This window comes from Bradyrhizobium sp. LM2.9 (genome assembly GCF_054056555.1).
In genome coordinates this window covers 3,685,892-3,916,071 of sequence record NZ_JBSRYJ010000002.1, presented here as the reverse complement: position 1 = coordinate 3,916,071, position 230,180 = coordinate 3,685,892, and the positions used below count along the sequence as shown (strand labels likewise).

The window sequence follows — 230,180 nt, the reverse complement described above, 5'->3', positions numbered from 1 at the left end:
ATGCCTGCCTATCCGGTTGGTTCAAGATCGTTTTTCGATTACACCGGCGTAGTCGCATGGCAGGCACCACGGCTACTTTTCGCGCCCATGACGCGGTTCATGGGCTGGCGGACACCGCACCATAGGGCGTCAGGGCAATACTCATGTCGGCACAGCGTATGACGCGCGGATATCTCCAGGTCTCGTCTCGAGTCCGTGGATCGCTCAAGGCTGCTACCTTCTTCGTACTCGCGCTGCCGCTGGGCGGCTGCGGCACCGGCGCGCTTTGGGACAAGTTCACCGCCAAGGACGACACCTTCGTCGAGGAGCCCGCCGACAAGATCTATAATGAGGGCCTGTACCTCATGAACGAGAAGAAGGACATGAAGGCGGCGAACAAGAAGTTCGAAGAGGTTGACCGCCAGCATCCTTATTCCGACTGGGCCCGCAAATCGCTGCTGATGTCCGCCTATTCGTCCTATCAGGCCGGCGACTATGACAGCTGCATCGGCGCGGCCACCCGCTACGTCACGCTGCATCCCGGCAGCCCGGATGCGGCCTATGCGCAATACCTGATCGCCGCCTCGCATTACGACCAGATCCCGGACATCAGCCGCGACCAGACCCGCACCGAGAAGGCGATCGCCTCGCTGGAAGAGGTGGTGCGCAAATATCCGACATCCGAATATGCGACCTCGGCCAAGGCCAAGATCGAGGGTGCGCGCGACCAGCTCGCCGGCAAGGAAATGAATGTCGGCCGCTACTACGCGCAGAAGCGCGATTACACAGCGGCGATCAACCGCTACAAGGCCGTGGTGACGCAGTACCAGACCACCCGCCATGTGGAGGAGGCGCTGTACCGCCTGACCGAGGCCTATATGGCGATCGGCATCGTCGGCGAGGCCCAGACGGCCGCCGCCGTGCTCGGGCACAATTTTCCTGACAGCCGCTGGTACAAGGACGCCTATAATCTTGTAAAATCCGGTGGTCTCGAACCGAGCGAGAATCAGGGGTCCTGGATTAGCAAGACCTTCAAGAAAATGGGCCTCGGCTAGGAAATAGAATTCCATGCTCGCGCGTCTGTCGATCCGTGACATCGTCCTGATCGAACGGCTCGATATCGAATTCGCAACGGGCCTCGCGGTTTTGACCGGCGAGACCGGTGCGGGCAAATCCATCCTGCTCGATGCCTTTGCGTTGGCGCTCGGCGGCCGCGGCGACGCCGGCCTCGTGCGCCACGGCGCGGAGCAGGGGCAGGTCACTGCCGTGTTCGATATCCCCAAAAATCACCCCGCCGCGAAGATCCTCGCGGAGAACGGGCTGGAGGATACCGGCGAGATGATTCTCCGCCGGGTCCAGTTCGCCGACGGCCGCACCCGCGCTTTCATCAACGACCAGTCGATCAGCGTGCAGACGCTGAAGGCGGTCGGCGCCGCCCTGGTCGAGATCCACGGCCAGCACGACGAGCGCGCCCTGGTCGACGCCGCCACCCACCGCCGCCTGCTCGACGCCTTCGCCGGTCTCGAAAAAGATGTCTCGGCCGTCGAAGCGCTCTGGGATGCACGTCGCACCGCCAACACCGCGCTGGAGGAACATCGCGCCGGCATGGAGCGCGCCGCGCGCGAAGCGGACTACCTCCGCCACGCCTCGGACGAATTGAAGCAGCTCGCGCCCAGGGACGGCGAGGAGACCTCGCTGGCTTCCCGCCGCACGACCATGATGCAGGGCGAGAAGATCGCCTCCGACCTGCGCGAAGCGCAGGAAGCGGTCGGCGGCCACCATTCGCCGGTCGCGACCCTGTCGGCCGCGGTGCGCCGGTTGGAGCGCCGCGGCGCCAGTTCGCCAGCACTGGTCGAGCCGGCGGTGAAGGCGATCGACATCGCGATCAACGCGCTGGAAGAGGCCGACCAGCATCTCCAGGCTGCCTTGGCCGCGACGGACTTCGACCCTTCGGAGCTCGAACGCATCGAGGAGCGGCTCTTCGCCTTGCGTGCAGCGTCTCGCAAGCATTCGACGCCGGTCGACGGGCTTGCCGCGCTTGCCGCCAGATATGCCGCGGAAATCGTGCTGATCGATGCCGGCGCCTCGCGGCTGAAAAAGCTGGAGCAGGCCGCGATCGAGGCCGACGCCCGCTATGCGGCTGCCGCCAAGAAGCTGTCGATGGCGCGGCAGAAATCGTCCGAAAAGCTCAACAAGGCCGTCAATGCCGAACTCGCGCCCCTCAAGCTCGAACGCGCAAAGTTCATGACCCAGGTCCAGACCGACGAGGCCACGCCGGGTCCGCAAGGGTTCGACCGCGTCGAGTTCTGGGTGCAGACCAACCCGGGCACCAAGCCAGGGCCGATGATGAAGGTCGCCTCCGGCGGCGAGCTGTCGCGCTTCCTGCTGGCGCTCAAGGTCGTTCTGTCCGACCGCGGCTCGGCGCCGACCCTGGTATTCGATGAGATCGACACCGGCGTCGGAGGCGCGGTCGCGGACGCCATCGGCGGGCGCCTGGCGCGGCTCGCCGGCAAGGTCCAGGTGATGGCCGTCACCCACGCCCCGCAGGTCGCCGCCCGTGCCGACCAGCATTTGCTGATTTCCAAGGATGCGCTGGACAAGGGCAAGCGCGTCGCCACCCGCGTCAATGCTCTGGCCGCCGACCACCGCCGCGAGGAAATCGCCCGCATGCTCGCCGGCGCCGAGATCACGGCCGAGGCGAGGGCGGCCGCGGACCGGCTGCTCAAGGCGGCGACGGCGTAGGCCCCGTGTCCCGGACGCGCGCAAGCGCGAGCCGGGACCCAGAACGTTATGTCCGGGGTACGAAACTGTAACCGCCTTTACCCTCCCGCCCGCTCCGTCGTATCCAAGCACCATGGCCAGAGCAGCAAAATCCAAACCGCTTCCCGACGTCGCCGACCTCACCAAGGCGCAGGCCAAGGTCGAGCACATGCGGCTCGCGCTCGAGATCGAGGGGCATAACGAACGCTACTACCAGGACGACGCGCCCACCGTCACCGATGCCGAGTATGACGCACTACGCCAGCGCTTCAACGCAATCGAGAAGCGCTTTCCGGAATTCGTCAGCGCGGACTCGCCGTCGCAGAAAGTCGGTGCTGCACCGTCAGGCCGCTTCAAGAAGGTGCGGCATGCCGTCCCCATGCTGTCGCTCGACAACGCCTTTGCAGAAGAGGATCTGCGCGACTTCGTCGGCCGGATCGTGCGCTTCCTGAAGCTCGACGACGACAAGATCGATTTCTCCGCCGAGCCGAAGATCGACGGCCTCTCGATGTCGCTGCGCTATGAGGGCGGTGAACTCGTCACCGCGGCGACTCGCGGCGACGGCGCGGTAGGCGAGGACGTCACCGCCAACATCCGCACGCTCGAAGACGTGCCCGAGAGGCTGAAGGGCCGCAACGTCCCCGAAATTTGCGAGGTGCGCGGCGAGGTCTACATGACCAAGAAGGCCTTCCTCGCGCTCAACGAGCGGCAGAAGGCTGAAGGCAGCACCATCTTCGCCAATCCGCGCAATTCGGCCGCGGGCTCGCTCCGGCAGAAGGATCCAACCATCACCGCCTCGCGCCCCCTCGGCTTCTTCGCCTATGCCTGGGGCGAGATGAGCGCGATGCCGGAGGGCACGCAGAGCGGCATGATCCACTGGTTCGAGCGCTGCGGCTTCAAGACCAACCCGCTGACCAGGCTCTGTCACTCCGTCGAGGAGCTGCTCGCCTTCCATCATTCGATCGAGGAGCAGCGCGCAAAACTCGACTACGACATCGACGGCGTCGTCTACAAGGTCGACCGCATCGACTGGCAGGAGCGGCTCGGCTTCGTCTCGCGCACGCCGCGCTGGGGCATCGCGCACAAATTCCCGGCCGAGCAGGCCATGACGGTGCTGCGGGACATCGAGATCCAGGTCGGCCGCACCGGCTCGTTCACGCCGGTGGGCAAGCTCGAACCGGTCGGCGTCGGCGGGGTGATCGTGCAGAACGTCACGCTGCACAACGAGGACTACATCAAGGGCATCGGCAACAAGGGCGAGGTGCTGCGCGAGGGCCGCGACATCAGGATCGGCGACACCGTCGTGATCCAGCGCGCCGGCGACGTCATCCCGCAGGTGGTCGACGTCGTCCTCGATAAGCGGCCGAAGGCTGCCAAGGAATTCCAGTTTCCGAAGAAGTGCCCGTGCCCGTTGCACACCGATGTCACGCGCGAGGAGACGGCGGCGGGAGAGGAGGGCTCACGCGCTCGCTGCACCGGCGAGTTCGCCTGCCCCTATCAGAAGATCGAGCATCTGAAGCTGTTCGTGTCGCGCCGCGCCTTCGACATCGACGGTCTTGGCGAGAAGCAGCTTCAGTACTTCTTCGACGAGGGCTTTGTGAAGGAGCCGGCCGACATCTTCACGCTGGAGAAACGCAACGCAAAGCTCAAGCTGGAGGACATCGAGGGTTACGGCGAAACCTCGGTGCGAAATCTGTTTGGCGCGATCGAGAGCCGTCGGAAGATTGCACTGGAGCGCTTTATCTACGCGCTCGGCATGCGCCATATCGGCGAGACCACAGGGCTGGCGCTGGCGCGCGGCTACGGCTCCTGGGACGCCTTCCACGATGCCAGCCTCAAGGTCGCCAAGGGCGACGAGGAGGCGATGGCCGAGATGGATGCGCTCGACCAGATCGGCGAGTCCGTGATCAAGAGCATCGCCGATTATTTCGGCGAGAGCCACAATCGCGGCATCGTCGAGCGGCTCACCAAGGAGGTCGAGATCATCGACGCCGAGAGGCCGAAGAGCAACTCCGCCGTCGCCGGCAAGACCGTGGTGTTCACGGGCTCGCTGGAGAAGATGACACGCGACGAGGCCAAAGCCACCGCTGAGCGGTTAGGTGCAAAGGTGTCCGGATCGGTGTCCAAGAAAACCGATCTCGTCGTCGCCGGCCCCGGAGCGGGTTCGAAGCTCGCGGAAGCCAACAAGCATGGCGTCAAGGTGCTGACCGAGGACGAGTGGTTGACGCTGATCGGGGAGTGAGGTTTTCTTTCGTCATTGCGAGCGAAGCGGTAACTGCCCAGGTGGCCGTTTGTATTCTCTTGACTGACCACATGTGTTTGTGAGTCAAGGTATGGGTGACGCCGCCAAATTCCTCATTGTCTGTGGACGCCCTGCTGGCCCTGATTGGGGAGTTGCAGGAGCGCAACCTGATGTTGGAGCAGCAGAACGCATTGCTGACGGTGCGTGTGGCCGATCTGGAGCGTCGGCTTGGTCTGGACAGCTCCAATAGCAGCAAGCCGCCTTCGAGCGATGGACCGGGCCAGGCTTCTCGCCGGACACAGAGCCTGCGTGAGCGAGGGTTGAAGAAGCCCGGCGGCCAGCCCGGCCATGCAGGCAAACACTTGAAGCGGTCCGAACGGGTCGATCATACGATCATGCATCGCCCTGTCAGATGCGGGCGCTGCCGAATGGCGCTGGAGGGTGAACAGCTGGAACTTGTCGGCAGCCGTCAGGTGTTCGATCTGCCGGCGCCGGCGCCGCTGCTCGTCACGGAGCATCAGCTCTATCGTTGCAAATGCAGCGGCTGTGGCGCGGTCACGACAGGATCGTTTCCACCCGAGGTAAGGGCGCCGGCGCAATATGGCGTCCGGTTGGCCGCTGTGGTGACCTATCTGTCGGCGGGACAGTTTCTGCCTGAAGATCGGCTCGGGCAAATCCTCTCCGATCTGTTTGGCGTGACCATCTCGGCCGGCACGATCGGACAAATGATCGCCCGGGCTGCCAGCCGGACGCAGGATTTCGCTGCGGCAGTCTGCGAGCAAATCCGCCGGGCACCGGTCAAGCATTTGGATGAGACCGGGTTCTGGGTGGGCGCCACGCCGCAATGGCTGCATGTCGCGGGCACCGCCGGGATCAATGGGCTGGTGCATTATCGCGTCTCACCCAGGCGCGGCGAGGTGCTGACGCAAGCGGCGCATATCGTTGTGCACGACCATTGGACATCCTATTTTCAGATGTCCGGTGTCACGCATGCGCTGTGCAATGCGCATCACCTGCGCGAGTTGACGGCGCTGGTGGACATCGATGGCGAGGCCTGGGCCCGGCGCATGCGCGGGTTGCTCCGCTGCCTGTGCCACGAAGTCAATCTGGCGTCAGAGCATCCAACCGACCAGACAGGCGCGCTGCGTCCCAACAGAATCCGCGCCGCCGAGCGACTTTATGACCGCATTATCCGCGCCGGTATCGCCTGGCACGAGGCGCTACCCGCGCTGCCTCGCGACATCAAGCGCGGGCGGATCAGACGGCGCACGGGCCATAATCTCCTGTTGCGCCTCAAGTTACATAAAGAGGCGGTGCTGCTGTTTCTGCACAACTCGGCGGTGCCGTTTACCAACAACGAGGCCGAGCGCGATGCTCGGATGATGAAATTGCGGCAGAAGATCTCTGCCGGCTTCCGCACCTCACAAGGCGCAGACAATTTCGCCACGCTTCGCACCCTGATCGGTACCGCTCGAAAGCGCGGATGGAACATGCTCGAAACATTGTCCCGATGCCCCACACAACTCATCCACAAACTCAGCGTCGCCTAACCGAGCAAACGGACCTGGGCAGTTACGCGAAGCGAAGCAATCCAGACTGTCAACGCGGAAAGATTCTGGATTGCTTCGCTTCGCTCGCAATGACGGGGAGGCGGCATACCGCCCCCTCACATCATCCCGCTCTCTTCCTCCTCCGCCTGCTCGATCAAGGTCTCGCTCACCACCACCTCGCGGCGGGGGACGAGGAAGATCATCGTGCAGGCGCAGAGCAGGGAGATTGCCAGCACGGCGGAAGTGAGCGGCAGCGTGGTCGCGGAATGGCCGCCGAGATAGGCGCCGAACTGCGACATCAGCGCGCCGATGCCTTGCTGGAGGAAGCCCATCGCGCCTGATGCGGTACCCGCGGCCTCCGGGCGGATGCTGATCGCGCCCGCGGCCGAGTTCGCCATCACGAAGGCATTGCCGGCCATCACGATCATCTGCGTGCCGAACAGCCATGCCGGCGCCTCGTTCCAGCCTGTGAAGCTCCAGAGCAGGTTCAAAAGGCTGCCGCAAAGCTGGAGCGCGAGGCCGAACCAGATCAACTTCTCCAGCGAATGCCTGGGCGCGAAGCGCACGCAGAGCAGATTGCCGACGAGATACGCAAAGCCCGTCGTTGCAAACCATGCGCCGTATTCGGCGCTGGTCCTGCCCATCTGCGTCACCACGATGTACGGACCGCCGCCGGCGAAGGTGAAGATGATCTGCGAGGCCAGCACCTGGCACATCACGTAGCCGACGAAGGCGCGGTTGCGAATGAGAATGCCGACGTCGCCGCGAAAACCGCCGCCGGCGGCGCGGGTGCGGCGCGTCTCCGGGAGCGCGACCGCGATGCCGCCGGCGACAATGATCGCGGCGATGGTGATGACGTAGAAGATCGCGCGCCAGCCGAATGCGGTCTCGATCAGGCCGCCGGTGAGCGGGGAGACCATCTGTCCGATCATCAGCGCCGCGACCACGAGGCTGATCATCGAGGCGACGCGGTCGCGTGCGTAGATGTCGCGGATGATGGCGCGGCTCACCACCATGCCGGCGGCGCCGCCCAGCGCCTGGAAGAAGCGCGCGGCGATCAGCTGCGGCAGGGTTTCCGCGAAGATGCAGGCGATGCTGGCGACCACCATCAGCGCCAGTCCTCCGAGCAGCACCGGGCGCCGCCCGAACCGGTCCGACAGCGGGCCCATGATGAGTTGCGACAGCGCGATGCCGACCATGTAGAGCGACACCGTCATCTGCGCGACCGAGATGTCGCTGCCAAATGTTGTCGCCAGCACCGGCAGCGCCGGAACCAGCATATAGAGCGAGATCGGCGCGATCCCGGTCATGACGACGAGCAGCAGCAACACCAGGCGCGAGGTCGCGATGTTCTTCGCCGTTTCCGGCGGCTTGCTGATCATGCCGTGCATGCGTGTCCGTCTCGTGGAAATTCGAATCGGACTGTAGCGTGCTCGCGCAAGACGGATATCGGCGTTTCGGAATGCGGCTATACGGATTCCGGGACGGTTATGATAACAGCGCGATGGCGACGAATTGGGCGCGGTTCGCGCCAGAATGAGAGTCCGTTGCGAAAGCAGCCTTGCGCAAATCGCTTAGTGCCATGCGGCTTCGGGACGGCGCGCTCACGCCGTCAGTTCCGCCGTCGCTTGATCGAGCCAGGCCTTCGTCGCCTCGTCCAGCGCCGGCCGGACCTCGGCCCTCACACGCGCGTGGTAGGTATTGAGCCAGTCGAGCTCGTCCTTGCCCAGCATGCCGACATCGATCAGCCGGCGGTCGATCGGCGCCAGGGTCAGAGTCTCGAACGCGTTCATCGATTTCTCCGCGCCCTTGATGTCGGCTTCGACCACCAGTTCGAGGTTCTCGATGCGGATGCCGAAACCGTCGGTCTTGTAGTAGCCTGGCTCGTTGGACAGGATCATGCCGCGCTTCAGCGGTGTGGTGCCGAGCTTCGAAATCCTCGCCGGTCCTTCGTGCACCGAGAGATAGCTGCCGACGCCGTGGCCGGTGCCATGCTCGAAATCGACGCCGGCGGCCCAGAGATATTGTCGCGCGAGTGTGTCGAGCTGCGCGCCGGTGGTGCCGTCGGGAAACGATCGCGCGTGCGATCGCGATGTGTCCGCGCAGCACGCGCGTGAAGCGGTCGCGCATCTCGCCGGTGGGGTCGCCGACCGCCATGGTGCGGGTGACGTCGGTGGTGCCGTCTTCATATTGCGCGCCGGAATCGATCAGCAGGAGATCGCCGGGGACGATCCGCCGGTTGCTTTTGCGGGTGACGCGGTAGTGCACGATGGCACCGTTCGGGCCCGTGCCTGATATGGTCGGGAATGACACGTCCTTCAGCGCGCCGGTGTCGCGGCGGAATGTTTCCAGCGCCTCGACCGCGTCGATCTCGGTGAGCTTGCCGCTTGCCGCCTCGCGGTCGATGAAGGCGAGGAAGCGCGCCAGCGCCACGGCGTCGCGCCGGTGCGCCGTCTGCGTGCCCTTGATCTCTGTCGCGTTCTTGACCGCCTTGAGCAGCGCAATCGGATCGCTGCCGCGCACCGGCTTGCCGCCGGCGCCCGTGATCAGCCGGCTGAGGGCGTCGGCCGCGGTCGCATTGTCGAGTGCGATCGATGCACCGCTCTTGGCGAGCGCCATCAGCGTCGGCGCCATCGCGTCGGGCTCGCGCACGTCGGCGGACTGCTCGAGATGGTCGCGGGTCAGATTGGAGAGCTTGCGGTGGTCGATGAAGATGGTCGGCCGTCCGTCCTTCGGCACCAGCGCATAGGACAGCGGCAGCGGCGTATGCGCGACGTCGGCGCCGCGGATGTTGAAGGTCCAGGCCACGGCATGGCTGTCGGACAGCACCAGCGCCTCGGCGCCGAGCTTGCCGATCTCGCTCCTGATCCGCGTCAGCTTCTCGGCTTCAGTGACGCCGGCATGTTGCATCCCGTGCACCGCGACCGGCGCAATCGGCGGCTGCGGCCGGTCCTGCCAGATCGCATCGACCGGATTGCTGTCGACGGCGACCAGCTCGGCGCCGGCCTTGGCGCAGGCGGCGGACAAACGCTCGGCTGCCGCAAAAGTGTGCAGCCACGGGTCAAATCCGAGGCGGTCACCTGCCCGCAGGTGTGTCGATACCCAGCTTTCCGGCGGGGGATCGATCAGGGATTCCACGGCCCAGGCCCTTGCATCGACCTGCTTGGCCGCCTGGATCGTGTAGCGGCCATCGACGAACAATGCGGCCTCGTGGGTTAGCGCCACCGCCAATCCCGCTGAGCCCGTAAAACCGGTCAGCCAGGCCAGACGCTCTTCCGAGGGCGGCACATACTCGTTTTGCTGCTGATCGGCGCGCGGGATCACGAAGCCGGTCAGCTTGCGGCGGGCGAGCTCTTCACGGAGCATGGCCAGCCGGGCCGCCAATGCGACGCCGGCCTCAGGCTCCTCGAATGTCTGGAAATGCGCTTCGAACATGGTGGATCACTTTAGGATCATGACGATCAGTCCGCAATGTAGACGCATTCGAGGCCGCATCTGGCATGGACTGTGCTTAAACAAGTTCCATTCGAATTGAGTGGAGTACAGGATGCAGCAGTTGCGCTTCGTCCGGATAATAGGGAAATTCGAGCAAGTGGTTCATCTCAACGGCGAGGGGACACACGATGCCAGCGTTCACGTTTGAGAAGATTCCGCCGCCGGTGCGCCGCGCCCCGACTGCGGCGACACCGAAGAAGCCGCGCGGCCTCCTCAGCCAGATGATCGACCGTTTCGCCGAACGCCGCGCAAAGCGGGCGTTGCGCGCATCGACACGCCGTGACGAGAAGCCTGCGAAGTAGCGCAGCGCCGAACGCAGCGCCAATCCGCCCTACGAAAGCTTCCGCAGCAACAGACTGCTCCACCCTTCGATCCGCAAATGCTTCAGCGGCACGAGGCCGCGCGCGCGGTAGGCGGCGATCACGGCGGGGGCCTGGTGTGTCAACAGGCCGGAGAGGATGACGCGTCCGCCGGGCGCGAGGTGGCCCGTCATCGGGCCCGCCAATTGCCGTAACGGATTGGCAAGGATGTTGGCCAGCACCAGGTCGAACGGGCCGCATCTGCCAAAATCAGGCGCGGCGAAGCCGGTGGCGCAGATCAGCCGCAAATGGTGACCAACCTCATTCAGAGAGGCGTTCTCGGCTGCCACCCGTACCGAGGCCGGGTCGATGTCGGAGGCCAGCACGGCGCGATGCAGCGCCTTCGCCGCCGCTATTCCCAGCACGCCGGTCCCGGTGCCGAGGTCGAGCAGGTTCCTTGGCCGGGAGCTCTTCAGGACATGGTCAAGCAGCAGTAAACAGCCGCGCGTGGTGCCGTGATGCCCGGTGCCGAAGGCGAGGGCCGCCTCGATCTCGATGGCGAGCTTGTTTGGCGTCACGCGGTCGCGGTCGTGGCTGCCATGGACGACGAAGCGCCCAGCCGGCACCGGGACGAGATCTTCCAGGCTCGCCTTGACCCAGTCCTTGGCCTCGATCGTGTCGAAGGCGAGCGTTGCCGCGAACTCGTTTCCTGCTGAGGTTGCAATGAGTTCGCGCAGCCATGCCTGGTCCGGCGCGTCCGCGAAATGCAGCGCGACGTCCCATTGTCCGTTCGACTGCTCGAAGGCGGCGACCGCCGCATCGCCCTCGAAAAACACCTCGTTGAGCACGTCCACAACACGCTTGGCGGCGATCTCGCTGCCGATCGAAAAGCTGGCGCGATGGGTGGGGGAAGACTGCATCCTAGGGTTCTGTCCGGTTCAATTTTTGGAACTTTTGTTCGCAATTTTTCGCACAACTTGCAATCTTGAGGTTAACCCGACCGCAGGTTGTGCTCCGTATATTTCCGGACGTTGAGGTCAACCAACACAGCTTGAAATGGAAATGGAGGCGAAACTTGAAGCGCATGATTTTGAAGTTCTGGTCCGACGATTCGGGTGCAACCGCAATCGAGTACGGCCTGATCGCAGCCGGTATCGCGCTGGCGATCATCACGGTGGTGAACAGCCTGGGTACCACGATGAACGAGAAGTTCACTTCGATTAGCACCTCCTTGAAGTAATTTCCGCCTCCCATTTTTCAGCGGCGTTACTTTCTTCATAAGACTGATTTCGACCAGCGCCCGTCGGGGGATTGCCCCTGGCGGGCGAAGTCGTTTTGGGGACTGGGTTTCGAAGGAGATGCCCACAGGCTATCCGCGCGTTCTCCGGACATTGTCCACGGCCTTATCCCCCGTTCGTCCCCAGATTTTCCACCGTCTTGTACCCGGCTTGACCCGGCGGGCCGAGACGGGCAACTCGGTAGTGTCTCAGTTTGAAATTTTGAATGCAGTCGGCGTGCACTCCAGAATTGTGCAGCCCCAAACACTCCCGGTAAATCGATTGATAATGGTTGAGTTGCCGCGTTCACCCCCGGTGACGGAGTAGACGCCTCCGCTCAAAAATCCCGCGAGCACGATTGCGCCCGCCAGCACGAATAGCCGATCCACCGCATCCTCCCTTGCGAAGCTTACCGCTAAGCATTACTTATAGCTTTGCGGGAGAGAATGCTGTGATTGAAGTAAACGTGTTTGTAGAGCCATACACCGCTGAATCTAGGTGCGCTCGTGTCAAGTTTCTCGCCGTTCCAAGAATTGGTGAGAATGTTGACCTGACCCTGCCTGGATTCGCGGGCAACGTGCGTGGCAAGGTCACCAAGATCACTCACACAACCGAGATTGATGGCGGGCAGCCAAGCGCCTACGTATTCATTACCCCTACGGACGACATTTGATGCCAAGAGGCCCTAAAGGCGAGAAGCGCCCAGCCGACGCTATCGGCAACGCCATCATGATCGCCAAGATCGCCACCGGCGAGATTGAGGATAATGATGCGCCGGAAACAAAGGCCGCTGCGGCCCTTGGCAGGCGCGGCGGTAAGGCTAGGGCAGCTAGCCTTACGCCCAAGCAACGGTCAGAAATCGCGCGCGTTGCAGCCGAAGCTAGATGGAAGAAAGGTGACGGCTCTTAGGCCGCCCCTTCTTCTTCGTCTGGCGTGTTCTTGCGCAATTCGACGTCGAAAGTCAGATCCAGCGGAAGCTGAATTGGCTCTTCTGTGGGGTGCGCTGCATTCCAGTGGTCTTGATCGTAAGTGAGCATGACGCCATCGCTGACCATTTGTTCTCGACGGCTTTGTAAAGAAACGTGCATCTGCATCCGCGTCGCTTCTTCGATATCGACAAAGAAGTGAAGCTGCGTCCCACCGTGCGACGTTTTGAGAGCGTGATAGACCCGATAAGGCTTACCGGTAGCCTTGTCGTATTCGATCACTTCGCGAGCGGCATCCGTGAATTGCCGTGTTAGCAAGTCAATAGGATCGGGTGGTGTGGGTAGCGGCCAACCTCTCCCCGCCGCCCAAAGGGCGACCTTACGCATATCGATTTCGGTTACCTTAGTCTCTTCTTTGTAGGCCCTTATCAGGCGCTGCATGTCCTTACGTTTTGACATCTGTATGTCCTCGTTAGTTACCGAGCGGTGTAACGTCTCCCCATCCGTCTACGATCGCATTCGGCGTGACGATCCCGCGGATTTTTATGATGTGATTGCCGAACCGGTCATAGCGCCCCGATGCGGTGACGCAATTGACCCGCAATCAAACCAGGATGAACGTTCGTCATCTTGGCAAAAGCCAAGATGTCACGCTCAGCAAACAATGGAGCCTTTCGAGCGATGAAGGCATCCATCATTTTCTTGGGCACACAAAATTCAGCCGCAGCTAAATTCGCTTGCCGTTCTTCTTCGGCTACGTTCTCGCCCGTACCTGCCTTTTCGCCCTCAAGTTCGGCGTCCAGCATCATGTGGTGAAGGCCGTGCCGCTGGCGAACATGCTCAAGTTCGTGTCGAAGGACGAACCAAAAATTGTCGTTCCGGTCGAAGCGCATAGAAAGGGCAACGACCGGAGAGTTGTCGTTTAGCCAAAAGCAAACACCATCAATCTTTGCGGTCGGAAGCGATTCGACCACAAGAAAGCGAATGCCGTGCTCCGCCAAAATTCGGGGCACTTTGCGAGCTTCTTCGGCTGCCCCCAAAAGATTCTTGAGTTTGGCGAAGATCGTTGGCATGGCGGCCGGATCAAATCTGGCCACAAGCATTTGACTCGCCATCTGCCGCACACGGTACAGCCAAGCGAGTTGGGCCGGGGTTGCTTCCGTATTCACGTTTGTTTTCTTGGCGGCGTGCGGAAGAATTTCGATGTCGTCCAGCCGGTTGACGCCGAAAAATCGCATCAACTCTGAGGGGATGGATTCGTCTCGAATATCCTTGGCGTTAATCCAGCCGCGCTTGATCATCTCCGAAACCGGCAGGTCCCCATACAACTTGGCGCGGGCCATCCGTTTCGGATCGGGCTGGTTCGATATCCGCGCCTTGGCTAGGTCGTATGACTTTTGCAATTCCAAAAAGCGCTCTGCGCGGACGCCGAACACTTCCTCTAAGGTCAGCGCCAGATCGGCGTCGACGCTGCGCTTATCGGTGACCAAGCGCCCAACGCCGCTCTCATCTATCTCCAGAACGATGCCCAAAACACGGTTGGACCAGCCGTTGGCCTCTAAAAGCGCCTTTATCAGCTGGCCGGGAGTGCGAAAGTCTGGCGAATCAGGGTTCATAATCATAAAGATAGCCAACTTGCGCTAAAACGCAAGCTGAAACTAATGCTTGACTGCAAGCAGAATAAGTTCATTATGAAATCCATGAACAAGCTGCCCCTGCAAACCCGCGTTCAAATCATCCAGATGCTCCGCGAGGGGTCGTCCATGCGGTCGATCTCCCGGATCACCGGGGTTTCGATCAACACCGTTTCCAAGCTGCTGATCGATGCCGGACTGGCTTGCGCGCGCTTCCATGACGTTACGGTGCGCGGCGTGACGGCGAAGGCTGTCCAGTGCGATGAAATCTGGTCGTTCGCCTATGCGAAGCAAAAGAACGTCAAGTTCGCCAAGGCCGCCCCTGATGCCGCTGGCGACGTGTGGACGTGGACGGCGCTGGATGCCGACTCCAAGCTGATCGTGTCATGGCACGTTGGCGACCGCAGCCAGCACACTGGCATCGCCTTCAGGGGCGACTTGAAGGCGCGCCTTGCCAACCGCGTCCAGCTCACCACGGACGGCCACAAGGCCTATTTGAAGGCCGTTGCCGCCGTCGATTTCGACGCCGATTATGCGATGCTGAACAAGATTTTCGCGACGGACTACGCTGGCGCTGACCGCTACAGCCCGCCCAAGTGCATCGGCGCGATCAAGAACCCGATCATGGGCAACCCGGACCCGGACCTTATCAATACGTCCTTTGTCGAGCGCCAGAACCTCACCATGCGCATGTCAATGCGCCGGTTCACCCGCCTGACCAATGCCTTCAGCAAGAAATTTGAAAACCACTGCCACGCGCTGGCGCTCTATTTCGTGTTCTACAACTTCTGCCGCGTCCACAAGACGCTTGGCGCTACCCCAGCAATGGCTGCGGGCTTGATCGACCGCGTTATGAAGGTGACGGACGTGGTTGCGCTGATCGACGCCGCCAACCCGGTCGCGGCCGTTCGCGGTCCCTACAAGAAGCGCGAATCCGATGAGATTTCAAACTGAGACACTACCGGCAACTCACCGCCCTTTCACAGCGCTACCAACAGCTCGTCCACAGGCCTATCCACGGCTTCCGAACAGCGATCGGTGATCCCTCAGGATCGCCTGGGCGGCGTTGTGGCCGGGAGCGCCGGTGACGCCGCCGCCGGGGTGGGCGCCGGAGCCGCAGTGGTAAAGGCCCTTCAGGGGCCCGCGATAATCGGCGTGGCCCAGCATCGGCCGCGCCGAGAACAGCTGGTTCAGCGTCAGCGCGCCGTGGAATATGTCGCCTCCCAACAAGCCGAACTGCCGTTCAAGGTCGAGCGGTGACAGGATCTGGCGGCCGAGCACGCTTGTCGCAAAACCCGGCGCGTATTTGTCCACCGTTGCGATCATGAGGTCGGCAACCTCGTCGCGATGGTCGTCCCACGACTTTCCATCGGGAAGCTCCGGCGCGACATGCTGGCAGAACAGGCTCGCGACATGTTGCCCTGCGGGCGCGAGCGTGTCGTTCGAGCGTCGAGGGGATCAGCATTTCCACGACAGGCTCTCGGCTCCAGCCGTGCGCGCGGGCATCGAGAAAGGCGCGGTCCATGTAGCCGAGACTGGGCGCCAGGATGATGCCTGAGGTGAGATGATCGCCGTCGCCCGGCAGCGCCGTGAAGGAGGGCAGACGGTCCAGCGCGACGTTCATGCGGAAGGTGCCGGACCCGTTCTTCCAGTGCCGGATGCGGTCGAGGAACTTTTGGGGCAGGGCATCGGCGGCGATCAGCCGCGTATAGAGCAGCTTCGGATTGACGCTGGCCGCGACATATTTGGCGCGGATGGTCGTCCCGTTCTCCAGCGCCACGCCGACCGCGCGGTCGCGCTCGACGATGACCTCGCGCACGCCCGCATCGGTGTCGATCACAACGCCGCGGTCGCGCGCGGCGCGCGCCATGGCTTGCGTGATCGCGCCCATGCCGCCGATGGCGTGGCCCCAGACACCCTTCTTGCCGTTCACCTCGCCGAAGGCGTGATGCAGCATCACATAGGCCGAGCCCGCGGCGTAGGGGCTGGCATAGTTGCCGACGATGGCGTCGAAGCCGAACAGCGCCTTGACCAGATCGTGCTCGAAACGTTCGTCCAGCATCTCGCCGGCCGATCGGGTGAAGAGATCAAGCAGATTGCGGCTCTGCTCCAGCGTCAGCCCCCGCAGGATGTTGGCGCTCTGGAATGCATTCACGGCCTCGCGGATCGCAGGCGTGCCAAAACCGTCGAGCATATTGGGCGGCGCGCGTAGCACGAATTGCCTGAGCACGTCGGCGATCTCTTCCAGCTCTCGCGAAAATCCGTCGAGCGCGTTTGCGTCATGGGCGCTCAGCCGTGCGACGGACGCCTTCGTCCGTCCTTCGCCGGTGAGGAGATAGCTCCCGTCGGGCGCGGGCAGGAAATTCTGCGCGCGCCGCTCGACGACCCGCAGGCCCTGCTCGGCTAGCTTGAGGTCACGGGCCACCTGCGGATTGAGCAGGCTCACGGTGTAGGCCGCGACCGAATTGCGGAAGCCCGGATGAAACTCCTCCGTGACCGCGGCCCCGCCGACCACCTTGCGGCGCTCGACCACGCGCACGCGCAAGCCGGCCATCGCGAGATAGGCCGCGCAGGTCAGGCCGTTATGGCCAGCGCCGATGATGATGACGTCGGTTTCGATCATAAAGGAGTCAAGCTGTTCCACATTCATTCGGGACGGTCTGAACGACCAGGTTCGGAATGACATCTGTATATCAAGCATTCTCCGCTGCAACATCACGACACCCTTTATTGCCCGTTCAGGCGCCGTGTGCTCCATTGCGCGCGTCCGGTGCCCGCCGGAGGAGTAATCCGACGCGTTTTCGCGCACGAACCGGTGCCCATTTCGCTGGAAAACGTTCTTGCTGGAGCTTCCATGGATTCGATCGTGCAACCCGCCGCCACGGAGCAGCCGTCCTCGTCACGCAACCGGCTGCTGCTGACGGTCTACACCGCCGCGATCTTCGTCAGCGCGCTACTGCTGTTCTCGGTGCAGCCGCTGTTCACGAAAATGGTGCTGCCGCGGCTCGGCGGCTCGCCGGCGGTGTGGTCGGTGGCGATGGTGTTCTTCCAGTCGCTGCTGCTGGCGGGCTACGCCTATGCGCATTTGTTGATGCAGGTGAGGAACCGCATCGTTCCGGTGGTGGTGCATCTCCTGCTGCTGATTACGGCGTTCGTCACGTTGCCGCTCGGCATCGCCTCCGCCTATGGCGATCCGCCCGCTTCGGGCTACGCGATCTGGCTGCTCGGCCTGTTCGTGATCTCGATCGGGCTGCCGTTCTTCGCGCTCGCCGCCAACAATCCGTTGTTGCAGGCCTGGTTCGTCCGCACCGGGCATCCTGCCGGACACGATCCATATTTCCTCTATGCGTCCTCCAACATCGGCAGCTTCCTCGCCCTGCTATCCTATCCGTTCCTGCTGGAGCCAATGTTCACGCTGCACACGCAGAACCGGCTCTGGACCGGCGGTTATGGCATTCTGATCCTCCTGATCGCCGCATGCGGTGTGCTGCTATTGCGCTCGCCGAAGCTGGCAATGGTCGATGCGCGAACCGAGGATCTGAATGCCCCGGCGCCGGGTTTCCTGACCCGGCTGCGCTGGATCTTTCTCGCTGGAGTGCCGTCCGGTCTGCTCATCGCCGTCACCGCGCACATCTCGACCGACGTTGCGGCGGCGCCATTGCTGTGGGTGCTGCCGCTGTCGCTGTACCTCCTGACCTGGGTGGTGGTGTTCCAGTCGCGGCCGCTGCTGCCGCACAAATGGATGCTGATGCTCCAGCCGGTCGCGATCGCGGGCGTTGTCTTCCTGCTGGCGTTCGGCGGCGAACAGAACCTGCTGCTGACGCTTGGCGGCCATCAATTGTGCTTCTTCGTCATCGCCATGGCCTGCCACGGCGAACTGGCGCGGACCCGGCCAGCCGCCAAATATCTCACCGGATTCTATGTCGCGCTGTCGTTCGGCGGCATGGTCGGCGGCCTGTTTGCAGGGCTCGTTGCGCCCTTTACCTTCTCCTGGATCGCCGAATATCCGATCCTGGTTGCGCTTGCCGCGCTGTGCCGGCCGCCCGCGAGCGAGCGGCTGGCGGGCATCGTCAAATGGTACTGGCTGGCGCTGGCCGCGCTCGCCGTCGTGCTCGTTGCGCCGTCCATTACGACGGGGGGGCTGTCGGCCTGGTTCGAGGATCACCGCGTCTGGGTGGCCGGCAGCATTGGCGTGCTCGCCGCGCTGCTGGTCCTGGCGGTCAACGCCGGCCGCTGGAAGATCTTCGCCACCGTCGCGCTCGCGCTGGCACTGATCCGCATTTATCCGGCGGACGAAGGCCGCGTCACCACGGTGCGCAGCTTCTTCGGCGTGCATAAGATCGTGGTGACGCCCGGCGGCTATTTCCACGTCTTGATGCACGGCACCACGATCCACGGCGCCGAGCGCTTCCTCAACAATGACGGCACGCCGGTCACCGGGCGGCCCGAACCGATCACCTATTATCACAAGGACGGCGGCATCGGTCAGGCCGTCAGCGCGATCCGGGAACGCAAGGGCGTGCCGCTGAAGGTCGCCGCGATCGGCGTCGGATCGGGCACGCTCGCCTGCGCCGCCGAGCCCGGCGAGAGCTGGACATTCTTCGAGATCGATCAGTCCATGGTCGATGCCGCCCGTGATCCGAAGAATTTCCACTATATCTCGAGTTGCCTGCCGGATTTGAAACCGGTGATCGGCGATGCCCGCCTCACCTTCGCGAAGGAGCCCGACGGTGCCTACGATCTCATTATCGTCGATGCCTATTCGTCGGATGCCATCCCGATCCATCTTGCGACCGAAGAGGCGATGAAGATCTACAAGGACAAGCTCGCTCCGCACGGCGCCGTGGTGATGCACGTCTCCAACCGGCACCTCGATCTCGAGACCGTCGTGGTCGGCATCGCCGACGCCAACGATCTCAAGAGCTGGGTCTACAATGAAGATTCCGGCCGCGATGGTGACTACATCTTCTCGACCGACGTCGTCATCTCCGCCCGCGGGGAGGAAGATGTCGGCAGGCTCGCATCGTCGAAAGTTTGGGAGCAGACCGAAGCTGACGACAGGGTGCGGGTCTGGACCGACGATTACTCCAATATTCTGGGCGCGCTGTACCGGCGTTTGCGGGACGGGGAGTAGGGGCCGCTTCTACGGCTCCACCGGTGTCGCCGCGGGCAACGCAATTCCCTTCTCGCCCGCGACCTGTCGCAGCAGGTCAGGCTTGTCGGAGATGATGCCGTCGACGCCGATCTCGATCATGCGCGCCATGTCTTCCGGCTTGTTGACGGTCCAGACCACGACGCGCAGCCCGAGCCCGTGCGCCTCCGAGACGAGCGCTGTGGTCACATCGCCGAAATAGGGCGACCAGATCGCGCCGCCCGCAGCCTTGATCGTTCGCGGCAGCGAGCCACCGTGATCGGCCGGGCTGAATCCCGCCGTCCAGTTGGTTCGCCTTGTCCAGCGCCACCGTCTGGCCCGAGCCGCGCTGGAGCGTCAGGTACACCGTCGGCATCTTCGGTGCCCGCTGCTGGACGAGCTGCAGGGTTCGCCAGTCGAACGACTGGATCATGACGCGGTCGGAGAATTTTTCGGCTTCGATCAGCCCGAGCAGCTTGGTGACGAAAGTTTGCGGATCGAGCGTCTCGTCCGGATGGTTCGGATCGATCTTGGTCTCGATGTTGAAGCGCACGCGCGTGTTGCCGGATTTGCGCACCAGCGCGAACAGCTCGCTCAAGGTCGGAATGCGTGTCCCGGGCACGGCGCGCTGGTCGGGGAATTGCTTGGCGTAAGGGCTGTCTGGCCGGATCTGGCCGACGTCGTAGGTCCTGACCTCGGCGAAACGCAATCTTGCGAAAGGCGTGCCGGGCGGGGCGACATAGGTGCCGCTCGCATCCCGCGCCAGATCGGGATTCAGCCCACGCTCATGCGAGACGACGACCTCGCCGTCGGCGGTAATGCCGACGTCGAGCTCCAGCGTGCCCACGCCCATCGACAGCGCATTGGCGAAGGCCCGAAGAGTATTTTCCGGCAACAGTGCCCGCCCGCCGCGATGGGCCTCGAGGTCGAATCCCGAATCAAATCCCGAATCAAATCCCATGGCCTTTCCCGCAATGAGAAGTAACAGCACGGTCAAGATTGTCGCAGCACGTGATGGCATGGTGGCTCGCAGGGCAAGCGGAAAAGGGCCGAATCTGAACGCATTTCGGCGCGGCGGATCCATTCTATAAGCTTTCGCGCCTGTTGAAACCTTGGCTATCGAATTCACACATATTGCGGAGGAATTTGATTGCTGATTCCGTGAGTTGAGTGATGATTCGCGGGAGCGAGCGATGTCTGGGATGGATTACGGTCTGGGTCGGTTTGGCGACGCGCGGCTGGAAAAAGGGGGGCGCATTTGCATGCGGCGCTTGTTGCACGGCCGGGTTCGTGCATCCGTCAGCTGGCGCAACGCAACCGCGCGCGTGAGATTCAGTTCACGCGCTTTCTTCGCAACGATGCAGTGACGGCAGAAGAGATCGCCGGCTGCGCGGGAGAACGCACGGCGGGGCGTGCGAGAGGCCGTGATGTGGTCGTGGCGCAGGATACGAGCGAGCTTTCGCTGGGTGGGCAGCGGGCGAAAGCGAATGGCTACGGACCGGTTGGGAAAGGCGGGGCGCTGCGTGGCCTGTTGCTGCATGCAGCTCTGGCGATCGATGCCGGCAACGGTGGGGTGATCGGCCTTGTTGATGCGAAGGTATGGAACCGCACGGGCGGCAAGGCCAAGCATCGACGGTCGCGGACAACGAAACAGAAGGAATCGCAACGCTGGCTCGATAGCACGAGGCGCGCGGCGGAGGTTCTGACGGAGGCTGCGACCATCACGGTGGTATCGGACCGGGAAAGCGACATCTACGCGCACTTCGCGTTCCGTCCGTCACGGGCACATCTGATCGTGCGGGCATGCCAGAACCGGCGGATCGAGACGGGCGAGGAGGAGCAGCAGATTGATTTGCTGTTCTCTCATATCGATAGCCTGCCCGAAGCAGGTCGGCTCAAAGTCAACGTCTCCGCGGCTCCGGGACGCAAGGCACGCGGCAGCGAGCTGGCAGTCCGCTTCTCGCCTGTCGCCCTGTGCAAGCCATTGCATGGTGCGGCCGATCTGCCCGAGGCCGTCACCTTGACCATGGTCGATGTGCGCGAGACATCGACAGCGGAGGGCGGCAAGCCGATCCATTGGCGGCTGCTGACGACCCATCCGGTCACAAACCTGGTCGAAGCGCGTCGTATCGTCGATCTCTATCGAATGCGCTGGGTCATCGAAGAATACTTCCACACGCAGAAGACCGGGGGCTTCGATATCGAGGCAGCTGACATCAGCGATCCCGAGGTCATGATCAGGTTCGCCACTGCCGTCGCCGTCGCGGCCGTATCGGTGATGCAACTGGTCAAGGCACGCGGCGGCACTACCGGCCAGACCCTGCTTGAAGTCTTCGAGCCTGCCGATCAATCCATCATCGAGGCCGTCTCGGCAAAGCTGGAAGGCAAGACCGAACGGCAAAAGAATGCGCACCCAAAGGGTTCGCTCGCCTTCGCTGCCTGGGTCATTGCCCGCTTAGGCGGATGGGACGGCTACTATGGCAAGCCGGGACCAAAAACCATGCGCTTGGGGCTCGAAGCCCTCCAGCGCATCAAATTTGGCGCCTCACTGGCCGATGTGTGAATCGGATAGTGAAACCTTGGGGGGTGGCTTGGGTTGCGCTCGCCCGGCGGGTATGTACTCATGGAAGCTGCCCTGGAATCCCGACGTGCAACAGAAACGCGATCACCGCATTATCCGCAGCCGGCATTTTCATCGGATGCAGCGGCGGCATTTCATCCTTTTCGACGTTTTGCCCTTGGCCGGCACGCTGGTGGCACTGGCCCTTCTGTTCTACCGCCCGATCGGCGCGATGGAGCTCGGCCTGTTCTTCGGCTTTTGGCTGGTCACCGGCCTCGGCCTCACCGTCGGCTATCACCGCCTCTTCACCCACCGCGCCTTCGCGACCTCTACGGCAATGAGCGCGATCCTGACCGTGATGGGATCGATGGCAGGCCGCGGTCCCATGCTGTCCTGGGCGGCAATGCACCGCCGGCATCATGAATTGTCTGATCACGATGGCGATCTGCATTCGCCGCGGCTGCATGGCGACGGCCCGTTCGGCCGCCTGCGCGGCTTCCTGCACGCGCACCTGACCTGGATGATCGCACACGATTATCCCAACGTGGCGCACTATGTCCCGGATCTGATGGCGGATCGCAGGCTGGTTGCCGTCAACAGCTACTATTACACGTGGGTCGGTCTCGGCTTGGTGCTGCCGGCCGCGATCGGCGGCCTTGCCACCATGAGCCCGTTGGGCGCGCTGACCGGCTTGCTCTGGGGCGGCGTGGTGCGCATGTTCGTGGTCGAGCAGACCATGTCCGCCATCAACTCCGTCATGCACAGCTTTGGCGCGCAGCCCTTCGTCACCCGTGACGACAACAGCAGGAATCTCGGCGTGATGGCCTGGCTCGCCTGGGGCGAGGGCTGGCACAACAATCACCATGCCTTTCCGTATTCCGCGGCCTTCGGCCTGCGCTGGTTCGAGTTCGATCCCGGCTTTAACTTCATCCGCGCGCTGGAAGCGCTCGGACTAGCCTGGGACGTCAAGGTGCCCAGCGAGGAGAAGATCGCCCGGCGCATGTCGAGGCAGCCGGGCGACGCGACGCCCGACCTGGAAACGGGCTGAGTATCATCGGCCGGCGCAACGCCGGCGATGGCTCAGCTTTGAACCGATGCTGTTCAACGACTATCCCTTTCTCTTGGTCTTCCTGCCGGCGGCGCTGCTGATCTACCGCCTGGCCGATCCCTATCCGCATTTGCGCATCGGTGTGCAGGTCGCGCTGTCGCTCGCCTTCTATGCCTGGGGCAGCCCGTCCTTCATCCTGCTCCTGATCGGCTCGATCGCGATCAATTGGCTTGCCTCGGTCGCCTATGGGCGCGTGAAGTGGCCGACGCTGCTGACGCTCGTGATCGTGCTCGATCTCGCGGTGCTGGCGCTGTTCAAATACGCCAACTTCCTTCTCGCCAATCTCGGCCTCGTGCTCGGTACCACGCTGCCGGCGCTCGACATCGGGCTGCCGCTCGGCATCTCCTTCTTCACCTTCCACCACATCATGTATCTGGTCGATCTGAAGCGCGGCAGGGCGCCGCTCTATGCGCTCGACCGCTACGCGCTCTACATCGCCTTCTTCCCGCAGGCGATCGCCGGTCCCCTGGCGCGCTGGTCGGAGGTGATGCATCAGTTCGGCAGGCAGGTCTACGTGCCGGGCTGGCAGCGTCAGTTCTGCGTCGCGACCTGCTTCATTGCGATCGGCCTGTTCGAGAAAGTCGTGATCGCCGACGGCATCGCGCATCTGCTCGATCCCATCTACACCCAGGCAGCGAACGGGTCGCTCCCGAGCGGCGATGCCTGGCTCGCCTTCTGCTTCTCCTTCCAGATCCTGTTCGATTTCTCCGGCTATTCCGACATCGCGATCGGCCTCGGCCTGCTGTTCGGCGTGCAGCTGCCGTACAATTTCAATGCGCCGCTGCGCTCGACCAACATCCAGGATTTCTGGCAGCGCTGGCACATCACCCTGATGCTGTTCCTGCGCGATTACGTGTTCTATCCGCTGGTCAATCTGCGCCTGCTGCCGCGGCGCTGGCTTCCCGTCCAGTTTTTCGCCGCGATGATGATCACGATGGCGCTGTGCGGCCTGTGGCACGGCGCGAGTTGGAACTTCGTGCTGTGGGGCGTGCTGCACGGGCTTGCGTTGGTCGCCTGCACGCTGTGGCGCCGCTATGGCCCGGATTTGCCGTCATGGCTCGGCTGGGCGCTTACCGTGCTGTTCGTGCTCGCGACCGGCGTGATCTTCCGTGCGGGATCGGTGGAAGCGGCCTGGCATGTGTTTGCCGGACTGGTTTCGCCGCTGCCGCTCGAGCACGGAAAGCATTTGTGGCCGCTGATCGCGGCGCCGCTCTTCGCCTTCCTGCTGCCGGCGAGCCAGGACATCGTGGCGGTGCTCACGCGCCGTCCCAATCCGTGGCTCGCGGGTCTGCTCGGTCTTGGGCTATTCGCATTGCTGCTCCACATGGGTGGTCGGGATCTCCATGACTTCGTCTACTTCAAGTTCTGAGACCGACCCCGGCTGGGGCCGGAGCCTGCTCGCGTGCCTGGGCACGCTGATTGGCGCTGCGCTGCTGGTGCTCGCACTGATGGTGGCGGTCGATCCCTATGACAGCGGCAAGCTCGGCCTGCTCGGCATCGACGGCGTCGACAATCGGCTCACCCAAATCACGGCCGCGAGCCGCGCCAGGAATCCGGATTTCAATGCTGCCATCCTGGGCAATTCGACAGCGCAGATGATCGAGCCGACGGAATTGTCGCGTGCGACCGGCCTGCGATTCGTGCAGCTCTACATGACCGGCGCGTTTCCCCGCCAGGAGCTTGCGGTGCTGGACTTCTTCCTCCGCAATCACCGGGAGGTCGGCGCACTGGTGATCGTGGCCGACCCCGGCTGGTGCGAGCATGCGCGGGCGAAGGAGGTCGGCGGCGTCCCGTTTCCCGACTGGCTCTATGACAGAAGCGTCGTCACTTACGCTGCACGTCTGATCTCCTGGCAGGCGATCGAGCAGGCTTTTCAGCGGATCAGTATCGGGCTGGGCCGGCGACCACGGATGAACCCCGACGGCTTTGTCAGCTACGAGGATATCTGGCCGCCGGGCCAATTCAAGGAAGTCGGCTGGCCCAGGGATCCGGCGCCGTCCTTGTCCGCCGAGATGCGGGCGACATTTCCCGAGATCGCTGTGCTGGCAGATACCGTCAGGACATTGCCGGCCGATGTGCCGGTCGTGATCATCGTGCCGCCGACCCTCGCAACCACGGTGCCGAAGCCCGGTACGGAAACCGCCCTGGAGCGCAGCGCCTGCGACGCCGCGCTGAAACAGGTGGTCGCGGGCCGGCCGCGCAGCAATTTCATCAGCTATCGCGTCGACAACGATCTCACGCGCGACCGCTCCAATTTTGCCGACTTCATCCACTATCGCGCGATCCTCGCGCGCAAGCTCGAGCAGGGGATCGCTGCGAGCCTGCGCGATGGGGAGGGTGCGAAGATCGATTTCTGAGCCGGCTCAGCCGATCCCCTCGAAGCCACCGTCGAGCCAGAGCCTGCGCGCCAGCTTGCGCTGGATCTTGCCGCTGGTGGTCTTCGGCAGCGCGCCGGGACGGATCAGCGCGATGTGGCGCGCGGAGAGCTCGTGGTGGTCGGCGACAGCCTCGCGGATCAGGCCCTTGATCGCTTCGGTGTCGATCGAGTGGCGCGCGGTGCGCTCGATCTCCTGGACGATGACGAGCGTCTCTTCGCCGCTCTCGTCCTGCACCGAGAACGCCGCGCCGCAGTTTTCGCGCAAAGCTCCGTCGAGCGATTGCACGGTGCGCTCGACGTCCTGCGGATAATGGTTGATGCCGCGGATGATGATGAGGTCCTTGATCCGACCCGTGACGAACAATTCGCCTGTGACGTCGACGAAGCCGAGGTCGCCTGTGCGCAGCCACGGCCCGCCTTCGCCGGCAATCTGCGCATTGAGCCCCTCGCGCGTCGCCTCGTCGTTGCGCCAATAGGCGCGGGCAATATTGGCGCCATTCACCCATATCTCACCGACGCGGTCGGCGGGCAGGCGTGTGCGGTCGTCCGCGTTCACGATGGCGATCCGCTCTCCGGTGAGTGCGCGCCCGCAGCCGACGGCGACTTGCGTGTCTTCCGCATCGGAGGGCGTCTCCGCCGCGTGCGCCTGAAGCGCCGTGCGGCTCACGCTGCGTGTGACATGACCGTCGCCGCGGTGTCCGCCGGAAATCAGGAGCGTCGCTTCCGCCATGCCGTAGGCGGGATACATCGCGCGCGGATCGAATCCGTGCGGCGCAAATGTCTGGATGAACCGTTCGATGGTTTCCGCATGCACCGGCTCTGCGCCGTTCAGCGCGATCCTGAGCGAGGACAGGTCGATGCCCTCCATCTGATCGGCGCGGAAGCGGTTGACGCAGAGGTCGAAGCCGAAGTTCGGGCTGCACGCCACTTCCGCGCGATAGTGCGAGATCGCGCGCAGCCAGCCGAGCGGCCGCTGCATGAACGCGTTCGGCGCCATCAGCACGCAGGTCGCGCCGACATAGAGTGCTTGCAGCGCGTTCAGGATCAGCCCCATGTCGTGATAGAGCGGCACCCAATTGACGTAAGTCGATTGCCGGGTGTTGCCGAGCGCGATCCGGATCATCTCGAGATTGGCGAGCAGATTGGCGTGGCTCACCATCACGCCTTTGGGCTCGGAGGTAGAGCCGGAGGTATATTGCAGGAAGGCGGTGTCGTCAGGCGCCGGCTCGGGAAGTTCGAATGTCTCACCGTCGGCCACGGCGAGATCGACTTCGATCCAGCGAATGTTCTCCTGCGCGAAGCGTGCTCTCAGTTCACCACGGAGCGCGACGGCCGAATTGGTCAGGGCCAGCGCCGGCGTGCAATTGGCGAGGATGGCGGCGCTGGCATCGCGCGCGCTGTTTCGCCGCGGCATCATCATCGGCACGGCGATGATGCCGGCCATCAGGCAGCCGAGGAACGCCACCATGAATTCGATGCCCGGCGGAAACACCAGGATGGCGCGGTCGCCGGGCCGTGCGGCCGCGGTCAGGCGCGACGCAAGCGTGGATGCGGAGTCATGCAGCTGGCGGAAGGTGAGCACAGCTTCCTCCGTCCCGCGATCGGAGACGAAGACATAGGCACGGTCGCTGGCCTGCTCCGCCGCACGCCGGGCCAGCAGTGCCACCAGCGAGCGGAAGGTTTCCATGTGGATTGCGCCGACTTCAGCCGCCCTCAGGCGGCGGGGCGGATTGCACGCTTGTCAGCGAGAAATCGCGACAAGGCCTCAACGGTCGGATGGTCGTAAAAGTCGTCCGTCGACAGTTCGAGGTCGAGCTTCTCCTCGAGTTCCATCATCAGGTAGACCAACATCGCCGAATCGAGGCCGAGACGATTGAATTTCGTGCCGATGTCAACTCGGTCCCTCGAAATTCGCAGGATATTCGCCAGGGCGGTAACGCAGAAATCCGAAATCTGCTCGCGTGTCATGTCATGTCCCAGAAACAATCAGAATGACAATACGGGCGACCTTCTGGTTGTCAATTTGGCCGGAACGCCGCAGCGTTGAAGGTTGGGGACTGTTGCTTTCCTGCGTCGTCCGAGTGCTCAATCCGTGCACAGGCTGGCGCGATTTCCGCGCTTGGGCCCGATTGCGAGGCGCTTCTGTCCCCGCGGTTCCCCGTCGGATCCTGCCTGCGTCCATCCAGCGCGGCAGTGATTTGATTCGGCGAGGGCGGTTGACGACGGCCGCGGAGGGCCGAAACTGGCCGCCAAGAAAAAATGATCGGCACCGGGAGCAACCCACATGCGGCATATGTTCATCGCGATCATGGCGGTTCTTATGGCCGGGCAGGCGGCAGCCAAGGATGTGCTTTCGGGTGCGAGCCTCTATGAAGACGTGACGCGTTACGCGTCCTTCGGTCTGCACCGGTTCGGTTCGCCCGGCGATCGCGCCACCGGCGAGTGGATCGCCGCCGAGCTCAAGGCCGCCGGATTCGAGGTCAGATCCCAGCCCGTCGTGCTTGGCTGCGTGTGCGAACGTGGCCCCGGCATTGCCAACTTCCTTGCGCTGGCGCGCACGGTCGCTGCCGAAAAATGGCCGGCGCATGTCGTCTTCATCGCGACAGCCGGCCATGAGATCGGCCATGAGATCGGCCATGAGATCGGCCATGAGATCGGCCATGGCGGCATGGAGCTGTTCCTGAAGAACGGAGCGCCCGCGCCGAAGGAAACACTGGCGTGGATTCACTTCGGCTCATCGAACGCCGGCTACGCCTTCGCGGAGGGCGCCCGCACCGATCGGCCTGAGGAGGAGCGTTATCTCGTGCTGAGCAAATCCGCCGTCGCGCTGACTGACGAAGCCTTCGCCAAGGTCGATGCAAAACGGCTGGTGACGGAGAAGCAGGCGGTCGGCGAACTGCGCGATGTGCATGCGGCGGGCTACGCCAATTTCCTCGGCATGGCCGGCCGCCATCGGACTTTCCACACGCCGTCGGACGATCTCGTCGCGACCGGGCCCGAGATCATCGAGCCGGTCGCCCGTGCCTTCGTCCAAGCGGCGCGAAAAATCGTCGAGCGCGGCAACGCCGCGTTCAGATAGCGTCAGTTCTGGTAGTAATAGCCGCGCGGCTGATAAACCTGCCGGGGCTGCGGCTGGTAGTAGTTGCCCTGCTGGCCGTTGCCCTGATTGTAGTATTGCTGCGGCTGTTGCTGATAGACCTGCGCGTCGCTCCTCGCGCGCGGCGCGGGATAGCGCGCGCCGTTGTCGCTGCCGTCGGCGGGATAGATGTAGTTGTCGTCCTGCGGCATGTAGCGGCGGGCGGGTGCGGCCGGCGGCGTCAGGTTCACGGGATCGCCTGATGTGGCGTACTGCTCTTCGGCGGGCTGCGGTGCGCGGGCCACCGCTGTGGGGTTGCGGCCGCGCGGATTGCGCGCGAGCGCCACCTGCGCCGATCCTGTCAGCGTCACCGTGGTGTTAAGCACGCCCTGCTGCTGCACCAGCGCGTAGAGCGTCGTGGCATTCTGGCGCGACAGCCGTACGCAGCCGTGGGAGGCGGGCGAGCCGAGCCGGCCGACTGAGTCCGTGCCGTGGATGGCATGCCCGACCTTGGTGAAGAAGATCGCGTGCGGCATCGGCGCGTCGTCGAATTCCTTGGAGTAGTGATCCTCTTCCATGCGGAAGGTGCGGAACGCGCCGTTTGGCGTCTCGCGCGAGGGGATGCCTGTCGACACCGGCCAGTGATAGCGGGCGACGCCGTCGACGGCGACGGTCATCTGCTGATTGTTCCTTGTCGATGGTGATCTCGACCTTGGCTTGCGCGGTGCCCGCGGTCAAAAGCATCAGCGAGGTGAAAACAATAAAAAGCGAACGCATCTGACTTCTGGCCTCCGGCCTGTTCACGCTAGGCGCCGCGGCTCTCCGTCCCCGGCGTGCACTATGCCTGCAATCCGGCTTTCGTTCCAGCGGCCTGCCTCGCCCATCGTTAACGGGACGCCCGGCGTAAGCAAGGCCGCTTTGTGCCGCAAAGCCAGCGGCGGTGCTGACATTTTCGCGAGCGGGGATGCGTTCACAACGCCGACAATTCGTCACAATGGCGCAACCATTTGGCCGCTCCGTGCGTTGACTGTGGCCACGCTCGACTGGCGGCGCCCGCCGCCGTTACCCTTTATATTTTCCTTGGGATTGAAGATGAACAAAGCCCGCATCGCCGCCGCGTCATTGCCGGCGGGTCTGCCCCTCCGCCTGCTGCTCGCAGCCGCCGCCATCCTCCTCGCGCTATTGTCGCTGCCGCAAGCTGGCCACGCCCAGGGTATCGTGCGCGGCGCCCAGGAAGGCTCCTATGAAGGCAATCGTATTGCCGGCCCGGTGGGCGGTGCAGTCGGAGGCGTCGTCGGCGCCGGTGTCGGCGGTGCCGTTGGCGCGGTCGAGGGTGTGTTCGGCATTCCACATCGCGGCCATCGACGCTGCCGCGGCTATTACGACGGGTACCACCGCTTCCACTGCTATCGGTAGCCGCTGGCGATTCCGGGGCGCGCGCGCCCCGGAATGACGGCCAGGGTCAATTCTTCAACCGATACCCCGTCCGGAAAATCCACCAGATCAGGACCAGGCAGATCATCAGGAACGCCGTCGTCATGCCGACGCTGACGGACACGCTGACATCGGCGATCTCGTAAAAGCTCCAGCGGAAGCCAGAGATCAGATAAACGACCGGATTGAGCAGCGCCACCGTGCGCCAGGCGGACGGCAGCATGTCGATGGAATAGAAGCTGCCGCCGAGGAAGGTCAGCGGCGTCACCACCAGCATCGGGATCATCTGCAGCTTTTCGAAGCCGTCGGCCCAGATGCCGATGATGAAACCGAACAGGCTGAACGTCACCGCCGTCAGCACCAGGAATGCCAGCATCCAGACCGGATGATGGATGTGCAGCGGCACGAACAGGCCGGCCGTGGCGAGGATGATCAGGCCGAGGATGATCGACTTGGTCGCGGCCGCGCCGACATAGCCGAGCACGATCTCGAAATAGGAGATCGGCGCCGACAGGATCTCGTAGATCGTGCCGGTGAATTTCGGGAAGTAGATGCCGAACGAGGCGTTGGCGATGCTCTGCGTCAGCACCGAGAGCATGATCAGGCCCGGCACGATGAAGGTGCCGTAGCTGACGCCCTCGACCTGGCTGATGCGCGAGCCGATCGCGGCGCCGAACACCACGAAATACAGCGAGGTCGAGACCACCGGCGAGACGATGCTTTGCAGCAGCGTGCGCCAGGTGCGCGCCATTTCGAACAGATAGATGGCGCGGACAGCCCGGTAGTTCATGACGCCCTCACGAGGTCGACGAAGATGTCCTCGAGCGACGATTGGGTCGTGTCGAGATCGTTGAAGCGGATGCCGGCGGTGCGGAGGTCGCCGAGCAGGCTGGTGATGCCGGTACGCTCGCCCTTGGTGTCGTAGTCGTAGACCAGCGTCGCGCCGCCATCGCAGAGGTCGAGCTCGTAATGGCCAAGGCTCTCCGGCAGCGCATCGAGCTTGCCTTGCAGATGCAGCGTCAGCCGCTTCTTGCCGAGCTTCTGCATCAAGGTGGCCTTGTCCTCGACCAGTACGATCTCACCCTTATTGATGACGCCGATGCGGTCAGCCATCTCCTCGGCTTCCTCGATGTAATGCGTGGTCAGGATGATGGTGACGCCGGATTGCTGAAGCGTGCGCACCACTTCCCACATGCCCTTGCGCAGCTCGACGTCGACGCCGGCGGTGGGCTCGTCCAGGAACAGGATCTGCGGCTCGTGCGACAGCGCTTTCGCGATCATCACGCGGCGCTTCATACCGCCGGAGAGCGTGATGATCTTGCTGTCCTTCTTGTCCCACAGCGAGAGGTCCTTCAGCACCTTCTCGATATGCGCAGGATTCTTCGGCTTGCCGAACAGGCCGCGGGAGAAGCTCACGGTCGCCCAGACGCTCTCGAAGGCGTCGGTATGCAATTCCTGCGGCACCAGCCCGATCAGCGAGCGCGCCTTGCGATAGGAGGTCTGGATGTTCTCGCCGCCGACCAGAACCTTGCCTTCGCTCGGATTGGCGATGCCGCAGATGATCGAGATCAGCGTGGTCTTGCCGGCGCCGTTGGGGCCGAGCAATGCGAAGATTTCGCCGGGCTTGATGTCGAGATTGACGTTGTTGAGCGCCTTGAAGCCGGACCCATAGGTCTTCGACAAATTGGCGACGGAAATGATGGAGGACATGATGGCCGCAAGTCTGAGGGGCTGAATGCTGGGGAGGGGAGGCTGGAACCAGCCGGGAAGGGGCGGGTCAGCGGAGCCCTCAGATAGGAATGCCCTTGCCCGGCTGCAATTGCCGAGAGAAAAATGGCCTCAAAGCAGGCCCTTCCGTGGCAGGTTTCGGGCAAGTGTTGCGCGATGGTCACGACTTGCTGCTAAGATCGCCGTTCACGCGGCTCTTTGTTGCGTCTGCGAGCAGGCCATGGCTACGATTCCGGCCAATCGCGAAGCGTATTCCCCGGGGAAAAGATCGATGAGACCGAACGGCCGTCACACCGCCGGCACCAGCCAGTTGTCCGCTCTCCGTGTGTGGGCGATGAGCCTGCTCCTGCTGTCAGCTGTTGCCATGAGCCCGACCACCGCCCACGCGGCTCCGAGCCAGTCCGCGGCCGCGACCACGCATGTCTACCTGCTCCGCGGCGTGCTCAACATCTTCTCGCTCGGGCTCGATACGATCGGCGCCCGGCTCCAGGCCCAGGGCATCCCGGTGACCGTCTCGAATTTTGTGTCCTGGTCCTCGCTCGCGGATGAAGCCGCCATCGCCTACAAGGCCGGGCGGCTCAAGACCATCGTGCTGGTCGGGCACTCCTCCGGCGCGACCGCGCTGCCGGACATGATCGCCAAGCTCAACCGTCTTGGCGTTCCCGTGAAGCTCGCGATCGGGCTCGACTCCGTGTTCAAGACCAAGCTCTCGACCGGCGCGGAGCGTTACATCAACATCTACATCGGCGACGGCCCCGGCGAACCGGTGAAGCGCGCGGACGGTTTCCGCGGCAAGCTCGACAATGTCGACGTCCGCGGGTCCGGCGTCGGCCACATCTCGATCGACAAGAACGAGGCGATCCAGCGCCGCGTGATTGCCGAGATCGACGCCGCAATCATGCACTCGCGCGCACCTGCTCCGGTTGCCGAGCCCGGCAGGCCCAGGCCGGCACGGTCGGCGGCGGCAATGGCTCCGGCCAGGAACTAGCTGGATCGCTGTTTTGGATAGCGGAGCGAACGTCACACAATCGCCTTCGCTGAAAGGCCACCGGCCCGACGAAAACGAGATGACCGCAAACGACGCGCTTCCTTCGTACCTGCCGTGATGCTCGTCGCGTGCGGGTGTGGGTGAGTTGACTGCGCATGTGTCCGCGGTCGATTTGCACGATGTTTCTCTGAGAGCCGCGGACCGCGTTCTCGAGCTGTTCGAAGCTTTCGAGGCTCCGAACTTGTATCGGTGTGAACTGTGCCCCATCGGTTCTGTCCGATCTCAGAACCTTGCCTTGAGGGCTTTCCTCGTGGAGGCGGATGAAACCGAGGTGTCGATGGCGAGCGGCAACGACACCGTGAAGAAAGCCCGCCGTTCCCTCCAGATGGTTGACGACGTCGAACTCGCGATAGACCTTGAGCCGCGTCGAGACCGGCAGCTTGCCGATTTCAAACGTGTAGCCAATGGCGCCGCCGAGCGCGACCACACGTCCCTTGAACGAGCCGAGGACCGCGGCCCGCTGAGATATTTGTACTGCCCACTCCGGCGCCGTTCGAGCGCGATCCCATAGGTAGGCGCCGATGCCGCCTTCGGCCGCGTTGGCCGGTGCATCGTTCAGGCAAAGCAGCGCGCCGACCGCAAGTGCGGCGGTAACACGATGTCGCATTTGCCTACCTCGATTCCCCAAGGCGCAATGCATGATCGCAAATCGGAGTCCGGTTATTTCTATGCGACATTCCGACGCGACAACGACATCTCAATTTTAGAGCGAGTGCTAAAAAATGGCACAAATCGTACATCACATGCGCGCGGACTTCTGTTACGCTGAAAACCCATGGCAATCCAAAAGAAGTCGGGAAAGGATACTGGCCAATACGCGCGGTGGTTCAACTTAAGACTGAAATATGGAAGGGCGTCTGAAATGCGATCGGTCGTAAGAAGTCTTGTAAAAATAACGGTAATCCGCCGTTCGAGCGTAGCAATCGCTCTTGGCCTGACGGTCCTTGCGGTCACCGGGCCGACGGCCTCCGCCATCAATGCCGGCCCAGCCGGTGTGCTGGGATACCAGATCAAGCAGGAGAGTTCTCTCATCGACGTCGTTGTGCGTCGCGGTGGCGGCGCGGTGCGCCGGACCACCGTCGTAGGGCCGCGCGGCGGCGTGGCAAGCCGCACCGTGGTGCGCCGGGGCGCCGTAGTGCGTCCGGGCTATGCCGGTGGCGGCGTACGCTGGGCACGGCCCGGTCGGTACTATTGGCCCAGGGGCGGAGCCATCGCTGCCGGCGCTGCGATCGGCTTTGTAACCGCCGCTACGGCCGCTGCTTGGGCGGGCGCTGCTCCCGCTCCAGGCATGTGCTGGTACTACACGGACCCATCGCGCACGCAGGGCTTCTGGGATTACTGCCGGTAGCGGGCCATCGTCTGGAGCCGGTGCCATGACGTTGCTGCGTACCGAGATCGGGCTGAACGAACGACCGTTGCAGGATAGCCGGACCAATGAGATGGTCCGGATTCCCGGCGGCACGTTCCGTATGGGATCGAACCATCATTATCCCGAAGAGGCGCCGGTCCACCGCGTGACGGTGGATGGCTTCTGGATCGACCGCACACCGGTGACGAACCTCCAGTTCAAGGAATTCATCAGGACGACTGGCCACCGGACGTTTGCCGAGATTCCACCCGACCCGAAGGATTATCGCGGCGCGCTGCCGCACATGCTCTACGCCGGCTCGCTGGTGTTCTCGCCGCCGCCACGGGTGGCTAGTTTGCGCGACTGGAGCCAGTGGTGGGATTTCATGAAAGGCGCCGACTGGCGCCACCCCTATGGGCCGAAGAGCAACATCAATGTGCTCGATCACCATCCGGTCGTGCATGTGTCGTTCTCCGACGCGCTCGCCTACGCGCAATGGGCGGGCAAGGATCTGCCGACCGAGGCCGAATGGGAATTTTGCGCGCGTGGCGGTCTCGACGGCGCCGAGTTTGCCTGGGGTGACGAATTTCTGCCCGGCGGCGCACATATGGCCAACACCTGGCAGGGTGAATTTCCCGGACAGAACCTCAACGCCGACGGCTACGAGCGTACCTCGCCGGTGACGGCTTTTCCGTCGAACGGTTACGGTGTCCACGACATGATCGGCAACGTCTGGGAATGGACGGCCGATTGGTATTCTCCGAAGCACGAGGCCGACGCGCCGAAGTCGTGTTGCATTCCGGAAAACCCGCGCGGCGGTCGCGAAGAGGCGAGCTTCGACCATAGCCAACCGAATATCAAAATTCCGCGCAAGGTGATCAAGGGCGGTTCGCATCTGTGCGCGCCAAACTATTGCCGCCGTTATCGCCCGGCGGCGCGGCATGCCGAGGCGATCGATACCTCCACCAGCCACCTCGGGTTCAGGTGCGTCGTCAGGAGCTCACCTACCTGTTGATTTTTGACGTCGTGCAACCAGCGGAGAGTTGAAATGTCCAGCGAAGGTAAGAATAAAAACCATAGCGAAGGCGTCACCGACGATACCGGCAGCCGTGCCGTCAATCGTCGCAATATCCTGCTTGGAACATCCACCCTGGTGGCAGCGGCGGCGCTGACTTCCAGTGCCTTGGCGCAAGCCCAGAAAGCCGCGCCGGCCGCGGCCGCTCCGGCACCGGCGCCTGCTGCGCCGGCGTCCGGCCGCAAACCCAATATTCTGGTGATCTGGGGCGACGATGTCGGTGTCGCGAACATCAGCGCCTATTCGAATGGCCTGATGGGCTACGAGACGCCGAGCATCGATCGTATCGGCCGTGAGGGGATCAAGTTTCTCCATTACTATGGCGAGCAGTCATGCACGGCGGGTCGCGCCGCCTTTCTGACCGGCCAGCATGGCATCCGCAGCGGACTGACCAAGGTCGGCTTTCCCGGTGCCCCGATGGGCATGAGCCAGCTCGATCCCTCGATCGGCGGGCTCTTGAAGAACCTCGGCTATGTAACCGGGCAGTTCGGCAAGAACCACGTCGGCGATCGCAACGAGTCGCTGCCGACCGTGAACGGCTTCGACGAGTTTTTCGGCAATCTCTACCATCTCAACGCCGAGGAAGAGCCGGAACTGCCGGACTATCCGAAGGAACCGTCCTACCTCGCCAAGTTTGGCCCGCGGGGCGTTCTAAAATGCAAGGCGACCGACCGCGACGATCCCACCGTCGATCCGCGCTTCGGCAAGATCGGCAAGCAGACCATCGAAGATACCGGAGCGCTCACCAAGAAGCGCATGGAAACGATCGACGACGAAACCTCGGCCGCAGCGATCGATTTCATCAATCGGCAGAAAACGGCAGGCAAGCCGTTTTTCTGCTGGTTCAATGCAACGCGCATGCATCTTCGCACGCATGTGCGCACCGATCACCGGGGCCGCTACACCCACGGCGACAGCGAGTACATCGACGGCATGCTGGAGCACGACGACACCGTGGGTAGCTTGCTCAAGGCGCTGGACGACATGGGGCTCGCGAACGACACCATCGTCGTCTATTCGAGCGACAACGGCCCCCACATGAACTCGTGGCCGGACGGTGCCATGACCTGGTTCCGTTCGGAGAAGAACACCAATTGGGAGGGTGCCTTCCGGGTGCCATGTCTGGTCCGCTGGCCCGGCGTGATCAAGCCCGCCACGGTTACCAACGAGTTGATGAGCCACAACGACTGGATTCCCACGCTTTGCGCGGCCGCCGGCGAGCCCGATATCGTCAACAAACTCAAGGCCGGTTACACCGCCAACGGCGTCAATTACAAAGTGCACCTCGACGGGTTCGACCAGACCGCTTTCCTGCGCGGTGTCAGCGGTACCGCCGGAAACAACAACGGGACCAAGAGCGCGCGCGACAAGTTCTTCTATGCGGACGACGACGGCCTGCTGGTGGCGCTGCGCAAGGGCGACTACAAGTACGTCTACGCCGAACAGCGATCTCCGGGCACTATGCAGGTGTGGGCGGAACCGTTCACCAAACTGCGCCTGCAGAAGATTTTCAATCTGTTGCAGGATCCATTCGAACGCGCCGATATCACGTCCAACACCTTCTGGGACTGGCAGTTGAACCACGTCGGACAGGTCTATGGTGCCATGGACGACGTCGGCGCCTTTGTAATGACGTTCAAGGAGTTTCCGCCACGCTCGTTCCCGCCGAGTTTCGTGCCGGCAACGATCCTCGAGGAGCAACTCGACGACATCAAGGACAACAGGGCGAAGGCCGGTCAACGGGCGCAGAGCATCGACAAGATCCGCTCGGGCGTGAATCAGATGATCGAGCAGCAGCTTCAGCAGCGCGGGATCAAGTAAGCGACGCTGCATCGAATCCGGCTCGCCCACGGGCGGGCCGGATGACTTCGTTTTGCGCGGCCTCGAACTCGACAGGGCGATTCGATGTTTGCATTTCTCCGTGTTGGCGTCCGGCAAGCCTCGTTCGTGGCGTGGCTGGTCGTCGTCGCGGCCCCTCTCGCGCTCGCCCAGTCTGATCCGCTGCCGTCCCGGAACGACGGCGCGGTCAAAAGGTCCATTACCGATTTCGTCACGCGCGTCATGACGCAAGGCGGCGGCGACTTGTCCCGTCGAGCAGCGCATCGCGACTTTCGACAATGACGGCACGCTCTGGACCGCTCGACGAAGCGACTGCGCAGCACTGCCGGCCGGCAGCACCGGCGATGCGGCGATTTATACCGAACACGTTAAGCTGGCGCATATCATCCGCAAGGTGCTGCTGCGCCAGATTGCGATCACCAATTACGTCAATCCGTTCTAGGCGGCCGTCACCCGCACGGGCATACTCTCAAGCCCACGCAGGGAATTATTAAGTCTGCGCCTCGGCTCTGCCGTGAGCTCGATGGTCTTCACGCGCCTTGCGAGCTCGCTGAAGATCAATTCGCCCTCCAGACGTGCGATCATCTGGCCGACGCAGGCGTGGATGCCGGCGCCGAAACCGACATGCCCGGTCGCGAGCCGTTCGACGTCGAAGCGGTCGGGTCTGTCCCAGCGCGCGGGGTCGCGATTGGCGGAGGCCATCAACAGCAGCACCTTGCGGTGTGCGGGGATCACGCCGCCGCCGATCTCGACATCGCGCGAGGTGGTGCGAAAGAACGTCTGCACCGGCGAATCATAACGCAGCCCTTCCTCGAACGCGTTGCGGGCCAGCTCCGGTTTGTGGTGCAGCTTGCGATACTCGTCCGGGTGAGAGGCGAGTGCGAGCAGGGTATTGCCGATGCCGTTGACGGTGGTGTCGATCCCGGCGGTGAGGAACGGTCGCACCAGATGGGTTGCCTCGTACTCGCTGATCTCGCCGTCGTCAGCGGCCTGGTAGATCATCATGCCGAGCCCGTCCGGCCGCAACGCGTTTCGCGCGCAACATTCCATGATCCAGCTCTGCGCCGCGAGCCCCGCTTGTCGTGACGCTGCCAGCGTCTCGTTCTCCGGGCCAAAGCTGTCGAACACGAACGTGCTCCAGGCCAGCAGCTTGTCACGTCCGTCCGGCCGGATGCCGATCGCATCCGGAAACACCTTCATCGGGTAGGCTTCGGCGAGATCGGTGACGGCATCAAACGTGCCTCTGTCGATCAGCTCCGAAACCTTCTTCTCCGCCTCCTGCTGAAACGTTTCGCGCAGGCGCCGCGCAATCCCCGGGGACAGGGTGCGGCCGAGGACGCGGCGGCCCTTGTCGTGGTCGGGAGGATCGATCTGGAGCGTCAGCGGCTTTGGCAGGGCCGGGTTCATCCCGTTCAGCCCGACACCCTCGCCGCTGATGAACGTCTTCCAGTCCTTCAGGGCCGGCTCGACTTCGGCATAGCCTGCCATGGCCCACACGCCGTAGCGCTCCAATGCGAACGCGGGCCCGAGCGCGCGCAGCGCCTCATAGGCACGATAGGGGTTCATCAGGAAATCTGGCGCAAACGGGTCGGCCGGACTTGATGCAATGCCGCTCATGGTCAGCTCCCGCCCACTATTGCTTGGTCAGTGGACACTGGCCTTCGCTCTCGGGGCGGAACGCGTCCTCACCCTTGATGGTGGCGACGACCTTCAGCAGATCCCAGGTCGATGTCGATTCTTCCGGCGCCTTCACCTGGAGCAGGTAGAGCGGGTGGATCTTGCGGCCGTCCTTGCGGATGTACCCCTTGCCGAACAGCGGATCGTCGGTCGGAATCTCCTTCATCGCCGCCACCACCGCCTTGCCGTCCTTGGCACTGCCGACCTTGTCGACCGCCTTGAGATAGTGAATCACCGAGGCGTAGACGCCGGCCTGCATGTCGTTCGGATAGGCCTTCGACGGAATGCGTTCGGCGAACCGCTTGGCGAAAGCCCGCGTGCCGTCGTTCAGATCCCAGTAGAACGGATTCATGATCTGCGCGCCTTGCGCAAACTTCAGCCCGAGCGCGGGAAGGCCGTTCATGCCCAGGATCAATCCGACCAGCTTGTGGTCCTTGGTCAGACCGAACTCGGCGGCCTGCTTCATCGACGTGATGGTATCGTCACCGGCATTGGCGAAGCCGACGACGTTCGCACCCGACGCCTGCGCCTGGAGCAGGAACGAGGCGTAGTCGGCCGTTCCCAGCGGATGCCGGACGCTGCCGAGCACCTCGCCGCCGGATGCCTTGACGGCCTCCGCCGCCTGTTTCTCCAGATCATGACCGAAGGCGTAGTCGGCGGTGATGAAGAACCACTTCTTGCCGCCCTGCTGGACGACCGCCTTGCCGAGGCCGCGCCCGTAGGCATAGGTGTCGTAGGTCCAGTGCACGGTGTTCGGCGTGCATTTTTCGCCGGTCAGCAGCACCGTGCCAGCGCCCGATCCGACGAAGACCTTGTTCTTCTCGGCGCTCATGCCGGCCACCGCGAGCGCGATCGACGAGTTCGGGATGTCGAAGATCGCATCGACGCCGTCGTTCTCGTACCAGCGCCGCGCGATGCCGATCCCGATATCTGTCTTGTTCTGGTGATCCGCCGCAACGACCTCGACGGGCTTGCCGCCAGCCTTTCCGCCAAAATCCTCCACCGCCATTTTGGCAGCGACGACCGAGCCTATGCCTTGATAGCTCGCGAACGGCCCCGACTGGTCGTTCAGGATGCCGATCTTCACCGCGTCCTGAGCCAACGCAGGCGCCGCCGCAGCCAGCATCAAGGCCGAAATGCACAATTTATGCAGGAATTTGCTGTTCATTGTCTCCCTCCCGTGGGCGGTCTTGGTGCCGCTGAATAATAGTTATATTTTATATCTATTTTCGGGAGAGTCAATTCGGCGGATTTTTGGCCGCCGCGTTTCGAGGATCATGAGCCCGTGAAACCCGCAGGGAAGTCCGGTCAGCAGCCGGAGAAATCGTTGAATTTGCAGGTGCTCCAGCGCACACCGGGCTTCATGCTGCGGCTCGCGCAGCTGAAATTCTTCGAAGGCTTCTACGAAGAGTTCGCCGCATTGGGCGTGACGCCCGCGACCTACGCGATCTTCGCCGTCATTCGCGACAATCCCGGCGTCCCGCCGAGCAGTCTTGCAAGCCTGCTCCGGTTACGCCTGCCCAATTTGATCAAGATCCTGAACGAGCTCGAATCTTCGGGCTTCATCAAGCGCAATCGCTCGAAGTCGGATCGCCGTGCCGTCGAGCTCATGCTCACGCCGAAGGGCGCGAAGCTCATCCACGAGGCGACAAGGCTGACGGAGCCCTATAACCAGAAGATGCTAGCTCCGCTCAACGAGGCCGAGCAGCGCACCTTGCTCGAGTTGCTGAACCGGATTCTGCCGCTTTAAGCTCGCGGACGTCCCCCGGCAAGAGCGAGGCGCGTGGTCGAGTTTCCGCAGGGGCCGGTTCCGTGCCCCAAAATCCACCCAATCGGTGGTCACTAAGCCCCCGGGGGAGGCTGCTGCCTCCCGTGGTGGGACTGCTGGACTGATGATGGATTTGAGGCGACCAGTCGTGCTGGCAGCGGTTGCGCTGCTCGCCCTCAGCCACGGCATGGCCGTTGCCTCACCCGCCAAATCGAAGCCCATTGCGGCCGCACCCGCCGCGCCACCGCCCCCACCGTTCGAGCCATTGGCGCCGCCGAAAATCTACCTCTTTCGTGGCGCCATGGGGCCGTTCTTCTCCACCGGCATGGACCGGCTCGAAGAGAAGCTGACGCAGGCCGGCTTTTCGGCCAACGTCTATGAATTCACCATCTGCCGATGGATCGGTGACCGCGCTATCTCCAGCTACAAGGAGGCACCGGCGCCGATCGTGCTGATCGGGCATTCGATGGGGGGGCTGTGCTCGATCGTCATCTCCGAGATGGCGGCCAAGGAGAACGTCCCGATCAGCCTCGTCATCACCATCGATCCCGCGCATGCGACCGGCGACGTGCCGCTCAATGTCGAGCGCTTCATCAATATCTTCCTCTCCGACAGCGTGCTCGGCGGTGGCAACGTGGTGGCCGTGCCGGGCTATCGCGGTCATTATGCGAGCTACGACCTGAAGGAGAATTCGCGGGTCTCGCACATCAACATCGAGAAGTCCGACGACATCCATCGTCAGATCATCGAGATGGTCACGCAGTTGCCGCGGATCCCGCCCCAGACCCAAATCGATGCCGTGCCGCTGCGTTATCTCGTGCCGGCGAATACGCTGGTCGAATTGTGGGACAGCGGCGTGCGTCTACCGGTGCGCAGGGGCGACACCATGGAGAGCATCGCCGCAGCCAATCGCGTGCCGCTGTGGTCGCTCGCGCAGAGCAATTCGCTGGCGGAGAACGCACAGCTCACCCCCGGCCAGTCCATCATCGTCCCGCGCCATCTGGCGCCGCCCGCGCCGGCTGCGGCGATGGCAACTCCGCCTGCTGGGCGGAGGTAGAAGCCTGGTCTCATCGCGACCACGGCGGCGGTGCGCTCCCTCTCCCGCGTGCGGGAGCGGGGTGGGGAGAGGGTGCCTCCGCGATCGAGAACCCCCGACAGGAGAGAGCCCTCACCCCCCGCGCTTCGCGCGTCGACCTCCCCCGCAAGCGGGAGAAGTGCAGCGAATCTGCCGCAAGACTAACCTCAATTAGAGGCTGCGATCTTAAGCGTTCGATCCGTGGATCGCGTCGATCACGGCGTCGGTCACTTCCCGTGTCGTCGCCTTGCCGCCGACATCGGGCGTCAGGACGCCGGCCGCGCAGACGCGTTCGACGGCCGCCATCAATCGGATTGCAGCGTCCTTCTCGCCGAGATGCTCCAGCATCTGCGCGCCGGTCCAGAACGTCGCGACCGGATTGGCGATGCCCTTGCCGGTGATGTCGAAGGCCGAACCGTGGATCGGCTCGAACATCGAGGGGAAGCGGCGCTCCGGATCGATGTTGCCGGTCGGCGCCACGCCGAGGCTGCCGGCCAGCGCGCCGGCGAGGTCGGAGAGGATGTCGGCGTGCAGGTTGGTCGCCACGATGGTGTCGAGGCTCTTGGGATGCAGCGTCATGCGGACGGTCATGGCGTCGACCAGCATCTTGTCCCAGGTGACATCAGGGAATTCCGCCGCGACCTCGGCGGCGATCTCGTCCCACATCACCATGCCGTGCCGCTGAGCGTTCGACTTGGTCACGACCGTCAGGAATTTGCGCGGCCGCGATTGCGCGAGCTTGAACGCATAGCGCATGATCCGCGTCACGCCGACGCGGGTGAACACCGCGACCTCGGTGCCGACCTCTTCGGGGAGACCCCTGTGGGCGCGGCCGCCCATGCCGGCATACTCGCCCTCCGAATTCTCGCGCACGATCACCCAGTCGAGATCGCCGACGCCGACATTGCGCAGCGGCGAGGCGACGCCCGGCAAGATCTTGGTCGGCCGCACATTGGCGTATTGGTCAAAGCCCTGGCAGATCGGCAGCCGCAGGCCCCACAGCGTGATGTGATCGGGCACGTCGGGCGCGCCGACCGCGCCGAAATAGATCGCGTCGAATTTCTTGAGCTCGGCAAGGCCGTCAGCCGGCATCATCAGGCCGTGCTTCTTGTAATAGTCCGAGCCCCAGTCGAAGGTTTTGATGTTGAAGGCGAGATCGCCGCTGCGTTTGGCCAGCGCCTCCAGCACGCGAACGCCGGCGGAGATGACTTCGGGGCCGATGCCGTCGGCGGGGATCGCTGCAATCGAATGGGTGCGCATGGGGTGCTCCGTTTCAGATATCAATGGGATTGTGTGACGAGTTCGACGGGCGCGGTCTTCACGCGCGACAATAGCAGGGTCAGGACCGCGGAGAGAACAAGCAGGCCGGCCACGAAGTAGAGCCCGCCGACGAAACTGCCGGTCTGGTCCTTGATCCAACCGATCATGGCGGGACCGACGAAGCCGCCGAGATTGCCGATCGAGTTGATGGTGGCGATGCCGGCTGCGGCCGCAGGGCCGGACAGGAACAGCGTCGGCATGCTCCAGAGCGGCGGTTTTGCCGAGGAGATGCCGATATTGACGAGTGTCAGCGCGACCAGCACGGTCACGACGCCGGTCGCAAGTCCGGCAAACGCAAGCCCCGCGGCCGCGAGCAGGCAGGCCAGCACGACGTGCCAGGTGCGTTCGCCCGTGCGGTCCGAATGCCGCGCCCACAAGCACCATGGCGACGACGGCGGCGCTCGCCGGCAACGCATTGAGGAACCCGACCTGGAGCGTGGACAGGCCGAACTGCTTGATGATCTGCGGCGCCCAGACGCCGAGCGTGTAGAGGCCGGCCGAAGTGCCGAAATAGATCAGCGCCAGCGCCAGCACGCGCGGATCGGCGAGCCCGCGCCAGATGCTATGCTTCGAGGTCGCAGCCTTGCTGGTGCTCTCTACGTTCATGGTCTCGACCAGCCAGCGCCGCTCGTCATCCGCGAGCCATTTGGCTTTCTCCGGGCGGTCGGTGAGGAATGCCAGCACGACGAAGCCGAGCAGCACGGCCGGAAACGCTTCCAGCACGAACAGCCATTGCCAGCCCTTGAAGCCGAGCATTCCGTCCATCTCCAGGAGCGCACCGGAGACTGGCGAGCCCAGCACGGTCGAGAGCGGCGCCGCCGCCATGAACAGCGCGGTCACCGCGGCACGCTGGCGCGCCGGAAACCAGTAGGAGAGAGTAGAGGATGATGCCGGGAAAGAACCCGGCCTCGGCGACGCCGAGCAGGAAGCGAAGCACATAGAAGCTGGTCGGCCCCTGTACGAAGGCCATCGCGGCCGAGACGATGCCCCAGGTGACCATCACCCGCGCGATCCAGATCCGCGCGCCGACCTTGTGCAGGATGATGTTGGAGGGCACCTCGAACAGGAAGTAGCCCCAGAAGAAGATGCCGGCGCCAAAACCGTAGACGGTCGGCGACAGGCCGATGTCCTTGTTCATCGTCAGCGAAGCGAAGCCGATATTGACGCGGTCGATGAAGGCCACGAAGTAGAGCAGCATGATGAACGGAACGATGCGCCATGTGATCTTGCGCAGCACGCGCGTCTGAATCTCGCTCGCCATCCCAGCCCCCCTGTCCCGTTTTTCTCGTTATCGGCAGACCCGGTGGTCCATGCCGACAAGGAGCCTAGGCGGAGGAAGGCCCGGGACTCAATTGGCGCTGGTTTATACAAAAAAATGATATAATCGTCTCCGGGAGCGGGACGAGAGGATAGGGAATGGAATTGCATCAGCTTCGATGCTTCGCGGCGGCGGCCGAGCAGTTGCATTTCGGCCGCGCGGCGCAGCATCTCCAGATGCTGCCTTCCGCGCTCGGCCGCCAGATCAGGCTGCTTGAGGAGGATCTGGGCACGCGGCTATTCGCGCGGACGACGCGTGCGGTGTCGCTGACGGAAGATGGCGCGACTCTGCTGCGCGATGCCCGTGCCATCCTCGCCCGCGTCGAGGCGGTCGAGAGCAATCTGCGCAATCGCTCGCGCGCGGGGGCTGCTCGAAAACTCCGGGTCGGTGCTATCGACAGTGCCGCAGCAGGACTTTTGCCGGCGTTACTCCGCGATTTTCGCGCAAAGCATCCGGAGGTCGCGGTGCAGCTTCTCGAGGACAAGACGGTGCGGCTGCTGCCAAAGATTTTGACCGGCGCGCTCGATCTCGCCTTCGTGCGTCCCCCCCATCAGCGGGACAAGCGGCTCGAATTCCGCGATCTCCTGCAGGAGACAGCCATCGTGGCGTTCCCGCAGCGCCACGCGCTCGCCGAACGCAAGGCGATCACGCTGTCCCAGATCGCCGACGAGGCGATGCTGGTGCCGGATCGCCGCTCGCGGCCGCACAGCCACGACCTCACGATAAAACTGTTCGAGCAGGCCGGATTGACGCCGCGCATCGTGCAGGTCGCCGACGAGAAGCAGACCATCATCAATCTCGTCGCAACGAAGCTCGGGGTTGCGATCGTGCCGCGCTGGACCACGCGGATGGCGGTATCAGGCGTGCGCTTCGTGCCGCTGCGGCCCAAGCAGATCGGTCCCGTCGGCCGGCTGCCGCTCGCTGCCGCATGGCTGCGCGGGTCGCGCGACCCGGCCCGCGACGCGATGCTGTCGGTGCTCGAGACGCGCCTGCGCAGCTATGCGCGCGACGCCTGAGCGGCTATGACATCGGCTGGCGAGAGGGTGGATGCGATGACTGAACGGCGAGCTTCGGACGAATTGCGGGTTGCCATCGCAGGGCTCGGCTCGATCGGCACCAAGATCGCAACCGCGCTCGATCAGGGCATCGAGGGCCTGACTCTCTCTGCCGTGGCGGTGCGCGATCCCGCAAAGCATCAGACATTCCTCTCCGGCCTGCGTCATCCGCCGCAAATCATGCCGATCGACCAACTCGGGGACGCCGCCGATATAGTGGTGGAGTGTGCGCCGAGCAGCCAGTTGCGCGCGATCGTCGAGCCCGCGGTGAAGCGCGGCAAGGCCGCGGTCGTCGTCAGCGTCGGTGGGCTGCTCGATAATTTTGATCTCGTCGACCTCGCCCGCGCCAATGGCGGCCGCATCCTCGTGCCGACCGGCGCACTGATCGGCCTCGACGCCGTCAACGCTGCCGCCATCGGCACCATTCATTCGGTGAAGATGGTGACGCGCAAGCCGATCGACGGGCTGAAGGGCGCACCGTTCATCGTCGAGAACAATATCGATATTGACAATCTGCGCGAGCCGCTCAAGCTGTTCGAAGGCTCCGCGCGCGAGGCTGCAAAGGGTTTTCCGGCCAATCTCAACGTCGCGGTCGCGCTGTCGCTCGCGGGCGTCGGGCCGGACCGCACCTTGGTGCAGATCTGGGCCGACCCGACCGTGACACGCAATGTTCATCGTATCGAGGTCGAGGCGGATGCGGCGCGCTTCTCGATGTCGATCGAGAATATCCCGTCCGAAAATCCCAAGACCGGCCTGATCACGGCACTGTCGGTGATCGCGCTGCTCCGCAAGCAGCGCGCCACGCTCTGCGTCGGAACGTAACCTTCACGCGCCCGTCACGCGCCAGATCACGTTGCCGACGTCGTCGGCCATCAGCAGCGACTTCTTGTCGGGGCCGATCACGACGCCAACCGGGCGGCCGTAGGATTCCTTCTCGTCCGGGGCCAGGAAGCCCGACAGGATGTCGCGGCCGGGACCGGAGGGCTTTCCGTTCTCGAACGGGATGAACACCAGTTTGTAGCCGGACAGCTTGCTGCGATTCCACGAGCCGTGCTGGCCGATCGCCATGCCGTCCGGGAAGCCGGGCAGGGTACCCGCCGGCATCCAGCACAGGCCGAGCGAAGCGGTGTGTCCGCCGAGCGCATAGTCCGGCGTGAGCGCCTTGGCGACCAGCGACGGATCCTGCGGCACGCGATCGTCCACCGTCTTGCCCCAGTAGCAATAGGGCCAGCCGTAGAAGCCGCCGTCGCGCACCGAGGTCAGATAGTCCGGCGGCGTCTCGTCGCCGAGGCCGTCGCGCTCGTTGACGACGGTCCAGAGCACGTTCGTGTTTGGCTCCCAGGCCAATCCGACCGGATTGCGCAGGCCGGCACCAAAGATGCGGTGCGTCCCGGCGACGAGATCGAGCTCGTAGACCGCGGCGCGGCCTTGCTCGACCTCCATGCCCATCTCGGCGATGTTGCTGAGCGAGCCGACGCCGGCATAAAGCTTTTTGCCGTCGGGGCTTGCCAGCAGGCTGCGCGTCCAGTGGCCGTTCGGCTTGAATGTGGTGAGGCGCTTGCCCGGCGCGGTGATGCGGTCGGCGTTCGCCACGTACGGGAAGGCCATCACGCCATCGGTGTTGCCGACATAGAAGGTGTCGCCGACCAGCGCCATGCCGAACGGCTGGCTGAGATTCTCCATGAAGGCTCCGCGGACTTCGGCGACGCCGTCACCGTCCTTGTCGCGGAGCAGCGTGATGCGGTTGGCGCTGACGCCAAGCGCGGCGGCGCGCCGCATCGTCGCCTGCATCGCGTAATGAAACACCGACCTCGGCGCGCCCGCGATCTGCGTCGCTTCCGCAATCAGCACGTCGCCATTGGGCAGCACTTCGATCCAGCGCGGATGGTCGAGGCCGGTCGCGAACGCATTGACCTTGAGCCCGGGAGCGACCGTCGGCTTCTGTCCCTCGCTCCAGCCGCGCGCCGTCGGCATCTTCAATGTCGGGATGGCGCCTTGCGGCTTTTGCTTGGGGAATGGCGGGCGACTGACCCCAGGCCGGCGCGGGCACGGTGCCCGACAGCTTCCGCCATTGCAGCGCGATGCCACCGAGGAGCGCAACGAACTGCGCAAAGATGCTGGAAAAAGTCATGAGAAGCCCCTGTTTGCGCGCGCATCCAACTGGCTGACGGGGCAGACGTCAACCTGTGTGGCACGCCGTCGGGCTCTATTCCCGTGGAATGGCAGCCGTTCGAATTTGCATGGGACGACCGCCGACGGGCTGTGCCCGGAGATCAGCGGCCGATCTGCCGCTCCAGCCCGCGCGCAGCGCGAAAATCATCCAGATGATGGATGTTCGGCGCGAGCGCAGCCTCTCTGGACAGGAGCTGATAGACTCGCGCCACCGTGCGCTGCTTCTGCTTCGACTGCCCGGGCGGCAGTGCCCGCGCCTTGCGGATGGCGGCGATCGCGTGCTCGCGAAAATAATCGTAGGCGTCGGACATGCTCGATGCTCTGCGGCTGGTGGCAGGTATCGAGGCGTTAACGGGCTGGAAGGAGGGGCAGTTCCTCGGCGGAATGTTTCAGAGCGCGCCAATCCATCACCGTCATCCTGAGGTGCGAGCCATGGGGCGCGAAGCGACGCATGGGGAGCCTCGAAGGATGGCCGGCCGGCTGGCTGCATCTTGGCCGCGCATCCTTCGAGGCTCGGCTCGCGATGCATGCGCATCGCAAACCTCGCGCCTCAGGATGACGGAGTTGGCACTAACGCTGGCAGAGAAAATGGTGGACGCGGTCTGCTACTTCACCGCGGCGCCAGGAACGGGATGATCATCGGCACACGGCGGCAATAGGCGCCGTAGGCGTCTTCGCCCAGCTCCTTGGACAGGAACACCTCTTCCATCCGGCCCTTCTGCCACATGCCGAGCGAGATCAGGATCGCGCCGAGCATCGCAGTCACCGTGCCGACCGCGATGCCGGTCACCAGCATGCCGAGGATCAGGCCGGTGTAGATCGGATGGCGCACGATGCCGTACGGGCCGGTGTCGATGACGCGGTGGTCTTGCTTGTGAGTGATGGTATTGGACCAGAATTGTCCAAGATGCAGCCGTCCCCACCAGGTGAAGGAGATACCGGCCAGCACGATCAGGGCCGTGATGTAGACAGCGGTATTGCCGAATACCCAGAGCGGCTTCTCACCGAGCACTTCCGCGGTCCACGGTGTGAACAGGATGCCGCCGACCAGGATCGGGATGCGATAGCGCCCGGACTCCAGCGTCATCACCTGCTTCTGGGTGCGGCCTTGCCAGAACGAGGCGCCGACCCAGCTGGCGAGCCAGGCGAGCCAGATCAGGGCGAGCAGTTGCGTCGGCCAGGTCGTGGTCCAACCACCCCAGGCCACAGAGAGAAGCTTGCTGAAATCGAAGGACATGCGGAAAGGTTCTTTGGGTTGGCGGCAGCTCAGCTGGCGCGCGAGGAGAGCGCGTGATGCTCGATGGCGTTGGAGGCAAGCGCGCCGCCGCGGGCGAGAAGATGGGTGATGGTTTCGCGCAGGACCGGCTCGACCGGACGCGGCGAGTAGCCGAGCTCGGAGCGCGCCTTGTCGATCGAGAGGTCGCTCGCGGCGAGCGCGATGCGCACGCCCTCGGCGGTGCCGTTGGGCGGCCGGCGCGTGACGTGATCGGATAAATATTCGAGCATGATCGCGGAGAGCTCGGCAATCTTGCCGGGAACGACGACCGGGAACTGCCGGCGGCCCCTCATCGCGGACATCATTCGCAGGATCTGGCCTAGCGGAACGCAATCGCCGCCGAGGATGTAGCGCTGGCCGATGCGGCCGCGTTCCATGGTCAGCACGAGGCCCATGGCCACGTCGCGGACGTCGACGAGATTGACCAGGAAGTTGAGGTGCGGCTGCACCTTCTTCTGGAGGAAGTACCACAGCATCGCGGTCGGCGGCGTCAGATTGTGGTCGGCGGCACCGATCGGCATGGTCGGCGTGCCGATCACCAGCGGAAAACCTTCAGCGGCCGCCTTCGCGGCGCAATGCTCGGCCAGCGATTTCGACCGCGTGTAGGCGCCCGGCATCGCGTCGGCCGGCTGCAGCGCTTCTTCGGCGGGAACACCGCCCAGGTCAGAATACGGGAACAGGATCGATTCCGTCGAGCAGTGCAGGAAGCGGGAGACGCCGCGCTTCATCGCCGCCGCGAGCACGATCTCTGTGCCGCGGCAATTGACGTCGTGAAAGGCCTGCTTGTCGGCGACCCACATGCCGGGCAGGCCGGCGAGGTGATAGACCTGATCGACGCCCGCCATCGCGGCATCGACCGCGGCGCCGTCCAGCACCGAGCCATGGGCATATTCAACGTCGGCATTCGCCGTCGCCGGCGCACGCACATCGAGAACACGCACCCGCTGCCCACGGGCGCGGAGCACTTCTACGAGATGATGTCCGATGAAGCCGCTGCCACCGGTAACCAGTACGAGAGCCATGCAGAGGTTTGCTTGTTTCGCGTCTAGAACTATCGGGTTGAAAGGGAATTGGTCGGAAGAGGCGCCAGAATCGCGGCAAGGTCGCGACGGAAGCCCAATGCAATGAATAATTTCGCCATGACAAACATCGGTCCGAGCAAGAAATGGGCGGGGTGGTCAACCATCGACGGCTGCCGCTCCTCAAAAACCTTGTGACCGACGATCTGCGATGCGACGCCAGACCCGATCAGCACCGCAAAAATCGACCACATCATGACGATCGAGACCTGATTGCCGATCGCGGTTGCGACAGAAAGCAGCACGATCATCGAGGCGAGGATGCCGAGCCCGATCCCGGCGTCCAGCATCAGCCAGTAGACCAGCACGGGCAGGGCAAAAATCACGGCCAGGCTCACCTCGATCCCGAACAGCGGGACGTGCACCAGGGTCAGCGGCAGTACGGCGCCGGTGAAGAGCAGGAGGATGCCGACCACGTGCATCGCGCAATTCCAGGGATCGCGATGATATTCGACGTAGTCGGCCAGTTGGCGTTGAAAATAACTGGCCATCTCGGTCTCGTGCAGCATGGGGTCGGGGAAGGGCGAAAAAAGCCTATAGCACCTGATAGCGCGGTGCACAAACCGGCGTTACTGTCGCGCAAAGCCGGTCTGTCGCGCTGTGAGACAGGTCACAAAAGGGCAAGACTTCAAAGGGTTCCGTCAGGCGCCGGGGCGCATGCGCTCAGTGCTTCCTGGCCGGCTTTTTCGTTGCAGGCGCAGGCGCGGCAGCCGGGCGCGCAGGCCCGTCCTCCGGCAGTTTGGCAAAGGTCTGGATCTGCAACTGGCCGTTGGCGGCCGAGGTCGGCCTGGCCCGGTCGAGAAACTGCTCCTCGCCGAGGCCGATCGGATGCAGCCGCTTGGTCGAAATCTTGAACGTGTTCACCAGCACGTCGCGGATCGCGTCCGCGCGGCGCTGGCTCAGGATCGCGTTAGCCTCGCGCGTCTTCACGTTGGATTCGACATGGCCGACGATCAGGAAGGTGTAGGGCAGCAGCGAGGCATGGACCAGCGCGTCGGCAATGCGGCCGACGGCCTGGTAGGACGCCGGCTGGATGATCGGCGTGTCGGCGTCGAACTGGATCTGCGCGGTGAAGGTCGGCAAATTGGCCAGATCCGGCGCGATCAGCGGCCGGTTCACCGGACCCGGATCGTTCTTGATCCTGGCCTTGGCCCGCTCCATCACCTGCAGCTTCAGCGCAGGGATATCGATCTCAGCGGATTGTTCGAAATGGTTGAGCTTGGCGATGATGTCGTCGCGGGTCGGCGGCGCCGTCTGCGCTTCTGCCGCGCCCGCGAGCAGGGCAAGACCGAGCGCGATGCCAATTCCGGCGGTGAAAAGCCTGTTCGCGCCCATCATCGATATCCCGCGTCGTCGACGGCCTTCAGGCAGTTGTTGCTGATGCCCTTGGGCGTCGAGATCAGGCAGGGGATCGCCTTGCTGGTCTCCTTAGTCGAGCCGCCGCAGACCTTGACGATCTCGCGCTGGCAGACGTTCGCCACGGTGACGCGGGCGGCAACGCGCTTCTGGATGGCATCGAAGGCGCCGAGATAGTCGCCCTGGCACTGCTGCGAGAGCACGTCGCGATTGCGGGAAAGGCACTCCTTCAGGCGGGTCGAGTCCGGGTTGACGCCGCGGCAATTGGCAACGATTTCCGCACCGCAACTCTTGGCCAGGAGCCCGAGTGAATCGCCAAAGCTCATGGTCTCCGCCGCCGCAAGCGACGGCATACCCAATGCCAGCAAGATCAGTGTGATGGAGCCCCGGACCATGGCTGCATCTGATACGGGGAAGTTCGCGGTGGTCAAGGGGCGTGAAGGGAAGAAACGCGGCGGCGTAACGCCGCCGTAACAGGGCAAGGCCTCACGCCCGCTGCACAAAGCTGTCCACGACCTTCTTCTCGCCGGCCTTGTCGAAATGGATGGTGAGCTTGTTGCCGTCGATCTTGGTGACGTGGCCGTAGCCAAATTTCTGGTGGAAGACGCGGTCGGAGAGGGAGGAGAATTCCGAGGTCGTGCCGGTGGATTTGGCGACCAGCTCACCCTCGATCGTCATCGGGCCGCGGCGGCGCGAGGAGAAGCTGCCGAAATCTGGCGAGGACGATTGGGACGAAAACGACGAAGCCTGTTCCTCGAAGCTGCCGCGGCCGCCATTGCCGCCCCCCCCGCCGCCGCGATTGCGGTTAGCCTGGGCGCGCTGCCAGCCCGGTGTCGAATAGGTGGAGCCGAACGCCTCCATGTCGTCGAAGCGGGAGGCGCCGTAGCCGCCGGTGCCGCCCCAGGCCGAGCCGCCCTTGGATTCCGTGATCTCGACATTGGCCGCCGGCAGCTCGTCGAGGAAGCGCGACGGGATCGTGGTCGACCAGGTGCCATGGATCCGGCGGTTGGTCGCGAAATAGATTTTGGCGCGGCGACGGGCGCGGGTAATGCCGACATGGCCGAGTCGGCGCTCTTCCTCGAGGCCGGCGCGGCCCTGTTCGTCCAGCGTGCGCTGGCTCGGAAACAGGCCTTCCTCCCAGCCGGGCAGGAACACGTTGTCGAATTCCAGGCCCTTGGCCGAATGCAGCGTCATCAGCGACACCGCGTCCTCATCGGCGCCGCTGTCACGGTCCATCACCAGCGAGATGTGCTCCAAAAACCCTTGCAGGTTCTCGAACTCCTCCATCGAGCGCACCAGCTCCTTGAGGTTTTCGAGCCGGCCCGCGGCGTCCGCCGAACGGTCCTTCTGCCACATCTCGGTGTAGCCGCTCTCGTCGAGCACGATCTGGGCCAGATCAGTATGAGCCGTGACCTCGCGCTGGGCGCGCCAGCGGTCGAACTGGGCGACGACCTCGCGCAGGCTTCCGCGCGCCTTCGGCTTCAGCTCGTCGGTCTCGACCACGGCGCGCGCCGCCTCGAACAAGGGGATGCGGCGCTTGCGGGCGTGGTCGTGCAGCATCTGCACGGTGGCGTCGCCAAGGCCCCGCTTGGGCGTGTTGACGATGCGCTCGAAGGCGAGATCGTCGGCCGGTGAGTTGATGACGCGCAAATAAGCCAGCGCATCACGGATTTCGGCGCGCTCGTAGAAGCGCGGGCCGCCGATGACGCGATAGGGCAGGCCGAGCGTGACGAAACGGTCCTCGAACTCGCGCATCTGGTAGGAGGCGCGCACGAGAATTGCGATCTCGTTGAGCTTGTCGCCCTGGCGCTGGATCTGCTCGATCTCCTCGCCGATGCCGCGGGCTTCCTCTTCCGAATCCCAAGAGCCCGTCACCGTGACCTTCTCGCCGTCCTGGTCCTCGGTGCGCAGCGTCTTGCCGAGCCGGCCCTCGTTGTGCGCGATCAGGTGCGAGGCAGCGGCGAGGATGTGGCCGGTCGAGCGGTAGTTGCGCTCGAGGCGGATGACCTTGGCGCCGGGAAAATCATGGTCGAAGCGCAGGATGTTATCGACCTCCGCGCCGCGCCAGCCGTAGATCGACTGGTCGTCGTCGCCGACGCAGCAGATGTTTTTGACGGGGGGCGGAGTCGTCATTCCGGGATGTGCCAAAGGCGCGGAATCTCGATTGTCGGACTCATCTCTGGAATCTCCGACGTGCAATTGCACGTCAGAGTTCGGCTCTACGAGCCGCTCCGGAATGACAGCGGGTGTGGTTGGCTTGGACGGCGCCTGCGACAACAACCGCAGCCACAGATACTGCGCGACGTTGGTGTCTTGGTACTCATCGACCAGGATGAATTTGAAGCGCTGCTGGTACTGCCGCAGGATATCGGGGTGCTCGCGGAAGATGCGGATGTCCTCGAGCAGCAGATCGCCGAAATCGGCGGCGTTCAAGATCTTCAGCCGCTCCTGGTAGCTCGCATAGAGCTTGCCGCCCTTGCCGTTGGCGAACACGGCGGCTTCGCCTGGCGGCACCTGCGACGGCGTCAGGCCGCGGTTTTTCCAGCCGTCGATCAGGCCGGCCAGCATGCGCGCGGGCCAGCGCTTGTCGTCGATATTGTCGGCTTGCAGGAGCTGCTTGAGCAGCCGGACCTGATCGTCGACGTCGAGCACGGTGAAGTTCGACTTGAGCTGCGCCAGCTCGGCATGGGTGCGCAGGATGCGCCCGCCGATGGAGTGGAAGGTGCCGAGCCACGGCATGCCTTCGACGGCATGGCCGAGCATCTGGCCGAGCCGGTGCTTCATCTCGCGGGCGGCCTTGTTAGTGAAGGTCACCGACAGGATCTCGGCGGGGCGCGCGCGGCCCTGGCTCAGGATATGGGCGATGCGCGTGGTCAGCACGCGGGTCTTGCCGGTGCCGGCGCCGGCCAGCACCAGAACCGGGCCGTCCAGCGTCTCTACCGCCTCGCGCTGCTCCGGATTGAGCCCGGACAGATATTTCGGTCCCACCGAGGCGCGCGCGCGCGCGGCGATGCCGCCGGCTGCGGGCTGGTGGTCGGGGACGCTCTGGGACGTGATCTTGCTCGGCTCGGTCATGCGAATCATTTGGCCCCACGTTGGCACCGCGGGGTGGTGAAAGGGGAGCCTTCTTAACAGGGATCGATCCCTATATGGGGCGGCGGGGAAGGGTTTTCCACGTGCGTGGAAAGCCAATTTGTTCCTGTCGGTCAGGCGAATTTCCGGCTTCAGCGGCCCGGAACCATTGTTCCGAGTTGGCGATTGGTCCTGCAAGTGAGGCGCGTCAGCCGCGCCGATCGCAGACAGACATCGAAACAGAGGTTCGGATCATGCTTAGCTGGGTTGTGACGTTTCTGGTTATCGCCCTGATCGCCGGTATTCTGGGCTTTGGCGGCCTCGCCGGCGCGTCGATCGAAATCGCCAAGATCATCTTCTTCATCGCGGTCGTGCTGTTCCTGGTCTCGGCCGTTGTTGGATTGGCTCGCGGACGTACCAGGGTCTAGCGCGGTCTGATCTGGTGCATGATCTTGCCGGAAAACCGCTTCGCACTTTTCCGGATCATGCACTACCGCTTCGAGGGCATCGCCACGCTTCGGCCGATGCCCTCGGGCCGCGGCACGGTACTGTGGGCCTTGACCACCGCCGCAATGCGCTCGCGGATGTCTGGTGGAAAGGCCGCCACCTTTCGTGAGCCCATGTCGATGTGCAGCGACATGTTTTCGGAGGTCGCCGACAACCAGCCTTCGGTCGCGTGTCGCAACTCCTGGAACGTGTGCAGTCGCTTGTCGTCGGCTTCCAGCAGCCAGACCGACACCTGCACGGGATCGCCGAGGTGGATTTCGCGCAAGTAGCGCACATGGCATTCGGCGGTGAAGGTCGAGCCGCCGCGCTCCTTCATGTAGCCCGGCCCGATCCCGAGCGTCAGCCACATCTGGTCGACCGCGCGGTCGAACATCACGTTGTAATAGGCCATGTTGAGGTGGCCGTTGTAGTCGATCCATTGCGGCTCGATCTGCATGATCGAGGCGCGGAATGGCACTGTGGCGGCAGTCTCCGGCATGTTTCCTTCCCCAGCTATGCGCCCGGCCGCTTGACTTGACCGGTGAGATGTCCTTTGCCACGGTTCGTCTCGTCGGGAGGAACGTCCGTGGGTACGACCATCACCAATAATCCGCCGCGGCCGGCGCCGAAAGCCCTTGCAAGTGCGCTGGAGCAGCTTGCCGCACGGTTCGGCAACCGCCTCATCACCTCGCAGGCCGTCCGCGAGCAGCACGGCCATACCACCACATGGATTGTGAACCAGCCGCCGGACGGCGTGGTGATGGCGCAGGAGATTGCCGACATTCAGGACGTGGTGCGGATCTGCGCGAAAAACGGCGTGCCCGTCATCGCCTTCGGCACCGGCACCTCGCTCGAGGGCCAGGTCAACGCACCCGCCGGCGGCATCTCCATCGACCTGCGCGACATGAACAAGGTGCTGGCGGTCCATGCCGAGGATCTCGACTGCGTGATCCAGCCCGGCGTCACCCGCAAGGCGCTCAACGAGCATCTGCGCGACCAGGGCCTGTTCTTCCCGATCGATCCCGGCGCGGACGCTTCCCTCGGCGGCATGGCCTCGACGCGCGCCTCCGGCACCAACGCCGTGCGTTACGGCACCATGCGCGACAGCGTGCTGGCGCTGAAGGTGGTGCGCGGCGACGGTGAGATCATCACGACCGGCACGCGCGCGAAGAAATCATCCGCCGGCTACGACCTGACGCATCTGTTCGTCGGCGCCGAGGGCACGCTCGGCATCATCTCGGAACTGACCATCCGTCTGCGCGGCATTCCTGATACGATCGCGGCCGGTGCGGTGTCGTTCGAGACTGTACACGGGGCGTGTCAGGCCGTGATCCTGGCGATCCAGACCGGGATTCCCGTGGCGCGCATCGAGCTGCTCAACGCCGCGCAGGTGCGGGCCTGCAACGCCTATTCGAAGCTGACGCTGCCGGAGACGCCGCTGCTGCTGATGGAATTCCACGGCAGCGAGATCGAGGTCGCCGAGCAGTCCAAAGCCTTCGCCGAGATCGCCGGGGAGTACGGCGGCGGCGATTTCTCCTGGACCACCAAGCCGGAGGATCGCACAAAACTGTGGCAGGCGCGGCACGACGCCTATTGGTCCGTCAAGGCGCTGCGGCCCGGGGACAGCATCGGCGTGGTCGCGACCGACGTCTGCGTGCCGATCTCGCGCCTGGCCGATTGCGTCAACGAGACCGAGGAAGATCTCAAGCGCCTCAACCTGTTGTCGCCGATCGTCGGCCATGTCGGTGACGGCAATTTCCACTGCTCGCTGGTCTGCGACACCAACGATTCCGATGAGATGGCGCGCGGCGAGGAGTTCATGCATCGTCTGGTCGAGCGCGCGCAGGCGATGGACGGCACCTGCACTGGCGAGCACGGCATCGGCCAGGGCAAGCAGAAATATCTCAATGCAGAACTCGGCCCCGAGGCGATCGACGCGATGCGGGCGCTGAAAAAGGCGCTCGATCCACAGAACATCTTCAATCCCGGCAAGATTGTGCCGGAGGTCTAGCGCGCCTGCCGCGTCGCGGTCGCGGAACTTTCCGCAGCCGCGCCGGTTCCAATTCCCGTAGACTTCTGATGCCTCAATGGCGCGGCTCTGCGAGAGGATGCGATGTTGCGACCGGTCATTGGAATTGCCGTGATGGCGCTGGCCTGCATGCTGGCGGGCACGGCTCTGGGCAAGGGCGGTGGTGGCCATGGCGGTGGTCACGGAGGTGGTCACGGAGGTGGTCATGGAGGTGGTCATGGCGGCGGTCACGGAGGTGGTCATCATGGAGGTGGTCATCATGGTGGTGGCCATTTCGGTGGTCACGGTTTCGGGCACGCGCATGTTGGCGGCGGGCATCGCGGGATGCGGTTCGCAACCGGAGCCCGACATGGTGGCCCGAACTTCGGTCAGATGCGGAATGCGGCCGTGCGTCCCGCGAATTTCCGCAATGCGCTCAACGCGCACTCAAGCGCCTTCCGCAACGGCCGTCTGATCAGCAATCCGGCGGCGCGGGCCCAGATCGCAGCCGCTGCCGCACTCGCCGGCTGGCATGGCGCAAGCAGCGGATGGTGGCAACATGCAGGGGGCGGCTATGGCTGGGTCGGACCGCTGTTCTGGCCTTTCGCCTATAACGACCTCTACGACTACACGATCTGGGGTGACGGTCTCGGCTTCTGGGGCTACGGCTATCCCGACGTCTATGCCGGCATCTTCGGGCCCTATGGCTATGACGGTCTCTCGGCCTATCTGCCGCAACGTCCGCAGGGACGACGGCAAGCGCGAGGCGTTGCGCTCGACCAGCTTTGCGGCAGCGACCGCCGCGAAATCGTCGGTCTGCCGATCGACCAGATCGCAGCTGCGGTGCAGCCGACCGATGCGCAAGGGGCAAGCCTCGACGATCTCGGCAATGCCTCGATCCAGGCGGCGGAGATCATCCGCGCGTCCTGTCCTGCGCAGGTCGCGGCGACGGCGCCCGGTCGGCTGGCGGCGATGCAGCAGCGCATCGAGGCGATGGAGAAAGCCGTCGATCTCGTTCAGCCGGCACTGGATAAATTCTATGGCTCGCTCAGCGACGAGCAGAAGGCGCGCTTCAATGCGCTGGCCGACGATCAGCGTCGCGCGACAGCTTCCAACACTACCAGTGGATCGCTGGTCCAGAATTGCGGAGCGTCTGCGGCACTCGATTGGCCCGGCGCCGACATTGAGGCGAGGCTTCATCCCGACGGCACCCAGCGCGCTGCGCTGCAGGTGCTCCAGGATACCAGCGCGAAGGTCAGCGCATCGCTCAAGGCGGCTTGCCAGCCCAACGACGTGATGACGCCGCCGGCGCGAATGGCCGCGATCCACAAGCGGCTCGACCTGATGCTGGATGGCGTCAAATCGGTGCGCGCTGCGCTCGAAGATTTCTATGCCACGTTGAATGACGAGCAGAAGGCGCAGTTCGAGGCGATCGGGCCGCGTCGGACGTCCTGAACGTGTCGCGAGCCGCGGAGTGTGTCGGAAAAAACCGCCTCGCCGATCTCACTACGGTTCTCTATGCTGGGCGCGGTTTGAAGCGTGACGATGCGGCGGCTGGAAGACCACGGGTGGCGGGGCGATGAAGTGGTTCGCGCGCGAGACGCGACAGGACGTCTGGGACGAAGCGATCGAACGGCCGCTCGGCGACATCGAGGCCGCCGAGCGCATCCGTGCGATCTGTGACGCCGCTGCGGCGAGCGCGGCAGGATCCGCGCGCAACGACAAGCACGACAGAGAGCGCTACGAGCGGGCGGCGAAAGTCGCGATGGAAATCGCGATGAAGGTCTCGGATGGATTGATGCGCGACGACGCAGTCCGTCGCATCGTCGATCTCTGCATGAAGGCGAACGACCTCAAGACCGCGCAGATCCTGTTTCGCGCGATCCATGCCAGCTGGATCCGCGAAATAATACAGCGTGATCACCCGACGCTGGTGCAGTGAGCGCTGGATGTTGCCGCGAGGAAAGTGCGCTCCCTCCCTCGCTTGCGGGGGAGGGGTGGGGAGAGGGTGTCTCCACCAGCGATATATCGCGAGTGGATAAAGCCCTCACCCGCCACGCTCTTGCGAGCGTGTCGACCTCTCCCGCAAGCGGGAGAGGTGCACCGAACCCGCGGCGCGATCGGATTTCAACCCAACACCACTGAGCCTTACCTCGCCAGCTTGCGCACGGCCTCGTCCACGCTGTGGAAGATGTGGTCCCGCGGCAGCGCCTCGAACAGCTTGAACCGCTCGAACGCGTCCTGCGCGCGCACCGATTCCAGCCGGGCCAGCGCCACCGCGACGCCCTGTTCGCTGCACGCCCTGAACACGTCCAGCAGGATCTGCGCGGCGGTGAAGTCGATCTCGACCATGCCGCTCGCCTCCAGTACCAGCAGTTGCGGGGGCGTCGCGCCGAGCACCTTGGTCACGTCGCTGCGGAAGCCGGGCGCGTTGAGGAAGGACAGCGGCGCCTGCAGCCCGATCACGGCGACACCGGCGATGCGTTCGCCGATGATGTGCGGATGCGCTGGCCACCAGATCGTGGTGCCCGGCACGCGCTCGAACTCGACCAGCCGCGCGCGGGTCGTGCTCCAGATGCCGTGCAGCAGCGACAGCACGATGCCGAGGAACGCGCCCTGCTGGATCGGCAGCAAGATAATCAGCGCGGCGGTGGCGACGATCAGCAGGAATTCGCCCGGGGCTTGGCGATAGATCGTGACGATCTGCTTCACGCGGATGATGCGCAGCGCGACAAACAGTAGGATGCCGCCGAGCGCGGCGTCCGGAACGTGCTGCAGCAACCCCGTTCCGAATGCGAGCAGCGCCAGCACGATTGTCCCCGCGGCAAGGCCCGCAAGCTGCGATTGTCCGCCGGTCTCGGCGACGATGCCCGTTCGCGGCGGGCTGGCATTGACCGGAAACGCGCCGAACAGTCCCGACAGCACGCTGCCGGCGCCCGCGCCGAGGAAATCGCGATCGACATCGGCGGGCTTGTCCGGATCGGACGGAAACGACCGCGTCGTCGCCGCGGTCTGCACCATCACCACGACCGTGATCACGAAGGCCAGCGGCACGAGGCGCACCCATTGCTCCGGTGCAAGGTCGGGGAAGGTCGGCCGCGGCAGCGTGCCGGGCACGAGGCCCACGACGTTAACGCCTTTGCTATCGAGGCCGAGGGCGATTGTGGCCAAGGTCGCGGCGACGAGCCCGATCAGCGCGCCCGGAATTTTTGCGCTGACTTTCTCGGCGGCGAAGACCACGGCCAGCACACCGAAGCCGATGCATAGCGTGAAGGGATTGCTGCGGCCGAGCTCGCTTGCGAGCACGCCGATGCGATCGAGCGTCGGTCCACTCGGCGATTCCAGACCCAGCACGCCCGGCAATTGCGACACGATGATGTGGACCGAGATCCCGGCGAGGAAGCCGACCATGACCGGCACCGATAGCAGATTGGCGATGCCGCCGAGGCGGAACGCGCCGCCGGCCAGCATCATCGCGCCGACCATCAGCGCCAGTGCGATTGCGAGGCCCTGATAGTCCGGCGAGCCGGCGGCGGCCAGCGCCGCAAGCCCGCCGGCGAAGATCGGCGTGATCGTGGAGTCCGCGCCGCAGGACAGGAAGCGGTTGCCGCCGAGCATCGCAAAGCCCAGCGATCCCGCCATGAAGGCGAAGAAGCCGATCTGCGGCGCGAAGCCGCCGAGCCGCGCCGTGGCCATCTGCTCGGGGATCGCGATGGCCGCCAGCGTCAGCCCCGCCATGAGATCGCCAGGCAGCGAATAGGACGCGAGCGACCGGAATAGCGGCCAAGCGCTTCGGGCGTGAGAGTCGTGCGGCATTGATGTGGAATCCCCGGAAGGCCTGCGTCGGACGATCAGACTACAGCAATTCCGGTTCGGAGGGCGGCGGATGGCGAATATCCGCAACTCTCTCGTGTCCTGGACGCGCTGCAGCGCGTAGCGTTGCTGCGCAGAGCCGGGACCCAGGATGCTGCACAGTTCGCTGCTGGATGGGCCCGGCTCTGCAGCGCACCGCCGAAGAGCGCTGCGCTGCGTCCGGGGCACGAGAGCCGCATCAACAGAAATGTCCGCAAACCATGGGCTCGCGGACATCTCTCTCGACGTGGGCGGAAGCCTCAGTACCGGCCGCGGTCATTGTGATAATCGCCGCCGCGGCCGCCGCCCATTCCCATGCCGATTCCGACACCGACGCCGATGCCTTGCATGACGGCGCCGGGAGGCGGACCGGGGGGCGGCGCGCGTTCGTAGATCACTTCATCAGGCGGCGGCCGCCGCTGCCTGGGCGGCGTGTCGACCACCTTGCGCTTCGGAGGCGTGTCGTCGACGCGCTTCTTGATCACAGGCGCGACTGTCGGATTGACGGGTGTTGCCGGTATCGAGGGCGTGGAGCACGGGCAGGTCGGCGCCATCGCGACGGCGACCGGGACAGGAGCGGCCGCGACCACAGCAGGCAAGACGTAGTTGCGGTTCTGCACGCGGAGCAGCAGCCTGCGTGCGGTCGCAGCCAGATCGCTGTTGTCCCAGTTCGCCAGATAGGCCTCGAACGAGGCGCGGGTGTTGATCGCGGTGGCGCGCTCCCAGGCCAGCATCTGGCGCCGGCGCTCCAGCACCGTGCGCAGGCGCGGCGTACGGGTGTCCTGAGCGTACAACTCGATATAGGCTTGATACGCCGGCACGGTGTCGTCGGTGATCACGATCTCATAGGCGACCATGGCCGGCTTGCCCTGCAAATCCTTGCGCCAGTCATCGAGGCTGCGCGTGCCGCTCGCAAGCGCCATGGAGGATGCGCCGGGAAGCGCAGTCTGATCGCCGCTGCTGTCGCCGCCGAAGAACTTGAAGTCGGTCGTCAGCGACGAGCTTTCCCAAGGGATCTGCCGTCCGTCGGTCGATTGCGCCACGGCGACGCGGATGCGCTTGAAGACTTCCTCGATCGGCAGGTTGGGCTGCTTGGCGACGGTCAGCGCTGCCGTGGTGTAAGGGCTGTCGATGCCGCTGCCGTCCTCGGCTTCCGCGCCGGGTGAGGTCGAATAGGAGATGAAGGAGCCGGGCGCGCCGGCCTTGGTGTCGACCATCGCAAGCCCGTGGCCGGCGCCGCTGAGGGCCGGGAACGGATTGTTGCGGCAGGCATCGAGCATGAAGATGCGCGCCCGCGTCGGCAGCGCGCCGAGCGTGTTGAGCAAATCGTTGAGCCGCACGCCTTGAAGCGGAATGTCGGCCTCGCGCTTGGGGTCGAGATCGACCGGCACCAGATAGTTCTCGCCGTCGATCTGGAGGCCGTGGCCGGCATAGAACACCAGCGCGACCGTGTCGGCGCCGCTGGCGCTGACCTTGCCGGCGAAATCGGAGATCGTCGCGCGCATGTCGTTCTGCCCGAGATTGGCCGCCGTGGTGACGGTGAAGCCGGCATTGCCGAGCAGCTCCGTCATGCCCTTGGCGTCGTTGGCAGCGTTGGGCAATTCCGGCACGGTGCGATAGGCCGATTGACCGATCACGAGCGCGAGCCGCGCCTCGGCCGCGGCCTCCGTCGGCGTCGTCAATTGCGTGAGCGCAAGAAGGCTGGAGGCAAGGAAAAAATTGCGAAGGACTGGACGGGGCATGGTGTCTCCTCCATCGGCAATGCGCGCGAGGATGTCACCTTTTCTAGGTCGCCGCCACGCGCCTGTCTGTGCACTGGATCACGTTGCGAGCTGCGGCAAAAAGGGGCAGCAGGTCTGCCAGAGCCGGTGCAGCATCGTTCTGGCGCCATCCATGTGAATAGCGCATTGATCCATGCGCCAATTGGATTGATCTCGGGTGCTGCGCGAAAGCATGCCTTCGTGCCTCGGGCCCCATGCCGATCTGATCGGGAATCCCGCACAAACATGGTCATTTCGCCGCGCGCTGATGCCGTTGCTTTTTGCTGCACGCCGCCTTGCGACGGACGGCCGCAAGCCTTGCCTGCGCCATCGCTTTGGCCATACAGTCCGCGCAACGGGTTGCGGCAACCACCGCGGCGCGAAAAAATAAAAATTGGGGAGAGACCGCATTATGTCCATCGTGCCCGTAAACCGTCGCGCGTTCATCAAGTCGTCGACGGGACTTGCCGCCGGCCTCGTGTTCTCCCCCGCACTGATTGGCCGCGCCGAAGCCGCGACGTTGAAGCTGAAATGCTCCTCCTCGCTGCCGAACGATCCCAAATTCGCCAACGGCCGCGTCTATTACGACAATCTCGTGAAGAACCTGAAGACGAACGGCCTCGGTGAGCAGGTCGAGGTCGCTTTCTTTCCCGACAACCAGTTGGGGCAGGAAATCGACGTCATCAACTCGGTGAAGCTCGGCGTCATCGACCTCATGGTGTCGGGCTCGTCGATCTCGGCCAATCTGGTGCCGCTGGTCGGCACCTATGACCTCGGCTTTCTGTTCTCGAGTTTCCCGCAGCAGACCAAGGCGTTCGACGCCGGCGCCGCCAAGCCGATCGAGGACGCGCTGCTCAAGGGCAGCAACATCCGCATCATCGCCTGGGCCTATAATTTCGGCTCACGCAGCGTCCTTGCGAAGAAGCCGGTGAAGACGCCGGAAGATCTCGCCGGGCTCAAGATCCGCACCCTGCCAAATCCCGTTATCACGGAATGCCTGCGCCTGATGGGCGCCGCCGCGACGCCGCTGGCGTTCGGCGAAATCTACACGGCATTGCAGGCCGGCGTGCTGGACGGGCTGGAGCACGATCCGCCGACCATCCTCGCGAGCAAGTTCTTCGAAACTGCGAAATTCTATGCGCTGACGCAGCACAATTTCTCGCCGCTCGCGATCTATTTCAGCGACGTGACCTACAATCGCATGGATCCGAAGCTGCGCGAGGGCTTTCTCGACGCCGCGAAGAAGGCCGCATCCGACACGCGTACCCATGGGCTCGCGGTCGAGAAGGAGGCGCTGTCGGCCTTGACCGAGAAGGGCGTGACGGTGGCCGAATGCGACCGCGAGGCGTTCAAAAAGCGTGTCGCGCCGCAGATCGAGAACTTCATCAAGGCGCGGCCGGAATCCAAAGTCGTCATCGACATCATCCGCGCCACGCAAGCTTGAAATGGCCAAATCTGAGCTGGCGATGACGGGCGCCGCCTCCCTCTCGGGCGGCCGCCACGGGAGCATCGCACTGCTGCTTCGCGTCAGCGACGCGATCGCAGCCATCCTGCTCGCCGCAGATCTCGTCGTTGTCTGCGGTTCCGTACTGCTGCGCTTCTGCTTCAACGCGCCAGTCGAATGGTCCGACGACGTCGCGCGCGGCCTGATGGTCGGCTCGGCTTTCTTCGGCGCGGCGAGCGCGCTCGCGCGCGGCGAGAATGTCGGCGTCTCCTTCTTTCGCGATCTGGCTCCGGTACGGCTACGCGCGCTGGTCGACGCCGCGAGTTCGCTGCTGGTGGTGCTGATCTCGGGCTACGTCGCCTACAACGCCATCAAGCTCGGCTCGTTGACGGCGGGCCAGACCACCGGATCTGGCTTGCCGCTGGAGCTGACCTTCTATCCGATGGGCATCGGCGCGCTGTTCATGACGGTGTTCGCGATCGACCATCTTTGCGCAAGGCCGCTCCCTGATATCGTCAGAGGCCTCGTTGCGATCGCCGTCGTGACCGGCCTTTATCTCGCCTGGGATTATCTGTCGCCCGCCACGGTGCCGTCGGCGGGAACGCTGATGCTGATCGGTTTCTTCGCGACGTTGGTCGGCGGCTTGCCGATCGGCTTTGCGCTGGCGCTGGCCGCGCTGGTCTTCATCTGGGTCGAGGGCGCGCTGCCCGGCGTGATCTTCGCACAGCAGATGGCGCGCGGTATCGACAATTTCGTGCTGCTCGCGATCCCGTTCTTCATCCTCGTCGGCTACCTTATGGAAGCCAACGGCATGTCGGTGCGGCTGATCGAGCTGTTGCAGCGTGGGGTCGGGCGCATGCGCGGCGGCCTCAACGTCGTGATGGTGGCCTCGATGGTGCTGTTCTCCGGCATCTCCGGCTCGAAGATGGCTGATGTCGCCGCGGTCGGCTCCGTGTTGATCCCGGCTGCGCGCCGCTCCAAGCAGAATCCGGGCGGCGCGGTGGCGCTGCTCGCGGCATCCGCGGTGATGGCGGAGACCATTCCGCCCTGCATCAACCTGATCATCCTTGGCTTCGTCGCGAACCTGTCGATCGGCGGCCTGTTCGTCGCAGGGCTGTTGCCGGCGGCGCTGATGGCGCTGGCCCTGATCGCCGTCTCCATCATCTTCGGCAAGACTCCGGCTGCTACCGAGGACGTCGAGCCGCAGATGCCGGTGTCGGGGCTGTGGAGCGGCGCGATAGCGTCGTTCGGCTTGATCTTCATGATCTTCTTCGGCTTCAAGAGCGGCTTTGCCACCGCCACGGAAATCTCGGCCTTTGCCGTCGCCTATGCACTCGTCGTCGGCAGCGTCGTGTTCCGCGAGCTCAGCTTCACATCGGCCGCGCATAGTTTTGTGCAGGGAGCGACGCGCGCGGGGCTCGTGCTGTTCATCGTTGCCGCAGCGCAATCGCTGGCGTTCACGCTGACCTTGCAGCAGGTGCCGCATGCGGTTGGCGATTTCATGCTGGGATTGTCAAAGACCAGCGGCACCTGGTTGTTCATCCTGCTCGCGATCGGCGTGCTGATCGTGATGGGCTCGGTGCTGGAAGGCGCGGCCGCGCTGATCATCTTCGGTCCACTGCTGCTGCCGGTGGCCGTGCAACTCGGTATCGATCCCCTGCATTTCGGCGTCGTGCTCGTGATCGCGATGGGCATCGGCCTGTTCGCGCCGCCGCTCGGGCTCGGGCTCTACGGCGCTTGCCTGATCGGCAACGTGCCGATCGAGCAGACGGTGAAGCCGATCATGGGCTATCTTGGCCTGTTGTTCCTTTGCCTGCTGGTGATCGCGTTCGTGCCATGGCTCAGCACGGCATTGCCGCGCGCGTTCGGCTACTGAAGGAGTCTTGCCGTGAAAGTCCTGCTGGCCCACACGCCAGAGATGCGCCGCAATTACTACGGTGATCGCAGCCTGAGCGGCCTGCGCGCGACCGCCGAGGTGGTCCTGCACGAGAGCGATGATACGCTGGACGCCGCCGGCCTCGTCCGCGCCGCGAAAGATGTCGACATCATCGTGGCCGATCGCATGACCGAGGGCCGCGGCGAGATCTTTGCGCAACTGCCGCGCTTGCGCGCTTTCGTCCGTTGCGCCGTCGACATCCGCAACGTCGATGTCGAGGCGGCCTCGAACGCCGGCGTGCTCGTGACCCGCGCCGGGCCTGGCTTCGTGCAAGCCGTTGCCGAGCTCGCGCTCGGCTTCATGGTCGATCTCTCCCGCGGCGTATCGCGGGCGACGGCCGATTACCAGGCCGGCCGCAAGCCGGAAGCGCGGATGGGCCGTCAGCTCGCCGGCAGCAAGATCGGCATCATTGGCTATGGTAGCATCGGGCGTTACCTCGCCGAGGTGGCAAAAGTGCTGCGCATGGAGGTGCTGGTCTCCGATCCCTTCGCGACAGTCAGCGATGCTGCGATCCGCCAGGTCGGTCTCGACGATCTCCTTGCCGGGTCGGACTATGTCGTCTGCCTTGCGGTTGCGAACGAAGAGACCGAGTGCCTGATCGGGCAGGCGGCGCTAGCGCGCATGCAGAGGCACGCCGTCTTCGTCAATCTCTCGCGCGGCAACCTCGTCGACGAGGCGGCGCTTGCGAAGGCGCTGTTGGAAGGCCGCATCGCAGGCGCTGCGATGGATGTCGGTCGCGCGCCAGACCAGATGCCGGCGCCGGAACTCGCGAAGCTTCCCAACGTCATCGCGACGCCGCATGTCGGTGGGCTGACGCCGCAGGCGATCGAATATCAGTCGCTGGAAACCGTGCGCCAGGTCGAAGCGATCGTCAAAGGCGAGATTCCGCAGGGCGCGGTCAACGCCGAGCGCTGGACGCGGCGGCCCTGATCGACTGCGAGCGTGATCTGTTGAGGTCGAATTGAGCTTGGCACACGACTAAACGCACGCTTCTCCGTTCGCTCTCCCCTTGTAGGCAGAGCTATCGCATATGACGTCTTCAGCGGCGCCTGAGCGAGCGCCTCGTCCTTCGAGACGACCGCTTCGCGGCCTCCTCAGGATGAGGCTCAGCTGCATCCATCTGCGTTGAAAATGCTGCCGCATGCTCATCCCTCATCCTGAGGGCCCGCCGCAGGCGGGCGTCTCGAAGGATGGCCGCAGTCGAGCTTCCAGCCATATGTTTCTTCCTGTGCGATAGCCCTGACCCACAACGGGAGGGAACGCATCTCTTTCGAAGCGGTAGGCGAGTCTCGTCAAATCCGGCTCTACAGCCGGTCCACCGCTCAGAACGTCCCGTCCTTCTGGGTCACCGTCAAAAACACCTTCGGTTCGATCATCCGCATGCCGACGGTGACGGTGCTGCCGCTGATGTCGAAGCGGCCGATATCGTTGATGGCGCGCAGCAGGCTCGCGCGCGCGATACATCAGGAAAAGTCTTGCCGGGTGCGGGGAGGAGCTTCGGGAAAGCTATCTCCGCAGGGTGAATCGGCGATGTATCGGCGGCTCCGTACTACTCCGGGGAAACCGGCAACTTACGTCGACAAAGTTCGCATCATCCCGCACTTCATTAACTAAGCCGGGTCATGCGGAACGGCCGGGTTCCGAAATTGAGCAGTTCTTAACTGCGGTCCTGTTCCGATAGTGGCTTCGGCGGCTCAACCAGAGGTTTGGTTGACCCGGAAGAGGGGACGGCGGTTTCTCGAATGGACGGTCGCGATCAGAACGATCAGGATCGGGGACGTATGACCGGATGGTGGCGTGCCGCGCCGCTGCTCGGGCTGTATCGTCCTGCGCTCGTCGCGGTCGGAATCGGTCTTCTGTTCTCGATTGCGGGTGCGGCCGCAGTGGCGCGATGGGAAGACCGCGTCAACAAGATCGAGTTCGAGAACGCGGCCGAAACCGAAGCGATCGTCATGCAGAACGGCATGGGCGAGTACATCTCCAGGCTCGTCGCGCTGCGCACGCTGTTCGAATCGACCAACCGGGAGATCACCCGCAGCGAATTCGAGACCTTCAGCGCCCGCCTGTTCGAACGCCATCCCGGCATGCTGCGCATCGCCTGGGTGCCGCGCGTGAACCACAAGGAGCGTACCGAATACGAGGCTGCGGCGATCGCGGACGGCGTGTCCGGCTATCGCATCAAGTCGCTCCAGGGCGATGCGTTCGCGACCGCGCCGCAGAGCGACGAATATCTTCCGGTGTTCTACTCGACCCAGCCGAAGACATCTTCGGTCTACGGCATGGACTACGCGACCGTTCCGGAGCGCCGCGCGGTTCTCGAGCGCGCGCGCGACGCCGATCGGGTCGCGGCCATTCGCACCCGCCTCTACGAGCCGAAGGAGGGCGGCCGGCTGCCCGACGTCCTCGTCGCCATTCCCGTCTACGCCAAGGCAACGTCGCGCGACACGGTCGTGGACCGGCGCCGCAATCTCGCCGGCTTCGTCGTCGGCGTGTTCGACCTGCCGCTGCTGATCCAGTCCATTCGCGTGACCACCGGCGCAAGCCCCGCGGTCAGCGTGAACGTCTATCCGCCGTTCACGGGGCAGATCGTCAGCCTGGAGGAAATGCTGCCGGATTATTCGTCGGCTGCCACGGCGCCGCAGTCGATGCGAGATGTCGCGCGGGCCCTGCACTGGTCGGGCAATCTCAAGATCGGCGACACCGATTGGCAAGTGCGCGCGATACCGGCTGCCGGCGGCTCGCTGGAGACGACGTACGATCGCGCGGGCGCGGTGTTGATCGTCGGCATGCTGCTGACGCTGTCGCTTTCGATCTATCTCAGGCTCGCAAGCCGCAATTCGCAGCGGCTGTCGCTGGCGAACCGGCGTGTGCTCGAACTCGCCCAGACCGACATCCTGACCGGACTGCCGAACCGCGCCTTCTTCCTCGCCCGGCTCGACGAGCTCAACGGCCGCTTGAAGGACGGCGGTCCGACCTTCTCGATCCTGATGCTCGACCTCGACCGCTTCAAGAACGTCAACGACTCGCTCGGTCACGGTGCCGGCGATGCACTGCTGCGTCAGGTCGCACAGCGGCTGAAATCCGCGGTGCGCACCGGCGACGTGCTGGCCCGGCTCGGCGGCGACGAATTCGCCATCATCCAGGAGGCCTGCGAGGATCAGCGCGTCTGCTCGACCGAACTGGCCGGGCGAATCGCAAAGCTCGTGGCCGAGCCGTTCCTGCTTCCCGGACACCGCGTCGAGATCGGCACCAGCATCGGCATTGCGATCGCGCCCGATCATGGCAGCGACCAGGAGCAGCTCCTGAAGAAGGCCGACCTTGCGCTTTACCGCTCGAAATCGGCGGGTCGCAACTGCTTCACCATCTATGACAAGGCGATGTCGGCTGAGCTCGAGGCCCGCAACACGCTGGAAGGCGATTTGCGCGACGCCATCGCACAGTGCCAGCTCGAGGTGCACTACCAGCCGTTCGTCGACGCCCTCAGCGGCGCGCGGCGCGGTTTCGAGGCGCTGGTGCGCTGGCGGCATCCGAGCCGCGGATTGATTCCGCCGGACCAGTTCATTCCGCTCGCGGAGGAAACCGGACTGATCGTGCCGCTCGGCGAATTCGTGTTGCGGCGCGCCTGCGCGGACGCGGCCGGCTGGCCCTCCCACCTCGCACTCGCCGTCAACCTGTCGCCGATCCAGTTCAAGGAGGCCGAGCTGTTCGAGATGATCAGCGCGGCGCTCGCGGATTCCGGGCTGCCGCCGCAGCGGCTGGAGATCGAGATCACGGAATCCGTACTGCTTGAACGCGGGGTCGAGAACCACGCCTTCATGGAGCGGTTGAAGAGTATCGGCATCGAGCTCGCGCTCGACGATTTCGGCACCGGCTATTCGTCGCTCAGCTATCTGACCGCGTTCCCGTTCGACAAGATCAAGATCGACAAATCGTTCATCCGCAACCTCACGCATCTGCCGCGCAGCTCCGCCATCATCTCCTCGATCGTGACGCTGGCGCGCGGGCTGGACATGTCGGTCACCGCCGAGGGCGTCGAGACCCGCGAGGAGTACGAGCGGCTGAAGGCGCTCGGAGTCAATTTCGCGCAAGGCTATCTGTTTGGCCGCCCGCAGCCGATCGAGCGGATTCTGTTCGACGTGCCCGTCGAACCGTCCCAGCTCAACGCCGCCTGAGCGCGCGCCTTGTCCTTCGAGACGACCGCTTCGCGGTCTCCTCAGGATGAGGCTAAGCGGCATCGGCGCCTGTTGAACTGCTGCCGTACACTCCGTCCTCATCCTGAGGAGCCCGCCCCAAGCGGGCGTCTCGAAGGATGGCCGCAGGGTAGTTGTTCGCCGAGTTGCCCTTCAAATGCGATCGCCTTGCTCAGCGGGCATGCGCGAAAAGCGCTTGACCCGGTCATTCCCGGATGGTCCGAAGGACCGTCAAGGGATGAAACACACAATGCGGCTTCCGTTCTTCTACGGCTGGGTCGTGGTCGCGGTGACCTTCGTCACCATGGCCATCGGCGTCAACGCGCGCACAGCCTTTTCGTTGTTCTTTCCTCCCATCATCTCCGAATTTGGCTGGGAGCGCGGCGTCACCGCAGGCGCCTTCTCCTTCGGCTTCGTGGTGTCGGGCATGGTCAGCCCGCTGATCGGCCGGCTGATGGACCGCGCCGGCCCGCGTGCGGTGATGGAGCTCGGCGTGGTTCTGATGGGCGGCGGGCTGCTGCTTGCGCCGCTCACGAGCCAGCCCTGGCATCTCTACGTGACCATCGGCGTCATGGTCGGGGCCGGCTCGGTGTGTCTCGGCTATTCCGGACAATCGCTGTTCCTGCCGAACTGGTTCATCCGCAAGCGCGGCTTCGCGATCGGTATCGCCTTCGCCGGCGTCGGCATCGGCTCGGTGACGCTGCTGCCATGGGTGCAGCACATGATCGAGCAGACCGGCTGGCGCACCGCCTGTACCGCGATGGGTCTGATGATCCTGATCGTGCTGGCACCGATCAATCTGTTCCTGCACAGGCGCCCCGAGGATATCGGCCTCCGGCCGGACGGCGATGCCGCCCCGGCCGCGGGTACCGCAAAGCCCGTCTCCAACATCGTCGATCCCGTCTGGGTTGGTACCGAGTGGACGCTTCGGCGCGCCGTCGCTACTGCGCGGTTCTGGTGGATCGCGCTCGGCTATTTCTGCGGCCTTTACATCTGGTATGCGGTGCAGGTGCACCAGACCAAATTCCTGCTCGACATCGGCTTGAGCGCGAATGTCGCGGTGTGGGCACTCGGCATCGTCAGCCTGCTTGGCATTCCCGGCCAGATCCTGCTCGGCCATGTCTCCGACCGGATCGGGCGGGAATGGGTGTGGGCGATCAGCTGCGCGGGCTTTGCGATCTCTTTCGCGGCGCTGATGGCACTGAAATTCCAGCCGTCTTTATGGCTGGTCTATCTCATGGTGTTCACGCAAGGCGCGCTCGGCTACGGCCTCACCTCGATCATGGGCGCAGTGGTGTTCGAGATTTTTCAGGGCAAGCACCAGGGCAGCATCTTCGGTACGATCATGCTGGCGGCATTGGCCGGCGGCGCGGCGGGACCCTGGGTCACCGGCTTGCTCTATGATCGGGCCGGCGACTACACGCTTGCCTTCGGCATCGCCATCATCGTGAGCGGATTGTCGGCGCTCTCGATCTGGCAGGCCGCGCCGCGCAAGGTACGCGCGGTGGCCGGCAAGCTTCAGGCGGTAACCGGCGCTGAATAGGCTCCGCACGTGGCGCGTTCATGCAGGACAGGCGTCGCCGCGCTCGAGACGATGAACGCGATCCGGGAGCTCGGCGTCGGGCTTTCGGTGGACGATTTCGGCACCGGCTATTCCAGCCTCAGCCAGCTCGCGCATCTGCCGATCCGCGAGCTGAAGATCGACCGCAGTTTTATGCGCGACATCGAGCGCGACGCGGGCGCCCTCGCAATCGCCACCGCCGTGGTGCGCGTCGGCCAGGGCCTCGGCATGACCGTCGTCGCCGAAGGCGTCGAGACCGAGGCGCAGCGCAAGGTGCTGGCCGAACTCGGCTGCGACGTCGTGCCAGGCTTCCTCTACGCACCCGCGCTCGCGCCAGTAGCCTTCGAGCGCTGGCTGATCGAGCACTGCGCTGAGCAGGCGAGGGCGATGCTGGGCAGGCTTGATGTCAAGCCGGTTGACGCGGCTGCGGTGAAGCGGTCGGCGTAGGGCGTGTACTCTCGGCGCCAATTATCCCGAAGGCTTACATCCCGAAGGCTTGCATCCCGAAGGCGTGCCATGTCCGCGGACACGGGCAGCTCGCCCAGAAACGCGTTACTTCGATCGTACCTGGTTTGATTTTGGACGGCATTGACGTGGCAATGCATAGTGAACGGTCAGCAAGCTTGCGTTCCTGTCATCGAAAATCAAATGATCGGTCAAGGCCATTTCGGCGCGCATGGCATTGCAGCAGAAGATCATCAATCGATTCAAAAGGGGCAGCTTGCTCACGGACCGGTAAAGCTCGCCACATTCGATAGTCAGGTTCTGCCGGCCTTGCGCGCTCGCCAATTCGAGCCGGGATCGAATCTCTTGCCGGAAATGATCCGTTGAAACCATGCAGCATCCGATAGCCGAAAACCCTTCCGAAAAGGGGGATCAGCCGGCCAGGATTGGAATCGAGCAATTGCCCCCGTCAACTCAGACGTCAGGTCGCGTGACCATAGAGCAATGCCAACACAAAGATACAGCTAATAAAGCCGATCTGATCGATGCTCTCGTCTCGCTATTGGGCGACGACGTTCCTATATGCTTGAGATCACCGCCCGCCCCAGGTAGTTATCGGTGACTGAGAGCATTGCGCTCCCGCCTCAACCACGAAGGCGGTCGGATGTCTGATACCCCTAAATATAAATCTCCTGAAGTGGCTGGTACCTCCGGTGCAGTTGCCCGGTTTCCTTGTTTTGCCGGCCGCTGTGTCGGCCTCATGCATCGGGAATCCATTTTTGATTGATCTGCGGCAGCGATCTCGCGCGCAGATCGGTCAGGAGGTTACTTGGCAAATACAGCAGCTGTCCGAGACTCTAACGGGCTTCCAGCCACATTCACTGGATCGAAGACCGGGCAGGACGACGCCCCGTTTGTCTTCGTCAAGGTCGGCGATGAAGAACGCCGCATGCGAAGGGCTGAATGGGATGCGCTCCCGCCCTGGACCGGCCCGCGCCCGGCACGCACGGTCACCGACTGATGCCACAGCCTTTGGGAGGCCCGCTTGACGATCGAACATGCTATCGTGCGAGCCAGGCCGAAGCCCTGGGGCAGCCTCGATCTGCGTCCCTGGAGCCAGACGTCGACCGGCGACGGCCCGATCGGGGAATTGTGGTTTGAGCGCCCGGGTCTTGCTGCGCCGAAGACGGCGTTGCTGCTCAAAATGCTCTTCACCACCGAGCCGCTATCGATTCAAGTTCATCCGGATGATGCGTTCGCGCACTCGATCGGGCTTGCCAACGGCAAGACCGAAGCCTGGTACATCGTCTCCGCGGTCCCCGGTGCGCAGGTCGCGGTGGGACTGGACTATCCGCGCTCTGCCGCTGAGTTGCGAACCGCGGTCACTGACGGCTCGATCGCCGACATCGTCCATTGGCAGCCGGTTCATCCAGGCGACGTCATTTTCATTCCTGCTGGAACCATTCATGCGATCGGCGCTGGCATCGTGCTCGTTGAAATCCAGCAGCACAGCGACGCCACGTTCCGGCTGTTTGACTATGGACGAGGGCGCCAACTGCACATCGACAATGCCGTCGCGGTGGCCACGGCAGGCCCTCGCAAAATCCCATTGCCTTCCGAACGTCTGAGCGGCGCGCGAACCGTCCTCACGGTCAATTCTTATTTTGCGCTGGAGCAAACTGACCTTGCTCCGCGCTCCGTTTGGATGCTCGACGCACCGAAAGAGACTTGGCTGCTGGCGATCGAAGGTCACGCCCAACTCGGCCCGACGAGGCTCGCGCCGGGGGACGCGTTTTTCCTGGAAGCCGACCAGGCGGAAATCGAGGTAGGTGCGAACGGGTTGAAAGCGCTACTGGCCTATCGCGGCCCGAAGGCAAACCCTGCCGCGTTAATAGAGCGCAGCGCCGCGAGCGCCAGTCGCGTACCGCACGCTTTTCCCAGCGCCCTGGTCCCGACCCCCTTCGAGACCGCCGCGCTCAAACAATCGGAGACGCCAAATTGGCTACCGTAAATCGTATCGCATTCATCGGGAATTCGCTTCCCCGCCGCTGCGGCATTGCGACCTTCACCACCGACTTGCAGAGCGCCATTGCGGCGTCCCGGGGCGATCTGGAAACCGTCATCGTCGCGATGACCGATCACGGCCAAGTCTACGATTATCCTGCCACCGTGGGCCTGGAGATCAACGACGATCGGCAAGATGATTATGTCCGTGCGGCCGCTTATCTGAACAGCGGCGGCTTCGAGGCCGTTTCGTTGCAACATGAATTCGGCATTTTCGGCGGCGAAGCCGGAGGTCAGATCATGGCGCTCTTGTCGCGCCTGACCATACCGATCGTGACAACCCTGCATACGGTCTTGTCCGAGCCGACAAAGGCTCAGCGCGATGTCATCGCACGCATCGTCGAGTCCTCGTCCAAGGTCGTCGTGATGGCTGAAAAAGGTCGGGAATTGTTGCGCTCCGTCTATCATGTGGCTGACGAGAAGATCGAAATCATCCCGCACGGCATCCCGGAGTTCGCGTTTGTCGAACCCGACGCGGCCAAGGCTGCGCTCGGATTCAGCAACAAGTCGGTCATCCTGACGTTCGGATTGCTGTCGCCGAACAAGGGTATCGAAGTCATGATCGATGCGATGCCTTCTATTCTGAAGACCCGACCCGACGCCGTTTACGTCGTGCTCGGTGCGACGCATCCCAACCTCGTGCGAGATCGGGGCGAAGCCTATCGTGAGGCCCTGATGGCGCACGCGCGCCGGGCTGGAGTCGAGGATCACGTGGTGTTCCTCGATCAGTTCGTCGACAAGAAAACGCTGCTCGATTTCATCTCGATGTCCGACGTCTACGTAACGCCGTACCTCAGTGAAGCCCAGATGACGTCGGGCACGCTTGCCTATAGTTTTGGCCTCGGTAAAGCCGTGGTTTCAACTCCGTATTGGCATGCCCGCGAACTATTAGCCGATGGCCGCGGCATCCTGGTTCCGTTTGGCGATGCGGCAGCGCTTGGCATCGAAATCGCCAAGCTGCTCACCAACGACGTGCTTCGGCAGGCGATGCGCAAGCGGGCCTATTCGAGCAGCCGCGCGATGACGTGGGAAAGAACCGCCGAACGCTATATGTCGGTATTCGAGAACGCGGGCCGCCGGCATCGGCTCAAGACCATTGCGCGCACGGATACTGGTACGCTGCTGCGCGACAGCCGCGCCCCGCCGGAAATGCAGCTCGGCCATTTCCTGTCGATGTGCGACGACACCGGACTGTTTCAGCATGCCGTTCATAGCGTGCCGGATCGTGCGCACGGCTATTGCGTCGACGACAACGCCCGGGCGCTGCTCGTGGCCTGTGCGCTCAACAATCCGGGCGAAGAGCGGCTGCCGGAAGCCCTGACGGCGCGATTTGCCGCCTTCGTCCAGCACGCCTGGAATCCGGATACACGGCGGTTTCGCAATTTCATGGGCTTCAACCGCTGCTGGTTGGAGGACAGGGGGTCGGAGGATAGCCACGGACGCACGCTCTGGGCCTTGGGCGTCTGCGCGCTTACCGATGCCAGCCCGTCGCGGCGCTCATGGGCCGCAGCGCTGTTTTCCGAAGCGATGGTGACAGTGGAAAGTTTTCGTTCGCCCCGTGCGTGGGCGTTCGTATTGCTGGGCCTCGATGCTTACTGCTCGGCTGTTCCGGACGATTTCCAGGCGACCCGCCTGCGTGCCGTGCTTGCCGATCGGTTGATTTTGATCTTCGATACCGTGGCAACCGGCGATTGGGTCTGGTTCGAGGACGGGTTGGCCTACGATAACGCCCGCTTGTCCCAGGCGCTGATCATTACCGGCTTGGCCAGCAAGACATCGCGCTATGTCAATATCGGGCTGGAGTCGCTGCGCTGGCTTGTGAAGCGGCAAACCTCAGCGAAGGGCCAATTCCGCCCGATCGGCACGGCGGGATTCGGTGATCGACGCCGACCGCCGCAAGCCTTCGACCAGCAGCCGCTGGAAGCCGCGGCGACCATCGCGGCGTGCCTCGCCGCGTGGCGGGCCGATCACGATGTCGAGTGGAAAGCCGAAGCCGCACGGGTATTCGCGTGGTTTCTGGGCAGTAACGATTTGTCGGCCTCGCTGGTCGATTTGGAAACCGGAAGCTGTCGGGATGGCCTGCACCCCGATCGCCCTAATGAGAATCGGGGCGGGGAATCCGTGGTGTCGTATCTGCTTGGCCTTTCCGAGATTCGGCAGATTGCCCGCCTCAGCGAAAGCCGGGCCAAGCCTGCTCCTCTGGTCGCTTGACGGCGCCGATTACGATTTACTCCTTCAACCAATCGAGGCCGTTTTGTCGCAATCTCCCTTCCTCAAACGCCAAGCCCTTCAGCTGCGGCCGGACCCGACCCGTGTCATCGTTCGGCCATTCAAGCCGGCGACAGAGCCGCGCGACCTCAATCCGACGGACAAGACCCGCGCCAACCATATCGTCGAACGGGTTCTCGCGCTCGATCCCGAGACGGCCGACCGGCAATTGGCCGACGTTCTGGAGAACTTCCTCGGCCGTCACCGCAACCTGTTGCAGATCTTCGAGGCGCGCGCCGCGGAAATGGAAGCGGCGCTGGCCGACCATGCTGTATTCACGCAGGTCCAGCGCCAACTCGCGGGCGCTTATTTTCTCAACGAATATTCGTTCGAGGCCTCGGCATTGTTCAATCCGAGTATCGTGCCACATCCCGATCAGTCCGGAACGCCGGACGGCAGCCTCCGCTTTATCCTAAGTCTTCGTGCCGTCGGCGAGGGTCATGTGTCTTCCCTGACATTTCGCTCGGGGCTTATTGCCGCAGACGGGGCCGTGACCATCGACCCGACGGGGCGTCTTGCGTCCAGCCCCGATCTCGTCAGGCTGACATCGGGCGCCGCCGGCGACGAGATTGACGTTACGTTCGCGGCTGGGGAGGATCTGAGCGAGCGGGTGATTTTTCCGGTCACCGAAGCGCAGTCGAACGGGATCGAGGATGCCCGCTTTGTGCAGTTCAGCAACGCCGGACAGAAGATCTATTACGCGACCTACACCGCCTATAGCGGACGCGCGATCCGGTCGGAGCTGATCGAGACGTCCGATTTTGTATCGTTCCGGCTATCGACCTTGAAGGGCAATGCCGCGCGCAACAAGGGCATGGCGTTATTCCCGCGCAAGATCGAGGGCAGATATGCGATGATCGCGCGCCAGGACAACGAAAACCTCTATTTGATCTTTTCCGACGATCTCCATACGTGGGATGGCGGCCAGCCGATTCTGAAGCCTCGATACCCCTGGGAATTCGTGCAGATCGGCAACTGCGGATCACCGATCGAACTCGACGGAGGGTGGCTGCTGCTGACGCACGGCGTCGGCCCTTTGCGAAAATATTCGATCGGGGCCGCGTTGCTGGACAAAAAGGACCCGTCGAAGGTGCTCGGCCGCCTGCGCGAGCCCCTGTTGCGCCCAGACCCTTCCGAACGCGAAGGATATGTTCCAAACGTTGTCTATACCTGCGGCGCGATGCGCCATCGCGACAAGATCATCTTCCCCTATGCGGTCTCCGACAGCTTCTGCAATTTCGCGACAATCGAGATCGCATCCTTGATCGCGGCCATGGACACTAGCGCATTAGAACTGCGCTGACCCCCTCGATATCCATCCGGCCGGGCGGCCGGTGAGATTGAAAAGACGGTGAAGCGGTCGGCGGAGGGCGCGACCTTCGGCTGGATCGCTCGCAAACAATGGTCGGCTCCAAGAGTCCCTACACCCACGGGCACAGCGAGCGCGTGACGCTCTTTACCGATATGATCGCGGAGCAGCTGGAGTTCACTGCCGAGCGGCGACGCTGGCTCAAGCGTGCCGCGCTGCGGCACGACATCGGCAAGCTCGGCATCAGCAACGCCATCCTCGACAAGCCCGGCAAGCTGGACGAAGCCGAATGGGCGGTCATGCGCATGCATTCCGCGCATTCGGAAGCAATTCTGTCCGTATCGGCGCGTTTGGCGAACTCGCCCCGATCGCCGGCGCGCATCATGAGCGGCTGGACGGCAAAGGCTATCCCCATGGCCTCGCGGGAGACCAGATCTGCCTGGACACCCGAATCATCACGACCGGAGATATCTTCGACGTGCTCACCGCAGACCGGCCGTATCGCGCTGCGATGCCGGTCACGAAAGATCTTGCGATCATGGCGGAGATGATCGGCACCCAAATCCACCCGGACTGCTTTGCAGCTCTTCGTCGAGCGCTCGGACGCGTCGACGAGACGCTGGCGGCCTAACGAGCGTTCCGACGCTATCATTGGGCTTCCGCCGAGAAGCGGCAGTGGGATGCGATCGTGACCCGTGACCCGTGTCAGCCGCACGCTGAGCGGCGGTTGATCCGTTTACAAGGCCGATCGCACGTGAAAGCTCGACAGAATTCTGACGCTCGTCCTAATCCGACGACAACCCCGTCCTGCGCCGCAAATCCGTGATCGCGCGCAAAAAGCTGTCGGGCGGCGTTGTCTCCGGATCGATCAGGCGGTGCAGGCGAAAGCCGTCTTCCAGGGCCAGCACGACGGAGGCTATCCATGGCGGGTTCAGCTTGTCGCCCTTCGCGTTGCTCTTCAACGTGGCCTCGACGATGTCGGCGACCAGCTTGCGCCGCGCGCGCAGGCGCTTGGCAAGTTCAGGCCGGCGCTTCTCGGCGCGCGCGACAAACAGTATCATCTCCATGTGTAGCAGCGGCGAACGGCCGAGCGGATCCTGCCTTGTGCGGTCCATCGTCTTCAGCGCCGCGATGAAATCGTCGAGATTGTCGTGCTGCGCAAGGATGTCCATGTTGCGCCGGATCGACTGCTCGACATGATCCTCGAGCATGGCGATGATCAGCTCGTGCCTTGCTCTTGAAGTTGGAATAGAACGCGCCGCGGGTGAAGCCGGCCGCTGCCGCGATCGCCTCGATGCTGGCGCCGCCGATGCCGTCTTCCTCGAACATTCGCGCGGCCGCTTCGAACAGCTTGTCGCGCGTGTCGTCCCTGGTCGGCCTGGTTCTCACCCTTGACATCGGAGCAGTTTAGGGCAGAATGCAACTCGATACAACAATGTATCGAGTTTATAATTCGGGGATGGTTACGCTGCGCAAGAGGGGTTGCCCGGCGTATTCGATTCATGCGGCAACCGATATGAGGTCACCATGAACGAGCACGTGCAAGGCGCCGGCGGTCCGCTGTTCAATCCGCTGTCACCGGACTTCATCCGCGATCCCTATCCGCATTATGACCGGCTCCGCGCGATCTTTCCGATCCACGTGACGCCGTTCGGCCAGTTCGTCGCCAGCCGCCACGCCGATGTCAGCCTCGTGATGCGCGACAAGCGCTTCGGCAAGGATTTCGTCGAGCGTTCCAAGCGCCGCTATAGTGAGAAGATCATGGAGGAGCCGGTCTTCCGCAGCATGAGCCACTGGATGCTGCAGGCTGATCCGCCCGACCACACCCGCCTGCGCGGTCTCGTCGTGAAGGCCTTCACCGCCCGCCGCGTCGAGGACATGCGGCCGCGCATCCAGGAGATCGTCGACCAGACCATCGACGCCGTGATCGACCGCGGCCACATGGACCTGATCGAAGACTTCGCCTTCCGCCTGCCTGTCACCATCATCTGCGACATGCTCGGCATCCCCGAGGATCATCGCGAGACTTTCTATAGCAGCTCGCGCGACGGCGGACGGCTGCTCGATCCCGTGCCGCTCTCGCCGGAGGAGATCGCGAAAGGCAACGCCGGCAACATGATGGCGCAGATGTATTTCCAGCAGCTGTTCGAGCTGCGCCGCCGCAATCCCGGCGACGATCTCATCACGCAGCTGGTGCAGGCCGAGGAAGACGGCAACAAGCTCACCAACGAGGAACTGACCGCCAACATCATCCTGTTGTTCGGCGCCGGCCACGAGACCACGGTCAATCTGATCGGCAACGGCCTGCTTGCGCTGCACCGCAATCCGGACCAGCTCGCGCTTTTGAAGGCGCGGCCGGAGCTGATGGTGGGCGCGATCGAGGAATTCTTGCGCTACGATTCCTCGGTGCAGATGACCGGGCGGGTTGCGCTGGAGGATATCGATGATCTCGGCGACGCGAAGATCCCCAAGGGCGAGACCGTGCTCTGCCTGCTGGGCTCGGCCAACCGCGACCCGGCGGTCTATCCTGATCACCCCGACCGGCTCGACGTCACCCGCCAGAATGTGAGGCCGCTGTCGTTCGGCGGCGGCATCCATTTCTGTCTGGGAGCCCAATTGGCGCGCCTCGAGGCCGAGATCGCCATCGCCACGCTGTTGCGTCGGCTGCCGGATCTGCGCATTGACGACGTCGACAATCCGGAATGGCGGCCCACCTTCGTGCTGCGCGGGCCTGAAGCGGCTGCCCGCGAGCTGGTGATAGCTGCCGGCGTTAACCTCCGCGCGCAACAGTCGCTGTGACTTCGCCACACTTCCCCCTATATAAGGGGCTGTTCCGGTACGTCTGAGGCCCTAAGGCTCAGGCAAGGCCCGCATCTGGTTTGGCCGAGGGGAGACCCGTGCAGACGACGCTGCTCGGATTGGCGATTGCCTTTATTCTAGCGCTGCTGGCCGCTCTGATCGGGCCTTACTTCGTCGACTGGAACCAGTTCAGGCCCCAGTTCGAGGCGGAGGCTGGCAGGATCATCGGCGTTCCGGTGCGGGTGGCGGGCGAACTCGACGCGCGGCTCTTGCCGGCGCCGACGCTGCGGCTGCGCGCGGTCACCTTTGGCGGCAACAACGATCTCGGCCGCCTGCGCGCCGACAAGCTCGACGTCGAGTTCAGCCTGAGCTCCCTGATGCGCGGCGAATGGCGCGCCACCGAGCTTACGGTCAACGGTATGGCGGTCGATCTCGGCCTCGACGCGCGCGGGCGGGTCGATTTGCCATCGGTCGCGAGCGGCAGCTTCAATCTGGCCTCGCTGGCGATCGAGCGGCTGAACCTCACCGGCCGCATCGCCCTGCATGATGCCGCCAGCCGTTCGACGCTGGAGCTGAGCGACATCACCTTCTCCGGCGACGTGCGCTCGCTGGCCGGCTCGGTCCGCGGCGACGGCAGTTTCACCGCCACCGGGGTGCGCTATCCGTTCCGCGTCTCCTCCGGCCCGAGCGCCGACGGCAACGCCACCCGCCTTCACCTCAACATCGATCCCGGCGAGCGCGCCATCCTGGCCGATCTCGAAGGCGTGCTCGCCTTCGACAATCGCCTTCCGAAATTCGACGGTGCGCTGACGCTCGCCGTACCCGCGGCGAAGAAGCCGGGCGAAGCGGGGCCGATGCCCTGGAAGCTCACGACAAAACTCAAGGCCGATCCGGCCGGCGCCAAGTTCGAGCAGGTCGATGCCAGCTTCGGGCCCCGAAGACACCGCGTTGAAGCTCGGCGGCGTCGGCGATATCAAGTTCGGCGCTTCGCCGCTGCTGCGTGCGGTGCTGTCGGCGCGCCAGGTCGATGCCGACAAGCTCACGGCGAAGGACGCTAACGAGCCGCAGCGCATCCTCCCGGCGCTCCGCGCAGGGCTAGCCGCAATCCCGCAGGCGCCGATCCCGACGCAGATCGAGTTCAACTCCGACCAGATCATGCTCGGCGGCCGTCCGCTCCAGAACATCACGGCCGAGCTTCAGACCGACGGAAGGTCCTGGACCTTCCAGCGGCTTGAGCTGCGCGCGCCGGGCATGACGCAGCTCTCGCTCAACGGCGCGACGCCCGGCGCCGACAGCTTCAGCGGCCGTCTCAGCGTCGATTCCTCCGATCCCGATACGCTGGTGGCCTGGCTCCAAGGCCGCAGCGAGGTCAACCGCCGCAGCACGCGGCCGCTGCGTCTTGCCGGAGACGTGACCATCGCCGCCAACCATTTCGCCATCGACAGGCTGAAGGCCGAGATCGAGGGCGGCGCGGTCGAAGGCCGTATCGCCTTCGTTCAGACCGGCGCGAGCAAGGGCTCGCGGATCGATGCCGACCTCAAGGCCGACCGTCTCGATCTCGACGCTGTCGCGAGTTTTGTCCGCGCGCTCGCGGGGCCGCAAGGAGAATGGCCGGAGGAAGCGAAGCTTTCGCTCGATATCGGCCGCGCGATCTCTGCGGGCCAGGAGTTGCGGCCGTTTGCGGCGAAGCTCGGCTACGGTCCGGCGGCGCTGTCGTTGGAGCAGTTGCGGTTCGGCCAGGCCAGCGGTGTGACCACGGAAGCGAGCGGCAGCTTCGACCGCGCCAAGGCCACGGGCAAGTTCGCGCTGAAATCCTCCGGCAATTCGCTGCGCGAGCTCACGGAGCTGCTCGAGCCGTTTGCGCCTTCGGTGCGCGCGCGCTTCGACGCCATTCCGTCATTGCCCGGCGCCACGCGCCTCAAGCTCGACCTCAGCCTCGACAAGAACGCCGAGCATGCCGATCGCAACGACGCGCGCGTCGTACTCGACCTCGACGCGCCGCAGCTCAAGGCCACCGCGACGCTGGCCGCGCAAATGCCCGTAGCGGCCGTCAACGGCATCGATATCGACCGCTTGCGCAACAGCGACTTCACGCTGGACACGAAAGTCTCGACACCGCAGGCTGGTGCATTGCTGGGCTTGCTCGGGCTCGACCGCGTGGTGGCCGCAGGCGAGGGCGCTTCCCGGTTCGAAGGCCGCTTGAGCGGCGCGTGGCGCCATCAGCTGCAATTGAACGCAAAGCTCAGCGGCGGCGGGCTGGACGCGGACGCACAAGGCAGCGTCGAATTGTCGGAGCCGAAAGGCAGCGTGAATTTGCGCGTGCGCAATGCCAATCTGGCCCCGCTGTTCGGGACCAGCCCGGCCGATAAATCGGTCCAGACCGTCAACCTGTCCTCGCGCGTCGGCTTCTCCGGCAGCCGGCTGACCTTCGACGATCTCGACAGCAGCGCGGTCGGCTCGCATCTGCGCGGTCATCTGGCGGTGACGCTCGATCAGGAGAAGAGCGTCGATGGCGAAGTCGGGCTGGACACGCTCGACCTCGTGCCCGCGCTCGCGATGGCCATCGGCGCGGCCGGCCACGATGGCGGCGATCCCTTGAGTGCGGGGCTCCTCGGTGGCTGGCGCGGCCGCATCGCTTTTCAGGCCTTGCGCGGCACATTGCCCGGCGGCATCGAGCTGCGCCCCTTTGGCGGTACGATCCGAAGCGACGGTCAGTCGCTCGCGCTCGATGCGCTCAAGGGCGGCGTCGGCGGCGGCGAGATATCGGCGAACCTGGATGCGCGCAATGGCGCCAATGGTCTGACGTTGAACGCGCGTATCGAGCTCGGCAATGTCGATGCGGCGGTGCTGCGCTATCGCGACCTCGCGCTGCCGAAGGGACGCGCCTCGGCGCAGATGGCGCTGACCAGCCAGGGCCGCAGTGTCGCGGCCTTGACCGGCGCGCTCGCCGGCAATGGCACGGTGACGCTCGAGTCCGCCGAGATCGCCGGCCTCAATCCCCGCGCCTTCGAGATTGCCATCCGGGCCAGCGATGGCGGGCAGGTTGCCGACGACAATCGATTGCGGCAGCTGGTCGAGCCCGCGCTGTCGGCAGGCCCGATCGCAGTGGCCTCGGCGCAGTTCCCGTTCACGATCCGCGACGGACGCCTGCGCATCGGTGCCACGTCGTTAGAGGCGAAGAACGCGCGTGCCATTGTCTCCGGCGGCTACGACATCCCCGCCGACCAGGCCGACATCCGCGCCAGCCTGACGCCGATCATGACCGGGCTGTCCGGCGCGCCGCCGGAGATCCAGCTGTTCGCGGCAGGTCCGCCGGACAGGCTCAGCCGCACCGTCGATCTCGGGCCGCTGTCGTCATGGCTGGCGGTGCGCATGATCGACCGCGAAACGCGGCGCCTGGACGCGATCGAGCGCGGCGAGCCGCCGCCGGCAACCGCCGCGCTGCCGACACTGGTCTCGCCAGACCCGGCGCCGGAGCCGTCGCTGCTGGACGTACCGATGCCCGGCCGCGATCCGCGCCGTGCACCGTCGCCGAAGCCCAAGGTCGATATCAGGGTCACGCCGACGCCGAAGGCGCCGCAGGCAGCTCCCGCAGCGCCGAGCCCGCCGCTTGCAAGCCAGCAGATCGCACCGTTGCCCCCGCCGATCGACGTGCGGCCGGCCCCGGGCCCGCCGCCCGCAAAGCCCAGGCCAAAGCCGCCGCTGGTTCTGACGCCGTCGAATCCGTAACGAGCGAAGTTGGTCTGGCGAGATCGAGGCGCGGGCGCCCTTAACCTCTCCCGCTTGCGGGGGAGGTCGCGCCGAAGGCGCGGGTGGGGGCTCTCTCCACTGTGAGACTCTCTTTGTTGAGACACCCTCACCCCAACCCTCTCCCGCAAGCGGGAGAGGGTGCGCACTTTCGCTGATGCCCCGAGGTTAGCCTATTCCCTCGCATTTTAATGAATTTTGCTCGGCAAAACTGCTCTGCCGATTTTACCGGATTTGCGCGTTTGTTCCCTAGTCTGGCTCCCAGAGGAATTCGGCGTCGCGCCAGCACAGGCGGGACGGTTCGCCAAGAACTGGGGATATCGAGATGAACGGGGCGACAACACTTCTGCAGGATCTGGACGACGCGATCGCGCGCGGCTCCGACGAAAGCCGGACGAAGGCGTTGTGGCATGCGACCGACATTCTGATCACCGGCCGCTACAGCGACGACGAGATCAGCACGTTCGGCGAGGTGATCGGCCGGCTCGCCGACGAGATCGAGGTCGCCGCGCGCGTGCAGCTCTCGGAGTTGATGTCGGCGTGCGATCACGCCCCGCTCAACGTCATCGAGAAGCTCGCCCTCGACGACGAGATCGCCGTCGCCGGTCCCGTGCTGCGCGACTCCACGCGCATCGACGAGAAGATGCTGGTCGAGAGCGCCATGACCAAAGGCCAGTCGCACCTGCTCGCGATCGCTCAGCGCAAATCGATCGGCGAGGCCGTCACCGACGTGCTGGTCAAGCGCGGCGACCAGGCGGTCGTGACGTCGGTTGCCAGGAACGAGGGCGCGCGCTTCTCCGGTTCGGGCCTGCTCCACATGGTCCGCCGCGCCGAGGGCGACTCGATTCTTGCCGAGCAGCTTGGCCTGCGCAAGGACGTGCCGCGCCACATCTTCCAGCAGCTCATCTCGAAGGCATCGGAAGACGTCCGCCACCGGCTCGAGACCGAGCGGCCCGAGATGATGGCGCAGATCCAGAGCTCGGTGACAGGGGTCACCGGCGACCTGCAGTCGAAGTTCGGTCCGTCCTCGCGCAGCTATTTCGTCGCCAAGCGCGTGGTGACGACGCAGTACCGGCAGGGCAACCTCAACCAGGACTCGATCTCGAACTACGCGCGCCAGCACCGGTTCGACGAGGTGCAGATCGGCCTGTCACTGTTGTCGTCGCTGCCGGTCGACGTGATCGAGCGTGCGATGATGGACCGCAATCGCGAGATGATCCTGGTGCTGTGCAAGGCGCTCGACTTCTCCTGGGACACGACCATGTCGCTGCTGTTCCTCGGCGCCAAGGATCATCTGATCACGGCGCGTGAGCTTCACGACAGCGAGCGCGATTTCGGCAAGCTCAAGATCGAGACATCACGCAGCGTTTTGAAGTGCTATCAGTCGCGCAAGAACAGCGCCGGCACCGAAGCGGGCCGTCAGCCCGAGCTCCAGGTGCACTGAGCGAGAGGGAGTATCTGCAATGTTACCTCAATTCGGCACCGCCGTTCGCAAGACGAACCTCAACGCCGATGCCGGCGGAGCATCGGACCAGGCCTCGGTCGACGCCGCCTGGCTCGTGCTGGAAGCCGCCAACGATCTGGGCGACCACGCCGCGATCGAAGCCTGCCGCCGCGTCATCGACGCCGAGCTGAACGGTACGGTCGCGGGCAGCGCGGATGTCGATCTGGTGCTGGGGTATTTCAGGTAAGACGCCGCAGATGCCCAATGGCACATCAATGCGCCGACGGCGGCGTTAGCCGTAGGCCGCGCGGACACGCGCATCGCACGCATCTGTGATCTCCGGAACCTGCCGACATGGGTAACGACGGAAGCTGCCCTTCGTACAGCCTTCAGCGAACGTATTCTCGCAGAGCTGATGGATGTGCAACCGGGGAGACATGGTCGGATGAAGAAATTCAATGTCGCTGAGAATGGAGGCGGTTCCTATCGTCCCCTCGCCATTCTCCGCTGGGTCATGGTGATCATATTCGTTTCGTTTGGAATGCAGAAATTCACGCCGCAATCCGCGCAGGGCATCGCTCAGTTCATCAGCAACAGCCCGATCATCTCCTGGCTGTCGGTGTTCGGCTTGAGGGGAGAGGCATATTTCCTCGGTGTCGCCGAATTCGTGATCGCGGGGCTGCTCGCGGCAGGCAGCTTCAGCCCGGTCCTGTCCGCCCTCGGCTCGTTCATGGGCATGGTGACCTTCGCGATCACGTGGTCGTTCTTCTTCACGACGCCTGATGTCGTCAAATGGAGCCTTTCGTTCGATCCGATGGCGTGGAATCTGACCGGCGAGTTTCTGTTCAAGGACATCGTCCTGCTGTGCGTCTGCGCGGTGTTGTTTCTCGCCTCTCTGCCGCAATCGGTTGTCCGTCTGCGCACCGGCTGAAGCGTCAGGCGGCCTCTCTCCGGTCGATCACGACGTCTTCGCCGTGACGGATCGCGCTTCGCCCGGCTGCGCCATTCTCAGAGCGCCGGGCCGCATGCCGTATCTGCGCATGATGGCTTTGCTCAGCGCGCCTTCGGATGCATAGCCGACCTCGCCCGCGATTTTCGCAATCGGATCAGAGGTGCCGGCCAACCGTTGGCGCGCGATCGTCAATCTCAAATCGGCGAGGAACGTCATTGGAGCAATGCCTGCGCGCTTCCGAAAGGCGCGCACCAAACTCGCGCGCGAGGAGATCGCGACCGCCGCCATCTCGTCGAGCGTCCAGTCCCGGGCGAGATCGTTGAGGATCGCCGACACGACACGAGCCGTTATGCGGTCCCGCAAGAGCGACACCGTACTCTTCCCGGAAGCATCGTCGGCGAGATGGTCGCGGAGGATCATGACGAACAGCGCCCTTGCGAGGTCGGCCGCGACCACCTCCGAGCCAACCCTTCCTGCATCCAGCTCGTCACGAATGTCGATGAACAGGTGCCGAAACCTTTCCAGATGCGGCTCGCCCGCCGTGCGGACAATGATTTCGTCGGGAAGAGCTGCGATCAAGGGGTTCCGGTCCGACGTTTCGAACAGGAACCGGCCACACAGGAGTTCGGTATCGGCGTCAGCGTCGACCGTCGCTCGCTGGCGGACGCCGTTTTTGACCTCGGTCGATATCTGTCCGACAGCGCCTGCGATCTGGCTTCGGACCGCGTGACTGTCGCCATGCGGCAGGAGGAGGATGTCACCCGCTTCGAGCCGCTGCGAGCCCAGGCCAGGCCTCTCGACCGTGCAGGAGCCGCGCGTGACCATGTGGAATTGCGCCCATCCCTTGCCGTTCGGCGCGTGTAACGACTCCCAGATGCCGCCAAATCTGCAGGAATCCTCGAACACAGGGCGGATTCTGAATAGCGGCACCACCGCTTTCAACAAGTCCGCTGCGTCCGCCTCCGACATCCGTCACCCCTTGATCCGCCCGGACATGACTCCGAGCCGCCCGGCCATTCCACGGAGCGGCAAAGCGCATCTAACCTACGCGCGTCAAGTCATTCGCGGGAAATAACATGGCTTTGCTCGATCGGAATAATGATCGCCACCAGGTCCTCGCCGGGTCGGCAAGATAGGAAAGCTGGCAATCTTGGAGCGAATGAGCTGGTGCTCATGGCTTCTAACACAACCTAACGAGCAATCTTCGCGGCGTTCGGCAAATATCACGACATGAGAGCGGCCGGGATTTCCAAAAAGCACGCATATCAAGGGGAGATCGCATGACGTCCAGGACGCCAATCGACTTGTTGCCGCGCGCCGCGAACGTTTCGCGTCGCGGCTTCGTGACAGGCCTGTCGGCCGGTATCGTGGGTGCGGTTGCGACCGAGGCCGCTGGCGCCGAAACCTTGGCCGATGTGCCCGATCGCGGGCCCGGCGCCGATCTGAGCGCTCACAGCGAGCGGTCCCGGTTCGCCAAGATCGATCGCATCCCCGAATCCACGCCGGGCAAGCGCAACATCGACCCGGGCGATGCCATCAACTCCAAGACGCCACATCAGAAGCTGGTCGGAAACATCACACCAACCGATTTGCATTACGAACGCAGCCATTCCGGCGTCCCCGATATCGATCCTGCGCAGCACCGGCTTCTCATCCACGGCATGATTCGGAAGCCGCTGGTTTTCAGCGTCGACGATCTCAAGCGGATGCCGTCGGTCACGCGGATCGTTTTTATCGAATGCACTGGCAACGGATGGGAAAACTGGAAAAAGGCCGATCCCGATGTGACGGTGCAGAACACGCATGGCCTCGTCAGCACCAATGAATGGACCGGCGTGCCGCTCAAATTCCTGATCGATCTCGTAGCCAAGGACAAGAGCTCGAACTGGATGCTCGCGGAGGGCGGCGACGGCGCGGGCGTCGACCGCAGCATTCCGCTCACCGAAGAGATCGTGAACGAGGCCTTCGTCGCCTACGGGCAGAACGGGGAGCCGTTGCGGCCCGCGCATGGCTTTCCGATGCGGCTGGTGATGCCCGGCTTCGAGGGCAATCTCAACATCAAATGGCTGCGCCGGCTCAAGTTCGGCAACGAACCGTGGATGACGCGTTGGGAGACGGCGCGTTACACACAGCTGCTTGCGAACGGTAAGGCGCGGCAGTTTCAGCTGAGGATGGAGACCAACTCCGTCATCACGCACCCCTCGGGGATGATGCAGATCCAGCCGGGTTACAATCGCATATCGGGTCTTGCCTGGAGCGGCCATGGCAAGATCGCCAAGGTCGAAATTCTCGACCGATGGGGCGAAGACGTGGATGCCCGCGCAATTGAGCCAGCCGGTGTTGTCCAAGGCCCAGGTCCGGTTCCAGATGGATTGGGCGTGGGACGGCAAACCGACCAAGATCGTGAGCCGTTCGACTGACGACCAGGGCAATGTTCAACCGGACCGGCAGTCCTTCATCGCCGCGATGGGGACTAACGCGCTGTTTCATTACAACGCCCAGCAGACCTGGAGCATCGACGAGGCCGGGAGGGTCCGCAATGTCCTCGCATAGCAAGCTGTTTCTCGCAGTCGCGCTCACCCTGGGCCTGCTCGCGGCACCCGCGCTGGGGTTCGATTTCGGCCGTCCAGCGATGCCGGAGGAGATCAAGCTGTGGGACATTGATGTCGGACCTGACGGCAAGGGGCTTCCGGACGGCAGCGGCGCGGTGGCGCCAGGCAAGCAGATATTCGCCGACAATTGTGCGGCCTGTCATGGCGACAATGGCCAGGGCGGCATCAAGGATCGCCTCGCTGGCGGACAGGGCACGCTCACCTCCAACATGCCGGTCAAGACGGTCGGCAGCTTCTGGCCCTATGCGACGACCTTGTTCGACTACATCCATCGCGCCATGCCGTATCCGACGCCCGGCTCGCTCAGCACGGACGAAACCTACGCCGTCACCGCTTACATGCTGAGCCTCAACGGCATCATTCCAGCGGACAGCAAGGTCGACAAGGAAAGCCTGCCGAAGATCAAGATGCCCAATCGCGACGGCTTCATTCCGGAACCGGAGTTCGACCCGGCGAAACTATTCCGCAAGAAGTAAGCGAGCGGTCATGAAGCTTTCGGCACTGATCGGGATCATCGCTCTGGTCGCAGCGTCATGTTTATCGGAGACACAAGCAATGGCCGCAGACGGACTCATCACCATCAAGAGCAGTTTTGGACCGGAGGACACCATGAAGCGGCTCGAGACAGAGGTGAAAGCCAAAGGCCTCGCGGTGTTTGCCCATGTCGATCACGCCGCGGGCGCTGCCGCTGTCGGGCTGACATTGCGCCCGACCGATCTGCTGATCTTCGGCAACGCCAAGGGCGGCACGCCGTTGATGCAGCAGGCGCAGACCGCTGGCATCGACCTTCCGCTGAAGGCACTGGTCTGGCAGGACGAGCAAGGTGCGACCTGGCTGTCCTACAACGATCCGGCCTATCTCGCTGGGCGTCACGGCGCCGGCGAGCCGGCCAAGGCTGCGGTAGCCGCGATGACGGCGGCCCTGCATGCGATTGCGACCAAGGCCACTGTGCCGTAACATAATGCGGCCACGCTTGAGGAGAGCTCCATGAACAGCACCAATGAGCAACCGGCAACCGAGACGTCCAGCCCGCGAGAGGGCAAGCTCGCGAGATGGTTGGTCATCGCGGTGCTGTGCGCGTTGCTCGTCGCCGCGTGCGTTCTCGGCTATCTCGGCTGGACCAGCACCGATAACGGCGTGCCGGCGTCGGGCTATGTTGCGCTGGTGCTCGGCGTCGTGTTCTCGCTGGTCGTCGGCATCGGCCTGATGGCGCTGGTGTTTTACAGCAGCCGCAAAGGCTATGACGAACCCGCGGTGCTGATCCGCGAGCCGGAGAGCGATCCGGAGGATGGACACGGCGGCCCGCGCTAACGGGCCGAGCGCAGGACAAGGGATCGCGTGCCTGCAACATTGGAATAGCCGGCTGACAAACTGTACCAATCATCATTCGAATTGATCTCGAAGACGTTGGCTTCGCCATTCAGGCAGGCCGCTGTCATGCCGACGGAGATCAGCGCTCCGCCGAGGTGACGGCAATCCCGGCCGCACCGGATTTTCCGGCTCGCCTGGTTGAGATGTCGGGGTCTTGCGGACAAGGCATTGTGCCTCTCGCCCGAGAGAGTTGCACAAAAACTCCCAGAGGATGTGAATTAGTTCACACACACGCCGACGCGCCGGATTTACGGTTTGCTCAAATTCCGCGTAGAGCGGCCCGTTCGAACTATCTCGCTCAAGAGGGAGTTCTGGCAATGGCTAGCATCGTGTTGGGAATTGTCATTTCCATATTGGTATCGACACAAGCCTCCGCCGATCAGTTCGGCGACACCGCGTCCGAACTCCTTCCTTCGTTGGTGCGCTGGTCCATCACCTTGTTGGGTTTGGTCGTGGCGGCCCGATTGGCTTGGCAAGCCTTTGGCCGTGCCGTGACCATTGCCGAAGTACCGACTTTCCCGAGATACATGACGACCCGACAGCAGTATCGATTGGGCGGTTTCATCTTTGTCATATTCTCATGCTGCTTTTTCCTTCTTCTCATCCACGAGAACCGGGACGTCATTGCCTTGGCGCCATTGGTCCCTGCGATTCCGGACGCCGTCATACAGGCTGCGAAAGGTCAGTCTGCGCCCTACCTGACCGTGATCGCCGCAATGGGGGCCGTGTATTTGTTCCTCCTTACAAAGGAGGCTCAGTGGAACGTCCTGCTGATGGTCCGCGACGTGATCCAGAGTTGGATCAGCGTGCCTCAACTCGCGAAGCAGATCATGGCGCAAATCCGCTTTTCGCTGCGCGTGCCAGAGAATGCGGTCTCGGAAGTCGTTGCGAATTCGCCGGAGATCGTGGATCAGGACTTCCGCAAGGATCCCAATACCCCGGATCGAATGTGGGCGGAAATTTGCTACATGAAATGGTGGCTGACGCAGGGGCACGAAGCTGGCGATGACGCCACCTTCTTTACCGAGGACAGCTTTGGTTTCGACAAGCTCATGGCAGACTTTCAGCTGACGTCGCCGACAATGAGCCAGTGGAAGGCCGGCGTGCTAACGGGCCTCGCTGCGCCCCAGGCCACGCAATTGATCAAAGAGCTCTACAATCGATTTGCCCGTCTTGTTGCGTGCTACCTGATCTACCGCAACGGCTCTCGAATTGACCTGCGCAATGAGGCCAACAAATTCGGCATCGAAATTGATGCTCCTGTTCACGACGATCCCTTACGGTACTGGATTGTCTATATTATTGCACTGATCTGTTCCGTCTATCTGGGCGTGGCCATTTCGGCCGTCGTTTATGACGTGCTGCAAGGCAAGGGTATTGTTTTGGCGCAAGACCCTAATCGCTCGATGGCATGGGTCATGTATTCACTTTGCAATTATGGATTGGCGATCGTCGTCGTTCTTTTGCTTCGATTTGCGATTTCTTCGCTGGGAAGCCATTCAGATCCGTCGCACCTCACCACCTATTGCTGGAGTTTTCTGGTCGCGCTGGTCGTAGGGCCCGCCGGTCTGACGGTGGCCGTCCATTACTTTGGAGAGGGGAATCTGCGGGAAATGTCTGTTGTCAGTCTTTACTATGCGATGTTGCGGTGGGGGCTCGGGCCCGCGCTCGTGACCGTTTATATTTCGTACTATCTCGACAGGCAGAGCTGCTCCGATTTGCCGGACATCGATAATTCCCTACGAACGGTAGCGTGGCGACTGTTCAATTGCTTCGGCTTTGCGGCAACCAATGTGTTTTTGCTTCTTCCGCCCTTGCTGTCGCTGGTGGCACAGGAGGGTGCGATCTGGGAAACCAATAAGCTGCGCTTCATTGCGGCCGGTACGACGTTTTGTTTGGCATTCGGCCTCGCATTGGCGGCACAGTTTGCGCTTAAAAAGGAGCGGATCGGAACGGTGCTGGCTCATAAGCCAGCTTGATCCTGGACGGGTTCGGTCATAGCGGCGCGTTTCTCGCGTCTCTGCCTCAATCGGTTGTCCGACTGCGCACCGAGTGATCTCCAGGCCGGGTCTCACCGCCGGATGCGGTAGATCACGACGTCTTCGCCGTGCCGGATTGTGCTTCGCTCGAGGAGATAGTTGGACTTCTCCAGCACGCGGCACGATGCGCCATTGCCGACATAGACCAGGCCGATGAGGGACGGCAGCTCGTGGTGTAACAGTCCAATATCCGTCAGCGCGATCGCGGTCTCGCTTGCAAGTCCACGGCCCCAGAATTCGCGCTTGAATGCGTAGGCAATCTCGATCTCGTCGATATCATCCACCAGAATGTGCCGGATGCCCGCCCGTCCGGCGAATGCCCCGTCTTTGGTTCGCAGCACCCAGAGCCCAAAACCATGCTGGTCCCAATGCTCCATGTTGGCGCCGAGATAGATCCTGGTCGTCTCCGCCGGGCGCACGCCGCCGAGATATCGGGATACCTCGGCATCGCGATGCAATGCGACGAGGTCGGCCAGGTGATCTTCACGAAGCCTCTCGGCGGTCAGTCTCCCCGTGCTGAAATGTTCCATAGGAACAGATAGCCGCTTCCACGGTGGGGCGTCGAGCAACATTGACGTGGAATAACCTGGCTGGCAGTGCTTTCAATGTTGCAAGGACGCGCTTTGGTTGGGGTGACGGTCGCCCCGGGGCGAATGTTCCGACGCGGAGCGGCAATGGATTTCGAGCGCGACATAGCCAAGGTCAGCGGAATCGCTGCGGTCTCGACCATCCTGGACGTGGTCAGCCGGACCACCGGCATGGGATTTACGGCCGTTGCCCGCGTCACGGAGGACAGGTGGATCACCTGTGCCTCGCGTGACGAACTTGCGTTCGGGCTGAAACCCGGTGACGAGCTCAAGGTCGAGACCACGATCTGCCATGAGATCCGGCAGAGCCGTGAGGCGGTCGTCATCGAGAATGTCAGCGAAGATGCCGGGTACTTCAAGCATCACACGCCCGCGCAATATGGCTTCCAAAGCTACATCTCCGTGCCGATCATCCTTCCCGACGGTTCATTCTTCGGGACTCTTTGCGCGATCGATCCGAAGCCGCGCAAGCTTCGGACCCCCGAAGTCATCGGGATGTTCAAGCTTTTTGCCGAGCTGATCGCGTCTCACCTCGACGCGGGCGACCGCGTCGAACTGATCGAGAACAGGCTGGCGCTGGAACGACAGAATGCCGAACTGCGCGAGCAGTTTATCGCCGTGCTCGGTCACGACCTCAGAAACCCTCTTGCCGCGATCCAGGGCGGCCTGCGCCTTCTGAACAAGAAGGTCGATGAAGAGGGGCAGAACTGGATCAACCTTCTGCAAGGAAGCGTGGCCCGGATGGCGGGTCTGATCGACAATGTCATGGACCTCGCCCGCACGCGGCTCGGTGCCGGGATGCAGCTCGAGCTGAGAGAACAGGCACTCGAGCCTGTCATCAAGCAGATTGTCGCAGAGTTCGAGAACGTGCATCCGGATCGCGTTATCGAAACGGTCATCAACATTCCGGGGACTGTGAGAATCGACGCCGGCCGCATAGGTCAGATGCTGTCCAATCTTCTCGGCAACGCGATTTCCTATGGAGCGGCCAACGAGCCGATCAGGGTGCTGGCGCAAACGACCGGATCTGGCTTCGACATCAGCATTGTCAACAAAGGTGCGCCAATTCCGGCGGAGGCGATGCCGCGCCTTTTCACTGCGTTCGATCGTGGCGACGTTCTGCCGAACCAGAAAGGGCTTGGGCTCGGACTGTACATTGCCCAGGAGATCGCGCGCGCCCATGGCGGGTTGATCGTCGCGTCGTCGGTGCGGGATGAAACGGTGTTCACCGCGTCGTTCCCGGCGACACAGGCGAGCGGCTGAGAAGGCCTGCCACGCCGGCGTGTCCTGCCGTCACGGAGCGTCTCGCCAATTCTCGGACCATGCCATCATGCTCCTGTTTTGCCCGACGGGACAACCGGCGAACAGCTGGTAAGTCCGGATTGTGCGGGCTCTATCCCGGCTGCGGTCGGACGATTTTCACGCACGCGTAACCTATTGATCTCACAGCGTCGGTCTACTGTGCATGGGGTTGTTTTCGCGCTTTTTGTTTCGAGTGGGGCTACCCTGCCCCGAACGCGACCGCGACATTGTAGGTCAGAAGGCTCGCCGCATAGGCCAGCACCAGCATGTAGGCGAAGGTGACGGCCATCCAGGTCCAGCTTCCGGTCTCGCGTCGGATCACGGCCAGCGTCGAGGCGCATTGCGGGGCGAAGATGTACCAGGCCAGCATCGACAGCGCGGTCGCGAGCGACCATTTTGTCGCCAGCACCTGGCCAATCTGCTCGGCCGCTTCCTTGCCGCCTTCGATCGCATAAACGGTGCCGAGCGCGGCGACCGCGACCTCGCGTGCCGCCATGCCCGGGATCAGCGCCACCGCGATCTGCCAGTTGAAGCCGACCGGCGCGAGCAGCGGCGCAAGCGCCTTGCCGATGATCGCGGCCAGGCTGAAGTCGATCGCCGGTTCGGTTGCGCCAGCGGGCGGCTGCGGGAACGAGGCCAGGAACCAGATCAGCACCATCATCGAGAAGATCGTGGTGCCGGCACGGTGCAGGAACATCTTGGCCCGCGTATAGACGCCGATCGCGATCGATTTCAGCCGCGGCATTTTGTAGTCGGGCAGCTCCAGCATGAACGGCGCTGGCGCATAGTCGCGCAGCATGAAGAATTTGATGAGGAACGAGACGGCAAGCGCGCTGATGATGCCGGCGGCGTAGAGCCCGAACATCACGAGGCCCTGGAGGTTGATGAAGCCCCAGACGTCCTTTGCCGGAATGAAGGCGGAGATGATCAGCGTGTAGACCGGAATGCGCGCGGAGCAGGTCATCAGCGGCGCGATCAGGATCGTGGTCAGCCGATCGCGCTTGTTGTCGATGACGCGCGTCGCCATGATACCGGGGATGGCGCAGGCGAAGCTCGACAGCAGCGGAATGAAGGCGCGGCCGTGCAGGCCGGCGCCGCCCATGATGCGGTCCATCAGGAACGCGGCGCGCGCCATGTAGCCGAAATCTTCCAGCAGCAGGATGAACAGGAAGATGATGATGATCTGCGGCAGAAACACAATCACGCTGCCGACGCCCGAGATCACGCCGTTCTGAAGGAAGCTCTGCAGCAGGCCGGCGGGCAGGGTGGCGTGCACGAACTCGCCGAGCGAGTCGAAGCCCGAGTTGAGCAGCTCCATCAGCGGCTGGGCCCAGGCGAACACCGCCTGGAACATCACGAACAGGATAGCCGCGAGCACGATCAGCCCGCCGACGGGGTGCAGCACGATCGCGTCGATCCGCGCCGTCCAGGTGTCGGGCCGGCTCGGCAGGCTGACGCAATCGGCGATGATGCGGTCGGCCTCGCGCTGGGTGGAGCGCAGTTCGGCCACGCTGAGCACACGCCAGATGTTCTCCCCCGGCGCGGCGGCGAGCTTTGCCGAAATCTCGTCCGTCAGCGCCAGCAGGTCGGCCGTGCCGCCCTTGCGCACCGCGATCGAGGTGACCACGGGCACGCCAAGCTCGTTGGCGAGCCGCTCGACGTCGACAGTGATGCCGCGGCGGCTGGCGATATCGAACATGTTGAGCACGAGGACCATCGGCCGGCCGGTGCGCTTGAGCTCCAGCAGCAGGCGGATGGTCAGCCGCAGATTGGTGGAATCGGCCACGCACAGGATGAGGTCGGGCGCGGTCTCGCCGGAGGCCTTGCCGAGCACGAAGTCGCGGGTGATCTCCTCGTCCGGGCTGCGGCCGCGCAGGGAATAGGTGCCGGGCAGGTCGACCACCGAGACCTGGCGCCCCAGAGGGGTGACAAAAAAGCCTTCCTTGCGCTCGACGGTGACGCCGGGATAGTTCGCGACCTTCTGCCGGCTGCCGGTCAGCGCATTGAACAGCGAGGTCTTGCCGCTGTTTGGCGTGCCCACCAGGGCGAGATGAAGTTGGGGCAATTCCATGGAATTGGGATCCGGTCGCTTCAGGCGACGATAATGGCCATGGCTTCGCGACGGCGCACCGCGATCGTGATGCTGTCGACCCGTACGGCGATCGGGTCGCGCCCGACCAGCCCCTCGTGCAAGACCTCGACCCGGGCGCCTTCGACGAAGCCGAGCTCGATCAGCCGGCTCTCGAGTTCGATGTCCGAGAGCGCCGAGCCGGCGTCCTTGGCAGAAAGGTGCTGGATGACGCCGGTATAGCCGCGCTGGGCCAGACCCAGCGGCATGTGCGGACGCGTATCATGGATGTCGGTCATGCCCCTGTATTTTCAACGCAGGGCATCGAGGTCAAGCGCGCTGGCTCGCGGAAGCTGCATCTTAGAGTTATTTTAAAGTAGCAGCTTCGTGACGGAGGGGAATCGGCGCCAGGGCGGCTACTGCGCCGGGACCTTTTCCGACTGGATGTCGGCCATGGCGCGGCTCTTGAAGTAGTCGAGCACGAACAGGCGGATCGCCGAGGACAGATTGCCCTGCTGGCGGTTGCCGTCGATCTCGCCGACCAGCTCGGACAGCGTCATGTTGCGCAGGCCCGAGATCTCCTTCATGCCGTTCCAGAACGCCTCTTCCAGGCTGACGCTGGTCTTGTGGCCGGCGACGACGATCGACCTTTTCACGACGGGCGACTTCATGGCTGCTCCTCGCGATCGATCTGGTGCTGGTCCAGGTGTGCCTTCGCCTGGTCCGCGCGCGTCTGCTCCGCCGACCGTTCCGCCTTCGTGCGGCCGAACTTCGTTCGGTTGGCGTCCGCCTGCTTCGCCGTGGCTTCCCGCTCGGCGCGCTTCCTGAAACGTTTCAGGTTGATGACGTTCCCCATGCCGCGTCTCCATCATCCGATCCTCCGTGGGCTGGATGAAACATTCAGAAACAGGGTGCCGCGTTGCGCCCCACAAGACTTGATCGCCATTCGCTCGTCCTCGTCAATCGGCCCCTTGGGCCATCAAACGATGAATTTCGCTCCGTGAAGGGCAGAGGGGCTGCGTAACACACCGCCCCGCCGCGACATTGACGGTAATCAAATCCGGCCCTCAAAGCCTCATATTTCTGCAGCGCGCGCGTCCGTATCACTACGGATGGCTATCGGAATTCGGAATTTTATCCCGGGCTGGTCATCTTCTCGGGGCGCACCAGGCGGTCGAACTCGTCCGCCGAGACGAAGCCGAGCCGCAGTGCCTCCTCCTTCAGCGTGGTGCCGTTGGCATGCGCCGTCTTGGCCACCTTGGCCGCGTTGTCGTAGCCGATCTTGGGGGCGAGCGCCGTCACCAGCATCAGCGAGCGCTGCATCAGCTCCTTGATGCGCTTCTCGTCGGCGCGGATGCCGCTGACGCAATGCTCGGTGAAGGAGCGCGCGGCGTCCGCCATCAGCCGGATCGAGTGCAGCATGTTGTAGGCCAGCACGGGCTTGTAGACGTTGAGCTCGAAATGGCCCTGGCTGCCGGCGACCGTGATCGCGGTGTGATTGCCGAACACCTGGCAGCACACCATGGTCATCGCCTCGCACTGCGTCGGATTGACCTTGCCCGGCATGATCGAGGAGCCCGGCTCGTTCTCCGGCAGCATCAATTCGCCGAGGCCCGAGCGCGGGCCGGATCCGAGCAGGCGAATGTCGTTGGCGATCTTGAACAGGCCGGTCGCGACCGAATTGATGGCGCCGTGCGCCGACACATAGGCGTCGTTCGAGGCCAGTGCCTCGAATTTGTTGGCGGCGCTGGTGAAGGGCAGCTTCGTGATGCTGGCCGCGTGCTTTGCGAACAGTTTTGCGAAGCGCGGCTTCGAATTGAGGCCGGTGCCGACGGCGGTGCCGCCCTGCGCCAGCGGATAGAGCTCCTTCACCGCGACCTTGAGCCGGGCGATGCCGCTCTCGACCTGCGCGGCGTAGCCGGAAAATTCCTGGCCCAGCGTCAGCGGCGTCGCATCCTGGGTGTGGGTGCGGCCGATCTTGACGATCTTGGCGAACTCCATCTCCTTCTTGCGTAGTGCACGGAGCAGCTCACCAAGGGCCGGGACGAGATCGGCATTGATACGGCTTGCCGCCGCGATGTGCATCGCGGTCGGGAACGAGTCGTTCGACGACTGGCTCATGTTGACGTGATCGTTGGGATGGACCGGCTTCTTGGCGCCGAGCTCGCCGCCGAGCATTTCATTGGCGCGGTTGGCGATGACCTCGTTGAGGTTCATGTTGCTCTGCGTGCCCGAGCCGGTCTGCCACACCACCAGCGGAAAATGATCGTCCAGCTTGCCTTCGATCACCTCGCGCGCGGCGCGGATGATGGCGTTGGCGCGGCGCTGGTCGAGCAGGCCAAGTTCCTGGTTGGATTGCGCCGCGGCGAGCTTGACGATGCCGAGCGCATGCACGAGCGAGATCGGCATGCGATCGATGCCGATGCGAAAATTCTGGCGCGAGCGTTCGGTCTGCGCCCCCCAATAGCGATCAGCGAGGACCTCGATGGGGCCGAAGCTGTCGGTCTCGGTGCGGGTCGCGGGGCGCGAGGAGCGGTCGGTTTTCGAGCGGGCGATCTTGGCCATGGGCACATCCATTCCGCCGCGCGAACGCCGCGCAGCCTCTTCATGTGCTTCTATATAGGGAGTTTGGCCGTGTGCGACGGGCTCCGGCCCAATCTAGATCATTTCTTGCGGAAACGATCCAATCGCACGACTTCGGCGCCGCCCTGGTTCGGGCCGGCCGGCTCTTCAGAGCTTTCCGTCGTCTCGGCCGCAGACGCCGGCACCGCGACCGCGGACGGGGCGGGAGCGGCCGGCAATGTCTCGGGCGAGACCTCGGCAACATCGGAGGTGTCGAACTGGAGGCCGAATTTCACGGACGGATCGAGGAAGCTCTTGATGGCGCTGAACGGCACGATCAGCCGCTCCGGAATGCCGCCGAAGGACAGGCCGACCTCGAAGCGGTCCTCGAGCACGGTCAGATCCCAGAACTGGTGCTGCAGGATGACCGTCATTTCTTCCGGGTACTGCGCCAGCAGTCGCGATGAGATCTTCACGCCGTCGGCCTTCGAGACGAAGGTGATGAAGAAATGATGCTCGCCCGGCAGTCCTTGGGACGCGGCATCGGTCAGCACCTTCCGCAGCACGCCGCGCAGCGCGTCGCGGGCCAGCACATCGTATCGGATATGATCGGTCGCCATGGTGGTCCTGTTGCATTCCAGAAGTTGGGCCCCGCCGGCCCGACTCGCCAAGCCGCGATAATACCGCGCCTGACGGGTCAGCAGGAGTCCCCGCCGGGTAGGAAATGGAGGTAAGTGGAGGCTTCTGTTGCCAGGTGCCTCCGAACCCCGCCTAACGGAGCTTAACCCGTTAGGACTTCAGAATGGTCTTTCAAACTGCGTTACGCAGCCTGAGCAACCGGAGCAAAGTTGTCGTTGGCAACTATTGCATAGCCCGATAACGGCGGAACAATACCGAGAAAAAGAACGCCCTTTACGCCCTCGTCGATCCTATTTCGCCCCCGCCAAAGCCCGCTCTAGGGCTAGCCCGCTGGTGGGCTTTGGTGGAGGCGCCGGGTACCGCCCCCGGGTCCGAATGGTTTATTGCGACGACCGTTTATTTCCATAGCCGGCGAACCGGCACCCCCAATATAGGGGGCAAAGGTTTCAAATGACAGGTGTTTCGAGCGGTTTTCCGGAGGTTCCCTTTGGATAGGTTCCCGACTGGCTTGGCCGCGCGACGGCCGGCGTTCTAAGCTCCTGACATGTCCAAGGATTCCGCACCGGCCGCCCAACACCCAGATCAATCGCCGGACCGTCCAGCCACCAACCCCGTTCCGCCCGGCCTCGTCGCGCTGTTCCTGGCCTTCGCCAGGATGTCGCTGGCCGGTTTCGGCGGGGTGTTGGTATTTGCCCGGCAGGCCATCGTCGAGCAGCACCGCTGGATGACCGCGGACGAGTTCAACGAGACTTTTGCGCTCTGCCATTTCCTGCCCGGGCCCAACATCGTCAATCTGTCGATGGTGTTCGGCGCGCGGCTGCGCGGGATCGCGGGTGGTATTGCCGCCTTCGCCGGGTTGTTGCTGCCGCCGACGTTGATCATGACGGTGCTTGCGATCATCTACGCCCGGTTCGGCGATGTGGAGGTGCTGCGCCGCATCCTCGCGGGCATCTCCTGCGCGGCGGTCGGGCTCTTGATCGCGGTGGTCTTCCGGATGATGACGCCGCTGCTCAAGCGGCTGGACGTCGTCGCGCTCATCCTGATGCTGGCCGTGTTTCTTGCCATCGGCGTCGTTCGCCTGCCGCTCCAGGCCGTGCTTTTGGTTGCGATCCCCGTGAGTGTCGGCGCCACCTTCCTGATGCGGCGGAAGGTAGCCGCATGAACGCCGAGAACCCGATCTGGGCGCTGATCTCCACCTTTGGCCTGATGTCGCTGTTCGCAGTCGGCGGCGCCGCGGCGGCGGTGCCAGAGATGCACCGCATCGCGGTCGATGTGCATCACTGGATGACCGACAAGCAGTTCGCCGATGCCTATGCGATTGCGCAGCTCTCACCAGGTCCGAACGTGCTTATCGTCACGCTAATCGGCTACGCCGTTGCCGGCATCCCCGGCGCGCTGGCGGCGACCTTGGCCATGTGCCTGCCGACGGCGCTGCTTGCCTATTATGTCAGCCGGCTCCTCAACCGCCCCAGCCAATCGCGCTGGCCCGTGCTGATTCAGGCTGCATTGGTTCCGCTGTCGATCGGACTGATGGCGGCGAGCGCCTTGATCCTGGCACAGTCGACCGATCGCACCATTGCTGCACTGCTTCTGACCGCGACGGTTGCAGTGATCGCCTCGGTCTCGCGCATCAATCCACTATGGCTTTTGCTCGCCGGAGGCCTGTTGGGTTTTGCTGGCATTGTGCAATGAAAATCGCTAGGCAGTGATCCGGGCGGGGGGATCGTTTTCCAGCCGATTAGAACAACATTGCTCGTGGCTTACGGGTCGCGGAGGAGATAGGCATGGCCGATACGATGGGCCACTCGGCGACAGCCAACCGAAACACGTCGGTGGCGCTCAGCTTTTGTCTGCTGGCCATAGCGCCGCAGATCTTCGAATTCATCTGGTCGTTCGGGACGATCTTCGGCTGGGGCACCGGACGCGGTCCGGCCACCGTCGTGATCAGTCACGTGACGGCGCTGCTCGCGGGCGCCCCCGGCGCGCTGATCGGAGCGATCGGCGGTGACACCAAGAAGGCGTCATCCGATGTGCTGCTGGCGCTGATCTATTCCTATCCGCTGTTTGCGGTGGCGATCCTCACGATCTTCATGACGATCAGGTCGGCGCAGGACTATGTCGGCGGGATCGTTCTGATGGCGCTGGCCTTGTTCGCGCTGTGGGCCTCCAGCGATTTGCAGGGTATGCGCGGCTTCTCCTTCGGCGCCGGCACGGCGCCGCGAATGTTTGGCGGGCTCCTCGTCGCGCTTGGTGCCGGCATCGCGTTGACGGGATTGTTGTCTGATGGACCGGCGATGGCACATTATGCCTGGCGCGGACCGCTGTTCGTATTGATCTCGATCGTCTTCTTCGCGCTGGCGATTCGTCCGCTTGGGGTCGTGGTTACGGCGTTCGTGAGCTTCCTGGTCGCGGCGATGGGCACGCATGAGACGCGCTGGATCGAAGCCATCATCGTAGGCGCCTGCCTGACGCTCGGCTGCGCGCTGCTCTTCCCTTACGTGCTCGGGCTGCCAATGCCGATGTTCCCGCGTTTCCTGGTTCAGTGAGGGTGTGATGGCCGATCTTTTTCACAATCTGGGCCTCGGTTTCGGTGTGGTGTTTCAGATCTCCTGGTGGTCACCGTCGTGGCTGTTCGGACTGTCGCTCCCGATTTCGATCAATATTCTCATGTGCCTGATTGGCGCACTGGTCGGCACGCTTGTCGGCGTGCTGCCGGGCATCGGCACGGTCGCAACCGTGGCGATGCTCCTGCCGATCACGTTCGGATTGCCGCCGGTCGGCGCGCTGATCATGCTCGCCGGCATCTATTACGGCGCCCAATATGGCGGTTCGACCACCTCGATCCTGGTCAACATTCCCGGTGAGGCGACGTCGGTCGTCACCGCCATCGACGGTCACCAGATGGCGAAGCAAGGCCGCGCCGGTCCGGCGCTGGCGATTGCGGCGATCGGCTCGTTTTTCGCCGGCTGCGTCGCGACCATCCTGATCGCCATCCTCGGTGCGCCGCTGACCAAGCTCGCGCTGGCATTCGGTCCGGCCGAATACTTCTCGCTGATGGTGCTCGGCCTGATCTTCGCGGTGGTGCTGGCCAAGGGCTCTGTGCTGAAAGCGATCGCGATGATCGTGTTCGGCCTGTTGCTGTCGATGGTCGGCTCTGACATCGAGACCGGCGCCTCGCGCATGGCGTTCAACATTCCGGAACTCGCCGACGGACTCGGCTTCGCGACGGTGGCGATGGGCGTGTTTGGATTCGCCGAGATCATCCGGAACCTCGATGCCGGCGCCGAGATGAACCGCGACCTCGTGCAGCAGAAGATCACCGGCCTGATGCCGACCAGGAAAGACCTGATCGACTCGACGCCTGCGATCCTGCGCGGCACCGTGCTCGGCTCGATCCTCGGCATCCTGCCGGGCGGCGGCGCCGTGATCGCCTCCTTCGCGGCCTATACGCTCGAGAAGAAGATCGCCAAGAACCCGTCGCGGTTCGGCCGCGGTGCGATCGAGGGCGTTGCGGCGCCGGAAAGCGCCAACAACGCCGCGGCGCAGACCTCCTTCATCCCGTTGCTGACGCTCGGCATCCCGCCCAATGCGGTGATGGCGCTGATGGTGGGCGCGATGACCATCCACGGCATCGTGCCAGGCCCGCAGGTGATGCAGAAGCAGCCGGAGCTGGTCTGGGGCATGATCGCTTCGATGTGGGTCGGCAATCTGATGCTGATCATCATCAACCTGCCGCTGGTCGGAATCTGGGTGCGGCTGTTACGCGTGCCCTACCGGCTGATGTTCCCCTCGATCGTGATCTTCTGCGCGATCGGAATCTACTCGGTGAACAACGCACCGGTCGATGTCATCCTCGCTGGCGTGTTTGGTCTGGTCGGCTACTGGCTGATCAAGCACGATTTCGAACCGGCGCCGCTATTGCTCGGCATGGTGCTCGGACCGCTGATGGAAGAGAACCTGCGCCGTGCGTTGCTGATCTCGCGCGGCGACTGGAGCGTGTTCCTGACGCGTCCGCTGTCGGCCGTGCTGCTGGCCATCGCGGCGGGTCTCTTGGTCCTCACGGTGCTGCCCACGCTGCGCGCCAAGCGCGACGAGGTGTTCACCGAATCCGAGAACTGATCGCGACGCGCGCTGCGTCGGCGCGGCGCCCTGTGTCGGGGCGCCGCATTCGGATGTCGAATCGACTTGTGTGACCGCTTCGTGAAATGAAAATGCCGGCCCTGTGGCCGGCATTTTGTTTTATGTCCGAGGGGTCGACATGACTTGCATTCGCGCACTTGCGGGCGCATGTGCCGCGGCGCTGGCATCGTTGTGCGCCTTTGTCGCTCCAGCTGCTGCACCCTATCCTCGACGGCGGAAGCCGGCCTGCCTGCATTCCAGGCCCAGGCCTGGAACGCGATGTTCGCGCCGAAGGGAACTTCGCCCGCGATCATAGCGCGCCTGAACGCCGCGGCCGTCAAGGCGCTCGACGACGCGACAGTGCGCAAGCGCCTGCTCGAGCTCGGCAGCGTCATTCCGGCGCCCGCGGACCGGACGCCGGAGGCGCTGGCGACCCTCGTCAGGAGCGAGATCGCGAAGTGGACCCCGGTGCTCAAGCCGGCAAGTTAGCCAGCAGGATCAAGTCGATAGGCGAGGGGCGGCACGTAAGTTCCGCCCCTTGTCGTTTGCGCCGGGAACACTCATTTTTCCGGGTATAATGCGTATGGATGGCGAATCGACGCTGTCGCAGCGCGGGGGTGGCCGCTAAGTTTGCCGCCTCCCCAAAGGCTCACGCACATGCACCAGTATCAGGACCTGCTCGAGCGGATTCTTTCAGACGGCGCGGAAAAGACCGACCGGACCGGCACCGGCACGCTGTCGGTGTTCGGCCATCAGATGCGCTTCAACCTGTCCGCCGGCTTCCCGATGCTGACCACCAAGCGCCTGCCGCTGAAGGCGATCGTGCATGAGCTGTTGTGGTTCCTGAAGGGCGACACCAACGTCAAATATCTGCGCGACAACGGCGTCACCATCTGGGACGAGTGGGCAGATGCCAACGGCGATCTCGGACCCGTCTACGGCCATCAATGGCGCTCCTGGCCCGCGCCGGACGGACGCAGCATCGACCAGATCGCCACCGTGATCGACATGATCAAGCGCAATCCGGATTCGCGCCGCATGATCGTCTCGGCATGGAATCCGGCCGAAGTGGACAAGATGGCGCTACCGCCGTGCCACTGCCTGTTCCAGTTCTACGTCGCCAACGGCAAGCTGTCGTGCCAGCTCTATCAGCGCTCGGCCGACGTGTTCCTCGGCGTGCCCTTCAACATCGCTTCCTACGCGCTGCTCACCATGATGGTGGCGCAGGTCACGGGTCTGAAGGCCGGCGACTTCGTGCATTCGTTCGGTGACACCCACCTCTATTCCAACCATCTGGAGCAAGCGAAGCTCCAGCTCACGCGTGCGCCGCGCGCGCTGCCGGTGATGCGGATCAATCCTGACGTGAAGGATATCTTCTCCTTCCGTTACGAGGATTTTGAGCTGGTCGGCTACGATCCACATCCGCACATCAAGGCGGCAGTCGCGGTCTGAAGCCGATGTCGCTCAACATCCGCCGTGTGCGTCCAGACGAAGCCGGGCTCGTTCTCGCTTTCATCCGCGAGCTCGCCGAGTACGAAAAGCTTTCGCACGAGGTCGAAGCGACCGAGGCGATGATCACCGACGCGCTGTTCGGTGAGAGACCGCAACTCCATTGCGCAATCGCCGAGTGGAACGGCGAGCCGGCCGGCTTCGCGGTGTGGTTTGTGAATTTCTCTACGTTCAGCGGCCGCCACGGCATCTATCTCGAAGATTTGTATGTGCGGCCGTCGCATCGGGGCAGGGGCCTCGGCAAGGCGCTGCTCGTGCGCCTTGCCGTGGAATGCGTCGAGAACGGCTGGTCGCGGCTGCAATGGGCGGTGCTCGACTGGAACGCACCGTCGATCGCGTTCTACAAGTCGCTCGGTGCCGTCATGCTGGACGACTGGACGCTGTGCCGCGTCACCGGACCAGCGCTGACGCGGCTTGCCGGGAGCGCGACCTGATGGAGATCGTCTTCGTCGTCGCGATCGCTGAGAACGGCGTCATCGGCGCCGGCAACGCGATTCCGTGGCGATTGAAATCCGACATGGCGCGCTTCAAGGCGCTCACGATCGGCAAGCCCGTGATCATGGGCCGCAGGACCTTCGAATCCCTGCCCCGGCCGCTTCGAGGCCGCACCAACATCGTCATCACGCGCGATGCGGATTATCGCGCCACTGGCGCCATCGTCACGACATCGGCTGCCGATGCAGGCGCCGTCGCGCGCGGCGATGCCCTGCGGCGTTCGGTCGCCGAGATTGCCGTGATCGGCGGCGCCGAAATCTATCGGCAATGGCTCGATCGCGCCGATTGCCTCGAAATCACCGAAGTGCATGCGCGCCCCGAAGGCGACACGTATTTCGACATCGACAAGGCAGACTGGGATGAGGTGGCGCGTGTACGTCATCCTGCCGGACCCGACGACAGCGCCGACTACTCCTATGTGACATATCGTCGGCGGCCGCGCCATTAACCGCTTTCGCCAATGTTTACATTGACTTTTATCGTGCCCGAGCATAGCTCGGAAGACAGCGAGGGCCGCGTTGTAAGGGACCTGCCTGTCCCCTATAAAGCCGGACCGGACAAAGCGGGCTGGGGCAATTTCACCCTGCCGAGGAGAGCGTCGAATGCCGTGGAAGAATCAGGGCGGTGGCCCATGGGGCTCGGGTCCGAAGGGACCATGGGGCAACGGCCCGCAACCGGTCGGGCCGAGGCCGCCGGATTTGGAAGACCTTCTGCGCCGTGGCCAGGACCGCCTCCAGCAGATCATGCCGGGCGGCTATTTCTCCGGCATCGGCATCACGCTGATCGTGCTGCTCATCGTCGCGTTCTGGCTGCTGTCGGGCTTCTTCCGGGTGCAGTCCGAAGAGCTCGGCGTCGTGCTGCGCTTCGGCAAGCATGTCCGAACCGTGGAGCCCGGCCTGAACTATCACCTGCCCTATCCGATCGAGACCGTGCTGCTGCCGAAGGCACTGCGCGTTTCCACCATCTCCATCGGCATGACGCTGATCGACGATCCGGCGCGGCGCGGCCGCTCCATTCGTGACGTGCCGGAAGAGAGCCTGATGCTGACCGGTGACGAGAACATCGTCGACGTCGACTTCACCGTGCTCTGGCGCATCAAGCCCAATGGCGTTGGCGATTTCCTCTTCAACATCCAGAATCCCGAGGGCACCGTGAAGGCGGTCGCCGAGAGCTCGATGCGCGAGGTGATCGGCCGCTCGCAGATCCAGCCGATCCTGACCGGCGCGCGCAACGTCACCGAACAGGGCGTGCAGGAGCTGATCCAGAAGACCCTGGACACCTACGGCGCCGGCATTCAGATCAGCCAGGTGCAGATGCAGAAGGTCGATCCGCCGGCCCAGGTGATCGACGCCTTCCGCGACGTCCAGGCGGCGCGCGCCAATCTCGAGCAGTTGCAAAACGAGGCGCAGACCTACGCCAACCAGGTCGTGCCGCAGGCACGCGGACGTTCAGCGCAGATCATGCAGGCCGCCGAAGGCTACAGGGAGCAGACGGTCGCCGAGGCCAAGGGCCAGAGCTCGCGCTTCCTGAAGGTTTACGATGAATACAAGAAGGCGCCCGACGTGACGCGTGAACGGATTTATCTGGAGACGATGGAGCGCGTGCTCGGCGGCTCGGAGAAGCTCATCTATGACGGCGGCCAGTCGGGCCAGGGCGTCGTGCCCTATCTGCCGCTCAGCGAATTGACGGCCAAGCGGCCGCCTGCAACCGGCCAGCAGACGACCGGAGGCAACCGATGAGGTCTCCAGTTACAGGTATCGTCGCGCTGCTCGGGCTCCTGCTTGTCGTGATCGTGGGCTACATGTCGCTGTTCACGGTAGCGCAGACCGAGCAGACCATCGTGTTGCAGTTCGGCCGGCCCGTCGACGTCGTTACCGCTCCCGGCCTGCATTTCAAGGCGCCGTGGAATTCGGTGATCAACATCGACAAGCGGATCCTCGATCTCGAGAACCCGTCACAGGAAGCGATCGCGTCCGACCAGAAGCGGCTCGTGGTCGACGCTTTCGCGCGCTACCGCATCAAGGACGCGTTGCGGTTCTATCAGAGCATCGGCTCGATCCAGGCCGCCAACATCCAGCTCACCACCCTGCTGAACGCGGCACTGCGCCGCGTGCTCGGCGAGGTCACGTTCATCAACGTGGTGCGCGACGACCGCGAGAAGCTGATGCAGCGCATCCGCGATCAGCTCGATCACGAGGCCGACGGCTACGGCATCCAGGTCGTTGACGTCCGGATCCGCCGCGCCGATTTGCCGGAGCAGAACAGCCAGGCGGTCTATCAGCGCATGAAGACGGAGCGCGAGCGGGAAGCCGCCGAGTTCCGCGCGCAGGGCGGCCAGAAGGCACAGGAGATCCGCTCCAAGGCAGACCGCGAGGCAACCGTGATCGAGGCAGAAGCAAGGTCACAGGCCGAGCAAACGCGCGGCGTCGGCGATGCCGAGCGCAACCGTCTGTTCGCCGAAGCCTACGGCCAGGATGCGGATTTCTTCGCCTTCTACCGCTCGATGTCGGCCTATGAGAACGGGTTGCGCTCGAACGATACCCGCTTCCTCCTGCGCCCGGACTCGGATTTCTTCCGGTTCTTTGGTAACCCGTCCGGCAAGACGGCGACCACGACGCCAGCGAAGCCGTAAGCCAGACGAGGGCGGCCGGTCTGGCAGCCCTTCGTCCGGACAAGAACAGCACAACGGGAGGTTCCAATCCGATGAGGTCCATTGCGTTCGCCGACTTCCTCATCGGCTTGGGCATCCTGTTCGTGCTGGAAGGCTTGATGTTCGCGGCAAGTCCGGCCTGGATGCGCAAGGCCATGAAAAGCGCCATGGCCACTCCGGACAATGTCCTGCGGGCGGTGGGGATTGGTTCGGCCGTGGCCGGCCTGATCCTGATCTGGGTTATGCGACGTCCAATTTAGCCGTCGCGCCAACGCCAAAGTGAAGGCGAGGGACCGGTTTTCGCCGTATTGTCCGGGTCTTGAGGCCCGATTAAGGTCCGCGCTTGCGCCGTCCCCCCGTTCAAGCGCAGTCTTGACGCCGAATCCGCATTCCCTGGAGATCACAATGACCGCTGCCATCATTGCCCCGACCCGTTTGCGCTTAGGGCTGGCCGCGCTCGCCGTTGGCGCTTTCAGCGCATTCGGCACACCGGCCTCTGCGCGCGGACCGGACGGCATCGCCGACGTTGCCGAGAAGGTGATCGACGCGGTCGTCAACATCTCGACCTCGCAGACCGTCGACGCCAAAGGTGGCGGCGGCAGCAACGCCATGCCGCAACTGCCGCCCGGCTCGCCCTTCGAGGAGTTCTTCGACGACTTCTTCAAGAATCGCAAGGGTCCCGGCGGCGGCAGCAAGGGCGGCGAGAACAGCCCGGCGCCACGCAAGACCAACTCGCTCGGCAGCGGCTTCATCATCGACACATCAGGCGTCGTCGTCACCAACAACCACGTCATCGCGGACGCCGACGAGATCAGCGTCATCCTCAACGACGGTACCAAGATCAAGGCCGAGCTGGTCGGCGTCGACAAGAAGACCGACCTTGCCGTGCTGAAGTTCAAGCCGCCGAAGCCGCTGGTGTCGGTGAAGTTCGGCGATTCCGACAAGCTGCGTCTCGGCGACTGGGTCGTCGCGATCGGCAATCCTTTCAGCCTCGGCGGCACCGTGACGGCCGGTATCGTCTCGGCGAAGAACCGCGACATCTCCTCAGGTCCCTACGACAGCTACATTCAGACCGACGCCTCCATCAACCGCGGCAATTCCGGCGGTCCGCTGTTCAACCTCGATGGCGACGTCATCGGCGTCAACACCCTGATCATCTCGCCGTCCGGCGGCTCGATCGGCATCGGCTTCGCCGTACCGTCGAAGACGGTCGCGGGTGTCGTCGACCAGCTCCGTCAGTTCGGCGAATTGCGCCGCGGCTGGCTGGGTGTCCGCATCCAGAGCGTCACCGACGAGATCGCCGAGAGCCTCAACATCAAGCCGCCGCGCGGAGCGCTGGTTGCCGGCGTTGACGACAAGGGCCCGGCCAAACCGGCCGGCATCGAGCCCGGCGACGTCGTCATCAAGTTCGACGGCAAGGACGTCAAGGACCCGAAGGATCTCTCCCGCGTCGTCGCCGACACGGCGGTCGGCAAGGAGGTCGACGTCATCATCATTCGCAAGGGCCAGGAAGAGACCAAGAAGGTCACGCTCGGCCGGTTGCAGGATCCCGACAAGGTACAGGCCGTGGTGAAGACCGATGAGCCCGCGCCTGAAAAGACCGTGACGCAGAAGGCGCTCGGCCTCGATCTCGCGGCGCTGAGCAAGGATCTGCGTACGCGCTACAAGATCAAGGACACCGTCAAGGGCGTGGTCGTCACCAATGTCGACGCCAATTCGGACGCCGCGGAAAAGCGGCTCTCCGCCGGCGATGTCATCGTCGAGGTGGCGCAGGAGGCGGTGTCAAACGGAGCCGACATCCAGAAGCGGGTCGACCAGCTCAAGAAGGACGGCAAGAAGTCGGTGCTGCTGTTGGTGTCGAATGCCGACGGCGAGCTGCGGTTTGTCGCGCTGAGCGTGCAGTAGGAAGAACGGCCTACCACAAACTCACTGTCATGCCGCGGCTTCTCGGTTCCATCCTCGCGGTCTCTGGAACTCTGGATCACCCAGCCCAGTGCGCAATTGCGCACAAGGCGGACGACAACGGCGGAGAGGACGCTACGCCCCCACGAACTCTTCGCGCCGATACCCCTGCGCATACAGCAGCGCGGTGAGATCGCCGTGATCGATCCGCGCCGCGGCCGCGGCCGCAACCGACGGCTTGGCATGATACGCCACGCCCAGCCCCGCCGCCTGGATCATCGCGAGATCGTTGGCCCCGTCGCCGACGACGACCGAGTCGATGTCGTCGAGATCGAACGACTCCATCAAATCCACCAGCGTCGCGAGCTTTGCAGCGCGCCCCAAGATCGGCTCCTTCACCTCGCCGGTGAACTTGCCGTCGCGGACGACGAGCTCGTTGGCGCGGTTCTCCTGGAAGCCGATCTTGGCAGCGACCGCACGGGTGAACAGCGTGAAGCCACCGGAGACGAGGCAGGCATAGGCGCCGTGGGAGCGCATGGTCGCGACCAGTTCGCGGCCGCCCGGCGTCAGCGTGATGCGCTTGGCCAGCACCTCGTCGACGGCACTGGCGGGGAGGTCCTTGAGCAGCGCAACGCGCTCGCGCAGCGCCGGCTCGAACTCGATCTCGCCGCGCATCGCGCGCTCGGTAATGGCGGCCACGTGGGTCTTCATCCCGACAAGATCGGCGAGTTCGTCGATGCACTCCTGCCCGATCATGGTGGAATCCATGTCGGCGAGAAAAAGCTTCTTGCGCCGGAAGCCGACTGGCTGCACGACGATGTCGATGGGAAGGTCGCCGCGAAGCTCGCGCAACCGCTGTTCGATGGCGTGACGGTCGCCTTCGAGGTTACTGTCGGCGCCGAAGGGGATGTCGACTGCAACCCCGTCGAACAGCCAGTGCGCGGGAGCCGCCTGTGGCAGCACGGCGCGGGCGCCGTCGACGATGGTAGAGTCGAGCGCGGGATTATTCGGGTTGCAGATCAGCGTGGCGACGAGGGACATTTGAGGTTTTCGTGAGCGAGGGGCAAGTCGGCAGAAGGCATGTTGGCAAGGCCGTGCTTATCGCAGGCCCGACCGCCAGCGGCAAGTCGGCGCTGGCGCTCGAGCTTGCGCTCGCTACGGGCGGCGTCGTCATCAATGCCGATTCCATGCAGGTCTACCGCGACCTCCGCATCATCACCGCGCGCCCGACACAGGGCGACGAGGCGCGGGTGCCTCATCGCCTGTACGGCCACGTCGATGCGGCCGTCAATTTTTCGGCCGGTGCCTGGGTGAGCGACGCGGCGAAGGCGCTCGAAGAGGCGAAAGCCGAAGGCCGCCAGCCGATCTTCATCGGCGGCACCGGGTTGTATTTCAAGGCGCTGACGGCGGGCCTTTCCGTGGTACCGCCGATCCCTGCCGAGCTACGCGAGGACGTTCGGGCGCGGCTGGAGCGGAACGGCGTCGAGGCGCTGCACGCGGAACTCGCGCGTCGCGATCCGCGGGCGGCCGAGCGATTGAACCTGCGCGACCGCACGCGCATTGCGCGCGCGCTCGAAGTGGTCGAAGCCACCGGCCGTTCGCTACTGGACTGGCACCATGAGGGCCAGCCGCCGCTCTTGCCCAGGGACAGTTTTCGCGCGGTGTTCCTCGCGCCCGAGCGCGACGAGCTCTACGCCCGCATCGACGCCCGCTTCGACACCATGTTAGGGGCCGGCGCACTGAAGGAGGTTGAGCGTCTCGCCGCCCGAAACCTCGATCCGCTGCTGCCGGCGATGAAGGCTCACGGCGTGCCGGCCCTGATCCGGCAGCTGCGCGGTGAGCTCAGCCTGGAGCAAGCGGCCACGATCGGCCGCGCCGACACGCGCCATTACGCCAAGCGGCAGTTCACCTGGTTCCGGCACCAATTGCCGGAGTTCGAATGGGTCAAGCCGGAGGAGGCGAGGGGCTGGCTCGCGGCGATCGTGAACGCGGCACGGGACTCGGGCTGACGTGCTTTTGTGCCTCGGCTCCCATATTTACCGCTCGCCGAACTCCGGGAACGCCGCTACACTGCCTAAATCGCGCGGGAACGGCCACATTGCCTTGACATCGGGGCGTTGGTCGCTATGTTTCGCGCAACCTTTGGGAAGCTGGGCACCTGCCATGCGTAACATTATTACCAAACTTCTTATCGCCGTCGTACCCAGGCACACCGCCGGGGGTGGCTAGCTGCCATCCACATGACAGGCGGTGTGCATGGGGCCCTCTTCGGGGCCTTTTTTATTTCCCGAACCCGACACGAACGAAGCCGCTGACAACAGCGCATCCGGAGCAAGCCAATGAGCAACAAGAGCCACGATCCGAACCAGATGACCGGCGCCGCGATGATCGTCCGCGCGCTCATCGATCATGGCGTGACCGACATTTTCGGCTATCCGGGCGGCGCCGTGCTTCCGATCTACGACGAGATCTTCCAGCAGAGCGAGGTCCAGCACATCCTGGTCCGCCACGAGCAGGGCGCCGGCCACGCCGCGGAAGGCTATGCGCGTTCGACCGGCAAGCCGGGCGTCGCGCTGGTGACCTCCGGCCCCGGCGCCACCAACATGGTGACGCCGCTGACGGATGCGCTGATGGACTCGATCCCGCTGGTCTGCATCTCCGGCCAGGTGCCGACGCATCTGATCGGCAATGACGCATTCCAGGAATGCGACACCGTCGGCATCACGCGCCCCTGCACCAAACACAACTGGCTGGTGCGCGATGTCAACGATCTCGCCAAGGTGCTGCACGAGGCGTTCTACGTTGCGACTACGGGGCGACCGGGCCCGGTGCTCGTCGACGTCCCCAAGGACGTGCAGTTCGCGACCGGCACCTATCATCCGCCGCGCAAGTCCGACGTGCATCGCTCCTACGCGCCGCGCGTGAAGGGCGATGCGACGCAGATTCGCAAGGCCGTGGCGCTGCTCGCCAATGCCAAGCGCCCCGTGATCTACAGCGGCGGCGGCGTCATCAATTCCGGCCCCGAGGCGACCAGGCTGCTGCGCGAGCTGGTCGAGGTCACCGGCTTTCCGATCACCTCCACGCTGATGGGTCTCGGCGCGTATCCCGCGTCGGGCAAGAGCTGGCTCGGCATGCTCGGCATGCACGGCACCTACGAAGCCAACATGACCATGCATGATTGCGACGTCATGCTGTGCGTCGGTGCGCGCTTCGACGACCGCATCACCGGCCGCGTCGATGCGTTCTCGCCGGGGTCGAAGAAGATCCACATCGACATCGACCCGTCCTCGATCAACAAGAACATCCGCGTCGACGTGCCGATCATCGGCGACTGCGGCAACATCCTCGGCGACATCCTCCAGGTGTTCAAGGCGGAGGCGAAGAAGCCCGACGTCAAGGCGTGGTGGCAGCAGATCGCGCAGTGGCGCGCCCGCAACTCGCTCTATTTTAGAAAGAGCAACGACGTCATCCTGCCGCAGCACGCGATCCAGAGCCTGTTCGAGGCGACGCGCGGCAAGGATACCTACATCACCACCGAGGTCGGCCAGCACCAGATGTGGGCCGCGCAGTTCTTCGGTTTCGAGGAGCCGCATCGCTGGATGACCTCGGGCGGTCTCGGCACCATGGGCTACGGCCTGCCGGCCGCGGTCGGCGTGCAGGTGGCCCATCCCGACAGCCTCGTCATCGACATCGCGGGCGATGCCTCGGTGCAGATGACGATGCAGGAGATGTCGACGGCGGTGCAGTACGAGTTGCCGATCAAGATCTTCATCCTGAACAACCAGTATATGGGCATGGTGCGGCAGTGGCAGCAGCTGCTCCACGGCAACCGGCTGTCGCATTCCTACTCGGAGGCGCTGCCGGATTTCGTCAAGCTCGCGGAGGCCTATGGCGGCGTCGGCTTCCAAGTGCACAAGCCCGGCGATCTCGACGGTGCCATCCAGGAGATGATCTCGGTCAAGCGCCCGGTGCTGTTCGACTGCCGCGTCGCGGCGCTGGAAAACTGCTTCCCGATGATTCCCTCCGGCAAGGCGCACAACGAGATGCTGTTGCCGGAGCAGGCCAACGACGAAGCCACCGCAAAGGCGTTCGCCGGCGGCAAGGCGCTGGTGTGAGCGCGATGTTCGACCTGAAGGAGCTCGAACGCGCACATGCGATCGTGGGGCAGGCGCTGCCGGCGACGCCGGCGTACGCCTGGCCGCTGCTCGCCGAGCGGCTCGGCACACAGGTCGTAGTCAAGCATGAGAACCACACGCCGATTGGCGCCTTCAAGGTGCGCGGCGGGCTGGTCTATCTCGAACGTCTGAAGCGCGAGCGGCCGAACATTCCGGGCATCATCTCGGCGACGCGCGGCAACCACGGCCAGAGCCTCGCTTTTGCAGCGAGTCGCCACGGCGTGCCTGCGGTGATTTACGTGCCGCGCGGCAATTCGGTCGAGAAGAACCGCGCGATGCAGATGTTTGGCGCCGAGCTCGTCGAGCATGGCGAGGACTTTCAAGCTGCGCGTGAGGAGGCCGGCCGCCGTGCGCAGTTCGCCGGATTACACATGGTGCCGTCGTTCCATACGGACCTTGTTCTGGGTGTGGCGACCTATGCGCTTGAACTGTTCAGGACTGCACCGGATCTCGACATCCTCTATGTGCCGATCGGGCAGGGCTCGGGCATCTGCGGCTGCATCATGGCGCGAGATCTGCTGGGCCTGAAGACCGAGATCGTTGGCGTCCAATCGACGGAGGCGCCGTCCTACGCGTTGTCGTTTGCGGCAGGCCACGTCGTGACGACCGAGACCAGCAACACGCTCGCGGACGGCTTGGCGACGCGGATTCCCGATCCGGAAGCGCTCGCCATCATCCGCAAGGGCGCTTCGCACATCGTAGAGGTCACCGACGACGAGGTCGCCGCCGCGATCCGCGCCTACTGGACCGACACGCACAATCTCGCCGAAGGCGCCGGCGCTGCCGCGCTCGCCGCGGCGCTTCAGGAAAAGACGAAACTGTCGGGCAAGCGCGTCGGACTCGTGCTGTCCGGCGGCAATATCGATTTCGATCTGTTCCGCGATTGGGTCGGGACGGATGCGCCGGTCGCCCTTCGGGCGACGGCGTAACGACGAGAATAGAGGGGACGACAATGAGCCAACCCGCATCCGCCTATTTCATCGAGGAGCGCCACGATCCGAACGAGACGCACACGCTCTCGGTGCTCGTGCAGAACGAGCCCGGCGTGCTCGCGCGCGTCATCGGCCTGTTCTCGGGGCGCGGCTACAACATCGAGAGCCTCACCGTCTCGGAGACCGAGAGCCAGAAGCATCTCTCGCGCATCACCATCGTCACCACCGGCACGCCGATGGTGATCGAGCAGATCAAGCATCAGCTCGATCGCATGATCCCCGTCTATCGCGTCGTCGACATGACGCTGACGAAACGCTCGATCGAGCGCGAGCTGGCGATGGTGAAGGTGCGAGGGCAGGGCGAGCATCGCGTCGAGGCGCTGCGGCTGGCGGATGCGTTCCGCGCCCGCGTGATCGACGCCACCACTGAGAGCTTTGTGTTTGAGATCACAGGCAATACCGACAAGATCAACCAGTTTATCGACCTGATGCGTCCGCTTGGCCTCGTCGAAGTGTCGCGCACCGGCGTTGCCGCGATCGGCCGCGGGCCCGAAGGGATGTGAACCATGCTGGCGCGCGACTGGTACTATAACGAGCGGAACCGGATGGGGATCGGGCCTGCCGTGGCGTCGATCTACGACAGCCACGACGACGCCGATCTGCGGGCGCGCGCCGCGCTGAAAATGCTCGGGGTCCAACGCGGCTGGCGCATCGCCGACATCGGATGCGGCAACGGCGTGCTCGCGACCGAGGCGGCGCTGATGGGTGCCGAGGTCGACGCCATCGACATCTCGCCCGCGATGCTGGCACTCGCCGAGATCTACGCGCGCGATCGCAAGGCGCCCGTGCGCACGCAGTCCGCCGGCCTGCTCAGTTTCGCCTACCGGCCGGAATCCTATGACCTGATCGTCAGCGAGTTCACGCTGCACCATCTGCCGGATTTCTGGAAGGCGGTGGCGATGTCGCGGATCTATCGCGCGCTCAAGCCCGGTGCGACCTTCTATTTGCGCGACATCGTCTACGCCTCGATGCCCGATGCCGTCGAGCGCGAAGTCGAGCAATGGGCCGACTTTGAGATCAAGAACCACGATGTCTCGCGTGACAGCGTCGTCACCCACATGCGCGACGAATATTCCACTTTTGGCTGGGTCATGGAGCGGATGCTGACCGATGTCGGCTTCACGGTGGTCTCGGCCGATTACCACGCCCCGATGCACGGCACTTATCTGCTGCGGAAACCCAATTCTTCCACTTAAAGGCCGGCGAGCAAGACTAGACGACAACAACAGGGCTGCGCGACAAGGCAGAACCGGGAACAACAATGAAGCCGGCCGACATCCTCATCGCCATCCTGGTGGCGATCATCTGGGGGCTTGCCTTCGTGGCGAGCCGGATTGCGCTCGACGAATTTTCGCCGGAGCTGATGACGGCGATGCGCTTCACGATTGCCGCGGTGCCGTGCCTGTTCATTCGCAAGCCGAAGATTGCCTGGTCGCTCCTGATCGCGATCAGCTTCACGCTCTTTCTCGGCCAGTTCCTGAGCCAGGCCTACGGCATCGCCCATGGCGTGCCGGTGGGGCTGACCAGCGTCGTCGTGCAGAGCCAGGCACTGTTCACGATCGGCCTTGCCGCGATCGCATTCGGCGAGCGGCCGACGCCTGCGCAGACGCTGGGCATCGTCATCGCAGCCGTCGGTCTCCTGATGATCTGCGGCACCGTTGGTTATGATTTCAGCGTCGGTGCCTTCGCCGTGCTGATGATCGCACCGGTCAGTTTTGCGATCGGCAATATCCTGTTACGCGGTGCTCGCGGCGTGCCGATGTTCGATCTGTTCGCCTGGTTGTGCCTCGCCACCGCGGTGCCGCTGTTCGCGCTCACGCTGGTGGTCAACGGACCGACGCCGACCTGGCAGTCGCTGATCCACATGTCGCTCACCGGCCTCATCTGCCTGCTGGTGATCGGCGCCATCTCCACCAGCATCGCCTATTGGCTGTGGGGCCGGTTGCTGCGTGATTATCCCGCGGCGCAAGTGGTGCCGTTCGCGCTTCTGGTGCCGTTCGTCGGCTCGGCCGCGTCGAGCATCGTGTTCGGCGAGAAGTTCGGCCCGTTGCGGCTTGCCGGCATGCTGACCGTGGTCGGTGGCATCGCGGTGATGGTGCTGGCGCGGCGCCCGCAGGCGCTGGCCAAGGTCGCGTGAGGTGAACATGTCTCAGTCGCTGCTCTACGCCTTCATCATCTTTGCCCTCGTGATGTTCTTCACGCCGGGGCCGAACAACATCATGCTGCTGTCCTCGGGACTGACCTACGGCTTCCGTCGCACCCATCCCGCACATCGCCGGCATCACCATCGGCTTTGCCTTCATGGTCGGCGCAGTCGGCCTCGGTCTCGGCACGGTATTCCTGGCCTATCCGATCCTCCAGACCATCCTGAAATATGCCGGCGCCGCTTATCTGATTTACCTGGCCGCGGTCATCGCCTTCTCCGGCGCGGCCAAGCCGGGCGAAGGGAGCGCCCGCGGTCCGATGACCTTCTGGGGCGCCGCCATGTTCCAGTGGATCAATGCCAAGGGCTGGGTGATCGTGATCGGCACCATCACCGCCTATGCGGCAATCGCCCAATTCCCGCTCAACATCGCGATCCAGACCCTGATCAGCCTGCTCGTGGGCACGGTCTCGACCGTGGTCTGGGCCTTTTTCGGCACGGCATTGCGGCCGGTCCTGACCTCCGAGCGGCTGGTCCGCGCCTTCAATATCCTGATGGCGATCCTGCTGTTGACGTCTCTCTACCCCGTTTTCATGGATGCATGATGTCGCGGATTTCCATGCAGAATCGGGTTTCCCAGTGGGCTGAAAATGCTCTAGACAGCCTCCGAAATCCGCAAATTTCAGCGTCCAGGACCTGAATGACAAGACCTGACTGACAAGCCCTGACTGACGAGATCTGACCAACGGCCGATTCCGGCCCCTGAATGAGGAAACGACCATGCGTGTTTATTACGATCGCGACGCCGACCTGAACCTGATCAAGGGCAAGAAGGTCGTCATCGTCGGCTACGGCAGCCAGGGCCACGCCCATGCGCTCAACCTGAAGGACTCCGGCGTCAAGGAAGTGACGATTGCGCTCCGTAAGGATTCGGCCTCGGCCAAGAAGGCGGAAGCCGCCGGCTTCAAGGTGATGGAAGTCGCCGAGGCCGCCAAATGGGCCGACCTCGTCATGATGCTGACCCCGGACGAGCTCCAGGGCGACATCTATCGCGAGCACCTGCACGACAACATGAAGAAGGGCGCCGCCCTCGTGTTTGCGCACGGTCTCAACGTCCACTTCAATCTGCTCGATCCGCGCGCCGATCTCGACGTGCTGATGATCGCGCCCAAGGGCCCCGGCCACACCGTGCGCTCGGAGTATCAGCGCGGCGGCGGCGTGCCCTGCCTGATTGCGATCGCCAAGGACGTCTCGGGTAACGCCCACGACCTCGGCCTGTCCTACGCCTCCGCCGTCGGCGGCGGGCGCGCCGGCATCATCGAGACCACCTTCAAGGAAGAGTGTGAGACCGACCTGTTCGGCGAGCAGGTCGTGCTCTGCGGCGGCCTGGTCGAGCTGATCAAGGGCGGCTACGAGACGCTGGTCGAGGCCGGCTACGCGCCGGAGATGGCCTATTTCGAGTGCCTGCACGAGGTGAAGCTGATCGTCGACCTGATCTATGAAGGCGGCATCGCCAACATGAACTACTCGATCTCCAACACCGCGGAGTATGGCGAGTACGTCACCGGCCCGCGCATCGTCACCGCCGAGACCAAGGCCGAGATGAAGCGTGTCCTCGCCGACATCCAGGGCGGCAAGTTCGCCCGCGACTGGATGCTCGAGAACAAGGTCAACCAGACCTCGTTCAAGGCGACCCGCGCCAAGCTCGCCGAGCACCCGATCGAGGAAGTCGGCGCCAAGCTGCGCGACATGATGCCCTGGATCAAGAAGGGCGCGCTGGTCGACAAGTCGAAGAACTAAGTCGCCGTCGTCCGGACGCGGCGTATCGTTTACGCCGCGTCGGGATACGGGAGCGAAACACAAGCTTCGCTCGCCAAACCAATTCTTAAACCTTCGCGACTATATCTGAGCGGGATCGCAAACAGCGGTCTCGCTCTTTTCGTCTCGCGCGAAGCATTGCTGCTTCATTCAAATTCTTCGCGAACTGAAGTACTCCCTGAGAACGAAGAACTGACGCTTAAACCACATTCTTGGTCTCGCGTGGTTTTTCAGAATGTTTCAGAAGCTAGCGATCACTGAAAGACCAGCGTCTTCAAGGGCAAGGATTCGGCTCTTCATCCGCATTTTCAAGGCGCAATCAACCTCGCGCCGCGACGTTCGCGCGCCGCTTCATCCTAAGAACTGACACCTGCGGCGCCCCCTTGAGCGTTGGCGGCATTGCGCACTGACGCCTTTGTCCTACATGATCGCGGCAACTGATGGGGGAAAGACCATGCGATCCGTCGTCGTCACCGGCGCGTCCACCGGCATTGGCTGGGCCACTGCAAAATTGCTGATCGGGCGCGGCTATCGCGTCTTCGGCAGCGTCCGCAAGCAGGGCGACGCCGACCGGCTCAAGGGTGAGTTTGGCGCGAACTTCACCCCGCTGCTGTTCGATGTCACCGATGAGGCTGCCGTGCTGGCCGCCGCACGAGAAGTACGCGAGGTGCTGGGCGGCGAGACGCTGGCCGGTCTGGTCAACAATGCCGGTGTCGCGGTCGCCGGTCCCGTGCTCGAACTGTCGGTCGACGACTTCCGCCGGCAGATGGACATCAACGTGATCGGCCCTGTGATCGCGACGCAGGCTTTCGGGCCGCTGCTCGGTGCCGACCTGTCGCTGAAGGGGCCGAAGGGACGGATCGTGATGATCAGCTCGGTCGCGGGCAAGAACGGCAATCCGCTGTCGGCGCCCTACTGTACCTCCAAGCACGCCATCGAGGGGCTATCGGAAAGCCTGCGCCGCGAGCTGATGCTGTTCGGCATCGACGTCATCATCGTCGCCCCCGGCGCGGTCAAGACGCCGATCTGGAGCAAGGCCGAGCAGATCGATCTCTCCGTCTACCAGAACTCGCCTTATCTGCCGGCGCTGAACAAGGTCAAGGCGTTCATGATGAAGCTCGGCGAGACGGGGCTGCCGGCCGAGCGGATCGCCGAGGTCGTTTTCGAGGCGCTCACGACTGAGAGACCCAAGGTTCGCTACCAGATCACGCCGGACTGGATGCGACATTTGATGACGGCCACGCTGCCCAAGCGCGTGGTCGACCGCATCATCGCCAAGCGTCTCGGGCTGCTTCCACAGGGCTGACCGACGTTCAGTTCGCCTCGGCCGTTCGTCCGCGCGGCCGAGCGGCCATCGCGACCAGGCGCAGCGTCATCACGGCGATCAGCGGAATGAGAAACGCGGCATAGAGCGGCATCGCCGGCACGCGCTTGCCGAACGACACCACGAACTGGAACCAGAGATAGTATCCGCCCGTAAGGTGCAGCGCGCGCCAGGCGTGCGGCCCGAGCAGCGCGGCGGTGCGGTCGAACGAAGTCGCGCTCATGGCGATGATGGCGGCATAGCCGATGCCGCCGAAGATGTAGGAGGCCGCCGAGGTGGCCTCGGCAAAGCTTGCCGGATCCATCCTGGCGAACGCGACGATCGCAACCGCGTGGATGGCGTGGGAGGTGGCGAAGCTCAGGCCCAGATAGCGCCGGTTGCGCCACTGCCAGCGCGTCCAGGCGCTGGGCCACAGCCGTGCCAGTGCCGCGGCACTGAAGGCAAGGCAGAACAGCAGGAGCGAGCTTCTTGCCGTGAAACGGATCACCATCCGCGCGCCCTCGACCTCGAACTGCCGCATCGAGGCAATCCACAGGCTGAGTGCGATCAGGCTCAATGCGAGGACGGCAAGCAGCCGCCAGCCTTCAAACCAGTTTTGGCGTTGTGACATGCGATTTGCTCCATATGTAATCACCGATTACATATGGCTTGGCTGCGCGGTCAATGGTGTAATCGCTGCTTACATTCACGTTCGGGTGATGCTAGGAAGCTCCATGCCTGCCCGACAGCCGGCCAAGCCGCGCGCTCGCCGTAACACCTCTGAAGTCCGGCCCTATCACCACGGCGATCTCCGCCGCGTGTTGATCGACGCTGCGCTGCAATTGGCGGCGGAGGGGGCCGAAATCTCGGTGCGCGAGGCCGCACGCCGGGCCGCGGTTTCGCCGGGCGCGCCGTTCCGGCACTTCCCCAACCGCGACGCGCTCATGTCAGCGGTCGCTGAGGAGGCGCAGCGGCGCTTCCGTGCCGAGATCGAGGTGGCGCTTGACCAGGCACCGGCCGCCGACCCGTTCGGCCGCTTCCGCGCCTTCGGCCTCGCCTACGTGCGCTGGGCGAGGCGCAATCCCGCGCATTTCGAGATCATCTCCACCGGGCGCTATTTCGCCCATGGCAGCTCGGCGGAGCTGACGCGCGACAATGCCGAATTGATCGCGCTGACCGAGGGAATACTGATTGAGGCGGCAAAGCAGGGCCTGCTGCGGTCGGCCGACCTCAAGCGCATCCAGATCGCCGGCCGCGCCCTGGTCTATGGTTTTGCCAGGATGAATCTCGACGGCCACCTTCCGCGCTGGGGCGTGGAGGAGGACGAGATCGAGCGGATGGCGGAAGGGGTCATCGACCTGTTCATCGCCGGGATTGCCAAACCCTAGCGCGCCTGCCGGCCCTCAGCGTGAGGAGATAGAGTTGGCCGTGCGGCGCTTCGCCGCTCACTAACAATAAGCAAAGGTCGGATCGCTGCGCGCGTTGCTTGTCCTTGACCGTTCCGTTACAGTTTTGTGACACGGTGCAGGCTTCCGGCTGCGTCGGACGCCTTCGCGATTTTTCAAACGCGAGACGCTTGGCATCACCCGCCGGACTAAAGTTTAGCGTGTCGTCGATGCCGCCCGCGCCCAATCCAGGTCCTTCTGCCACGACCGCCGTGCTGGCGAGTGTCGCCGCGCTCGGCATCTGGCGGCTGCTCGCGGTTGCGGCGCCCCATCTTGCCGCGCTCGCACTGATGTACGAGACCGAGACGGATTTCGGCGCGCGGCTCGCCTTCGTGCTGGCCTGGGGCATCCTCAACTTCTTCTGGATCGCGCTACTGCGGCGGCCGGCGCTGTCGGGTGCATTGTCGCTGACCATGGTCGTGGTGCTGGTGCTGCTGTCACGCCTGAAGCACGACGTCGTGCAGATGACAGTCAATTTCATCGACCTGATGATGATCGACCGCGACACGGTGGCGTTCCTGTTCACGATCTTCCCGAATTTGCGCTGGTCGGTGGTTCTGGCGGGTCTCGTCACGCTGCCGCTGATGTATGCGCTGTGGTGGCTCGATCCGTTCCGCATCCGCAGGCTGCCGGCGCTCGCCTCCATGCTCGGCTGCCTCGCCGCGCTGGTCGGCTATTCGCTCTATCATCCGGACGAGGCCTGGCGCGGCTATTACGACGACGGCTATCTCTCGAAATTCTTCCGCTCCGGCGTCAGCGCGGTCTCCGACTTCGCGCAATACGGCTTCATGGAGTCCGCTGCTTCGACCAACGAACGGCTCAACTTGCCACTGGTCGATGCGTGCCATCCCGCGGGCCGTCGGCCGAACATCATCATGGTCCATGATGAATCGAGCTTCGACATCCGCGCCGCGCAGGGCATCAAGGTGCCGCAAGGCTATGGCCGCCACTTCAAATCCTGGGACGGCAAGGAGCGCACATTTCTGGCCGAGAGCAATGGCGGGCCGAGCTGGTTCACCGAATACAACGTGCTTGCGGGCCTTTCCTCGCGCTCGTTCGGCCGCTTCGCCTATTTCGTGACGCGCATCGCGACAGGCCGTGTCGAGCGCGGCCTGCCGCTGGCGCTGCGCCGCTGCGGCTACGACACGATGTCGCTCTATCCTGCCTATGGCGGCTTCATGGCCGCGCGCAGCTTTCAGTTGACGACCGGCGTTGAACGATTCTTCGACTCCAAGGATCTCGGCGCCAAGGATGTCGAGCCGGATAGCTTCTTCTACGACAAGGCGCTCCGGCTGATGGGTGAGCGGACGCCGAACAAGCCGCTGTTCACCTTCATCTACCTCGGTGCCAATCATTTCCCCTGGGAGACGCGCTTCCGCCCCGATCTGCTGCCGAACTGGCGCGCGCCGGGCAATATGCCGTCGATCGACGAATATCTGCGCCGACAGGCGATGAGCGCCGAGCAGTACAAGGCTTTCCTCGCGGGCCTGAAGAAAAATTACCCCGGCGAGCCCTTCCTGATCGTGCGCTACGGCGATCACCAGCCGGAATTCGCGCCTGGTATCCTCGAGCCCGGGCTCGACGAAGGTGCTCTCGGCAAGAAGCTCGACGCCTACGACCCACGTCTCTACGCGACCTATTACGCGATCGACGCCGTCAATTTCGAGCCGGTGAAGAGCGAGGCCGTGATGGACACGGTCGACGGCCCGTATCTGCCGCTCGTCATCCAGGAAGCCGCCGGCATCCCGCTCGATCCGTCTTTCGCCGAGCAGAAGGAGATCATGCTCCGCTGCAAGGGGATCTTCTACGGCTGCAAGAACGGCGCCGAAGCGCGCCGGCTGAACCGGCTGCTGATCGATGCGGGGATGATCCGGGGGCTGTAGTCTTCGTCACCGTCATCCTGAGGTGCCGGAGCGTAGCGGAGGCCTCGGAAGGATGCGCGGCCCGGCTGCATCGCGGCCGTTCATCCTTCGAGGCTCCTCGCGCACTGCTTCGCAGCGCACGCCTCGTACCTCAGGATGACGGGACATACGGCAAAACCTACTTCCCCACCTTCTCCCACAGCCACTTCGCCACCGCATCCGGCGACGAATTCGCGTCATTGCCGGCGGCGCGCAAATTGGCTTCCCGCATGGTCGCGATGTCGATCTTGCCGAGCAGCGGCTTCAGCGCGGCCTGCAGCCGCTCGTCGCCGGCGCGCTTCGGGGCCAGCAGCAGGATCGCATCGTAGGGCGGGATCGCGTGCCGGGGGTCGTCGAGCGCAACGAGATCGTATTTTGCGATCAGCCCGTCGCTGGTGTAACCCGCGATGACATCGACCTCGCCGCTGGCGACGGCCGCGTACATGAAGTCCGGCTGCATCTGGCGCTGGGCGCGGAACGAGAGGCCATAGGTCTTTTGCAGCGCCGCCCATTCGGGCCGCGAGAAAAATTCATAATCGCCGGCGATCGACAGGGACGACGCATGCGCGGCGAGATCGGTGATGGTGCGGATGCCAAGTGCCTCGGCGCGCTTCTTCGGGATCACCAGCGCATAAGCATTCTCGAATCCGAGCTCGCCGAGCAGCGTGATGTTGTCCTTCGCGAGCGTTGTTTTCAGCTCCGCCAACAGTTCCGCACGCGGCTTGATGTCCGTGCGGTGAAGCTGATTGGCCCAGAGCGTGCCGGAATAATCGACATAGAGATCGATATCGCCGGCTTTCAACGCCTCGAAGATCACGCTTGAGCCGAGGCCGGATCGTGCGACGGCGGAAAGACCGGCCGCCTGAAGCCGGTCCCTCATCAACGCCGACAGCACGTATTGCTCGGCGAACGTCTTGGCACCGACGACATAGCTCTGCGACGAGCGCTCCATCGTCGGTACCAATGTTGCGACGACCAGTGCCGCGATCCCGGCCGCGCCAAGCGCTGTACGCACGCGGCTGCGCCGGCGCAGGCCGCTCTCGATCAGGCCGAGCAGTTGATCGACTGCGAGCGCCAGCAGGGCCGAAGCAAAGCAGCCGAACAGAACGAACACCCAGTTCTGGGTCTGGAGCCCGGCAAAGATGTAATTGCCGAGGCTGGTCTGCCCGATCGGGGTCGACAGCGTCGCGGTGCCGATCACCCAAACTGCGGCGGTACGGATGCCCGCCATCATCACCGGAAGGGCCAGCGGCAGTTCGACCATCACCAGCGACTGCCGTGCGGTCATGCCGACGCCCTTCGCCGCCTCGACCAGCGCGGGATCGATGCCGTTGAGGCCGGTGATGCCATTGCGCAGTACCGGCAGCATCGAATAGAGCGCGAGCGCCAGCATCGCCGGCAGGAAGCCAAACGCCGAGAACGAGATGCCGAACCAGGCCAGCGTCACGGAGGCCGTAAGCAGCAGTAGCGGATAGAACAGCGCGAGCAGTGCCAGCCCCGGCACCGTCTGCACGATGCTGGCGAGCGCGAGCAGGACAGCGCGCGCGGTGGGGCGGTTGCGCGTCAGGATCGCCAGCGGCAGGCTGACGATCAGGCCGAGCGCGAGCGCGGCCAAACTCACCCGCACATGGTTGCCGAGATAGTCGGGTAAATGCGCCAGCGCCTCGCCCCAGCGCGGATCAGACAACAGGCTCATGCCGCACCGCTCTGTGGCAGCAGCGCGTTCAGCCGTTCGACCTGGCGTCGCGGCGTCCGCAGCAGCTCCAGCACGTAGGCGTCACTGGTTTTCGAGAGCTCCACTGGCGTGCCCTGCGCGAGCAGCTTTCCGCTGCGCATCACCGCGATGCGGTCGGCGAGCAAAATCGCTTCCGTCATGTCGTGTGTGATCATCACGGTGGTCAGGCCGAGCCTGCGGTGCAGCTCGCGAAAATCGTCGCCGAGCGCATCGCGGGTGAGAGGATCGAGCGCGCCGAAGGGCTCGTCCATCAGCACGATGCGGGGCCGTGCCGCAAGCGCCCGCGCCACGCCGACCCGCTGACGCTGGCCGCCCGAAAGCGCGTCCGGCAGCCGGTCGCGATGCGCGGCCCGATCGAGCTGCACGAGTTCGAGCAACTCATCAACTCGCGTTGCGATATCTCCCGCCGGCACGCCGAGCAGCTTCGGCGTGATCCCGATATTGTCGGCGACGCTCAGATGCGGGAACAGCCCGCCGCTCTGGAAGACGTAGCCGATGCGGCGCCGCAGCGCGACCGGATCGGCGGATTGCACGTCGTCGCCCTCGACCGTGATGGTGCCCCCATCCGCCTCGATCAGGCGGTTGGCGAGCCGCAGCAGCGTCGTCTTGCCCGAACCCGAGCCGCCGACGACGGCCACAAACTCGCCTTCGGCGATGTCGAGTGACACATCGTCCACGGCCTTGAGCGCGCCGAAGCTCTTGGTGACATGGGCATAGCGAATCATCGGCCTGGACGGCATCGGGCGGGGGCTCACTGCGCTGACCCGCCCGGGAGGGAGGGGATGACGAGGCCTATGCGTACCACGCTTGGCGGCTTGATTGAACTTGGCCGCGCGAGCGGCTAAGGCATCGGACCAAGTTCGGAGGGAACACATGACAACGCCCACGGCAGTGGCGCTGGAAGATGCCAAGGTCGCGTTCCGGCTGGGGGACGGGCGGGTCTATACGGCGGTGGAGAAGGCGCATCTGACGGTCGCGCAGGGCGAGTTCGTCGCCATCGTCGGCCCGACCGGTTGCGGGAAATCGACGCTGCTCAACGTCGCGGCCGGGCTGCTGAAGCCGGCTGCCGGGAGCGTCAAGATATTCAACCAGTCGCTCGCCGGGCTGAACCGGGATGCCGGCTATCTGTTCCAGGCCGATGCGCTGTTCCCATGGAAGACCGCGCTGGACAACGTCGCGATCGGGCTCGAAGTCAGCGGCACGCCGCGCAGCGAGGCGCTGCCGCGGGCGCAGAAATGGCTGACCTCGGTCGGATTGGGCGCCTTCGCCGGCCGCTATCCGCATATGCTCTCGGGCGGCCAGCGCAAGCGCGTGGCGCTCGCGCAGGTGCTCATCCGCGATCCAAAGATCCTGCTGATGGACGAGCCGTTCGGACCGCTGGATGCGCAGACCCGACAGGTGATGGGCAACCTCCTGCTCGACCTCTGGAACGCCGACCGCAAGGCCGTGCTGTTCGTCACCCATGATCTGGAAGAGGCCATCGCGCTCGCCGACCGCGTCGTGATCATGTCGGCAGGGCCGTCCTCCCGCATCATCGGCGACTGGCGCGTGAGCCTGCCGCGCCCGCGCGACATTTTTGAAGTCCGGCTGGACAAGGAGTTCCATGCGCTTCATCGCGAGATATGGAGCGTGCTCAAGGACGAGGTCATGAAGGGCTATGCGCAGTCCACGCAAGCGGCGGAGGCGGTCTGATGTCGCGCGTCACGCTGCTTGCGCTGCAAATCCTGGTCGCCATCGTCTGCCTCGTGCTGTGGCAATTGCTGACGACCGTGCCCGTGTTCGGCAAGATCCTGCTGCCGCCATTCTTCTTCTCCAACCCGGTCGATGTCTTCGCCCAGATCGTCAAGTGGTTCTCGTCCGGTGTGATCTGGAGGCATCTCGGCATCACGCTGACGGAATCGATCCTGGCCTTCGTGATCGGATCGGCCGGCGGCGTGCTGGTCGGCTTTTGGTTCGCGCGCCAGCCGCTGGTCGCCGCCGTGTTCGACCCGTACGTGAAGATGGTCAATGCTCTGCCGCGCGTCGTGCTGGCGCCGATCTTCGCGCTGTGGCTTGGGCTTGGTATCTGGTCCAAGGTCGCGCTCGGCGTGACGCTGGTGTTCTTCATCGTGTTCTTCAACGTCTATCAGGGCGTGAAGGAGGTCAGCCGCACCGTGCTCGACAACGGTCGCATGCTCGGCATGAGCGAGCGGCAGTTGATGCAGCATGTCTATTGGCCGTCGGCGCTGTCGTGGATGTTCTCGTCGCTGCACACTTCGGTGGGCTTCGCCGTGGTCGGCGCGGTCGTCGGCGAATATCTGGGATCGGCGGCGGGGCTCGGCTATCTCATCCAGCAGGCTGAAGGCATATTCGACGTCGCCGGCGTGTTCGCCGGCATGTTCGTGCTGTCGGCCTTCGTCATCCTGATCGACTTTGGCGTCACGCTGGTCGAGCGCCGTCTGCTGGTCTGGCGGCCGACCGTGGATGAGCGCGGCTAATCTACCTCGATTGCCTGCTGACTTTTATGTGATGGGCTGGCCGGAATAGAACGCGCGCCCGCGCGTCATACCCCCATGCAACCACCTGCATGAGAGTTCAGGATGCCCCGGTCACAGTTTCTCCTCGTCGTTGCGGCGCTCGCAGGCAGATGCCGGAGGCCAAAGCCCGGTTTCGGTACGGTGCTCATTTGCGCGCGCATTCTCGCCGCATTCGCGCTTCCTTCGCTGGTGCTCGCGCATGAATCTCATCCAGCCGTCCCACCGGCTGCGCTGAGTACGGAAGAGCGTGCGTTCCTGGAAGAGAACGAAGCCGCGATGACCAAGATGATGAACGATATGGCGGCCAAGCCGACCGGCGATGTCGATCGCGACTTCGCCGCGATGATGATTCCGCATCATCAGGGCGCGATCGACATGGCGATCATCGAATTGCGTTACGGCAAGAACGAGCAGCTGCGGCGCATCGCGCAGGAAATCATCGTCGACCAGATGCAGGAGATCGCGGCGATGAAGCTGGCGATCGGCGAGCCGGCGACGGAGACGACGCCGGCTCCGACGCAGCCGTCGGCTGTTCCCGCCACAAACGTTCATCAACATCCGGGCATGCAGATGGATATGTCCGCCGGAATGAAGAAGTAGGAGCCGCAGATGACGACGTCGCAAAGCAACATCATGAAGAGCATTTTTCTGGCAGCCACCATGCTTGCTACCGGTTCCGTCGCATGGGCTGGGCAGGCGCCGGGCGCGCTGTCCGCGCCCGATATTCCGATCAGCCACCACGACCGCATCTACGCGGCGGAGCAGTTCTCGAATACGGTCTCGGTCACTGATCCCGTCGACAACAAGCTGCTTGGTGTGATCCGGCTGGGCGACCCGCAGCCCGGCAATTTCAGCCCATTGTACAAGGGCCAAGTCCTCGTGCACGGCATGGGCTTCTCGCCCGATCACAAGACGCTTGCCGTGGTGTCGATCGGCTCCAATTCGGTGACGTTCATCGACACCGCGACCAACGCGGTCAAGCACACGACCTATATCGGGCGGTCGCCGCACGAGGCGTTCTTTACGCCTGATGGCAAGGAGGTCTGGGTCACCATTCGCGGCGAAAACTATGTCTCCGTGATCGATGCGAAGAGTTTTGCGGAGAAAGCCCGCATCGCCACCCCGAACGGGCCGGGCATGCAGGTATTCTCCCCCGACGGCAAATACGGCTACATCTGCTCGTCCTTCAATCCCGAGACCGATGTCGTCGCGGTCGCCGAGCACAAGATCATCGCCAGGGTGAAGCAGGAGAGCCCCTTCTGCCCGAACATCGCGGTGACGCCGGACGGAAATCAGGTGTGGTTCACGCTGAAGGACATCGGCCGGACCCAGGTGTTCAATGCCAAGCCGCCGTTCAACCCGATCAAGACGATCGACACCGGTCCGATTACAAATCACGTCAACTTCGCGCACACCGCCAAGGGGACCTTTGCTTACGTGACCATTGGCGGACTGAACGAGGTGAAAGTGTTCCGCACCGACGATTTCTCGCAGGTCGCAACGATCCCGGTCGGCAATCTGCCGCATGGCATCTGGCCCTCCGGCGACGGCACGCGCATCTATGTGGGGCTTGAGAATGCCGACGCCCTCGCGGCGATCGACACCGCGACCAACAGTGTGGTGGCGAATATCCCGATCGGCCAGGCGCCGCAGGCGATCGCTTATGTTCCGGGAGCGGCGCCCGACCCGGATGATCGTCAGAACTTGCAGGCCCTCGGCATTGCCGGCCAGGTCGCCCATCTGTCCCTCGCCTCCAGGGACAGTTCGAAGGACGGCAAGGCGCCGACCAGCGTCTCGCTGTTCGACCAGGGCCTGATTCAGATTTTGCAGGCCTCGGTGACGGGCCTTCAGCCCAAGCAGAAATATGTGCTTGCACTGGCGGAACGCAGCGACGGGAGCGGGCCGCTGCAACCGCTGGCGGCTTTCATGACCAATCCGGCCGGATCGGCCATCGTCAACGCGGCCGGCCCGATCCGGCAGATCGTCGACCCGTCCGCCGTGGCAGGAAAGCGATATCTGGTGATCGCTTCCGGAGACGCGGCCGGGCCCGGCGAAGCGGTCCAGATCGAGACGCAATGACCCGCCGCAGGGCGGCAACGAAGTTCGGGCGGAGCGCCTCATGAAGGATATGCTGGTTCAGGTCGAGCCGCTGATCCCCGCGCTCCGTCGTTATGCGCGGGCGCTCGTTCGCGATCGCGCGGCTGCCGACGATCTGGTTCAGGATTGCCTGGAGCGCGCCGTCAGCCGCTGGCATCAGCGGCGCGACGGCAGCGTGCGCGCGTGGCTGTTCACCATCCTCCACAATCTGGCGGTCACGCAGTTCCGTCAAGCAACAGCGCGGGGCAGGCATATGCCGATCGACGATGCAGGCGAGAGTGAGCTCGTCAGCGCTGCCGCGCAGGAGCACAGGGTGATCTATCAGGATGTCCTGAACAGGCTGGCGAAACTTCCGGAAGAGCAGCGGGCTGTATTGCTGCTTGTTGCCGTCGAGGATCTCTCCTACGCCGATGCCGCGGCGGTGCTGAATATCCCGGTCGGGACCGTGATGTCGCGCCTGTCGCGTGCGCGAGAAAGGCTACTTCAGGAGATGGACGGCATTGCACCGGGGAACGTCGTGGCATTGCGGAGCATGAAATGAGCCAGCGGCCGATCACGGAGGATGATCTCCACGCCTATGTGGACCAGGCGCTCGAGCCCGAGCGTCGTGCAGAGATCGCATCCTATCTGGACGATCACCCTGACATCGCCGGGCGCGTCGCCGCTTTCGCCGCCCAGCGCGAGCAGTTGCGCGGCGCGCTGGCGTCCATCGCCGATGAACCATTGCCGTCCGCGCTGAACCTGTCGCGCATCATTGAGCGCCGGAAGCGGCGTCCCTTGCGGGCGTGGGCGGCGATCGCGGCGCTGTTGCTCTTGAGCATTGGCGGTCTCGGCGGCTGGACCATGCGCAGCCTGTTGCAGGATGGTTCGAGCGGACTGTCTGCGTTGGCGCAGGAGGCGGCTTACTCCTACGGAGTCTACGCTCCGGATCGCGTACGGCCGGTCGAGATACGAGCTTCAGACAGTGCCGAGCTGACGCAATGGGTCTCCAATCGGCTGAAACAGCCGGTCAAGGTGCCGGACCTTGCTGTCTCCGGCTATCGGCTGATGGGAGGACGCCTCGTTGCGACCTCGCATGGTCCGGCCGCGATGTTTATGTACGACGACGATCACGGCGACCGTCTTGTCGTGCTGACACGTCCGATGAGCAATCCCAGGCAGGATACGCCGATGCTGCCGCAATCGACCGGCAATATTACGGGCTTCGCCTGGGCGGACAGGGGTATGGGCTATACGCTCGTCGCCCAGCTTCCAGCGGACACGCTCAAGCCGATCGCGAACGAGATCCGGAAGCAGGCGCGCCCGATCTAGCCCGGAATTCAAGAACGGGCCCGCGCATTGGCGCGAGCCCGGAAGCGCGATGGGTCAGTCCAGCAGCTTGGTGTCGTCGGGCGCCTGCGGCGGTGTCTTGATCGCGATCGCCTTGACCTGTCCGCTGATCGGCTTGGTGCCGCCATGCGGCGTCCCCTTCGGGATGATGACGAGGTCGCCCGGCTTCACCGTGACTTCCTTGTCGCCGAACCAGATCGTGCCGGTGCCCTCTAAAATGTACTGGATCTCGTTGGTGTTGGGATGCATGTGCTTGGGCACATTGCCGACCTGGATCGAGATGGTGGCGCCATCGGCGCTTGCGAACGTCTTGGAACGGTAGCCGACACTGTTGGCATTCCCGAGTGCGTCGCCCTCCATCTCGGCGGTGTGAATGATCTGCGGGGCGATGTTCTCGGCGGCGAGCGCCGGCCGCATCAGGTGGGTTGCGCCGCACCCGGCGGCAAAGGCGGCGACGAGCGATAGCGTGATGGCCAGGCGATTCATGGGTAGTCCTCCCCGTGCTGATTATTATTCGAGCGATGGTATGCCGCCGGTACTTGCTTGACCAGCGGTCGGAAAGTCGCCGTCTCAAGGGCCGCATGCTGCTTTGCGGTGATCGGCCGATGTGGTCGACGTTCCCAGCGTTGCGCGTTTGCCACAGGGATTTGAAATAGGCGGCCATATTCGCGGGGCTGATCGACTTTAGTCGCCTGATTTGAATAACATGCCGCCAACGCTTGGATCGCTTCGGCGTTATTTTTGATGAGCGTTTGAGGAATATTTTGCGAATTTTCAGGTCTTGTCTGGGAATGCCTTTCGGTGGCTGCCGAATGTCGGGGGCTGTGTTCTTGGCGGCGATGTTGCCGCTGATGCTTTGGCCGATGGACGCTGCGAATGCGCAGTGCGTCGGTTTCCCGGTCCAGACCAATCAGACTTGCACCAATGGCGGGACGCTCGCTGATACCAGTATTCGGGGCATTGGCAATGTCGGCTTGCAGGATCTGGGGACGCTAAGTCTGACCAACACCGCGGCCGGCGTGATCTCCAGCAGCGGCTTCAGCAGTCTGGGCATCTTCGCCAATCAGGATTTGAACCTGACGAATTCAGGAAGTGTCGCTGCCGCGGGTGCTGCCAACAGCGCCGTTGCGGTGGGACGGGATGCCACCATTAGCAATTCCGGGATCATCCAGGCTGACGATGGTATGAGTAACGCTATTGTGGCTACGCGCGACGCCAACGTAATTAACTCCGGCACGATTTCGGCCAACGGTGCCCAAGGCACCGGTATTATCGCCAGTCGAAATGCCTATGTGATCAATTCCGGAAGCATCCTGACCGACGGCCCCGATGGCTTCGGTATTTTCGTCGATCTGCACACTGCCACCGTTATCAATTTCGGGGCCATCTCGGCCAATGGAAGCGGCGGCATCGGCATTGTCTCCGGCGAGACCGTCCTTGCGACCAATTCCGGCACCATCTCGGTGAACGGCGTCAGCGGCATCGGTATCAAGAGTTATCAAGACGCCAGTTTGACCAACTCCGGAATCATCTCGGCCGGGGACGGCGGTCGCGGTGTCCTTTCGATTCGAGATGCCACCGTAGCCAATACCGGCACGATCACTGCTTCCAGCACTGGCGTCGCCATTCACGCGCTGCGGAATGCCGCCGTGACCAATTCGGGGCTCATCAGAGCCAACGATACCGGCGGCACCGCCATTGCCGCCACCCAGATCGCCGACGTCAACAACTCAGGGCTCGTCCTGGGAAATCTGTTCGCCATCTCTGCAACGACCGCAAACGTGGTCAATTCCGGCACCATTTCGGTCGGCGGCTTCACCGCGCGCGCGATCCGCGCTTTTCAGGATGCCAACGTCACCAATTCCGGAGTCATTTCGGGCACGATCGCGGGCACGGTTGGAATTTCTGCGGGCCGAGACGCCAACGTGGTCAATTCCGGCACCATCTCGTCGTCGGGCGTCGGTACCGGCGTCGGTGCCGGTCGAGATGCAAATGTATTCAATTCCGGGTCCATTCTGGCTGACGGTCTGTCCGCTACAGCTATCATCGCCGTGCGAGATGCAAATGTGACGAATTCGGGCGTGATCGCTGCCAATGGATCCTCCGGCGTCGCGATCATCGGTCTTCAGAACGCCCATATCGTCAATTCCGGAATCATTTCGGCGAATGGTACGGGCGGCATTGCCATTTTAGTCGATCAGCACAATGCCACCGTGATCAATTCCGGCACCGTCTCGGCCGGCGGCTTCGGCATTCAGGCCTTTGGCTCCAGCAATTTGACCAATTCCGGGATCCTCAGCGGGCGGCTCGCCGCGCTCCAGTTCGTGGGATTGTCCGACACGCTCACCGTGCAGCAGGGATCGCGCATCATCGGCGCCGTCAATCTTGGCGGCGGCGGCGACACCGTCAACATGCGGGCGGTCAACCAGAACCTCACCTTCGATACGCTGGCCGGCGCAACGGTGAACGGCAACGGTGCCTTACGTGGTGTCGGGCAACCGGATCGCCTCGGTCGATCCGTCCTCGTTTGCAACGGCCGGCAGCGTGCTTGCCGACTTCTCGCGCAGCGTCTCTGCGATCGTGCCGGCATTCGACAGCGTGATGGCATCCGGTGGCGGCGTGTCCGCATTCGCTGCGCCCGATAGCGGCATGTCGGGCATCGCCGATGCCTTTGCCGGCATTCCCGGCCTTTCGGCCTATGCCTCGGACGAGGTTGCCTACAAGAGTCCGACCGCGGTTTATGCCGACGGCACCGCCGTGTGGGGCAGAGGGTTTGGCGGACGGCATGTGCAGGCTGCCGATGGCCTGCTGTCGCGCAACGTCACGACCTGGTATGGCGGTGCGATCGGCATCGACAAATCGCTGCGGCCGGATTTGCGGCTCGGCCTGTTCGTCGGCGCGGGCAGCACCCATAACCGCCTCGATCTGAACGGCGACGCCACCGACAGCAATCTCGCATTTGGCGGAGCCTACGCGCGCCACACGTCGGGCGCATCGTTTCTCAATGCGGCGCTGCAGGGCGGGGCCCTGCACAGTTCGACGTCTCGTCTGGTCAACAACAATCTCGTGGCTAATGGGTTGGAGACGGCGACCGCGGGTTACACCGGCTGGTACGTCAGTCCCGAACTGACATGGGGCCATCGCTTCGCGCTCGGAACGCTGCTCGATTCGCACTACGCGCTGACGCCGAACGTGCAGGTCCGTTACCTCTATGCCGGTTTCGACGGCTATACCGAGACCGGTACCACCGCGCCGCTGACGGCCGGCGGCCGCAATACGCAAAATATCGAGGAGCGGGCCGAGCTGAAGTTCATCCGAACCACGCAGATATCCCCGGCATCGCTGCTAACCATCCACCTGTCCGGCGGGGCGCTCGGTTTGCAGCGGGTCGGTGGCGATACCGTTAACGCCACCTTGCTCACGCAGCCGCTCGCCTTCACCGCACCGGGCGCGGGCAATGTCTGGGGTGGTTTCGGTGGCCTTGGCGTGGAATGGCAGTCGCGCAACGTGTCTCTTTTCGCTGCGGCCGAATATCTCGCGTGGAACAATTCGGGCTCGATCGTCAGCGGCCGGGGCGGCCTCCGGATCGGCTTTTAGTCTATCGTAGGCACGGCATCTTCTCAGGCGGCGCACGCTGCTCTATCGTGCGCCTCGAATTGAGACCGGGAGGAAACCATGAAGAAACTGTTTGGCCGGCTCGCCGGCGCGTTGCTCGCGCTGACGCTCACCACCGGTCTTGCCGCGGCGCAAAGCAAGATCACGATCGCCATCGGCGGCGGCTCCTGCCTGTGCTATCTGCCGACGGTGCTGGCCAAGCAGCTCGGCGAATACGACAAGGCGGGTCTCAGTGTCGAACTGGTGGACCTCAAGGGCGGCTCGGACGCGCTCAAGGCCGTGCTCGGCGGCAGCGCCGACGTGGTCTCCGGCTACTTCGACCATTGCGTCAACCTCGCCGCCAAGAAGCAGGAGCTCCAGGCTTTCGTGGTCTATGACCGCTATCCCGGCCTCGTGCTGGTGGTTTCGCCCTCGCACACCAACGAGATCAAGTCGATCAAGGATCTCGCCGGCAAGAAGGTCGGCGTCAGCGCGCCCGGCTCCTCCACGGACTTCTTCCTCAAATACATGCTCAAGAAGAATGGGGTCGATCCCGCCAGCGCTGCCGTGATCGGCGTCGGCCTCGGCGCCACCGCGGTCGCCGCGATGGAGCAGGGCCAGATCGACGCCGCCGTGATGCTCGATCCCTCCGTCACCGTGCTCCAGGGCAGTCACAAGGATCTTCGCATCCTCAGCGACACCCGCACCCAGAAGGACACGCTCGAGACGTTCGGTGGCGAATATCCGGGCGGTGCGCTGTACTCGACCGCGGCCTGGGTTGCCGGCCACGAAAAGGAGACGCAGGCGCTGACCAACGCGATCATGGGCACGCTCGCCTGGATCCACTCGCACTCGCCCGAGGAGATCATGGCGAAGATGCCGGAGGAGACGGTCGGAAAGAACAAGGACCTCTATCTCGCGGCGCTCAAGAACACGATTCCGATGTTCTCCGAGACCGGCAAGATGGATCCGAAGGGCGCTGACGCCGTGCTCGCGGTGTTCAGCGTTGGCTCGCCCGAGGTCGCTAACGCCAAGATCGACGTCAGCAAGACCTTCACCAACAAGTACGTCGAGCAGGCCAAGAAGACCACGGGGAGCGCCAAATAACTGACGCGAAGGTGTGGTCATCAGGCGTCATGACGTCACCAATCATTCATCGCGTCACCACCCTTGATCTCGCCGTGCGGCCGATCGTCTGGCCGTTCGCCGAGGTGCGGCGCGCCGAGATCGCCGCGCATTTCGCCGAGAAGCAGCGTGAGCGGCCGAAGATCTGGAACGGCCGTGTCCTGCTCGGGCGTGATCCCGTGTTTACGGATGGCCATTTCACCGCGACCTATTTCGAGACCGATTTCGCGAGCTTCCTCGCCTGGCGCGACTGGGGCATTCCCGACAAAGCCGTGTTCAACGGTTTCGGCATGGGCGCGCTGCGCACCTCCGACGGCGCCTTCGTGATGGGCGAGATGGCACAGCACACCGCCAACGGCGGGCGCATCTATTTCCCCTCGGGCACGCCCGACCTTGATGACGTCAGGGGCGACACGCTCGACATTTCCGGCAGCGTTGTCCGCGAACTCGAGGAAGAGACCGGCCTGACCGCGGCCGACTACCGTGCCGAGCCGGACTGGCATTGTGTCGTCTCCGGGCCCACGATTGCAATGATGCAAATTATCAACCTGGACATGCCGGGTGACGTGGCGCGTGCGCGGATCGAAGCCAATCTGGCGCGCGAGGCTGAGCCGGAGCTCTCGGCTATCCATCTCGTGCACGGGATGAGTGATCTCACGCCGTCCATGCCGCGATTTGTCACGGCCTTCGTCGAGCAGCAGTTCGCGTCGCGCTGAAGCGCGAGGCTTGACATCGCTGCGCTCAGCCCATGTGATGGGCAAAAAAGTAAAAGCAAAAAGAATGCAATGCACAATCGTCCAGGGAGGTTTTGATGCGCGTGCGCATGGCTGCCCGCTTGGTGCGTGGGCTGTTGGTCGCGATATCAGCGACGGGCTTGGCGATCTCCGCCCAGGCTCAAGAGAAGAAGATCAAGATCGGCGTCGTTTTCGATTTGACCGGACCTCTCGCCGGCGGCGGCTCTGAGCTCGGCTATATCGGCGCAAAGATCATCCTCGACCACTTCGCCAGGACCGGCGTCGAGGGTTACAAGATCGAGGCGGTCTATGCCGATGCGCAGAGCAAGCCAGACATCGCCATCAACGAATCCGTCCGCCTGCTCGAGCAGGAGAAGGTCGACATGGTGCTCGGCTTCTTCTCGTCGGCGCAATGCGTGCCGGTGGCCGCGCGCGTCGAGCAGCTCAAGAAGTTCATGTGGATGACGACCTGCATCTCGTCGGCCGTGTTCAACGAGAAGGGTTACAAATACGTCTTCCGCCCGCAGGCGAGCGGCGACCAATTCGGCATGATGACGATGGATTTCATCGCGCAGAACGCCAAGGCGAAGTTCGACAAGGATGCGAAGGATCTGCGCGTCGCCATCATCCACGAGGACGGCGCCTATGGCGTCGACGTGTCCAAGGGCAACGAGGCCGGCGCGAAGAAGGCCGGCTTCAATGTCGTGATGAAAGAGGGCTATTCGGCCACCGCACCTGACCTCTCCGCGCTGGTGACCAAGTTGAAGCGCGCCAAGCCCGACGTGATCTTCCACACCGGCTATAATCCGGACATTACGCTGCTGTTGCGCCAAGCCCGCGAGCAGGGCCTGAAGTTCGGCGCGCTGATGGGGCATGGCGCGGGCTACGGCGTCTATGAGAAGCTGAAGGAAGGCATGGGTGCCGATGCCACCTACATCTTCAACACTGACCCCATCTCGATCTGGCTTGCCAACCAGAAGACCATGGATCCGAAGCTCCCTGCGGTGATCAAGATGGTCGGCGAGGAGTTCGACAAGATCCGGCCCGGCGTCGCCATCCGCTCGGCTCATGTCGGCATCGGCGCGTCCAACACGTATGTGTTCATGAATGACGTCCTGCCGCGCGCGATCAAGAAGTACGGTGGCGTCGATCCAGATGCGCTGCGCAAAGCGGCGCTCGACACCGACATCCCAGAGGGTGGCACCATGCTCGGCTTCGGCGTCAAATTCTACGGCGAGGGCACGCCGATGGCCGGGCAGAACGAGCGCTCGTTCCCGGTCGTGATCCAGTACATCGACGATAAATCCTCGGTGGTGTGGCCCAAGAGCCAGGCGCAGCGCGAGGCCGTGCTGCCGCTGCCGAAGGGCACCACCTACAGCAACCAGTAGCGCAAATACGCGGAGCAAGGAGGGCGGGGCGGTGCTGGAAGTCAGCGGGCTGGTGAAGCGGTTTGGTGGCTTTACCGCTGTCAACACCGTGTCGTTCAAAGTCGATCAGGGCGAGATCCTCGGCCTGATCGGCCCCAACGGCTCGGGCAAGAGCACGATCTTCAACATGCTCTCCGGCACGCTGGCGCCGACGTCCGGTTCGATCCTGTTCGGCGGCTCCGAGATCGCGGGTCTCGCACCGCATCGGATCATCAACAGCGGTATAGGGCGCACCTTCCAGATCCCGCGGCCGTTCCGCCGCCTCACCATTTTCGAGAACGTCGCGCTTGCTGGATTCTACGGCCAGGGCCGCCACAGCCGTGCCAAAGCAGAGGAGGCGGCCGAGCGATCGCTGGCGATGGTCGGCCTGCCGACCGATCGCCACGCCGGCGTCGATGGCCTCGGCGCAGCCGGCCTGAAAAAGCTCGAACTGGCGAAAGCACTCGCGACTGCGCCAAAACTGCTGCTCGCCGACGAGAGCCTCGGCGGGCTCGACGAAGCCGAGATGGGCCAGGCCGCCGACATGCTGCGCAACATCCGCGACGAGCTCGGCATCACCATCATCTGGGTCGAGCACATCATGGGCGTTCTGATGCGCGTCGTCGATCGCGTGATGGTGCTCGATCACGGCGAAAAGATCTCGGAAGGTCTGCCGAGCGCTGTTGCCGGCGATCCGCGCGTCATCGAGGTCTATCTCGGCACCGATGCCGAGACCACGCAGGCGGCGGCCGCCGAAGCGCGCCGCCGTGCGGGAGGATAGTTGATGCTGGAGCTCCGCGCCGTCAATGCCGGCTACGGCACCTTCCAGGCGCTGTTCGACGTCGATCTCGACGTGAAGGCCGGCGAGGCGGTCGGCGTCATTGGCCCTAACGGCGCCGGCAAGACCACCTTGATGCGCGTCATTTCCGGCCTGATCCGTCCCTCGCGTGGGTCGATCGCGATGGAGGGCATCGACGTCGTGGCGACGCCGTCGCACAAGATCGTCAGTCTCGGGATCGCGCATGTGCCGGAGAACCGGCGGCTGTTTCCGCAGCTCTCGGTCGACGACAATCTCAAGATGGGCGCCTTCATGAAGGAGGCGCGCGGCCATTATGCCGAGCGGCTGGACGTCGTGTTCGACCTGTTTCCGCGCCTGAAGGAGCGCCGCCATCAGATGGCCGGCACCATGTCCGGCGGCGAGCAGCAAATGTGCGCGATCGGACGCGCGTTGATGTCGAATCCAAAGCTGCTGCTGCTCGACGAGCCGTCGGCGGGGCTGGCGCCAGTGGTGGTGCAGCAGGTGTTTGAGCTGGTGAAGCGGATCCGTGCAAGCGGGCTGACCGTGCTGATCGTCGAGCAGAATGTGCAGCAGGTGCTGAAAGTGGTCGATCGTGCCTATCTGATCGAGGCGGGCACGATCAGGTCCTCAGGCACCTCGGCCGAGATGCTGGCGAGCGACACGGTCAAGGAAGCGTATCTCGGGGTGTGAGGTTCATGCGGGCATGCAAGCATTTTTGGACATTTTCGACATCTACCTGCTGGAGGCCGTGATCAACGGCATCCTGCTCGGCGGCGTGCTGGCGCTGCTCGCGCTCGGGCTCAACCTGATCTTTCGGCGTCATCGACGTGACCTGGATTTGCTACGCCGAGCTGGTGATGATCGGCATGTACGCCATGTATTTCATGGTGCAGCATTACGGCATCAGCTATTTCGTCGCCGCGCCGCTTACCATCCTGCTGGTCGCGGTGCTCGGCGCGGCGCTGCATTACCTCGTGATCGCGCCGCTGCTCACAGCGCCTCCGATCAACCAATTGCTCGCGACCGGCGGGGTGCTGTTCGTGCTCCAGAGTTTTGCCACCGTCGCCTTCGGCATCGACTTTCGCAACCTCGGCATCCGCCTGCCGGTGCTCGCCTTCGGCGAAATGCATTTTAGCTATGCGCGGCTGCTGTCCTTTCTGGCGGCGCTGGTCGGCATGGTCGTGGTCTATCTGTTCATGACGCGGACCTTCACCGGCACCGCGATCCGGGCGATCTCGCAGGACCGGCAGATCATGGCGCTGATGGGCGTCGATACCAAGCGGATCTATCTCATTACCTCGGCACTCGGCGGCGCTCTGGCCGGGCTCGCCGCCTGCCTGCTGGTTCTGCAGTATGACGTGCATCCCTTCGTCGGTCTGTCGTTCGGGCCGATCACCTTCTTGATCTGCGTGCTCGGCGGCCTCGGCAATTTCATCGGCGGCTTCATCGCCGCCTTCGTGTTCGCCGAGATCATCTCGCTTGGCGGCCTGTTCTCCGATCTCGAATGGGGCTATGTGCTCGCCTTCGCCTTCTTCATCGTCATGATGTTCATCCGCCCCGCGGGCCTGCTTGCGAGGCGCCGATGATAGGGCAGGGGCGGCTTGCAGCCTGGGCGATAGGATTAGCGGCGCTGGTCGCGCTGCCCTTCGTCTATCGCGATCCCTATCATCTGCACATCCTGGTGCTGATCCTGATCTGGTCGTTCGCCTATACGTCCTGGTCGATGATGGGGCGGTTCGGCCTCGTCTCGCTCGGCCATGGCGGTTTCATGGGTATCGGCGCCTATGTCACCGCACTGCTCTGGAATCATCTGGGATGGTCACCGTGGATCGGCATCCCCATCGGCATGGTCGCGGCCGGCGTGCTGGCGCTGATCGTCGGCTATCCCTGTTTCCGCTTCCGCATCACCGGGCACTATTTCGTGCTGGTGACGCTCGCGCTCTCCGGGATCGTGCTCCAGGTCATCACGGCGACGCGCGACTATACCGGCGGCTCGCTCGGCTACACGCCGAACCGGGCCCCGGGCAACAAGCTCCTGGCGCTGCAATTCGACGACAAGATCACCTGGTACCTGATCGCGCTCGGGGTCTGGCTGTTCGGCATCGTGGTCTGGCACTGGGTTGACCGCAGCATGGCCCGCTATGCGCTTGAGGCGATCTCGGAAGACGAGGACGCTGCGGCCGCCGCCGGCGTCGACGTCACGGCGGAGAAGCTGAAGATCACGCTGCTCAGCGCGGTGATGACGGCGCTCGCCGGCGCGATCTATTGCCAGTACCAGATGTTCATCACGCCCGACACCGTCAGCGGCATCGCGGTGTCGCTCCAGATGGTGTTCGCCGCCATCGTCGGCGGCCTGTTCGTCTCGCTCGGCCCGACCTTCGGCGCCGTCATCACGATCCTGCTGGCCGAGACCTTGCGCATTGGTTTCGGCACCAAGGCGGTCGGCTGGGACAATCTCGTCTACGGCGTGTTGCTCGTGCTTTTCATCATATTCCTTCCCAAGGGTATCCTTGGTAGCTTGCTCGATCGATTGAAGCCGCAACGCAAGGTGCCCCGCGCTCATGAGCAAGAAGCCGTCCAAATCGCTCGCCCAGGAACTTGACCGCTACATCACGCCGTTCCGCTACGATGGATCGGGCAAGTTTCATCTCAAGGACCACAAGACCGACGCGAAGGGCGACCTCGACAAGGAGAAGGCGCAGGAGCTTCTCGACGCCAACAAGAAGCGGCTGATCGCGTTTCAGGAGAAGCTCTACGCCCAGGACCGCTGGTCGGTGCTAATCGTGTTCCAGGCGATGGACGCCGGCGGCAAGGATTCTGCGATCAAGGCGATCTTCGAGGGCATCAATCCGCAGGGCTGCGAAGTCAGTGCCTTCAAGGCGCCGAGCAGCAAGGAGCTCGACCACGACTTCCTCTGGCGTCACGTGATCGCGCTGCCGGAACGCGGCCATATCGGCATCTTCAACCGTTCTCATTACGAGGAATGCCTGGTGACGCGCGTGCATCCGGAGATCCTTGCCAAAGAGAAGCTGCCGCAAAAGATCGTCACCAAGAACATCTGGAAAGAGCGGTTTGAGGACATCTCCGCCTTCGAGCGCTATCTCTCGCGTAACGGCACCGTGGTGCTGAAGTTCTTCCTCAACCTGTCCAAGGACGAGCAGCGCGAGCGCTTCCTCGACCGGTTGGAGGATCCGTCCAAGCAGTGGAAGTTCTCCATGGACGACATCAAGGAACGTGCGCTGTGGCCGCGCTACCAGGCGGTCTATCAGGACATCGTGCGCCACACGGCAACGCCGCATGCGCCGTGGTATGTCGTGCCGGCCGATCACAAATGGTTCGCCCGCGTCGTGATCGGGTCGGCCATCGTCGCAGCGCTCGAAAAGCTCGATTTGCGCTTTCCGCGCGCCGACAAGGCGTCGCGGGAGGAATTCGGCGAGGTGCGCAACGCGCTGGAGAAAGAGGGCAAGGGAAGCAAGGGGCGAGCGAAGTGACAGTCGATTGGCGCGAAGCCCGCCCACTCGTGGTCACGGACAAAAAACGCGAAAACAACCCCATGCACAGTAGCCGAGGATAGCGAAATCAATGGCTTGACGGACACTATAAACGGCTGCGGATTTTACGAAGCCGTTTGACTCGTCGGGCAAAACAGGAGCAGGATGTCACCATCGCCCCCGTCGTCCCCTCAATACCCGCGGCCCACCAGTAGCAGAGGCGCTCGACATTGGTGGGAAGGACGGCCTCGTAATTTGCCCACTGCCGAAGGGAATTTATTCCGTGGTCCGCTGCGGCTTATCTGTCGCAGTGAGATGGAACGCGTCCTGAAATGTGATACCTCAGGCGGTCGATCCCGCTTGACAGTTTTGTGTCACGGGTGGAGCATCGCAATGGTCGCAAACAAGCGACGCGCAATGTCCACATCAAGAGCAAGGGGAGGTCTATGACACCACCTCCGCAGACCCAGCCGCGTTAATTGCGATGGAGCTCGTTCGGACTATCGCATAGCGGCAGAATCCGCGAACGGCACGCCGGGTCAAGGTTTAGTGGGCTGCATCAGTAAGGCAAAGCCCCTACCTGCCCGGCGCTGTATTGTGCATCACATCGATCATGTCGGATGGCCGTGACGAGGCCGCCGCGACAGGCGTTTTTGACATCCTGCCTCTCTCCTCCTCATCGCCGTCATTCCGGGCCGACTCCCGGAATGACGGGAGAGGTTGCGCGTACTGCGTCTAATACGCGCCCGGTGTCTCCGAGACCGCGGTTCCCGTTTCTGCGTTGCGGCAAATGCCAAGAGAATGTCGCCGCATCGGCAAATTTCCGACACAGGACCGGGGCGAATAACGCCTTCCGACATGACGCATGCGCTTCGGTGATGACGATTCCGATTCCGCCGGCGCTTTTGTTTTTTTTCCAGGGAATCCTCGTGTCGCAAAAGCTTGCCCCGGCGCTCTTCGCCGTTCTCTTCCTCGCGATCTCGTCTTTCACCAGCGCTCGCGCAGAGCCGCCGGCCGCCAACAGTGCTGCTGCAGTGTCGCCGGAGGAGGCCAAGCGCGCGCTGGAGACGCTCCAGGACGACAAGAAGCGCGCGCAGATGATCGATACGTTGCGCGCGATCGCGAATGCGCCCGGTCAGCAGCAACCCGCGCCCGAGCAGAAATCGCCGATCCCGCTCGCGGCCGACGGCCTCGGTGCGCAGCTCATGCTCACCGTGTCTGAGGAGATCGGCGAAATTTCGCGAGACGTCGCCGATATGGCCAGGACGCTCACGCACTTCCCGGCGTTCTACTACTGGATCGTGCGGACCGCGAACGATCCTGCGGCCTATCATCTCCTGATCGAGATCGGTTGGAAGCTAGCGCTGGTGTTCGGCTGCGCCTATTGCGCCGAATGGGTGATGTTCCGTCTGATCCGGCGCCCGGTCGCGTTCCTGGAAGTGCGCATGCCGCAAACGGCGCGTCTGCCGGTGCAGGTGTTGCCCATTGCCGATCCGCCGTCATCCGTGGCCGATGTCACCCCCGCGCCCGAATTGCACAGGCGCCGCCACAGCCTGGCGCGGGCCTGGCAGGTCATGCTGCGGCTGCCCCTCGTGCTGGGACGCTTCCTGCTCGAGCTGCTTCCGGTGTTGGTCTTTGTCGGCGCCGCCACGGCGCTGCTCGGCACCGAGATCGGCGAGCCCACCACCGTCCGCCTCGTGATCCTCGCGGTCGTCAATGCCTACGCGTTCTCGCGCGCGCTCATCTGTGCGGTCCGTGCGCTGGCGGGACCGTTCGGCTTGTTTCCGGTCAGGGCCGAAACCGCGGCCTACATCGAGATCTGGGCGCGTCGTATCGTCGGTGTCGGCGTCTCCGGCATCGCCTTCGCCAACGTGGCGCTGCTGCTCGGCCTGCATCGCGCCGGCTATGCCGCGCTCCTGCGCATGGTGATGCTGGTCGTGCATCTCTTCGTCGTCGTCATCATCCTGCAAAGCCGCCGCCAGGTCGCCGAAGCCATCCGCGCGCCGGCCGACCGGCAGGGGATCGCGGCGCGACTGCGCAACCGCATTGCGGGCGGCTGGCACTATCTTGCCATCGCACTCGATCTTGCGCTGTGGGCCGTGTGGGCGCTGAACATCCGCAACGGCTATTCGCTGCTGCTGCAATACTTCGTCGGCACCATCGCGGTGGTGCTGATCACGCGTGTTGCCATCATGCTGACGCTGGGCTTGATCGACCGCGGCTTCCGCATCAAGCCGGAGATCCTCCAGCGCTTTCCGGGTCTCGAGATCCGCGCCAACCGCTACCTGCCGCTGCTGCGCAAGATCGTATCCAGCGTGATCGACCTTCATCGGCCTGGTGGCCGTGCTCGAAGTCTGGGGCGTCGATGCCATCGTCTGGTTCTATGGTGGCCAGATCGGCAGCCGGCTGATCTCGGCGGTGATGACGATCGGCGTTGCCGTACTCATCGCGGCGGCGATCTGGGAAGCCAGCAACGCGCTGCTGGACCGCCAGATCAATACGCTGTCGCGCGACGGGCACTATGCCCGCGCCGCGCGGCTGCGGACCTTTCAGCCGATGCTGCGGACGGCCTTGCTCTGCGTGATCGCCTCCGTCGTCGGCCTCACGGCGCTCAGCGAGATCGGCGTCAACGTCGCGCCGCTGCTGGCGGGCGCCGGCATCGTCGGCATCGCCATCGGTTTCGGTTCGCAAAAGCTGGTGCAGGATCTGATCACCGGTCTATTCCTGCTGCTGGAGAACACCGTCCAGGTCGGCGACAGCGTCAGCGTGTCGGGACTATCAGGCGTGGTCGAGAACGTCTCGATCCGGACTATCAGGCTCCGTGCCGGCGACGGTGCCGTGCACATCGTGCCGTTCAGCGCGGTGACGACCATCACCAATGCCAGCCGCGGCGCCGGCAATGCGTCCGTCAGCGTCAACGTCGCCTACAAGGAAGACACCGACCGCGCCGGTCAGATCCTCAAGGATATCGTCGACGAGATGCGCCGCGAGGTGGAATTCCGCGCGTTGATCCGCGGCGATCTCGATCTCTGGGGCATCGACAAGGTCGACGGCGCCATGGTGTCGATCGTCGGCCAGATCCGCTGCACAGAGGCCGGACGCTGGCCGGTGCAGCGCGAATTCAACCGCCGCATGAAACAGCGTTTCCAACAGAACGGCATCGAGGTCGCATCCCCCACCCAGACCATCTTGATGCACGTCGCGCCTCCGGCTGATAGCGCCGCCAATTTGACGCCAAGGCGGGCGGCCGTATAGTCGCTCCGCTAAATTTCCGACTTGCCTCGGCCCGTCCGGCAGCGTTCACTCCGGCCCCAGCCCGTTGACAACATGCGGGCGGCAAAAAGGGTGGGAGAGACTGATGCGGGGGCTGTGGGCCGGATTGCGCGGCCATGCGATGGTTGTGGGCGCGCTGATTGGATGTACGACGGGGATCGTACCTGCGAGCGCGCAGCCGTTTCCATCGCGTCCCATCACCCTCGTGGTGCCGTTCGCTGCGGGCGGTCCGACCGACACGCTGGCGCGCATCCTGTCCGAACGCATCGCCGCCGAACTGCACACGACGGTCGTGGTCGAAAACGTGGCCGGCGCCTCCGGCAGCATCGCCGGCGCCCGCGTCGCGCGCGCAACGCCTGACGGCACCACGATCGCGATCGGTCATTGGGGCACGCATGTGCTCAACGGCGCGATCTTCAAGCTGCCCTACGACGTGATCGCCGATTTCGAACCGGTCGCAACGATTGCGATGGGCACGCAGCTGATCGTCGGCCGGAAGTCGCTCGAGGCCAACAATCTGAAAGAGATGATCGCCTGGCTGAAGGCCAACCCCGGCAAGGCGACTGCCGGCACAGCCGGCGCCGGCACGGGCGCCCATGTCGCCGGTGTCTTCTTCAAGGGAAGGACCGGCACCGATTTTCAGTTCGTGCCTTATCGCGGCGCAGGGCCTGCCATGATCGACCTCGTGGCCGGGCAGATCGACATCATGTTCGATCAGGCCTCTAATTCTCTGCCGCAATACAAGAACAATGCGATCAAGGCGTTCGCGGTGACGTCGCCGACACGGCTCGCGTCTGCGCCCGACATTCCGACCGTCGACGAGGCGGGCCTGCCCGGCCTCTACATTTCCTACTGGCACGGCATCTGGGCGCCGAAGAGCACGCCGAAGGAGATCGTCACAAAGCTCAACGCGGCCATCGTGACCGTGCTTGCCGATCCCTCCGTCAAGCAGCGTTTTGGCGAACTGGGGCAGGAGATTCCGCCAGCGGATCAGCAAACGCCCGCGGCGCTCGGAGCCTTCCAGAAGGCCGAGACCGAAAAATGGTGGCCGATCGTGAAGGCCGCCGATATCAAGGCGGAATAATACCACTTCCTCATCCTGAGGAGCCCGCGGAGCGGGCGTCTCGAAGGATGCGCCGCGGGAGAGAGCAGGGCCTGCATGGTTCGAGACGCGCGAAGACGCGCTCCTCACCATGAGGAGCGGGAGTCTTGCGGCGTTAATCTTTTCTCGCGCGCAACTGCCGGTCTTCACGAAAATCTCGCTGCGGTGCGAGATCACAATCAATGCCTGAGTTTCTACGTCCTTGATATCAGGTGAGGGGTGGCCGACAATGATTGCGGCTCAACAAGAAACTCCCTGGGGGAATTCGTGAATAGACCTGCTCGGGTCAGCGCCCATTCGACGTCATCCGACACCGCGCACGGCATGACGCTGCTGCGCGATCCCTTGCTCAACAAGGGCACCGCCTTCACGGCGCAGGACCGCGACGCGCTCGGCTTGCGCGGCCTGCTGCCGCCTTGCGTGCTGACGATGGAGACCCAGGTCGAGCGCGTGCTCACCAATCTACGCACGCTGCCGACCGATCTCGAGAAATACGTCGCGCTGAATGCGCTGCACGACCGCAACGAGGCGCTTTTCTTCCGCGTCGTCGTCGACAATATCGACGAGATCCAGCCTATCATCTACACGCCGACGGTCGGGCTCGCCTGCCAGAAATACGGCCTGATCTTCCAGCGGCCACGGGGCATGTTCATATCCTCGCGCGATCGGGGCCAGATCGGCGAAATCCTGAAGAACTGGCCTTACCCAGCCAAGCTGATCGTCGTCACCGACGGCGAGCGCATCCTGGGCCTCGGCGATCTCGGCGCCAACGGCATGGGCATTCCGGTCGGAAAACTCTCGCTCTATTCGGCCTGCGCCGGCGTGCATCCCGAACTGTGCCTGCCGATCGTGCTCGATGTCGGCACCAACAACGAAGAGCTCCTGAACGATCCCTATTATCTCGGCCTGCGCGAGCGGCGGCTCACCGGCGAGGCTTATGACAGCTTCGTCGACGAATTCATGGTCGCCGCGCGAAAGACCTTCCCCGGCGTGCTGATCCAGTTCGAGGATTTCGCCAATCACTCGGCGTTCAAGCTGCTGCACAAATATCGGGATGACGCCTGCGTCTTCAACGACGACATCCAGGGCACCGCAGCGGTGGCGCTCGCCGGCCTTTTCTCGGCCTTGCGCATCAACGGCGGCAAGCTCAGGGATCAGCGCATTCTGTTCCTTGGCGCAGGCGAGGCCGCGACCGGCATCGCCGACCTCGTGGTCTCCGCCATGATGGCCGAGGGCGCCTCGGAGGCGGAAGCGCTCCGCCGCAACTGGCTGGTGGATTCGCGCGGTCTCGTCGTTAGCAGCCGCGAAGGCCTCTCGGGTCACAAGCTCCGTTATGCCCATGCCGATCAGGCGCCGATCGCCGACTTCCTTACCGCGATCAAGACGCTGAAGCCGACGGCGATCATCGGCGTTGCCGCGGTCGGCGGCGCCTTCACACCCGACGTACTTGAAGGCAATGGCCGAGCTCAACGAGCAGCCGATCGTGTTTGCGCTCTCCAACCCGACCTCGAAAGCCGAATGTTCTGCGGAAGATGCCTACCGCTACACCGCGGGCCGCGCGCTGTTTGCCTGCGGCAGCCCGTATGACCCGGTCAAGCTCGACGGCCGCACCTTCGTGCCGCGCCAGGGCAACAACTCCTACATCTTCCCGGGCGTCGGCCTCGGCGTCATCGCCAGCCGTTCACGGCTGGTAACGGACGAGATGTTCATGGCCGCCGCCCATACGCTCGCCAATTGCGTCGGCAAGGACGATCTTGCGCAGGGCAGCCTCTACCCGGCGCTGCCGCGCATCCGCGAGGTCTCGGTTCGCATCGCCGCCGCCGTCGCCGACGTCGCTTTTCAGCGCGGGCTCGCGGACGAACCCGCGCCGAACGACGTGAAAGGCCTGGTCCAGTCGCAGATGTACGAGCCGAAATACTAAGCGTGATGACTTTTGATTGACTCGATCTGGCGGCTGGCCCGGTCACCTCTCCCGCTTGCGGGAGAGGTCGGCGCGCTTGCGCCGGGTGAGGGCTCTATCCTCTTGGGAAGTCCCACTGCGGAGACACCCTCACCCCAACCCTCTCCCGCAAGCGGGCTATCGAATTCACACATATTGCGGAGGAATTTGATTGCTGATTCCGTGAGTTGAGTGATGATTCGCGGGAGCGAGCGATGTCTGGGATGGATTACGGTCTGGGTCGGTTTGGCGACGCGCGGCTGGAAAAAGGGGGGCGCATTTGCATGCGGCGCTTGTTGCACGGCCGGGTTCGTGCATCCGTCAGCTGGCGCAACGCAACCGCGCGCGTGAGATTCAGTTCACGCGCTTTCTTCGCAACGATGCAGTGACGGCAGAAGAGATCGCCGGCTGCGCGGGAGAACGCACGGCGGGGCGTGCGAGAGGCCGTGATGTGGTCGTGGCGCAGGATACGAGCGAGCTTTCGCTGGGTGGGCAGCGGGCGAAAGCGAATGGCTACGGACCGGTTGGGAAAGGCGGGGCGCTGCGTGGCCTGTTGCTGCATGCAGCTCTGGCGATCGATGCCGGCAACGGTGGGGTGATCGGCCTTGTTGATGCGAAGGTATGGAACCGCACGGGCGGCAAGGCCAAGCATCGACGGTCGCGGACAACGAAACAGAAGGAATCGCAACGCTGGCTCGATAGCACGAGGCGCGCGGCGGAGGTTCTGACGGAGGCTGCGACCATCACGGTGGTATCGGACCGGGAAAGCGACATCTACGCGCACTTCGCGTTCCGTCCGTCACGGGCACATCTGATCGTGCGGGCATGCCAGAACCGGCGGATCGAGACGGGCGAGGAGGAGCAGCAGATTGATTTGCTGTTCTCTCATATCGATAGCCTGCCCGAAGCAGGTCGGCTCAAAGTCAACGTCTCCGCGGCTCCGGGACGCAAGGCACGCGGCAGCGAGCTGGCAGTCCGCTTCTCGCCTGTCGCCCTGTGCAAGCCATTGCATGGTGCGGCCGATCTGCCCGAGGCCGTCACCTTGACCATGGTCGATGTGCGCGAGACATCGACAGCGGAGGGCGGCAAGCCGATCCATTGGCGGCTGCTGACGACCCATCCGGTCACAAACCTGGTCGAAGCGCGTCGTATCGTCGATCTCTATCGAATGCGCTGGGTCATCGAAGAATACTTCCACACGCAGAAGACCGGGGGCTTCGATATCGAGGCAGCTGACATCAGCGATCCCGAGGTCATGATCAGGTTCGCCACTGCCGTCGCCGTCGCGGCCGTATCGGTGATGCAACTGGTCAAGGCACGCGGCGGCACTACCGGCCAGACCCTGCTTGAAGTCTTCGAGCCTGCCGATCAATCCATCATCGAGGCCGTCTCGGCAAAGCTGGAAGGCAAGACCGAACGGCAAAAGAATGCGCACCCAAAGGGTTCGCTCGCCTTCGCTGCCTGGGTCATTGCCCGCTTAGGCGGATGGGACGGCTACTATGGCAAGCCGGGACCAAAAACCATGCGCTTGGGGCTCGAAGCCCTCCAGCGCATCAAATTTGGCGCCTCACTGGCCGATGTGTGAATCGGATAGCGCAAGCGGGAGAGGGAGCGCACCGCCCCCGCGGGTCGCAACGCGCCTCGTTAGGTCAGCACGCGACACCATTTCAGGTGGAAACGCCGTTGCGCGGCGCGGCCGTATATGCGACGCTCTGTAGCGCTACAAGAAAATTCGAAGCAAGGTAAGCCGCCATGGACGATCGTTTGCCCGATCTGGGCGACCTCGAGCACGAGGTCATGCAACTGGTTTGGGCCCATGGTCCTGTTACGGCCGAAATCGTGCGCGAGCGGCTGTCGCGGCGTCTGAAGGAATCCACGGTCCGCACGGTGCTGCGCCGGCTGGAAGAAAAAGGCTATGCCCGGCACACCGTGGACGGACGGACCTATGTCTACCACGCGGCTGAAGAACGCTCGCGGGTTGCAGCCAAGGCGGTGCAGCGCATCGTCGATTGGTTCTGCAACGGCTCGATCGAGGAGGTTCTCGTCGGCATGGTCGACAACGCGATGCTCGACCAGCAGCAATTGCGCACGCTGGCCGATCAGGTGGCCAAGGCGAAGAAGGCGAGGGGAGTGAAGAAAGAATGATCGCAACTCTGGCGGAGGCGGCGCTGCGCTCCCTTATGCTGGGGGGCGTCGTCTGGTTCGGCCTCAATCTTTTTCGGGTGCGCAATCCGCACGTCCACATGACGGCTTGGGTCGTCGTGCTGCTGGCGTCGCTTGCGATGCCCTTCGTGATGCATTGGCCGACGCTCACGATTACCCGGCTGCCCTTGCCGGTATCCATGCCGGATGATTTTCTGCCGGCCGACATGTCGACGCTGGAGATGCCGCAGCCGACACTCCCGGTCGCGCCCGGTCCGGCGATTGTTCCACCGGCCAAGAGCGGGTTCTCGATCGACTGGTGGCTGGTCGCCACTGTTGTCTATGCCGGCGTCGCCGGCCTGTTGCTGCTGCGGCTCGCTATCGGCCTTTGCCTGACCTGGCGTCTGGCGCGCGTTGCGAAGCCGATGAAGGGCCCGCAGATGATCGATGCTGATGTGCGCGTCAGCTGCGACGTCGGTGGTCCCGTTACCTTCGGCTCGACCATTCTGGTGCCGCCGCAATTTTCCGGCTGGGACGCGAAGAAGCGGCTCGCGGTGCTCGCGCATGAGGGCGCGCACGTCGCCAACCGCGATTTCTACGTTCTCTTGCTCGCGTCCCTCAACCGCGCGGTGTTCTGGTTCAGCCCGTTCTCGTGGTGGCAGCTCGCGCACCTCGCCGAGCTCGCCGAGATCATCAGCGACGCAGAGGCGATCGAGGTGATCGACGACCGGCTGTCCTATGCGGAAATCCTGCTTGATTTTGCAAGCACCGTAAGATCGCGACCGGCCGAGCTTGCGATGGCGCGGGCCTCGACCGTGCGCGCCCGCGTCGAGCGCATCATCGCGGCCGCCGCCATGCCCGTTGCAGTCGGCTGGCGCAAGCGGCTGTGGGTTGCGGCCGCGATCGGACCGGCCGTGATCGTATCCGCCGGCATGATCGCCTATCGCACGCCGGACCCGGCGCCCCTCGCCGCGGATACCGGCGAGGTGCCGGCCCAGCATTACCGTCCCTTCGTCAATTTCTATGCCATGGGCCCAGCTTCGGTGTTCGCCATCTTCCGGGACGGCGAAGAGCTCTACGGTCAGCTCACCGGGCAGCGCAAATTGCGCCTGACGGTCGGGAGCGACGGTACCGCGTCCTACGCGGCCTCGTCCGGCGAGATCACGTTCCCGCTCGATGCCGAGCGTCGTTCGGCCGAACTGATGCTGCGCATGAACGGCCGCGACATACGCGCGGTTCGCGTCGCCGAGATGCCGACGGCGGCGGTCGATTCCGCATCGCTCGATCAATATGTCGGCTGGTACAGGGTCGCGCCGAACCGCGTGCTCACCGTGCGCCGCGACGGGGACCGTCTCTGGCTGAACGAAACCGGGCAGGGCATGACGCAAGTCCTTGCCGAGGGCACCGATGCGTTCTCCTTCCGCGGCGACCATCTCCTGATCTTCCTGCGCGACGAGCAGTCAAAGGTCTCGCGCGTGCTGGTGCAGAGCGCGGTTTTCGGCGCCCGCCTCGCAGCCCGCGTCGATGCGGGGGTGGCTCAGGCCGTCGAAGCGGACTTCGCTCGCCGCCTCGCCGAAGTGCCTGACCGATTCAGGGAGCAGGTTCCAGCCACCGGCGGCAAGAAAATGATCTTGCGTGGGATCGAAGATCTGCGCGGCGGCACACCGAACTACGATCGCATGAGCGCGCCGCTCGCGGCCAAGGTCCACCGGCAGCTCAGTGAGATGCACGCGACGTTACTCGCGCTCGGCGGGCTGGAGTCGATTTTCTTCCGCGGCGTCGGGCCCGGCGGCTACGACATCTATGGCGCCAAGTTCGAGAACGGCACGGCCGAATTCCGCCTGTTGCTCGAACCCGATGGCAAGGCCGGCGATGTCATCTTCCGGGCCGACGGCAATGACGAACTCGGCGGCATCGTGCCTTGCTCGGAGGAGGCGAACGTGCGCGGTCGTGCCGGCACCTCGCCGATCAGAATTCTGGTCTACAACGAGATGGGCGACGACATCCAGGTCTTCAATCTCGGTGCCGACGGCAACCGCAAGACGCAGAGTGTCGTCAGGCCCAACATGACATGGGCCTCCACAACCACCGTGAACAATCCCTGGGTGATTGCCGACAAGTCGGGGCGGTGCCTCGAGGTCCTGATGCCGGGCCGGCAGACGCGCTTCCACAATGTCGAGGCTTCGAACATCGGCGCAAAGCCGGGACGCGCCGCGCGCCGTGCCGTTCCGATCGCCAATGGCGAGGAGATGCTGCGCCGCTACATCGAGGGCGTCGGCAAGGGACAGCCGGACTACGAGCACATGACATCGGAAGTCGCCGACGTCACGCGCCAGCAGCTTCCGTTCGACCAGGCGATCCTGGCGAAGCTTGGCGCGCTGCGTGCGGTCTCGTTCCGCGGCGTCACCGCGCTCGACAGCGACATCTACATCGCCCAGTTCGCCAACGGCTCGGCGGAATGGCGGATCGGTGTCAGGAACGGCACGATCACGAAGATCGCGCTTGGGCCCAATTTCTAGGACCGCTGCCGGTCTGCCGGACCGGAGGCCTCCGACGTCTTGAGGGCGAGGTCTCAATCTCCGCTTGCGAGTCTATTCTGCGAATGCTACGATTTGTAGCATTACAGTTCGTAGCCTCCTGCGGCGCGTTGCCGGACAGGCTCGAAGAAGTGGGCATTCGCCATGAGCAATTCTGCAAGGGCCGAAGCTGTGCTGGCGCTTCATCGCTTCGGGATGGGGCCGCGGCCGGGATCAATCGCCGCTCTCGGCAGCGACCCGCGCGGCGCGCTGATCGCCGAACTCGATCGCCCGCTCGCGCTTGCCGCAGCCGCCAGCCTGCCCTCCAGTGCGAAAGCCCATCGCACCGTGGCCGACGCCAATGCGCGGCGAACGGCCCGCGCCAAGCAGGCCCAGCAGCAGGCGAAGAAGCAACAGACGGCGTCCGCGCCGGTCATGTCGGACGACCAAACGCAGACGCAAGGGCCAGCGCAAAATCAGCAGAAGGACGGGGCTGAGATGGCAGCCAAGCAGGCGGCCGAAGCCGTTCCCGATCCCGGACGTCCCATGTATTTGCAGGAAGCCAAGCTGCGGACCGAAGCCGCGCTCGGCGCCGACATCGGCTTCGCCGAGCGGCTGGTGTGGTTCTGGTCCAACCATTTCTGCGTCTCGGCCTACAAGATCCAGAGCATGTCGGGTGCTTACGAGCGCGAGGCCGTTCGCGCCAATGCGCTCGGTCACTTCGCCGATCTGCTTCAGGCCGTCGAAGGCCATCCGGCGATGCTGTTCTATCTCGACAATCTCGGCTCGATGGGCGCGAACTCGATTGCCGGCATCAACCGCAGCCGCGGCCTGAACGAGAACATTGCGCGCGAAATCATGGAATTGCACACGCTGGGTGTTCGCACCGGCTACACTCAGGACGACGTGATCGGCTTCGCCAATGTGCTGACGGGATGGACCTTGGTCCCGCCCGGAGACAATCCCGAGCACGGTGGCGAGTTCATCTTCAATCCGCGGCTGCACGAGCCCGGCGGACAGACCGTGCTCGGCAAGCGCTACGAGCAGGAGGACGCGGAGCAGGGCCGCGCCGTGCTGCGCGACCTCGCCGCGCATCCGGCAACCGCGACCCATGTCGCGACAAAACTCGCGCGCCATTTCGTGGCAGACGAACCGCCGCCGGCGCTCGTCGCGCAGATGGCAAAAACCTTTTGCGACACCGAGGGCGATCTCAAGCAGGTCGCGATCGCGCTGGTCTCGTCAGACGAAGCGTGGCGCGGGCCGCCGTCAAAACTCAAGCGTCCCGGCGAATGGGTCGTCGGCATGGTGCGCGCAACCGGCATCAGGGAAGTCGATCCCACGCGCTTCACCGGCGGCCAGGACCTGCTCGGCGAGGGACTGTGGCGCCCGTCGGCGCCCAAGGGATATCCGGATGACGAGGCAAGCTGGATCGACGGCGTTGGCCGAAGGCTCGACATCGCCAATAATTTTGCCGAGCGCGTGGCGGCCACGGCGGACCCGCAAGCCATCATCGAGGATGTCTTCGCGTCCGAGATCGCGCCCGAGGTGAAGCAGGCGGTCGGGCGTGCCGAGAGCCGGCAGCAGGCGCTGGCGCTGCTGTTCATGTCGGCGGATTTTCTGAGGAGGTGAGTATGGGCTTCGTCAATCATTTGCCCACGCGGCGCGAGCTTCTCGTCGGTTCCGGTGCGCTGTTCGCATGGAGCCAGATGCCGCGGCTTGCGCGCGCCGAAGGGCGCGATCCGCGCCTGCTGGTCATCGTGCTGCGCGGTGCGCTCGATGGTCTCGGTGCGGTCGCGCCGGTCGGCGATCCCGACTGGATCTCCTTGCGCGGCGATCGCGCGCTGGTGCTGGACGGCAAGACGCCGGCGCTGCCGCTCGATGCCTTCTTCGCGCTCAATCCGGCGATGCCGAACCTGCATCGGCTCTACAAGACCGGCAAGGCTGCGATCGTCCACGCCACCGCGACGCCCTATCGCGAGCGCTCGCATTTCGACGGCCAGGACGTGCTGGAGAGCGGGCTCGTCAAGCCCGGCATGACCAGCTCGGGATGGCTCAACCGCGCGCTGCTCGCGCTGGAATCGGGCGGGCGTGTCGACCCGCGCGGCAGCCGCGCACTCGGCATTGGCTCGGTGACGCCGCTGGTGGTGCGCGGCTCGGCGCCTGTCATGACATGGGTGCCGCAGAAATTGCTGCCGGCGAGCGAGGACACGCAGAACCGCCTGCTCGATCTCTACCAGCACACCGATCCGAAGCTTGCGACCGTGCTCCAGGCCCGCATGAAGCTCGCCTCGCTCGGCGGCGCACCGGGCACGGGCGATCCGATGTCCGACGATCCGACGCTGGCGCCGCCCGGCATCGCGCGCGTGCGCGCCTATTTTGCCGAAGCCGCCGGCACCGCCGCGCGCTATCTCGCAAAGCCCGATGGTCCGCGTGTCGGCGCCATGGGCTTCGTCGGCTGGGACACGCACATCGCCGAAGGCGCGGCCGCGGGCCAGCTCTACAATCTGCTCGGCGCGCTCGACGGCGCATTCGCCGCGATCGAGAGCAACATGGGCGAGGCCTGGCGAGAGACGGTGGTCGCCGTCGTCACCGAGTTCGGGCGCACCGCGCGCATCAACGGGACGCAGGGTACGGATCACGGCACCGGCACGGTCGCTTTCCTGATCGGCGGCGCGCTCGCCGGCGGCCGCGTGATCGCGGACTGGCCTGGCCTGAAGCCGGCGCAACTCTTCGAGGATCGCGATCTCAAGCCGACCACGGATTTGCGCGCGGTGTTGAAGGGCCTGCTGAGGGATCATCTGCGCGTCGAGGAAAAGGTGCTGGCCGATGCGGTCTTCCCCGGCAGCGCCGATGTCAGACCGATGGGCGGCCTCGTCGGCTGATAGCGCGGCGTTGCAGCCGGATCGGGTTCGAGATGTGCACACTGACACCGCGGGAGCTCGACTTTCTCGCCAGCCTCAAGACAGGCTGGCAGTGGCTCTATCGGCGCGAGCTCGCGCGGCTCCTGAAGGGTGACACCAAGCCTGCCGAGGTTCAGCCGGCAACGCGCATCGTCTGGCACGTCGTATCGGACTTATCCCACGAGCCTGTCTCGATTCAGGACAAGCCAGTGTGGTGGAATCGTCACAGCTAAACACGAAACGGCTGCGGCCTCCGACCCGCTTTTGTTCCGACAAGGTTCTGCCCTCATTGCCCGCCGAAACTCGGGCCATTCGGAGGGCGCATCATGTCTCGCTTTGCACGTGCCGAAAATACCCGGATTTCGCTGGCAACCTCGTGCCGGTTGCTGCTCGCCATCGCCGGTGCGGCGTCGCTTGCGGCGTGTGCGCAATCGCCGGTCGGCCGCCAGAAGGCCGATCTGGCGGGCACCAGCCGGCAGGCCACGGTCGAGCGCCCGCACAGGGTGGCGGCACTGCATCCACGGCCGATCAGCCGGGTGCGCGTCCCCGACGGAGACGCAAAGCAAACCGCCTCGCATGGCGTTGCCAGCTTCTATTCGGATACGGAGACCGCGAGCGGCGAGAGGTTCGACAAGAACGAATTGACCGCGGCCCATCCCTCCCTGCCGTTCGGCACGAAGCTGCGCGTCACCGATGTCTCCTCTGGTCGCTTCGTGACCGTCAGGATCAACGATCGCGGGCCTTATGTTCGCGGACGCGTGGTCGACATCTCTCCCTCTGCGGCTGAGGCGCTCGGCATGGTCGACAAGGGCGTCACCAATGTCCGGCTCGACGTCGTGCAATAAAGCGCGATTCTCATCGATTTCCGACGCTGTGCTTAACCGGCTGTTAGCCGCCTCTGACGCACGATCGACATCCAAACAATTCCGGACTCCAAATCGGAGCTCTTGGGGGGCGGCGTTTGAACACGATCCAGTATCTCGAAGATCAGGCCACACGCGCCGAGCGGCTCGCCAAACGGATCACGGATACAGTGACGATCGAAAAGCTCCTGAGCTTCGCGGGCGAACGCCGTCGCGAGATCGAGGTCATCGCCGGCAAGTACCGGCGCGCCTGATTCTCATCATCCATGCGCTGAACGCATACGCCTCGCTTCCTCGTCTGAGCAATCGAAGTAACGCGCGCTCAGCTATAGCTTTCGACGAAGTCGCTGAGATAGTCGGGCAGCCTCACGCCATCGATGTCGCAGCGCGCCCGAATCTCACCGGCGACGTCGGTCGAGATGTCTTTCAACCAGTGCTCGAGCGTGTTGAACGAGATGACCTGGATGGGATCGTTGAAGCAGCCGGCGACGAGCTCGCCGATGGTGGCGTCGAGATCGCTTCGCTCGATGCGGATTTCTGTCGCCTTGTCGAGGCGATCGATCACCACGAACAAGGTCTGATCTGCGCCATAGGGCACGACCTGGGCTGGCACGCCGGCTTCAAGCATGTGAAGCACTCACACCTTCGCTTCCGATCACCACTAACGGGAAAAACCGGAAGAAGGTTCCTGCTTTGTGAGAAGCTTGTCGTGTGCGTGCAGCTTCGGCGCCTGCAGGCAATCAGAGATATTCCCTGAGCCGCGATAGCTCGGTGACGTGCTCGGGCGAGAGGATATCCGTGACCAGCGACGGCTGCGCCGCCGTGTGAATTTCATAGAGATGCCTGGTCGTCGCCGGCTTCTCCATGAAAGCCGAGATGCATTCGTCCAGAGTGCCTTGGCTCACCTGATAGGAATCCCGGTCCGGCCGGCGCTGGTTCGCAAGCGAAGGCCATTTATACAGGGCCGCAGCCGCGCCAAAATCAACCTTTGAATCCGCAACCACGTCGCCCATCGCCCCACCTCACGCAACACGCACTCCATTACACGGGTGCCGCCCCACAAAACGCAGCGGCCGGGAAAAAGTTCCCAGGCCGCTTTGTCGCTGTCAGCTCGCGGCCGCCGCGATTCTGGGCTCCGGGCTGGCGTGACCGTGGCTGATCTCGTCGCCGCGACCGACCTTTGGCGGAAGCCCGGCGAAGCGCCGCAACGCCTCGGCCATCTGCACCCGGCCGGAGACCCCGGTGATCACCACGTCCACCATGGCGAAGGACGAGTGGAAATGACCGCGCGCCCTAAGTTGCTCGACCGGGACGCCGGCGGCCGCCATTGCCTCGGCGTAGGCGATGCCCTCGTCGCGCAGGGGATCGAATTCGCAGGTGACGACGAAGGCCGGCGGCAGGCCCGCAACCTTGCCGCGGAGCGGCGAGACGCGCGGATCGGTGCGGTCGGCTGGCGAACAGTAGAGATCCCAGAACCAGTACATCAGCGAGCGGGTCAGGAAATAGCCGGTCGCATTGTCGTTATAGGAGGGACGATCGAAGGTGCAGTCGGTGACCGGGCAGATCAGGAGCTGGCCGGCAATCTCCGGGGCCGCCGCGATCGCGTGCGAGCTGACAAGTGACGGCGGCGATGTTGCCGCCGGCGCTCCAGCCTGCGACCAGCACCGGGCCCGGCTTGCCGCCGAGCTCGGCGGCGTGCTCGGCGATCCAGCGCGTCGCTGCATAGCCGTCTTCGGCTGCGGCCGGGAAACGATGCTCGGGCGCATGACGATAGCCGACGCTGACGAGCATCATGCCGGTCCGCCGCACCATGTCGCGGCAGAACGGATCGTCCGACTGCTCGTCGCCGAGCACCCAGCCGCCGCCGTGGAAATAGACCACGACCGGATGCGGCCCCGGCGTCGCCGACCGGTACACGCGGTACGACAGCGGGCCGTCGGTGCCGGGCAGGGTGCCGTCGACGATGTCGCCGATCGGCCGTCCCGCAGGCCGGCCCTTGTTGAACTCGTCGACGAAGGCGCGGGCACCGATCGCGCCCATCGACTCGATCTGCGGCAGATTCAGCGACGCCAACAGGTTCAGCACCAGCCGCACATCCGGCTGCAGGCGCACCACTTCGCCGTCATTGCATTGCGCGGCAACGTTGGGGCCGGTCAGCTTGAAGCCGAGCATGCCGCGGCTCGTGACCTCGTCGCAGATGCTGCGATAAGGGCCGACGCCGCCGGTATAGGGCATCAGGCCCTGCACCTTGCCGGGCACGTTGGCGCCCGTGTACCAGGTGTTGGCGAGCCGGTGCAGCGTCACCATCGAGCAGTCGGCCATGTGCCGGCCCCAGCCGGCCTGCGCCGTCTCGGTCGGCTCGATCGTGGTGAAGCCGGCGTCGCGCAATGCCTTGAGCCGGTCGACGACCCAGTCCACATGCTGCTCGATCGACACCGCCATGTTCGACAGCACCGACGGGCTGCCGGGGCCGGTGATCATGAAGAAGTTCGGAAAGCCCTCGACAGTGAGCCCGAGATAGGACTGCGGTCCCTGTGCCCAGACATCGCTGAGCGATTTGCCGCCACGTCCGGTGATCGGATGCACGGCGCGGATCGCGCCGGTCATGGCGTCGAAGCCGGTCGCGAACACGATGACATCGACGTCGACGCTGCGCTTGGCCGTCGTGATGCCGCTTGCGGTGATCGCCTTGATCGGCTCCTGGCGCAGATTGACCAGCGTGACGTTCGGCCGGTTGTAGGTCGCGTAGTAGTTGGTGTCGAGGCAGGGGCGTTTTGCGCCGAAGGGATGATCGTGGGGCATCAGTGCCGCCGCCGTCTCCGGATCCTTCACGGCTGCGCCGATCTTCTCGCGGATCAGCTCGCCGATCAGCGCATTACCATCGACATCCACGCCCTGGTCGGCCCAGAGCTGGGTCAGGATGTGGACGAGGTCGCCCGCGGCCCAGGCGCGTTCGAAGCGCTCGCGACGCTCGGCATCGCTCAACTGCCAACTTACCACCGTCTGCTGCGGATACGGCACGCCCGTCATCGACAAGCGTGCTTGATCGCGATATGCGGCGCGGTCGCTTTCGAAGAAGGTCTTGCGATCTTCCGGCGCCGGACCGTTACCCGCCGGCAGCGCGAAATTCGGCGTGCGCTGGAATACGGTCAGATGCGCGGCCTGCTCGGCGATCAGCGGGATCGACTGGATGGCCGATGAGCCCGTGCCGATCACGGCGACGCGCTTGCCGGCGAGATTGACGCCGTCATGCGGCCAGCGTCCGGTGAAATAAACCTCGCCGCCAAAATCCTTGACGCCGTCGATCTCGGGCGGCTTTGGCGCGGAAAGGCAGCCGGTGGCCATGATGTAATGGCGGCAGGAGACCGGTGCGCCGTTGTCGGTGGTGAGCTGCCAGCGTTCGGTCGCTTCGTCCCATTTGGCTTCGGTCACCTTGGTCTTGAAGCGGATGTCGCGCCTGAGATCGTAGCGGTCGGCGACGAAGCCGAGATAGCGCAGGATCTCGGGCTGGGCGGCGTATTTTTCCGACCAGGTCCAGGCCTTGTCGAGTTCCGGATCGAACGTATAGCTGTAATCGATGGTCTGGATATCGCAGCGCGCGCCGGGATAACGGTTCCAGTACCAGGTGCCGCCGACATCGCCGGCTTCTTCGAGGGCGACCGCCGTGAGGCCGGCCTTGCGCAGCCGATGGAGAAGATAGAGGCCGGCAAACCCGGCCCCCACCACGGCAACATCGACCTGCTGACTGGCTCCGCGACCCGCGTCAGAGGCACGTGCAGCAACCATTGCGTCAGGCATGGTATTTCCTCCCGTATGTTTTGTTTTGCCGGCAGGCTATCGCCGCAGGCTCGGCTTGTCATCAGAGCAAGTGCAATCTTCGGTAGCTGTTTGCGGCGTCATCATGGCCGCGCGAACCTTGCTTCAATGCACGCATCGCGATGCACAATGGCCGTGATTACCCGGGCTAATCATGGATGATCCGTCTGTGTATGCTTGCGGCTACAAGCCACGCATATCCAGGGCGTCATGACAGAGTTGAGTGAGCGAACCAGAGCGAACATTGGACGTCGTCCTGGAGGAGACGTGCCGTCAACTGCCGCATGGCGGCGATCACGACAGCCGCAGGTTCATCGCCCAGCGCCTGATCGAGGCGGCGCAGTCAGGCCACTCCACGCTCGGTGAACTCGGCATCATCGCACGGCACGCACTGGCTGAGCTTATCGCCAAGGGCAGCTAGGCGCCGCCGCGGCGCTTGCCTCGCTATGGACGACGGACATAACCTGACCGAACCCTTCCGCGCATCGAGATGCTCCGAAGATGCGGTCCGTGTTCGCGCTTTTTGCGGCTTCTGTCATCCTCTGTTGCAACGGCTCGGCCGTGGCCCAGCCGGTCGGCCAATTTCCGTTCGCGCTGACGCGTGAAGGACAGATGCTTGGCGCCGTCGAAGGCGAGGTGGCGTCGTTCAAGGGGCTGGCCTATGCGGCCGCGCCAATCGGGCCGCTGCGCTGGCGTCCGCCGCAGGCAACGGCCGAGAGTTCGGAGATGCGCACGGCCTACAAATACGGCGCGCCGTGCCTTCAGCCGTCGCTGCCGGGCGCGAGCGAGGATTGCCTCACGCTGAACGTGTTTCGTCCGTTCGGGGTCGATGGCCCGCTGCCGGTGATGCTATTCATCCACGGCGGCGCTTTCGTCCGCGGCACCGCGAACGATCCGCTGTTCGACGGCGGCAGGCTGGCGCAGGCCGGCCTCATCGTGGTGACCGTGAATTTTCGCCTCGGCGCGCTCGGCTGGCTTACCGAGCCCGCGCTGTCGGAAGGCGGCTCCGGCAATTACGGCCTGATGGACCAGATCGCCGCATTGCATTGGGTGCACGACAACATCGCGGCCTTCGGTGGCGATCCGAACAACGTCACTTTGTTTGGCAGCGGCGCAGGCGCGACCTCGATCGCGCTCTTGATGCTATGTGCGCAATCGCGCGCGCTCTTTCAGAAAGCCATTCTGCAATCGGTCCCTGGCCGTGCGCGGCTGCGCTCGGCGAAAGAGGCCGAGATTGTGAGCCGGCAATTCGTCGCGGCGCTTGGTCAACAGGCTGATTTGCGCGCAGCCGAACCGCGACGCCTGATTGCCGCCGAAAAACATCTGCTCGAAAAATCGCCGCGCAGTTTTGCGCCGACGATCGACGGACGTCTGGTGAGCGAGGAGATCGCCGCAGGCTTCGCGGCCGGACGTGAGGCCCGCATTCCCATGATCATCGGTTCGAACGATGACGAGACGGGTTTCGACAGCGAGCTCGATATCCGGGAGGAGCTGGCATCGTCAGGCATCACCAGCGACGAACTGCGCAAGCTCTATCCCGACCTCGCCAAACCTTCGGACCGCGCGGCAAGGTTCTACACCGACAAGGTTTTCTCGGAGCCGGTGAGACTTCTGGCGCGGCTGCATGCCGCAAGCGGCGCGCCGACCTTCCGCTATCGCTTCGCCTACGTGCCGGAGGCACGGCGCGCCAACCCCGAAGGCGGTCACGGGCGGGAATTGCAGTTCATCTTCGGTGCAGAAGGCATGCCGGGTGCGGGCATCTTGTCACGCGGTGATCGCGAGGTCGCAAGCCGCATGCGCGCCTACTGGATCAACTTCGCCAAGAGCGGCGATCCGAACGGTGCGGACCTGCCGCAATGGGACGCTGCGGCAGGCAGCGATCGCCTGCTGCTGATCACGAATGATCGCATCGCGAGCGGAGACGACCCCTGGTCGGAGCGCCTGGACCGGCTCGGCCGTTAGATGAGTTGGACTTAAGCCGCGAGCTCGACGCGCGGCGCCGGGCTCAGCCGGTCTTCTTCCAGATAATCCATCGCGCCATCCCTCTCGACGGCGTAGAACTGCTGGCCTTCCCTCGACCTGTAGGCGGCGCGAACCACACCGCGGCGGCCCTTGTCACTGTTGACGACGTCCCCCAGCGCGAACTTCTTCATCTCACGTCCTTGGTCTTCTGGCCGACTCCTTCGGCCACGCCCGGATTTTGGGCGGCAAATCGTTAACGCCTTGCTAACCATACGGGTTTGCCTATGCTCGCCGCCGATCGCGCGGCTGTTACACGCGCATGCTGTCAACGAGACGAGCCCGCATCCATGACGCGATTTCCGACCCTCTTCCTGTCGCATGGCGGCGGTCCCTGGCCGTTCATGGAGGACAGGCGGGTGCAATATGCGAAGACTGCCGAGGCGTTCGGCCGGCTACCGCAGCTATTGCCGGCAAGCCCGAAGGCCGTGCTCGTCATCACCGGCCATTGGGAGGCCGAGACCTTCACGGTGACCACCTCGGCGCATCCGCCGATGGTGTACGACTATCACGGCTTTCCCGAGCACACCTATCACCTCAAATATCCGGCACCGGGCAAGCCTGAACTCGCGGCGGAAGTGAAGGCGCTGCTTGCGCGCGCCGACCTCGATTGCCGCGAGGATCCCAATCAGGGTTTCGATCACGGCACCTTCGTGCCGCTTGGCCTGATGTATCCGAATGCCGACATGCCGATCGTGCTGCTGTCGCTGAGATCGAGCTATGACGCGGCCGAGCACATCAGGGTGGGGCAGGCGATCACCTCGCTCCGGGATGAAGGCATTCTGATCGTCGGCAGCGGGCTCACCTATCACAACATGCGCGGGTTTGGCCGGGCGGAGTCGAAGCCGGTCTCGTATGATTTCGAGGCCTATCTGAACGAGGCGATCGGCAGTCCGGACTCGGCGCGCCGCAACGCGATGCTGGTTGACTGGGAGAACGCGCCGAGTGCGCGTCTCGCGCATCCGCGTGAAGATCATCTGCTGCCGCTGATGGTGGCCGCCGGCGCCGCCGGCAGCGACGCGGGCAAGCGCGTCTTCGTCGACGAGGTCGCTAACGTTGCGATGGCGTCGTATGTGTTCGGGTGAACTCGTAGGGCGGATTGCGCTTCGCTAATCCACCCTAGGATCGCGCTAGCCTCACCCGTATTTCAGCTTCATGAACAAGATGCCGCCGGCGAGCAGCATGGTGATGGCGTTGGCAGCGACCAGGGGCGCGTCGCCAGAGAGCAGGCCGTAGACGAGCCAGAGCGCGAGGCCCAGCACCATGATGAGAAACATGCCGAGCGAAATGTCGCGCGCCGAGCGGGTCTTCCAGACTTTGATGACCTGCGGCGCGTAGGCGACGGTGGTGCAGGTGGCGGCGGCAAAGCCGATCAGCTTGATCGTAAGGGGTTCCATGCCGGCTCTATAGCATGGATTCGAGGACGATCAGGCCTCAGGCGCGGCGGGACGCCATCAGCCCGCGATAAAGCGCGGCATAGTCGCCGGCACGGTTGCGCCAGGACACGTCGGTCGCGAGGCCGCCCAGTTGCAGACGGCGCCAGGTCAGCTTGTCGTGGAAGGTGGTGTTTGCCTTGCGCAGCGTGCCGGCGAGGGCATCCGCGGTCACGGGGCCGAATTTGAAGCCGGTGGCATCATGGCCCGATTTATCGGCCTCGCCGATATCGACGATGGTATCCTCGAGGCCTCCGACGCGCGAGACGATGGGCACGGCGCCATAGCGTAGCGCACAGAGCTGGGTCAGGCCGCACGGCTCGAAGCGTGACGGAACGATGAGCGCGTCCGAGCCGGCCTGGATCAGATGCGCCATGATCTCGTCGTAGCCGATCACGACCCCGATCCGGCCCGGGTTCGCGCGTGCGGCGGCCTGATAGCGTTCCTGGAGATCGCGGTCGCCGCTTCCGAGCAGCGCGAGCTGCATGCCTTCGCTCAGGATGGTCGGAATGGCCTCGAGCAGGAGATCGAGCCCCTTCTGCCACGACAGGCGGCTGATGACGCCGAGCAATGGCGTCTCGTCCGAGGAATCGAGATTGAATTGCTGCTGAAGCACCGCCTTGTTCGCGGCCCGGAAGGTGAGATCCTCTGCGCCGAAGCGGTAGGAGATGTGCGGATCGGTCTGCGGATTCCACACATCGATGTCGATGCCGTTGAGAATGCCGCTCAGAACGTTCGCACGGGAGCGAAGCAAGCCGCCGAACCCCATGCCGCCCTCGTCGCTCTGGATCTCCCGCGCATAGGTCGGCGAGACCGTGGTGACGCGATCGGCGAATTGCAGGCCTGCCTTCAAAAAACTGATGCCGCCGAAATATTCGAGGTCGTCGATGCCGAGGGCGTGCCAGGGCAGGCCAATCGAACCGATCAGCTCGGGAGCGAACTTGCCCTGATAGGCCATGTTGTGGATGGTCATCACGGTGCCGGGCCGCGGTCGGCTGTCATAGTGCAGATAGGCCGGCGCGAGCCCGGCCTGCCAGTCATGGGCGTGCACGACGTCGGGCACGAAGGCGGGAACGAGACCGTGGCCGATATCGGCGGCGATGCGCGACAGCGCCGCGAAGCGCACGCCATTGTCCGGCCAGTCGACGCCCTCGGCGGTGACGTAGGGATTGCCCGGCCGCGCGTAGAGATGCGGCACGTCGAGCACGAACAGATCGAGCCCGTCATGCGAGCCCGCGAGCAGGCGCCCGGGGCCGCCGAAATAATCCGGCCAGCGCCGGATCTCGTCGGCTCCCCCCAGCATCCGCATCACGTCGGGATAGCCCGGCATCAGCGTGCGCATCTCGACGCCATGAGCTTGCAGCGCGAGCGGCAGCGCGCCCGCGACATCCGCGAGGCCGCCGGTCTTGACGATGGGATAGACTTCAGAGGCGACCGCGAGGACGCGAACAGACGTCATGTATTGAGCCTGTCCAGCATCGACTGGGTGATGAGCGAAATGCCCTGTTCGGTGGTGCGGAAGCGCCTGGCGTCCAACTCGGGATCCTCGCCGACGACGAGTCCTTCCGGAATCTCGACGCCGCGGTCGATCACGACGTTCTTCAAGCGCGCGCCGCGGCCGACATTGACGTAGGGCATGATCACGGCGTTCTCGACATTGGCGTAGGAGTTGACGCGTACGCCGGTGAACAGCAGCGAGCGTCGCAGCGAGGCGCCGGAAATGATGCAGCCGCCCGAGACCAGCGAACTCACGGCCTGGCCGCGTCGGCTCTCCTCGTCGTGGACGAACTTTGCCGGTGGCGTGATCTCCGAATAGGACCAGATCGGCCAGGCGCTGTCGAACAAATCGAGCTCGGGTACCACGTCGGTGAGGTCGATATTGGCGGCCCAATAGGCGTCGACCGTGCCGACATCGCGCCAATAGGCGCGGGGGTCGCTGCCGGAGCGGACGCAGGAGGTCGAGTACTGGTGCGCCATGGCGCGGCCGTTCTTGACGAGGTAGGGGATGATGTCCTTGCCGAAATCGTGGTTGGAGTTCGGATCCTCGGCGTCGCGCTTGAGCTCCTCGAACAGGAGTTTCGCGTCGAACACGTAGATGCCCATGCTGGCGAGCGAGACGTCCGGCTTCCCCGGCATCGGCGGCGGATCTTTCGGCTTTTCCAGGAACGACTTGATCCAGCCATTCTCGTCGATATGCATGATGCCGAAGCCGGAGGATTCCGCCCGCGGCATTTCGAGGCAGCCGACGGTGACGTCAGCGCCGCTCTCGACATGCTGGCGCAGCATCACCTCGTAATCCATTTTATAGACATGGTCGCCGGCGAGAACCACGATGAAGCGGCAGGCGTGGGATTCGATGATATCGATGTTCTGGTAGACCGCATCCGCCGTGCCGACATACCACATGTTCTCGGAGACGCGCTGGCTGGCCGGGAGAATGTCGAAGCTCTCGTTGCGCTCGGGACGGAAGAAGTTCCAACCCATCTGAAGGTGCCGGATCAGGCTGTGCGCCTTGTACTGGGTGGCGACTGCGATGCGGCGGATGCCCGAGTTCACCGCGTTTGAAAGCGCGAAATCGATGATGCGGGATTTTCCGCCGAAATAGACCGCAGGCTTGGCGCGCCGGTCGGTCAGCTCCAGGAGCCGGCTGCCGCGTCCGCCGGCCAGGACGAACGCCAGGGCCTGACGGGCAAGCGGCTCGGGTCTCGCGGCACTCATGTCATCCTCCCACAACTCTGGCGCTCGCCAGAAGCCTCCCGGCCGCGCACTTCGGAACCGATAGTAACGGCCCGAATAGTCAATCGGGAAGGTGGTTGTTGGTTGCGAATGCGCGGGAAGCTTAATGCTTTGCCGGGTCTGCGGCCTCCGGTCTGATGACAATTGAGGCATCCCATCTTGTGCGGTGCACGCAATTGGAGGCGCGACTTTTGAGCCTTTGACTTGGCGCAAGGATGCCCGATCATGCGACCGCGATCCTCTTCCGAGCGGAACGTCAAACAGGGAGTGAGGCGATGAGTATCTGGAAAATGACAATTGCCTGTTCGCTGGCGGGTGCGGTGATGGCCGGCCAGGTCGAGCAGGCGGCAGCAGCTCCGCTGCCGACCAATGTCGCGACCATGAAAGCCGCGGTCGGCGATGATGCTACGCAGGTGTACTGGCGCGGCCGAGGTTTTGGATGGGGTATTGGCGGCCTCGCGGCCGGCGCGATCATCGGCAGCGCCATCGCCAGCAGCGCGCCTTATGGCTATGGATATGGCGGCGGCCCATACTATGGGGGCGGCTACGGATATCCGGGGGCCGGGCTACGGTTATGCGCCCGCCTATTATGGCGGCGGCTACGGATCGGGTTATGCTTATGGTCCGGGTTACGGTTATGGCGGCTACTACGCGCGTCCCCGCTACTACGGCTATCGCGCCTATCGTCCATATTACGGTCCGCGCTACGGCTACTACCGGCCGTACCGGGCCTATCATCGCGGATATTGGTGATCGATCAAACGGGCGGAGCGCCTCGCCGCAGCGCGACGATGCTGAAGAGGTTTGAGGGCCGCTGCACGCAAGCGGTCCGATCGGCTTGCGCGCGTTGAACCCGGTGATGCGGCACTACGAGCCGGCCATGCCCGCCCGCGACAATCCCGATGCAGATCGCGACGATGATCGCGATCTCGATGCACCATTCGAGCGGTCCCGAGGTCATGGCAGCGCGATGGTGTTGGTGAGATCGGGCCCGGACAGGCCCGGGCCGCCGCACGCAAGATAGATGGCGACGAGAAAGATGCGGCTGAGGACGGTGGCGCTCAATATGACCCTGACGTCGCAATGGCGAATGGCAAAAGCGAGAGGCGAGATCGCCAGGTGTTTTAAAATGCTCATGGCCAACTCCTTGCCGGAATTCAGGCATCGACTGCCTGTCGACTGAAATGACAGTGTGATGAAAAGGCCGTCCGACGCCTTGCCGGCGTCTCTGAAGTGGACAGGCCAATGCTAGTGCCGGCGCAGGGCGCAGGTCTTTAGCGCGCCCTTACATTTGGCTGAGCTTTCCCTTAAGATCGGGGAGCATCCGGGGGTTGGAGCCGTGCGTAGAGACGCGCTTGCCTTTGGTGAATTCCGCCTCGACCGGGCCAACGCGCTATTGTGGCGAGGCGGGGAGCGGATCGCGCTGGCGCCGAAGCCGTTCGAGGTTCTTTGCTATCTTGTCGGTCGGCCCGGTGAGCTCGTCACCAAGGAAGAGTTGCTCGACGCGGTCTGGTCCGATCTGCACGTCAGCGAGTCGAGCCTCGCCGTTGCCGTGAACCCACGCTGCGCTCGGTGCTCGGCGACGACAGGCAGTCCCCCAACTACATCGAGACGGTCACGCGGCGCGGCTATCGCTTCATTGCGCCGGTCGCGACCGCCGAATTGCCTGCGATCGAGCGGCCAGCCGAAGAGGAGGCGGCTTCCGTCACGGAGCAGGTCGTCGATCGACGCCGGCACTGGAGGGTGGGCCGCACTGGCGCACTCGAGACGCTGGACAAGGCGTTGCAACTCGCTCGTACCGGACAGCGTCAGATCGTCTTCATCACCGGCGAAGCCGGGATCGGAAAAACCACCCTCTTGCAAATGACGCTCGACAGGATGAACCAGCAGGGACTGGGCGTGCTGCACTGTAGCTGCAACGAGTTGTTCGGCACTCATGAGGCCTTTCTTCCGCTGATCGGAGCGCTGAACGAGTGCTGCCGTCGAACCGATGGAGCATCGCTGCTGACTTCCATACGCGAGCACGCGCCGACCTGGCTCGCGCAAATGCCCGGATTCCTCGGCGAAGCAGACCGGGCCGCATTCCAGCATGAAGTCTTTGGCGCAACCCGGGAGCGCATGCTGCGCGAATTTGCCGATCTCATGGAACACCTCGCCGTCAGGCGACCATGGGTGATCATCCTGGAAGATCTGCATTGGAGCGACGTTGCCACCGTGGATGTGCTCTCCCGGCTTGCGCGCCGGGATCGGAGGGCGGCTATCCTCGTGCTGGCCACCTATCGGCCGATGGAAGTCGCCGTCGGCGGACATCCTATCCGTGCCGTTCACCAGGACTTGCGGATTCACGGACACGCCACCGAGCTCGCGCTCGATCGACTAACCGGCATCGACGTCGAACGTTATCTTTCCCTGCGCTTCAACTCGGCCGATTTTGCCAGAGAGCTGGTCGAGCGCATCTTCGCGAGAACCGGCGGGCATCCTCTGTTCGTGTCGTCTCTCCTCGATCATCTCGTGGCGCAAGGCGCGCTTGTCGAGCACGAATTGGGCTGGCGGCTGGTCAGCGAAGACGCGGCCTCGCATGACAGCATGCCGCGCGATCTGGAAGGAATGATCAAGCAGCAGATTGATCACCTCACCGTGGACGAGCGCAGCTTGCTCGAGGTCGCCAGTGCGGCGGGAGCGGAGTTTTCTGCGCTCCATATCGCCGGTGCGCTGGACCGTCCCGTGCTGGATGTCGAGGAGATGTGCGAGGACCTGGCGCGGACTGATCGCATTATCGTCGTTGCCGGCATGACTGAGTGGCCGAGCGGAGGTGTCTCCGGTCGCTATGCGTTCCAGCACGCGCTCTACCAGGAGATCCTGTACCAGCGGCTCGCGCCGGCGCGCCGCACGAAAACCCATGCGCTACTTGGGGCGGGGCTCGAGCAGGGCTATGGGCCGCAGGCTGCGGAGATTGCCGCCGTTCTCGCGCGCCACTTCGAACTGGGCCGCGATTTCCCGAAAGCGATGCATTATCTGGGCGCGGCCGCCGAGGGCTCGGCGCGAAGGTTCAGCACACGCGAGGCCGCCAATTACCTCTCCCGCGCTTTGGAACTGGTGCCGCATTTGCCGCCGGAGTTTCGGGTGACAGCACGTCTGAAGTTGTTGCTTCAGCGCGCCTGGGCCTGGCGGGCCAGTGGAGATTTCCTGAATTCCCTGCAGGATCTCAGCGCAGTCGTCGCGCACGCGGCGGAGAACGGACACGTGCGCGAAGAGGTGAACGCACTGGTCGACCTCAGCAGATTTTGTCTTTACGTCGATCGACGCCAGAGCCTGCCTGTTGCGGAACAGGCTCTTGTAAAGAGCCGGGCGATCGACGACGCCGCGTTCAGCGCTCTGGTCCAGGGGAACGTTGCCAATTTGAAGCTGATGCTCCGCGGCTGGGATCGCGAGAATGCGGACCTTGCCGAGCATGCGTCAGCACTGATCACCGGAGAACAGGATCTGAGCATGCGGCTGCGACGCTGCTCGATGGAGATGGTGCTGGAGTTCTTGCGCGCGAATTATCCGGCCTGCTGCGATGCGACGACCAGGGGCAAGGAGCTCGCCCGCCTGGTCGGTGACGTCTATCTGTTCGTACTCTATGAAACGGTCGAGGCGTTTGCCCAGATTTATCACGGTGAATGGGGGCAGGCGCAACGAAACGTCGTCTCCGCGTTGGCCATCTCGGAACGAAATGCAAATCCGCAGGCCGTCGCGCTGTGTCATCTCGCGATCGGATGGCTGTATTCCGAGGCCGAGGAATATGGGAGCGCGTCACGGCGTGCGGAGGATGCGCTCGGCCCGATGATCGAGGCCAATCCGTTCACCTTCTTCGTTGGCAGGAATCTGCTGGCGCGAGCTTATGTCAGGATGGGCGACCTGACTCGGGCGCGGCAGCATCTCGATGCGATGGAGCGGCGAATGGAGGTCGATCGCGTACCGATGGAGTCGCTGGTCATCCCCCACTATCTGCTGACTTGCTGCGACTATTGGATCGCGATCGGCGATCTGGATCGCGCCCAGAGTTCGGCCCGCCAGTTTCATGAGGTGACGAGCGCGGCACCCGACCGCCCGTTTCTCGCGCTGTGCCACGAGGTCATGGCAAGAATTGCGATCCTGAAGCAGGATGTGCAACTCGCCGGCGAACATTTGTCGACGGCAATTTCGATCGTCCGCCATGCCAGGTTGCCGCATGCCACCTGGCGGGTTTATCGCACGACCGCAGCGCTTTATGCGGGCCTTGGACAAACGCAAAGGGCTGCCAAGTGGCGGGACCGCTCCGGCCAGGTGATCGGATCGCTGGCAGAGACGCTTGATCCCGGCGATCCGCTGCGATCGGCGTCCTTTTTCGACGCAGGCCGGGACACCCGGCTCGATAGTGCGGAACGGTGATCGGGCTCAATCCGGCAGGTCCGCGATCTGTCGCGGTTCTCCGGGCTGTTGCTTGACCGTGTGTTGATTTTGCTGCTGCCGCAGCGTGCGGGAGGCACGGTAGGCATCCCTGCGCAATCGCATGATCGAACCGAGCGGCTGATGCGCCGCGAGACATCGCCATGGATCGAACGAAAGCACCTCGTCGGAATAGACGCGACGCGCGGGGCTGTCGGCGGTCTGGCGCGGAAGCGTGATCTTGCCGAGTGCTTGCGGCGGCGCGACGTCTTCGGGCCAGTCGATCGAGGCATCTTCGATCGGCGTTTGCTCCAGGTCGGTGCAGAGCTGGGCAAATAGTTCGTACTCGGCCGCATTGTCCTTGAAGAATGCAACGACAGTGTTCAGCACGGCATTATCGGCATCGTGGCAGGGCTGGCCGGTGAGCCGGCGGATCGAGGCCGAGATCGGCACCAGGCGAAGCCTTGCGATATAGTCGCCAAACCGCAGTGCTCCCTCTGTGTGAAAGGTTTCTCCAAGAATGTTGCTGCCGGCATCACCAAGCGCTTTCAAGACTATCGGGATCGGAATGCCTGTTCTGTCCGATGCGGCGACCAGGATGCGCGCGATAAAGCCTATGGGTCCGTACGCCAGATCCGGCAGGATCAGGCTGCGCTCGACCTTGTGCTGCGCGTGCATATAGGCCATCGCATCCGCGAAATAGCTGGAGTGGTTGACAAGCAGGAGATCCTGGTTCGTCGAGTCGTCGTCGCCGAGCGCCTTAAGCCCAGTCGCGCCCAAGACCTTGATGGCCAACCCCCGCGGCGAACGTACGCGATCGCTCCTGTTGAACGCGGTGGAGAGACGGACGATGATCGGGAAGTGGCCAGCCTGTTTGAACAGGCCCTGGCGCAGATGATCCGGCAAATCGTCGTAGACGATCAGCTCGCCGCGGAGATAGCCGGCGCCCTTGGCGTGCTGCTGCCGGGTCCCATGCTTGTCGTTGTGAAAAGTGCGAGCGCTCGTTCGCGAGATCGAGGCCACGATCGCCTCGACGGCCTCCGCTTCCTCCGGCCGGATTTGTTCGACGGACGGATCGTAACGAAGATACTGACCGGCTGACATGGCGCTGATCTCCCAGCCCGAAGGTCGCCTTCCCATTGCAAGCTCGACGGCCGCAGGGCGAGTTCCACTGTAAGCCCGTCCAGTCGGGATCGGCAATCGGAGAACGAGCTGCGGTTGCCTGGACAAGCCGTGGGATGAGGCATCCTGTTACCGACGAGATCACAGGGTCGATGCTAGGCCAGTGGCGTTTCGTAAGTCCTTATGGGCTCCTTATGTTGTCCTGATCTTTTCCTTAAGGCCCGGCCAGCGGGCGGCGACGTTGGCCGGCGTCTAAAGTGACAGCCACACGATCAGGCCCATGCAAGCGAAATGCGCGAGCACGATCGCGGCGAGATGCAGTGGGCCAGCCTTGAGGCGAAGCCTTCGCATCCCGCTGCCTCCTAGTTCGATCCTGCGGCCGCAGCGGTGAAGCTGCGGTCGACGGCTTTGCTGACGTCGAGCTTCTTCGGCAGGATGCCGTAGCGCGTCGAGCGGTCGGAGGCTTCCTGCACCTCCTTCACGACGTTCTCGTCGATCACGATCGGGCTGGTGCGCTGCGCGGTGTAGGCCGAGAGCAGCACGTCCTCCGGCAGCTTGGTTAGTTCGGCCGTGCTCTTGGCATATTCGCCGAGATGATCCAGCGACCACAGCCGCGCCTTGTTCAGCCGCTGCACGAGGTCCTGCACCGCCGCGCGCTTGCTAGTGATAGCGCTGTCAGAGGCGACGATAAAGGTGATGGTCGGCGTCAGGCCCTCACCATCGGCGATCACGCGAGCGTTGTCCTGGAGCGTCGCGAACGAGACGTAGGGCTCCCACACTGCCCAGGCATCGATCGAGCCCGCGACCAACGCGATCTTGGCGTCGACCGGGCCGAGCGGCGCGAAAGTCGCGTCCTCCAGCTTGATCTGCGCCTTCTCCAGCGTGGCGTCGATCAGGAACTGGCCCCAGCCGCCGCGCGTGCCGGCAAGGCGTTTTCCCTTGAGGTCGGCGGCCGATTTGATCGGCGAATCCTGGCGTACGAGAATGGCTTGTGTCTTCGCATCCGACCTTGTGCCGCCGATCGCCCTTGATCGGCGCGCCGGCCGCGTAGACGGAAAGGAACGAGAGGTCGCCGGTGTAGCCGACGTCGAGTGCGCCGGCGTTGAGCGCCTCCAGGATCGGCGCAGCCGCGGGGAATTCCGACCATTCGATCTTGTAAGGCAGATCCTTCGCGTAGCCAGAGATCTCGAGCAGCGAGCGATTGCCGCCCTTCTGGTCGCCGACGCGCAGCACGATTGCGTCGGCTGCGAATGACGTCGCGGCCGTCGACAGGGTGATGGCGGCAGCAAGCAGCGATGCGGCGAGCCGGCGGGTGACGGAATGGTGGAGGGAGTTGATGCTCATGTTGCCTGTCTTGGTGCTTTGCTCACGACGCGTGAGCGAACGATCCAGCGAGACGATCAAGTCTATGGTCGCGCGATGCGCAGTCAATGAAATGGCTAACCGTATTGCGCGCGCGATGGGCAAGGACGTTTTAGCGAGGCGCTGCTTTCGAGAACGTGCGGTGTGCGCCACTGATGCTGCGCAAGAATTAAGCAAGAGAGGGAGTAGGCCAGCACGCTGCCAACCGATGCATCGGAAGAAATCCTTTCATCGTCCCGGACGCGCCGATGGAGAGAATGACTTCGCTTCGCGCAACATTCGAAAATCCATTTCATTGACGATGCGGCGAGCACGCAGCATGATTTGCGCATCGCATCAACGAGGCGCAGCAGGCGCCGGCGAAAAGATTTTCTCTCAACGCAGCTCCGCACGGAACAGGCGCAACGCAAACTGTTGTGCAGATGGCGGAGCCGTGCCAGCGCAGGAGTGGGGACGGATGAACGACGACATCAAGCACGGCGGATCGAGGCTCGACCGGCGTCACCTGCTCCAGGCGGGGCTCGCGGCGGCATTCGCCGCGCCGCTCGGCGCCCTCGGTGCGGCACAGGCTTTTGTGCCGCACGGGATTGCGTCCGGCGTCGACTTCTCGGAATTTCCGCTGTGCCGGACGGCGTCAGATGCGCCCGCGCTCGCCGGTGCGCCGCGCAAATTGAAGCTGTCGTGGAATGCCGGCGCGGTCTGCCTTGCACCGCTGCCGGTCGCCATCGAGCACGGTTTCTTCCAGAAGCAGAATCTCGACGTCGAGCTCGTCAACTATTCCGGATCGACCGACCAGCTGCTAGAGGCGATCGCGACGGGAAAGAGCGATGCCGGTCTCGGCATGGCGCTGCGCTGGCTGAAGCCGCTGGAGCAGGGCTTTGACGTCAAGATCGCCGCCGGCACCCATGGCGGCTGCATGCGCGTGCTGACGCGCGCCGACTCCAGCGTGAGCAAGCTGGCCGATCTCAAGGGCAAGATCGTCGCGGTCGGCGATCTCGGCGGCCCCGACAAGAACTTCTTTTCGATCCAGCTCGCAAAGCTCGGCATCGATCCCAACAAGGACGTCGACTGGCGCGCCTATCCCGGCAACCTCCTCAACGTCGCCGTCGAGAAAGGCGAGGTGCAGGCGTTCCTGTCGTCCGACCCACTCGGCTATCTCTGGCTCAAGGACAGCCAGTACAAGGAAGTCGCCTCCAATCTCGACGGCGAATACCGCGACAAGAGCTGCTGCATCGTCGGCTTGCGCGGCAGTCTGGTGCGCGAGGAGCCGCAGATCGCGCGCGCCATCACGCAGGCGCTGCTCGACGCCGCCATGTTCACCTCGCAGAACCCGACAGTGGCGGCAAAATCGTTCCAGCCCTACGCGCCCAAGACGGCGTCGCTCGCCGATATCGAAGGCATGGTGCGCTACCACACTCACCACCATCACCCCGTCGGCGAAGTACTGAAGCGCGAGCTCAAGGCCTATGCCGACGATCTCAAGAGCGTGCAGGTCTTCAAACAGAGTACCGATACGGCCAAATTCGCGGAGCGCATTTATGTCGACGTATTCGCTGTCTGACGGCCTTGCTTCCGGCGCGCCGCGTCTCTCGCGCGCGCCGCTGCTTGCGAGTTGGGTCCGTGAATCCGGCGTTGGCATTCTCGCCAGCGTGGCGTGGATCGCCTTCGGCCTGTCCTGCCTGTGGTGGGAGGACGTCGGCGATTGGTCGCGAACCCATTCGCTCGGCATTGCCGCCTTTGTCATCGCGGCCGTCGCGCTGTTCGGGACCGTCGCCGCCGACTATCTCGGCTCGGCCGGCCGGGCCTTGCGCCAGCGTGCGCCGTGGCTCGTCGTGCTCGGCGTTTTCATGACCCTGTGGGAAGTCGCGACCGCGAAATTCGCCTGGCTGCCATTGCCGTTCTTCCCGCCGCCACAGTCGATCATCGAGGTCTATACAGACGATCTGCCAAAACTGCTCGACAGCGTGTTCGCCTCGGTCAAGCTCCAGCTCGGCGGCTATCTGATCGGCGCAACAGTCGGCTTCCTGACCGGCGTCTCGATCGGTTGGTCGCGCGCCGTCGGCTATTGGGTGCATCCGGTGCTGCGCTTCATCGGCCCGCTGCCGGCGACCGCCTGGCTGCCGATCGCCTTCTTCACCTTCCCGTCGAGCTGGAGCGCCTCGCCTCGACCTTTCTGATTGCGCTGGCAACCGGCTTCCCGGTCACCGTGCTGACTTGGTCGGGCGTCGCGAGTGTGAGCAACGCTTATTACGACGTCGCGCGGACGCTCGGCGCAAAGCCGTCCTTCCTGGTGTTGAAGGTCGCGATCCCCGCGGCATTGCCGCATGTCTTCGTCGGCCTGTTCATGGGGCTCGGCTCGTCCTTCGCCGTATTGGTCGTCGCCGAGATGATCGGCGTCAAGGCCGGGCTCGGCTGGTACCTGCAATGGGCGCAGGGCTGGGCGGCCTACGCCAACATGTATGCGGCGCTGATCGTGATGTCGCTGCTCTGCTCCGGCGCGATCACGCTGTTGTTCGCGATCCGCGATCGCCTGCTGGTCTGGCAGAAGGGAACCGTAAAATGGTAGCCGCAACTGCACTGGCCGAAATCGACGCTCACCCGGCCGCAGGTGCCGCGCTCGACATCGAGCAGGTCAGCCACGCCTTCGACATCGACGGTGCCGAGCTGCCGGTGCTCAGCGACGTCAGCATCTCCGTGGAGCCGGGCGAGTTCGTCGCGCTGCTCGGCCCCTCCGGCTGCGGCAAGTCGACCTTGCTGCGCCTCGTCGCAGGCCTCGACAAGCCCAGGTCCGGAACGCTGCGCGAGGACGACAGCCGCATCAGAAGCCCGCATCCCTCGCGCGTCGTCGTGTTCCAGGATCCGACACTGTTTCCCTGGCGTACGGTGCGGGACAACGTCGCACTGGGGCTGGAGGCGCAGGGCGTCTTGAAGAGCCAGCGTCATCGCGTCGATGCCGCGCTCGATCTTGTCGGCCTTGCGTCCTTCCGCAATGCCTATCCGCACCAGCTCTCAGGCGGCATGGCGCAGCGCGTCGCGCTGGCCCGCGCGCTGGTCAACGATCCCAAAATCCTCATCCTCGACGAACCGCTCGGAAAGCTCGATTCGCTGACCCGCATCACCATGCAGGCCGAGTTGGTCTCGTTGTGGCAGCGCAAGGGTTTTACCACGCTGCTGGTGACGCATGACGCCGAGGAGGCGCTGGTGCTCGCCAACCGCGTCATCGTGTTCAGCGACCGCCCGGCGCGGGTCAAGGCCGACATCCGTGTCGACCGGCCCTATCCGCGCCATCGCGGCGATCCGTATCTGGCCGATCTGCGCCGCCAGATTCTTGGCCTGCTGGGACTGGACGCCACATGGTGAGTTCGATAGCCAAGGGGCCCGTGGGCCATAGCGAGCCCGACTACATCGCACGTGCCGAGGCGCTGGCCGGGGCCTTCGCCGCGCGCGCGGCCGAACACGACCGCACCGGTAGCTTCCCGTTCGAGAATTTTCGCGAGCTGTCCGACGCAGGCCTGCTGTCGCTGACGGTGCCGGCCGCCCATGGCGGGGCCGGAGCGGGCGCACAATATGCCGCACGCGTCCTCGGCATCATCGGCAAGGCTGATCCGTCGACCGCGCTGGTGTTGTCGATGCACTACATCAATCATCTGGTGATGGCACGGAGCCCGACCTGGCCGGCGCGGCTGTCGCGCAAGCTTGCACGCGAGAGCGTCGAAGGCCTTGCGCTCGTCAACGCGCTCCGCGTCGAGCCCGAACTGGGCTCGCCTGCGCGCGGCGGACTGCCCGCGACCATTGCACGTCGCACCGAAACCGGCTGGCGGCTTTCCGGCCACAAGATCTATTCGACGGGCTCGCCGATCCTGAAATGGTATCTGGTGTGGGCGCGGACGGACGAAGCCGAGCCGCGCGTCGGACAGTTTTTGGTGTCGGCGGGCCTGCCGGGCACCCGCATCGTCGAGACCTGGGATCATCACGGCCTGCGCGCCAGCGGCAGCCACGACGTCATCTTCGACGACGTCGTGATTCCTCTCGATGCCGAGATCGATGTGCGCAAGCCGGCGGACTGGCGCGCTCCCGATGTCGCGCAGGCGACCGTCCACACGATCTTCGTCGCCGCGATCTATGACGGCGTGGCGCGGGCTGCACGCGACTGGCTGGTCGCGTTCCTGAACCAGCGGGTGCCGGCCAGCCTCGGTGCGCCGCTTGCGACCTTGCCGCGCGTGCAGGAGATCCTCGGCGCGATCGAAGCACGGCTCGCGGTCAATGCGCGTCTGATCGCATCCTTCGCCGGTGATTTCGATGACGGCATCGCGCTCTCGGCGGCCGAGTCCAATGTCATCAAGCTGACGGTGACCAACAACGCCGTCGCCGCGGTCGAGGATGCCTTGTCGCTGACCGGAAATCATGGCCTCTCCCGCACCAATCCGCTGGAGCGGCACTATCGCGACGTCCTGTGCGGTCGCGTGCACACGCCGCAGGACGATTCCACGCGCACCGGCCTCGGCCGTGCCGCATTGGGACTCTAGCTTTCAGAAAACAAACAGGGAGACGATCATGTCGATCGAGTTCATCGGTTTCATCAGCAACAACAATTCGTCCGAGACCGTCGTTCGCGAGGGACCGATCCTCAACCCGACCCACATCGAGACGGTGGCGAAGGCGCATGAGAATGCCGGCTTCGACCGCGCGCTGCTGGCGTTTCATTCAACGGCGCCCGATGCGCTTCAGGTCGCCCAGCACGTCCTCGGTGCGACCAGCCGCCTCAACGTGCTGATCGCGCAGCGCCCGGGCTTCACCGCCCCGACCCTGCTGGCGCGGCAGTTCGCAGCGCTCGACCAGTTCTCCCGCGGACGTGTCGCGCTCCACGTCATCACCGGCGGCAACGCAACCGAGCTGCGGCAGGACGGCAACACGCTCGACGACAAAGACGAGCGATACGCACGCACCTCGGAATTTCTTGATGTCCTCAAGCTGGAATGGACCAGCGACAAGCCCTTCACCTACAAGGGCAAGCACTATCAGGTCGAGAACGCGTTTTCGCAGGTGAAGCCGTATCGCCCAGATGGCATCCGGATCTATTTCGGCGGCGCCTCGGATGCGGCAATCGACGTCGCCGGCAAGCACGCCGACACCTTTGCGCTGTGGGGTGAATCCTATGCGCAGGTGCGCGACGTCACCTCACGCGTCCATAACGCGGCCGTCAGGCAAGGCCGTCCGACGCCACGCTTCAGCCTCTCGGTGCGGCCGATCATTGCCCCGACCGAGAAGCAGGCCTGGGAAAAGGCGGAAGAGCTTCTTGCGCGCGCCACCGCGCTCCAGGACAAGACCGGCTACCGCAAACCCGCCGACGGCCACGCCACGGCCGGCGCGCGGCGCCTGCTCTCGCTTGCCGACCAGGGCAGCCGCATCGACAAGCGGCTGTGGACCGAGATCGCAAAGCTCACCGGCGCCAACAGCAACACCACGGCGCTGGTCGGTACGCCGGAGCAGGTCGCGGAAGTCTTCGGCGACTATTACGACCTCGGCATCAGCCATTTCCTGATCCGCGGCTTCGATCCCCTGATCGACGCCATCGAGTATGGGCGCGAGCTGATTCCGCTGACGCGCGAGCTGGTCGCCAAGCGTCAGGCCGTTCGCGGCGAGGCGGCGGAATGATCCGCCTCATGCTAGCCGGCGCGCTGCTGTTCGGCTCGTTCGAGCTGGCGGCGGCGCAGACCACCTTGCGCGTCGGCGACCAGAAGGGCAATTCGCAGGCGGTCATGGAAGCCGCTGGCGTGCTCAAGGACGTTCCGTACAAGATCGAATGGAAGGAGTTTCCGGCGGCTGCGCCACTGCTGGAAGCGCTGAGCGCCGGCGCAATCGAGACCGGTCTCGTTGGCGATGCACCCTTCACCTTTGCCGCCGCCTCCGGCGCGCCGGTGAAAGCGATTGCCGCGATCCGGCAGACGCGGGAGGGTCTCGCCATTCTCGTGCCCGAGGCCTCGCCAATCAAGAGCTTCGCCGATCTCCGCGGCAAGAAGATCGCAACGGGCCGCGGCTCGATCGGCCATCAACTGATCCTGGCCGCGCTCGAGAAGAACGGCTGGAGTGCGGCCGACGTGCAGATTGCCTTCCTGGCGCCGTCGGACGCCAAGATCGCCTACACGCAACGCTCCGTCGACGCGTGGTCGACCTGGGAGCCTTATGTCAGCCAGGAGGAGGTGCTGTTCAAGTCGCGCCGCGTCATCACCTCGGAGGGCCTGACACCGGGGCTGAGCTTTCAAGTGGCGCGGCCTGATGCCATCCGCGACAAGCGCGCGGAGCTGACCGACTTCATCCGGCGCCTCACCGCGGCGCGGGCGTGGTCGCTGAACAATGTCGAGAGCTATGCCGCGACCTGGGGCAGGCTGATGAACATCCCGACCGCCGTGCCGCAGAATTGGCTGTCACGCGCAAAGATCAGGATCGCGCCGATCGACGACGGCGTGGTCGCGGACGAGCAGAGCACGATCGATCTCTATTTTCGCTGGGGCCTGATCAAGCAGAAGCTGGATGCGACCGAGATCGTGGATCGCTCGTTCTCGGATGCGATCGCGAAGGCAGGGTTGTAGGAACAGCTCTCGTGTCCCGGACGCGGCGCAGCGTGCAACGCTGCTCCGCAGAGCCGGGACCCATGTTGCACAGAAATGCTCGGCGATATGGGCCCCGGCTCAGCAGCGCACCGCTGAAGAAGCGCTGCGCTGCGTCCGGGGCACGAAACCTCACATGCCTCTCAAGTGTCCGTGAAGCGGAGAGAGCACCTCCTAATCCGATTGCCTTCTTCGAAACGTTCCTTCTGCATTCCTTGCTCCCGACAACACCTCCATTGCTATTTGCACCGTCTCCCTTGCGCCACGCGCGGTCCCCTCAAAAATCTTCCAGACGACCACATCGGGAGACCGGCCATGGGCCTGCAAGAAACAAAGATCGAATCGCTTCCCTTCGTCACCGCCGAACTCAACTATCTCGCGCCGGTTTCGGGCAAACCGCGCACCTACGCCTTCGATCCGCCGCCGGGCGAGCCCAAGAGCACGTCGTTGCCGGAGCCGCATCAGGTGCCGATCTTCGATGCGCGCCTGATCGCGCAAAATATCTCGCTCGATCGCGAAGGCTTTGCGCTGGTGCGGCATCCGACCCTGGTGAAGGATTTCAACAACGATGAAGAGGTGAGGGCGGTCTACTATCCCGCCGTCGAGGCCTTCCTGCGCGCAACGCTGAAAGCCGACCGCGTCTTCATCTTCGACCATACCGTGCGCAGGCGGGTCGAGGGCGCCGCGGACATTCGCGACGGCGGTCCGCGTCAGCCGGCAACGCGCGTCCATGTCGACCAGACCGCGATCTCCGGCGCCAATCGCGTGCGCGAACATCTGCCCGACGAAGCCGAAGAGCTGCTGAAGGGACGCGTGCAAGTGATCAACCTCTGGCGGCCGATTCGCGGTCCCTTGCGCGATTCACCCTTGGCGATGGCCGATGGCACGACGGTTGCGCCCGACGATCTCGTCGCCTCCGATCTGATCTATCCCAACCGTCGCGGCGAGACTTATTCGGTGAAATACAATCCGAACCATCGCTGGTTCTATTTCCCCAAGATGACGGCCGAGGAAGCGCTGCTGCTCAAGTGCTACGATTCCGCAACCGATGGCCGCACGCGCTTCGGGCCTCATACGGCCTTCGTCGATCCGACCACGCCGGCGGATGCGGCGCCGCGCGAGAGCATCGAGGTCCGGACGCTCGTGTTCCACAAACGGTAACAATGTGTGATGGCGCTGCCGGGCGTTGCCCGGCAGCGGCTCAGGAACCCACGGGAACCAACAAACGTTTGCTGCGCGGGCCAGGGCCAACCGGGAGCGGTGCCGTGCGAGCGCAGACCACGCTATTTTCTTGCCTTGCCACTTTTTCGCTTTCTGCTGTTTCCTTTGCCCACGCCGAGAGCGGGCTTGCCTCCTATTACGGATACGGAAAAGCCGGGAAAGGCCAGCTGACCTGCGCGCACCGGACGCGGCCCTTCGGAAGCGTGCTGAGGGTGTCTTACGGGAGCCGCTCGATTCAGTGCCGCGTCAACGATCGCGGCCCGTTCATCCGCGGCCGTATCGTTGACCTCTCCGTTCCCGCTGCTCGTGCGCTCGGCATGATGAGCGCCGGCGTGGTGCGGGTCTCGGTGGAATAGGCCTGCCGGCGCGCTATAGTGCGGCCCAAAGCATGGGTAAGGGGGCGCTATGGCAAAGATCAGGGTGGGACTCGTCGGCTGCGGCTTCGTGTCGGAGCTGCATATGTATGCGTTCCGGCGCGTCTACGGCGTGGATGTCGAGGTCGCGGCGGTCGCTGCGCGCGGCGACCGCGTCGTTGAATTCGCCGGCCGCCATCAGATCTCGCGGGTCTATCGCAGCTTCACTGAGCTGATCGCAGACCGCGAACTCGACGTCATCGACATCTGCACGCCGCCCAATCTGCATGCCGAAATGATCGTGGCCGCCATGCAAGCCGGCAAGCACGTGATCTGTGAAAAACCCTTCGCCGGCTATTTTGGCCGCGCGGGCGACGAGCAGCCGATCGGCAAGCATGTGCCGAAGGCGCTGATGTACGAGCGCGTGCTGGAGGAGATGGACGCGACACGGGCTGCGATCGAACGTACCGGAAAGCTCTTCATGTATGCCGAGGACTGGATCTACGCACCCGCGGTGACCAAGACCGCGGAGATCATCAGGGCGACGAAAGACAAAATCCTGTTCATGAAGGGCGAGGAGAGTCATTCCGGCTCGCATGCGGCCCATGCCGCGCAATGGGCGATGACCGGCGGCGGCTCGTTGATCCGGATGGGCTGCCATCCGCTCTCCGCCGTGCTGTATCTCAAGCAGGTTGAAGCCAAGGCGCGCGGCGAGACTATCCGCGTCGCCAGCGTCACCGGCGATGTCGGCAATGTCACGGCCAACCTCAAGCCGGAGGAGCGCACTTACATCAAGGCCAATCCCGTCGACGTCGAGGATTGGGGCACACTCACCGCCACCTTCTCGGACGGTACCAAGGCCACCGTGTTCTCCGGCGACATGATCATGGGCGGCGTGCGCAATCTGATCGAGACCTATACGTCAGGCGGCTCGCTGTTCGCCAACATCACGCCGAACACGCATCTGATGAGCTACCAGACCTCCGAAGAGAAGCTCGCCTCGGTCTACATCACCGAAAAAGTCGACCGCAAGACCGGCTGGCAATATGTCTGCCTCGAGGAGGAATGGACGCGCGGCTATCTCCAGGAAATCCAGGACTTCATGGAATGCGCCGCGAGCGGAAGGCCGCCGCTGTCCGACCTGGCGCTGGCGTATGAGACGATCAAGGTGAACTACGCCGGCTATTGGGCGGCGGAGGAGGGGCGAAGGGTGGTGTTGTAGGGCGAGCGGCGAGCCACCCTCTCCCACAAGGGAAGAGGGACGCACCGTCTGCGCGGCTTCAATCCTACGTCCCGTAAGTCGACCCCTTCGGCAGCGGGAATACCGGGTCTTGCGTCCTGATGTTCGTCGGCCACACCACCGAGATGTGCTCGCCGGCATTCTGCATCACGACCGGCGTCGAGCGTTCGTTCTGGCCGGAAAGCGGCGTGCCGGGCGGGAAGAATTTCACGCCATAGCCCTGGATGGTGCCGCCGGCGGGAAATGTCGACGTCGAGCGCGGCTTTGCGAATGGCCTCGGGCTCGAAGCTGCCGTATTTCTCCTTGGCGACCGGCAGCACGTTGTTGATCAGCACCCAGGTCTGGTTGAAACCCATCGAGCAGTGCGGCGGCACGTCGGTCGCGCCGGTCTTGGCCTGGTAGCGCGAGACCATGGTCTTGGTCAGATCGCCGATTCCAGGCGCAAGCTTCGCCGGATCGAGCAGCTGCGCCGGCACCGGATCGATGTTGCAGAAATTGTCGATGTCTGCGCCGAAAGTCGCGCGCAACTTGTCGAGCTGGCTATAGCCGGCGCCCGCGCCGAACAGCATCTTGAAGCGCAGGCCGCTCTCGCGGGCCTGGCGCAGGAACAGGGTGATGTCGGGGTTGTAGCCGGCATGCGAAATCACGTCGGCCTTGGCGCGTTTGATTTTTGTGACCAGCACCGACAAATCCGGGGCCGAAGCCGAATAGCCCTCTTTCAGCACGATCTGAAGTCCGGCTTCTTTCGCATAGGCCTCGTCTGCGGCGGCGACGCCAACACCGTAAGGGCCGTCCTCGTGGATCAACGCGATCTTGACGTCCTTTGGCTCCATGCCGAGCTTCGCCTTGGCATGCTCGCTCATGAAGCCGGCAAAGGCCTGTCCATATTGGTCGGAATGGATCTGCGCGCGAAAGACATATTGCAGGTTCTTGTCCTTGAACACGGCGGTCGAGACCGCGGTCGTGATCCAGAGGATCTTCTTCTGCTGCTCGACCTTTGCCGCCATCGGTACCGCATGCGCGCTGGAATAGACGCCGTTGATGATGTCGATCTTTTCCTGGCTGATCAGCCGCTCGGCCTCGTTGATCGCGACATCGGCCTTGCTCTGCGAGTCCGCCGCGACCGGCACGATCTTGGTCTTGCCGCCGATGCCGCCTTTTTCGTTGACGAGGTCGATGGCGATCTGTGCGCCGACCGAGGAGGCGACCGAGCCGCCGGCGGCGAACGGGCCGGTGAGGTCGTAGATCAGGCCGATGCGCAAATTCTCGGCTTGCGCCTGGGCCCTTGTCCAATCGAGGCTGAGTGCGGCGGCAGCAGCCGCCGAGCTCTTCAGCAGCTGCCTGCGTGAAGTCGGCATCCTATCCTCCCTCAAAAACCGTCCGATGACTGGTCTTGCTTATCTTTTTACGAAGTATGGGGAGCGGGACGGCGGAAAGTCAACATGGCGAAAGTCGGGGTCCCTCCTCCGCGGCGCAGAACGCAATTGCGAAATGAGTGGCGATGAGATCGTGCGCTACTGTTTCAAGCGACGGGCGTAACTGCCCAGGTCCGTTTGCTCGGTTAGGCGACGCTGAGTTTGTGGATGAGTTGTGTGGGGCATCGGGACAATGTTTCGAGCATGTTCCATCCGCGCTTTCGAGCGGTACCGATCAGGGTGCGAAGCGTGGCGAAATTGTCTGCGCCTTGTGAGGTGCGGAAGCCGGCAGAGATCTTCTGCCGCAATTTCATCATCCGAGCATCGCGCTCGGCCTCGTTGTTGGTAAACGGCACCGCCGAGTTGTGCAGAAACAGCAGCACCGCCTCTTTATGTAACTTGAGGCGCAACAGGAGATTATGGCCCGTGCGCCGTCTGATCCGCCCGCGCTTGATGTCGCGAGGCAGCGCGGGTAGCGCCTCGTGCCAGGCGATACCGGCGCGGATAATGCGGTCATAAAGTCGCTCGGCGGCGCGGATTCTGTTGGGACGCAGCGCGCCTGTCTGATCGGTTGGATGCTCTGACGCCAGATTGACCTCGTGGCACAGGCAGCGGAGCAACCCGCGCATGCGCCGGGCCCAGGCCTCGCCATCGATGTCCACCAGCGCCGTCAACTCGCGCAGGTGATGCGCATTGCACAGCGCATGCGTGACACCGGACATCTGAAAATAGGATGTCCAATGGTCGTGCACAACGATATGCGCCGCTTGCGTCAGCACCTCGCCGCGCCTGGGTGAGACGCGATAATGCACCAGCCCATTGATCCCGGGCGGTGCCCGCGACATGCAGCCATTGCGGCGTGGCGCCCACCCAGAACCCGGTCTCATCCAAATGCTTGACCGGTGCCCGGCGGATTTGCTCGCAGACTGCCGCAGCGAAATCCTGCGTCCGGCTGGCAGCCCGGGCGATCATTTGTCCGATCGTGCCGGCCGAGATGGTCACGCCAAACAGATCGGAGAGGATTTGCCCGAGCCGATCTTCAGGCAGAAACTGTCCCGCCGACAGATAGGTCACCACAGCGGCCAACCGGACGCCATATTGCGCCGGCGCCCTTACCTCGGGTGGAAACGATCCTGTCGTGACCGCGCCACAGCCGCTGCATTTGCAACGATAGAGCTGATGCTCCGTGACGAGCAGCGGCGCCGGCGCCGGCAGATCGAACACCTGACGGCTGCCGACAAGTTCCAGCTGTTCACCCTCCAGCGCCATTCGGCAGCGCCCGCATCTGACAGGGCGATGCATGATCGTATGATCGACCCGTTCGGACCGCTTCAAGTGTTTGCCTGCATGGCCGGGCTGGCCGCCGGGCTTCTTCAACCCTCGCTCACGCAGGCTCTGTGTCCGGCGAGAAGCCTGGCCCGGTCCATCGCTCGAAGGCGGCTTGCTGCTATTGGAGCTGTCCAGACCAAGCCGACGCTCCAGATCGGCCACACGCACCGTCAGCAATGCGTTCTGCTGCTCCAACATCAGGTTGCGCTCCTGCAACTCCCCAATCAGGGCCAGCAGGGCGTCCACAGACAATGAGGAATTTGGCGGCGTCACCCATACCTTGACTCACAAACACATGTGGTCAGTCAAGAGAATACAAACGGCCACCTGGGCAGTTACCGACGGGCAAGGTAATTTGCGGTCTTCCCGCCGGCTTCGGCGATCTGATGCGGTGTCCCCGATGCCACGATACGGCCGCCCTCGTCACCGGCGCCGGGGCCGAGGTCGATGATCCAGTCGCAGTGAGAGACGACATCCATGTCATGCTCGACCACGATCACGCTGTTGCCGGCCTCCACGATCCGCTCGAGCTGGGCGATCAGCCGCTCGACATCCTGCGGATGAAGACCGGTGGTCGGCTCGTCGAGGACGTAGAGCGTGTGACCGCGTTGCGGCCGCATGAGCTCGGTCGCGAGCTTGATGCGCTGGGCTTCGCCGCCCGACAATTCGGTGGCGGACTGGCCAAGGCGGATATAGCCGAGGCCAACCTCGCGAACGACCGCTAGCGAGCGGTTCAGTGTTGGATCTGCGCGGAAGAATTCGTAGGCCTCGTCGACGCGCATCGCCAGCACATCCGCGATGGATTTTCCGCGGATCTTCACCTCGAGCGTCTTGTCGTTGTAGCGCGCGCCCTTGCAGGTCGGGCAGGGCGCATAGACGCTGGGCAGGAACAGAAGCTCGACGCAGACAAATCCTTCGCCCTCGCAGGTGCTGCATCGGCCTTTCGCGACATTGAAGGAGAAGCGTCCGGCATCGTAGCGGCGGGATTTTGCCTGCGGCGTCGCGGCGAACAGCTTCCGGACATGGTCGAACAGGCCGGTATAGGTCGCAAGGTTGGATCGTGGCGTGCGGCCGATCGGCTTCTGATCCACCACGACGAGACGATCGACCTGGTCGAGGCCGGCGACAATCCTGCCGCCCAATGTCTCGACCATTGGTGCCAGACTGTCGTCGTCCGCTTCCGCGCCACGTGTATGGCCGAGGTGCTCCGCCACGGCATCGACGAGGAATTGGCTGATCAGGCTCGATTTGCCGGAGCCCGACACGCCGGTCACGCTGGTGAGAACACCCAGTGGGATATCGACGCTGAGGCTGTGAAGATTATTCCGGGTCACCCCCCGGACTTTCAGATGCCCCTTCGGCGCGCGACGGACCGTCGGCAGCGGCTTTCGTGGATGCGCGAGATAACGAGCGGTTCGCGATTGCTCGATTTGGCCAAGCCCACCGGCTGGCCCACTGTAGAGGATGTTCCCGCCGCCCTCGCCGGCGTCCGGCCCGACATCCACCAGCCAGTCGGCATGCCGGATCACCTCGATCTCGTGCTCGACCACGAAGATTGAATTGCCCGCGTGCTTCAGCCGGTCCAGCGCCCGTAGCAGCGCCTCGGTGTCGGCGGGATGCAAGCCTGCCGAGGGTTCGTCGAGCACGTAGACGACGCCGAACAGGTTGGAGCGGACCTGTGTCGCAAGTCGCAGCCGCTGCAACTCGCCCGGGGACAGCGTCGGCGTGCTGCGCTCGCAAGCGAGATAGCCGAGGCCGAGGTCGAGCAGGACGGCTAGTCGCGCCGACAGATCCTCGCTGATGCGCCTGGCGACGATGGTCTTCTCCGATGCCTCTTCCGTCGATGCCCTTGCGAACGGCTTTATCACCTCCTGCAGCTGCTTGAGCGGCAGATGCGACATCTCGGCGATATTGAGGCCGGCGAATTTGACCTTGAGCGCCTCGGGCTTCAATCGCGTGCCGTGGCAGGTCGGGCAGTCCTGGGTGATCATGAATTGCGCGACGCGGCGCTTCATCATCGCACTCTCCGACTTGGCATAGGTCTGCATCACGTAGCGCTTTGCGCCGGTGAAAGTGCCCTGATAGCTCGGCTCCTCCTTGCGGCGAAGGGCTCGTTTGACCTCGGCCGCAGTGTAACCGGCATAGACCGGAACGGTCGGCTGCTCCTCCGTGAACAGGATCCAGTCGCGGTCCTTTTTAGGCAGCTCACGCCAGGGCTTGTCCACGTCGTAACCGAGCGTCGTCAGGATGTCCCGGAGGTTCTGCCCCTGCCAGGCACTCGGCCAGGCCGCGACGGCGCGCTCGCGGATGGTCTTGGTGTCGTCGGGCACCATGGAGTTTTCGGTGACGTCGAGCATCCTGCCGATACCGTGACAGGTCGGGCAGGCTCCTTCCGGCGTGTTCGGCGAGAACGATTCCGCATAGAGCATCGGTTGTCCGCGCGGGTAATCGCCGGCACGGGAGTAGAGCATCCTGAGCAGGTTCGAGATGGTGGTCACGCTGCCGACAGACGACCTCGTCGTCGGCGCGCCGCGCTGCTGCTGGAGCGCTACGGCGGGCGGCAGGCCTTCGATGTCGTCGACCTCTGGGATTTGCATCTGGTGGAACAGCCGCCGCGCGTAAGGCGACACCGATTCCAGATATCGACGCTGCGCCTCGGCATAGATCGTTCCAAAGGCGAGCGAGGATTTCCCTGATCCCGACACGCCCGTGAACACGACGAGGGCGTTGCGGGGAATGCGAACGTCGACGTTCCTGAGGTTGTGCTCACGCGCGCCTCGCACACGAACGAAGCCGTCGTCCTGCATCAGTCTATCGGGTTGTCTTGATCGGTCGTCCATCTGGCTGTTCCAGCCGCGCATAGGAGGTTAACGGCAAGATCGCAGGATGGGTCCTCCGATGCCAGCGCACCAGCTGCGTTCTGCACAAAGCGAAGGCCCGTCGCAGTTGAAGCGACGGGCCTTGCAAGGGTGATGGGGCGCTCGGTACCGAGCCCGGCGCCCAGCCCGAAGTGCTACTGCGACAGCTTCACGAAGCTCGGAAACTTCAGCTTGCCCTCCGCGATCTTCTCGGGCCAGACCACGATCTGCTTGCTGTCCTGCCACTGGAAGACCAGACCGGATACGGTCGTGGGACCGGACTTGATGCCGTGGGTGAACTCGTCGTCCTTGCCGTAGAATTGGATGCGGCCGATCGTGCCCTCGTAGTCGGTCTTTTCGAGCTCGGTGACCATCTTGTCGGGATCGGTCGAGCCCGCGCGCTTGATCGCCTCCGTGATGAAGTAGACCTCGTCATAGGCGGTGTAGCCGGTATAGGCCGGCGGCGAGCCGAACTTGGCCTGGAACGCCGCCGCGAACGGCTTTGTCTTGGAGGTCACGGCGACGTCGGGCGTGGCGACCGCCAGCGACGGCACTCCGTCGGCGGCACCATTGGTGTCCTTCCAGAAAGTCGGGCTCAGCGCCTGCGCGCTGATGCCGAACATCGGGATCGGCACTTGCTGGTTCTTCCACTGCACCGTCGGCTGCACGCCGACATGAGAGATGCCGGTGACGATCACGTCCGGCTTCTTGCCCTCGATGTTGTTGAAGATCGGGGTGAAGTCGGTGGTGTCGGGCGAGAACCGCACATGCTCGACGACCTTCAGGCCTGCTTTCGGAAGGCAGGCCTCGTAGCCAACGTCGAGCGGCTTGGTCCAGGCCGCGTCCTCGCTCATGATAGCGGCCGTCTTGAACTTGAGCTTGTCCACGAGCAAGTCCTTGGCAGCGTCGCAGACCAGCTGGGCTTGCGCCGCCGAGGTCAGATAGCCGTGGAAGGTGTACTTGTTCTTCTCGTAGTCGTTGTGGATCGCCTTGGTGATCTCGTTCGAGGCCGCGCCGGGCGTGATCAGCGGCATCTTCAGCCGCGCCGCCCAGGGCTCGAGCGCCAGCACGACTTCGCTGATATAGCTCGCGATCACGGCCGACACCTTGTCCTCGCTCACGGCACGCTGGAAGGCGCGCACCGAGTCCGCCGAGGAGCTCTTGTTGTCGTAGGTCACGATCTCGATTTTGCGGCCGAGGATGCCGCCTTTGGCGTTGATCTCGTCGGCGGCGATCTGCGCGCCGCCGGGCGTCGCGGCGCCCGCGATCGACTGCACTTCGGCGATGACGCCGATCTTGATCGGATCATTCGACTGCGCGTAGGCGGGGGCGGCGAGGCACAGCGCCAGCGCAGAGGTGAGGAGGCTGCTGCCGAGAATCGTAGATAGTCGCATGGTCGTTTCCCTTCTTGTTTTGTTGTTGGGCTGTGAATTACAGGAAATCGGCGCCAGCCTCCGCGGCGAAGCGGCCGGGATCGCCCTCCCAGACGATCCTTGCATGTTCGAGCACGTAGACGCGGTCGGCATGTGGAAGCGCGAAAGTCACGTTCTGCTCGCCGAGCAGCACCGTGATCGACGTCGTCTGCCGCAGTTTCGTTAACGCCTTGGACAGGAGTTCGAGGATGACAGGGGCGAGGCCCAGCGTTGGCTCGTCCAGGATCAGGATCTGCGGCTGCATCATCAGCGCGCGGCCGATCGCGAGCATCTGCTGCTCGCCGCCGGAGAGCGTCTGAGCCATTTGGCCCTGGCGTTCCTTCAGGATCGGGAACAGCTCGAACAGCCAGGCGAGCTGCGTCGCGCGCTTGTCGTCGGTCAGATGTTGACCGCCGAGATCGAGGTTTTCCCGAACGCTCATCTCGCCGAACAGTTCTCGCGATTCCGGGCACTGCACAAGACCGCTGCGCGCGATCCTGGCCGGCGTCGTGCCGCGCAGCTTCTCGCCTCCGCGCGCGATCTCGCCGCTATAAGGCAGGAAGCCGGAGATGGTGTTGAACAGCGTGGTCTTGCCGGCGCCGTTGAGGCCGACGATCGAGACGAATTCGCCCTCGTGGACGTGGATCGAGACGTTCTCCAGCGCCTGCGCCTTGCCATAGAACACGCTGACATTCTCGACCTGGAGCAGCGGCACCTTGTCCTTGAAGCTGGTCTCGGGCCGCGCGTGGGTCTCGATAGCGCCGCCGAGATAGACCCGGCGCACGGTCTCGTTCTTCATGACGTCCTCGGCCTTGCCGGTGACGATCTCCTCGCCGAGATACATCGCGAGCACGCGGTCGACCAGGGCCGCGACGCTCTTGACGTTGTGGTCGACCAGCATCACCGCGCGGCCTTCGTCGCGAAAACTGCGGATCAGGTCGGAGAAGACGTCGACCTCGCCGCGCGTCAGGCCAGCGAAGGGTTCGTCAACCAGCACCACCTTCGGATCACGCGCGATCGCTTTCGCAAGCTCGAGCCGGCGCAGGTCGGCAAAGGGCAGCGTCGGCGGGCGGCGATTCATGACGGCGCCCAAACCGACGCGGTCGGCAATCCATTTGGCGCGCTCGACCAGCGCCTTGTCCGGGAACAGCATGAACAGGCTGTCCGGCAGCAGCGCCACCATGATGTTCTCCAGCACCGTCTGCCGGTTCAGCGGCCGGGAGTGCTGGAACACCATGCCAAAGCCCTTGCGCGCGATCTTGTGCGCGGGAAGGCCGGCGACGTTCTCGCCTTCGAAGATCACTTCGCCGGCGGTCGGGCGCTCGATGCCCATGACGCTCTTCATCGCGGTCGACTTGCCCGAGCCGTTCGGCCCGATCAGGCCAAAAATCTCGCCGCTGTTGACCTCGAAGCCGAGGTTCTTCACCGCCGTCAATCCGCCGAAGCGCTTGGTCAGGCCGCGGACTTCCAGCACGGCCCGGTTTGAAGCCTTCATATCCATCACGAGCGCGCCTCACGCGAGAGAGCCGCTCCGAGGAAGCCGCCGGGGAAGAACAGCACGACGAGGAGCGCGACCGCCGAGACGATGAAGGTCGCGAGCTCGCCGGTCGGTCTGAGGAATTCGCCGGCGACGATCAGGAAGATCGCGCCCAGCGCCGCGCCAAGCACCGTGCGCCGGCCGCCCAGTACGGCCGAGACGATGACGTTGACGCCGACCGCGACGTCGACCACGGTGCCGACCGAGGCGGTGCCGAAGTAGAACACCAGCAGCGCGCCTGACAACCCTGAGAAGAACGCGCTGACGATGAAGGCGGCAAGCTTGTGCTTGACGATGTTGAAGCCGAGCGCGCCGGCCTGCACCGGGTCCTGGCCGCTCGCCTGCAGCACCAGCCCGACCGGCGATTGCGACAGGCCGTAGAGGATCGCGGCCGAAATCGTCATGAAGCCAAGCGCGATCCAGTAGTTGGCGCCGGCATTGATGGTGATGACATCCGGGATGGTCAGGCCGATCTCGCCGCCGGTGAGATCGGCAAACACCACGATGAAGTTTTGCAGCATCAGCACCGCGACCAGCGTGGTCAGGCCGAAATACGGCCCGCGCACCCGGAGTGCCGGCAGCGCCAGCACGAGGCCGGCGATCACGGAGGCGAGTGCGCCGAGCACGATGCAAAGATAAACCGACCAGCCGAACTGGGCATTGAGGATGCCGGCGGTGTAGGCGCCGACGCGCGATCAGGAACGTTGGGCCGAAATTGACCTCGCCGGCGAAGCCGAACAGCAGGTCCCAGGCCATCGCGAACACGCCGAAATAGAAAGCGACGGTGAGCAGCCCGAGCACGTAGCCGGAGACGTAGAGCGGCAGCGTCGCCGCGATGATGACGAGCGCGAGCGAGATGAAGAACAGGCGAGTCGTAAAGAAGCTGGCCATCTCAGCGCCTCCCCAGAAGGCCCTGGGGCCGGATGTACATCACGAACACGAGCAGCAGCAGCGCCGGAATGGTGCGGTAGGCCGGCGAGACCAGATAGGCCGTGAGGGTTTCGAGATAGCCGACCACGAAGGCCGCGATCAGCGAGCCGGAGACGCTGCCGAGACCGCCGAGCACGACGATCGAGAATGCGCTCGCCGTCAGCGGTCCGACGCTGTAGGAACTGACGCCGAGGAACATTCCGAGCAGCACGCCGGCGATGCCGGCGAGGATGCCGTAGATCGCCCACACCACGACATAGATGTTGGTGAGCTCGAGCCCGAGCAGGGTGACGCCGCGCGGGTTCATCGATGCCGCCAGCACCGCCTTTCCGGTGCGGGTGCGGTTCACCAGCAGCCACAACAGCGCGATGACGAAGCAGCACACGATGGCGGTAAAGATCTCGTTCTTGGGTGTGCGGACGCCGAGGATCTCGACGACGCCATCGACGATCGGCAGCACGGTCTTGGCGTTGTTGGTGAAGAAATAAGCGATCACCTCCTGGATCATGATCCCCCACAGCAGCGTGCCGGTGAGGACGAAGATCTCCTTCTCTTCATTCGGTATGCGCCGGGAGTCCTGGATCGGCTTCACCACTGCGAAATAGGTGGCAAAGGCTGTCAGGAGGGCAACGCCGACGCCGATCAGTGCGCCAGCATAGGTGCCGACATTGAGGATGCTGGCGGCGGCCCAGGCCGCCACCGCTGCCGCCACCATGATGGCACCGTGGGAGAGGTTGAGCACACCAGAGACACCGAAGATCAGTGTGAAGCCGGTGGCACCGAGAGCGTAGAGAGCGCTGATGGCAAAGCCATCAATCAGAATCTGGAAAGCTCGCATCTATGATTGGCCAGACGATCTTGCTGGAGGAATGTGCTGCGGAAAGCCGCGTGTGGAAGCTCCCGGGAAGTGGTCCCGGGAGCTGTTCCGGCTAGTTCGAGAGCTTGATGAAACTCGGGAACTTGACGTCGACCTTGGCGACATCCTTGGGCCAGACTGCGCTCTGCTTGCCGTCCTGCCATTGCAGCATCAGTCCGGTGATCAGGCCCTTGCCGTATTTGATCGAGTGGGTGAACGGATCGTCCTTGCCGTAGAACTGGACGCGGCCGATCGTGCCTTCCCAGTCGGTCTTCTCGAGCGCATCGACGAGCTTGTCGGCGTCGGTCGAGCCGGCGCGCTTCACGGCATCGGCGATGTAGTACACCTCGTCGTAAGAGGTGTAGCCGGCATAGGAGGGATAGTTGCCGAACTTCTTCTTGAAGGCTTCTGCGAACGGCACCGACTTCGGCGTCACCGCGACGCCGGGCCCGGAAACGCCCTGGTAGAGCACGCCTTCAGCGGCCTGGTTGGTATCCTTGCCAAAAGTCTCGTTGGTGGCCTGCGACGAGATGCCGAACATCGGGATCGGCACCTGCTGGTTCTTCCACTGCACCGTCGGCTGCACGCCGACATGGGAGATACCGGTGATGATCACGTCGGGCTTTGAGCCCTCGATCTTGTTGAAGATCGGCGTGAAGTCGGTGGTATCAGGCGAGAAGCGGATGTGATCGAGCACCTTGAGCCCGATCTTGGGCAGGCATTCCTCGTAGCCGACGTCGAGCGGCTTGGTCCAGGCAGCGTCCTCGCTCATGATGACCGCGGTCTTCATGTGCATCTTGTCGACGAGGAGGTCCTTGGCGCCGTCGCAAACCGAGAGCGCCAGTGCCGCTGACGTCAGATAGCCGTGGAACGTATACTTGTTCTTCTCGTAATCGGCGTGGACGCTTTTGCTGATCTCGTTGGAAGCAGCACCGGGCGTCACGAACGGCGTTTTCAGCCGCGAAGCCCAGGGCTCCAGCGCCAGCACGACCTCGCTGATGTAGCTGGCGATGACGACCTGCACCTTGTCCTCGTTCACCGCGCGTTGGAACGCGCGCACTGAATCTGCCGAGGAGGAGTGATTGTCGTATCCGATGATCTCGATCTTGCGGCCGTCGACGCCGCCAGTGGCGTTGATCTCGTCGGCGGCAAGCTGTGCCGCCTGAGGGATGGAGGCGCCGGCAATCGCCTGCGCTTCCGCGATCACGCCGATCTTGATGGGATCGGCGGCAAGTGCCGCGCCTGACGCCGTCATCAACGCACCGGCCGCGGCCGCACCGAGCGATATTCGCAATGCTACAGAGAGTCGTTTCTTCATGTTATTCTCTCCCTTTGAAAAGGCCTCTTGTGAGCCATTATGTCGGCAACTATACCGGCGGAGGCATTCTCGGCAAGTGAAACCGCGTTCAGGATTGCGACAGACGAACTAAAGTCTAGCGCTGCGCAAATAGCGGGCGGGAGAGCTGCCGGACCCGTTTCACGCGCAGGCATGCAGATTTCGTCGGTAGGCATGCGCTGCTATCGCGCCCAGCAACCGGATCGTTGAATTGCGATGCCGTCGCGTTGGCTCAGCGCGCTCGCAGCAGCGACGGATCGAGCGGCTCGAGCCGCGCGGGATCGAAGGGCGAGATGTCGACGTTGCGCGTCGCACCCTCGGCGATCAGTTGCGCCATTGCCTCGCCCGTGGCGGGTGCATTCAGGATGCCCCACACATTGTGCCCGGTCGCAACATAGAGGCCGTCGCTCTGCGGTACCCGGCCGATCAGCGGCAGGCCGTCCTGTGTCAGCGGCCGGAAGCAAGCCTGCCGCGCAATGATCCTCTCGGAGCGGAACAGCGGCGACAGCCGCTCGGACATGGTTTGCAGGCGCGCGATCGCGTCGTGGTCCGGCGTCACGGCGGCTGGATCGAGCGGAAGCGGCGCGAAGTCGGAGAGCGGTGATATGCGTGCTGCCGTCAGCGCGAGGAAAGACCTCGACCGACACGGCGCTGCCATTCTCTTCAGACTCCAGAAACAGCGCATCGGCCGGCGCATCCGTGCCGGTGTCGTACACGATGCTCGGGCTGCGCTGGCCGAAGACGGCGGGCAGGCTCATCCATTGCGCGGCGAGCAGCGACCATGGTCCCATCGCGATCACGACGGCGTCCGCTTCGACGGTGCGGCCGTCGACCTCGACGCCCGTCGCGGTCGTGCCGTCCGCATCGCGCATGATACCGGCCACGTTGCCGGAACGAAGCTCGGCGCCTTGCGCGAGCGCCGCGTTCATCACGGCTGAGGTGAATTTTTTGGGGTGAACGATCGCAGTGGTCTCCGTCGTGCCGATGCGCTGTGCGATGATGACGCCGTTGCTGAGCCAGCCGAGCGCGGAGGGTGCATCCCGGCGCGGATGGCCATCGGCAGCAACGAAGCCGCTATAAGCGGTCATCGGGCGATAGCCCCAATCGCCTGCGATCTCTTCCGGCAGTTGCGCATGAATCGCAAAGCTCCGTCGCGCCAGCGCATCGAGCGGCGAGCCCTCGCACCAGTTGCGCGCGAGGAAGCCGCCCGCCTTGCCTGATGCTGCGGCCGCGACGTCTGTCCGCTCCACGACGATGACGTCGATGCCGCGGCGGCGGAGAAACCAGGCGGTGCAGGCCCCGATCACGCCGCCGCCGCAGATCACAACGCGCATGAATTCCCTCTACACAATGAAATCCTTCGCATGGAGATCCGCGGTATGGACCCCCTCCAGCTGCCATGCGCATGATCGCTGATGGAACTACCGGAGTCTCCGCTGAACGCGGCGGACGATCTGTTTTTCATCGATGCAATGACGACGTCATTGTCGGCAGGCCCGGGTCTCCAAACTCAGTCACGAATTGCTGGGTCCCAACGCTGACGATGATGGTGTCGTTTGGCATACGGCGCATCGCGCAACTCCCGGTTCAAGCCGGGCGCGGGAACGAAGAGCAGCATGCCTTCGCGCCGCACTGCGGCCTTGGCGTGCCATTCAATCTTCGTTGGATTGATGGCGGAGATTTGCCCGAGGCGTAACTTGATTGCGACCAGGGAACCGCAACTCTGCGCACGCGTTCGAACTGCTGTCACAACGCGCAAGTTCGCCGCGGTGCTCGTGACCGTTATTTGTGCAGATCGCACCCGCGGAAAGCGATCGGGCGCCGGCGGTCCACGCCGACGCCCGTGCTTGCGGTCTCTCGCGCGGGCTCAGCCGGGCCCTGCGCCTTGCGTGGCCGTATACACCGCGTAGACCGACTGGCTCGCGGCCATGAACAGACGGTTGCGCTTGGGGCCGCCGAAGCAGATGTTGCCGCACACTTCGGGCAGCCGGATGCGGCCGAGCAGCTTGCCGTCCGGCGACCACACCGTCACGCCGCTGTAGCCGACGGCGCGGCCGGCATTGCTGGCAGCCCAGACATTGCCGTTGACGTCGCAGCGCACGCCGTCCGGCCCGCACTTCACGCCGTCGATCACGCACTCGCTGAACCGCTTTTGGTTGGTGAGCTTGTTGTCGCCGCCAACGTCGAACACGAATATCTCGCCCTTGCCGCCGGGCCCGGTGTCGCCGGGTCCCTTGCCGGTCGACACGACGTAAAGCTTCTTGAAGTCCGGCGAAAAGCACAGGCCGTTCGGATCTGGCACCTGCTCCTCGGTGACGACGAGATCGACACGGCCCGAGGGATCGATGCGATAGCAATTGGTCGGCAGTTCGCGCTTGCCCGGCACGAAGCCGGCCGGCTGCCCAATCCGCGGATTGAGCTTGCCGCCGGAGTTGGTTGGACCGCCTGCGGCATCGGGCTCGCCTTCGTAGAGCTGGCCGCCATAGGGCGGATCGGTAAACCAGTAACTGCCGTCGGGATGCGCGACGACATCGTTAGGCGAGTTCAGCTTCTTGCCGTTGTAATTGTCGCAAAGCACGGTCGCGGTGCCGTCGTGGTCGTAGCGCGTCACCCGCCGGGTCAAATGTTCGCAGGAGAGCTGGCGGCCCTGAAAGTCGAACGAGTTGCCGTTGGAATTGTTGGACGGCGAACGAAACACGCTGACGCGGCCGTCGTCCTCGCTCCAGCGCATCTGCCGGTTGTTGGGAATGTCGCTCCACAGCAGATAGCGGCCCTGTGCACTCCACGCCGGGCCTTCACCCCACAGCACTCCCGTATAGAGACGTTTGATCGCCGTGTTGGGCTGGGCGAGATCATTGAAGGACGGATCGACCGCAATGATGTCGGGGTCCCAGAAATAGGTGGTCGGGGCACCGTTGGGACCGAAATCGCGTGGCGGGGTGGTGATCGTCGTCGGCGGTGCGGCGGGTCCGGTCTGGGCCAGCGCGGAGCCGGCGCCGGCCATCGCGGCGGCGGCACCCAGCGCGAGCCCCTGAACGAGTGTTCGTCGTGAAAGCGCAGCATCCTGGTCACGCTGCTCGTGGTCACGAGCTTCCTGGCGTGTCATCGCGTCCTCCCGGTCATGTTCGGCTAGCCGGTTGATCCGGCCGAGCAGGGCAAGTTAGTCCGGTCCGATGACGGTTGCGAGGGGGAGGTACGCATCCTGCGCGTGATATCGGGCCGGCAAAAGCGTGGGAACGTCGAACATGGAAACGACAAATTCGTCCCCGCGTGACGGCTTTCCTGGAACGCCTTCGGAGCGTTGCCAAACTGTGGAGCATGTCAAGCCTTGACCTCCTGCGCGACGCTGGCAGAACGTCACTCGGGGTGTAAAGTCGGAGTTCGCCGTGGTCGCTGTCGTCGTACTGGTTTTGCTGCTCGGGATTGCATTTGCGGCCGGCTATTTCACCCGCGACCACGTCTCCCGCAAAAGGCGAGCTGAGGCGCGCCGCTGGCGCGAGTACTCCGAGCCGGAGTGGCTCGGTGCCAACGCGCCGGCCAATACCAACGAGGTCGCGAACGCCGATCAAGCCGCGCCGGTCGCGACCGGCGAGCTGGGTCAGATGCTGGACCGCTGGGAGACCAGGGCTCGCACTCGCCGCGCGGGATAGCTAGCGGCGGAAGGCGCAAGCACTTGCAGCACATCTGGTGATATCGCCCGCGCTGCAATCACGTCAGCCTTTCTGTCCATCTTTTGGCGTTGCAGTTGCTCCTATTTTTCGTCTAGAAACGGCCGATCGAGCCCCCCGGCAACCAACCGTCAACGGTTTTGACCGAGGATTTGAGGGCTCAACAGGGTCTGGCAATGCTGATTCGCGGCCAAATCGATGGGATTTCGGGGGAGGTGGCTCTGGCCGCCGCCACGATCCCGGCCGCGCTGCTGCCCTCCCTCCTTATTGGCGGGCTTCTTCTTACTTGCCCCTGAGGGCCGGCTGGGCGCCATGCGCCTGGGCGCTCAGGGGTTGGTCGAGATCACCGGACACCTCAAGCGCCCAGAAAACTGATGGCGCAGAAGCTCAAAAGGAAATTTTGAAATGGCTACCGTGAACAAGTCCGAGAAGGACCGCGTCATCATTTTCGATACCACCCTGCGCGATGGCGAGCAGTGCCCCGGCGCCACCATGACCTTCGAGGAAAAGATCGAGGTGGCCGAGATGCTGGACGAGATGGGCGTCGACGTCATCGAAGCCGGCTTCCCGATCACCTCTGAAGGCGACTTCCAGGCGGTCAGCGAGATCGCCCGCCGCTCCAAGAACGCCGTGATTGCCGGCCTGTCGCGCGCGCATCCCGCCGACATCGACCGTTGCGCCGAGGCGGTGAAATTCGCCAAGCGCGGCCGCGTCCACACCGTGATCGCGACCTCGCCGCTGCATATGCGGGTGAAGTTGAACAAGACCCCGGAGCAGGTGCTCGAGACCTCGGTCGCCATGGTCGCGCGCGCCCGCAACCAGATCGATGACGTCGAATGGTCGGCCGAAGACGCCACCCGCAGCGAGATGGACTATCTGTGCCGGATTGTGGAGGCCGTCATCAAGGCCGGCGCCACCACGGTCAACATTCCGGATACCGTCGGCTACACCACGCCCGAGGAATACACCCACTTCATGCGCACGCTGATCGAGCGCGTGCCGAATTCGGACAAGGCGGTATTCTCGGTGCACTGCCATAACGATCTCGGCATGGCTGTTGCGAATTCGCTGGCCGGCATCGCCGGCGGTGCGCGCCAGATCGAATGCACTGTCAACGGCATCGGCGAGCGGGCGGGCAATGCCGCGCTGGAAGAAGTCGTGATGGCGATCAATGTCCGCAACGACAAGTTTCCGTGGTGGAACAAGATCGACACCACGCAGCTCACCCGCGCCTCGAAAGTGGTGTCGGCGGCGACCTCGTTCCCGGTGCAGTACAACAAAGCCATCGTCGGCCGGAACGCGTTCGCGCATGAAAGCGGCATCCATCAGGACGGCGTGCTGAAGGACGCCTCGACCTACGAGATCATGCGGCCGGAGATGGTCGGCCTGAAGCAGTCCTCGCTGGTGCTCGGCAAGCATTCCGGCCGCCACGCCTTCGTGCACAAGCTGGAGGAGATGGGCTACAAGCTCGGTCCGAACCAGCTGGAAGATGCGTTCACGCGCATGAAGGCGCTGGCCGACCGCAAGAAGGACATCTACGACGAGGACATCGAGGCGCTGGTCGACGAGGAAATGGCGGCTTCGCATGACCGCATCAAGCTGACCTCGCTGACCGTGATCGCCGGCACCCATGGCCCGCAGCGCGCGACCATGAAGCTCGACGTCGACGGCCAGATCAGGATCGAGGAGGCCGAGGGCAACGGTCCGGTTGACGCGGTGTTCAACTGCATCAAGCGCCTGGTGCCGCACGAAGCCAAGCTCGAGCTGTACCAGGTCCATGCGGTGACCGAAGGCACCGACGCGCAGGCCGAGGTCTCGGTGCGGTTGTCGCATGAGGGACGTGCAATGACGGCGCGCGCGGCGGATCCGGATACGCTGGTTGCCTCGGCAAAGGCCTATCTCGGCGCGCTGAACAAGATCGTCATGAAGCGCCAGCGCGACACGGTGACGACGGCAGCGGCGAGCTGACGCTCATTCTCGCGGCCAATCTGCAAAAGCGCGGCGCCTCGGTGCCGCGTTTTTCGTTCATCGTCCAGTGCGGGCGCTTCTTTCCGGGTACCGCATTTTTGCAAGGAGGCCCCTGCTAAGGGGCAATGGCGCCTTTGCGTGCTTCCCTATAAATCTGCCCAAGAATTCAAGTCCTGGGGTCGGCGGTCCGTGCCCCGTAAGGACATGTGGGAGGAAGCATGCGGAAACTCATCTTGGCTGCGGCATCGATTGCGGCGCTGGCGCTGACCGGGCCGGCATCGGCGCAATCGCCGATCATCATCAAGTTCAGCCACGTCGTGGCCACCGACACGCCGAAGGGCAAGGCGTCGGAGAAATTCAAGGAGCTTGCCGAGAAGTACACCGGCGGCAAGGTCAAGGTCGAGATCTATCCGAACTCGACACTCTACAAGGACAAGGAAGAGCTCGAGGCGCTTCAGCTCGGCAGCGTGCAGATGCTGGCGCCGTCCAACTCCAAGTTCGGCCCGCTCGGCATCCGCGAATTCGAGGTGTTCGATCTGCCCTACATCCTTCCCGACCTGAAGACGCTGCGGAAGGTGACGGAAGGCCTGCTCGGCCTTCGGCTGCTCAAGCTGCTGGACTCCAAGGGCATCACCGGGCTGGCCTATTGGGACAACGGCTTCAAGCAGATGAGCGCCAACAAGAAGCTGGTGACGCCGGCGGACTATCAGGGCGTCAAGTTCCGCATCCAGTCCTCGCGCGTGCTCCAGGCCCAGTTCAAGTCGCTCGGCTCGCTGCCGCAAGTGATGGCGTTCTCGGAAGTCTACCAGGCGCTCCAGACCGGCGTCGTCGACGGGCAGGAGAACACCTGGTCGAACATCTATACCCAGAAGATGCACGAGGTGCAGAAGTACATCACCGAGACCAACCACGGTTACATCGGCTACGTCGTGATCGTGAACAAGAAGTTCTGGGATGATCTGCCGGCCGACATCCGCGACCAGCTCTCGAAGGCGATGAAGGAAGCGACGGACTTCAACAATACGCAGTCGCAGAAAGAGAACGACGCCGCGCTGGCGGAGATCAAGAAGAGCGGAAAGAGCGAGATCATCAAGCTCACGCCGGAGCAGGACGAGGCGATGCGCAAGGCCATGGAGGCGGTCTACAAGGACGCCGCAGGCCGCATCGGCCAGCCGCTGATCGACGAGTTCCAGAAGGAAGCGAAGAGCACGACGAACTGATCCGGATCGGCCGTGAATGAAGGGGCTTCCGTGCAGACCCCGCGGAGGCCCCTTTTTTTGTTGCAAATCGTTTCAGTGTGCATCTGAATGGACATTCAGGGGAGTAAGAAGGCTCTCTCTGTCCAACTTGTAAGTTGCGCGTCAGCCTTGCGACCCTCATCCTCAGGGCGTCCTTCCAAGGAGGTTCGTATGAGGAAGTTTACCATCGCCGCCATCGCCGCGCTCAGCATCGCCGGCTCGGGCGCGGTCTATGCCCAATATCATCGCCCGTGGATGCACGAGCACATGCGCCACATGCGCATGAATCCGGAAGACCGCGCCGCTTTCGTCGACGCGCGGATCGCCGCCGTCCATGCCGGACTGAAACTTAGCGCGGACCAGGAGAAGCTGTGGCCGCCGGTCGAGAGTGCGGTGCGCGACTTCGCCAAGCTGCGCATCGACCGCGCCAATGCGCGGATGAATGCCGGCCCCGGCGATGCCGGCAAGGACGCTAACAAGGATGCCGACAAGCCCGAGGATCCAATCGCCCGACTGCGCCAGCGCGCCGAGGACATGGGCACGAGCTCGGCGGCCCTGAAGAAGATCGCCGATGCAGCCGATCCGCTCTACAAGACCCTGGACGAGGGCCAGAAGCGGCGCCTCGCCGTACTGACTCGTCACCGCGGCCCGTTCGGCAGCGGCGAAGACGGCCCGCGCCGCCACTTCATGGAAACGGGGCATGGACCGCATGATGGAGCGCGGCATGGACCACTTCCACCGTGATCGTTTCGACGGCGGCCCGGACCGGGACCGCGAGGGGCGGCTCTAAGCCTTGAAGTGTGGTCCGGGATCAACCTTGGCGAAGCCGCTGGAATCCAGCGGCTTTTCGCTTTCTGAGGACTGTGGAAAAACCTTCGCTGCATCGCTTGCCAGACCGGGATCGCTTTGCTAAACGACCGACCTCGCAAGGCATTGACCGCCTTTCGGGCGCATAGCTCAGTTGGTAGAGCAGCTGACTCTTAATCAGCGGGTCCCAGGTTCGAGCCCTGGTGCGCCCACCAAACAAATCAAACACTTAGCGGTTTGAGCAAACGGCAAAACCAGCGCCGTTTACACCACCGTTTACAGTTTTGTTCTTGCTTCGAGCTTGAGCACGGCAGCTTCTGCGAGCTGAATGTCACGTCCGAGATAGTGTGCATCGAGAATAGCCTCGACGTCCTTCAGGGAGTGACCGGTGACTGCGGCAATCTGTGGCACACTAGCGCCGGCGATCGCCAACCGAACCACCGCCGTGCCGCGCAGGTCATGAAATGTCAGGCCCTCGATACCGGCGCGCTCGCAAGCCTTTGCCCACGATGTCCGAAAACCGTCGGACGTCCAAGGCCGGCCCAGCGTGTTTGTCAAGATAAGGGGTCCCCGACTTTCTGTGGTGTCGAGTAGAGCTCGCAGAGGACCGCCGGCAGGCATTGCGACGCGCCGACCTCCCTTCGACTGGCGAAGGCGAATGTAAGGGCTCTCGTAGGCCGACCAGGGCAGCCGCAACAGGTCGCCTTGCCTTTGTCCGCTCCACAAAGCCAAGACCAGCGCCAGCTGGATCTCGGGGGAGCCGACTGACAGGACTGCGGCGATGTTCTGCTCGGTCCAGATCTTGTCTCGGCGGTCTGCGACATAGAGCCGACCACCGCGCTCACAGGGGTTGCTGGTAATGATGCCGCGGTCTTTCGCAAAGGACAGAATGCGCGCCAGTACCGTCCAGGCGAGATCAGCCTTGCGCGGTGTGGCAAAAAGGGGAAAACCATGGATCTCAGGCTCGCCGGCAAGGTCGCGCTTGTCACCGGTGCCAGCGTCGGCCTCGGCCGCGCGATCGCGCAGATGCTTGCCGAAGAAAGGATGTCGCCTCGCAACCGTGGCCCAGCGAGAAGACCGCCTAAGAAACGCTGCGGAAGAGATTGCGATTATCGGATGCGAGCGGCCGTTGGTCATTGTCGCGGATATCACGCAGCACGACGCAGCTACGAGGATCAGAGATGATGTGGTTGCCGCTTTCGGCCGACTAGACATCCTCGTCAACAATGCCGGCGGTTCGCGGCCCTTCGACGGGCTCGGCACGCGTCAACAATGGGATGAGGCTATGGCGCTTAATTTCATGCCGGTCGGGAACTCGCCCATGCCTTCGTACCCATAATGCAAGCACAGAAATTCAGCCGGATCATCAATCTGACGGGAGGCGACGATCCGTTGGCGTTGAACGGCGGCATTCCCCCAATGGGGCCACCGACATCTGGGCAAAGTCGCTTTCCCGCGTTGTCGGCAAGGATGGGATCACGGTCAATTCAATCCCGCCAGGTCGGCTGCACTCCGAGCAGATCGACCAGAATTGTTGCCAGGCTCAGCGCAAATGGGTCGCTGAAAATTGTCTTGCCGGCTATATCGGCGAACCGGAAGATCTCGCGGTGCTGGTCGCCTTTCTTGCCTCACCACTTGCCCGTTACATCACGGGACAGGTAGTCCACGTTGACGGAGGTGCGCGACGCTTCTCGCGCTAGCAAGCCGAGTTCTTGCAGAGCGAGTCTGTCAACAGAGCACCTGGACACGCCTCAGGCCGAAATTGGAGCAACTTCCAGAGGCGAACACCGCCTGCTCGAACTGGCCTGGAGAGGTAATTTGGCGCCGCTTGGAGGAGCTTGGAAAACGTTACTTTCGGTGCCCCAGCGGACCTGAGGTTCATCTGGGTGAATAAGTGTCTCCTGGAATTTCTGTTCCAGCGAGAGAGCGTTACGGAATTTAGTTAACGCGCGGTTGTCCTGGAAATCCTAGCAACTGAAAAGCGACGCATACGAATCGGAGTAAGCATGCCGACTGATAAGGTTTCATACGAAAGCTTATCAGTCGGGCGCTGGACGGGAGATGGATGCCTGATTTGTCTCAAATAGCAGACCGCAGCTACAGCCGTTGGGATGTCAACTATGCGGCCAGAAGCCGAAACCAGAGTTTGCCCGATGGTGCCAATCAGTTGAGAGCTCATCGAGCGCTATGCGATGCGCGTGCTACGGCTCATCTTCTCGATGTGACGATGCAACAGCAAAGAGTCCAGCGGGGCATAGGAGATTGCGGCCTGTCACGCCCGCCCGCAGCTGGAGGCGATCTAACCCGTTGCGCGCGGGAGCATGCCGCTTGCCGTAATCTCTGCCGAAAGCTCTTCGATCGTCTTGCGTTGCTCCATGGCGGCTTTTCGGATCAGCGCAAAGGCGGCAGGTTCGGCAAGCGCATGCGAATGCATCACCTGGAGAACGGCGGCAAGTACGACACGACGTGACCGCAGGCGCTGCTCGAGTTTGAGTATCTGTTGCTTCAATTCGCTTGTGCGATGGTTTCGCTCGAATGCCATGACGAGCGCTGCATAGATGCCGGCCGATCGCAGCGGCTTAATCAGGAACGAAGCTGGGTCGAGCTCGAACACCAACTTCAAGCGGCTTGGGGTCTCGGTGCCGACCAGCGCGATGACAGGTGATCGCGCTAGGTACGCGCGTTGCGCCGGTTGCAGTAAGGGCAGGAATTCGTCATCGATCAGCGACAGATCCGGTGTGAAGCCGACGGGCTCACCCGGCGTCCATGCAACACCCTCGATCCCGAGACGCTCGAACTGGCGTCGCACGATGGTCGCATCGCGTTCGTCCTTGATGGCAACGAGCGCCTTGCGTCCGCGCAGCGAAAATGAAGACGGTCTGCTCATTTCACAACCCGCAAATGCGGCGCGTTCGGCAATGCGCCGCCCATCGAGATCTCCTTCGAAGGGCTGACCGCAACGTCGAGCTGCGTCAGGTAAGGATCAGGCTTAACAGGCGCGTCGGCTTCCCAGAAGATATCGAACTGTCCTCGCGGATTGGATACGGCAAGCCGCGGTGTAAGGACGCAATGATTGTTGCCGCCGTCGATCCACACCGGTCCTTGCGGCGAATTGTAGCGATATCCCGCCGCGGCGCGCTGCACCTCGGCAATGTCGGACGTGCCCGCGCGCTGCAGCGCGCGCGCCAGCAGATAGACTGCGACATAGGCGGATTGCCCGTCAACGGAGGGGCTGCTGTCCTCGCCATGGCGCGCCTTCCAGCGCGCTACGAAGGCGCGGTTCTCCGGCAGCCGGATGCTCTCGAAATAGGCCGACGACGTGATACAGCCGGCCGATGCCGGCCCGACGATCGCCAGTTCCGGCTCGCACAGGCTACAGCTCAGCATGGGAATCTCCAGCCCGGCAGCCTTGGTGCCGGCGTGAAATGCGCGGATGAAGTCGTAGCTCGAGCTTCCGACCAGCGTATTGAACACGATCGGCGGTTTGCGGCGAACGATCTCGTCGACGATGTGACCGACGGCGCTTTCGCCGAGCTCGAGCAGCCGCTCGGCGAGGATGTGGCCATCTGCCGCGCTGACCAGTTCACGGGTGACGCGATTGGTCTCCCACGTCCACACGTAGTTGGAGCCGACGCAGAAGATTTCCCGTGACAGATTGTCGAGCACGTAGCGGACCAGCGGCAGCACGTTGTGATTGGGCGAGGCGCCGACATAGATCACGTTGTCCGAGCACTCGAAGCCTTCATAGCGGGCAGGATACCAGAGCAGGCGATCGGTGCGCTCCACGATGGGAAGCACCTGCTTGCGCGAGGCCGAGGTGTAACAACCGATGATGTGCTCGACGCCGACATTGCGAATGAGGTCGTCACAGACCGTGTGATATTCGGAGACGATGCCGCGGGGATCGCGAATATGGGGCGCGATCGCGAAGTCGAACTCCGCCTGGCTGTTGATCTCGTCGACCGCCATCATCGCGCTCTTGAGGATCTCGCGGCCCATTGCCTGATAAGGCCCGGACTGCGAGCAGATGATGCCAACGGGAACATACGGCTTGGTCATTGACTGCTTTCGATCGCGTAACGCGAAGATGAAATCATCATCGCCGATGACAGCGCAAGTGGCTTGCCGTTTTGCTGCGCAGCACTCTCGAAATTTAGGCAGACAGCATCGTTGACAACGCGATGGGCAGGTCCTTAGACTTTTCTCCTACAGGGTGACCTGTCGAACCTCGCGTGCGCCGATCTGGCCGATGACGTCCAGCTCCTTGCACTGAGTGCTTTGTTCGATCACGGACCCTAAAGCGACAGATCATAGCCGCGGCATTTGAGCCATTCGTCACCTCATTCGGGAGGGACGGGTGGCTTTTTTCGTTTGCCGCCGGGAAAGCTGGCGATGCGTCCGCGTAGCCAGAACGGTGACGCATGTGCGAGACGGCGATGTGTCATGTGAGCGGGAGGATGAAGAGCGATGGCGGAAACGGATCTCCACTATCTCGGGCTCGTCGACATCGGGCGAAAGATCCAGGCGAAGGACCTGTCGCCGGTCGAAGCGACCAAGGCGATGCTCGGGCGGATCGAGAAGCTCGACGGCAAGCTCAAGAGTTTCGCGCATGTGATGGCTGACTCGGCGCTTGCCGACGCCGCCGTGGCCGAGAAGGAAATCGCCTCCGGCAAGGTCAAAGGACCGCTGCATGGGGTGCCGGTGGCGGTCAAGGATCTCTGCTGGGCCAGGGGCGCGCCTGCCGCGCACGGCATGACGATCCATCACGATTTTCGTCCGACTGAGGACGCAACGGTGGTTGCGCGGCTGAAGGAGGCCGGCGCAATCATTCTTGGTAAGCTGCAGCAGACCGAAGGAGCTTACGCCGATCATCATCCGAAGATTGATCCGCCGAAAAATCCGTGGAACGCGGATCTTTGGCCCGGCGCATCCTCGAGCGGTTCCGGCGTCGCTACCGCGGCTGGCCTCTGCTTCGGCTCGCTCGGCACCGATACCGGCGGTTCAATCCGCTTTCCGTCAGCGGCCAACGGCGTCACCGGGCTTAAACCGACCTGGGGACGAGTCAGCCGCTACGGCGCTTTCGAACTTGCGGCGACGCTGGATCACATCGGCCCGATGGCGCGGAGCGCTGTCGACTGCGGCGCAATCCTCGGCGTCATCGCGGGGCAGGATCCCAGGGACACGACGTCGGTGCCGCTGCCTGTGCCCGACTATCTCGCCGGTCTCTCCGGCGACCTGCGCGGTGTGACGATCGGCGTCGACCGGCGCTGGACCAGCGAAGGAACCGATGGCGATGCGGCGAAGGTCCTGACCGAAGGGTTGCGTGTGGCGGCCGATCTCGGCGCGAAGATCAATGAGATCATTTTCCCCGATCCCAAGGCGGTCATCGACGACTGGTTCCCGCTCTGCGGCATCGAGGTCGCCGTCGCGCACGAAGACACCTATCCGGCGCGCAAGGACGAGTATGGCCCGGCGCTCGCGGGTCTGCTCGATCTCGGCCGGCAGCAGTCCGGCATGGACTACCAGAAGATCGTGCTTCGCCGCGAGGCATTTCGCGGCGCGGTCCGTGTCCTGTTCGAGACCGTCGATCTCGTCGCGGTGCCGGCACAGGCGTTCGCCGCGCCCACGCTCGCCAAGATGGCGGCGCTCGGCGAGGACGCCTCGCTGATCGGCGGACTGCTGCGCTTCACGTGTCCATTCGACATGACGGGAAGTCCGACCGTGACGCTGCCCGGCGGGTTCGCGGCGAATGGCGGTCCGGTCGGCTTCCAGTTCGTTGGTCGTCATTTCGACGAGGCCGGACTTGTGCGGGCGGGCGACGCGTTCCAGCGCGTCACCGACTGGCACAAACGTCATCCCGGGGTCTGAGTTGAGGAGCTGATCACATGTCCGAAGACTGGTTGAAGACATCAATCATGACCAAGCGCGCGGTCGCCAAAGGCGCGACTGGCGCGACGCATAGCCTGACGATCGAGCAGCAGGGCGGCTTCCATTATGTCTACGGCCCCTATGCCAAGCCGACCCTGTCGATCGACCCGGGTGGGATCGTTGTCGTCGAGACGGAAGATGCCTTTGGCGGCGTGCTCACCAGCGAAAGCGACAGCCCGACCGCCAAACTGAATTTCCCCTATCTCAACCCGCAATGCGGACCGATCGCCGTCAAGGGCGCCAAGAAGGGCGATTGTCTCGCGATCTATATCCGCGACGTCGAGACGCGGGGTGAACAGCCGGCCGGTACGACCTGCATCATTCCGGAATTCGGCGGGCTGGTCGGAACAAGCTCGACGGCGCTGCTCAATCCGCCGCTGCCGGAACGCGTAAAGAAACTGCATGTCGACAGGAACGGCATACGCTGGAACGACAAGATCACGCTGCCCTACGAGCCGTTCATCGGAACCATCGGTGTCTCGCCGGAGATCGAGGCCATCTCGTCGCTTCAGCCTGATTACCACGGCGGCAACATGGATCTGCCCGACGTCGCGCCAGGTGCGATCATCTATTTTCCGGTGCATACCGATGGCGGGATGCTCTACGTCGGCGACTGCCATGCGACGCAAGGCGACGGTGAGCTCTCCGGCGTGGCGCTGGAGCAGCGCGCCACCGTTACATTGCAGGTCGACCTGATCAAGAACTGGAGCTTCGCCTGGCCCCGGCTCGAGACTAAGGACTTCATCATGACGATCGGCAGCGCGCGTCCGCTCGAGGACGCGGCGCGTATCGCCTATCGTGAGCTCGTGCGGTGGATGGCGGCAGATTACGGCTTCGATGAGATCGACGCCTACATGCTGCTCAGCCAGACGGGCCGCATGCGCCTCGGCAACATGGTCGACCCCAAATACACGATGGGAGCATCGATCCTGAAGAATTACCTCAAGCCATGACATCCAATCGCTTCAGCAACAGGGGGACATCACGATGACTTCGAGACGCAAGTTAGGGATGGTTTTACTCGGCGCCATGCTCGGCACAGCGGCAGCGATCAGTGTTGCCCAGGGGGCCGAACCGCCGTTGAAAGTGGGTTTGCTCGAGGACGTGTCCGGCGATCTCGCCTTCATGGGCATGCCCAAGCTGCATGGATCTCAGCTGGCGGTCGAAGAGATCAACAAGAGTGGCGGCATCATGGGGCGGCAGATCGAGCTGATTCATCTCGATCCGCAGGGCGACAATGCGCGTTACCAGGAATTCGGCCGACGCCTGCTCAATCGCGACAAGGTCGACGTATTGATCGGCGGCATCACTTCGGCCTCGCGCGAAGCGCTGCGTCCGATCGTCGACCGCACCTCCACGCCTTATTTTTACACTAACCAGTATGAAGGCGGTGTCTGCGACGCCAGCATGATCAGCATGGGTGCGGTGCCTGAGCAGCAGTTCTCGACGCTGATACCGTGGATGGTCGAGAAGTTCGGCAAGAAAGTCTACGTCATCGCCGCCGACTACAATTTCGGTCAGATCTCGGCAGAGTGGAACCGCAAGATCCTGAAGGATCTCGGCGGTGAGGTAGTGGGCGAAGAGTTCATTCCGCTCGGTGTGTCGCAGTTCGCGCAGACGATCCAGAACATCCAGAAGTCGAAGCCGGATTGGCTGCTCACGATCAATGTCGGTGCCGCCCAGGATTCGTTCTTCGAGCAAGCCGCTGCCGCCAACCTCAACCTGCCGATGGGGTCTTCGATCAAGGTCATGCTCGGCTTCGAGCACAAGCGGTTCAAGCCGCCGGCGCTCAACAACATGCACGCAACCGCGAACTGGTTCGAGGAAATAGACACGCCTGAAGCGACCGAGTTCAAGAAGCGCTGGCACGCGAAATTCCCCGACGAACTCTACATCAACGACATGGGCTACAACGCCTATAACGCGCTCTACATGTACAAGGCGCTGGTCGAGAAGGCGAAGTCGATCAAGCTCGACGACATGCGGAAGGTGATCTCCAGTGGAGACGCCTGCATCGACGCCCCCGAAGGCAAGGTCTGCATCGATCCGAAGAGCCAGCATACCTCGCACCGCATGCGCCTGATCTCGGTCGGGCCGAAGCACGAAGTGAAGGTCGAGAAGGACTACGGGACGATCCAGCCCTACTGGCTTGGCGAGATCGGTTGCGATCTCACCAAGAAGAACGACAAGGATCAGTACACCCCGAGTCATCTCCCCAAGAAGTCGTGACGTCCGGCGGGCACAGATCTTGCTCGTGTTGAGTGTCACGATCTTGAACAAGGCCGGCGCCGCAACGATGCGGCGCCGGGATCGGCAAGGGGATCAAGATGTCGGCTGAAGTATTCTCCGTGTTCTATCAGTTCGCCGACGTGTTTGCGTTCCTAATTCTTTCGGCCGCCGGCCTCGCCATTGTGTTCGGCATGATGGGCGTCATCAACATGGCCCACGGCGAGTTCATCATGTGTGGTGCCTATGTGACGGTTGGCCTTGTGAATCTCGGTGTGCCGCTCGCGATTGCCCAGATGCTGGCCGCGCTGACGGCGGGGCTCATCGGTGTCCTCGTCGAGTTCCTGGTCGTGCGGCGTTTCTACAAGCGGCCGCTGGATTCGTTGCTCGCGACCTGGGGGCTCAGTCTCATCGTGACGCAATCGATGCTCCTGATTGTCGGGTCTGCCGTACGGGGGATCGGAACGCCGGAGGGAAGCTTCGCAATCGGCGGTTATTCGTTTTCGACCTATCGTCTGGTGCTGTTCGGTTGCGCGGTGGCCGTGCTGGGCGGTCTCTACATCATCTTCATGAAGACGCGGTTCGGAGTGATCGCCCGCGCGACTATGCAGAACGCCGCGATGGCGAAGGCGCTGGGCGCGCGCACAGGCCGCATCTATGCGATCAGTTTCGGGATCGGCACTGGCCTCGCCGGGCTCTGCGGGGCGCTCTACGCGCCGACCATGACGCTGATTCCGACCATGGGTGCGACATTCGTGGTCGAAAGCTTCGTCACCGTCGTGATCGGAGGAGCGAACGTGCTGCTTGGAACGGCGCCGGCCGCGGTCTTCCTGGCGATAATCCGGATGGCGCTGAACGCGAGCTATGGGCAGATCATCGGTCAGATCGGCATGCTGGTGGCTGTCATCCTGATCATTCGGGTGTTGCCCGAAGGGCTCTCCAGCGTGCTGGTCCGCCGTGGGCGCTAAGGGGAAATGTTGATGTTCAAGCTGCTGGAAGGCCCACAGACGCTCGGACGCGGCAAGATCTTCTGGTCATGCTTCCTCGCCGTGCTCGCGGGTGCGCTGACTTATCCGCTGTTCGCCGATTCTTACGACGTGGGCAATTTCGCTTACTTCCTGATCTGGATCTTCATGGCGCTCGGCCTCTGCCTGATGTGGGGCTATGGCGGCATGCTGTCGTTCGGCCAGACCTTGTTCTTCGGCATCGCCGGCTATGGCTATGGCGTGCTCGCCATCAACATGGGCGGCGGCACTGCGACGATCGCCGCACTCGTGCTCTCGGTTGTCCTCGCGATGTTGGCGGCGGGAATCCTCGGCTACTTCATGATCTGGGGTGGGATCAACGGCATCTTCTTCGGCATCGTGACGCTGTCCGCGACGCTCGTGCTTGCCTTCTTCCTTGGTCAGACCGCTGGGCCGGAATGGCACATCGGCCCGGCGCGGTTGAACGGCTTCAACGGCATGAAGGGCATGGACCCGCTGACCGTGGGTGACTTCTATATCGAGGGATCGGCGCTCTATTACACCATGATCGCGCTGATCGTGATCGTCTATCTCGCGCTGCGCATGCTGGTCAATTCGGGGATCGGCAATGTCATCGTGGCAACGCGCGAAAATCCCCAACGCGCGGAGATGCTGGGCTATGACGTCCGGAAATACCAGCTGCTGACATTCGTGATCGGCAGCGGCCTCGCGGGCCTCAGCGGCGCACTTTACACGTCCTGGGGACAGATTTATCACGCCCTCCAGTATCGGCCTGCCGGCAGCCGCGATGCCGATCGTGTGGGTGGCCTTCTCCGGGCGAAACGATCTGACGGCGACCCTGGTCGGGTCGTTCCTGTTGCTGTTCGGCTTTCAGACAATCACGGTCTACAGCCAGCAGGCCGCGCTGGTGCTGATGGGCGCGCTGCTGCTCGCCACGGTGATGCTGGCGCCGCAGGGTTTTGTGCTCGGAATTGGCAAGCTTGCCGCCGACTGGTGGGGTGGGCGCCGACGGCGCGATGATGGCGCCGTCGCGGAGGAGGCCGGTCGCTTACAGCCGGAAGAATCCTGATCATGGCGCTGGTCGAGGTCAAAGGCGTATCCAAGCGCTTCGGCGGATTGACCGCTGTCTCCGATGTCGATCTTACGGTCGACGCGGGCGAGGTGCACTGCCTGATCGGTCCCAACGGTGCCGGCAAGAGCACGTTGTTCAAGCTGATCGTGGGTCTTTACCCACCCACCCAGGGCAGCATCCTGTTCGATACCGTCGACATCACCGCCGAGCGTCCATATGCGCGGGTGCAACGGGGCATGAGCATCAAGATGCAGGCTCCGAGCGTGTTCAAGGAACTTCCGGTCCGGCAGAACATTCAAATCGCGCTCCAGGAGCGATTGTCCGGGGCGGAACGCATCACAGAGGAGGATCGCCTGCTGACGCTGCTCAATCTCGGCCCGGACAGCGAAAAGCTCGCGGGGGCACTGTCGCACGGCCAGCAGCAATGGCTTGAAATCGGGATGGCACTGGCGCTGAAGCCGCAGCTCCTGTTGCTGGACGAGCCGACCGCCGGCATGTCTCCCGAGGAAACCTTCAAGACCGGGGAGTTGATCAAGTCGTTCAATGCCGAAGGCATGACTGTGCTTGTCGTCGAGCATGATATGGCCTTCGTGCGTCAGGTCGCCCAGCGCGTCACGGTGCTGCATCTCGGCAAGATATTTGCGCGCGGCAATCTCGAAAACATCCTGCAGGACGAGAAGGTCGCGGAAATCTATCTCGGTAAAACCCATGCCCACTGATCGGATTCTTGACGTATCGGATCTATGGGCGGGATACGGCGCGACGCCGATCCTGCAGGGTGTCACCATGTCGGTCTCGCGCGGCGAGATCGTCGGCGTGATCGGCCGTAACGGGGTCGGCAAGTCAACCCTGATGCGGTGCCTGATCGGCCTGCTGCAGACTTGGCGCGGCACGATCAACTTCATGGATCAGGACGTCACAAAGCTCGAAGCCGACGCGCGGGCGAGGGCGGGCTTCGGCTACATCCCGCAGGGGCGCGACGTCTTTCCGCAGATGACCGTTGAGGAAAACCTCCAGGTCGGCGAGTTGATCGGCGGTCCCGACGGTAAGAAGCTGCCGGAGCTCGTCTATGAGTATTTTCCGCGGCTCAGGGAACGCAGGCGGCAGGTCGCGGGGACCATGTCGGGCGGCGAGCAGCAGCAGCTCGCCATCGGCCGCGCGCTGATCGGCAATCCATCCTTGATGATCCTGGACGAACCGTCTGAGGGCATCCAGCCCTCGATCGTCCAACACATCTGCGGGGCGCTGAGATCGTTCCGGAACGAGCTCGGCACTACGATCATCTTCGTCGAGCAAAATCTCGACACGATCCTGGCGATCGCCGAGCGTTGTTACATCATGGAGAAGGGCAAGATCACGCAGTCGCTGGCAGGCGGCGAGGTCAACGAGCATAATGTCCGCGAGCAGCTTCTGCTCTGAACGGCCACGTCGCACGTTATAAGTCGTCAATAGGGAGGGAATGGACATGGATCTGGGACTCAAGGGAGCAAAGGTTCTCGTTACCGGCAGCACCAGGGGCATCGGCAAGGCGATAGCCGACACCTTCGCGGCGGAAGGTGCAGATGTCGGCATCTGCGCTCGCAACCAGGCCGACGTCGATAGTGCTGTCACCGCGATCAAGGCGAAAGGTGTTGCGGCGTTCGGCAGTTCGGTCGACGTCTCCAATGGGCCGGCGCTCAAGGTCTGGGTCGAGGATATGGCCTCGAAACTTGGCGGGATCGATATCGTCGTTGCCAATGTCAGCGCGCTGTCGATTGGGCAGGACGAGGAGAGCTGGGAGAAGGAGTTCTCCACCGACATGATGGGCACGGTGCGGCTGGTCAATGCGGCGATGCCGTATCTTGAGAAGAGCAAGGCCGCTGCGATCGTCACCATCTCGAGCGTGTCGGGCCGCGAGGTCGACTTCGCCAGCGGCCCCTACGGCACGTTCAAGGCTGCGATCATCCATTACACGCAGGGGCTCGCCTTCCAGCTTGCCGGCAAAGGCATCCGCGCCAACTCGGTCTCCCCCGGCAACACCTATTTCGAGGGCGGTGTCTGGAATCAGATCAAGGACGGCAATCCCGAACTGTACAACACCGCGCTGGCGCTCAATCCTACCGGCCGCATGGGAACGCCGCAGGAGATGGCGAACGGCGCTGTGTTCCTTGCCAGCAAGGCGGCGAGCTTCATCACGGGGGACCAACCTCGTGGTTGATGGTGCCCTCACGCGCGGCGTGCAGTTCTAGGCGCATCTCGAGCAGCGTAGTCACGAGGCCGGCCGTCTGCGGCGCCGGTGGGCGAAGCCATTTCCGACAACAGCAGGGCTGTCAGATGTCAGCAGATCCAATTCACTACAAGTCGATCACCGAACTCTCCGAGCTGTTCCGCCGGGGTGAGCTCCTGCCTTCGAAAGTAACCGAGGCCATATTGAGCCGGATCGCGAAGCTCGATAGCAAGTTTTACGGTTACGCGCTCGTGCTCGCCGAGCGGGCCATGGCGCAAGCGAAGCGCTGTGACGCGGAGCTTGCCAAGGGCGTCTGGCGTGGACCATTGCATGGCGTGCCGATCGGATTGAAGGATCTCTGCTACACCACGTTCGCACCGACCGCAGGCGGCACTACGATCCATGCCAAGTTCGTTCCGTCCTTCAATGCGACGATCGTGGACCGGCTCGAGCACGCCGGTGCCGTCACTCTTGGCAAGCTCAAGATGACCGAGGGCGCCTATACCAGCCACCATCCGAACGATCAGGCGCCGCTCAATCCCTGGGGTGTCGATTACTGGGTCGGCTCCTCGTCAAGCGGATCGGGCGTGGCGACCTCGGTGGGGCTCTGCTTCGGCTCGATCGGCAGCGACACCGGCGGTTCGATCCGGTTTCCGTCGGCGACCTGCGGATTGACCGGCATCAAGCCGACTTGGGGACGCGTCAGCCGCCACGGCGTCTTTCCGCTGGCGGACTCGCTCGACCATATCGGGCCGATGTGTCGAAGCGCTGCCGACGCGGCGGCCATGCTCGGCGTCATCGCAGGTGCCGATGTCAATGACCCCACGGCCCTGCAGGCGCCGGTGCCGAACTATCTGGCCGGCATCGGTGACGGCATCCGGGGCGTACGGATCGGCGTGGACCGCAGCTACATCCAGGACGGGATCGATCCGCAGGTGGTCGCTGCGTTGCTGGAAGCCGAACGCACGCTGGCAGCGCTCGGTGCCGATATCCGCGAGGTCAAGTTCCCGGCCTACGAGAAGCTTGTCAGCATGTGGATCCCGATGTGCTCGATCGAAACGGCGGAGGCGCACCTGGAGACCTATCCGTCGCGAAAATCGGAATACGGCCCCGATCTGGCGCAGCTGATCGAGCAGGGCAGGTCGATGAGCGGTATCGAGATCGCGCAGATCCATCATGAGCGACTGAAGTTCTGCGGAAGTCTCGCCGCCTTGTTCGGCGATATCGACTTGCTGCTGATCCCCACAATGCCTGTGCCGATCCCGACGCTGACCAAGATGGCCGAATACGGTGCCGATCCGCACGTGCTGCTCAGTATCCTGCGCTTCACCGCGGTGTTCGACTTCTCGGGCAGCCCCACTATCACGCTGCCGAACGGGATGGCGTCGGACGGCCTGCCGCTCAGCATGCAGCTGGTGGGTCCGCATCTGTCCGAGGATGTGCTTGCCCGCGCTGGTCATGCCTTCCAGTCGGTAACGGACTGGCATACCCGGCGCGCGCCCATCGAATGAACGGGGTCACGGAATGATACCAAGACGCGCGCGCAATCTCCTAGCCTGCGGAGTCGACTGGCAGATAGGGCTCATTTAGCGAGTCCGACACGAAAGTTGGGTTGGTGAGCCCAGCAGTCAGTCGGCAACCGATATGGCTTGGTCGCAAATGGAGGCAGTTCGCGAACTGATAAGGAAATAGCCGAAAGCTTATCAGTGGTGGCCGGGCGTAGACCGGGTGACCGCTTCCGCCCATCTAGTAGGCTTGAGTTGTCGAAAGTCAGCTATGGCCATGAGCGGAAGTCGGATCGAACCGCATATCGTCGATCTCAGCGGATGCCTGGGTAGGCTTTTGGGGAGCCCGAGAGAGCCCGGACGCCACCGGAATTCAATGACTTCCTGCCGTCAGTAGGACTTGCAGTCAGTTACGGATTGGCGTACGCGGCGCGCTCCGATCGACTGAATCTCGCTCGCAAGCGGCTGCAACCCGTTCGTCATATCGTCGAGACGCTTGCCATTCGGCTCCGGCTATGAAAGCGAGCACTGGAGCACCACCGGCTGAGCTCTTGATGTATTCGGGATCGTTGAGGCTCTCGGCGATCGCGGCTTGCAGCTTCTTTGCGATGTCATCGGGCGCCCCCTTCGGCGGCGCAAAGCCGCGCTCGGCGGTCATGATGACGGGAACGCCGGCTTCCTCGGCCGTGGGTACGCCGGGCAATGATGAGGAACTAGGCTTAGACAGGATTGCGATAGCCCGGAGCTCTGCTTTGTTGGTACCGTGAAGCTTAGGCACTTTGCTCAGGCTGACCAGATGGCCGCTGCCGTTCCGCGATAGGAAATCTCATTCGGCTCGACGCCGGCCGCCTTTGCGAGCATGCAGATGGCCAGATGTCCGTTCGTGCCCGCGCCGTTATGGCCGAACGTGACCGAACCCGGCTTCTTGCGCTGCGCGTCGAGCACGCTTGCGAGGGTCGTGAACGGGCTGTCGTTGCGAACGACGATCACGCTGGGATCGTCGACCACGCGCGCAACCAGACGGATTTCGTCCCATGGTGTACTGGGTCTTTCATCGGCAGAAAGTTGTAGCCGGGGACGTTGACGACCCGATCGCGTAGGCATCGGGGACGGCGCGCGCAATCGCTGCGACCGCGATCTCGCCGCCGGCACCGGGCTTGTTGACGACGACAAATCTCGCGTTCCCGCCAAGTCTTTTCTCGACGAAGGGAAGAAGCTTGCGGGCCATCACGTCGGTCCCGCCACCCGCGGCGAAGCCAACGACGACTTCGACCGGGTTGTCGTCGGGCCATGCGGCCCAGGCCGTCCCCGACGCGGTCAGGCCAAGAATCAGAACTACCGTCTGCACCGTCCAGAGCATGAAGGTTATCCTTTCGCTATCGATGCGACGCCATCAACCGACCGGCGACGGGAAGGCGCGCAACCAGGACACAGCCGCTCTCGGATTCAGTGATGTAGAGGCTCTTGTTGTCGGGACCGCCATAGGCCACGTTGGTGGTGGCGAGCCCTTCGCAGGAGCGGATCCGATAGAGCGGCTCGCCCAGGCGGCTGAAAATCCAGTCGGTACCAAGACCGGCGTGAGCAATGGCAAGGTTGTCCTGCTCGTCTATCGCAAGGCCATCGGGCCCGCCGAGGCTCCCGGACAGTTGAATGAAGATGCCGACCTTCGATGCCGTGCCGTCGGGCATCAGCGGTATCCGCCAGATCGCATTGCCCCTTGTGGCGGCCACGTAGAGGATGTGTTCGCTGCCGTTGAGCACGAGGCCGTTCGGGCTGGGGACGTTGTTGACGATCTGGTCGAGCGTTCCGTCCACGCGCAGGCGATAGACGCGACCGGTCGGGTTGTGCATGCCGGTCTGGCCCTGGTCGGTGAAATAGATGTCGCCATTGCTGGCAAGGACCAGGTCGTTGATGCCTTTGAAACGCTCCGACCAGCGCCACTCCAGCATGGACGTGACCTTGCCGCTGGCTGGATCGAGCGTCATGAGCCCACGGCGATGGTCCGTGATGACGATCCGCCCGTCGCGCGCGATCTTCAACCCGTTCGGCTCGCCGTCGTACGCCGCTTGGAATGGCATTCAACTGGGACACACCACTGGTGAGCGGCCTTGTGGTCACGGCGGGCGGAGTTGCTTTCACCGGGGCTATGGACGCGTATCTGCGGGCCTCCGTGTAGCTTCCAGCAGGTATCGCATCGCAGACAACTTCTCCACGCGACGCCCTCGCCATCAGGACTGCTCAAGGTGGTCGACCTGATCCCGGTTGCCGTCTCCAGGTCCGCGACGATCGTCCAAGTTCGGCTCGCGATGATCGTGAGGGCGCGCCCTTGGGGACGTTGCAGCGCACCAACTTCGTGCTTCGCGGTGCGCAGCCAGTCGCGTCAGGATGATCGTCTTCGGATGGACGTGCTTCAATTGCGTTCCGATCGCATGTATCGTCGCTAAAGGATCAGCAGCGTGCACCTATTTTTCTTCGACGCGGCCCACCAGCAGAAGCGCGACGGTCGAGACAACCACGCTCAGCATCAGCAGGATCAACCCGAGCCCGAGCGCCAGCGGAAGGTCGCCCTTGCTGGTTTCGAGCACTATCGCGGTCGTCATCGTGCGAGTGAAACCATGTATGTTGCCGCCCACGATGATAATGGCACCGACCTCGGCGATGGCGCGCCCGAATGCGGCTAGGAAGGCTGTCAGCAGCGATGCTCTTCCGAGTGCGAACAGCAAGGCGACGCTGCGCAGGACTGACAAACCGTCGGTACGTGCGAGGTCGCCGTATTCCGCCCAGAGCAATGTGGAGGCTCGGTGAACGAGCGCGACCACGATCGGAGTGGCAAGAAGCGTTTGGGCGATCACCATGGCAGTAGGCGTGAATAGTAGCCCCGCAGTTCCCAAGGGGCCCGAGCGCGAAAGGAATAAGTAGAGCCCGAGACCCACCACGACGGGAGGCAAACCGAGTAGCGCGTTGGCAAAGATGATGAGCGGCTGCCGGCCTGGGAAGCGGGCGATTGCAAGCCAGGCGCCGACGGGAGCGCCGACCGCCAGCGCGACGATGCTGGCCGTTAGACTGACGCGCACCGACAGAGCGACAATCTCGAGAAGCTCAGAATCGCTCTCGCCGATCAGCGAGGCGGCGGCGCGGACCGATCGCGCGAAGTCGTTCATCCCTCCCGCTTCGATGCTTGGCAGAACGTTTCCATGCCGGAGAATGCGGCATCTCCCGCGGATCGTAGCGGTTGCACGAACGGTTGCACCGCTCCGGCCTGTTTGTCGCTGCGGCAGACATCCTCCCCGGCGACCACAAGGGTGCCAAGAACAGTGGCGAGCCTGGGTGTGGGTTCATTCTCGATTTCGATTGCGATACCGACAGGGGCAATCGAAGTGACGCAACGGTTTCGGAGCACCATCGAAAGAGGCGTACTCTCCTGGCCGGACATGGTGAGTTGATCGAAGAGCGCCTCGCCCTCAAGCGGCGCCGGCTCGGGCGTCATCTTGAAGCTCAGCGAGCGCGGCATGAGCCAAGGATCGCCCTCCTCCGGATTGTTGGTTCGCTGCCAAACCATCGTCTTTCGATACCAGAGCGCGCCCCTCACCTGCTTCGGCAGGGAGATGTGGCATGAATGCGGCTCGGAACGGCCTGGCGAGCGCGGCTCCGAGCACACAAGAGACCCTCGCCACGATCGTCTGCCTGGCCCAATGTGACGTCCTCGCAACATCCACCTTCAGATCATTGAGCTGATCTCGACCGATCAGCGTCCACATCGATCGCGAACGACGATCCCATCCTCCAATGACGTTAGACAAACGAATTATATTGCCAATTGAGTGCATTGCTATCGAGCGCAAGTTGCCCAGTTGTCCCTAGGGATTTCGCAGCGCGCATGCATCGAGCCAGATTGTTGCATTCGAGGTTCAAAGGCGCGATGATCGAGATCCGATCTCGCAAGGTTCGCGTGGGAGTGAATGAAAGACTTTTGGCTTTCTTGCGGTCACCACTTGACGGACAGAGACGCCGGTGGCGGCTTGCTCATAACCGATGAGTTTTTGAAGACCTATCTGGCGCGACCGGAACTGATTCCGCCGCCCGAGGCATGTCTGGCTGAACATACGCTGTATGACGCGGTACTCGCCGATCCGCGCCGCCGCGTCGGAGACGAAGAAATTGCAGCGCTGCTCGACGCCGACGCGCGAGAGAACTGGAGCCTCATCATCGCTTTTCGCGATCGTCTCCTGCAGCAGAGAACGCTGGAAGCTGCCTACTTGGATCTTATCCGTCGTGACGTCGGCAAGACGCCACCCCTGTTTCTAAACCAGCTGGTTCAGCTGATCCTCCGCAATGCGCTCGACGGTTGCAATGATCCATTTGTGCTTCGAGCCGCTGAATTGCTGTTTCGTCGGCAACGGTTGACGGTGCATGAAGCTTCGTTGATCGCCGCCGACGACGAGACCATCGCCGATACCGACAATGCAACGTTGTCGCCGCTGATAGCCATGCTCGATTCCCCGACGGGGGCGAAGATCGATGTCATGGTCGAGGATACTGCGCATACCTACTGGGAGCGTAGCGATGCGTTTGACATGGCGCTCGATCTTACCGCTGGACAGCCCGGATTGGCAAAGCTCGGTGAAGTGATGAAGCGCTGGATCAAACATATGCTCGCGATCGATGTCGAGATCGAGCCGCTGACCGAAATGCGCGACGTCACGTTTAACTGGTATTTGGGCCTGGATGCAGTCGGTACGCAAATTGGCGATACTTTATGGAATGCCGGCTCCCTTGACCCGAGAAGCGAGGCCAGTATCGTCGGTCTCTACCAGCTGAAGTTCGGTGACCCCACGGTGGTCGTCGAAAAGATCGGATCGGAGCCGGTCTACCTGATCCTGGCGATGACACCTGACAAAATGCTTCATATGAAGCCGCAGAATCTCTTGATCGGCTTGCCGATCCGGAATTCGACACTGATAAGTTGACGTGACTGCCGGTTGACGTTCCCTGTCAAAGCAGATCCGCCACAATCGACCGGAATGCGATGCAGGTGCGGATCTGCCGCAAGAGATATCCGACGATCTTATTTGAACCCAATGTATGAGCAGAAGTTTGGTCGCGGAGATTTGATTTTCAAAGCGAAGCCGACCTCATTCGGGTGACACCAGCCGTGCATTCGCGCCAATTCATTCGATGACGATACGCGGCGCGGGCTTGTTTGCTCGTCCCGTTGACAGTGCCAACCAGACTTGACGGGCGATTCCGATGTAGCGTTTGGCGTGAACGCTGTCGGGCTCGGTCGCAACGATCGGACGCCCGTCATCCGACGTCATGCGAATTTGAATGTCCAGGGGTACCTCGCCCAGGAACGGCGCACCGATCTTTTCGGCCTCGATCCGCGCGCCGCCATGGCCGAAGATCGGCGATAGGTGGCCGCAATCGGGACAGCAAAAGCTCGACATGTTCTCGATCACGCCGAGCAATGGCACATTGACTTTCCGGAACATGGCGATGCCGCGCCTGGTGTCTATCAACGCAATGTCCTGCGGCGTCGAGACAATCACCGCGCCCGCGAGCGGCGTCTGTTGTGCCATCGTGAGTGACGCATCGCCGGTGCCCGGCGGGAGATCGACGACGAGCACGTCCAGATCGCCCCACGCGACTCCGCGCAGCATCTGGGTGATGGCTGATATCACCATCGGCCCGCGCCAGATCATTGCGAGGTCTTCCTCGACCAAAAAGCCGATCGACATGACCTTCACGCCGTACCGCTCCATCGGCTTCAGCGTGCGCGCGCCGATCAACCGTGGCTTGCCACGCAGCCCGAACAGTTTTGGCTGTGAAGGGCCGTAGATATCCGCATCGAGGATACCGACCTTCAGCCCGAGCGCGGCGAATCCAAGCGCGAGATTGCACGACGTCGTGGACTTTCCGACACCGCCCTTGCCGGAGGCGACCGCGACAATATGCTTGATACTTGGAATACCGGTTGGCTTCGACGTCGCGCGCGCCCTTGCTTCGGTCTCGGTAACGGACACACAAATCTCCTGACTGACTTGCTGCCGCGCGTTTGACGGTGTTCGTGACTACTTGATCGGATTGTCCTTGCCCGCCTCGCGAGCGCGCAAGTAATCCTCGGTGGTCACGGTCGGCGGCCGCGGCACCGCATGAGGGTCGAAACTTTCGTTGACGACGGCCTCGACGCGGCAGTCCTCGCACATCTTTACGACATTGATGCGCCGTGCATTGGCACCGGTAAACATCCAGTGCTTTTCCTCAAGCTTGGCGACCACACGTTCGATTGTGCTTTTCGTGCCGAACGGCTTGCCGCACCCGATGCAATGGAACGGATCCTCTTCCTTCAACACGCGCTGCGGCGCGTTCCACGCCTGGAAATCGAGCCGCGGCTGCAGTGTAATGGCCTCCTCGGGACAGGTCGCTTCGCACAGCCCGCATTGGACACAGATGCTTTCAGTAAAGCGCAGCATTGCGCGGTCTGGATTGTCCGACAGTGCCCCGGAGGGGCAAGCGGTCACACAGGCATGACAGAGCGTGCAGCTCTCGACATTCAGCAACACACCGCCGAACGGCGCGGCGGGCGCAAGTGCCACGATATCGACGGACACAGGCGCCGCGAGATGCAGTTCGCGAAAAACCGTCTCGAGCAAGCCGCGCTTGGCGCCGCGCGGAACGAAGGTGGCGGGCTTTTGGGTTGCAACGCCAACCGGCGCTGCGTCCAGCATGGCACGGAGTTGGTCGGGGTCATCGGTCTGGATGATGCGGACCAGTCCATCGCCGAAGCCGAGCGCTGCGACAATGGTTCCCGTGGTCTCAACAACTCGCCGCAGGCTGAGAGGATCGTGGCGGGGTTTTGCGCGCGTCAGCAACGCGACGCCGGCTGCGCCGTAAGCGAACAGCGCGGCAATTGCCTCAGGCCCGATCTGCGTGACTTCGTTGACCTGGACCGGGAGCACGTTTGCCGGCAGGCCGTCGCCGAATCGCGCCAGCGCGTCGATGAGCGGCGCGCCATGGTCGCCATCATGAAGCAGCACGATGGCATTGATGCCGCCAGCGTTGCGATAGGCCTGCACCAGCGTGCGTAACCGTCGCATCAGCGCATCTGCGGTCGGCAGCGCATAGGATGCCGCCCCGGTCGGGCAGGCCGCTGCGCAGGAGCCACATCCTGCGCAGACGGCGGGGTCGATTGCCACCGCGTTGCCGTCCGGCGTGATGGCGCCAGTCGGACAGAGGTCAAGACAACGCGTACAGCCGGTGATTCCGGAGCGCGAATGGGCACAGAGCGATTCGTCCAACTCTATAAAGCGCGGCTTATCGAACGTGCCGACCAGATGGCCCGCGTCCGCGATTATTTTTTCGACCGCGGCGCGGTCACGGGGATCGGCTCGTAGATAGCCGGGCCGCAATTCGTGGGCTGGAAACATCGGCGAGCCACCGCTCAGATCCAGTACGATGTCGCAGGTCGAGACCGCGCCATTGCGCGGGACTCCGAACTCCAGCCGGCGGTGCGACGAAGGCGCGGGAAACGCATAGTCGTCGATCGTCAGTTCAAACTGGCCGAGATGCCCACATCCGTTGCGCACGGTGCCCTTCAGGACCGGAAAAACGTTTGAGTGGCGAGGGGTCACGTCGCCGGGTTTGGTCAGAAGCACGGTGATGTCAAGACGGTCGGTAAGTCGGCGACCGACCTCGATCGCGACCTCGTCGTGGCCGTAGATCAGAGCGACGCCGTTGCTTTCGAGCGTCACCAGCGCGACGCGGGGCGAATTTTCGGCCGCCGCTGCGATCAACGCCGCAGCTTTCGGACCAGCCGCGGCCGCATCCTTCGACCATCCCGCAGCCTCTCGAATGTTGACGAAGGTGAGCGCTGAGGAGCGGACGAGATCTTCCGCAAGGTCCCGGAACAAGGGTGCTTCCTGGGTACAGGCGACGGTAATAGGTGCGCCCTCGGCGAGTGCCGCCTTGAACCGGTCGATTTCGAGCCCGCAGAGCTGGTCTGCTTGGGTGATCCGCCCTGTACAGACGCGGCCAATCGCCCGCGCGTCCAGCGGCATGGTTTTCTCGCAGGTGCAGATCATCAGATGAGGTGTGGTATCACCCATCGTTTCCTCCCGCGGCGGCGGTCCTTACAATCGGCATGGCTAGACTTCCATGCTTCGATGCGACCCGAATTTCGAGACGTCGTCTGCTTGACCTCGGTATCATACCTGCGCAGATAACGCACACAGGACATTTTGCAATGGAGCCGCGAGCGTTTGCGACTTTCGATCAATAGGTACCGAGGAGGATGGGTCGCATGATGTCGCGAGTCAATGAGGCCGAGCGGGCGCTCGACCTGCCGCCCGGTTATACTGCGGTCTTGTTGCGCGAGAGCGGTGACGCGTTTGCTCATGGCCTGGCAATTGCGGCGCAAGCTGGCGCCGGAACGCTGATCTCGGTCGGGCGCTACGACCTCGTCGAACTTGCCGTCGTGCTGGAACCCGCCGAGCCACTGGTATCAGCGCGGCGTGCGCTATTTGTCGGAATGAATGCGACCGCCGATGCCATCGCGGCGCATTGTCCACCCGAGCGGGAAGTCAATTTTGCGTGGCCCGATTCAATTTCCTTCGATGGCGGACTGCTGGGCGGGGTGCGTCTCGGCTGGCCCGAAGACTGCGCCGAGACCGACGTGCCGGCCTGGCTGGTGCTGGGTGTCATGCTGCGCGCGGTGGATCTAGTCAATATCGAGCCTGGCGCGATGCCGGGCACCGTATCGCTGATGGGAGAAGGTTTCGAGATGGTTCAAGCGGATGCAATCGTGGGAAGCTTCGCACGGCATCTGATGGTTGGTTTCGATCAATGGAACGAAGCTGGGTTCGATCCTGTCGCCAGCAACTACCTCGCGCGGCTACCCAAGAACAAGGCCGGCGAGCGGCGTGGCATCGATCGCAACGGCGACCTTCTCGTTAAAGCGCCGCTCGATATGGGCGCGCCGGATCGGACCAGCCTTCTCGATGGTCTCTCTCGCGCGGCGTGGTATGATCCTGCCCTCCGCGGCCCCAAGCTCGCTTGAGACGAAGATGCTGAAGCTTCCGCGCACCATCAGGCTCGATCCGTCGGACACGTTCGTGTTTGAACGCGCTGCTGATCCAGGCGAATGGGCCGTCTCGGGGGCGTTCGTGTTCGGAGACTGCAACGATCCAACCGCCCTCGGCCAGAAGCAACGTGTCGCCTTGCGCTCGGGTTTCCTTGGTATCGAAAGTCTCGGCTGGTCTACGCTTGCCATCATAACCGAGGCGACCGAAGCGGATATGCAAGGTGCTGTCGAGCGTCTTGCCGCGCATTTGCTCGCGCAATTCGGCGCGCCGGATCCTCAGGCTGCTCGCGTCGCGGCGGAAGAAGAGGTCGCCTTTGCGGCTTCGCTCTGCGATCATTCGCCGCAGACGCTGCTCGCGGTGCAGCGCAGTGTCGAGAATGGCGAGATGCGCGAGCGCTTCCGCACATTGAAGCCACGCCAATCAGCGCTGGGAGCCGATCGGCTGCATGCGTATACGCGCGCCTTCACTTTCCTTGAGATCGAAGACGAAGAGGTGTCTGCTGACCAAGTCGATCTTCTCGGTTTGATAAAAACCGATCGCACGTGAGAAGCGCCATCGACGGCGATTGGTCTGACGCATCTCAAGGTTTTCACTGCGGAACTCGCTTAAGAGGGCTCCGCGGCGAATATTCCAAGCAAGCAATCTATCCAAGCAAGCAATCTAGATGGCCCGGCTGACGAGCGTCGGCGCCATACCTTGTCTTGAAAAATGCTTGGTTCTAGTTCATCCCGATGAGATTGTGTCCGGGGTCGCCGACACGCGCGCCGCTTGTCGAAAATGCGACGTCGACCGTTTCCTGTTGCGTATGGAGGACATAGAACGCCCCAACCCCGATCGCTGCCGTGCAAATCACTGCCGCAATAAAAGCCTTCATGACGCCACCTCCAGAGGATGATACTTCAAAAAGGTAGTGCAAGCAGGGTGCAACACAAGAGAGGTTAAACGCAAGAGAGCTTATTGTCATACTTGCCTGCTTCCATCGAATTGATGATCTTTTGACTGCGAAAGAGCGCCCGTCCCGACTGTCGCCGAAGTGGAACCGCGAAATGAGCCAGACGAACGCTAAGCCACCTTGGCCGGTTGAAATTCGCCTTGCGAAAGATCGTCGTACGCTAAATGTTGTGTTCGACGATGGTGCATCATTCGACCTTTCCGCAGAATTGCTGCGCGTGACAAGTCCCTCTGCCGAAGTCCAAGGTCATTCCGAATCCGAGCGCAAGACGATCGGTGGCAAACGGAATGTTGGGATCCTTTCAGTCGATCCTGTTGGCAACTATGCCGTACGCCTCGGCTTCGATGACATGCACACGACCGGCATATTTTCCTGGGCACTCTTGCATGAGGTCGGGCGCGATGCCGGGCGGCTCTTCCAGGCGTATCTGGATGATCTTGCCGCGAAGGGTCTCGATCGTGACAAGCCGGGCGCCCGTTAGCAGTTCGGATGTGGTTTCCCACTGCCTTGGCATATTGGCCGTCTCGCCCCATATGCCGATAAGCAAGAGCGCAAAGCGGTGAGGCCGGAGTGTCGGTCTCGGCGCAGCTCTAGAACAGGAGACACGCATGCCGGACATCGCATCTCAGTCGAGTGCACGGGAGCTTGCACAGAAGCGCAAGGACTTATCACCCGACGCCGAGGCGGCTTTTCAAAACTTCAGCCAGACGGTTTTCGCGGATGGTGCGCTGCCTGCCAAGGTTAAGCAGATCATCGCCGTCGCAGTGGCCCATGTCACCCAATGCCCTTACTGCATCAAGGGCCATACGAAGGCGGCACTACGGCACGGCGCCTCGCAAGAAGAACTGATGGAGGCGATCTGGGTCGCCGCGGAAATGCGAGCGGGAGCGGCTTACGCTCATTCGCTTCTCGCCATTGAGGAAATGAAAAAAGCCGGAACTGCGACGCGGGCGTGAGCGGCTGGCTCGCTCGGCGCGCCAATTGGATTGTCTTCGGTGTGATAATTCGAACCGTTTTCTATGAGCGGCGCGGAAGCTGGGTCCGTTAGCCAGGGCGTTCGAAGACGAGGTTTCGGCGAGGCCAGATTAGAGCGTCTCCTGGAGGGCTTCGAGGGCTTCGCTCGACATGATGGTGTTCACGCCTGGGAAAGTGCTATGTATGAAATCGCAGAATCTCTTGATTAAACGTTCGTTCTAAAATCTGGAGGCCGCCCCGTGAACATAGTGGCGCCGCTCCTGCGGATTCCCATCGGCATCGTTGTCGAACGATCCAAGGCAAATTCGCCGTGGTGTGAATTTATCTGGCGCCCGACCGCCGTGCTTGGCGGCATCCCGGACGTGGACCCATGGACGCAGCTTGCGAGCGAAGAAGATACCGTGACCTTCTACGTCGGTGCGGCGGAGATCGAGCTTTACCGCACGGAAACGGAAAATTACCGCAATAATCTCGTCTCGGCCGCGCCCTCAGTATGGGTTGCGCTGCTCTCAGCCGCAGGCGAGCGCCCGTATGAGATTGCCGCTGTCACGGCGGACCCAGCGGAAGGGGAAGCTTTGACAGAACCGGGCCAGGGAATCGTGGAAGCCGTGCCGATGCCCGACTCGGTGCGAGATACCATTGCCTCGTTTATCGCCGAGCACCATGTCGAGCGGACCTTCGTGAAGCGCAAGCGCAATCGTGCCGATCCGGAAGCGCTGGCACGGCGTGGCCCGCAATACAGGAGCGACGATGAGTAACGATCCGGATTTTCTTGTGCGATGGTCCCGTCGCAAGCGCGACGCAGCTACGGTCAAGATCAGGCAAACGAAGCAGATCGAGGCCTCTGATAGCGTGGCGTCTGAGACCACTGCTGCTTCTCTTGCGCTGGGCGAAGATAGACTGCCATTCGACCCCGCGAGTTTGCCTGCAATCGAATCCATCGGCACCGAAACCCAGCATCCGCGCTTTCCTCGAAACCGGGGTGCCTGACGACTTGGCACGTGCGGCGCTTCGTCGCGTGTGGTCGATAGATCCGGCAATCCGCGACTTTGTCGGTTTGTCGGAGAACTCGTGGGACTTCAACGCACCTGGTGCGATGGCCGGCTTCGGACCAATCGACGGGGAGGAGGCCGGACGACTTTTGACCCGGCTCTTACGAGAGCCGGACACCGGAGCTGTTGCGGCGCACCGGCCTGTCATATCGTCGCCAGCGGGTGATGCTCAAAAGTCGGCAGGCGTACCCGATCCAGTCGAGGATCAGGCATCCAGCGCGGAATCGACGACGCCGGTTTCGGCTAAAGCTCGGCAGCCGGACTTCGAAGAGAGCGATGTGGCCAGCGACGTAACGCAATATGGCAGGGCCGTTGCTCCGCAGTCCGAATTGACCACATCGGTAGACCTTTCTCCAGCCTTACGCCGGGGTCATGGCGGCGCTTTGCCGCAGCTGCGAAATATCAGAGAGAGAGATGGCACCGAGTGAGTTTTCACTCCCTCGAGTTTAGAAACGAGCGGAAATAGCCGACTAGTCTAGGGCGGCAGGCAGGCCGGCCATCTGAGGGTCTCAGCGGGTCGGGATCGAAGACTTCACAAGCATTTACACTGCATTCGACAGCCTTTGCTCGACCCCCGCGGTTGAGGCAGTGGGCGCGGGCGGCGGCACGCTTCGTATCGCATCCTCGGCGTTCGAGTTCGGTCTGCATCCTGCGTCGAACAAGGAAACTGCAGTCAATTCCCAATATAATTCGATTGTCTCATGTATCCCTTGGTGGGAGCTTCGCACCCGTTGAGTTGCTGCGGATGCCCATCACGCGACCAACTCTACACAGGTAGCAGCGGGACGGGCGCGGGATCTGCGCATTTGGTGAGGCTAACGGGATGGCCGTGAATATCCGCAAGTGCGCAGCAAAACCAGAAAATGAAATAAGCGGCCGGAAATCTCGAGGTCCTGTTCGCGCAATTGGCGGAGTTCCAGGACTTACAGATCTGACGGCAGCATCTCAGCTTCGCGTGTCGAGTTTGTCTCATGTTCCGAAGCCTGCGTTGTCGGTTGAAGCCGTGATGGATCTCG

The 230,180-nt window shown here is 63.5% G+C and carries 188 protein-coding genes, 1 tRNA gene, 1 other RNA gene and 30 pseudogenes (1 of these 220 cut by a window edge); 145 read left to right on the top strand and 75 right to left on the bottom strand.

The genetic code is table 11. The features are described 5' to 3' along the window. Positions 1 to 143 precede the first annotated feature (143 nt). The 4 genes from ACVWW3_RS20580 (at position 144) to tnpC (ACVWW3_RS20565) (ending at position 6,531) form a co-directional block, all read left to right on the top strand. Complete coding sequence (locus tag ACVWW3_RS20580; protein WP_247347720.1) at positions 144 to 1,034, top strand: outer membrane protein assembly factor BamD; 891 nt, start codon at positions 144 to 146, stop codon at positions 1,032 to 1,034. Positions 1,035 to 1,047: 13 nt separating this feature from the next. After that, positions 1,048 to 2,721 carry a DNA repair protein RecN gene (recN, locus tag ACVWW3_RS20575; protein WP_247442538.1) on the top strand — a complete coding sequence of 558 codons (1,674 nt, stop codon included), beginning with the start codon at positions 1,048 to 1,050 and terminating at the stop codon, positions 2,719 to 2,721. 112 nt (positions 2,722 to 2,833) lie between these two features. Then, entirely contained in the window at positions 2,834 to 4,981 is a 2,148-nt protein-coding gene (ligA, locus tag ACVWW3_RS20570; protein ID WP_456648845.1) for an NAD-dependent DNA ligase LigA, read from the top strand. A 95-nt stretch (positions 4,982 to 5,076) separates the two neighbouring features. Further along, positions 5,077 to 6,531, top strand: a complete 1,455-nt coding sequence (gene tnpC, locus ACVWW3_RS20565; RefSeq protein ID WP_456647658.1) for an IS66 family transposase — start codon at positions 5,077 to 5,079, stop codon at positions 6,529 to 6,531. Positions 6,532 to 6,647: 116 nt separating this feature from the next. Here the strand turns inward: tnpC (ACVWW3_RS20565) and ACVWW3_RS20560 are convergent, their stop codons facing one another. The 4 genes and pseudogenes from ACVWW3_RS20560 to ACVWW3_RS20545 form a co-directional block, all read right to left on the bottom strand. Next, positions 6,648 to 7,922 carry a multidrug effflux MFS transporter gene (locus tag ACVWW3_RS20560; protein ID WP_456648846.1) on the bottom strand — a complete coding sequence of 425 codons (1,275 nt, stop codon included), beginning with the start codon at positions 7,920 to 7,922 and terminating at the stop codon, positions 6,648 to 6,650. 213 nt (positions 7,923 to 8,135) lie between these two features. Further along, a pseudogene (locus ACVWW3_RS20555) lies at positions 8,136 to 9,966 on the bottom strand (aminopeptidase P family protein). Between the two features lie 76 nt (positions 9,967 to 10,042). Next, on the bottom strand, positions 10,043 to 10,351 hold the full coding sequence (locus tag ACVWW3_RS20550) for a hypothetical protein (RefSeq protein WP_456649843.1): 309 nt from the start codon (positions 10,349 to 10,351) through the stop codon (positions 10,043 to 10,045). 6 nt (positions 10,352 to 10,357) lie between these two features. After that, positions 10,358 to 11,245: a 50S ribosomal protein L11 methyltransferase gene (locus ACVWW3_RS20545; protein WP_456648848.1), complete on the bottom strand. Its 888-nt coding sequence runs from the start codon at positions 11,243 to 11,245 to the stop codon at positions 10,358 to 10,360. Positions 11,246 to 11,409: 164 nt separating this feature from the next. On the opposite strand from ACVWW3_RS20545, the gene ACVWW3_RS20540 reads away from it, so the two are divergent. The 3 genes from ACVWW3_RS20540 (at position 11,410) to ACVWW3_RS20530 (ending at position 12,511) form a co-directional block, all read left to right on the top strand. Continuing rightward, positions 11,410 to 11,565, top strand: coding sequence for a Flp family type IVb pilin (locus ACVWW3_RS20540; RefSeq protein ID WP_456649783.1), 156 nt, complete (start codon positions 11,410 to 11,412; stop codon positions 11,563 to 11,565). A gap of 488 nt (positions 11,566 to 12,053) precedes the next feature. Next, on the top strand, positions 12,054 to 12,275 hold the full coding sequence (locus ACVWW3_RS20535) for a hypothetical protein (RefSeq protein ID WP_456648849.1): 222 nt from the start codon (positions 12,054 to 12,056) through the stop codon (positions 12,273 to 12,275). Between the two features lie 56 nt (positions 12,276 to 12,331). Next, complete coding sequence (locus ACVWW3_RS20530) at positions 12,332 to 12,511, top strand: RNA-binding protein (protein ID WP_456648850.1); 180 nt, start codon at positions 12,332 to 12,334, stop codon at positions 12,509 to 12,511. On the opposite strand, the gene ACVWW3_RS20525 is transcribed toward ACVWW3_RS20530, so the two are convergent. Beyond that, positions 12,508 to 12,987 (bottom strand): hypothetical protein, encoded by a 480-nt coding sequence (locus ACVWW3_RS20525; RefSeq protein WP_456648851.1) that lies wholly within the window; start codon positions 12,985 to 12,987, stop codon positions 12,508 to 12,510. The two genes, ACVWW3_RS20530 and ACVWW3_RS20525, sit on opposite strands and share 4 nt — an antisense overlap. Positions 12,988 to 13,094: 107 nt before the next feature. After that, positions 13,095 to 14,150, bottom strand: coding sequence for an ImmA/IrrE family metallo-endopeptidase (locus tag ACVWW3_RS20520; RefSeq protein ID WP_456672095.1), 1,056 nt, complete (start codon positions 14,148 to 14,150; stop codon positions 13,095 to 13,097). Positions 14,151 to 14,228: 78 nt separating this feature from the next. Here ACVWW3_RS20520 and ACVWW3_RS20515 point away from each other — a divergent pair, with 78 nt between their 5' ends. Beyond that, positions 14,229 to 15,116 carry an IS1 family transposase gene (locus ACVWW3_RS20515; protein ID WP_456649784.1) on the top strand — a complete coding sequence of 296 codons (888 nt, stop codon included), beginning with the start codon at positions 14,229 to 14,231 and terminating at the stop codon, positions 15,114 to 15,116. 57 nt (positions 15,117 to 15,173) lie between these two features. Here the strand turns inward: ACVWW3_RS20515 and ACVWW3_RS20510 are convergent. After that, a pseudogene (locus tag ACVWW3_RS20510) lies at positions 15,174 to 16,785 on the bottom strand (phytoene desaturase family protein). Positions 16,786 to 17,016: 231 nt separating this feature from the next. Here ACVWW3_RS20510 and ACVWW3_RS20505 point away from each other — a divergent pair. Continuing rightward, complete coding sequence (locus ACVWW3_RS20505) at positions 17,017 to 19,296, top strand: spermidine synthase (RefSeq protein WP_456648853.1); 2,280 nt, start codon at positions 17,017 to 17,019, stop codon at positions 19,294 to 19,296. Between the two features lie 9 nt (positions 19,297 to 19,305). Here ACVWW3_RS20505 and ACVWW3_RS20500 read toward each other — a convergent pair. Next, a pseudogene (locus ACVWW3_RS20500) lies at positions 19,306 to 20,314 on the bottom strand (glycerophosphodiester phosphodiesterase). A 237-nt stretch (positions 20,315 to 20,551) separates the two neighbouring features. Between ACVWW3_RS20500 and ACVWW3_RS20495 the strand changes: the two are divergent. The 4 genes from ACVWW3_RS20495 to ACVWW3_RS20480 all read left to right on the top strand — a co-directional run bounded on the left by ACVWW3_RS20495 (position 20,552) and on the right by ACVWW3_RS20480 (position 25,318). After that, positions 20,552 to 21,856 carry an IS4 family transposase gene (locus tag ACVWW3_RS20495; RefSeq protein ID WP_456648855.1) on the top strand — a complete coding sequence of 435 codons (1,305 nt, stop codon included), beginning with the start codon at positions 20,552 to 20,554 and terminating at the stop codon, positions 21,854 to 21,856. Positions 21,857 to 21,941: 85 nt separating this feature from the next. Beyond that, complete coding sequence (locus ACVWW3_RS20490; RefSeq protein WP_456648856.1) at positions 21,942 to 22,901, top strand: acyl-CoA desaturase; 960 nt, start codon at positions 21,942 to 21,944, stop codon at positions 22,899 to 22,901. A gap of 46 nt (positions 22,902 to 22,947) precedes the next feature. Further along, on the top strand, positions 22,948 to 24,330 hold the full coding sequence (locus ACVWW3_RS20485; RefSeq protein WP_456648857.1) for an MBOAT family O-acyltransferase: 1,383 nt from the start codon (positions 22,948 to 22,950) through the stop codon (positions 24,328 to 24,330). Next, positions 24,305 to 25,318, top strand: a complete 1,014-nt coding sequence (locus tag ACVWW3_RS20480; RefSeq protein WP_456648858.1) for a hypothetical protein — start codon at positions 24,305 to 24,307, stop codon at positions 25,316 to 25,318. The genes ACVWW3_RS20485 and ACVWW3_RS20480 overlap by 26 nt, the downstream gene beginning before the upstream one ends. Before the next feature lie 6 nt (positions 25,319 to 25,324). Here ACVWW3_RS20480 and ACVWW3_RS20475 read toward each other — a convergent pair whose 3' ends face one another. Continuing rightward, on the bottom strand, positions 25,325 to 27,025 hold the full coding sequence (locus ACVWW3_RS20475) for a fatty acyl-AMP ligase (RefSeq protein ID WP_456648859.1): 1,701 nt from the start codon (positions 27,023 to 27,025) through the stop codon (positions 25,325 to 25,327). A gap of 26 nt (positions 27,026 to 27,051) precedes the next feature. After that, positions 27,052 to 27,306, bottom strand: coding sequence for an acyl carrier protein (locus tag ACVWW3_RS20470; protein ID WP_247347689.1), 255 nt, complete (start codon positions 27,304 to 27,306; stop codon positions 27,052 to 27,054). Positions 27,307 to 27,622: 316 nt separating this feature from the next. Between ACVWW3_RS20470 and ACVWW3_RS20465 the strand changes: the two genes are divergently transcribed. Beyond that, positions 27,623 to 28,417: a hypothetical protein gene (locus tag ACVWW3_RS20465; RefSeq protein ID WP_456648860.1), complete on the top strand. Its 795-nt coding sequence runs from the start codon at positions 27,623 to 27,625 to the stop codon at positions 28,415 to 28,417. Positions 28,418 to 28,419: 2 nt separating this feature from the next. Here the strand turns inward: ACVWW3_RS20465 and ACVWW3_RS20460 are convergent. Further along, positions 28,420 to 29,191: pseudogene (locus ACVWW3_RS20460) on the bottom strand (L,D-transpeptidase). 315 nt (positions 29,192 to 29,506) lie between these two features. On the opposite strand from ACVWW3_RS20460, the gene ACVWW3_RS20455 reads away from it, so the two are divergent. Further along, positions 29,507 to 29,830, top strand: coding sequence for a hypothetical protein (locus ACVWW3_RS20455; RefSeq protein WP_247347869.1), 324 nt, complete (start codon positions 29,507 to 29,509; stop codon positions 29,828 to 29,830). Between the two features lie 46 nt (positions 29,831 to 29,876). On the opposite strand, the gene ACVWW3_RS20450 is transcribed toward ACVWW3_RS20455, so the two are convergent. Both ACVWW3_RS20450 and ACVWW3_RS20445 read right to left on the bottom strand, forming a co-directional pair. Then, positions 29,877 to 30,638 (bottom strand): ABC transporter permease, encoded by a 762-nt coding sequence (locus ACVWW3_RS20450; RefSeq protein WP_247347682.1) that lies wholly within the window; start codon positions 30,636 to 30,638, stop codon positions 29,877 to 29,879. Continuing rightward, positions 30,635 to 31,558 (bottom strand): ABC transporter ATP-binding protein, encoded by a 924-nt coding sequence (locus tag ACVWW3_RS20445; protein WP_247347679.1) that lies wholly within the window; start codon positions 31,556 to 31,558, stop codon positions 30,635 to 30,637. The genes ACVWW3_RS20450 and ACVWW3_RS20445 overlap by 4 nt, the downstream gene beginning before the upstream one ends. A gap of 289 nt (positions 31,559 to 31,847) precedes the next feature. Here ACVWW3_RS20445 and ACVWW3_RS20440 point away from each other — a divergent pair, with 289 nt between their 5' ends. The 7 genes and pseudogenes from ACVWW3_RS20440 to ACVWW3_RS20410 all read left to right on the top strand — a co-directional run. After that, positions 31,848 to 32,564: a hypothetical protein gene (locus tag ACVWW3_RS20440; protein ID WP_247347676.1), complete on the top strand. Its 717-nt coding sequence runs from the start codon at positions 31,848 to 31,850 to the stop codon at positions 32,562 to 32,564. 310 nt (positions 32,565 to 32,874) lie between these two features. Further along, complete coding sequence (locus ACVWW3_RS20435; RefSeq protein WP_247442485.1) at positions 32,875 to 33,135, top strand: hypothetical protein; 261 nt, start codon at positions 32,875 to 32,877, stop codon at positions 33,133 to 33,135. 351 nt (positions 33,136 to 33,486) lie between these two features. Then, entirely contained in the window at positions 33,487 to 33,972 is a 486-nt protein-coding gene (locus ACVWW3_RS20430) for a hypothetical protein (protein ID WP_354049346.1), read from the top strand. A gap of 91 nt (positions 33,973 to 34,063) precedes the next feature. Further along, complete coding sequence (locus ACVWW3_RS20425; RefSeq protein WP_354104771.1) at positions 34,064 to 34,987, top strand: formylglycine-generating enzyme family protein; 924 nt, start codon at positions 34,064 to 34,066, stop codon at positions 34,985 to 34,987. A gap of 33 nt (positions 34,988 to 35,020) precedes the next feature. Then, entirely contained in the window at positions 35,021 to 36,868 is a 1,848-nt protein-coding gene (locus ACVWW3_RS20420; RefSeq protein ID WP_456648862.1) for an arylsulfatase, read from the top strand. An 84-nt stretch (positions 36,869 to 36,952) separates the two neighbouring features. Then, positions 36,953 to 37,181: pseudogene (locus tag ACVWW3_RS20415) on the top strand (haloacid dehalogenase-like hydrolase); the annotation flags it as partial. A gap of 21 nt (positions 37,182 to 37,202) precedes the next feature. Next, positions 37,203 to 37,328, top strand: a pseudogene (locus tag ACVWW3_RS20410) (efflux transporter periplasmic adaptor subunit); the annotation flags it as partial. On the opposite strand, the gene ACVWW3_RS20405 reads toward ACVWW3_RS20410, so the two are convergent. Then, on the bottom strand, positions 37,325 to 38,503 hold the full coding sequence (locus tag ACVWW3_RS20405) for a cytochrome P450 (RefSeq protein WP_456648863.1): 1,179 nt from the start codon (positions 38,501 to 38,503) through the stop codon (positions 37,325 to 37,327). The pseudogene ACVWW3_RS20410 and the gene ACVWW3_RS20405 sit on opposite strands and share 4 nt — an antisense overlap. 16 nt (positions 38,504 to 38,519) lie before the next feature. After that, positions 38,520 to 39,731: an ABC transporter substrate-binding protein gene (locus ACVWW3_RS20400; RefSeq protein ID WP_456648864.1), complete on the bottom strand. Its 1,212-nt coding sequence runs from the start codon at positions 39,729 to 39,731 to the stop codon at positions 38,520 to 38,522. A gap of 117 nt (positions 39,732 to 39,848) precedes the next feature. Here ACVWW3_RS20400 and ACVWW3_RS20395 point away from each other — a divergent pair, with 117 nt between their 5' ends. Together ACVWW3_RS20395 and ACVWW3_RS20390 are read left to right on the top strand one after the other, a co-directional pair. Beyond that, complete coding sequence (locus tag ACVWW3_RS20395) at positions 39,849 to 40,313, top strand: MarR family winged helix-turn-helix transcriptional regulator (RefSeq protein WP_354104626.1); 465 nt, start codon at positions 39,849 to 39,851, stop codon at positions 40,311 to 40,313. 142 nt (positions 40,314 to 40,455) lie between these two features. Further along, complete coding sequence (locus ACVWW3_RS20390; protein ID WP_456648865.1) at positions 40,456 to 41,388, top strand: LysM peptidoglycan-binding domain-containing protein; 933 nt, start codon at positions 40,456 to 40,458, stop codon at positions 41,386 to 41,388. Positions 41,389 to 41,592: 204 nt separating this feature from the next. On the opposite strand, the gene ACVWW3_RS20385 is transcribed toward ACVWW3_RS20390, so the two are convergent. Next, positions 41,593 to 42,666 (bottom strand): tartrate dehydrogenase, encoded by a 1,074-nt coding sequence (locus ACVWW3_RS20385; RefSeq protein WP_247442470.1) that lies wholly within the window; start codon positions 42,664 to 42,666, stop codon positions 41,593 to 41,595. 20 nt (positions 42,667 to 42,686) lie between these two features. Further along, positions 42,687 to 43,987, bottom strand: a pseudogene (locus ACVWW3_RS20380) (D-galactonate transporter). 155 nt (positions 43,988 to 44,142) lie between these two features. Here ACVWW3_RS20380 and ACVWW3_RS20375 point away from each other — a divergent pair. Beyond that, positions 44,143 to 45,060, top strand: a complete 918-nt coding sequence (locus tag ACVWW3_RS20375; RefSeq protein WP_456648867.1) for a LysR substrate-binding domain-containing protein — start codon at positions 44,143 to 44,145, stop codon at positions 45,058 to 45,060. Between the two features lie 36 nt (positions 45,061 to 45,096). Further along, positions 45,097 to 45,921, top strand: a complete 825-nt coding sequence (locus ACVWW3_RS20370) for an aspartate dehydrogenase (protein ID WP_456648868.1) — start codon at positions 45,097 to 45,099, stop codon at positions 45,919 to 45,921. Between the two features lie 3 nt (positions 45,922 to 45,924). Here ACVWW3_RS20370 and ACVWW3_RS20365 read toward each other — a convergent pair. Both ACVWW3_RS20365 and ACVWW3_RS20360 read right to left on the bottom strand, forming a co-directional pair. After that, a pseudogene (locus tag ACVWW3_RS20365) lies at positions 45,925 to 47,230 on the bottom strand (PQQ-dependent sugar dehydrogenase). Positions 47,231 to 47,372: 142 nt separating this feature from the next. Next, positions 47,373 to 47,582 carry a hypothetical protein gene (locus ACVWW3_RS20360; protein WP_456648870.1) on the bottom strand — a complete coding sequence of 70 codons (210 nt, stop codon included), beginning with the start codon at positions 47,580 to 47,582 and terminating at the stop codon, positions 47,373 to 47,375. Between ACVWW3_RS20360 and ACVWW3_RS20355 the strand changes: the two genes are divergently transcribed. Further along, positions 47,581 to 47,907 carry a hypothetical protein gene (locus ACVWW3_RS20355; RefSeq protein ID WP_456648871.1) on the top strand — a complete coding sequence of 109 codons (327 nt, stop codon included), beginning with the start codon at positions 47,581 to 47,583 and terminating at the stop codon, positions 47,905 to 47,907. The two genes, ACVWW3_RS20360 and ACVWW3_RS20355, sit on opposite strands and share 2 nt — an antisense overlap. Here ACVWW3_RS20355 and ACVWW3_RS20350 read toward each other — a convergent pair. The 6 genes from ACVWW3_RS20350 to ACVWW3_RS20325 all read right to left on the bottom strand — a co-directional run bounded on the left by ACVWW3_RS20350 (position 47,882) and on the right by ACVWW3_RS20325 (position 54,066). Further along, positions 47,882 to 48,508 (bottom strand): methyltransferase family protein, encoded by a 627-nt coding sequence (locus ACVWW3_RS20350; RefSeq protein ID WP_456648872.1) that lies wholly within the window; start codon positions 48,506 to 48,508, stop codon positions 47,882 to 47,884. The two genes, ACVWW3_RS20355 and ACVWW3_RS20350, sit on opposite strands and share 26 nt — an antisense overlap. Positions 48,509 to 48,537: 29 nt before the next feature. Then, positions 48,538 to 49,569, bottom strand: a complete 1,032-nt coding sequence (locus ACVWW3_RS20345; RefSeq protein WP_456648873.1) for an NAD-dependent epimerase/dehydratase family protein — start codon at positions 49,567 to 49,569, stop codon at positions 48,538 to 48,540. Between the two features lie 29 nt (positions 49,570 to 49,598). Continuing rightward, positions 49,599 to 50,135 carry an Mpo1 family 2-hydroxy fatty acid dioxygenase gene (locus ACVWW3_RS20340; RefSeq protein ID WP_247347655.1) on the bottom strand — a complete coding sequence of 179 codons (537 nt, stop codon included), beginning with the start codon at positions 50,133 to 50,135 and terminating at the stop codon, positions 49,599 to 49,601. 154 nt (positions 50,136 to 50,289) lie between these two features. Continuing rightward, entirely contained in the window at positions 50,290 to 50,961 is a 672-nt protein-coding gene (locus tag ACVWW3_RS20335; RefSeq protein WP_456648874.1) for an OmpA family protein, read from the bottom strand. Further along, entirely contained in the window at positions 50,961 to 51,377 is a 417-nt protein-coding gene (locus ACVWW3_RS20330) for a hypothetical protein (protein WP_354049368.1), read from the bottom strand. Before ACVWW3_RS20330 ends, ACVWW3_RS20335 begins: the two co-directional genes overlap by 1 nt. A 91-nt stretch (positions 51,378 to 51,468) precedes the next feature. Beyond that, complete coding sequence (locus ACVWW3_RS20325; protein WP_456672094.1) at positions 51,469 to 54,066, bottom strand: ATP-dependent helicase; 2,598 nt, start codon at positions 54,064 to 54,066, stop codon at positions 51,469 to 51,471. A gap of 242 nt (positions 54,067 to 54,308) precedes the next feature. Here ACVWW3_RS20325 and ACVWW3_RS20320 point away from each other — a divergent pair, with 242 nt between their 5' ends. Beyond that, positions 54,309 to 54,482 (top strand): DUF1328 domain-containing protein, encoded by a 174-nt coding sequence (locus ACVWW3_RS20320; RefSeq protein ID WP_007613448.1) that lies wholly within the window; start codon positions 54,309 to 54,311, stop codon positions 54,480 to 54,482. Positions 54,483 to 54,544: 62 nt separating this feature from the next. Here the strand turns inward: ACVWW3_RS20320 and ACVWW3_RS20315 are convergent, their stop codons facing one another. Then, positions 54,545 to 55,039: a thioesterase family protein gene (locus tag ACVWW3_RS20315; protein ID WP_456648876.1), complete on the bottom strand. Its 495-nt coding sequence runs from the start codon at positions 55,037 to 55,039 to the stop codon at positions 54,545 to 54,547. An 87-nt stretch (positions 55,040 to 55,126) separates the two neighbouring features. On the opposite strand from ACVWW3_RS20315, the gene ACVWW3_RS20310 reads away from it, so the two are divergent. The 3 genes from ACVWW3_RS20310 (at position 55,127) to ACVWW3_RS20300 (ending at position 58,490) form a co-directional block, all read left to right on the top strand. Next, positions 55,127 to 56,551, top strand: a complete 1,425-nt coding sequence (locus ACVWW3_RS20310) for an FAD-binding oxidoreductase (protein ID WP_456648877.1) — start codon at positions 55,127 to 55,129, stop codon at positions 56,549 to 56,551. Between the two features lie 102 nt (positions 56,552 to 56,653). Beyond that, positions 56,654 to 58,003: a Spy/CpxP family protein refolding chaperone gene (locus ACVWW3_RS20305; protein ID WP_456672093.1), complete on the top strand. Its 1,350-nt coding sequence runs from the start codon at positions 56,654 to 56,656 to the stop codon at positions 58,001 to 58,003. Between the two features lie 124 nt (positions 58,004 to 58,127). Beyond that, positions 58,128 to 58,490 carry a hypothetical protein gene (locus ACVWW3_RS20300; protein WP_456648880.1) on the top strand — a complete coding sequence of 121 codons (363 nt, stop codon included), beginning with the start codon at positions 58,128 to 58,130 and terminating at the stop codon, positions 58,488 to 58,490. A 206-nt stretch (positions 58,491 to 58,696) separates the two neighbouring features. Here ACVWW3_RS20300 and ACVWW3_RS20295 read toward each other — a convergent pair whose 3' ends face one another. Next, positions 58,697 to 60,364 carry a SulP family inorganic anion transporter gene (locus tag ACVWW3_RS20295; RefSeq protein ID WP_456648881.1) on the bottom strand — a complete coding sequence of 556 codons (1,668 nt, stop codon included), beginning with the start codon at positions 60,362 to 60,364 and terminating at the stop codon, positions 58,697 to 58,699. A gap of 296 nt (positions 60,365 to 60,660) precedes the next feature. Continuing rightward, complete coding sequence (locus ACVWW3_RS20290; RefSeq protein WP_456648882.1) at positions 60,661 to 62,142, bottom strand: caspase family protein; 1,482 nt, start codon at positions 62,140 to 62,142, stop codon at positions 60,661 to 60,663. 430 nt (positions 62,143 to 62,572) lie between these two features. On the opposite strand from ACVWW3_RS20290, the gene ACVWW3_RS20285 reads away from it, so the two are divergent. The 11 genes and pseudogenes from ACVWW3_RS20285 (at position 62,573) to ACVWW3_RS20235 (ending at position 78,007) form a co-directional block, all read left to right on the top strand. Beyond that, positions 62,573 to 63,604, top strand: coding sequence for a TRAP transporter substrate-binding protein (locus ACVWW3_RS20285; protein WP_456672092.1), 1,032 nt, complete (start codon positions 62,573 to 62,575; stop codon positions 63,602 to 63,604). A 22-nt stretch (positions 63,605 to 63,626) separates the two neighbouring features. Then, positions 63,627 to 65,480, top strand: coding sequence for a TRAP transporter large permease (locus tag ACVWW3_RS20280; protein ID WP_247347868.1), 1,854 nt, complete (start codon positions 63,627 to 63,629; stop codon positions 65,478 to 65,480). 12 nt (positions 65,481 to 65,492) lie between these two features. Beyond that, entirely contained in the window at positions 65,493 to 66,470 is a 978-nt protein-coding gene (locus tag ACVWW3_RS20275) for a hydroxyacid dehydrogenase (RefSeq protein ID WP_456648883.1), read from the top strand. Between the two features lie 851 nt (positions 66,471 to 67,321). Further along, positions 67,322 to 69,712, top strand: a complete 2,391-nt coding sequence (locus ACVWW3_RS20270; protein ID WP_456648884.1) for a bifunctional diguanylate cyclase/phosphodiesterase — start codon at positions 67,322 to 67,324, stop codon at positions 69,710 to 69,712. Between the two features lie 268 nt (positions 69,713 to 69,980). Continuing rightward, on the top strand, positions 69,981 to 71,273 hold the full coding sequence (locus ACVWW3_RS20265) for an MFS transporter (protein WP_456649785.1): 1,293 nt from the start codon (positions 69,981 to 69,983) through the stop codon (positions 71,271 to 71,273). Positions 71,274 to 71,284: 11 nt separating this feature from the next. Beyond that, positions 71,285 to 71,738 (top strand): annotated as a pseudogene (locus ACVWW3_RS20260) (EAL domain-containing protein); the annotation flags it as partial. Between the two features lie 159 nt (positions 71,739 to 71,897). Continuing rightward, positions 71,898 to 72,122: a hypothetical protein gene (locus ACVWW3_RS20255; RefSeq protein ID WP_247347624.1), complete on the top strand. Its 225-nt coding sequence runs from the start codon at positions 71,898 to 71,900 to the stop codon at positions 72,120 to 72,122. Positions 72,123 to 72,780: 658 nt separating this feature from the next. Next, positions 72,781 to 73,746, top strand: coding sequence for a class I mannose-6-phosphate isomerase (locus ACVWW3_RS20250; RefSeq protein WP_456648885.1), 966 nt, complete (start codon positions 72,781 to 72,783; stop codon positions 73,744 to 73,746). After that, positions 73,734 to 76,010, top strand: a complete 2,277-nt coding sequence (locus ACVWW3_RS20245; protein ID WP_456649786.1) for a glycosyltransferase family 4 protein — start codon at positions 73,734 to 73,736, stop codon at positions 76,008 to 76,010. Before ACVWW3_RS20250 ends, ACVWW3_RS20245 begins: the two co-directional genes overlap by 13 nt. Before the next feature lie 43 nt (positions 76,011 to 76,053). Continuing rightward, on the top strand, positions 76,054 to 77,370 hold the full coding sequence (locus ACVWW3_RS20240; RefSeq protein WP_456648886.1) for a glycoside hydrolase family 130 protein: 1,317 nt from the start codon (positions 76,054 to 76,056) through the stop codon (positions 77,368 to 77,370). 143 nt (positions 77,371 to 77,513) lie between these two features. Then, a pseudogene (locus ACVWW3_RS20235) lies at positions 77,514 to 78,007 on the top strand (HD-GYP domain-containing protein). Between the two features lie 154 nt (positions 78,008 to 78,161). On the opposite strand, the pseudogene ACVWW3_RS20230 reads toward ACVWW3_RS20235, so the two are convergent. Continuing rightward, a pseudogene (locus tag ACVWW3_RS20230) lies at positions 78,162 to 78,774 on the bottom strand (TetR/AcrR family transcriptional regulator). A gap of 129 nt (positions 78,775 to 78,903) precedes the next feature. On the opposite strand from ACVWW3_RS20230, the pseudogene ACVWW3_RS20225 reads away from it, so the two are divergent. The 5 genes and pseudogenes from ACVWW3_RS20225 (at position 78,904) to ACVWW3_RS20205 (ending at position 86,297) form a co-directional block, all read left to right on the top strand. After that, a pseudogene (locus ACVWW3_RS20225) lies at positions 78,904 to 80,134 on the top strand (cytochrome P450). 139 nt (positions 80,135 to 80,273) lie between these two features. Beyond that, positions 80,274 to 83,904: pseudogene (locus ACVWW3_RS20220) on the top strand (AsmA family protein). Between the two features lie 343 nt (positions 83,905 to 84,247). Further along, positions 84,248 to 85,366, top strand: a complete 1,119-nt coding sequence (locus ACVWW3_RS20215) for a DUF2336 domain-containing protein (RefSeq protein ID WP_456648890.1) — start codon at positions 84,248 to 84,250, stop codon at positions 85,364 to 85,366. Positions 85,367 to 85,385: 19 nt separating this feature from the next. Then, complete coding sequence (locus ACVWW3_RS20210) at positions 85,386 to 85,613, top strand: hypothetical protein (RefSeq protein ID WP_456648891.1); 228 nt, start codon at positions 85,386 to 85,388, stop codon at positions 85,611 to 85,613. Positions 85,614 to 85,811: 198 nt separating this feature from the next. Further along, positions 85,812 to 86,297, top strand: a complete 486-nt coding sequence (locus tag ACVWW3_RS20205) for a YkgB family protein (protein WP_456648892.1) — start codon at positions 85,812 to 85,814, stop codon at positions 86,295 to 86,297. Positions 86,298 to 86,324: 27 nt separating this feature from the next. Here ACVWW3_RS20205 and ACVWW3_RS20200 read toward each other — a convergent pair whose 3' ends face one another. After that, positions 86,325 to 87,287 carry a cupin domain-containing protein gene (locus ACVWW3_RS20200; RefSeq protein ID WP_456648893.1) on the bottom strand — a complete coding sequence of 321 codons (963 nt, stop codon included), beginning with the start codon at positions 87,285 to 87,287 and terminating at the stop codon, positions 86,325 to 86,327. A gap of 311 nt (positions 87,288 to 87,598) precedes the next feature. Between ACVWW3_RS20200 and ACVWW3_RS20195 the strand changes: the two genes are divergently transcribed. The 6 genes from ACVWW3_RS20195 to ACVWW3_RS20170 all read left to right on the top strand — a co-directional run bounded on the left by ACVWW3_RS20195 (position 87,599) and on the right by ACVWW3_RS20170 (position 92,280). Further along, complete coding sequence (locus ACVWW3_RS20195; protein ID WP_456672091.1) at positions 87,599 to 88,738, top strand: molybdopterin-dependent oxidoreductase; 1,140 nt, start codon at positions 87,599 to 87,601, stop codon at positions 88,736 to 88,738. After that, a complete protein-coding gene (locus ACVWW3_RS20190) occupies positions 88,722 to 88,871 on the top strand; it encodes a hypothetical protein (RefSeq protein WP_456672090.1) in 150 nt (49 codons plus the stop codon). The genes ACVWW3_RS20195 and ACVWW3_RS20190 overlap by 17 nt, the downstream gene beginning before the upstream one ends. Beyond that, positions 88,858 to 89,406: a c-type cytochrome gene (locus ACVWW3_RS20185; RefSeq protein ID WP_456672089.1), complete on the top strand. Its 549-nt coding sequence runs from the start codon at positions 88,858 to 88,860 to the stop codon at positions 89,404 to 89,406. Before ACVWW3_RS20190 ends, ACVWW3_RS20185 begins: the two co-directional genes overlap by 14 nt. 10 nt (positions 89,407 to 89,416) lie before the next feature. Further along, positions 89,417 to 89,887, top strand: coding sequence for a DUF302 domain-containing protein (locus ACVWW3_RS20180; protein ID WP_456648895.1), 471 nt, complete (start codon positions 89,417 to 89,419; stop codon positions 89,885 to 89,887). A 30-nt stretch (positions 89,888 to 89,917) separates the two neighbouring features. Continuing rightward, positions 89,918 to 90,241 carry a hypothetical protein gene (locus tag ACVWW3_RS20175; protein ID WP_354051004.1) on the top strand — a complete coding sequence of 108 codons (324 nt, stop codon included), beginning with the start codon at positions 89,918 to 89,920 and terminating at the stop codon, positions 90,239 to 90,241. A gap of 377 nt (positions 90,242 to 90,618) precedes the next feature. Then, positions 90,619 to 92,280, top strand: a complete 1,662-nt coding sequence (locus ACVWW3_RS20170; RefSeq protein ID WP_456648896.1) for a hypothetical protein — start codon at positions 90,619 to 90,621, stop codon at positions 92,278 to 92,280. Positions 92,281 to 92,372: 92 nt separating this feature from the next. On the opposite strand, the gene ACVWW3_RS20165 is transcribed toward ACVWW3_RS20170, so the two are convergent. Further along, on the bottom strand, positions 92,373 to 92,870 hold the full coding sequence (locus ACVWW3_RS20165; protein WP_456648897.1) for a GNAT family N-acetyltransferase: 498 nt from the start codon (positions 92,868 to 92,870) through the stop codon (positions 92,373 to 92,375). A gap of 75 nt (positions 92,871 to 92,945) precedes the next feature. Here ACVWW3_RS20165 and ACVWW3_RS20160 point away from each other — a divergent pair, with 75 nt between their 5' ends. Next, the gene (locus ACVWW3_RS20160) at positions 92,946 to 94,190 is read left to right on the top strand and encodes a GAF domain-containing sensor histidine kinase (RefSeq protein ID WP_456672088.1); all 1,245 of its coding nucleotides are present in this window, start codon (positions 92,946 to 92,948) and stop codon (positions 94,188 to 94,190) included. A gap of 238 nt (positions 94,191 to 94,428) precedes the next feature. On the opposite strand, the gene feoB is transcribed toward ACVWW3_RS20160, so the two are convergent. The 7 genes from feoB to ssrA form a co-directional block, all read right to left on the bottom strand. Beyond that, the gene (gene feoB, locus ACVWW3_RS20155; protein WP_456648898.1) at positions 94,429 to 96,300 is read right to left on the bottom strand and encodes a ferrous iron transporter B; all 1,872 of its coding nucleotides are present in this window, start codon (positions 96,298 to 96,300) and stop codon (positions 94,429 to 94,431) included. Positions 96,301 to 96,320: 20 nt separating this feature from the next. Further along, on the bottom strand, positions 96,321 to 96,596 hold the full coding sequence (locus tag ACVWW3_RS20150) for a FeoA family protein (protein ID WP_247347587.1): 276 nt from the start codon (positions 96,594 to 96,596) through the stop codon (positions 96,321 to 96,323). A gap of 117 nt (positions 96,597 to 96,713) precedes the next feature. Further along, entirely contained in the window at positions 96,714 to 96,968 is a 255-nt protein-coding gene (locus ACVWW3_RS20145) for a ribbon-helix-helix domain-containing protein (protein ID WP_456648899.1), read from the bottom strand. After that, on the bottom strand, positions 96,965 to 97,153 hold the full coding sequence (locus ACVWW3_RS20140; RefSeq protein WP_247347585.1) for a DUF4169 family protein: 189 nt from the start codon (positions 97,151 to 97,153) through the stop codon (positions 96,965 to 96,967). The genes ACVWW3_RS20145 and ACVWW3_RS20140 overlap by 4 nt, the downstream gene beginning before the upstream one ends. A gap of 278 nt (positions 97,154 to 97,431) precedes the next feature. Beyond that, entirely contained in the window at positions 97,432 to 98,862 is a 1,431-nt protein-coding gene (gene fumC, locus ACVWW3_RS20135; RefSeq protein ID WP_456648900.1) for a class II fumarate hydratase, read from the bottom strand. Between the two features lie 98 nt (positions 98,863 to 98,960). Further along, positions 98,961 to 99,479 carry an SspB family protein gene (locus tag ACVWW3_RS20130; RefSeq protein ID WP_247442378.1) on the bottom strand — a complete coding sequence of 173 codons (519 nt, stop codon included), beginning with the start codon at positions 99,477 to 99,479 and terminating at the stop codon, positions 98,961 to 98,963. Between the two features lie 113 nt (positions 99,480 to 99,592). Then, positions 99,593 to 99,958: a transfer-messenger RNA gene (gene ssrA / locus ACVWW3_RS20125) on the bottom strand. Between the two features lie 84 nt (positions 99,959 to 100,042). Between ssrA and ACVWW3_RS20120 the strand changes: the two genes are divergently transcribed. The 12 genes and pseudogenes from ACVWW3_RS20120 (at position 100,043) to ACVWW3_RS20065 (ending at position 110,176) form a co-directional block, all read left to right on the top strand. Further along, entirely contained in the window at positions 100,043 to 100,660 is a 618-nt protein-coding gene (locus tag ACVWW3_RS20120; protein ID WP_247442376.1) for a chromate transporter, read from the top strand. Continuing rightward, on the top strand, positions 100,657 to 101,190 hold the full coding sequence (locus tag ACVWW3_RS20115; protein WP_247347577.1) for a chromate transporter: 534 nt from the start codon (positions 100,657 to 100,659) through the stop codon (positions 101,188 to 101,190). Before ACVWW3_RS20120 ends, ACVWW3_RS20115 begins: the two co-directional genes overlap by 4 nt. 92 nt (positions 101,191 to 101,282) lie before the next feature. Further along, the gene (locus tag ACVWW3_RS20110) at positions 101,283 to 102,044 is read left to right on the top strand and encodes a tripartite tricarboxylate transporter TctB family protein (protein WP_247347576.1); all 762 of its coding nucleotides are present in this window, start codon (positions 101,283 to 101,285) and stop codon (positions 102,042 to 102,044) included. Positions 102,045 to 102,051: 7 nt separating this feature from the next. Beyond that, positions 102,052 to 103,617 carry a tripartite tricarboxylate transporter permease gene (locus ACVWW3_RS20105; protein ID WP_456648901.1) on the top strand — a complete coding sequence of 522 codons (1,566 nt, stop codon included), beginning with the start codon at positions 102,052 to 102,054 and terminating at the stop codon, positions 103,615 to 103,617. A gap of 228 nt (positions 103,618 to 103,845) precedes the next feature. Continuing rightward, positions 103,846 to 104,106, top strand: a pseudogene (locus tag ACVWW3_RS20100) (tripartite tricarboxylate transporter substrate-binding protein); the annotation flags it as partial. Positions 104,107 to 104,274: 168 nt separating this feature from the next. Continuing rightward, positions 104,275 to 105,069, top strand: a complete 795-nt coding sequence (locus ACVWW3_RS20095; protein ID WP_456648902.1) for a thymidylate synthase — start codon at positions 104,275 to 104,277, stop codon at positions 105,067 to 105,069. Between the two features lie 5 nt (positions 105,070 to 105,074). Then, positions 105,075 to 105,560, top strand: coding sequence for an N-acetyltransferase family protein (locus ACVWW3_RS20090; RefSeq protein WP_456648903.1), 486 nt, complete (start codon positions 105,075 to 105,077; stop codon positions 105,558 to 105,560). Further along, entirely contained in the window at positions 105,560 to 106,069 is a 510-nt protein-coding gene (locus tag ACVWW3_RS20085) for a dihydrofolate reductase (protein ID WP_456648904.1), read from the top strand. The genes ACVWW3_RS20090 and ACVWW3_RS20085 overlap by 1 nt, the downstream gene beginning before the upstream one ends. A 154-nt stretch (positions 106,070 to 106,223) precedes the next feature. Continuing rightward, the gene (gene hflK / locus ACVWW3_RS20080; RefSeq protein WP_247347558.1) at positions 106,224 to 107,360 is read left to right on the top strand and encodes an FtsH protease activity modulator HflK; all 1,137 of its coding nucleotides are present in this window, start codon (positions 106,224 to 106,226) and stop codon (positions 107,358 to 107,360) included. Continuing rightward, a complete protein-coding gene (hflC, locus tag ACVWW3_RS20075) occupies positions 107,357 to 108,253 on the top strand; it encodes a protease modulator HflC (protein WP_247347556.1) in 897 nt (298 codons plus the stop codon). The genes hflK and hflC overlap by 4 nt, the downstream gene beginning before the upstream one ends. 71 nt (positions 108,254 to 108,324) lie before the next feature. Then, positions 108,325 to 108,531 (top strand): DUF2065 domain-containing protein, encoded by a 207-nt coding sequence (locus ACVWW3_RS20070; RefSeq protein WP_211384594.1) that lies wholly within the window; start codon positions 108,325 to 108,327, stop codon positions 108,529 to 108,531. Between the two features lie 145 nt (positions 108,532 to 108,676). Next, positions 108,677 to 110,176 (top strand): Do family serine endopeptidase, encoded by a 1,500-nt coding sequence (locus ACVWW3_RS20065; protein ID WP_456648905.1) that lies wholly within the window; start codon positions 108,677 to 108,679, stop codon positions 110,174 to 110,176. A gap of 132 nt (positions 110,177 to 110,308) precedes the next feature. On the opposite strand, the gene serB is transcribed toward ACVWW3_RS20065, so the two are convergent. After that, the gene (gene serB / locus ACVWW3_RS20060) at positions 110,309 to 111,214 is read right to left on the bottom strand and encodes a phosphoserine phosphatase SerB (RefSeq protein ID WP_456648906.1); all 906 of its coding nucleotides are present in this window, start codon (positions 111,212 to 111,214) and stop codon (positions 110,309 to 110,311) included. 11 nt (positions 111,215 to 111,225) lie between these two features. On the opposite strand from serB, the gene miaA reads away from it, so the two are divergent. From miaA to ACVWW3_RS20015, 9 genes and pseudogenes are all read left to right on the top strand, one after another. Continuing rightward, entirely contained in the window at positions 111,226 to 112,182 is a 957-nt protein-coding gene (gene miaA / locus ACVWW3_RS20055) for a tRNA (adenosine(37)-N6)-dimethylallyltransferase MiaA (RefSeq protein ID WP_247442365.1), read from the top strand. 330 nt (positions 112,183 to 112,512) lie between these two features. Next, on the top strand, positions 112,513 to 114,288 hold the full coding sequence (locus tag ACVWW3_RS20050; RefSeq protein ID WP_456672087.1) for an acetolactate synthase 3 large subunit: 1,776 nt from the start codon (positions 112,513 to 112,515) through the stop codon (positions 114,286 to 114,288). Between the two features lie 5 nt (positions 114,289 to 114,293). Further along, on the top strand, positions 114,294 to 115,277 hold the full coding sequence (locus ACVWW3_RS20045) for a threonine dehydratase (RefSeq protein ID WP_456648907.1): 984 nt from the start codon (positions 114,294 to 114,296) through the stop codon (positions 115,275 to 115,277). A 23-nt stretch (positions 115,278 to 115,300) separates the two neighbouring features. Beyond that, positions 115,301 to 115,843, top strand: a complete 543-nt coding sequence (gene ilvN, locus ACVWW3_RS20040; RefSeq protein ID WP_456648908.1) for an acetolactate synthase small subunit — start codon at positions 115,301 to 115,303, stop codon at positions 115,841 to 115,843. Between the two features lie 3 nt (positions 115,844 to 115,846). Next, complete coding sequence (locus ACVWW3_RS20035; RefSeq protein ID WP_456648909.1) at positions 115,847 to 116,536, top strand: class I SAM-dependent methyltransferase; 690 nt, start codon at positions 115,847 to 115,849, stop codon at positions 116,534 to 116,536. Between the two features lie 65 nt (positions 116,537 to 116,601). Next, positions 116,602 to 117,477: an EamA family transporter gene (locus ACVWW3_RS20030; RefSeq protein WP_456648910.1), complete on the top strand. Its 876-nt coding sequence runs from the start codon at positions 116,602 to 116,604 to the stop codon at positions 117,475 to 117,477. A 7-nt stretch (positions 117,478 to 117,484) separates the two neighbouring features. Continuing rightward, a pseudogene (locus ACVWW3_RS20025) lies at positions 117,485 to 118,088 on the top strand (LysE family translocator). Positions 118,089 to 118,263: 175 nt separating this feature from the next. Next, positions 118,264 to 119,283, top strand: coding sequence for a ketol-acid reductoisomerase (ilvC, locus tag ACVWW3_RS20020; protein WP_247341352.1), 1,020 nt, complete (start codon positions 118,264 to 118,266; stop codon positions 119,281 to 119,283). A gap of 472 nt (positions 119,284 to 119,755) precedes the next feature. Then, positions 119,756 to 120,607, top strand: a complete 852-nt coding sequence (locus tag ACVWW3_RS20015; protein ID WP_354051041.1) for an SDR family oxidoreductase — start codon at positions 119,756 to 119,758, stop codon at positions 120,605 to 120,607. Positions 120,608 to 120,614: 7 nt separating this feature from the next. Here the strand turns inward: ACVWW3_RS20015 and ACVWW3_RS20010 are convergent, their stop codons facing one another. Then, positions 120,615 to 121,235 carry a hypothetical protein gene (locus ACVWW3_RS20010; protein WP_354051043.1) on the bottom strand — a complete coding sequence of 207 codons (621 nt, stop codon included), beginning with the start codon at positions 121,233 to 121,235 and terminating at the stop codon, positions 120,615 to 120,617. Positions 121,236 to 121,422: 187 nt separating this feature from the next. On the opposite strand from ACVWW3_RS20010, the gene ACVWW3_RS20005 reads away from it, so the two are divergent. Next, positions 121,423 to 121,992: a TetR/AcrR family transcriptional regulator gene (locus ACVWW3_RS20005; protein ID WP_456649788.1), complete on the top strand. Its 570-nt coding sequence runs from the start codon at positions 121,423 to 121,425 to the stop codon at positions 121,990 to 121,992. A 227-nt stretch (positions 121,993 to 122,219) separates the two neighbouring features. Next, positions 122,220 to 123,932: a sulfatase-like hydrolase/transferase gene (locus tag ACVWW3_RS20000; RefSeq protein ID WP_456649789.1), complete on the top strand. Its 1,713-nt coding sequence runs from the start codon at positions 122,220 to 122,222 to the stop codon at positions 123,930 to 123,932. Between the two features lie 157 nt (positions 123,933 to 124,089). Here the strand turns inward: ACVWW3_RS20000 and ACVWW3_RS19995 are convergent, their stop codons facing one another. Then, positions 124,090 to 125,646: a glycine betaine ABC transporter substrate-binding protein gene (locus tag ACVWW3_RS19995; protein ID WP_456648911.1), complete on the bottom strand. Its 1,557-nt coding sequence runs from the start codon at positions 125,644 to 125,646 to the stop codon at positions 124,090 to 124,092. After that, positions 125,643 to 126,425 carry an ATP-binding cassette domain-containing protein gene (locus tag ACVWW3_RS19990; RefSeq protein WP_456648912.1) on the bottom strand — a complete coding sequence of 261 codons (783 nt, stop codon included), beginning with the start codon at positions 126,423 to 126,425 and terminating at the stop codon, positions 125,643 to 125,645. Before ACVWW3_RS19990 ends, ACVWW3_RS19995 begins: the two co-directional genes overlap by 4 nt. 133 nt (positions 126,426 to 126,558) lie before the next feature. On the opposite strand from ACVWW3_RS19990, the gene ACVWW3_RS19985 reads away from it, so the two are divergent. The 6 genes from ACVWW3_RS19985 (at position 126,559) to ACVWW3_RS19960 (ending at position 131,609) form a co-directional block, all read left to right on the top strand. After that, a complete protein-coding gene (locus tag ACVWW3_RS19985) occupies positions 126,559 to 127,377 on the top strand; it encodes an ABC transporter ATP-binding protein (protein WP_456648913.1) in 819 nt (272 codons plus the stop codon). Beyond that, positions 127,377 to 128,162 carry an ABC transporter permease gene (locus tag ACVWW3_RS19980; protein WP_247442345.1) on the top strand — a complete coding sequence of 262 codons (786 nt, stop codon included), beginning with the start codon at positions 127,377 to 127,379 and terminating at the stop codon, positions 128,160 to 128,162. Before ACVWW3_RS19985 ends, ACVWW3_RS19980 begins: the two co-directional genes overlap by 1 nt. Positions 128,163 to 128,264: 102 nt before the next feature. After that, positions 128,265 to 128,801 carry a DUF305 domain-containing protein gene (locus tag ACVWW3_RS19975; RefSeq protein ID WP_456648914.1) on the top strand — a complete coding sequence of 179 codons (537 nt, stop codon included), beginning with the start codon at positions 128,265 to 128,267 and terminating at the stop codon, positions 128,799 to 128,801. A 9-nt stretch (positions 128,802 to 128,810) separates the two neighbouring features. After that, positions 128,811 to 130,280, top strand: coding sequence for a YncE family protein (locus ACVWW3_RS19970; RefSeq protein WP_354051049.1), 1,470 nt, complete (start codon positions 128,811 to 128,813; stop codon positions 130,278 to 130,280). Between the two features lie 40 nt (positions 130,281 to 130,320). After that, a complete protein-coding gene (locus ACVWW3_RS19965) occupies positions 130,321 to 130,839 on the top strand; it encodes a sigma-70 family RNA polymerase sigma factor (protein ID WP_247341376.1) in 519 nt (172 codons plus the stop codon). Further along, the gene (locus tag ACVWW3_RS19960) at positions 130,836 to 131,609 is read left to right on the top strand and encodes an anti-sigma factor family protein (protein WP_247341379.1); all 774 of its coding nucleotides are present in this window, start codon (positions 130,836 to 130,838) and stop codon (positions 131,607 to 131,609) included. The genes ACVWW3_RS19965 and ACVWW3_RS19960 overlap by 4 nt, the downstream gene beginning before the upstream one ends. 54 nt (positions 131,610 to 131,663) lie before the next feature. Here ACVWW3_RS19960 and ACVWW3_RS19955 read toward each other — a convergent pair whose 3' ends face one another. After that, a complete protein-coding gene (locus tag ACVWW3_RS19955) occupies positions 131,664 to 132,113 on the bottom strand; it encodes a cupin domain-containing protein (protein WP_354104676.1) in 450 nt (149 codons plus the stop codon). 233 nt (positions 132,114 to 132,346) lie between these two features. Between ACVWW3_RS19955 and ACVWW3_RS19950 the strand changes: the two genes are divergently transcribed. The 22 genes and pseudogenes from ACVWW3_RS19950 (at position 132,347) to ACVWW3_RS19845 (ending at position 157,765) form a co-directional block, all read left to right on the top strand. Beyond that, positions 132,347 to 134,272, top strand: coding sequence for a beta strand repeat-containing protein (locus ACVWW3_RS19950; RefSeq protein WP_456672086.1), 1,926 nt, complete (start codon positions 132,347 to 132,349; stop codon positions 134,270 to 134,272). Beyond that, a complete protein-coding gene (locus tag ACVWW3_RS19945; protein ID WP_456672085.1) occupies positions 134,247 to 135,224 on the top strand; it encodes an autotransporter outer membrane beta-barrel domain-containing protein in 978 nt (325 codons plus the stop codon). The genes ACVWW3_RS19950 and ACVWW3_RS19945 overlap by 26 nt, the downstream gene beginning before the upstream one ends. Positions 135,225 to 135,302: 78 nt before the next feature. Then, the gene (locus ACVWW3_RS19940) at positions 135,303 to 136,328 is read left to right on the top strand and encodes an ABC transporter substrate-binding protein (RefSeq protein WP_247341385.1); all 1,026 of its coding nucleotides are present in this window, start codon (positions 135,303 to 135,305) and stop codon (positions 136,326 to 136,328) included. A 29-nt stretch (positions 136,329 to 136,357) separates the two neighbouring features. Further along, positions 136,358 to 137,062, top strand: coding sequence for an NUDIX hydrolase (locus tag ACVWW3_RS19935; RefSeq protein ID WP_247341387.1), 705 nt, complete (start codon positions 136,358 to 136,360; stop codon positions 137,060 to 137,062). Positions 137,063 to 137,157: 95 nt separating this feature from the next. Then, positions 137,158 to 138,468, top strand: coding sequence for an ABC transporter substrate-binding protein (locus ACVWW3_RS19930; protein ID WP_456648916.1), 1,311 nt, complete (start codon positions 137,158 to 137,160; stop codon positions 138,466 to 138,468). A gap of 31 nt (positions 138,469 to 138,499) precedes the next feature. Further along, complete coding sequence (locus ACVWW3_RS19925; protein WP_456648917.1) at positions 138,500 to 139,267, top strand: ABC transporter ATP-binding protein; 768 nt, start codon at positions 138,500 to 138,502, stop codon at positions 139,265 to 139,267. A 3-nt stretch (positions 139,268 to 139,270) separates the two neighbouring features. Beyond that, on the top strand, positions 139,271 to 139,975 hold the full coding sequence (locus tag ACVWW3_RS19920; RefSeq protein ID WP_456648918.1) for an ABC transporter ATP-binding protein: 705 nt from the start codon (positions 139,271 to 139,273) through the stop codon (positions 139,973 to 139,975). 13 nt (positions 139,976 to 139,988) lie between these two features. Continuing rightward, positions 139,989 to 140,871 (top strand): annotated as a pseudogene (locus ACVWW3_RS19915) (branched-chain amino acid ABC transporter permease). Then, on the top strand, positions 140,868 to 141,887 hold the full coding sequence (locus ACVWW3_RS19910) for a branched-chain amino acid ABC transporter permease (protein WP_456648919.1): 1,020 nt from the start codon (positions 140,868 to 140,870) through the stop codon (positions 141,885 to 141,887). Before ACVWW3_RS19915 ends, ACVWW3_RS19910 begins: the two are co-directional and overlap by 4 nt. Then, a complete protein-coding gene (locus ACVWW3_RS19905; RefSeq protein WP_456648920.1) occupies positions 141,847 to 142,776 on the top strand; it encodes a polyphosphate kinase 2 family protein in 930 nt (309 codons plus the stop codon). The genes ACVWW3_RS19910 and ACVWW3_RS19905 overlap by 41 nt, the downstream gene beginning before the upstream one ends. A gap of 620 nt (positions 142,777 to 143,396) precedes the next feature. Continuing rightward, a pseudogene (locus ACVWW3_RS19900) lies at positions 143,397 to 145,037 on the top strand (hypothetical protein); the annotation flags it as partial. A 76-nt stretch (positions 145,038 to 145,113) separates the two neighbouring features. Then, complete coding sequence (locus tag ACVWW3_RS19895; protein WP_456672084.1) at positions 145,114 to 146,031, top strand: mechanosensitive ion channel family protein; 918 nt, start codon at positions 145,114 to 145,116, stop codon at positions 146,029 to 146,031. Positions 146,032 to 146,134: 103 nt separating this feature from the next. Further along, positions 146,135 to 147,133: a tripartite tricarboxylate transporter substrate-binding protein gene (locus ACVWW3_RS19890; RefSeq protein ID WP_354051070.1), complete on the top strand. Its 999-nt coding sequence runs from the start codon at positions 146,135 to 146,137 to the stop codon at positions 147,131 to 147,133. A 342-nt stretch (positions 147,134 to 147,475) separates the two neighbouring features. Continuing rightward, positions 147,476 to 149,072 (top strand): annotated as a pseudogene (locus ACVWW3_RS19885) (NAD-dependent malic enzyme). Between the two features lie 298 nt (positions 149,073 to 149,370). After that, positions 149,371 to 150,675, top strand: a complete 1,305-nt coding sequence (locus tag ACVWW3_RS19880; RefSeq protein WP_456648855.1) for an IS4 family transposase — start codon at positions 149,371 to 149,373, stop codon at positions 150,673 to 150,675. Positions 150,676 to 150,842: 167 nt separating this feature from the next. Then, the gene (locus ACVWW3_RS19875) at positions 150,843 to 151,235 is read left to right on the top strand and encodes a BlaI/MecI/CopY family transcriptional regulator (protein ID WP_247341405.1); all 393 of its coding nucleotides are present in this window, start codon (positions 150,843 to 150,845) and stop codon (positions 151,233 to 151,235) included. After that, complete coding sequence (locus tag ACVWW3_RS19870) at positions 151,232 to 153,751, top strand: M56 family metallopeptidase (protein ID WP_456648923.1); 2,520 nt, start codon at positions 151,232 to 151,234, stop codon at positions 153,749 to 153,751. The genes ACVWW3_RS19875 and ACVWW3_RS19870 overlap by 4 nt, the downstream gene beginning before the upstream one ends. Before the next feature lie 162 nt (positions 153,752 to 153,913). After that, a complete protein-coding gene (locus ACVWW3_RS19865; RefSeq protein WP_456648924.1) occupies positions 153,914 to 155,377 on the top strand; it encodes a DUF1800 domain-containing protein in 1,464 nt (487 codons plus the stop codon). 2 nt (positions 155,378 to 155,379) lie between these two features. Continuing rightward, positions 155,380 to 156,630: a DUF1501 domain-containing protein gene (locus ACVWW3_RS19860; protein ID WP_456648925.1), complete on the top strand. Its 1,251-nt coding sequence runs from the start codon at positions 155,380 to 155,382 to the stop codon at positions 156,628 to 156,630. A 32-nt stretch (positions 156,631 to 156,662) separates the two neighbouring features. Further along, entirely contained in the window at positions 156,663 to 156,881 is a 219-nt protein-coding gene (locus tag ACVWW3_RS19855; protein WP_456648926.1) for a hypothetical protein, read from the top strand. A 93-nt stretch (positions 156,882 to 156,974) separates the two neighbouring features. Continuing rightward, positions 156,975 to 157,493 (top strand): septal ring lytic transglycosylase RlpA family protein, encoded by a 519-nt coding sequence (locus ACVWW3_RS19850; RefSeq protein ID WP_247341418.1) that lies wholly within the window; start codon positions 156,975 to 156,977, stop codon positions 157,491 to 157,493. Between the two features lie 116 nt (positions 157,494 to 157,609). Then, positions 157,610 to 157,765, top strand: coding sequence for a hypothetical protein (locus tag ACVWW3_RS19845; protein ID WP_247341420.1), 156 nt, complete (start codon positions 157,610 to 157,612; stop codon positions 157,763 to 157,765). A 68-nt stretch (positions 157,766 to 157,833) separates the two neighbouring features. Here ACVWW3_RS19845 and ACVWW3_RS19840 read toward each other — a convergent pair whose 3' ends face one another. From ACVWW3_RS19840 to ACVWW3_RS19830, 3 genes and pseudogenes are all read right to left on the bottom strand, one after another. Beyond that, a complete protein-coding gene (locus tag ACVWW3_RS19840; protein ID WP_456648927.1) occupies positions 157,834 to 158,139 on the bottom strand; it encodes a hypothetical protein in 306 nt (101 codons plus the stop codon). Between the two features lie 112 nt (positions 158,140 to 158,251). Beyond that, positions 158,252 to 158,524 (bottom strand): hypothetical protein, encoded by a 273-nt coding sequence (locus ACVWW3_RS19835; RefSeq protein ID WP_247442320.1) that lies wholly within the window; start codon positions 158,522 to 158,524, stop codon positions 158,252 to 158,254. Between the two features lie 93 nt (positions 158,525 to 158,617). Then, positions 158,618 to 161,309: pseudogene (locus ACVWW3_RS19830) on the bottom strand (flavin-containing monooxygenase). A 241-nt stretch (positions 161,310 to 161,550) separates the two neighbouring features. On the opposite strand from ACVWW3_RS19830, the gene ACVWW3_RS19825 reads away from it, so the two are divergent. After that, positions 161,551 to 161,748 carry a hypothetical protein gene (locus ACVWW3_RS19825; protein ID WP_456672083.1) on the top strand — a complete coding sequence of 66 codons (198 nt, stop codon included), beginning with the start codon at positions 161,551 to 161,553 and terminating at the stop codon, positions 161,746 to 161,748. 80 nt (positions 161,749 to 161,828) lie between these two features. Then, positions 161,829 to 163,289 carry a carboxylesterase/lipase family protein gene (locus ACVWW3_RS19820; protein WP_456648929.1) on the top strand — a complete coding sequence of 487 codons (1,461 nt, stop codon included), beginning with the start codon at positions 161,829 to 161,831 and terminating at the stop codon, positions 163,287 to 163,289. Positions 163,290 to 163,300: 11 nt separating this feature from the next. On the opposite strand, the gene ACVWW3_RS19815 is transcribed toward ACVWW3_RS19820, so the two are convergent. Continuing rightward, a complete protein-coding gene (locus ACVWW3_RS19815; protein ID WP_247329577.1) occupies positions 163,301 to 163,480 on the bottom strand; it encodes a hypothetical protein in 180 nt (59 codons plus the stop codon). Between the two features lie 156 nt (positions 163,481 to 163,636). Between ACVWW3_RS19815 and ACVWW3_RS19810 the strand changes: the two genes are divergently transcribed. Further along, positions 163,637 to 164,431, top strand: coding sequence for a DODA-type extradiol aromatic ring-opening family dioxygenase (locus tag ACVWW3_RS19810; RefSeq protein ID WP_354104695.1), 795 nt, complete (start codon positions 163,637 to 163,639; stop codon positions 164,429 to 164,431). 51 nt (positions 164,432 to 164,482) lie between these two features. Here ACVWW3_RS19810 and ACVWW3_RS19805 read toward each other — a convergent pair whose 3' ends face one another. From ACVWW3_RS19805 to glgC, 3 genes are read right to left on the bottom strand one after another with little or no spacing between them, the layout of a single operon-like run. Continuing rightward, positions 164,483 to 164,743, bottom strand: coding sequence for a SemiSWEET transporter (locus ACVWW3_RS19805; protein ID WP_247341438.1), 261 nt, complete (start codon positions 164,741 to 164,743; stop codon positions 164,483 to 164,485). 37 nt (positions 164,744 to 164,780) lie between these two features. After that, positions 164,781 to 166,238 (bottom strand): glycogen synthase GlgA, encoded by a 1,458-nt coding sequence (glgA, locus tag ACVWW3_RS19800; RefSeq protein WP_456648930.1) that lies wholly within the window; start codon positions 166,236 to 166,238, stop codon positions 164,781 to 164,783. Continuing rightward, the gene (gene glgC, locus ACVWW3_RS19795) at positions 166,235 to 167,497 is read right to left on the bottom strand and encodes a glucose-1-phosphate adenylyltransferase (RefSeq protein WP_247442313.1); all 1,263 of its coding nucleotides are present in this window, start codon (positions 167,495 to 167,497) and stop codon (positions 166,235 to 166,237) included. The genes glgA and glgC overlap by 4 nt, the downstream gene beginning before the upstream one ends. A gap of 293 nt (positions 167,498 to 167,790) precedes the next feature. On the opposite strand from glgC, the pseudogene ACVWW3_RS19790 reads away from it, so the two are divergent. After that, positions 167,791 to 168,268 (top strand): annotated as a pseudogene (locus ACVWW3_RS19790) (hypothetical protein). 204 nt (positions 168,269 to 168,472) lie between these two features. Here ACVWW3_RS19790 and ACVWW3_RS19785 read toward each other — a convergent pair. Then, positions 168,473 to 168,652 carry a hypothetical protein gene (locus ACVWW3_RS19785; RefSeq protein ID WP_456648932.1) on the bottom strand — a complete coding sequence of 60 codons (180 nt, stop codon included), beginning with the start codon at positions 168,650 to 168,652 and terminating at the stop codon, positions 168,473 to 168,475. A gap of 202 nt (positions 168,653 to 168,854) precedes the next feature. Here ACVWW3_RS19785 and ACVWW3_RS19780 point away from each other — a divergent pair. Then, positions 168,855 to 169,010, top strand: a pseudogene (locus ACVWW3_RS19780) (winged helix-turn-helix domain-containing protein); the annotation flags it as partial. A gap of 77 nt (positions 169,011 to 169,087) precedes the next feature. Further along, complete coding sequence (locus tag ACVWW3_RS19775) at positions 169,088 to 171,928, top strand: AAA family ATPase (protein WP_456672082.1); 2,841 nt, start codon at positions 169,088 to 169,090, stop codon at positions 171,926 to 171,928. A gap of 6 nt (positions 171,929 to 171,934) precedes the next feature. Here ACVWW3_RS19775 and ACVWW3_RS19770 read toward each other — a convergent pair whose 3' ends face one another. Continuing rightward, positions 171,935 to 173,029, bottom strand: coding sequence for a catalase family protein (locus ACVWW3_RS19770; RefSeq protein WP_456648934.1), 1,095 nt, complete (start codon positions 173,027 to 173,029; stop codon positions 171,935 to 171,937). Positions 173,030 to 173,409: 380 nt separating this feature from the next. Then, positions 173,410 to 174,391, bottom strand: a pseudogene (locus ACVWW3_RS19765) (ABC transporter substrate-binding protein). Positions 174,392 to 174,866: 475 nt separating this feature from the next. Between ACVWW3_RS19765 and ACVWW3_RS19760 the strand changes: the two are divergent. From ACVWW3_RS19760 to ACVWW3_RS19720, 9 genes and pseudogenes are all read left to right on the top strand, one after another. Continuing rightward, positions 174,867 to 175,970 carry an ABC transporter substrate-binding protein gene (locus ACVWW3_RS19760; protein WP_456648936.1) on the top strand — a complete coding sequence of 368 codons (1,104 nt, stop codon included), beginning with the start codon at positions 174,867 to 174,869 and terminating at the stop codon, positions 175,968 to 175,970. Then, positions 175,948 to 176,975 (top strand): annotated as a pseudogene (locus tag ACVWW3_RS19755) (ABC transporter permease). Before ACVWW3_RS19760 ends, ACVWW3_RS19755 begins: the two are co-directional and overlap by 23 nt. After that, positions 176,969 to 177,769: an ABC transporter ATP-binding protein gene (locus tag ACVWW3_RS19750; protein WP_456648937.1), complete on the top strand. Its 801-nt coding sequence runs from the start codon at positions 176,969 to 176,971 to the stop codon at positions 177,767 to 177,769. Before ACVWW3_RS19755 ends, ACVWW3_RS19750 begins: the two are co-directional and overlap by 7 nt. Next, a complete protein-coding gene (locus ACVWW3_RS19745; protein WP_456648938.1) occupies positions 177,763 to 178,935 on the top strand; it encodes an acyl-CoA dehydrogenase family protein in 1,173 nt (390 codons plus the stop codon). Before ACVWW3_RS19750 ends, ACVWW3_RS19745 begins: the two co-directional genes overlap by 7 nt. Before the next feature lie 28 nt (positions 178,936 to 178,963). Next, the gene (locus ACVWW3_RS19740) at positions 178,964 to 180,064 is read left to right on the top strand and encodes an LLM class flavin-dependent oxidoreductase (RefSeq protein ID WP_456648939.1); all 1,101 of its coding nucleotides are present in this window, start codon (positions 178,964 to 178,966) and stop codon (positions 180,062 to 180,064) included. After that, positions 180,061 to 180,999, top strand: coding sequence for an ABC transporter substrate-binding protein (locus tag ACVWW3_RS19735; protein ID WP_456648940.1), 939 nt, complete (start codon positions 180,061 to 180,063; stop codon positions 180,997 to 180,999). The genes ACVWW3_RS19740 and ACVWW3_RS19735 overlap by 4 nt, the downstream gene beginning before the upstream one ends. A gap of 333 nt (positions 181,000 to 181,332) precedes the next feature. Continuing rightward, entirely contained in the window at positions 181,333 to 182,178 is an 846-nt protein-coding gene (locus ACVWW3_RS19730; protein ID WP_456648941.1) for a CmcJ/NvfI family oxidoreductase, read from the top strand. A gap of 104 nt (positions 182,179 to 182,282) precedes the next feature. After that, positions 182,283 to 182,594 carry a septal ring lytic transglycosylase RlpA family protein gene (locus tag ACVWW3_RS19725; protein WP_456648942.1) on the top strand — a complete coding sequence of 104 codons (312 nt, stop codon included), beginning with the start codon at positions 182,283 to 182,285 and terminating at the stop codon, positions 182,592 to 182,594. Positions 182,595 to 182,643: 49 nt separating this feature from the next. Continuing rightward, a complete protein-coding gene (locus ACVWW3_RS19720; RefSeq protein ID WP_456648943.1) occupies positions 182,644 to 183,813 on the top strand; it encodes a Gfo/Idh/MocA family protein in 1,170 nt (389 codons plus the stop codon). Here ACVWW3_RS19720 and ACVWW3_RS19715 read toward each other — a convergent pair. The 10 genes and pseudogenes from ACVWW3_RS19715 to ACVWW3_RS19670 all read right to left on the bottom strand — a co-directional run bounded on the left by ACVWW3_RS19715 (position 183,774) and on the right by ACVWW3_RS19670 (position 198,610). Continuing rightward, positions 183,774 to 185,189, bottom strand: a complete 1,416-nt coding sequence (locus ACVWW3_RS19715) for an ABC transporter substrate-binding protein (protein WP_456672081.1) — start codon at positions 185,187 to 185,189, stop codon at positions 183,774 to 183,776. The genes ACVWW3_RS19720 and ACVWW3_RS19715 overlap by 40 nt on opposite strands. 203 nt (positions 185,190 to 185,392) lie before the next feature. After that, a pseudogene (gene tnpC, locus ACVWW3_RS19710) lies at positions 185,393 to 186,848 on the bottom strand (IS66 family transposase). 62 nt (positions 186,849 to 186,910) lie between these two features. Further along, complete coding sequence (gene uvrA, locus ACVWW3_RS19705) at positions 186,911 to 189,415, bottom strand: excinuclease ABC subunit UvrA (RefSeq protein ID WP_456648945.1); 2,505 nt, start codon at positions 189,413 to 189,415, stop codon at positions 186,911 to 186,913. A gap of 173 nt (positions 189,416 to 189,588) precedes the next feature. Next, positions 189,589 to 190,827, bottom strand: coding sequence for an ABC transporter substrate-binding protein (locus ACVWW3_RS19700; RefSeq protein ID WP_247341481.1), 1,239 nt, complete (start codon positions 190,825 to 190,827; stop codon positions 189,589 to 189,591). Between the two features lie 37 nt (positions 190,828 to 190,864). Further along, on the bottom strand, positions 190,865 to 192,346 hold the full coding sequence (locus tag ACVWW3_RS19695) for an ATP-binding cassette domain-containing protein (protein ID WP_456672080.1): 1,482 nt from the start codon (positions 192,344 to 192,346) through the stop codon (positions 190,865 to 190,867). Continuing rightward, positions 192,346 to 193,273 (bottom strand): annotated as a pseudogene (locus ACVWW3_RS19690) (branched-chain amino acid ABC transporter permease). Before ACVWW3_RS19690 ends, ACVWW3_RS19695 begins: the two are co-directional and overlap by 1 nt. 1 nt (position 193,274) lies before the next feature. Then, the gene (locus ACVWW3_RS19685; protein ID WP_354053238.1) at positions 193,275 to 194,150 is read right to left on the bottom strand and encodes a branched-chain amino acid ABC transporter permease; all 876 of its coding nucleotides are present in this window, start codon (positions 194,148 to 194,150) and stop codon (positions 193,275 to 193,277) included. A gap of 91 nt (positions 194,151 to 194,241) precedes the next feature. Next, positions 194,242 to 195,486 (bottom strand): ABC transporter substrate-binding protein, encoded by a 1,245-nt coding sequence (locus ACVWW3_RS19680; protein WP_247442277.1) that lies wholly within the window; start codon positions 195,484 to 195,486, stop codon positions 194,242 to 194,244. A gap of 250 nt (positions 195,487 to 195,736) precedes the next feature. Further along, positions 195,737 to 196,838, bottom strand: a pseudogene (locus ACVWW3_RS19675) (NAD(P)/FAD-dependent oxidoreductase). 533 nt (positions 196,839 to 197,371) lie between these two features. Next, positions 197,372 to 198,610 carry an SMP-30/gluconolactonase/LRE family protein gene (locus ACVWW3_RS19670; protein ID WP_456648946.1) on the bottom strand — a complete coding sequence of 413 codons (1,239 nt, stop codon included), beginning with the start codon at positions 198,608 to 198,610 and terminating at the stop codon, positions 197,372 to 197,374. Between the two features lie 280 nt (positions 198,611 to 198,890). Between ACVWW3_RS19670 and ACVWW3_RS19665 the strand changes: the two genes are divergently transcribed. From ACVWW3_RS19665 to ACVWW3_RS19645, 5 genes and pseudogenes are all read left to right on the top strand, one after another. Beyond that, a complete protein-coding gene (locus ACVWW3_RS19665; RefSeq protein ID WP_456648947.1) occupies positions 198,891 to 199,154 on the top strand; it encodes a hypothetical protein in 264 nt (87 codons plus the stop codon). 423 nt (positions 199,155 to 199,577) lie between these two features. Further along, the gene (locus ACVWW3_RS19660; protein WP_247341498.1) at positions 199,578 to 201,140 is read left to right on the top strand and encodes a 2-isopropylmalate synthase; all 1,563 of its coding nucleotides are present in this window, start codon (positions 199,578 to 199,580) and stop codon (positions 201,138 to 201,140) included. A gap of 218 nt (positions 201,141 to 201,358) precedes the next feature. After that, a complete protein-coding gene (locus ACVWW3_RS19655) occupies positions 201,359 to 202,360 on the top strand; it encodes a TRAP transporter substrate-binding protein (RefSeq protein WP_456648948.1) in 1,002 nt (333 codons plus the stop codon). Between the two features lie 189 nt (positions 202,361 to 202,549). Further along, positions 202,550 to 203,168, top strand: a pseudogene (locus tag ACVWW3_RS19650) (Spy/CpxP family protein refolding chaperone). Between the two features lie 156 nt (positions 203,169 to 203,324). Beyond that, positions 203,325 to 203,400: transfer RNA gene (locus ACVWW3_RS19645), tRNA-Lys, on the top strand. Positions 203,401 to 203,461: 61 nt separating this feature from the next. Here the strand turns inward: ACVWW3_RS19645 and ACVWW3_RS19640 are convergent. After that, positions 203,462 to 204,322, bottom strand: coding sequence for a tyrosine-type recombinase/integrase (locus ACVWW3_RS19640; RefSeq protein WP_456672079.1), 861 nt, complete (start codon positions 204,320 to 204,322; stop codon positions 203,462 to 203,464). On the opposite strand from ACVWW3_RS19640, the gene ACVWW3_RS19635 reads away from it, so the two are divergent. Both ACVWW3_RS19635 and ACVWW3_RS19630 read left to right on the top strand, forming a co-directional pair. After that, positions 204,246 to 204,524, top strand: coding sequence for an SDR family NAD(P)-dependent oxidoreductase (locus tag ACVWW3_RS19635; RefSeq protein ID WP_456648951.1), 279 nt, complete (start codon positions 204,246 to 204,248; stop codon positions 204,522 to 204,524). The two genes, ACVWW3_RS19640 and ACVWW3_RS19635, sit on opposite strands and share 77 nt — an antisense overlap. Further along, positions 204,412 to 204,885 carry an SDR family oxidoreductase gene (locus ACVWW3_RS19630; protein ID WP_456672078.1) on the top strand — a complete coding sequence of 158 codons (474 nt, stop codon included), beginning with the start codon at positions 204,412 to 204,414 and terminating at the stop codon, positions 204,883 to 204,885. Before ACVWW3_RS19635 ends, ACVWW3_RS19630 begins: the two co-directional genes overlap by 113 nt. Before the next feature lie 599 nt (positions 204,886 to 205,484). Here the strand turns inward: ACVWW3_RS19630 and ACVWW3_RS19625 are convergent. After that, positions 205,485 to 206,072, bottom strand: a complete 588-nt coding sequence (locus tag ACVWW3_RS19625) for an ANTAR domain-containing response regulator (RefSeq protein ID WP_247444023.1) — start codon at positions 206,070 to 206,072, stop codon at positions 205,485 to 205,487. Further along, the gene (locus ACVWW3_RS19620) at positions 206,069 to 207,244 is read right to left on the bottom strand and encodes a transporter substrate-binding domain-containing protein (RefSeq protein ID WP_247444022.1); all 1,176 of its coding nucleotides are present in this window, start codon (positions 207,242 to 207,244) and stop codon (positions 206,069 to 206,071) included. The genes ACVWW3_RS19625 and ACVWW3_RS19620 overlap by 4 nt, the downstream gene beginning before the upstream one ends. 408 nt (positions 207,245 to 207,652) lie before the next feature. Between ACVWW3_RS19620 and ACVWW3_RS19615 the strand changes: the two genes are divergently transcribed. The 9 genes and pseudogenes from ACVWW3_RS19615 to ACVWW3_RS19575 all read left to right on the top strand — a co-directional run bounded on the left by ACVWW3_RS19615 (position 207,653) and on the right by ACVWW3_RS19575 (position 217,114). Continuing rightward, positions 207,653 to 209,053, top strand: coding sequence for an amidase (locus ACVWW3_RS19615; RefSeq protein WP_247341517.1), 1,401 nt, complete (start codon positions 207,653 to 207,655; stop codon positions 209,051 to 209,053). A 17-nt stretch (positions 209,054 to 209,070) separates the two neighbouring features. Continuing rightward, positions 209,071 to 210,066: an acetamidase/formamidase family protein gene (locus tag ACVWW3_RS19610; RefSeq protein WP_247444020.1), complete on the top strand. Its 996-nt coding sequence runs from the start codon at positions 209,071 to 209,073 to the stop codon at positions 210,064 to 210,066. Positions 210,067 to 210,100: 34 nt separating this feature from the next. After that, positions 210,101 to 211,342, top strand: a complete 1,242-nt coding sequence (locus ACVWW3_RS19605) for an urea ABC transporter substrate-binding protein (RefSeq protein ID WP_456672077.1) — start codon at positions 210,101 to 210,103, stop codon at positions 211,340 to 211,342. A gap of 98 nt (positions 211,343 to 211,440) precedes the next feature. Then, positions 211,441 to 212,307 (top strand): ABC transporter permease subunit, encoded by an 867-nt coding sequence (locus tag ACVWW3_RS19600; protein ID WP_354045474.1) that lies wholly within the window; start codon positions 211,441 to 211,443, stop codon positions 212,305 to 212,307. A 12-nt stretch (positions 212,308 to 212,319) separates the two neighbouring features. Then, positions 212,320 to 213,394 (top strand): annotated as a pseudogene (locus ACVWW3_RS19595) (branched-chain amino acid ABC transporter permease). A gap of 2 nt (positions 213,395 to 213,396) precedes the next feature. After that, positions 213,397 to 214,116, top strand: coding sequence for an ABC transporter ATP-binding protein (locus ACVWW3_RS19590; RefSeq protein WP_247341524.1), 720 nt, complete (start codon positions 213,397 to 213,399; stop codon positions 214,114 to 214,116). After that, positions 214,106 to 214,816: an ABC transporter ATP-binding protein gene (locus tag ACVWW3_RS19585; RefSeq protein ID WP_456648956.1), complete on the top strand. Its 711-nt coding sequence runs from the start codon at positions 214,106 to 214,108 to the stop codon at positions 214,814 to 214,816. The genes ACVWW3_RS19590 and ACVWW3_RS19585 overlap by 11 nt, the downstream gene beginning before the upstream one ends. Before the next feature lie 46 nt (positions 214,817 to 214,862). Continuing rightward, positions 214,863 to 215,625, top strand: a pseudogene (locus tag ACVWW3_RS19580) (SDR family NAD(P)-dependent oxidoreductase). Between the two features lie 85 nt (positions 215,626 to 215,710). Beyond that, a complete protein-coding gene (locus ACVWW3_RS19575) occupies positions 215,711 to 217,114 on the top strand; it encodes an amidase (protein WP_247444014.1) in 1,404 nt (467 codons plus the stop codon). Positions 217,115 to 217,514: 400 nt separating this feature from the next. Here ACVWW3_RS19575 and ACVWW3_RS19570 read toward each other — a convergent pair whose 3' ends face one another. The 6 genes from ACVWW3_RS19570 to ACVWW3_RS19545 form a co-directional block, all read right to left on the bottom strand. Continuing rightward, entirely contained in the window at positions 217,515 to 217,886 is a 372-nt protein-coding gene (locus ACVWW3_RS19570; protein WP_354045463.1) for a tripartite tricarboxylate transporter substrate-binding protein, read from the bottom strand. A 5-nt stretch (positions 217,887 to 217,891) separates the two neighbouring features. Beyond that, positions 217,892 to 218,212: a tripartite tricarboxylate transporter substrate-binding protein gene (locus ACVWW3_RS19565; protein ID WP_456648957.1), complete on the bottom strand. Its 321-nt coding sequence runs from the start codon at positions 218,210 to 218,212 to the stop codon at positions 217,892 to 217,894. Beyond that, a complete protein-coding gene (locus tag ACVWW3_RS19560) occupies positions 218,160 to 218,468 on the bottom strand; it encodes a tripartite tricarboxylate transporter substrate-binding protein (protein WP_354104721.1) in 309 nt (102 codons plus the stop codon). The genes ACVWW3_RS19565 and ACVWW3_RS19560 overlap by 53 nt, the downstream gene beginning before the upstream one ends. Positions 218,469 to 218,484: 16 nt before the next feature. Then, on the bottom strand, positions 218,485 to 219,186 hold the full coding sequence (locus ACVWW3_RS19555; protein WP_456648958.1) for an SMP-30/gluconolactonase/LRE family protein: 702 nt from the start codon (positions 219,184 to 219,186) through the stop codon (positions 218,485 to 218,487). Between the two features lie 384 nt (positions 219,187 to 219,570). Continuing rightward, positions 219,571 to 220,269: an ABC transporter permease gene (locus tag ACVWW3_RS19550; protein ID WP_456648959.1), complete on the bottom strand. Its 699-nt coding sequence runs from the start codon at positions 220,267 to 220,269 to the stop codon at positions 219,571 to 219,573. Then, the gene (locus ACVWW3_RS19545) at positions 220,266 to 220,619 is read right to left on the bottom strand and encodes a hypothetical protein (RefSeq protein ID WP_456648960.1); all 354 of its coding nucleotides are present in this window, start codon (positions 220,617 to 220,619) and stop codon (positions 220,266 to 220,268) included. Before ACVWW3_RS19545 ends, ACVWW3_RS19550 begins: the two co-directional genes overlap by 4 nt. Before the next feature lie 448 nt (positions 220,620 to 221,067). On the opposite strand from ACVWW3_RS19545, the gene ACVWW3_RS19540 reads away from it, so the two are divergent. After that, complete coding sequence (locus tag ACVWW3_RS19540; RefSeq protein ID WP_456648961.1) at positions 221,068 to 222,075, top strand: DUF6352 family protein; 1,008 nt, start codon at positions 221,068 to 221,070, stop codon at positions 222,073 to 222,075. A gap of 201 nt (positions 222,076 to 222,276) precedes the next feature. Here ACVWW3_RS19540 and ACVWW3_RS19535 read toward each other — a convergent pair. Beyond that, positions 222,277 to 223,074: pseudogene (locus tag ACVWW3_RS19535) on the bottom strand (Mrp/NBP35 family ATP-binding protein); the annotation flags it as partial. A 102-nt stretch (positions 223,075 to 223,176) separates the two neighbouring features. Further along, the gene (locus ACVWW3_RS19530; RefSeq protein WP_456649791.1) at positions 223,177 to 225,162 is read right to left on the bottom strand and encodes a 4Fe-4S binding protein; all 1,986 of its coding nucleotides are present in this window, start codon (positions 225,160 to 225,162) and stop codon (positions 223,177 to 223,179) included. Positions 225,163 to 225,404: 242 nt separating this feature from the next. On the opposite strand from ACVWW3_RS19530, the gene ACVWW3_RS19525 reads away from it, so the two are divergent. Beyond that, on the top strand, positions 225,405 to 226,160 hold the full coding sequence (locus ACVWW3_RS19525; protein WP_456648962.1) for a biotin/lipoate--protein ligase family protein: 756 nt from the start codon (positions 225,405 to 225,407) through the stop codon (positions 226,158 to 226,160). Between the two features lie 7 nt (positions 226,161 to 226,167). Next, positions 226,168 to 226,731, top strand: coding sequence for a DUF6505 family protein (locus ACVWW3_RS19520; RefSeq protein ID WP_456649792.1), 564 nt, complete (start codon positions 226,168 to 226,170; stop codon positions 226,729 to 226,731). 172 nt (positions 226,732 to 226,903) lie between these two features. Here ACVWW3_RS19520 and ACVWW3_RS19515 read toward each other — a convergent pair whose 3' ends face one another. Beyond that, the gene (locus tag ACVWW3_RS19515) at positions 226,904 to 227,059 is read right to left on the bottom strand and encodes a hypothetical protein (protein ID WP_456648963.1); all 156 of its coding nucleotides are present in this window, start codon (positions 227,057 to 227,059) and stop codon (positions 226,904 to 226,906) included. 172 nt (positions 227,060 to 227,231) lie between these two features. Here ACVWW3_RS19515 and ACVWW3_RS19510 point away from each other — a divergent pair, with 172 nt between their 5' ends. The 6 genes from ACVWW3_RS19510 to ACVWW3_RS19485 all read left to right on the top strand — a co-directional run. Then, the gene (locus ACVWW3_RS19510; RefSeq protein ID WP_456648964.1) at positions 227,232 to 227,618 is read left to right on the top strand and encodes a gamma-butyrobetaine hydroxylase-like domain-containing protein; all 387 of its coding nucleotides are present in this window, start codon (positions 227,232 to 227,234) and stop codon (positions 227,616 to 227,618) included. Positions 227,619 to 227,745: 127 nt separating this feature from the next. Beyond that, on the top strand, positions 227,746 to 228,093 hold the full coding sequence (locus ACVWW3_RS19505) for a carboxymuconolactone decarboxylase family protein (protein WP_456648965.1): 348 nt from the start codon (positions 227,746 to 227,748) through the stop codon (positions 228,091 to 228,093). Between the two features lie 258 nt (positions 228,094 to 228,351). Then, entirely contained in the window at positions 228,352 to 228,870 is a 519-nt protein-coding gene (locus tag ACVWW3_RS19500; RefSeq protein ID WP_456648966.1) for a DUF3305 domain-containing protein, read from the top strand. Continuing rightward, the gene (locus ACVWW3_RS19495) at positions 228,863 to 229,102 is read left to right on the top strand and encodes a hypothetical protein (protein WP_456672076.1); all 240 of its coding nucleotides are present in this window, start codon (positions 228,863 to 228,865) and stop codon (positions 229,100 to 229,102) included. The genes ACVWW3_RS19500 and ACVWW3_RS19495 overlap by 8 nt, the downstream gene beginning before the upstream one ends. Beyond that, positions 229,095 to 229,592, top strand: a complete 498-nt coding sequence (locus tag ACVWW3_RS19490) for a hypothetical protein (RefSeq protein ID WP_456672075.1) — start codon at positions 229,095 to 229,097, stop codon at positions 229,590 to 229,592. Before ACVWW3_RS19495 ends, ACVWW3_RS19490 begins: the two co-directional genes overlap by 8 nt. Positions 229,593 to 229,987: 395 nt before the next feature. Next, on the top strand, positions 229,988 to 230,180 hold the beginning of the coding sequence (locus ACVWW3_RS19485; RefSeq protein ID WP_456648968.1) for a TorD/DmsD family molecular chaperone. It continues 620 nt past the right edge of the window; 193 of the gene's 813 nt are visible here — the first part of the coding sequence; the start codon lies at positions 229,988 to 229,990; its stop codon lies off the right edge, out of view.

Bases quoted from the DNA above. Each gene is read 5' to 3' on its own strand.
- ACVWW3_RS20580 (WP_247347720.1), top strand. From the start codon at position 144: ATGTCGGCACAGCGTATGACGCGCGGATATCTCCAGGTCTCGTCTCGA.
- recN (WP_247442538.1), top strand. From the start codon at position 1,048: ATGCTCGCGCGTCTGTCGATCCGTGACATCGTCCTGATCGAACGGCTC.
- ligA (WP_456648845.1), top strand. From the start codon at position 2,834: ATGGCCAGAGCAGCAAAATCCAAACCGCTTCCCGACGTCGCCGACCTC.
- ACVWW3_RS20560 (WP_456648846.1), bottom strand. From the start codon at position 7,922: ATGCACGGCATGATCAGCAAGCCGCCGGAAACGGCGAAGAACATCGCG.
- ACVWW3_RS20545 (WP_456648848.1), bottom strand. From the start codon at position 11,245: ATGCAGTCTTCCCCCACCCATCGCGCCAGCTTTTCGATCGGCAGCGAG.
- ACVWW3_RS20540 (WP_456649783.1), top strand. From the start codon at position 11,410: ATGATTTTGAAGTTCTGGTCCGACGATTCGGGTGCAACCGCAATCGAG.
- ACVWW3_RS20530 (WP_456648850.1), top strand. From the start codon at position 12,332: ATGATCGCCAAGATCGCCACCGGCGAGATTGAGGATAATGATGCGCCG.
- ACVWW3_RS20525 (WP_456648851.1), bottom strand. From the start codon at position 12,987: ATGTCAAAACGTAAGGACATGCAGCGCCTGATAAGGGCCTACAAAGAA.
- ACVWW3_RS20520 (WP_456672095.1), bottom strand. From the start codon at position 14,150: ATGATTATGAACCCTGATTCGCCAGACTTTCGCACTCCCGGCCAGCTG.
- ACVWW3_RS20515 (WP_456649784.1), top strand. From the start codon at position 14,229: ATGAACAAGCTGCCCCTGCAAACCCGCGTTCAAATCATCCAGATGCTC.
- ACVWW3_RS20505 (WP_456648853.1), top strand. From the start codon at position 17,017: ATGGATTCGATCGTGCAACCCGCCGCCACGGAGCAGCCGTCCTCGTCA.
- ACVWW3_RS20485 (WP_456648857.1), top strand. From the start codon at position 22,948: ATGCTGTTCAACGACTATCCCTTTCTCTTGGTCTTCCTGCCGGCGGCG.
- ACVWW3_RS20480 (WP_456648858.1), top strand. From the start codon at position 24,305: ATGACTTCGTCTACTTCAAGTTCTGAGACCGACCCCGGCTGGGGCCGG.
- ACVWW3_RS20475 (WP_456648859.1), bottom strand. From the start codon at position 27,025: ATGGAAACCTTCCGCTCGCTGGTGGCACTGCTGGCCCGGCGTGCGGCG.
- ACVWW3_RS20470 (WP_247347689.1), bottom strand. From the start codon at position 27,306: ATGACACGCGAGCAGATTTCGGATTTCTGCGTTACCGCCCTGGCGAAT.
- ACVWW3_RS20465 (WP_456648860.1), top strand. From the start codon at position 27,623: ATGCGGCATATGTTCATCGCGATCATGGCGGTTCTTATGGCCGGGCAG.
- ACVWW3_RS20455 (WP_247347869.1), top strand. From the start codon at position 29,507: ATGAACAAAGCCCGCATCGCCGCCGCGTCATTGCCGGCGGGTCTGCCC.
- ACVWW3_RS20450 (WP_247347682.1), bottom strand. From the start codon at position 30,638: ATGAACTACCGGGCTGTCCGCGCCATCTATCTGTTCGAAATGGCGCGC.
- ACVWW3_RS20445 (WP_247347679.1), bottom strand. From the start codon at position 31,558: ATGTCCTCCATCATTTCCGTCGCCAATTTGTCGAAGACCTATGGGTCC.
- ACVWW3_RS20440 (WP_247347676.1), top strand. From the start codon at position 31,848: ATGAGACCGAACGGCCGTCACACCGCCGGCACCAGCCAGTTGTCCGCT.
- ACVWW3_RS20430 (WP_354049346.1), top strand. From the start codon at position 33,487: ATGCGATCGGTCGTAAGAAGTCTTGTAAAAATAACGGTAATCCGCCGT.
- ACVWW3_RS20425 (WP_354104771.1), top strand. From the start codon at position 34,064: ATGGTCCGGATTCCCGGCGGCACGTTCCGTATGGGATCGAACCATCAT.
- ACVWW3_RS20420 (WP_456648862.1), top strand. From the start codon at position 35,021: ATGTCCAGCGAAGGTAAGAATAAAAACCATAGCGAAGGCGTCACCGAC.
- ACVWW3_RS20405 (WP_456648863.1), bottom strand. From the start codon at position 38,503: ATGAGCGGCATTGCATCAAGTCCGGCCGACCCGTTTGCGCCAGATTTC.
- ACVWW3_RS20400 (WP_456648864.1), bottom strand. From the start codon at position 39,731: ATGAACAGCAAATTCCTGCATAAATTGTGCATTTCGGCCTTGATGCTG.
- ACVWW3_RS20390 (WP_456648865.1), top strand. From the start codon at position 40,456: ATGATGGATTTGAGGCGACCAGTCGTGCTGGCAGCGGTTGCGCTGCTC.
- ACVWW3_RS20385 (WP_247442470.1), bottom strand. From the start codon at position 42,666: ATGCGCACCCATTCGATTGCAGCGATCCCCGCCGACGGCATCGGCCCC.
- ACVWW3_RS20375 (WP_456648867.1), top strand. From the start codon at position 44,143: ATGGAATTGCATCAGCTTCGATGCTTCGCGGCGGCGGCCGAGCAGTTG.
- ACVWW3_RS20370 (WP_456648868.1), top strand. From the start codon at position 45,097: ATGACTGAACGGCGAGCTTCGGACGAATTGCGGGTTGCCATCGCAGGG.
- ACVWW3_RS20355 (WP_456648871.1), top strand. From the start codon at position 47,581: ATGCTCGATGCTCTGCGGCTGGTGGCAGGTATCGAGGCGTTAACGGGC.
- ACVWW3_RS20360 (WP_456648870.1), bottom strand. From the start codon at position 47,582: ATGTCCGACGCCTACGATTATTTTCGCGAGCACGCGATCGCCGCCATC.
- ACVWW3_RS20350 (WP_456648872.1), bottom strand. From the start codon at position 48,508: ATGTCCTTCGATTTCAGCAAGCTTCTCTCTGTGGCCTGGGGTGGTTGG.
- ACVWW3_RS20345 (WP_456648873.1), bottom strand. From the start codon at position 49,569: ATGGCTCTCGTACTGGTTACCGGTGGCAGCGGCTTCATCGGACATCAT.
- ACVWW3_RS20340 (WP_247347655.1), bottom strand. From the start codon at position 50,135: ATGCTGCACGAGACCGAGATGGCCAGTTATTTTCAACGCCAACTGGCC.
- ACVWW3_RS20335 (WP_456648874.1), bottom strand. From the start codon at position 50,961: ATGGGCGCGAACAGGCTTTTCACCGCCGGAATTGGCATCGCGCTCGGT.
- ACVWW3_RS20330 (WP_354049368.1), bottom strand. From the start codon at position 51,377: ATGGTCCGGGGCTCCATCACACTGATCTTGCTGGCATTGGGTATGCCG.
- ACVWW3_RS20325 (WP_456672094.1), bottom strand. From the start codon at position 54,066: ATGATTCGCATGACCGAGCCGAGCAAGATCACGTCCCAGAGCGTCCCC.
- ACVWW3_RS20320 (WP_007613448.1), top strand. From the start codon at position 54,309: ATGCTTAGCTGGGTTGTGACGTTTCTGGTTATCGCCCTGATCGCCGGT.
- ACVWW3_RS20315 (WP_456648876.1), bottom strand. From the start codon at position 55,039: ATGCCGGAGACTGCCGCCACAGTGCCATTCCGCGCCTCGATCATGCAG.
- ACVWW3_RS20305 (WP_456672093.1), top strand. From the start codon at position 56,654: ATGTTGCGACCGGTCATTGGAATTGCCGTGATGGCGCTGGCCTGCATG.
- ACVWW3_RS20300 (WP_456648880.1), top strand. From the start codon at position 58,128: ATGAAGTGGTTCGCGCGCGAGACGCGACAGGACGTCTGGGACGAAGCG.
- ACVWW3_RS20295 (WP_456648881.1), bottom strand. From the start codon at position 60,364: ATGCCGCACGACTCTCACGCCCGAAGCGCTTGGCCGCTATTCCGGTCG.
- ACVWW3_RS20290 (WP_456648882.1), bottom strand. From the start codon at position 62,142: ATGCCCCGTCCAGTCCTTCGCAATTTTTTCCTTGCCTCCAGCCTTCTT.
- ACVWW3_RS20285 (WP_456672092.1), top strand. From the start codon at position 62,573: ATGTCCATCGTGCCCGTAAACCGTCGCGCGTTCATCAAGTCGTCGACG.
- ACVWW3_RS20280 (WP_247347868.1), top strand. From the start codon at position 63,627: ATGACGGGCGCCGCCTCCCTCTCGGGCGGCCGCCACGGGAGCATCGCA.
- ACVWW3_RS20270 (WP_456648884.1), top strand. From the start codon at position 67,322: ATGACCGGATGGTGGCGTGCCGCGCCGCTGCTCGGGCTGTATCGTCCT.
- ACVWW3_RS20265 (WP_456649785.1), top strand. From the start codon at position 69,981: ATGCGGCTTCCGTTCTTCTACGGCTGGGTCGTGGTCGCGGTGACCTTC.
- ACVWW3_RS20215 (WP_456648890.1), top strand. From the start codon at position 84,248: ATGAACGGGGCGACAACACTTCTGCAGGATCTGGACGACGCGATCGCG.
- ACVWW3_RS20210 (WP_456648891.1), top strand. From the start codon at position 85,386: ATGTTACCTCAATTCGGCACCGCCGTTCGCAAGACGAACCTCAACGCC.
- ACVWW3_RS20205 (WP_456648892.1), top strand. From the start codon at position 85,812: ATGAAGAAATTCAATGTCGCTGAGAATGGAGGCGGTTCCTATCGTCCC.
- ACVWW3_RS20200 (WP_456648893.1), bottom strand. From the start codon at position 87,287: ATGTCGGAGGCGGACGCAGCGGACTTGTTGAAAGCGGTGGTGCCGCTA.
- ACVWW3_RS20195 (WP_456672091.1), top strand. From the start codon at position 87,599: ATGACGTCCAGGACGCCAATCGACTTGTTGCCGCGCGCCGCGAACGTT.
- ACVWW3_RS20185 (WP_456672089.1), top strand. From the start codon at position 88,858: ATGTCCTCGCATAGCAAGCTGTTTCTCGCAGTCGCGCTCACCCTGGGC.
- ACVWW3_RS20180 (WP_456648895.1), top strand. From the start codon at position 89,417: ATGAAGCTTTCGGCACTGATCGGGATCATCGCTCTGGTCGCAGCGTCA.
- ACVWW3_RS20175 (WP_354051004.1), top strand. From the start codon at position 89,918: ATGAACAGCACCAATGAGCAACCGGCAACCGAGACGTCCAGCCCGCGA.
- ACVWW3_RS20170 (WP_456648896.1), top strand. From the start codon at position 90,619: ATGGCTAGCATCGTGTTGGGAATTGTCATTTCCATATTGGTATCGACA.
- ACVWW3_RS20165 (WP_456648897.1), bottom strand. From the start codon at position 92,870: ATGGAACATTTCAGCACGGGGAGACTGACCGCCGAGAGGCTTCGTGAA.
- ACVWW3_RS20160 (WP_456672088.1), top strand. From the start codon at position 92,946: ATGTTGCAAGGACGCGCTTTGGTTGGGGTGACGGTCGCCCCGGGGCGA.
- feoB (WP_456648898.1), bottom strand. From the start codon at position 96,300: ATGGAATTGCCCCAACTTCATCTCGCCCTGGTGGGCACGCCAAACAGC.
- ACVWW3_RS20150 (WP_247347587.1), bottom strand. From the start codon at position 96,596: ATGACCGACATCCATGATACGCGTCCGCACATGCCGCTGGGTCTGGCC.
- ACVWW3_RS20145 (WP_456648899.1), bottom strand. From the start codon at position 96,968: ATGAAGTCGCCCGTCGTGAAAAGGTCGATCGTCGTCGCCGGCCACAAG.
- ACVWW3_RS20140 (WP_247347585.1), bottom strand. From the start codon at position 97,153: ATGGGGAACGTCATCAACCTGAAACGTTTCAGGAAGCGCGCCGAGCGG.
- fumC (WP_456648900.1), bottom strand. From the start codon at position 98,862: ATGGCCAAGATCGCCCGCTCGAAAACCGACCGCTCCTCGCGCCCCGCG.
- ACVWW3_RS20130 (WP_247442378.1), bottom strand. From the start codon at position 99,479: ATGGCGACCGATCATATCCGATACGATGTGCTGGCCCGCGACGCGCTG.
- ACVWW3_RS20120 (WP_247442376.1), top strand. From the start codon at position 100,043: ATGTCCAAGGATTCCGCACCGGCCGCCCAACACCCAGATCAATCGCCG.
- ACVWW3_RS20115 (WP_247347577.1), top strand. From the start codon at position 100,657: ATGAACGCCGAGAACCCGATCTGGGCGCTGATCTCCACCTTTGGCCTG.
- ACVWW3_RS20110 (WP_247347576.1), top strand. From the start codon at position 101,283: ATGGCCGATACGATGGGCCACTCGGCGACAGCCAACCGAAACACGTCG.
- ACVWW3_RS20105 (WP_456648901.1), top strand. From the start codon at position 102,052: ATGGCCGATCTTTTTCACAATCTGGGCCTCGGTTTCGGTGTGGTGTTT.
- ACVWW3_RS20095 (WP_456648902.1), top strand. From the start codon at position 104,275: ATGCACCAGTATCAGGACCTGCTCGAGCGGATTCTTTCAGACGGCGCG.
- ACVWW3_RS20090 (WP_456648903.1), top strand. From the start codon at position 105,075: ATGTCGCTCAACATCCGCCGTGTGCGTCCAGACGAAGCCGGGCTCGTT.
- ACVWW3_RS20085 (WP_456648904.1), top strand. From the start codon at position 105,560: ATGGAGATCGTCTTCGTCGTCGCGATCGCTGAGAACGGCGTCATCGGC.
- hflK (WP_247347558.1), top strand. From the start codon at position 106,224: ATGCCGTGGAAGAATCAGGGCGGTGGCCCATGGGGCTCGGGTCCGAAG.
- hflC (WP_247347556.1), top strand. From the start codon at position 107,357: ATGAGGTCTCCAGTTACAGGTATCGTCGCGCTGCTCGGGCTCCTGCTT.
- ACVWW3_RS20070 (WP_211384594.1), top strand. From the start codon at position 108,325: ATGAGGTCCATTGCGTTCGCCGACTTCCTCATCGGCTTGGGCATCCTG.
- ACVWW3_RS20065 (WP_456648905.1), top strand. From the start codon at position 108,677: ATGACCGCTGCCATCATTGCCCCGACCCGTTTGCGCTTAGGGCTGGCC.
- serB (WP_456648906.1), bottom strand. From the start codon at position 111,214: ATGTCCCTCGTCGCCACGCTGATCTGCAACCCGAATAATCCCGCGCTC.
- ACVWW3_RS20050 (WP_456672087.1), top strand. From the start codon at position 112,513: ATGAGCAACAAGAGCCACGATCCGAACCAGATGACCGGCGCCGCGATG.
- ACVWW3_RS20045 (WP_456648907.1), top strand. From the start codon at position 114,294: ATGTTCGACCTGAAGGAGCTCGAACGCGCACATGCGATCGTGGGGCAG.
- ilvN (WP_456648908.1), top strand. From the start codon at position 115,301: ATGAGCCAACCCGCATCCGCCTATTTCATCGAGGAGCGCCACGATCCG.
- ACVWW3_RS20035 (WP_456648909.1), top strand. From the start codon at position 115,847: ATGCTGGCGCGCGACTGGTACTATAACGAGCGGAACCGGATGGGGATC.
- ACVWW3_RS20030 (WP_456648910.1), top strand. From the start codon at position 116,602: ATGAAGCCGGCCGACATCCTCATCGCCATCCTGGTGGCGATCATCTGG.
- ilvC (WP_247341352.1), top strand. From the start codon at position 118,264: ATGCGTGTTTATTACGATCGCGACGCCGACCTGAACCTGATCAAGGGC.
- ACVWW3_RS20015 (WP_354051041.1), top strand. From the start codon at position 119,756: ATGCGATCCGTCGTCGTCACCGGCGCGTCCACCGGCATTGGCTGGGCC.
- ACVWW3_RS20010 (WP_354051043.1), bottom strand. From the start codon at position 121,235: ATGTCACAACGCCAAAACTGGTTTGAAGGCTGGCGGCTGCTTGCCGTC.
- ACVWW3_RS20000 (WP_456649789.1), top strand. From the start codon at position 122,220: ATGCCGCCCGCGCCCAATCCAGGTCCTTCTGCCACGACCGCCGTGCTG.
- ACVWW3_RS19995 (WP_456648911.1), bottom strand. From the start codon at position 125,646: ATGAGCCTGTTGTCTGATCCGCGCTGGGGCGAGGCGCTGGCGCATTTA.
- ACVWW3_RS19990 (WP_456648912.1), bottom strand. From the start codon at position 126,425: ATGCCGTCCAGGCCGATGATTCGCTATGCCCATGTCACCAAGAGCTTC.
- ACVWW3_RS19985 (WP_456648913.1), top strand. From the start codon at position 126,559: ATGACAACGCCCACGGCAGTGGCGCTGGAAGATGCCAAGGTCGCGTTC.
- ACVWW3_RS19980 (WP_247442345.1), top strand. From the start codon at position 127,377: ATGTCGCGCGTCACGCTGCTTGCGCTGCAAATCCTGGTCGCCATCGTC.
- ACVWW3_RS19975 (WP_456648914.1), top strand. From the start codon at position 128,265: ATGCCCCGGTCACAGTTTCTCCTCGTCGTTGCGGCGCTCGCAGGCAGA.
- ACVWW3_RS19970 (WP_354051049.1), top strand. From the start codon at position 128,811: ATGACGACGTCGCAAAGCAACATCATGAAGAGCATTTTTCTGGCAGCC.
- ACVWW3_RS19965 (WP_247341376.1), top strand. From the start codon at position 130,321: ATGAAGGATATGCTGGTTCAGGTCGAGCCGCTGATCCCCGCGCTCCGT.
- ACVWW3_RS19960 (WP_247341379.1), top strand. From the start codon at position 130,836: ATGAGCCAGCGGCCGATCACGGAGGATGATCTCCACGCCTATGTGGAC.
- ACVWW3_RS19955 (WP_354104676.1), bottom strand. From the start codon at position 132,113: ATGAATCGCCTGGCCATCACGCTATCGCTCGTCGCCGCCTTTGCCGCC.
- ACVWW3_RS19940 (WP_247341385.1), top strand. From the start codon at position 135,303: ATGAAGAAACTGTTTGGCCGGCTCGCCGGCGCGTTGCTCGCGCTGACG.
- ACVWW3_RS19935 (WP_247341387.1), top strand. From the start codon at position 136,358: ATGACGTCACCAATCATTCATCGCGTCACCACCCTTGATCTCGCCGTG.
- ACVWW3_RS19930 (WP_456648916.1), top strand. From the start codon at position 137,158: ATGCGCGTGCGCATGGCTGCCCGCTTGGTGCGTGGGCTGTTGGTCGCG.
- ACVWW3_RS19920 (WP_456648918.1), top strand. From the start codon at position 139,271: ATGCTGGAGCTCCGCGCCGTCAATGCCGGCTACGGCACCTTCCAGGCG.
- ACVWW3_RS19910 (WP_456648919.1), top strand. From the start codon at position 140,868: ATGATAGGGCAGGGGCGGCTTGCAGCCTGGGCGATAGGATTAGCGGCG.
- ACVWW3_RS19905 (WP_456648920.1), top strand. From the start codon at position 141,847: ATGAGCAAGAAGCCGTCCAAATCGCTCGCCCAGGAACTTGACCGCTAC.
- ACVWW3_RS19890 (WP_354051070.1), top strand. From the start codon at position 146,135: ATGCGGGGGCTGTGGGCCGGATTGCGCGGCCATGCGATGGTTGTGGGC.
- ACVWW3_RS19875 (WP_247341405.1), top strand. From the start codon at position 150,843: ATGGACGATCGTTTGCCCGATCTGGGCGACCTCGAGCACGAGGTCATG.
- ACVWW3_RS19870 (WP_456648923.1), top strand. From the start codon at position 151,232: ATGATCGCAACTCTGGCGGAGGCGGCGCTGCGCTCCCTTATGCTGGGG.
- ACVWW3_RS19865 (WP_456648924.1), top strand. From the start codon at position 153,914: ATGAGCAATTCTGCAAGGGCCGAAGCTGTGCTGGCGCTTCATCGCTTC.
- ACVWW3_RS19860 (WP_456648925.1), top strand. From the start codon at position 155,380: ATGGGCTTCGTCAATCATTTGCCCACGCGGCGCGAGCTTCTCGTCGGT.
- ACVWW3_RS19855 (WP_456648926.1), top strand. From the start codon at position 156,663: ATGTGCACACTGACACCGCGGGAGCTCGACTTTCTCGCCAGCCTCAAG.
- ACVWW3_RS19850 (WP_247341418.1), top strand. From the start codon at position 156,975: ATGTCTCGCTTTGCACGTGCCGAAAATACCCGGATTTCGCTGGCAACC.
- ACVWW3_RS19840 (WP_456648927.1), bottom strand. From the start codon at position 158,139: ATGCTTGAAGCCGGCGTGCCAGCCCAGGTCGTGCCCTATGGCGCAGAT.
- ACVWW3_RS19835 (WP_247442320.1), bottom strand. From the start codon at position 158,524: ATGGGCGACGTGGTTGCGGATTCAAAGGTTGATTTTGGCGCGGCTGCG.
- ACVWW3_RS19820 (WP_456648929.1), top strand. From the start codon at position 161,829: ATGCGGTCCGTGTTCGCGCTTTTTGCGGCTTCTGTCATCCTCTGTTGC.
- ACVWW3_RS19815 (WP_247329577.1), bottom strand. From the start codon at position 163,480: ATGAAGAAGTTCGCGCTGGGGGACGTCGTCAACAGTGACAAGGGCCGC.
- ACVWW3_RS19810 (WP_354104695.1), top strand. From the start codon at position 163,637: ATGACGCGATTTCCGACCCTCTTCCTGTCGCATGGCGGCGGTCCCTGG.
- ACVWW3_RS19805 (WP_247341438.1), bottom strand. From the start codon at position 164,743: ATGGAACCCCTTACGATCAAGCTGATCGGCTTTGCCGCCGCCACCTGC.
- glgA (WP_456648930.1), bottom strand. From the start codon at position 166,238: ATGACGTCTGTTCGCGTCCTCGCGGTCGCCTCTGAAGTCTATCCCATC.
- glgC (WP_247442313.1), bottom strand. From the start codon at position 167,497: ATGAGTGCCGCGAGACCCGAGCCGCTTGCCCGTCAGGCCCTGGCGTTC.
- ACVWW3_RS19785 (WP_456648932.1), bottom strand. From the start codon at position 168,652: ATGAGCATTTTAAAACACCTGGCGATCTCGCCTCTCGCTTTTGCCATT.
- ACVWW3_RS19770 (WP_456648934.1), bottom strand. From the start codon at position 173,029: ATGTCAGCCGGTCAGTATCTTCGTTACGATCCGTCCGTCGAACAAATC.
- ACVWW3_RS19760 (WP_456648936.1), top strand. From the start codon at position 174,867: ATGAACGACGACATCAAGCACGGCGGATCGAGGCTCGACCGGCGTCAC.
- ACVWW3_RS19750 (WP_456648937.1), top strand. From the start codon at position 176,969: ATGGTAGCCGCAACTGCACTGGCCGAAATCGACGCTCACCCGGCCGCA.
- ACVWW3_RS19745 (WP_456648938.1), top strand. From the start codon at position 177,763: ATGGTGAGTTCGATAGCCAAGGGGCCCGTGGGCCATAGCGAGCCCGAC.
- ACVWW3_RS19740 (WP_456648939.1), top strand. From the start codon at position 178,964: ATGTCGATCGAGTTCATCGGTTTCATCAGCAACAACAATTCGTCCGAG.
- ACVWW3_RS19735 (WP_456648940.1), top strand. From the start codon at position 180,061: ATGATCCGCCTCATGCTAGCCGGCGCGCTGCTGTTCGGCTCGTTCGAG.
- ACVWW3_RS19730 (WP_456648941.1), top strand. From the start codon at position 181,333: ATGGGCCTGCAAGAAACAAAGATCGAATCGCTTCCCTTCGTCACCGCC.
- ACVWW3_RS19720 (WP_456648943.1), top strand. From the start codon at position 182,644: ATGGCAAAGATCAGGGTGGGACTCGTCGGCTGCGGCTTCGTGTCGGAG.
- ACVWW3_RS19715 (WP_456672081.1), bottom strand. From the start codon at position 185,189: ATGCCGACTTCACGCAGGCAGCTGCTGAAGAGCTCGGCGGCTGCTGCC.
- uvrA (WP_456648945.1), bottom strand. From the start codon at position 189,415: ATGGACGACCGATCAAGACAACCCGATAGACTGATGCAGGACGACGGC.
- ACVWW3_RS19700 (WP_247341481.1), bottom strand. From the start codon at position 190,827: ATGCGACTATCTACGATTCTCGGCAGCAGCCTCCTCACCTCTGCGCTG.
- ACVWW3_RS19695 (WP_456672080.1), bottom strand. From the start codon at position 192,346: ATGGATATGAAGGCTTCAAACCGGGCCGTGCTGGAAGTCCGCGGCCTG.
- ACVWW3_RS19685 (WP_354053238.1), bottom strand. From the start codon at position 194,150: ATGCGAGCTTTCCAGATTCTGATTGATGGCTTTGCCATCAGCGCTCTC.
- ACVWW3_RS19680 (WP_247442277.1), bottom strand. From the start codon at position 195,486: ATGAAGAAACGACTCTCTGTAGCATTGCGAATATCGCTCGGTGCGGCC.
- ACVWW3_RS19670 (WP_456648946.1), bottom strand. From the start codon at position 198,610: ATGACACGCCAGGAAGCTCGTGACCACGAGCAGCGTGACCAGGATGCT.
- ACVWW3_RS19660 (WP_247341498.1), top strand. From the start codon at position 199,578: ATGGCTACCGTGAACAAGTCCGAGAAGGACCGCGTCATCATTTTCGAT.
- ACVWW3_RS19655 (WP_456648948.1), top strand. From the start codon at position 201,359: ATGCGGAAACTCATCTTGGCTGCGGCATCGATTGCGGCGCTGGCGCTG.
- ACVWW3_RS19640 (WP_456672079.1), bottom strand. From the start codon at position 204,322: ATGACCAACGGCCGCTCGCATCCGATAATCGCAATCTCTTCCGCAGCG.
- ACVWW3_RS19630 (WP_456672078.1), top strand. From the start codon at position 204,412: ATGCCGGCGGTTCGCGGCCCTTCGACGGGCTCGGCACGCGTCAACAAT.
- ACVWW3_RS19625 (WP_247444023.1), bottom strand. From the start codon at position 206,072: ATGAGCAGACCGTCTTCATTTTCGCTGCGCGGACGCAAGGCGCTCGTT.
- ACVWW3_RS19620 (WP_247444022.1), bottom strand. From the start codon at position 207,244: ATGACCAAGCCGTATGTTCCCGTTGGCATCATCTGCTCGCAGTCCGGG.
- ACVWW3_RS19615 (WP_247341517.1), top strand. From the start codon at position 207,653: ATGGCGGAAACGGATCTCCACTATCTCGGGCTCGTCGACATCGGGCGA.
- ACVWW3_RS19610 (WP_247444020.1), top strand. From the start codon at position 209,071: ATGTCCGAAGACTGGTTGAAGACATCAATCATGACCAAGCGCGCGGTC.
- ACVWW3_RS19605 (WP_456672077.1), top strand. From the start codon at position 210,101: ATGACTTCGAGACGCAAGTTAGGGATGGTTTTACTCGGCGCCATGCTC.
- ACVWW3_RS19600 (WP_354045474.1), top strand. From the start codon at position 211,441: ATGTCGGCTGAAGTATTCTCCGTGTTCTATCAGTTCGCCGACGTGTTT.
- ACVWW3_RS19590 (WP_247341524.1), top strand. From the start codon at position 213,397: ATGGCGCTGGTCGAGGTCAAAGGCGTATCCAAGCGCTTCGGCGGATTG.
- ACVWW3_RS19585 (WP_456648956.1), top strand. From the start codon at position 214,106: ATGCCCACTGATCGGATTCTTGACGTATCGGATCTATGGGCGGGATAC.
- ACVWW3_RS19575 (WP_247444014.1), top strand. From the start codon at position 215,711: ATGTCAGCAGATCCAATTCACTACAAGTCGATCACCGAACTCTCCGAG.
- ACVWW3_RS19565 (WP_456648957.1), bottom strand. From the start codon at position 218,212: ATGCCTACGCGATCGGGTCGTCAACGTCCCCGGCTACAACTTTCTGCC.
- ACVWW3_RS19560 (WP_354104721.1), bottom strand. From the start codon at position 218,468: ATGCTCTGGACGGTGCAGACGGTAGTTCTGATTCTTGGCCTGACCGCG.
- ACVWW3_RS19555 (WP_456648958.1), bottom strand. From the start codon at position 219,186: ATGCCATTCCAAGCGGCGTACGACGGCGAGCCGAACGGGTTGAAGATC.
- ACVWW3_RS19550 (WP_456648959.1), bottom strand. From the start codon at position 220,269: ATGAACGACTTCGCGCGATCGGTCCGCGCCGCCGCCTCGCTGATCGGC.
- ACVWW3_RS19545 (WP_456648960.1), bottom strand. From the start codon at position 220,619: ATGCCGCGCTCGCTGAGCTTCAAGATGACGCCCGAGCCGGCGCCGCTT.
- ACVWW3_RS19540 (WP_456648961.1), top strand. From the start codon at position 221,068: ATGAAAGACTTTTGGCTTTCTTGCGGTCACCACTTGACGGACAGAGAC.
- ACVWW3_RS19530 (WP_456649791.1), bottom strand. From the start codon at position 225,162: ATGCCGCTGGACGCGCGGGCGATTGGCCGCGTCTGTACAGGGCGGATC.
- ACVWW3_RS19525 (WP_456648962.1), top strand. From the start codon at position 225,405: ATGATGTCGCGAGTCAATGAGGCCGAGCGGGCGCTCGACCTGCCGCCC.
- ACVWW3_RS19520 (WP_456649792.1), top strand. From the start codon at position 226,168: ATGCTGAAGCTTCCGCGCACCATCAGGCTCGATCCGTCGGACACGTTC.
- ACVWW3_RS19515 (WP_456648963.1), bottom strand. From the start codon at position 227,059: ATGAAGGCTTTTATTGCGGCAGTGATTTGCACGGCAGCGATCGGGGTT.
- ACVWW3_RS19510 (WP_456648964.1), top strand. From the start codon at position 227,232: ATGAGCCAGACGAACGCTAAGCCACCTTGGCCGGTTGAAATTCGCCTT.
- ACVWW3_RS19505 (WP_456648965.1), top strand. From the start codon at position 227,746: ATGCCGGACATCGCATCTCAGTCGAGTGCACGGGAGCTTGCACAGAAG.
- ACVWW3_RS19495 (WP_456672076.1), top strand. From the start codon at position 228,863: ATGAGTAACGATCCGGATTTTCTTGTGCGATGGTCCCGTCGCAAGCGC.